Origin of the sequence: Amycolatopsis sp. A133, from assembly GCF_031082405.1 — a bacterium.
Classification (GTDB): Bacteria; Actinomycetota; Actinomycetes; order Mycobacteriales; family Pseudonocardiaceae; genus Amycolatopsis.
In genome coordinates this window covers 1-222008 of sequence record NZ_JAVHJU010000025.1, presented here as the reverse complement: position 1 = coordinate 222008, position 222008 = coordinate 1, and the positions used below count along the sequence as shown (strand labels likewise).

Annotated in this window: 224 protein-coding genes, 6 tRNA genes, 4 pseudogenes and 1 riboswitch (1 of these 235 running past the window's edge); of the genes and pseudogenes, 118 read left to right on the top strand and 116 right to left on the bottom strand. The window is 70.7% G+C overall.

Annotation, left to right across the window (positions count from 1 at the left end; genetic code table 11):
- Together Q5425_RS19825 and Q5425_RS19820 are read left to right on the top strand one after the other, a co-directional pair.
- Window positions 1-687, top strand: the end of a protein-coding gene (locus Q5425_RS19825; protein ID WP_308673732.1) for a helicase-associated domain-containing protein. 1551 nt of this gene lie to the left of the window's left edge; 687 of the gene's 2238 nt are visible here — the last part of the coding sequence; its start codon lies off the left edge, out of view; it ends in the stop codon at window positions 685-687.
- A gap of 55 nt (window positions 688-742) precedes the next feature.
- Window positions 743-1333 (top strand): hypothetical protein, encoded by a 591-nt coding sequence (locus tag Q5425_RS19820; protein ID WP_308673731.1) that lies wholly within the window; start codon window positions 743-745, stop codon window positions 1331-1333.
- On the opposite strand, the gene Q5425_RS19815 is transcribed toward Q5425_RS19820, so the two are convergent.
- The 6 genes from Q5425_RS19815 to Q5425_RS19790 form a co-directional block, all read right to left on the bottom strand.
- Window positions 1330-2742 carry a DUF742 domain-containing protein gene (locus Q5425_RS19815; protein ID WP_308673730.1) on the bottom strand — a complete coding sequence of 471 codons (1413 nt, stop codon included), beginning with the start codon at window positions 2740-2742 and terminating at the stop codon, window positions 1330-1332. The genes Q5425_RS19820 and Q5425_RS19815 overlap by 4 nt on opposite strands.
- Window positions 2743-2748: 6 nt before the next feature.
- Entirely contained in the window at window positions 2749-3165 is a 417-nt protein-coding gene (locus Q5425_RS19810; RefSeq protein WP_003085368.1) for a roadblock/LC7 domain-containing protein, read from the bottom strand.
- Between the two features lie 390 nt (window positions 3166-3555).
- Window positions 3556-4164 (bottom strand): ATP/GTP-binding protein, encoded by a 609-nt coding sequence (locus tag Q5425_RS19805; protein ID WP_285986767.1) that lies wholly within the window; start codon window positions 4162-4164, stop codon window positions 3556-3558.
- On the bottom strand, window positions 4145-4924 hold the full coding sequence (locus Q5425_RS19800; RefSeq protein ID WP_308673729.1) for a DUF742 domain-containing protein: 780 nt from the start codon (window positions 4922-4924) through the stop codon (window positions 4145-4147). The genes Q5425_RS19805 and Q5425_RS19800 overlap by 20 nt, the downstream gene beginning before the upstream one ends.
- A gap of 25 nt (window positions 4925-4949) precedes the next feature.
- Complete coding sequence (locus Q5425_RS19795; protein ID WP_308673960.1) at window positions 4950-5411, bottom strand: roadblock/LC7 domain-containing protein; 462 nt, start codon at window positions 5409-5411, stop codon at window positions 4950-4952.
- Between the two features lie 20 nt (window positions 5412-5431).
- Window positions 5432-8629: a nitrate- and nitrite sensing domain-containing protein gene (locus Q5425_RS19790; RefSeq protein ID WP_308673728.1), complete on the bottom strand. Its 3198-nt coding sequence runs from the start codon at window positions 8627-8629 to the stop codon at window positions 5432-5434.
- A gap of 726 nt (window positions 8630-9355) precedes the next feature.
- Here Q5425_RS19790 and Q5425_RS19785 point away from each other — a divergent pair.
- From Q5425_RS19785 to Q5425_RS19770, 4 genes are read left to right on the top strand one after another with little or no spacing between them, the layout of a single operon-like run.
- The gene (locus Q5425_RS19785; protein WP_308673727.1) at window positions 9356-10363 is read left to right on the top strand and encodes an ABC transporter substrate-binding protein; all 1008 of its coding nucleotides are present in this window, start codon (window positions 9356-9358) and stop codon (window positions 10361-10363) included.
- A 7-nt stretch (window positions 10364-10370) separates the two neighbouring features.
- The gene (locus tag Q5425_RS19780; protein WP_308673726.1) at window positions 10371-11141 is read left to right on the top strand and encodes an ABC transporter permease; all 771 of its coding nucleotides are present in this window, start codon (window positions 10371-10373) and stop codon (window positions 11139-11141) included.
- Window positions 11138-11971, top strand: a complete 834-nt coding sequence (locus tag Q5425_RS19775; protein WP_308673725.1) for an ABC transporter permease — start codon at window positions 11138-11140, stop codon at window positions 11969-11971. Before Q5425_RS19780 ends, Q5425_RS19775 begins: the two co-directional genes overlap by 4 nt.
- Before the next feature lie 20 nt (window positions 11972-11991).
- Complete coding sequence (locus Q5425_RS19770) at window positions 11992-12858, top strand: ABC transporter ATP-binding protein (protein ID WP_308673724.1); 867 nt, start codon at window positions 11992-11994, stop codon at window positions 12856-12858.
- Between the two features lie 65 nt (window positions 12859-12923).
- Here the strand turns inward: Q5425_RS19770 and mdlC are convergent, their stop codons facing one another.
- The 8 genes from mdlC to Q5425_RS19730 form a co-directional block, all read right to left on the bottom strand.
- Complete coding sequence (mdlC, locus tag Q5425_RS19765) at window positions 12924-14510, bottom strand: benzoylformate decarboxylase (RefSeq protein WP_308673723.1); 1587 nt, start codon at window positions 14508-14510, stop codon at window positions 12924-12926.
- Between the two features lie 9 nt (window positions 14511-14519).
- On the bottom strand, window positions 14520-14678 hold the full coding sequence (locus Q5425_RS19760; protein WP_308673959.1) for a DUF397 domain-containing protein: 159 nt from the start codon (window positions 14676-14678) through the stop codon (window positions 14520-14522).
- Window positions 14678-15529, bottom strand: a complete 852-nt coding sequence (locus tag Q5425_RS19755; protein WP_308673722.1) for a helix-turn-helix transcriptional regulator — start codon at window positions 15527-15529, stop codon at window positions 14678-14680. The genes Q5425_RS19760 and Q5425_RS19755 overlap by 1 nt, the downstream gene beginning before the upstream one ends.
- A gap of 80 nt (window positions 15530-15609) precedes the next feature.
- The gene (locus Q5425_RS19750) at window positions 15610-17259 is read right to left on the bottom strand and encodes a S53 family serine peptidase (RefSeq protein ID WP_308673721.1); all 1650 of its coding nucleotides are present in this window, start codon (window positions 17257-17259) and stop codon (window positions 15610-15612) included.
- A 166-nt stretch (window positions 17260-17425) separates the two neighbouring features.
- Window positions 17426-18388 carry a hypothetical protein gene (locus tag Q5425_RS19745; protein WP_308673720.1) on the bottom strand — a complete coding sequence of 321 codons (963 nt, stop codon included), beginning with the start codon at window positions 18386-18388 and terminating at the stop codon, window positions 17426-17428.
- 44 nt (window positions 18389-18432) lie between these two features.
- Entirely contained in the window at window positions 18433-18645 is a 213-nt protein-coding gene (locus tag Q5425_RS19740; RefSeq protein ID WP_308673719.1) for a hypothetical protein, read from the bottom strand.
- Window positions 18646-19061: 416 nt separating this feature from the next.
- Window positions 19062-19739 (bottom strand): copper homeostasis protein CutC, encoded by a 678-nt coding sequence (locus Q5425_RS19735; protein WP_308673718.1) that lies wholly within the window; start codon window positions 19737-19739, stop codon window positions 19062-19064.
- An 11-nt stretch (window positions 19740-19750) separates the two neighbouring features.
- Window positions 19751-22498, bottom strand: a complete 2748-nt coding sequence (locus Q5425_RS19730) for a nitrate- and nitrite sensing domain-containing protein (protein WP_308673717.1) — start codon at window positions 22496-22498, stop codon at window positions 19751-19753.
- A gap of 186 nt (window positions 22499-22684) precedes the next feature.
- Between Q5425_RS19730 and Q5425_RS19725 the strand changes: the two genes are divergently transcribed.
- Both Q5425_RS19725 and Q5425_RS19720 read left to right on the top strand, forming a co-directional pair.
- Window positions 22685-23650 carry an ABC transporter substrate-binding protein gene (locus tag Q5425_RS19725; protein ID WP_308673716.1) on the top strand — a complete coding sequence of 322 codons (966 nt, stop codon included), beginning with the start codon at window positions 22685-22687 and terminating at the stop codon, window positions 23648-23650.
- A gap of 58 nt (window positions 23651-23708) precedes the next feature.
- The gene (locus Q5425_RS19720) at window positions 23709-25094 is read left to right on the top strand and encodes an FAD-dependent oxidoreductase (protein WP_308673715.1); all 1386 of its coding nucleotides are present in this window, start codon (window positions 23709-23711) and stop codon (window positions 25092-25094) included.
- Here the strand turns inward: Q5425_RS19720 and Q5425_RS19715 are convergent.
- Window positions 25091-25750, bottom strand: a complete 660-nt coding sequence (locus Q5425_RS19715; RefSeq protein WP_308673714.1) for a hypothetical protein — start codon at window positions 25748-25750, stop codon at window positions 25091-25093. The genes Q5425_RS19720 and Q5425_RS19715 overlap by 4 nt on opposite strands.
- Window positions 25751-25838: 88 nt before the next feature.
- Here Q5425_RS19715 and Q5425_RS19710 point away from each other — a divergent pair, with 88 nt between their 5' ends.
- The 3 genes from Q5425_RS19710 to Q5425_RS19700 all read left to right on the top strand — a co-directional run bounded on the left by Q5425_RS19710 (window position 25839) and on the right by Q5425_RS19700 (window position 30143).
- Complete coding sequence (locus Q5425_RS19710; protein ID WP_308673713.1) at window positions 25839-27485, top strand: DNA repair helicase XPB; 1647 nt, start codon at window positions 25839-25841, stop codon at window positions 27483-27485.
- A gap of 322 nt (window positions 27486-27807) precedes the next feature.
- On the top strand, window positions 27808-28569 hold the full coding sequence (locus Q5425_RS19705; protein WP_308673712.1) for a DUF4253 domain-containing protein: 762 nt from the start codon (window positions 27808-27810) through the stop codon (window positions 28567-28569).
- A gap of 728 nt (window positions 28570-29297) precedes the next feature.
- Window positions 29298-30143, top strand: a complete 846-nt coding sequence (locus Q5425_RS19700) for a DUF72 domain-containing protein (RefSeq protein ID WP_308673711.1) — start codon at window positions 29298-29300, stop codon at window positions 30141-30143.
- Window positions 30144-30230: 87 nt separating this feature from the next.
- Here the strand turns inward: Q5425_RS19700 and Q5425_RS19695 are convergent, their stop codons facing one another.
- Window positions 30231-33026, bottom strand: coding sequence for a BTAD domain-containing putative transcriptional regulator (locus Q5425_RS19695; protein ID WP_308673710.1), 2796 nt, complete (start codon window positions 33024-33026; stop codon window positions 30231-30233).
- 74 nt (window positions 33027-33100) lie between these two features.
- On the opposite strand from Q5425_RS19695, the gene Q5425_RS19690 reads away from it, so the two are divergent.
- From Q5425_RS19690 to Q5425_RS19680, 3 genes are all read left to right on the top strand, one after another.
- Window positions 33101-34030 carry an o-succinylbenzoate synthase gene (locus tag Q5425_RS19690; RefSeq protein WP_308673709.1) on the top strand — a complete coding sequence of 310 codons (930 nt, stop codon included), beginning with the start codon at window positions 33101-33103 and terminating at the stop codon, window positions 34028-34030.
- 114 nt (window positions 34031-34144) lie between these two features.
- Entirely contained in the window at window positions 34145-34360 is a 216-nt protein-coding gene (locus Q5425_RS19685) for a PspC domain-containing protein (protein ID WP_308673708.1), read from the top strand.
- 171 nt (window positions 34361-34531) lie between these two features.
- Window positions 34532-34852 (top strand): hypothetical protein, encoded by a 321-nt coding sequence (locus tag Q5425_RS19680; protein WP_308673707.1) that lies wholly within the window; start codon window positions 34532-34534, stop codon window positions 34850-34852.
- 55 nt (window positions 34853-34907) lie between these two features.
- Here the strand turns inward: Q5425_RS19680 and groL are convergent, their stop codons facing one another.
- From groL to Q5425_RS19655, 5 genes are all read right to left on the bottom strand, one after another.
- A complete protein-coding gene (gene groL, locus Q5425_RS19675) occupies window positions 34908-36536 on the bottom strand; it encodes a chaperonin GroEL (protein WP_308673706.1) in 1629 nt (542 codons plus the stop codon).
- A gap of 227 nt (window positions 36537-36763) precedes the next feature.
- Window positions 36764-38266, bottom strand: coding sequence for a serine/threonine-protein kinase (locus Q5425_RS19670; RefSeq protein ID WP_308673705.1), 1503 nt, complete (start codon window positions 38264-38266; stop codon window positions 36764-36766).
- Window positions 38267-38330: 64 nt separating this feature from the next.
- Window positions 38331-38537 carry a cold-shock protein gene (locus Q5425_RS19665; RefSeq protein ID WP_003085446.1) on the bottom strand — a complete coding sequence of 69 codons (207 nt, stop codon included), beginning with the start codon at window positions 38535-38537 and terminating at the stop codon, window positions 38331-38333.
- Window positions 38538-38648: 111 nt separating this feature from the next.
- Window positions 38649-39272, bottom strand: a complete 624-nt coding sequence (locus Q5425_RS19660) for an AIM24 family protein (RefSeq protein WP_308673704.1) — start codon at window positions 39270-39272, stop codon at window positions 38649-38651.
- Entirely contained in the window at window positions 39272-39949 is a 678-nt protein-coding gene (locus Q5425_RS19655) for a TIGR00266 family protein (protein ID WP_308673703.1), read from the bottom strand. Before Q5425_RS19655 ends, Q5425_RS19660 begins: the two co-directional genes overlap by 1 nt.
- Before the next feature lie 73 nt (window positions 39950-40022).
- Here Q5425_RS19655 and glp point away from each other — a divergent pair, with 73 nt between their 5' ends.
- Window positions 40023-41216 carry a gephyrin-like molybdotransferase Glp gene (gene glp, locus Q5425_RS19650; RefSeq protein ID WP_308673702.1) on the top strand — a complete coding sequence of 398 codons (1194 nt, stop codon included), beginning with the start codon at window positions 40023-40025 and terminating at the stop codon, window positions 41214-41216.
- Here glp and Q5425_RS19645 read toward each other — a convergent pair.
- A complete protein-coding gene (locus tag Q5425_RS19645; RefSeq protein ID WP_308673701.1) occupies window positions 41170-42423 on the bottom strand; it encodes an MFS transporter in 1254 nt (417 codons plus the stop codon). The two genes, glp and Q5425_RS19645, sit on opposite strands and share 47 nt — an antisense overlap.
- Window positions 42420-42980, bottom strand: a complete 561-nt coding sequence (locus Q5425_RS19640; protein WP_308673700.1) for a helix-turn-helix domain-containing protein — start codon at window positions 42978-42980, stop codon at window positions 42420-42422. Before Q5425_RS19640 ends, Q5425_RS19645 begins: the two co-directional genes overlap by 4 nt.
- A 72-nt stretch (window positions 42981-43052) precedes the next feature.
- On the opposite strand from Q5425_RS19640, the gene Q5425_RS19635 reads away from it, so the two are divergent.
- Entirely contained in the window at window positions 43053-43334 is a 282-nt protein-coding gene (locus tag Q5425_RS19635) for a GlsB/YeaQ/YmgE family stress response membrane protein (protein WP_308673699.1), read from the top strand.
- Window positions 43335-43375: 41 nt separating this feature from the next.
- On the opposite strand, the gene Q5425_RS19630 is transcribed toward Q5425_RS19635, so the two are convergent.
- Complete coding sequence (locus Q5425_RS19630; protein ID WP_308673698.1) at window positions 43376-43606, bottom strand: hypothetical protein; 231 nt, start codon at window positions 43604-43606, stop codon at window positions 43376-43378.
- A gap of 247 nt (window positions 43607-43853) precedes the next feature.
- Here Q5425_RS19630 and Q5425_RS19625 point away from each other — a divergent pair, with 247 nt between their 5' ends.
- The 3 genes from Q5425_RS19625 to Q5425_RS19615 all read left to right on the top strand — a co-directional run bounded on the left by Q5425_RS19625 (window position 43854) and on the right by Q5425_RS19615 (window position 48201).
- Complete coding sequence (locus Q5425_RS19625) at window positions 43854-44579, top strand: phosphatidylserine decarboxylase (protein WP_308673697.1); 726 nt, start codon at window positions 43854-43856, stop codon at window positions 44577-44579.
- Window positions 44580-44582: 3 nt separating this feature from the next.
- Window positions 44583-45530 carry a CDP-diacylglycerol--serine O-phosphatidyltransferase gene (gene pssA, locus Q5425_RS19620; RefSeq protein ID WP_308673696.1) on the top strand — a complete coding sequence of 316 codons (948 nt, stop codon included), beginning with the start codon at window positions 44583-44585 and terminating at the stop codon, window positions 45528-45530.
- 406 nt (window positions 45531-45936) lie between these two features.
- Entirely contained in the window at window positions 45937-48201 is a 2265-nt protein-coding gene (locus Q5425_RS19615) for an AAA family ATPase (protein ID WP_308673695.1), read from the top strand.
- A gap of 43 nt (window positions 48202-48244) precedes the next feature.
- Here the strand turns inward: Q5425_RS19615 and Q5425_RS19610 are convergent, their stop codons facing one another.
- Window positions 48245-48907 carry a LytR C-terminal domain-containing protein gene (locus tag Q5425_RS19610; RefSeq protein ID WP_308673694.1) on the bottom strand — a complete coding sequence of 221 codons (663 nt, stop codon included), beginning with the start codon at window positions 48905-48907 and terminating at the stop codon, window positions 48245-48247.
- Window positions 48904-49212 (bottom strand): DUF3263 domain-containing protein, encoded by a 309-nt coding sequence (locus Q5425_RS19605; protein WP_308673693.1) that lies wholly within the window; start codon window positions 49210-49212, stop codon window positions 48904-48906. The genes Q5425_RS19610 and Q5425_RS19605 overlap by 4 nt, the downstream gene beginning before the upstream one ends.
- Window positions 49213-49367: 155 nt before the next feature.
- Here Q5425_RS19605 and Q5425_RS19600 point away from each other — a divergent pair, with 155 nt between their 5' ends.
- Window positions 49368-49946, top strand: coding sequence for a peptide deformylase (locus Q5425_RS19600; protein ID WP_308673692.1), 579 nt, complete (start codon window positions 49368-49370; stop codon window positions 49944-49946).
- A 70-nt stretch (window positions 49947-50016) separates the two neighbouring features.
- On the opposite strand, the gene Q5425_RS19595 is transcribed toward Q5425_RS19600, so the two are convergent.
- Window positions 50017-52191, bottom strand: a complete 2175-nt coding sequence (locus Q5425_RS19595) for a glycoside hydrolase family 15 protein (RefSeq protein ID WP_308673691.1) — start codon at window positions 52189-52191, stop codon at window positions 50017-50019.
- A gap of 201 nt (window positions 52192-52392) precedes the next feature.
- On the opposite strand from Q5425_RS19595, the gene Q5425_RS19590 reads away from it, so the two are divergent.
- From Q5425_RS19590 to thiD, 3 genes are all read left to right on the top strand, one after another.
- Window positions 52393-53304, top strand: coding sequence for a trypsin-like peptidase domain-containing protein (locus tag Q5425_RS19590; RefSeq protein WP_308673690.1), 912 nt, complete (start codon window positions 52393-52395; stop codon window positions 53302-53304).
- Window positions 53305-53352: 48 nt separating this feature from the next.
- Window positions 53353-53474, top strand: a riboswitch (TPP riboswitch).
- Complete coding sequence (gene thiC, locus Q5425_RS19585) at window positions 53468-55123, top strand: phosphomethylpyrimidine synthase ThiC (RefSeq protein WP_396135193.1); 1656 nt, start codon at window positions 53468-53470, stop codon at window positions 55121-55123. It overlaps the preceding riboswitch by 7 nt.
- Complete coding sequence (gene thiD, locus Q5425_RS19580) at window positions 55120-55920, top strand: bifunctional hydroxymethylpyrimidine kinase/phosphomethylpyrimidine kinase (RefSeq protein WP_308673688.1); 801 nt, start codon at window positions 55120-55122, stop codon at window positions 55918-55920. The genes thiC and thiD overlap by 4 nt, the downstream gene beginning before the upstream one ends.
- A gap of 21 nt (window positions 55921-55941) precedes the next feature.
- Here the strand turns inward: thiD and Q5425_RS19575 are convergent.
- Window positions 55942-56499, bottom strand: a pseudogene (locus Q5425_RS19575) (MFS transporter); the annotation flags it as partial.
- Window positions 56500-56529: 30 nt separating this feature from the next.
- On the bottom strand, window positions 56530-57003 hold the full coding sequence (locus Q5425_RS19570; RefSeq protein WP_308673687.1) for an Lrp/AsnC family transcriptional regulator: 474 nt from the start codon (window positions 57001-57003) through the stop codon (window positions 56530-56532).
- Between the two features lie 201 nt (window positions 57004-57204).
- Here Q5425_RS19570 and Q5425_RS19565 point away from each other — a divergent pair, with 201 nt between their 5' ends.
- Complete coding sequence (locus Q5425_RS19565; RefSeq protein WP_308673686.1) at window positions 57205-58194, top strand: beta-ketoacyl-ACP synthase III; 990 nt, start codon at window positions 57205-57207, stop codon at window positions 58192-58194.
- Here Q5425_RS19565 and Q5425_RS19560 read toward each other — a convergent pair.
- Complete coding sequence (locus tag Q5425_RS19560) at window positions 58182-59675, bottom strand: adenylate/guanylate cyclase domain-containing protein (RefSeq protein WP_308673685.1); 1494 nt, start codon at window positions 59673-59675, stop codon at window positions 58182-58184. The two genes, Q5425_RS19565 and Q5425_RS19560, sit on opposite strands and share 13 nt — an antisense overlap.
- Window positions 59676-59738: 63 nt before the next feature.
- On the opposite strand from Q5425_RS19560, the gene Q5425_RS19555 reads away from it, so the two are divergent.
- Window positions 59739-60236, top strand: coding sequence for an FBP domain-containing protein (locus tag Q5425_RS19555; RefSeq protein ID WP_308673684.1), 498 nt, complete (start codon window positions 59739-59741; stop codon window positions 60234-60236).
- Here Q5425_RS19555 and Q5425_RS19550 read toward each other — a convergent pair.
- Together Q5425_RS19550 and Q5425_RS19545 are read right to left on the bottom strand one after the other, a co-directional pair.
- A complete protein-coding gene (locus Q5425_RS19550; protein ID WP_308673683.1) occupies window positions 60233-61045 on the bottom strand; it encodes a class I SAM-dependent methyltransferase in 813 nt (270 codons plus the stop codon). The two genes, Q5425_RS19555 and Q5425_RS19550, sit on opposite strands and share 4 nt — an antisense overlap.
- A gap of 36 nt (window positions 61046-61081) precedes the next feature.
- On the bottom strand, window positions 61082-61771 hold the full coding sequence (locus Q5425_RS19545; protein ID WP_308673682.1) for a FadR/GntR family transcriptional regulator: 690 nt from the start codon (window positions 61769-61771) through the stop codon (window positions 61082-61084).
- Between the two features lie 43 nt (window positions 61772-61814).
- Between Q5425_RS19545 and Q5425_RS19540 the strand changes: the two genes are divergently transcribed.
- Window positions 61815-62438, top strand: a complete 624-nt coding sequence (locus Q5425_RS19540) for a GNAT family N-acetyltransferase (RefSeq protein WP_308673681.1) — start codon at window positions 61815-61817, stop codon at window positions 62436-62438.
- 69 nt (window positions 62439-62507) lie between these two features.
- Window positions 62508-63281, top strand: coding sequence for a sulfite exporter TauE/SafE family protein (locus Q5425_RS19535; protein WP_308673680.1), 774 nt, complete (start codon window positions 62508-62510; stop codon window positions 63279-63281).
- A 70-nt stretch (window positions 63282-63351) separates the two neighbouring features.
- Here Q5425_RS19535 and hisC read toward each other — a convergent pair whose 3' ends face one another.
- Window positions 63352-64428, bottom strand: coding sequence for a histidinol-phosphate transaminase (hisC, locus tag Q5425_RS19530; RefSeq protein WP_308673679.1), 1077 nt, complete (start codon window positions 64426-64428; stop codon window positions 63352-63354).
- 146 nt (window positions 64429-64574) lie between these two features.
- On the opposite strand from hisC, the gene Q5425_RS19525 reads away from it, so the two are divergent.
- The 8 genes from Q5425_RS19525 (at window position 64575) to Q5425_RS19490 (ending at window position 73696) form a co-directional block, all read left to right on the top strand.
- Window positions 64575-65204 (top strand): dienelactone hydrolase family protein, encoded by a 630-nt coding sequence (locus tag Q5425_RS19525; RefSeq protein WP_308673678.1) that lies wholly within the window; start codon window positions 64575-64577, stop codon window positions 65202-65204.
- Window positions 65205-65343: 139 nt separating this feature from the next.
- Window positions 65344-67323 (top strand): acetoacetate--CoA ligase, encoded by a 1980-nt coding sequence (locus tag Q5425_RS19520; RefSeq protein WP_308673677.1) that lies wholly within the window; start codon window positions 65344-65346, stop codon window positions 67321-67323.
- A 37-nt stretch (window positions 67324-67360) separates the two neighbouring features.
- Complete coding sequence (locus tag Q5425_RS19515) at window positions 67361-69076, top strand: phosphatidylglycerol lysyltransferase domain-containing protein (protein ID WP_308673676.1); 1716 nt, start codon at window positions 67361-67363, stop codon at window positions 69074-69076.
- 65 nt (window positions 69077-69141) lie between these two features.
- Window positions 69142-69231 (top strand) — tRNA-Ser (locus Q5425_RS19510).
- Between the two features lie 41 nt (window positions 69232-69272).
- Window positions 69273-69346, top strand: a tRNA-Arg gene (locus Q5425_RS19505).
- Window positions 69347-69515: 169 nt separating this feature from the next.
- A complete protein-coding gene (locus tag Q5425_RS19500; protein ID WP_308673675.1) occupies window positions 69516-70508 on the top strand; it encodes a winged helix-turn-helix domain-containing protein in 993 nt (330 codons plus the stop codon).
- Between the two features lie 219 nt (window positions 70509-70727).
- Window positions 70728-72350, top strand: coding sequence for a glycosyl hydrolase family 18 protein (locus Q5425_RS19495; protein WP_308673674.1), 1623 nt, complete (start codon window positions 70728-70730; stop codon window positions 72348-72350).
- Window positions 72347-73696, top strand: coding sequence for a cellulose binding domain-containing protein (locus Q5425_RS19490; protein ID WP_308673673.1), 1350 nt, complete (start codon window positions 72347-72349; stop codon window positions 73694-73696). The genes Q5425_RS19495 and Q5425_RS19490 overlap by 4 nt, the downstream gene beginning before the upstream one ends.
- Here the strand turns inward: Q5425_RS19490 and Q5425_RS19485 are convergent.
- Together Q5425_RS19485 and Q5425_RS19480 are read right to left on the bottom strand one after the other, a co-directional pair.
- Entirely contained in the window at window positions 73671-74294 is a 624-nt protein-coding gene (locus tag Q5425_RS19485; protein WP_308673672.1) for an AAA family ATPase, read from the bottom strand. The two genes, Q5425_RS19490 and Q5425_RS19485, sit on opposite strands and share 26 nt — an antisense overlap.
- Window positions 74291-75592: an aspartate aminotransferase family protein gene (locus tag Q5425_RS19480; protein ID WP_308673671.1), complete on the bottom strand. Its 1302-nt coding sequence runs from the start codon at window positions 75590-75592 to the stop codon at window positions 74291-74293. Before Q5425_RS19480 ends, Q5425_RS19485 begins: the two co-directional genes overlap by 4 nt.
- 87 nt (window positions 75593-75679) lie before the next feature.
- Between Q5425_RS19480 and Q5425_RS19475 the strand changes: the two genes are divergently transcribed.
- A complete protein-coding gene (locus Q5425_RS19475) occupies window positions 75680-76588 on the top strand; it encodes a LysR family transcriptional regulator (protein ID WP_308673670.1) in 909 nt (302 codons plus the stop codon).
- On the opposite strand, the gene Q5425_RS19470 is transcribed toward Q5425_RS19475, so the two are convergent.
- Both Q5425_RS19470 and Q5425_RS19465 read right to left on the bottom strand, forming a co-directional pair.
- Window positions 76589-77056, bottom strand: a complete 468-nt coding sequence (locus Q5425_RS19470) for a hydrogenase maturation protease (RefSeq protein WP_308673669.1) — start codon at window positions 77054-77056, stop codon at window positions 76589-76591. It abuts the gene before it with no gap.
- Window positions 77057-77156: 100 nt separating this feature from the next.
- The gene (locus tag Q5425_RS19465; RefSeq protein WP_308673668.1) at window positions 77157-78200 is read right to left on the bottom strand and encodes a tetratricopeptide repeat protein; all 1044 of its coding nucleotides are present in this window, start codon (window positions 78198-78200) and stop codon (window positions 77157-77159) included.
- 178 nt (window positions 78201-78378) lie between these two features.
- Between Q5425_RS19465 and Q5425_RS19460 the strand changes: the two genes are divergently transcribed.
- Together Q5425_RS19460 and Q5425_RS19455 are read left to right on the top strand one after the other, a co-directional pair.
- Window positions 78379-79041 carry an HNH endonuclease family protein gene (locus Q5425_RS19460; protein ID WP_308673667.1) on the top strand — a complete coding sequence of 221 codons (663 nt, stop codon included), beginning with the start codon at window positions 78379-78381 and terminating at the stop codon, window positions 79039-79041.
- Window positions 79042-79051: 10 nt separating this feature from the next.
- Window positions 79052-79690: an alpha/beta hydrolase gene (locus Q5425_RS19455; RefSeq protein ID WP_308673666.1), complete on the top strand. Its 639-nt coding sequence runs from the start codon at window positions 79052-79054 to the stop codon at window positions 79688-79690.
- 7 nt (window positions 79691-79697) lie between these two features.
- Here the strand turns inward: Q5425_RS19455 and Q5425_RS19450 are convergent, their stop codons facing one another.
- Window positions 79698-80336 (bottom strand): nitroreductase family protein, encoded by a 639-nt coding sequence (locus tag Q5425_RS19450; protein WP_308673665.1) that lies wholly within the window; start codon window positions 80334-80336, stop codon window positions 79698-79700.
- An 18-nt stretch (window positions 80337-80354) separates the two neighbouring features.
- On the bottom strand, window positions 80355-81332 hold the full coding sequence (locus tag Q5425_RS19445) for an aldo/keto reductase (RefSeq protein ID WP_308673664.1): 978 nt from the start codon (window positions 81330-81332) through the stop codon (window positions 80355-80357).
- Window positions 81333-81374: 42 nt separating this feature from the next.
- On the opposite strand from Q5425_RS19445, the gene Q5425_RS19440 reads away from it, so the two are divergent.
- Entirely contained in the window at window positions 81375-81866 is a 492-nt protein-coding gene (locus Q5425_RS19440) for a MarR family transcriptional regulator (protein WP_308673663.1), read from the top strand.
- Between the two features lies 1 nt (window position 81867).
- Here Q5425_RS19440 and Q5425_RS19435 read toward each other — a convergent pair whose 3' ends face one another.
- From Q5425_RS19435 to Q5425_RS19425, 3 genes are all read right to left on the bottom strand, one after another.
- A complete protein-coding gene (locus Q5425_RS19435; protein ID WP_308673662.1) occupies window positions 81868-82287 on the bottom strand; it encodes an ATP-binding protein in 420 nt (139 codons plus the stop codon).
- 61 nt (window positions 82288-82348) lie between these two features.
- A complete protein-coding gene (locus Q5425_RS19430; RefSeq protein ID WP_308673661.1) occupies window positions 82349-83128 on the bottom strand; it encodes a SigB/SigF/SigG family RNA polymerase sigma factor in 780 nt (259 codons plus the stop codon).
- Window positions 83125-83541: an anti-sigma factor gene (locus tag Q5425_RS19425; RefSeq protein WP_308673660.1), complete on the bottom strand. Its 417-nt coding sequence runs from the start codon at window positions 83539-83541 to the stop codon at window positions 83125-83127. Before Q5425_RS19425 ends, Q5425_RS19430 begins: the two co-directional genes overlap by 4 nt.
- 163 nt (window positions 83542-83704) lie before the next feature.
- On the opposite strand from Q5425_RS19425, the gene Q5425_RS19420 reads away from it, so the two are divergent.
- From Q5425_RS19420 to Q5425_RS19410, 3 genes are all read left to right on the top strand, one after another.
- On the top strand, window positions 83705-84013 hold the full coding sequence (locus Q5425_RS19420; RefSeq protein WP_308673659.1) for a WhiB family transcriptional regulator: 309 nt from the start codon (window positions 83705-83707) through the stop codon (window positions 84011-84013).
- A 218-nt stretch (window positions 84014-84231) separates the two neighbouring features.
- Window positions 84232-84585, top strand: coding sequence for an STAS domain-containing protein (locus tag Q5425_RS19415; RefSeq protein WP_003078104.1), 354 nt, complete (start codon window positions 84232-84234; stop codon window positions 84583-84585).
- Between the two features lie 54 nt (window positions 84586-84639).
- Window positions 84640-85428, top strand: coding sequence for a metal-dependent hydrolase (locus Q5425_RS19410; RefSeq protein ID WP_308673958.1), 789 nt, complete (start codon window positions 84640-84642; stop codon window positions 85426-85428).
- Here the strand turns inward: Q5425_RS19410 and Q5425_RS19405 are convergent.
- Window positions 85391-85822 carry a nuclear transport factor 2 family protein gene (locus Q5425_RS19405; protein ID WP_308673658.1) on the bottom strand — a complete coding sequence of 144 codons (432 nt, stop codon included), beginning with the start codon at window positions 85820-85822 and terminating at the stop codon, window positions 85391-85393. The genes Q5425_RS19410 and Q5425_RS19405 overlap by 38 nt on opposite strands.
- Before the next feature lie 96 nt (window positions 85823-85918).
- Between Q5425_RS19405 and Q5425_RS19400 the strand changes: the two genes are divergently transcribed.
- Complete coding sequence (locus tag Q5425_RS19400) at window positions 85919-86491, top strand: TetR/AcrR family transcriptional regulator (protein ID WP_308673657.1); 573 nt, start codon at window positions 85919-85921, stop codon at window positions 86489-86491.
- On the opposite strand, the gene Q5425_RS19395 is transcribed toward Q5425_RS19400, so the two are convergent.
- Entirely contained in the window at window positions 86433-87659 is a 1227-nt protein-coding gene (locus Q5425_RS19395; RefSeq protein ID WP_308673656.1) for an MFS transporter, read from the bottom strand. The genes Q5425_RS19400 and Q5425_RS19395 overlap by 59 nt on opposite strands.
- Window positions 87660-87799: 140 nt before the next feature.
- Here Q5425_RS19395 and Q5425_RS19390 point away from each other — a divergent pair, with 140 nt between their 5' ends.
- Together Q5425_RS19390 and Q5425_RS19385 are read left to right on the top strand one after the other, a co-directional pair.
- Window positions 87800-88120 carry a hypothetical protein gene (locus tag Q5425_RS19390; RefSeq protein WP_308673655.1) on the top strand — a complete coding sequence of 107 codons (321 nt, stop codon included), beginning with the start codon at window positions 87800-87802 and terminating at the stop codon, window positions 88118-88120.
- A gap of 64 nt (window positions 88121-88184) precedes the next feature.
- Window positions 88185-88628 carry a hypothetical protein gene (locus Q5425_RS19385; protein WP_308673957.1) on the top strand — a complete coding sequence of 148 codons (444 nt, stop codon included), beginning with the start codon at window positions 88185-88187 and terminating at the stop codon, window positions 88626-88628.
- Here Q5425_RS19385 and Q5425_RS19380 read toward each other — a convergent pair.
- Together Q5425_RS19380 and Q5425_RS19375 are read right to left on the bottom strand one after the other, a co-directional pair.
- Window positions 88625-90259: an ABC transporter permease gene (locus Q5425_RS19380; protein ID WP_308673654.1), complete on the bottom strand. Its 1635-nt coding sequence runs from the start codon at window positions 90257-90259 to the stop codon at window positions 88625-88627. The two genes, Q5425_RS19385 and Q5425_RS19380, sit on opposite strands and share 4 nt — an antisense overlap.
- Window positions 90256-91152 (bottom strand): ABC transporter ATP-binding protein, encoded by an 897-nt coding sequence (locus Q5425_RS19375; RefSeq protein ID WP_308673653.1) that lies wholly within the window; start codon window positions 91150-91152, stop codon window positions 90256-90258. The genes Q5425_RS19380 and Q5425_RS19375 overlap by 4 nt, the downstream gene beginning before the upstream one ends.
- 93 nt (window positions 91153-91245) lie before the next feature.
- On the opposite strand from Q5425_RS19375, the gene Q5425_RS19370 reads away from it, so the two are divergent.
- On the top strand, window positions 91246-91734 hold the full coding sequence (locus Q5425_RS19370) for a MarR family transcriptional regulator (protein WP_308673652.1): 489 nt from the start codon (window positions 91246-91248) through the stop codon (window positions 91732-91734).
- Here Q5425_RS19370 and Q5425_RS19365 read toward each other — a convergent pair.
- Window positions 91731-92295 (bottom strand): annotated as a pseudogene (locus Q5425_RS19365) (TetR/AcrR family transcriptional regulator). The gene Q5425_RS19370 and the pseudogene Q5425_RS19365 overlap by 4 nt on opposite strands.
- Window positions 92296-92357: 62 nt before the next feature.
- Here Q5425_RS19365 and Q5425_RS19360 point away from each other — a divergent pair.
- The 4 genes from Q5425_RS19360 (at window position 92358) to Q5425_RS19345 (ending at window position 94960) form a co-directional block, all read left to right on the top strand.
- Complete coding sequence (locus Q5425_RS19360; protein WP_308673651.1) at window positions 92358-92675, top strand: NAD(P)H-binding protein; 318 nt, start codon at window positions 92358-92360, stop codon at window positions 92673-92675.
- A 65-nt stretch (window positions 92676-92740) separates the two neighbouring features.
- Window positions 92741-93460, top strand: coding sequence for an SGNH/GDSL hydrolase family protein (locus tag Q5425_RS19355; protein ID WP_308673650.1), 720 nt, complete (start codon window positions 92741-92743; stop codon window positions 93458-93460).
- Window positions 93461-93878: 418 nt separating this feature from the next.
- Window positions 93879-94484: a sigma-70 family RNA polymerase sigma factor gene (locus Q5425_RS19350; RefSeq protein ID WP_308673649.1), complete on the top strand. Its 606-nt coding sequence runs from the start codon at window positions 93879-93881 to the stop codon at window positions 94482-94484.
- Window positions 94481-94960, top strand: coding sequence for a hypothetical protein (locus Q5425_RS19345; protein WP_086843812.1), 480 nt, complete (start codon window positions 94481-94483; stop codon window positions 94958-94960). The genes Q5425_RS19350 and Q5425_RS19345 overlap by 4 nt, the downstream gene beginning before the upstream one ends.
- Here Q5425_RS19345 and Q5425_RS19340 read toward each other — a convergent pair.
- The gene (locus Q5425_RS19340; RefSeq protein WP_308673648.1) at window positions 94957-95724 is read right to left on the bottom strand and encodes a polysaccharide deacetylase family protein; all 768 of its coding nucleotides are present in this window, start codon (window positions 95722-95724) and stop codon (window positions 94957-94959) included. The two genes, Q5425_RS19345 and Q5425_RS19340, sit on opposite strands and share 4 nt — an antisense overlap.
- Before the next feature lie 108 nt (window positions 95725-95832).
- Window positions 95833-96282, bottom strand: a complete 450-nt coding sequence (locus tag Q5425_RS19335) for an SRPBCC family protein (RefSeq protein WP_308673647.1) — start codon at window positions 96280-96282, stop codon at window positions 95833-95835.
- A gap of 69 nt (window positions 96283-96351) precedes the next feature.
- On the opposite strand from Q5425_RS19335, the gene Q5425_RS19330 reads away from it, so the two are divergent.
- Window positions 96352-98319 carry an FUSC family protein gene (locus Q5425_RS19330; RefSeq protein ID WP_308673646.1) on the top strand — a complete coding sequence of 656 codons (1968 nt, stop codon included), beginning with the start codon at window positions 96352-96354 and terminating at the stop codon, window positions 98317-98319.
- A 23-nt stretch (window positions 98320-98342) separates the two neighbouring features.
- Entirely contained in the window at window positions 98343-98552 is a 210-nt protein-coding gene (locus Q5425_RS19325) for an antitoxin (RefSeq protein ID WP_308673645.1), read from the top strand.
- Window positions 98553-98564: 12 nt separating this feature from the next.
- Here Q5425_RS19325 and Q5425_RS19320 read toward each other — a convergent pair whose 3' ends face one another.
- The 3 genes from Q5425_RS19320 to Q5425_RS19310 are packed head-to-tail and all read right to left on the bottom strand — an operon-like array spanning window position 98565 to window position 102120.
- Complete coding sequence (locus tag Q5425_RS19320) at window positions 98565-99542, bottom strand: prephenate dehydrogenase (RefSeq protein ID WP_308673644.1); 978 nt, start codon at window positions 99540-99542, stop codon at window positions 98565-98567.
- Between the two features lie 26 nt (window positions 99543-99568).
- Window positions 99569-101581, bottom strand: coding sequence for an NADPH-dependent 2,4-dienoyl-CoA reductase (locus Q5425_RS19315; protein ID WP_308673643.1), 2013 nt, complete (start codon window positions 101579-101581; stop codon window positions 99569-99571).
- Entirely contained in the window at window positions 101578-102120 is a 543-nt protein-coding gene (locus Q5425_RS19310) for a PadR family transcriptional regulator (protein ID WP_308673642.1), read from the bottom strand. The genes Q5425_RS19315 and Q5425_RS19310 overlap by 4 nt, the downstream gene beginning before the upstream one ends.
- A gap of 123 nt (window positions 102121-102243) precedes the next feature.
- On the opposite strand from Q5425_RS19310, the gene Q5425_RS19305 reads away from it, so the two are divergent.
- Window positions 102244-103173 carry a patatin family protein gene (locus Q5425_RS19305; RefSeq protein WP_308673641.1) on the top strand — a complete coding sequence of 310 codons (930 nt, stop codon included), beginning with the start codon at window positions 102244-102246 and terminating at the stop codon, window positions 103171-103173.
- Between the two features lie 22 nt (window positions 103174-103195).
- On the opposite strand, the gene Q5425_RS19300 is transcribed toward Q5425_RS19305, so the two are convergent.
- Entirely contained in the window at window positions 103196-103645 is a 450-nt protein-coding gene (locus Q5425_RS19300) for a MarR family transcriptional regulator (protein ID WP_308673640.1), read from the bottom strand.
- 153 nt (window positions 103646-103798) lie between these two features.
- Between Q5425_RS19300 and Q5425_RS19295 the strand changes: the two genes are divergently transcribed.
- On the top strand, window positions 103799-104761 hold the full coding sequence (locus tag Q5425_RS19295) for an alpha/beta hydrolase (protein WP_308673639.1): 963 nt from the start codon (window positions 103799-103801) through the stop codon (window positions 104759-104761).
- 144 nt (window positions 104762-104905) lie between these two features.
- Window positions 104906-106114, top strand: coding sequence for an alpha/beta hydrolase-fold protein (locus Q5425_RS19290; RefSeq protein ID WP_308673638.1), 1209 nt, complete (start codon window positions 104906-104908; stop codon window positions 106112-106114).
- A gap of 5 nt (window positions 106115-106119) precedes the next feature.
- Here Q5425_RS19290 and Q5425_RS19285 read toward each other — a convergent pair whose 3' ends face one another.
- Window positions 106120-107001 (bottom strand): hypothetical protein, encoded by an 882-nt coding sequence (locus Q5425_RS19285; protein ID WP_308673637.1) that lies wholly within the window; start codon window positions 106999-107001, stop codon window positions 106120-106122.
- A 190-nt stretch (window positions 107002-107191) separates the two neighbouring features.
- Here Q5425_RS19285 and Q5425_RS19280 point away from each other — a divergent pair, with 190 nt between their 5' ends.
- Window positions 107192-107842 (top strand): DUF4383 domain-containing protein, encoded by a 651-nt coding sequence (locus Q5425_RS19280; protein WP_308673636.1) that lies wholly within the window; start codon window positions 107192-107194, stop codon window positions 107840-107842.
- A 15-nt stretch (window positions 107843-107857) separates the two neighbouring features.
- Here Q5425_RS19280 and Q5425_RS19275 read toward each other — a convergent pair whose 3' ends face one another.
- Window positions 107858-108862, bottom strand: a complete 1005-nt coding sequence (locus Q5425_RS19275; RefSeq protein WP_308673635.1) for an SCO0930 family lipoprotein — start codon at window positions 108860-108862, stop codon at window positions 107858-107860.
- Between the two features lie 425 nt (window positions 108863-109287).
- Window positions 109288-110694, bottom strand: a complete 1407-nt coding sequence (gene pcaB, locus Q5425_RS19270) for a 3-carboxy-cis,cis-muconate cycloisomerase (protein WP_308673634.1) — start codon at window positions 110692-110694, stop codon at window positions 109288-109290.
- Between the two features lie 68 nt (window positions 110695-110762).
- Between pcaB and Q5425_RS19265 the strand changes: the two genes are divergently transcribed.
- Window positions 110763-111404 carry a TMEM175 family protein gene (locus tag Q5425_RS19265; protein ID WP_308673633.1) on the top strand — a complete coding sequence of 214 codons (642 nt, stop codon included), beginning with the start codon at window positions 110763-110765 and terminating at the stop codon, window positions 111402-111404.
- Window positions 111405-111408: 4 nt separating this feature from the next.
- On the opposite strand, the gene Q5425_RS19260 is transcribed toward Q5425_RS19265, so the two are convergent.
- Window positions 111409-111951, bottom strand: coding sequence for a DinB family protein (locus Q5425_RS19260; protein ID WP_308673632.1), 543 nt, complete (start codon window positions 111949-111951; stop codon window positions 111409-111411).
- 212 nt (window positions 111952-112163) lie between these two features.
- Between Q5425_RS19260 and Q5425_RS19255 the strand changes: the two genes are divergently transcribed.
- The gene (locus tag Q5425_RS19255) at window positions 112164-113012 is read left to right on the top strand and encodes a hypothetical protein (RefSeq protein WP_308673631.1); all 849 of its coding nucleotides are present in this window, start codon (window positions 112164-112166) and stop codon (window positions 113010-113012) included.
- Between the two features lie 50 nt (window positions 113013-113062).
- On the opposite strand, the gene Q5425_RS19250 is transcribed toward Q5425_RS19255, so the two are convergent.
- Window positions 113063-113599: an AAA family ATPase gene (locus Q5425_RS19250; protein WP_308673630.1), complete on the bottom strand. Its 537-nt coding sequence runs from the start codon at window positions 113597-113599 to the stop codon at window positions 113063-113065.
- Between the two features lie 111 nt (window positions 113600-113710).
- On the opposite strand from Q5425_RS19250, the gene Q5425_RS19245 reads away from it, so the two are divergent.
- A tRNA-Lys gene (locus Q5425_RS19245) sits at window positions 113711-113783 on the top strand.
- Window positions 113784-113822: 39 nt separating this feature from the next.
- Here the strand turns inward: Q5425_RS19245 and xerC are convergent.
- The 8 genes from xerC to Q5425_RS19205 form a co-directional block, all read right to left on the bottom strand.
- A complete protein-coding gene (gene xerC / locus Q5425_RS19240; RefSeq protein ID WP_308673629.1) occupies window positions 113823-114773 on the bottom strand; it encodes a tyrosine-type recombinase/integrase in 951 nt (316 codons plus the stop codon).
- A gap of 236 nt (window positions 114774-115009) precedes the next feature.
- Window positions 115010-115207, bottom strand: a complete 198-nt coding sequence (locus Q5425_RS19235; RefSeq protein ID WP_086838144.1) for an AlpA family transcriptional regulator — start codon at window positions 115205-115207, stop codon at window positions 115010-115012.
- A 16-nt stretch (window positions 115208-115223) separates the two neighbouring features.
- Window positions 115224-116849: a replication initiator gene (locus Q5425_RS19230; protein ID WP_308673628.1), complete on the bottom strand. Its 1626-nt coding sequence runs from the start codon at window positions 116847-116849 to the stop codon at window positions 115224-115226.
- Window positions 116849-117235: a hypothetical protein gene (locus Q5425_RS19225; protein WP_308673627.1), complete on the bottom strand. Its 387-nt coding sequence runs from the start codon at window positions 117233-117235 to the stop codon at window positions 116849-116851. Before Q5425_RS19225 ends, Q5425_RS19230 begins: the two co-directional genes overlap by 1 nt.
- Window positions 117232-118779 carry an FtsK/SpoIIIE domain-containing protein gene (locus tag Q5425_RS19220; protein ID WP_308673626.1) on the bottom strand — a complete coding sequence of 516 codons (1548 nt, stop codon included), beginning with the start codon at window positions 118777-118779 and terminating at the stop codon, window positions 117232-117234. Before Q5425_RS19220 ends, Q5425_RS19225 begins: the two co-directional genes overlap by 4 nt.
- 337 nt (window positions 118780-119116) lie before the next feature.
- Window positions 119117-119365, bottom strand: coding sequence for an AMED_5909 family protein (locus tag Q5425_RS19215; protein ID WP_308673625.1), 249 nt, complete (start codon window positions 119363-119365; stop codon window positions 119117-119119).
- Window positions 119349-119627, bottom strand: a complete 279-nt coding sequence (locus tag Q5425_RS19210; protein WP_308673624.1) for a hypothetical protein — start codon at window positions 119625-119627, stop codon at window positions 119349-119351. The genes Q5425_RS19215 and Q5425_RS19210 overlap by 17 nt, the downstream gene beginning before the upstream one ends.
- Before the next feature lie 512 nt (window positions 119628-120139).
- Window positions 120140-120613 (bottom strand): hypothetical protein, encoded by a 474-nt coding sequence (locus tag Q5425_RS19205; protein WP_308673623.1) that lies wholly within the window; start codon window positions 120611-120613, stop codon window positions 120140-120142.
- Window positions 120614-120838: 225 nt separating this feature from the next.
- On the opposite strand from Q5425_RS19205, the gene Q5425_RS19200 reads away from it, so the two are divergent.
- Together Q5425_RS19200 and Q5425_RS19195 are read left to right on the top strand one after the other, a co-directional pair.
- On the top strand, window positions 120839-121681 hold the full coding sequence (locus tag Q5425_RS19200) for a GntR family transcriptional regulator (protein ID WP_308673622.1): 843 nt from the start codon (window positions 120839-120841) through the stop codon (window positions 121679-121681).
- Window positions 121678-122355, top strand: a complete 678-nt coding sequence (locus Q5425_RS19195; RefSeq protein ID WP_308673621.1) for an HAD-IA family hydrolase — start codon at window positions 121678-121680, stop codon at window positions 122353-122355. The genes Q5425_RS19200 and Q5425_RS19195 overlap by 4 nt, the downstream gene beginning before the upstream one ends.
- A gap of 732 nt (window positions 122356-123087) precedes the next feature.
- On the opposite strand, the gene Q5425_RS19190 is transcribed toward Q5425_RS19195, so the two are convergent.
- From Q5425_RS19190 to Q5425_RS19140, 11 genes are all read right to left on the bottom strand, one after another.
- Window positions 123088-124209 (bottom strand): DUF262 domain-containing protein, encoded by a 1122-nt coding sequence (locus Q5425_RS19190; RefSeq protein WP_308673620.1) that lies wholly within the window; start codon window positions 124207-124209, stop codon window positions 123088-123090.
- 1745 nt (window positions 124210-125954) lie between these two features.
- Entirely contained in the window at window positions 125955-126386 is a 432-nt protein-coding gene (locus Q5425_RS19185; RefSeq protein ID WP_308673619.1) for a polymorphic toxin type 28 domain-containing protein, read from the bottom strand.
- Window positions 126387-126767: 381 nt separating this feature from the next.
- Window positions 126768-127175, bottom strand: a complete 408-nt coding sequence (locus Q5425_RS19180; RefSeq protein WP_308673618.1) for a hypothetical protein — start codon at window positions 127173-127175, stop codon at window positions 126768-126770.
- Window positions 127176-127179: 4 nt separating this feature from the next.
- Entirely contained in the window at window positions 127180-128397 is a 1218-nt protein-coding gene (locus tag Q5425_RS19175) for a putative T7SS-secreted protein (protein WP_308673617.1), read from the bottom strand.
- Entirely contained in the window at window positions 128397-128720 is a 324-nt protein-coding gene (locus Q5425_RS19170; protein ID WP_308673616.1) for a hypothetical protein, read from the bottom strand. The genes Q5425_RS19175 and Q5425_RS19170 overlap by 1 nt, the downstream gene beginning before the upstream one ends.
- Entirely contained in the window at window positions 128717-129169 is a 453-nt protein-coding gene (locus Q5425_RS19165; protein ID WP_308673615.1) for a hypothetical protein, read from the bottom strand. Before Q5425_RS19165 ends, Q5425_RS19170 begins: the two co-directional genes overlap by 4 nt.
- Window positions 129170-129396: 227 nt before the next feature.
- On the bottom strand, window positions 129397-130014 hold the full coding sequence (locus tag Q5425_RS19160) for a DUF1345 domain-containing protein (RefSeq protein WP_308673614.1): 618 nt from the start codon (window positions 130012-130014) through the stop codon (window positions 129397-129399).
- Window positions 130015-130083: 69 nt separating this feature from the next.
- Window positions 130084-130893 (bottom strand): alpha/beta hydrolase, encoded by an 810-nt coding sequence (locus tag Q5425_RS19155; RefSeq protein ID WP_308673613.1) that lies wholly within the window; start codon window positions 130891-130893, stop codon window positions 130084-130086.
- Between the two features lie 9 nt (window positions 130894-130902).
- A complete protein-coding gene (locus Q5425_RS19150) occupies window positions 130903-131736 on the bottom strand; it encodes an alpha/beta hydrolase (RefSeq protein ID WP_308673612.1) in 834 nt (277 codons plus the stop codon).
- Between the two features lie 80 nt (window positions 131737-131816).
- On the bottom strand, window positions 131817-134564 hold the full coding sequence (locus tag Q5425_RS19145) for an AAA family ATPase (RefSeq protein ID WP_308673611.1): 2748 nt from the start codon (window positions 134562-134564) through the stop codon (window positions 131817-131819).
- 119 nt (window positions 134565-134683) lie between these two features.
- Window positions 134684-135529 (bottom strand): helix-turn-helix transcriptional regulator, encoded by an 846-nt coding sequence (locus Q5425_RS19140; protein ID WP_308673610.1) that lies wholly within the window; start codon window positions 135527-135529, stop codon window positions 134684-134686.
- A gap of 102 nt (window positions 135530-135631) precedes the next feature.
- On the opposite strand from Q5425_RS19140, the gene Q5425_RS19135 reads away from it, so the two are divergent.
- A complete protein-coding gene (locus Q5425_RS19135; RefSeq protein ID WP_308673609.1) occupies window positions 135632-136570 on the top strand; it encodes an SDR family NAD(P)-dependent oxidoreductase in 939 nt (312 codons plus the stop codon).
- Between the two features lie 101 nt (window positions 136571-136671).
- Here Q5425_RS19135 and Q5425_RS19130 read toward each other — a convergent pair whose 3' ends face one another.
- Together Q5425_RS19130 and Q5425_RS19125 are read right to left on the bottom strand one after the other, a co-directional pair.
- Window positions 136672-137526: a hypothetical protein gene (locus Q5425_RS19130; RefSeq protein WP_308673608.1), complete on the bottom strand. Its 855-nt coding sequence runs from the start codon at window positions 137524-137526 to the stop codon at window positions 136672-136674.
- A gap of 151 nt (window positions 137527-137677) precedes the next feature.
- Complete coding sequence (locus tag Q5425_RS19125) at window positions 137678-138427, bottom strand: hypothetical protein (RefSeq protein ID WP_308673607.1); 750 nt, start codon at window positions 138425-138427, stop codon at window positions 137678-137680.
- Window positions 138428-138819: 392 nt separating this feature from the next.
- Here Q5425_RS19125 and Q5425_RS19120 point away from each other — a divergent pair, with 392 nt between their 5' ends.
- A complete protein-coding gene (locus Q5425_RS19120) occupies window positions 138820-139329 on the top strand; it encodes a histidine phosphatase family protein (protein ID WP_308673606.1) in 510 nt (169 codons plus the stop codon).
- Between the two features lie 105 nt (window positions 139330-139434).
- Entirely contained in the window at window positions 139435-140736 is a 1302-nt protein-coding gene (locus Q5425_RS19115; RefSeq protein WP_308673605.1) for an alginate lyase family protein, read from the top strand.
- Window positions 140737-140803: 67 nt separating this feature from the next.
- On the opposite strand, the gene Q5425_RS19110 is transcribed toward Q5425_RS19115, so the two are convergent.
- The 3 genes from Q5425_RS19110 to Q5425_RS19100 form a co-directional block, all read right to left on the bottom strand.
- Window positions 140804-141520, bottom strand: coding sequence for a trypsin-like serine protease (locus tag Q5425_RS19110; protein WP_308673604.1), 717 nt, complete (start codon window positions 141518-141520; stop codon window positions 140804-140806).
- Between the two features lie 219 nt (window positions 141521-141739).
- Complete coding sequence (locus Q5425_RS19105) at window positions 141740-142111, bottom strand: hypothetical protein (RefSeq protein WP_308673956.1); 372 nt, start codon at window positions 142109-142111, stop codon at window positions 141740-141742.
- Between the two features lie 22 nt (window positions 142112-142133).
- A complete protein-coding gene (locus tag Q5425_RS19100; protein ID WP_308673603.1) occupies window positions 142134-142499 on the bottom strand; it encodes a hypothetical protein in 366 nt (121 codons plus the stop codon).
- A 445-nt stretch (window positions 142500-142944) separates the two neighbouring features.
- Here Q5425_RS19100 and lanKC point away from each other — a divergent pair, with 445 nt between their 5' ends.
- Window positions 142945-145521 carry a class III lanthionine synthetase LanKC gene (gene lanKC, locus Q5425_RS19095; protein WP_308673602.1) on the top strand — a complete coding sequence of 859 codons (2577 nt, stop codon included), beginning with the start codon at window positions 142945-142947 and terminating at the stop codon, window positions 145519-145521.
- Window positions 145522-146174: 653 nt separating this feature from the next.
- Here the strand turns inward: lanKC and Q5425_RS19090 are convergent.
- Window positions 146175-146588: a thioesterase family protein gene (locus Q5425_RS19090; RefSeq protein ID WP_308673601.1), complete on the bottom strand. Its 414-nt coding sequence runs from the start codon at window positions 146586-146588 to the stop codon at window positions 146175-146177.
- A complete protein-coding gene (locus Q5425_RS19085) occupies window positions 146582-147862 on the bottom strand; it encodes a hydroxyacid-oxoacid transhydrogenase (protein ID WP_308673600.1) in 1281 nt (426 codons plus the stop codon). The genes Q5425_RS19090 and Q5425_RS19085 overlap by 7 nt, the downstream gene beginning before the upstream one ends.
- A 135-nt stretch (window positions 147863-147997) precedes the next feature.
- On the opposite strand from Q5425_RS19085, the gene Q5425_RS19080 reads away from it, so the two are divergent.
- The 11 genes from Q5425_RS19080 (at window position 147998) to Q5425_RS19030 (ending at window position 160508) form a co-directional block, all read left to right on the top strand.
- Complete coding sequence (locus Q5425_RS19080) at window positions 147998-149656, top strand: thiamine pyrophosphate-dependent enzyme (RefSeq protein WP_308673955.1); 1659 nt, start codon at window positions 147998-148000, stop codon at window positions 149654-149656.
- 213 nt (window positions 149657-149869) lie between these two features.
- Window positions 149870-150046 (top strand): hypothetical protein, encoded by a 177-nt coding sequence (locus tag Q5425_RS19075; protein ID WP_308673599.1) that lies wholly within the window; start codon window positions 149870-149872, stop codon window positions 150044-150046.
- A 203-nt stretch (window positions 150047-150249) separates the two neighbouring features.
- Window positions 150250-150453, top strand: coding sequence for a cold-shock protein (locus Q5425_RS19070; RefSeq protein WP_020642940.1), 204 nt, complete (start codon window positions 150250-150252; stop codon window positions 150451-150453).
- A gap of 64 nt (window positions 150454-150517) precedes the next feature.
- Entirely contained in the window at window positions 150518-150742 is a 225-nt protein-coding gene (locus tag Q5425_RS19065) for a heavy-metal-associated domain-containing protein (RefSeq protein ID WP_308673598.1), read from the top strand.
- 195 nt (window positions 150743-150937) lie between these two features.
- The gene (locus Q5425_RS19060) at window positions 150938-151972 is read left to right on the top strand and encodes an NAD(+)/NADH kinase (RefSeq protein ID WP_308673597.1); all 1035 of its coding nucleotides are present in this window, start codon (window positions 150938-150940) and stop codon (window positions 151970-151972) included.
- On the top strand, window positions 151969-152724 hold the full coding sequence (locus tag Q5425_RS19055) for a thiamine pyrophosphate-dependent enzyme (protein ID WP_308673596.1): 756 nt from the start codon (window positions 151969-151971) through the stop codon (window positions 152722-152724). Before Q5425_RS19060 ends, Q5425_RS19055 begins: the two co-directional genes overlap by 4 nt.
- A 96-nt stretch (window positions 152725-152820) precedes the next feature.
- Window positions 152821-154083, top strand: coding sequence for a GAF domain-containing protein (locus Q5425_RS19050; protein WP_308673595.1), 1263 nt, complete (start codon window positions 152821-152823; stop codon window positions 154081-154083).
- A 28-nt stretch (window positions 154084-154111) separates the two neighbouring features.
- Window positions 154112-155233, top strand: coding sequence for a histidine kinase (locus Q5425_RS19045; RefSeq protein ID WP_308673594.1), 1122 nt, complete (start codon window positions 154112-154114; stop codon window positions 155231-155233).
- A 190-nt stretch (window positions 155234-155423) separates the two neighbouring features.
- Window positions 155424-156842 carry a hypothetical protein gene (locus Q5425_RS19040; RefSeq protein ID WP_308673593.1) on the top strand — a complete coding sequence of 473 codons (1419 nt, stop codon included), beginning with the start codon at window positions 155424-155426 and terminating at the stop codon, window positions 156840-156842.
- A complete protein-coding gene (locus tag Q5425_RS19035) occupies window positions 156839-157813 on the top strand; it encodes a glutamate ABC transporter substrate-binding protein (protein ID WP_308673592.1) in 975 nt (324 codons plus the stop codon). Before Q5425_RS19040 ends, Q5425_RS19035 begins: the two co-directional genes overlap by 4 nt.
- Before the next feature lie 55 nt (window positions 157814-157868).
- Complete coding sequence (locus tag Q5425_RS19030; protein WP_308673591.1) at window positions 157869-160508, top strand: tetratricopeptide repeat protein; 2640 nt, start codon at window positions 157869-157871, stop codon at window positions 160506-160508.
- A 35-nt stretch (window positions 160509-160543) separates the two neighbouring features.
- Here Q5425_RS19030 and Q5425_RS19025 read toward each other — a convergent pair whose 3' ends face one another.
- On the bottom strand, window positions 160544-161137 hold the full coding sequence (locus Q5425_RS19025) for a PaaI family thioesterase (protein ID WP_308673590.1): 594 nt from the start codon (window positions 161135-161137) through the stop codon (window positions 160544-160546).
- 237 nt (window positions 161138-161374) lie between these two features.
- Here Q5425_RS19025 and Q5425_RS19020 point away from each other — a divergent pair, with 237 nt between their 5' ends.
- On the top strand, window positions 161375-162709 hold the full coding sequence (locus tag Q5425_RS19020; RefSeq protein WP_308673954.1) for an MFS transporter: 1335 nt from the start codon (window positions 161375-161377) through the stop codon (window positions 162707-162709).
- A gap of 39 nt (window positions 162710-162748) precedes the next feature.
- On the opposite strand, the gene Q5425_RS19015 is transcribed toward Q5425_RS19020, so the two are convergent.
- The 4 genes from Q5425_RS19015 to Q5425_RS19000 all read right to left on the bottom strand — a co-directional run bounded on the left by Q5425_RS19015 (window position 162749) and on the right by Q5425_RS19000 (window position 165483).
- The gene (locus Q5425_RS19015) at window positions 162749-163231 is read right to left on the bottom strand and encodes a hypothetical protein (RefSeq protein WP_308673589.1); all 483 of its coding nucleotides are present in this window, start codon (window positions 163229-163231) and stop codon (window positions 162749-162751) included.
- A 5-nt stretch (window positions 163232-163236) separates the two neighbouring features.
- Window positions 163237-163791 (bottom strand): SigE family RNA polymerase sigma factor, encoded by a 555-nt coding sequence (locus Q5425_RS19010; protein WP_308673588.1) that lies wholly within the window; start codon window positions 163789-163791, stop codon window positions 163237-163239.
- 4 nt (window positions 163792-163795) lie between these two features.
- A complete protein-coding gene (locus tag Q5425_RS19005; protein ID WP_308673587.1) occupies window positions 163796-164101 on the bottom strand; it encodes a hypothetical protein in 306 nt (101 codons plus the stop codon).
- 182 nt (window positions 164102-164283) lie between these two features.
- Window positions 164284-165483 carry an Ig-like domain-containing protein gene (locus tag Q5425_RS19000; RefSeq protein WP_308673586.1) on the bottom strand — a complete coding sequence of 400 codons (1200 nt, stop codon included), beginning with the start codon at window positions 165481-165483 and terminating at the stop codon, window positions 164284-164286.
- Between the two features lie 467 nt (window positions 165484-165950).
- Between Q5425_RS19000 and Q5425_RS18995 the strand changes: the two genes are divergently transcribed.
- Window positions 165951-166154 (top strand): cold-shock protein, encoded by a 204-nt coding sequence (locus tag Q5425_RS18995; protein ID WP_003097368.1) that lies wholly within the window; start codon window positions 165951-165953, stop codon window positions 166152-166154.
- A 108-nt stretch (window positions 166155-166262) separates the two neighbouring features.
- Here Q5425_RS18995 and Q5425_RS18990 read toward each other — a convergent pair whose 3' ends face one another.
- Window positions 166263-166703, bottom strand: a complete 441-nt coding sequence (locus tag Q5425_RS18990; protein ID WP_308673585.1) for a hypothetical protein — start codon at window positions 166701-166703, stop codon at window positions 166263-166265.
- 1017 nt (window positions 166704-167720) lie between these two features.
- Between Q5425_RS18990 and Q5425_RS18985 the strand changes: the two genes are divergently transcribed.
- From Q5425_RS18985 to Q5425_RS18965, 5 genes are all read left to right on the top strand, one after another.
- Window positions 167721-167975 (top strand): hypothetical protein, encoded by a 255-nt coding sequence (locus Q5425_RS18985; RefSeq protein ID WP_003097372.1) that lies wholly within the window; start codon window positions 167721-167723, stop codon window positions 167973-167975.
- Between the two features lie 158 nt (window positions 167976-168133).
- Window positions 168134-168919, top strand: coding sequence for an SCO6745 family protein (locus tag Q5425_RS18980; protein ID WP_308673584.1), 786 nt, complete (start codon window positions 168134-168136; stop codon window positions 168917-168919).
- Between the two features lie 99 nt (window positions 168920-169018).
- Window positions 169019-169091, top strand: a tRNA-Glu gene (locus Q5425_RS18975).
- A 21-nt stretch (window positions 169092-169112) separates the two neighbouring features.
- Window positions 169113-169186, top strand: a tRNA-Asp gene (locus tag Q5425_RS18970).
- 31 nt (window positions 169187-169217) lie between these two features.
- A tRNA-Phe gene (locus Q5425_RS18965) sits at window positions 169218-169291 on the top strand.
- Window positions 169292-169461: 170 nt separating this feature from the next.
- On the opposite strand, the gene Q5425_RS18960 is transcribed toward Q5425_RS18965, so the two are convergent.
- Together Q5425_RS18960 and Q5425_RS18955 are read right to left on the bottom strand one after the other, a co-directional pair.
- Window positions 169462-169668 (bottom strand): tyrosine-type recombinase/integrase, encoded by a 207-nt coding sequence (locus Q5425_RS18960; protein ID WP_396135200.1) that lies wholly within the window; start codon window positions 169666-169668, stop codon window positions 169462-169464.
- A gap of 292 nt (window positions 169669-169960) precedes the next feature.
- Window positions 169961-170446, bottom strand: coding sequence for a hypothetical protein (locus Q5425_RS18955; protein ID WP_308673952.1), 486 nt, complete (start codon window positions 170444-170446; stop codon window positions 169961-169963).
- Here Q5425_RS18955 and Q5425_RS18950 point away from each other — a divergent pair.
- The 6 genes from Q5425_RS18950 to Q5425_RS18925 all read left to right on the top strand — a co-directional run bounded on the left by Q5425_RS18950 (window position 170333) and on the right by Q5425_RS18925 (window position 173694).
- Window positions 170333-170911: a hypothetical protein gene (locus Q5425_RS18950; RefSeq protein ID WP_308673976.1), complete on the top strand. Its 579-nt coding sequence runs from the start codon at window positions 170333-170335 to the stop codon at window positions 170909-170911. The two genes, Q5425_RS18955 and Q5425_RS18950, sit on opposite strands and share 114 nt — an antisense overlap.
- 91 nt (window positions 170912-171002) lie before the next feature.
- The gene (locus tag Q5425_RS18945; protein WP_308673583.1) at window positions 171003-171551 is read left to right on the top strand and encodes a hypothetical protein; all 549 of its coding nucleotides are present in this window, start codon (window positions 171003-171005) and stop codon (window positions 171549-171551) included.
- Window positions 171552-171848: 297 nt separating this feature from the next.
- The gene (locus tag Q5425_RS18940) at window positions 171849-172034 is read left to right on the top strand and encodes a hypothetical protein (RefSeq protein WP_308673582.1); all 186 of its coding nucleotides are present in this window, start codon (window positions 171849-171851) and stop codon (window positions 172032-172034) included.
- Window positions 172010-172411, top strand: a complete 402-nt coding sequence (locus Q5425_RS18935) for a hypothetical protein (protein WP_308673581.1) — start codon at window positions 172010-172012, stop codon at window positions 172409-172411. The genes Q5425_RS18940 and Q5425_RS18935 overlap by 25 nt, the downstream gene beginning before the upstream one ends.
- 107 nt (window positions 172412-172518) lie before the next feature.
- Window positions 172519-172869, top strand: a complete 351-nt coding sequence (locus tag Q5425_RS18930) for a YciI family protein (protein WP_308673580.1) — start codon at window positions 172519-172521, stop codon at window positions 172867-172869.
- 33 nt (window positions 172870-172902) lie between these two features.
- Window positions 172903-173694, top strand: coding sequence for an arylamine N-acetyltransferase (locus tag Q5425_RS18925; protein WP_308673579.1), 792 nt, complete (start codon window positions 172903-172905; stop codon window positions 173692-173694).
- Here the strand turns inward: Q5425_RS18925 and Q5425_RS18920 are convergent.
- Window positions 173688-176009, bottom strand: coding sequence for an EAL domain-containing protein (locus Q5425_RS18920; protein WP_308673578.1), 2322 nt, complete (start codon window positions 176007-176009; stop codon window positions 173688-173690). The two genes, Q5425_RS18925 and Q5425_RS18920, sit on opposite strands and share 7 nt — an antisense overlap.
- A 65-nt stretch (window positions 176010-176074) precedes the next feature.
- The gene (locus tag Q5425_RS18915) at window positions 176075-176788 is read right to left on the bottom strand and encodes a rhomboid-like protein (protein ID WP_308673577.1); all 714 of its coding nucleotides are present in this window, start codon (window positions 176786-176788) and stop codon (window positions 176075-176077) included.
- A gap of 170 nt (window positions 176789-176958) precedes the next feature.
- Here Q5425_RS18915 and Q5425_RS18910 point away from each other — a divergent pair, with 170 nt between their 5' ends.
- Window positions 176959-177498 (top strand): hypothetical protein, encoded by a 540-nt coding sequence (locus tag Q5425_RS18910; RefSeq protein ID WP_308673576.1) that lies wholly within the window; start codon window positions 176959-176961, stop codon window positions 177496-177498.
- Here the strand turns inward: Q5425_RS18910 and Q5425_RS18905 are convergent, their stop codons facing one another.
- Window positions 177499-177945 (bottom strand): pyridoxamine 5'-phosphate oxidase family protein, encoded by a 447-nt coding sequence (locus Q5425_RS18905; RefSeq protein WP_308673575.1) that lies wholly within the window; start codon window positions 177943-177945, stop codon window positions 177499-177501.
- 53 nt (window positions 177946-177998) lie between these two features.
- Window positions 177999-179204, bottom strand: coding sequence for an alkaline phosphatase (locus Q5425_RS18900; protein ID WP_308673574.1), 1206 nt, complete (start codon window positions 179202-179204; stop codon window positions 177999-178001).
- 82 nt (window positions 179205-179286) lie between these two features.
- Between Q5425_RS18900 and Q5425_RS18895 the strand changes: the two genes are divergently transcribed.
- Window positions 179287-179826 carry a TetR/AcrR family transcriptional regulator gene (locus tag Q5425_RS18895; protein WP_308673573.1) on the top strand — a complete coding sequence of 180 codons (540 nt, stop codon included), beginning with the start codon at window positions 179287-179289 and terminating at the stop codon, window positions 179824-179826.
- On the opposite strand, the gene Q5425_RS18890 is transcribed toward Q5425_RS18895, so the two are convergent.
- Window positions 179813-181144, bottom strand: coding sequence for a nucleobase:cation symporter-2 family protein (locus tag Q5425_RS18890; protein ID WP_308673572.1), 1332 nt, complete (start codon window positions 181142-181144; stop codon window positions 179813-179815). The genes Q5425_RS18895 and Q5425_RS18890 overlap by 14 nt on opposite strands.
- An 82-nt stretch (window positions 181145-181226) precedes the next feature.
- Between Q5425_RS18890 and Q5425_RS18885 the strand changes: the two genes are divergently transcribed.
- The 5 genes from Q5425_RS18885 to Q5425_RS18865 are packed head-to-tail and all read left to right on the top strand — an operon-like array spanning window position 181227 to window position 185521.
- Window positions 181227-182366, top strand: coding sequence for a 5-methyltetrahydropteroyltriglutamate--homocysteine S-methyltransferase (locus Q5425_RS18885; RefSeq protein ID WP_308673571.1), 1140 nt, complete (start codon window positions 181227-181229; stop codon window positions 182364-182366).
- A complete protein-coding gene (locus Q5425_RS18880) occupies window positions 182366-182686 on the top strand; it encodes an NIPSNAP family protein (protein WP_308673570.1) in 321 nt (106 codons plus the stop codon). Before Q5425_RS18885 ends, Q5425_RS18880 begins: the two co-directional genes overlap by 1 nt.
- Window positions 182683-183474, top strand: coding sequence for an IclR family transcriptional regulator (locus tag Q5425_RS18875; RefSeq protein WP_308673569.1), 792 nt, complete (start codon window positions 182683-182685; stop codon window positions 183472-183474). The genes Q5425_RS18880 and Q5425_RS18875 overlap by 4 nt, the downstream gene beginning before the upstream one ends.
- A gap of 56 nt (window positions 183475-183530) precedes the next feature.
- Window positions 183531-184751 (top strand): FAD-dependent oxidoreductase, encoded by a 1221-nt coding sequence (locus Q5425_RS18870; RefSeq protein WP_308673568.1) that lies wholly within the window; start codon window positions 183531-183533, stop codon window positions 184749-184751.
- 32 nt (window positions 184752-184783) lie between these two features.
- Window positions 184784-185521, top strand: coding sequence for a Clp protease N-terminal domain-containing protein (locus Q5425_RS18865; RefSeq protein WP_308673567.1), 738 nt, complete (start codon window positions 184784-184786; stop codon window positions 185519-185521).
- Window positions 185522-185655: 134 nt separating this feature from the next.
- On the opposite strand, the gene gndA is transcribed toward Q5425_RS18865, so the two are convergent.
- Entirely contained in the window at window positions 185656-187095 is a 1440-nt protein-coding gene (gene gndA, locus Q5425_RS18860) for an NADP-dependent phosphogluconate dehydrogenase (RefSeq protein ID WP_308673566.1), read from the bottom strand.
- 85 nt (window positions 187096-187180) lie between these two features.
- Complete coding sequence (locus tag Q5425_RS18855) at window positions 187181-188101, bottom strand: MBL fold metallo-hydrolase (protein WP_308673565.1); 921 nt, start codon at window positions 188099-188101, stop codon at window positions 187181-187183.
- 235 nt (window positions 188102-188336) lie between these two features.
- Between Q5425_RS18855 and Q5425_RS18850 the strand changes: the two genes are divergently transcribed.
- The 4 genes from Q5425_RS18850 to Q5425_RS18835 all read left to right on the top strand — a co-directional run bounded on the left by Q5425_RS18850 (window position 188337) and on the right by Q5425_RS18835 (window position 191580).
- Window positions 188337-189200 (top strand): helix-turn-helix transcriptional regulator, encoded by an 864-nt coding sequence (locus tag Q5425_RS18850; RefSeq protein WP_103354905.1) that lies wholly within the window; start codon window positions 188337-188339, stop codon window positions 189198-189200.
- Between the two features lie 103 nt (window positions 189201-189303).
- Window positions 189304-190155: an SAM-dependent methyltransferase gene (locus Q5425_RS18845; RefSeq protein WP_308673951.1), complete on the top strand. Its 852-nt coding sequence runs from the start codon at window positions 189304-189306 to the stop codon at window positions 190153-190155.
- Window positions 190127-190975: an SAM-dependent methyltransferase gene (locus tag Q5425_RS18840; protein ID WP_308673564.1), complete on the top strand. Its 849-nt coding sequence runs from the start codon at window positions 190127-190129 to the stop codon at window positions 190973-190975. The genes Q5425_RS18845 and Q5425_RS18840 overlap by 29 nt, the downstream gene beginning before the upstream one ends.
- Window positions 190972-191580: a class I SAM-dependent methyltransferase gene (locus Q5425_RS18835; RefSeq protein ID WP_308673563.1), complete on the top strand. Its 609-nt coding sequence runs from the start codon at window positions 190972-190974 to the stop codon at window positions 191578-191580. Before Q5425_RS18840 ends, Q5425_RS18835 begins: the two co-directional genes overlap by 4 nt.
- 70 nt (window positions 191581-191650) lie before the next feature.
- Here Q5425_RS18835 and Q5425_RS18830 read toward each other — a convergent pair whose 3' ends face one another.
- Window positions 191651-191905, bottom strand: coding sequence for a hypothetical protein (locus Q5425_RS18830; protein WP_308673562.1), 255 nt, complete (start codon window positions 191903-191905; stop codon window positions 191651-191653).
- A gap of 465 nt (window positions 191906-192370) precedes the next feature.
- Between Q5425_RS18830 and Q5425_RS18825 the strand changes: the two genes are divergently transcribed.
- The gene (locus tag Q5425_RS18825) at window positions 192371-192625 is read left to right on the top strand and encodes a DUF397 domain-containing protein (RefSeq protein ID WP_308673561.1); all 255 of its coding nucleotides are present in this window, start codon (window positions 192371-192373) and stop codon (window positions 192623-192625) included.
- 157 nt (window positions 192626-192782) lie between these two features.
- On the opposite strand, the gene Q5425_RS18820 is transcribed toward Q5425_RS18825, so the two are convergent.
- From Q5425_RS18820 to Q5425_RS18800, 5 genes are all read right to left on the bottom strand, one after another.
- The gene (locus Q5425_RS18820) at window positions 192783-193328 is read right to left on the bottom strand and encodes a hypothetical protein (protein ID WP_308673560.1); all 546 of its coding nucleotides are present in this window, start codon (window positions 193326-193328) and stop codon (window positions 192783-192785) included.
- Entirely contained in the window at window positions 193321-194460 is a 1140-nt protein-coding gene (locus Q5425_RS18815; protein WP_308673559.1) for a hypothetical protein, read from the bottom strand. The genes Q5425_RS18820 and Q5425_RS18815 overlap by 8 nt, the downstream gene beginning before the upstream one ends.
- A gap of 11 nt (window positions 194461-194471) precedes the next feature.
- Complete coding sequence (locus Q5425_RS18810) at window positions 194472-194864, bottom strand: FixH family protein (RefSeq protein ID WP_308673558.1); 393 nt, start codon at window positions 194862-194864, stop codon at window positions 194472-194474.
- Entirely contained in the window at window positions 194861-196258 is a 1398-nt protein-coding gene (locus Q5425_RS18805) for a hypothetical protein (protein WP_308673557.1), read from the bottom strand. The genes Q5425_RS18810 and Q5425_RS18805 overlap by 4 nt, the downstream gene beginning before the upstream one ends.
- 95 nt (window positions 196259-196353) lie before the next feature.
- Window positions 196354-197208, bottom strand: a complete 855-nt coding sequence (locus tag Q5425_RS18800) for an alpha/beta hydrolase (protein ID WP_308673556.1) — start codon at window positions 197206-197208, stop codon at window positions 196354-196356.
- A 53-nt stretch (window positions 197209-197261) separates the two neighbouring features.
- On the opposite strand from Q5425_RS18800, the gene Q5425_RS18795 reads away from it, so the two are divergent.
- A complete protein-coding gene (locus tag Q5425_RS18795) occupies window positions 197262-197813 on the top strand; it encodes an ABATE domain-containing protein (RefSeq protein ID WP_308673555.1) in 552 nt (183 codons plus the stop codon).
- 85 nt (window positions 197814-197898) lie between these two features.
- Here Q5425_RS18795 and Q5425_RS18790 read toward each other — a convergent pair whose 3' ends face one another.
- The 3 genes from Q5425_RS18790 to Q5425_RS18780 are packed head-to-tail and all read right to left on the bottom strand — an operon-like array spanning window position 197899 to window position 200683.
- Window positions 197899-198765, bottom strand: a complete 867-nt coding sequence (locus Q5425_RS18790) for an oxygenase MpaB family protein (protein ID WP_308673554.1) — start codon at window positions 198763-198765, stop codon at window positions 197899-197901.
- Window positions 198765-199340 carry a TetR family transcriptional regulator gene (locus Q5425_RS18785; RefSeq protein WP_308673553.1) on the bottom strand — a complete coding sequence of 192 codons (576 nt, stop codon included), beginning with the start codon at window positions 199338-199340 and terminating at the stop codon, window positions 198765-198767. Before Q5425_RS18785 ends, Q5425_RS18790 begins: the two co-directional genes overlap by 1 nt.
- Entirely contained in the window at window positions 199307-200683 is a 1377-nt protein-coding gene (locus tag Q5425_RS18780; RefSeq protein WP_308673552.1) for an amidase, read from the bottom strand. The genes Q5425_RS18785 and Q5425_RS18780 overlap by 34 nt, the downstream gene beginning before the upstream one ends.
- 105 nt (window positions 200684-200788) lie before the next feature.
- Here Q5425_RS18780 and Q5425_RS18775 point away from each other — a divergent pair, with 105 nt between their 5' ends.
- Window positions 200789-201817 carry a D-cysteine desulfhydrase family protein gene (locus Q5425_RS18775; RefSeq protein WP_308673551.1) on the top strand — a complete coding sequence of 343 codons (1029 nt, stop codon included), beginning with the start codon at window positions 200789-200791 and terminating at the stop codon, window positions 201815-201817.
- An 84-nt stretch (window positions 201818-201901) separates the two neighbouring features.
- Here the strand turns inward: Q5425_RS18775 and Q5425_RS18770 are convergent.
- Window positions 201902-202462: pseudogene (locus Q5425_RS18770) on the bottom strand (DUF998 domain-containing protein); the annotation flags it as partial.
- A gap of 35 nt (window positions 202463-202497) precedes the next feature.
- Window positions 202498-203283 (bottom strand): protein phosphatase 2C domain-containing protein, encoded by a 786-nt coding sequence (locus Q5425_RS18765; RefSeq protein ID WP_308673550.1) that lies wholly within the window; start codon window positions 203281-203283, stop codon window positions 202498-202500.
- A gap of 91 nt (window positions 203284-203374) precedes the next feature.
- Between Q5425_RS18765 and Q5425_RS18760 the strand changes: the two genes are divergently transcribed.
- Both Q5425_RS18760 and Q5425_RS18755 read left to right on the top strand, forming a co-directional pair.
- Window positions 203375-203584, top strand: a complete 210-nt coding sequence (locus Q5425_RS18760) for a sigma factor-like helix-turn-helix DNA-binding protein (protein ID WP_004559389.1) — start codon at window positions 203375-203377, stop codon at window positions 203582-203584.
- Window positions 203584-204111 carry a Clp protease N-terminal domain-containing protein gene (locus tag Q5425_RS18755; protein WP_308673548.1) on the top strand — a complete coding sequence of 176 codons (528 nt, stop codon included), beginning with the start codon at window positions 203584-203586 and terminating at the stop codon, window positions 204109-204111. The genes Q5425_RS18760 and Q5425_RS18755 overlap by 1 nt, the downstream gene beginning before the upstream one ends.
- Here the strand turns inward: Q5425_RS18755 and Q5425_RS18750 are convergent.
- Window positions 204108-204755: a hypothetical protein gene (locus Q5425_RS18750; RefSeq protein ID WP_308673547.1), complete on the bottom strand. Its 648-nt coding sequence runs from the start codon at window positions 204753-204755 to the stop codon at window positions 204108-204110. The two genes, Q5425_RS18755 and Q5425_RS18750, sit on opposite strands and share 4 nt — an antisense overlap.
- Before the next feature lie 61 nt (window positions 204756-204816).
- On the opposite strand from Q5425_RS18750, the gene Q5425_RS18745 reads away from it, so the two are divergent.
- Window positions 204817-206262, top strand: a complete 1446-nt coding sequence (locus Q5425_RS18745) for a PLP-dependent aminotransferase family protein (protein WP_308673546.1) — start codon at window positions 204817-204819, stop codon at window positions 206260-206262.
- A gap of 493 nt (window positions 206263-206755) precedes the next feature.
- Here the strand turns inward: Q5425_RS18745 and Q5425_RS18740 are convergent, their stop codons facing one another.
- The gene (locus Q5425_RS18740) at window positions 206756-208147 is read right to left on the bottom strand and encodes a hypothetical protein (RefSeq protein ID WP_308673545.1); all 1392 of its coding nucleotides are present in this window, start codon (window positions 208145-208147) and stop codon (window positions 206756-206758) included.
- A gap of 740 nt (window positions 208148-208887) precedes the next feature.
- Entirely contained in the window at window positions 208888-210054 is a 1167-nt protein-coding gene (locus tag Q5425_RS18735; protein ID WP_308673544.1) for a pyridoxal phosphate-dependent aminotransferase, read from the bottom strand.
- A 29-nt stretch (window positions 210055-210083) separates the two neighbouring features.
- Between Q5425_RS18735 and Q5425_RS18730 the strand changes: the two genes are divergently transcribed.
- Complete coding sequence (locus Q5425_RS18730; RefSeq protein ID WP_308673543.1) at window positions 210084-211382, top strand: DUF445 domain-containing protein; 1299 nt, start codon at window positions 210084-210086, stop codon at window positions 211380-211382.
- A 214-nt stretch (window positions 211383-211596) separates the two neighbouring features.
- On the opposite strand, the gene Q5425_RS18725 is transcribed toward Q5425_RS18730, so the two are convergent.
- Window positions 211597-212058 (bottom strand): CGNR zinc finger domain-containing protein, encoded by a 462-nt coding sequence (locus Q5425_RS18725; RefSeq protein ID WP_308673542.1) that lies wholly within the window; start codon window positions 212056-212058, stop codon window positions 211597-211599.
- A gap of 90 nt (window positions 212059-212148) precedes the next feature.
- Here Q5425_RS18725 and Q5425_RS18720 point away from each other — a divergent pair, with 90 nt between their 5' ends.
- The 3 genes from Q5425_RS18720 to Q5425_RS18710 are packed head-to-tail and all read left to right on the top strand — an operon-like array spanning window position 212149 to window position 213542.
- Window positions 212149-212517: a VOC family protein gene (locus Q5425_RS18720; RefSeq protein ID WP_308673541.1), complete on the top strand. Its 369-nt coding sequence runs from the start codon at window positions 212149-212151 to the stop codon at window positions 212515-212517.
- A gap of 7 nt (window positions 212518-212524) precedes the next feature.
- On the top strand, window positions 212525-212929 hold the full coding sequence (locus tag Q5425_RS18715; RefSeq protein WP_308673540.1) for a zf-TFIIB domain-containing protein: 405 nt from the start codon (window positions 212525-212527) through the stop codon (window positions 212927-212929).
- 1 nt (window position 212930) lies between these two features.
- Window positions 212931-213542, top strand: a complete 612-nt coding sequence (locus Q5425_RS18710) for a nucleoside kinase (protein ID WP_308673539.1) — start codon at window positions 212931-212933, stop codon at window positions 213540-213542.
- A 15-nt stretch (window positions 213543-213557) separates the two neighbouring features.
- Here Q5425_RS18710 and Q5425_RS18705 read toward each other — a convergent pair whose 3' ends face one another.
- Complete coding sequence (locus tag Q5425_RS18705) at window positions 213558-214712, bottom strand: methyltransferase domain-containing protein (protein WP_308673538.1); 1155 nt, start codon at window positions 214710-214712, stop codon at window positions 213558-213560.
- Between the two features lie 144 nt (window positions 214713-214856).
- Here Q5425_RS18705 and Q5425_RS18700 point away from each other — a divergent pair, with 144 nt between their 5' ends.
- From Q5425_RS18700 to Q5425_RS18675, 6 genes are all read left to right on the top strand, one after another.
- Window positions 214857-215276: a helix-turn-helix transcriptional regulator gene (locus Q5425_RS18700; RefSeq protein WP_308673537.1), complete on the top strand. Its 420-nt coding sequence runs from the start codon at window positions 214857-214859 to the stop codon at window positions 215274-215276.
- The gene (locus tag Q5425_RS18695; RefSeq protein ID WP_308673536.1) at window positions 215273-215962 is read left to right on the top strand and encodes a hypothetical protein; all 690 of its coding nucleotides are present in this window, start codon (window positions 215273-215275) and stop codon (window positions 215960-215962) included. The genes Q5425_RS18700 and Q5425_RS18695 overlap by 4 nt, the downstream gene beginning before the upstream one ends.
- Before the next feature lie 84 nt (window positions 215963-216046).
- Window positions 216047-216340, top strand: coding sequence for a DUF2516 family protein (locus Q5425_RS18690; protein ID WP_013222364.1), 294 nt, complete (start codon window positions 216047-216049; stop codon window positions 216338-216340).
- 352 nt (window positions 216341-216692) lie between these two features.
- Complete coding sequence (locus tag Q5425_RS18685; RefSeq protein ID WP_308673534.1) at window positions 216693-217235, top strand: YbaK/EbsC family protein; 543 nt, start codon at window positions 216693-216695, stop codon at window positions 217233-217235.
- Entirely contained in the window at window positions 217232-218239 is a 1008-nt protein-coding gene (locus tag Q5425_RS18680) for an ornithine cyclodeaminase family protein (protein WP_308673533.1), read from the top strand. The genes Q5425_RS18685 and Q5425_RS18680 overlap by 4 nt, the downstream gene beginning before the upstream one ends.
- Window positions 218236-219684 carry an aromatic amino acid lyase gene (locus Q5425_RS18675; RefSeq protein WP_308673532.1) on the top strand — a complete coding sequence of 483 codons (1449 nt, stop codon included), beginning with the start codon at window positions 218236-218238 and terminating at the stop codon, window positions 219682-219684. Before Q5425_RS18680 ends, Q5425_RS18675 begins: the two co-directional genes overlap by 4 nt.
- Window positions 219685-219838: 154 nt before the next feature.
- Here the strand turns inward: Q5425_RS18675 and Q5425_RS18670 are convergent, their stop codons facing one another.
- Complete coding sequence (locus Q5425_RS18670; protein WP_308673531.1) at window positions 219839-220774, bottom strand: GNAT family N-acetyltransferase; 936 nt, start codon at window positions 220772-220774, stop codon at window positions 219839-219841.
- A gap of 60 nt (window positions 220775-220834) precedes the next feature.
- Here Q5425_RS18670 and Q5425_RS18665 point away from each other — a divergent pair, with 60 nt between their 5' ends.
- Window positions 220835-221398: a cadmium resistance transporter gene (locus Q5425_RS18665; RefSeq protein ID WP_308673530.1), complete on the top strand. Its 564-nt coding sequence runs from the start codon at window positions 220835-220837 to the stop codon at window positions 221396-221398.
- A gap of 391 nt (window positions 221399-221789) precedes the next feature.
- A pseudogene (locus Q5425_RS18660) lies at window positions 221790-222008 on the top strand (M15 family peptidase); the annotation flags it as partial.

Here is a 222008-nt window from a genome sequence, read left to right as displayed (position 1 = left end):
GAGCTGCACGCGCTGTTCAAGACGAAGTCGGCGACCCCGGTCCCGCAGGGCCTGAGCTACCTGATCGACGACGTCGCCCGCCGGCACGGACGGCTGCGCGGCGGCGTCGCGGCGTCCTTCCTGCGCTGCGACGACGAGGCGCTGCTGGCCGAAGTGCTGGCCCACCCGGTCGCGGCGGAGCACGCACTGCGGCTGATCGCGCCGACGGTCGTGATCAGCCCGGACCCGCTGCACGAGGTCTTGGCGGCGCTGCGCGGGGCCGGGTTCGCCCCGGCGGCGGAGGGCCCGGACGGCCGCGTGGTCGACATCCGGCCCGGCGGCCGCCGCCTGCCGGCGAAGGCCCGCGCGGCGCGCCGCAGCCCGGGCGAGCAGGCGGTGCTGACCGAGGACCAGGCGGCCCGGATCGTCTCCAACCTGCGCGCCGGCGACGCGGCTTCGGCCCGCCGCCGGGGGTCCGCGGTGCGGGCGCCGGTGGGTGGCGGCGCGGACACGTCGGCGACGCTGGAACTGCTGTCCCGCGCGACGCTCGAACGCCGTGAGGTGTGGATCGGGTTCGTGGACTCGAAGGGGACGGCGAGCCAGCGCGTCGTCCGGCCCGTGCGCGTCGGCGGCGGGGTCCTCGAAGGCGAGAACAACGAGCGCTACTCCCTGCACCGCATCACGTCCGCCGCCATCGTCGAGGATTGACGCCGGATTCGGTGAATCCCCGCCGAAGCGCCCGGGCAGGTGGTAAGCCTGGGGCATGAAGTGGGGAACGCGCGTGACCGCGGTGGCAGCAGCGACGGTGTTGGGCGGAGCCGGGTTCGCCGGAGCGGCCGGCGCGGCGGGGCCGCCGGTCTACTCGAAGTACGCCGTGCACGGGACCACGCACATCGCCAAGCCGGACGCCGGCCTCGACCTCGGCCCGGGGCAGTTCGACATGTACACGCTCATCGGCTCCTACACCTTCTACGGGACGATCACCCTGCCGCCGGTGCGGATCACCCGGCCGGTGCCGGGGGTCGGCAAGGTCAGCGGAACGGTCACGTTCGGCCCCGGCCGCGCCGAGGGCTCGGTGTCCGGCGGGTTCTCCGGCTCGGCGACCTGGCCGGTGACGCTCTCCGACGTCCGGGTCAACGGGGCGGCCTACGACGTCGGTGCCGGGTGCGGCACGGCCGAGCCGCTGACGACCGAACTCACGTCGGACGACTTCGCCGCGGGCAAGGGCGGCCGCCTCGAATCGACCTACACGATCGGCGCCTTCGAGAACTGCGGCTCGGCGACACCGCTGATCAACGCCTTCGTGCCGGGCCCCGGCAACACCCTGACCCTCGACCTCGCCGCGGCCGGTTAGAGCGCGCGCAGGCCGGCCAGGACGCGTTCCATGAACTCGCGGGACGACCGGTCGCCGAGGATCAGCTCGGTCTGGTGGATCAGCACGAGCCCGATGTCGGCCATGTCCCCGACCAGCACCTTCACCACGCCCAGCGGCAGCCGCAGGTGCGCGGCGATCTCCGCCACGGACCGGGTGTCCAGGCACAGGTCGCAGATCCGCCGGTGCTCGACCGACCGGACCCCGCGGTAACGGCGCCCGTCGTCGGACGTCGAGACCAGCGCCTCGAGCGCCAGGTTGTGGTCGGACCGGGTGCGCCCGCCGGTGCGGGTATACGGGCGGACCCGCGAGCCCGCCGAAGCGACGGGAGCCGGGCTCGCCACGCGGGCCGGTTCGTTCCAGCCCGGGTCCTCCCACGGTTCCGGGTGGGGGACCCAGCGGGTCTCCGGGTCCGGCGGGGGCGTCCAGTCCGCGGGTGGCGGCGGGGCCCACGAGGGCGGGGGCGCCGCCTGCGGCCGCGACACGGGCGCGGGCGGTCCTTGCGCCGGCCGGCGCGGGGCGGGCGGGCGGGGTGCCGGGGGGTGGTGCGCCGGCGGGTGGTGGGCCGGGGGCCGCGGCGGAGCGGGCTGGCGGGCACCCCGCGGCGGGGTCCACGCCGGCTCCAGCGGCGGGGGCTCCGGCTCGGCGGTCTCCCCGTCCTGCCACTCCGGCTCGACGGGGTCGTAGCCGTCGTCGAACTCCGGCGCGCGCGCGTGCGGGTAGCCCACGGGCTCCGGGCGGGCGTAGCGGTCGTAGCGGTCGTCGGTGAACTCGGGCGCGTGCGTGCCTCGGTGCCCCGGACCGGCGTAGCGATCGTCGGCAAACTCCGGCGCGTGCGTACGCGGGTAACCCGCGGACTCACGAGGGGCGTAGCGATCGTCGGCGAACTCGGGCGCGTGCATGCCCGGGTGCTCCGGGCGGGCGTAGCGATCGTCATCGAACTCAGGCGCGGGCGTACCCGGGTACCCCGCGGACTCACGAGGGGCGTAACCCTCGTCAGCGAACTCCGGCGCGTGCGTACCCCGGCGACCCGGGCCGGTGTAGCGACCGTCCCCGAACTCAGGCGCGTGCGTACCCGCGTAACCCCCGGCCTCACGGCGGGCGTAACCCTCGTCGGCGAACTCCGGCGCGTGCCCCCGCGAGTAATCCGGGGGCTCGGGGCGTTCGTAATCCTCATCCTCGGCCGAGGATGAGGAGCCCCACTCGCGGGTGTCCTCGTCGGTGTAACCCTGCGGGTCCGGCTTCGGCCGCGAGGGCTTGCGCTTGGGCATGATCATCGACAGCGTCGACATGTCGAACTTGCTGGGCGAATCGAAACCCTCGCGCTCGGTGCCGCGGTGCAGTGCGTCCCAGCCGCTGGAGTCCGGATCGTCGAATCCCGAAATCCTCATCTCGCCCTACCCACGCACGCCGCCCTGCAGCTGCGCGCGCAGCTCGGGGGTGATCTGCTGGCCGACCCGCTCGACGAGCAGGGTCATCTCGTAGGCGACCGTGCCGATGTCGCACGTCGGCGCGGCCAGCACCGCCAGCGACGATCCGTCCGAAACGGACATCAAGAACAAGTAGCCGCGCTCCATCTCCACCACGGTCTGGTTGACGCCGCCCGCTTCGAAGCAGCGCGCGGCCCCCGCCGTCAGGCTGATCAGCCCGGACGCGACCGCCGACAGCTGCTCGGCACGTTCCTGGGGCAGCCCTTCCGACGGCGCCAGCAGCAACCCGTCCGCGGACACCAGAACGGCGTGCGCGGCACCGGGTACCCGGCGCACGAAGTCCGTGATGAGCCAGCCGAATGTGCCCTGGCCGGAAGCCGTCACTACTGCTCCTCCTTGCTCGTGCGGCGTCGCCCGCCGCACCCCGGAGCGCCCGGCACGGCCGGTCGGCGACGCCACGGTAAAGCGTATTCGCACTGCCGGTGGTGTCGAGCCCGCCACCGGCAGGCCGGTGCGCACCCTACGTGTGCACCCGGCCGCGATCCGCGGCAACCCGGTCGCCCTCCCCCATCCGGGGGACACCCGACGCCGTCGCCCGCGGCTTGCACCCGCGCGCTGTCCGCGCAGGTCAGTCCGGGTAACGGTGGCCCGGGCGGACCACGTCACCGGGGCGGACCGGCCGGCTGCTCTTCCGGACGGTGACGAGACTCCCCGAAGTGGGTGAAGCACACGGAGTTCACTCCAACGGCCGCATCCGGTTCGGGGCGCCATCCGCTATCCCGCGCGCAACGCCGAATCGTGCGCGATCGCGTGCTGGACGACCGAGATCAGCACCTGCTTGGCGGATTCGCGCTCCCGCGCGTCGCACGCCATGATCGGGACCGACGGCGCGATGGTCAGCGCGTGCCGGACGTCCTCGATCTGGTGGTGCAGAAGCCGGTCGAAGCAGTTGATGGCCACGACGTAGGGCAGCTTCCGGTTCTCGAAGAAGTCGATCGAGGGGAACGCGTCGGCCAGCCGCCGCGTGTCCACCAGCACGACCGCGCCGATGGCGCCGACCGCGAGGTCGTCCCACATGAACCAGAACCGGTGCTGACCGGGGGTGCCGAACACGTACAGCACCAGGTCCGAGTCCAGCGAAATGCGCCCGAAGTCCATCGCCACGGTGGTGGTGGTCTTGTTGGGCGTGGCCGAGGTGTCGTCGTGTCCGACGCTGGCCTCGGTCATCATGGCCTCGGTGGTCAGCGGGTCGATCTCCGAGATCGCCCCGACCATGGTTGTCTTCCCCGAACCGAACCCGCCGGCGACCACGATCTTGGCCGACGAGGTCGGACCCGTCACCTGCGGCGCGTTCGCGTCGGAGTCAAATTCTCCGAAGCCCACTGAGCACCCTTTCCATGAACTCGATACTCGGGCGGTCGCCCACGGTCGCGCTGCTGGAGTGCACCAGCACCAGCCCGAGGCCCGCCACGTCACCAATCAACACCCGAACCACGCCGAGTGGCAGCCGCAGCAGCGCCGCCACTTCGGCCACCGACCTGGTGTCGAGGCACAGGTCGCAGATCGACCGGTGCTCGGGCACCCGGACCCGGTCGAGCATCCGGCCCTGTTCGCTGGTCGAGATCAACGCCTCGATGGCCAGGTCGAGGGTCGCCTTCGTCCGGCCCCGGGTCCGGAAGTACGGCCGGACCAGGCCCGAGGTCTCCATCTCCGTCTGCGGCGGCTCGTCGACGTACTCCTGGTGGGCCTGCCGCGGCAGCGCCGCGGCCAGCTCCCCGGAGTCCGGGCCCGACGAGAAGTCCCGCTCGGTGCTGTACGCGGCGAACTCGTGCGCGTTGTACAGCGGCCCGCTCGAGCCGCCGAACAGCTCCGCACCCGGCCCGCCGAGCAGCCGGTCGCGGTACTCGGTACCGCCCGCGATCGGCCGGAGCGGTTCCTGCCCGGCGTTGCTGTCGGTGAGCCAGTTCGGTGGTTCCCGCACGGGGTCGCTGTCGGAAGCCTGCACCCGCCGCGCACGCCACTCCCGGTCGACGCGGTCCCGGAACGACTGCCAGTCCTCCCGGCCGTCGTCCGATTGGTCGGACCACCCGCCGGAGAAGTCGTCACCGAGCCGCCCATCACCCCTCAAGCGCCCGTCGTCCACGGCTCTCTCCTCGGTTCCCAGGTCCTCAGCGGCGAACTGCCGAACCCTGCAGTTGCGCCCGCATCTCCGGAGTCAGCTGCTGGCCGACCCGCTCCACCAGCAAGGTCATCTCGTAGACGACCAAGCCGATGTCACTCTCCGGCGACCCCAGAACCGCCAGACACGAACCGTCGGAAACCGACATGAGGAAGAGGAAACCGTTGGCCATCTCGACCACGGTCTGCGCCACCGTGCCGCCCTCGAACACCTTGGCCGCACCGCGTGCGAGGCTGGTCAGCCCCGACGCCACCGCGGCCAGCTGGTCCGCCCGGTCCTTCGGCAGGCCCCGGGAGGCCGCCAGGAGCAGGCCGTCGGCCGACACCACGACCGCGTGGGCCGCGCCGGGCACCCGGTGCACAAAATCCGTGATCAGCCAAGCGAAGCTGCCGGCATTGTTCGCCTTGGCATGCGCTTGGCCGCCCGGCTGCGCGGAGCCACCCGGCTGCATTGCACCCGCCCGTGTCACTTTCACTCCTCACTGCTGTCTGTGGTGTTGCCACGCCCGTGAACTCCGCTGCCTTCCAGCCGCTCGTCGCCCGGGAGTTCCTTCAAAGCGTGCCGTCCCGAGGTGTAGCCCCGTTGGAAGCTTGCCATCCGGCTCCGCGCGGCGGACGCCGAGCGGGTGATCGCACCCGTTCCGGGCATGCCGGCTGTCGCGTCCGCGAAGTTGTTCTGCGCCGGCGCCTCGGGTGTCGCGCTCGGGCTGTTGATCGATCCCGGCACCAGGTAGGCGTTCGGGATGCGCTTGGGCAGCCCGGCCGGGGTGATCTCCTCGTTCTTGGACTCCAGCAGCGACTGCGCCGCCTGCCAGCCGTCGTCGGAGGCGCTGTGCCAGCCGTCGTCGGGCGGGAGGAGCGGGTGCCGGGTCGCCGCGGTCGGCTGCAGCTCGTCGCGGGCCGGCTCGGCCCGGTGCGACTCGGCCCGGTGCGACTCGGCCCGGATCGGCTCGGCCCGGATCGGCTCGGCGCGGACCGGCTCGGCCGGGGCCGGCGGCTCGTCGGAACCGGTGAGCGGCGGCAGGTTGGGGTCTTCGCCCCCGTTCTGCGGCGGCACCGGGTCGGCTGCCGAGTCGTCACCCTCACTGAACCAGCGTGACAGCACCGACTGGTAGATGGGCAACCGCCGGGTGGGTACGTCGTCCTCGAGGGCCGACGAACCGACCTCGGCCGCGGGCGGCGGCGCCGGTGGCGGCTCCTCCGGCGGCACGAACTTCGGCTCGCGCTTGGGCAGCACCAGCGGCGCGAACTGCGTGTCGGCGGCCCGCGAGCTGGCGCCGTCGCCGTTCGACGACGGGGTCAGCGGCGCCAGGTCCTCGGCGGTCGGCCAGGCCGGCGTCTCGGGCTTCGGCAGCTCCGGCGACAGGAACGGGCCCGCCGCGCGGCCGCCGCTGACGAGGTCGTCCAGGCTGATCGGCTGGTCGAGCGGCACCAGGCCGCCCTGGTTCGGCACCGGCTCGTGCGACGGCGGGGCCGGCGGTGGTGGCGGTGGCGTCTGGGCGAACGACTGAGTCTGGTCGAAGTCCGAACGCGCGGCCGGGATCGGGATGCTCGGCATCGACATCGACGTCTCGGAGCGGTTCGCCGGCGGCGGGGTCTGCCGCTGCATGCCGGGCCGGAGCTGGGTCAGCAGCTCGGCCGGGACGACGACGCGGGCGATCACGCCACCCTCGATGTCTTCGTTCTCGCGCAGCCGGACCTCGATGCCGTGGCGCTTGGCCAGCCGCGAGACCACGTACAGACCCATCCGCCGGGTCACCGACACGTCCAGGTCCGGCGGGTCGGCGAGGCGGGCGTTGACCTCGGCCAGCCGCTCCTCGCTCATGCCGACACCGTGGTCGGTGACCTGGATGGCCAGCGCCTTGCGGCGGGTCACCACGGCCCGCACGATGACCTTCGTCTCCGGCTCGGAGAAGTAGGTCGCGTTGTCGAGCAGCTCGGCGAGGACGTGCACGAGGTCGTGGATCGCCAGGCCCTGGACCGCGACGTCGGGCACGATGCCGACCTCGATCCGGGCGTACTGCTCGATCTCCGACACCGCGGCGCCGATGACGTCGGCCGCGGGCACCGGCTTGGGCACCGACTTCGCCAGGCCGGCGCCGGAGAGCACCAGCAGGGACTCACCGTTGCGCCGCAGCCGCGTCGCGAGGTGGTCGAGCTCGAACAGGCTGGCCAAGTGGTCCGGGTCCTGCTCGTCGGCTTCCAGCCGGTCGATGACGCCGAGCTGGCGTTCCACCAGCCGCTGCGACCGGCGGGACAGGTTCACGAAGATGCCGTTGACGTTCTCGCGCAGGAGGGCCTGCTCGGCGGCCATCTTGACGGCTTGCTCGTGGACGATGTCGAACGACCGCGCGACCTCGCCGATCTCGTCGCGGGAGGTGACGGGCACCGGCTGGACGGCCCGCTTGGAGGCGCCGACCGGGTCCGGGTCGTCGAGGATCGCCTGCACGGTTTCCGGCAGCCGGGTGTAGGCGATGTCCAGCGCGCTCTTCCGCAGCACCCGCAGCGGGCGCAGCATCAGGCGGGCGACGACGAGCATCAGCGCGACCGCGAGCGCCAGGGCCGCGAGGACCACGGCACCGCCGACCCACGCGGAGTTGACCGCCGCCGTGGCGAGGTCGTCGGCGCGGGTCTTGAGCTGCGCCAGCAGGTTCGACTCGACCGCGTGCAGCTTGTCCGCCGACACGGTGCTGTCCTTGCCGAGCGCCGTGGTGTCGATGCTCGGCGCCTCACCCAGCTGGGCGAAGGCGAACGCCGCGGTCTGGATCCGCCGTCGGTCGTCGACGTCCGGGCCGGAGTAGGTGTCGTTGTAGAGCTGGCGCTGGTCGTCGTCGGCGTTCGCGAGGAAGGCCGCGATCGAGGCGTCCGCGCTGGACGCCGACGCCCGCGTCTGGTCGAGCAGGTCGCCCGGGAAACTGCCGCGGAACGCGGCGATCTGCAGCTCGGCGTCGGAGCGGGTGGTGAACTCCTTCGCCTCGCTGATCGCCTGCGTGCTGGTGCCGAGGCGCAGCACGTCCCGGTCGGTGACCGCGGTGGTGACCTCGCGGCCGAGCTCGATGAGCGAGTCGAGGATGCCCGAGTAGGCGGTCAGCACCGTGATGTCGGGCAAGCCGTTCGCGGTGTTGAACGCCGCCCGCAGCGGGCGCAGGGCGTCGAGGCGCTGCAGACCGCGGGTGTAGCGGTCCTTCGTCGCCTGGTCGTCGTAGCCGAGGCTGCCCGCCGCGTTGCGCAGGTCGGCGACCTCGCGGTCGACCTTGGCGATCTGCGAGTCGAGGCCGGTCTGCAGCAGGGGGTTGCTGGAGGAGATCCGCGCCACGGCCAGCGAGCGCTCGTTCTGCAGCTCGTGCACCACTGTGGTCACCTTGACGGCGAACGCCACCTGGTCGGCGGTGCGCTGGAACTCGGCCGCCTCGCGGGCGTCGTCGATCACGCGCACCGCGCCCAGGGCGAGGGCGGTCAAGGTCGGGATGATTAGGATCGCGGCCAGCTTGGACCGCAGCCGCCAGTCGCGCATGCCGGAGAACAGCCCGGCTTTCCGGCCCGGATCCGCTCCGGGTGACTGCGCAGGGGCCCCTCCAACCCCCGCGGCGTCTTCGTTCGGCACCGCCGCACCACCATCATCGTTCGTGCTCGGGAAACCCTGGTCGGTCCAGCGCCCGCCAGGGCGCATCGTGTTCTCCTCAGCCACTCGTCTGCACGCTCCCGGGGTTCCGGCGCTCCGGTCCTTCGGAAGGAGCCCAGCGCAAGACGCTACCCGTAAGGGTGAAAAGATCGTCTCCAGTGTCGGCACTGGGGGTTCCTGAACCCCGTCCGGTCGGACGGAATCGGTTCAGCTCGAGCATCACGGTCGGGTCCCTGCGCTGGTCTTGCATCGGTCTGTTGGTTCCGCCTAGTCCACCGGCTCGGCGGCTGTGCCCGGCCAGGCAGAGGTCATCGCGGGGAAGCTTCTCTCAGGAAAACCACAGTGGGTCCTGGTACACCGACGGGGAACTGCTTGATCGGCCATCCAGGCACTCTCTCTCACTACATCGGAGGTTGTTACCTCCCCGCAGGTGCAGAGGGTAGCGAACAGCAGGGGAAGATGTAACCCTCCCGACAGGACCCGCTCGATGTTGCACAGCGTTCGCTCAGTCGGCGCACAGCTGCCCATCGCGTTTTCGGGAACTGGTCCCTACGCTGCGTAAACCGCTACGACGAGTGGAGCAGCGGGTCTAGACCAGAGGCCGAAAGAGTGACGTGCGCCACTCGGTCAGGTAGTGATTCCACCCATTGTGAGCAAGCTGTCACGTTCTCTACAGTGGCCCGGGTGACTTTCGAGAATGAGTCACGCACTTCCACCGGAATCGGTGCCCCAACCGTCACTTTCTTCAAGGAGCAGGCCTTGCTTGGAAACGCCATGAGCAGTGGCCGGGTTCGCACTCGCCGCGCCGCGCTCGGGCTCGCCCTCACTGTCGCAGCCGCCACAGCCCTCACCGGCTGCAGCGCGCTCGGCTCGGACGGCTCGAACGCCTCGTCGACCGGGGGCGGCCTGGAGAAGTCGAAGATCAAGGTCTCCATCATGCCGACCACGGACCTCGGGCCCTTCTGGCTGGCCCAGGACGGCGGCTACTTCAAGGCCGAGGGCCTCGAGGTCGAACAGATCGTCGCCAAGAGCGGCCAGGAGTCGATGACGAAGGCGATCTCCGGCGAGGCCGACATCGCCCTCTCGACCTACACGCCGTTCTTCGTGGCCAAGAGCAAGGGTGCCGCGGACGTCCAGCTGGTCGCCGACGGCACGTCGGTGAACGCCAAGAGCAACGCGATCGTCACGGTGCCGAACTCGAACGTGAAGACGGTCAACGACCTGGCCGGCAAGCGGATCGCGATCACGGCCATGAACACCGCGTCCGACATCCTCACCAAGTCCGTCATGAAGGACCACGGCGTCGACTTCAGCCAGGTCAAGTGGACCCTGATCCCGCTGCCGAACATGGCGGCGGCGCTGAAGGACAACCAGGTGGACGCGGCCTACATGCCGGAGCCGATGCTCTCGCAGGCGGCGAAGACCGTCGGCGCGACGCCGGTCATCGACATCAACACCGGCGCCAGCCAGGACTTCCCGCTGACCGGCTACGGCTCGACGACGAAGTGGGTGCAGTCCAACCCGAAGACCCTCGCGGCCTTCCAGCGGGCGATGAAGAAGGCCACCAGCGACGCGATCAACGACCGCTCGAAGGTCGAACCGCTGCTGGTCAAGTACGCGAAGATCGACGAGGACACGGCCAAGCTGCTCACCCTGCCCGGCTACGGCTCCACTCTGGACGCCCGGCGCCTGCAGCGGGTGCCCGACCTGCTGCTGCAGATGGGCGTCATCACCAGCAAGGTCGACGCCGCGCCGATGATCGCCCCGCAGGCGACCAGCTGACGTCAACGTGAAGAAACTGCTTCGAGGCCTGGCCGGTCTGGTCGGCTTCCTCCTGTTCTGGGAGGTCGTCGTCCAGGTCGGCCTGGTCAGTAAGACGTTCACCCCGCCGCCGAGCGTCGTCCTGGTCACCGTCGGGGACCTGCTGGGCGACCCCGAGTTCATCCGGGACATCGTCGCGACCATGCTCGCCTGGCTGATCGCCATCGTCGTCGCGATCGCGATCGGCGTCCCCGCCGGCCTCCTGCTCGGCAGTGTCCCGGCCCTGCGCTCGGCCACCGCCGCGATCGTGGAGTTCCTCCGGCCGATCCCGGTCACCGCGCTGGTTCCGCTGGTGCTGCTGGTGATCGGCTCCGGCCCCGACGCGAAGATCACCCTCGCCGTCTACGCCTCGCTGTGGCCGATCATGTTCAACACGATCTACGGCATGAGCGAGATCGACCCGGTGCTGATGGAGACCGCCCGTGCGTGCGGGACCAGCCGGTTCCGCATCCTGTCTTCGGTCGCGCTGCCGCAGACCGCGCCCTTCGTCTTCACCGGCGTCCGGCTGTCGGCGACCATCGCGCTGATCGCCGTCGTCAGCGTCGAGTTCCTGGCCGGTTCCCAGCTCGGTCTCGGCAGCTTCATCATCGTCGCCAGCACCGGTTCGATCCGGTTCGACCTGGTCCTGGCCGGCACGGTGGTCGCCGGGGCACTGGGCTACCTGATCAACGAGGGGCTCGAGCAGCTCGGCAAGCGGCTGTTCCGGTGGAGCACAGTGGACCGGGAGGCGATCGCGTGACCGCGGCGACCCTTTCGGGCCGGGTGGGCCGGCGCGCCGCGCGCGGTGCCGCCTCGGTCCTGCGCAACTGGCTGCTGTTCGCGATCCTCGTGGTGGGCTGGGAGTTCGCCGCCCGCGCCGGTGGCAGCAAGTTCTTCCCCCCGCCGTCGGAGATCGCGACCACCGCCGCCAAGCTGTGGTTCACCGGGCCCGCGTCGCACCTGTTCCTCACCGACGCGGTGTTCGACAACGTGTTCCCCAGCCTCGGCCGGACGCTCGGCGGCTGGGCGCTGGCCGCGGTCGTCGGCATCGTCCTCGGCGTGCTGCTCGGCCGGTCAGCGACGGCGATGGACTACGTCGGCCCGCTGTTCGCGTTCTTCCGCTCGATCCCGCCGCCCACGCTGATCCCGGTGTTCGCGGTGCTGTTCGGACTGAGCTCGGGCATGCAGATCGGGTCGATCATCTTCGGCGCGGTGTGGCCGGTGCTGCTCAACACCGTCGACGGCGTCCGCTCGGTCGACCAGGTCAAGGTGGAGACGGCGCGCTCGATCCGCACCCCCAAGCGGTACTGGGTCGGCATGGTGGTGCTGCCGGCGGCGGCGCCGAAGATCTTCGCCGGGATGCGGGTGAGCCTGTCGATCTCGCTGCTGCTCATGGTCGTGTCCGAATTGGTCGGCGCCTACAACGGCATCGGCCGGTCGCTGCTGAACGCCCAGCAGGACTTCGAATTCCCGACCATGTGGTCGTGGCTGGTGCTGCTGGGCATCCTCGGCTACGTCTTCAACACGATCTTCCTGGCCGCGGAGCGGCGGGTGCTGGCCTGGCAGCCGGCCCGCCTCGGCCGCGACTGACGCTGCGAAAGGCCTCTCCCATGTCCACCATGCTCGAAGTGTCCGGCCTCAGCCACACCTACGGCACCGGCGCCAAGGCGCACACCGCGGTGAACAACCTTTCGTTCACCGTCGAGACCGGTCAGCTGGCCAGCATCGTCGGCCCGTCGGGCTGCGGGAAGTCGACGCTGCTGCGCTGCATCGCCGGGCTGACCCCGCCGACCGGCGGCACGGTCAGCCTGCACGGCGACCGCGTCTCCGGCGTGCCGGACGACCTGGCCGTCGTGTTCCAGGACTACAGCCGGTCGCTCTTCCCCTGGCTGTCGGTGCAGAAGAACGTCGAGTTCCCGCTGCGGTGGCGGCCGATCTCGAAGTCCGAGCGGCGGGCACGGGCCGCCGAGGCGCTGGAGCACGTCGGTTTGTCCGACGTCGGCGGCAAGTACCCGTGGCAGCTCTCCGGCGGCATGCAGCAGCGGGTGTCGATCGCCCGCGCGCTGGCCAGCCGCCCGGCGCTGCTGCTGATGGACGAGCCGTTCGCCTCGGTCGACGCCCAGACGCGCTTCGAGCTCGAGGACCTGACCCGGCGCGTGCAGCGCGAGCAGGGCAGCACGGTCCTGGTCGTCACCCACGACATCGACGAGAGCGTCTACCTGTCCGACCGGGTGCTGGTGCTGTCGAAGTCGCCGGCGTCGATCGTGGCGGACCTGCCGGTGGGCCTGCCCGCTTCGCGGGACCAGATCACGACCCGCGAGTCGGCGGAGTTCGTGACCCTGCGCGGCGAAGTGGCGCGGCTGCTGCACGGCGGCACCCCGGCGGAGGCCGCCACGGCCGCGTCCGACGCCGCCGAGTGGGAGCTGGCCGAGCGGGCACCGAACATGACGGAGACCAAGACCCACAGCCAGCGTTAGCCCTCTGCCGCGGCTTGTCGTGAGTGGTAAAGCGGGTTAGAACCCGCCTTACCACTCACGAGCCGTCAGTACAGCGACTTGGACGACGCGGCCACCCGCACGTGCACCAGCGTCGGGCGGGGGTCGGCCAGCGCCGCGGTGAGGCCGGGCGCCAGCTCCGACGGCTCGGTGATCGTCACGCCGTGGCAGCCCATGCTCTCCGCCAGCGCCGCGAAGCCGATGCCGCCCAGCTCGGTGCCCGGCAGCTTCGCGCCGCCGATCGCGTCGCCGAGGATGCGGACCGCCGCGTACTCGGAGTTGTCGAGGATCACGAACGTCACCGGCAGTTCTTCGCGTGCCGCCGTCCAGAGGGCCTGGATGCCGTACATGCTCGAGCCGTCGCCGATCACGCCGACGACCTTGCGGTCCGGCCGGGCGAGCGCCGCGCCGACCACGCCGGGGACGCCGTAGCCGAGCGTGCCGCTGGCCATCGTCAGGAATCCCGTGTCGGTGGCCGTGATCGGCAGGTGGTCGTGCAGGACCCCGCGGTGGCTGGGTGCCTCCTCGACGACGAGGGCGTTGTCCGGCAACAGATCCGCGAGCGTCGAGTAGACGAGTTCGCCGGTCAGCGCGTCGCCGGCCGGCTTCGCGGGACGCTGCCGCGGCGCCGGCGCGGGCCGGCTGCTCCGCTCGGCGACGTTCAGCAGGGCGCGGATGCCCAGCTTCGGCGTGGCCCGGATGCCGGTGCCTTCGAAGGCGCGCGCGAGGACCTGCTCGTCGTCGCTGACGATGAACAGCGGCGGCAGCGCAGCTTCCCCGCGCCCGCGGTCGACGTGGTAGGTGAAGGCGGGCGCGCCGAGCACGACGACGAGGTCGTGCCGCGCGAGCGCGTCGGCGACGGCGCCGCGTTCGGGGTCGAGGAACCCTTGGAACAGCGGGTGGTCCTCGGGGAAGGAGCACCGGTAGGACATCGGCGCGACCCACACGGCGGCGTTGAGCCGTTCGGCGAGCGCGACGGCTTCGACGACGGCCCCGTCCTGGTCCACGGCTCCCCCGACGACGAGCGCCGGCCGTTCGGCCGCTTCGAGCGCGGCGTTGAGCTCGTCGACGGCCTCGGGATCCGGCGCATAGCCCCGGATCCGGGGCCGGGAGACGATGGGCCGTTCGGTGGTGACGGACCAGTCGTCGGCCGGCACGGACACAAAAACCGGACCGGACGGCGCCTGCGTGGCGACGTGGTAGGCCCGGGCCAGCGCGGCCGGGACGTCTTCGGCGGAGGCGGGCTCGATCGACCACTTCACGTACGGCTTCGGGAATTCGGGCGCTTCCACGGCCCCGAGGAAGGGCTCGTGCGGGATGAGCGACCGGATCTGCTGCCCGGCGACGACGATCATCGGCGTCCGGTTGCGGTAGGCCGTGAAGAGACTGCCGAGCCCGTGCCCGACCCCGCCGGCGGAGTGCAGGTTGACGAGCACGGCTTGGCGGGTGGCCTGGGCGTAGGCGTCGGCCATCGCCACCACGGCGGATTCCTGCAGCCCCAAGACGTAGTCGAAGTCGTCGGGCCAGTCGGTGAGGAACGGCACCTCGGTGGTGCCGGGGTTGCCGAACACCGTGGTGAGGCCGAGTTCGCGGAGGAGTTCGCGGGTGGCGTCCAGCACCGTGCGCTTGATCATGCGGACAGGTTAACGCTTAGCCATGCGAAGGAAAGCCCCCCAAGCGGCCGAATCGACGGTGAGCGTGCCCCCGGTCCGGTCCTTGGTGTCGCGGATCTGTGACACCGGCCCGAGCTGCACCTCGACACAGTTCTCTTCGCTTCCGCTGTAGCTCGATTTACGCCACATCACGCCTCCAAGTCGGCGATCACCTCCCGGATGAGCGCGCAGGATGCCTGCTCACTCAGGGCCAGTGCCGCCATCGCCCGCTGGGCCGCGCGGTAGTCGGCCACCTGCTGCTCATCGTAGAGGTAAGCACTGCCCCGGTACTGCTCCAGAAAGACGATAGGGGGCAGGTCGGCGTAGTCGAAGATGACGAAGGAACCGTTGAGACCGGGGTGGAACTCCTCGCTCTCCGGCAGCACCCGCAGGCTGATGTTCCGCCGCTCGGCCAACTCGGCGAGGTACCTCAGCTGCGGAAGCATGATCTCGCGGCCGCCGAGCCGCTGCCGGATGACGGGCTCGGCGAGGAACACGGTGTAGGGAGACGGGTCGCGGCCGGTCAGCACCTCCTGCCGCAGCAAGCGAACCTTCAACCTCAGGCGCAACTCCTCCTCCGCCCGCCGCCGACCACCGGTACCGAGGATCGCCCAAGCGTAGTCCGGGGTCTGCAGCAGCCCGGGGATCACCAGCGGCTCCCAGGCGAAGATCGCCGAGGCCGTGCGCTCGTACTCGATGAAGGCCGAAAGCCTCGGCGAGATCCCGGGAATGCTGTGCTCGAGCCAGTTGGGTTCGCGGGCGTTGCTCGCCAGCTCCAGCAACCGCTTCCGCTCCACCGGATCCACCCGCATCGCTCCGAGCAGCAGCGCGACCTGCTCGGTCTTGGGCACGCGAGTGCCGCTCTCCCAATGCGAGAGGCTCTGCGCCGCTACCTTCGCCATCCGCGCGAGTTCGCGCATGCCGAGGTTCCGCGCCTCCCTCGCCGTCCGGAGGCCGAAGCCCAGCGCGCGAGACCTTGGCGTCGCTATCAGTGTTGCCATGCACACATTGTGTCATCGGCCACCGACAGAAACGGGAAACCGGGGCTGTCGCAAACGCGCGACAGCCCCGGTTCGCACACTCAGCCGATCAAGCCCGACAGCCCGGTGCCCTTGAAGGACCCCCAGCCCGTCACCTGGTCGTATCCCGTCCCCGCGCTGAAACCCGTTGTGCCGTGGAGGGTGTTGTTGCCCGTCGTCACGTCGTGGAAGCCCGTGCCGTACGAGGACCCGTTGCCGATCGAGTAGAACTTCGGGTTCAGGTTGCCCAGACCGCCGCCGTGCACCTGGTTCTGCAGCGTCGCGAACGCCGCCCACAGCGGGGCCGCGCCCGACGTGCCGCCGACCGTGCCCCAGCTGCCCGCCGTGTAGATGTAGTAGCCCGACGTCGGGGACGCGTCCGCCGAAACGTCCGGCACCTTGCGGTACGTCGTGCTCTGGGAGGACTGCCACGACGGCGCCGTGAACACCGTCGAGATCCCGCCGCCGGTCGAACCGCCGCTGCTGCCGTCGTTCCACGTCGCTTCGCTGCTGTAGCCGTTCGTCGACGTGACGCTCAGCTTCGTGCCGCCGACGCCCGTCACGTTCGGGCTCGACGCCGGGAAGTCGACGCCCCTCGCCGTCGAACCGGTCTGGCGGTAGCAGTCGGTCGTGCCGTCGTCGCCCGCCGCCGCGAAGTACGAAATGCCCTCCGCGGTGCCGGTCGCGATCGCGCTGCTCACGCTCTTCGCCGCGCTCGACCCTTCGGCGGCTTCGCAAGCGCCCCAGGAGATCGAAACGACGTCGACCGTCGCGTCGGACGCGATCTTCTGGTACATCGCCAGTTCGCCCGCGCTCGAGTTCGGCGCTTCGTAGACGTAGTCGTTGGCCGCCGCGGCCAGCGCGTGCACGACCTCGATGTCGAGCTCGACCTCGATCTGACCGTCGCCCGGTGACGAGTCGTAGTTCGCGCCGCTTACGCCGACCGTCGTCACCGAACCCGCGGAAAGGCCGTAGGTGCTGTCGTACTTGGTGATGTTGGACTTCTGGTAGCCGTCGAACTCGACAAAACCGACGTTCACGCCGCGGCCGGTCGCCGACAGGCCACTGGTGCCGTAGGCGGTCTTGAGCACCGGCGGGGTGACGGACTTGACGACGTTGGGCTGGGCGAGCGGCTTCGACGCGTGCGTGCGCACCGCGTGGTTGTCGAGGCCGACGACGCCGCCCACGACGTCCGAGACGCTCGCGGGCACGGCCGGCACGGCGTCGTTGGCGAAGAAGTCCCGTCCGGAAACCCGGTCGTGGTAGGTGCCGATCGGAGTGCGGAACGCCGCTTCCAGCTGCGCCGCCGAGCCGGTGAACGTGACGGACTGGCGGTTCCCGGAAACCTCGATCCCGGTCGCCCCCGCTTTCCCGAGAAATGAGACGGCCTTGTCGACGTCGGCCTGGGTCGGACCGAACCTGGCATTGAACTGCGCCGGGGTCAGAAACCGGTGGTATTGCGGCGAAGCGGGGTTTTGCACGTCGGCGAGGAACTTTTCCAGCGCCTGCTGGTTGTGCAGTTTCAGCGAGAGCGCGGCGGTGATCGGCCGGTCGGCCGCGACGTCGCCGGTGCGGGCGCTGTTGACCAACGGCGCGGCGTTGCCGGCCAGCGTGACCAGGGGTTCCGGCGCCGCGGCGGCCGGAACGGCCACGGCGAGGCCGAGCAACGCCGGCAGCGGCACAGCGGCCGCGACGAGCTTGCGCAAGCGCATGGGGAATTTCCTCTCGGCGGTGGGGACCGGGCCTGCGCGAAATGCTCGCCGCAGGTTGCCGAGAAGCATAAGAAGCCGCGATCACGTCGAGGAACCTACTTTTGGCTGAGGTTCGACGGATCCCATTTTCATTTTCCGCGCGGTTTACCTTTGGCTGATCATTCGATTATCGTCCGGATTGTCCGAGATCGTCGATGCGGTCGACGATCTCCTGCGCGTCCGCATTGCCGGAGAACCGGCGGGCGGCCGCCGACAGCGAGTGCAGCCGCTGCCGCACCCGCGGCGACCGCAGCGCCCAGGCCAGCTCGACCGCCTCCTCGCCGACCGTGGTGGCGACGTCGAGATCGCCGTTCAGCGCGTGCACGGTGGCCAACCAGATCAAGGTCAGCGAACGGCTGCGCGTCATGCCCAGCGGATAGCCTCCGATCGCCTCGACGAGGGCCGGAATGCCGCCCCGGCCGTGGCGGATGTCGACCATCTGCGCCAATTCACCGTGCACCGTTCCGACCATCGCCGCCATGTCGGTAGCCCCGAAGAACGCCGCCCACGGCGCCCGTTCGCTCCCCTCGGCCTCCGCGAATTCCTGCCGGGCGCGACGCAGGTAGGTCAGCGCGCCGGTGACGTCGGCCTTCTTGGCGTGCGCCCACGCCTGGTTGGCCGACAGGATCGCCTGCGCAAGCTTGGAGTGCGCCGCCAACGCCGCCTCCCGGCCCCGGGCGAACTCCACCAGCGCCGCGTCGACCGCGCCGTAGTGCAGGTGCAACCGCCCGACGCGGTACCGGATGTTGGCCTGGAGGTCGTCATTGCCCGCCTCGATGGCCAGCTCGAGCGCTCGCGCGAACCCCTCCAGCGCGGCGACCGGGCGGTCCTGGTCGAAGTTCGTCCAGCCGGCCAGGTTGTACAAGTCGGCGACAGCGGTGTACAGCCTCGCCAGAACGACCGTCTTCGCCACGCCGTCCAGCAAGGCCACGGCGGCCGGCAGCCTCGCCTCGACGGCCACCCGGCACGAGCCGCCGCCGTAGCGGTAGTCCAGGGCCCTGAGCTCCGCAATGCCGTCTTCGAGCTGCCGCACGTCGGCGAGGCCCACGCGCGTGCCCTGCCGTTCGTCCCGTCCGTCACTGCCGGTCATGGCAGCCCTCCGTCCGTAGAGAGCTGCCGATCGGGCAGCTCTGCTCATTCCCCGCCGGGCCAGGCCGGAGCCCGCTCCTTCGAGGAAGTGGCACCGGGCAGCACCCCGGTGGCGGTCAGCACCACGCCCGTGGCGGTTTCCGCGATCTTGACGGCGGCCAGCAGACCGGTGAGGACCAGGGAGCCACCGAGCCCCAGTTTCGCGAAATCGTCTTCGGAAGTTTCGGTTTCGCGTTGACGCGGTATCGCGCCGGTCACGATTCGGCCCTCCTGCTTGCCGCGGACGCACCCGGGCGAGATCCGCGAGGAATCAGCCGGCTCCAGGCGGCGGAAATCCACCTGATGGTCGACAACCTGAGTTCCTGCTGTCCACGCAACGAGTTCTCGAACTGAATACGCGCGCACACGGCGCCGCCTCCCGCACTGCAGATCGATTCCTTGAAGATCGCCCGTATCGCGAAATGCGGAACAACCGTAGCCAGTGGATCGCCCGGAAATCAGCCACCAACCAGGTCAAACCTGGGACTGCCTGTGCAGCCGCACGCGCACCTCAGGCCGTGGTCCTGCACGGGCCTATGCAATTTCATCGCGCGAGATCGCGATTGCGGGCGGCGCGCGAAACATCGGCGGAAATCGTTCTATTCCGCCGATCCTCCGCACGACCCGGGAGTCGATCAGGATTTGACGAGGTCGACCCAGGTGCGCACGGTTGCGGCGTCCACCGGAGCCAGCCAGCCGCCGGGCCGCACGGCACTCCCGACGTGGAACCCGCGCACCCCGCCCGCGCGCAGGAGGTGGACCTGCTGGGCGCGCAGGCCGCCACCCACGAGCAGATCCGGCCCGCTCTCGCGCTGCGCGAGCCGCTGCAGCACCGAAAGGCCGCTGGCCACGCCGTTCGGGTGGCCGGCGGCGAGCACGGTGTCGCACCCGAGCGAAGCCAGCTGGTCGTAGGCGCGCACCGGATCGCGAGTGCGGTCGATGGCGCGGTGGAACGTCCAGGGCAGCCCGTCGACCTCCTTGATCAGCGCCTCGCAGGCGTCCAGGTCGATCTCGCTGTCGACGGTCAGGAAGCCGAAGACGAACTCCCGCGCGCCCGCGTCGATCAGCCGGGCGGTGTCCGCGCGCAGCCCTTCGAGGTCGCCGATGGCGAAAGAACCGTTGTCCCGCAGCATGACCCGCACGGGGAGGTCGGTGGCCGAAAGAACGTCACGCAGCGTTTCGAGCGAGGGCGTCAGGCCGTCCTGCGCCATGTCCGCAACCAGTTCGAGGCGGTCCGCTCCGCCTGCCTGCGCGCCTTCGGCATCCGCCGCGTCCAGCGCGATCACTTCCAGCAGGGGCGTCTTCGAGCTCATGCCTCATCCGTTCACTGGTTCCGGGTGTCGTCTCCCCTCGCGTGCCGCCCTCGCCGGAAGCCGCCTTGAAGGCTCGTCATCCGCTCGCGTACCGCTTCCGGGGAAAGAGAGAGTATCGGCCGCTGTTCCGGCACCGCTCCCGGGCTGGCCGCCGAATCCACCGGCTGCAGGAACGGCCAGGTGTCCTCCGCGCCGTCCTCCTGTTCCAGCTCGGCGGGGGTGGGCCAGGCGTACGCAGGCTCGATCGCCGCCGGCGGCGCCACGGGTGTCAGCCGCGGCTCGGTGTCTTCGTCGTCCGGCTTCGCCTCGGGCAAGCCCGCACTTTCACGTGAAAGTGCGGGCCCAGGAGCGGCACTTTCACGTGAAAGTGCGCTCTCGGCGCGGGCGGGTGGCGGGGCGGTGAGCGCGTGCCGCGGCTGCGGAGCGGCCGGGCGCGGCTCCTCTTCGGCGACCGGCCGGGGTTCCGCCGGCCGCCGGGACACGTCGGGGGCGGCGGAGGCGTCGAACCAGCGGGAGAGGACGTCGCGGTAGGCGGGCATCCGCTCGGTCGGGGCGTCGAGGTCCAGGTGGGCGTCGTCGTCCGCGGTCGGCCACTCCGGCGCGTGGTCGCGGGCCACCACCGGGGCCCGGCGCGGCGGACCCGCCTCGATCGACGGCGGCGACAGCTCCTCCGGCTCCGGTTCGGGTTCGGGCTCCGGCGGCGTGAGCGGGGCGAGCGGCGCCAGCAGTTCCGGCTCGGGTGCCGCGGACGGCTCGGCGGGCGGGGGCGGCGCCGGCATCGGCGGCAGCTCGACGATGAGGGCCGCGGGCACCAGCACGGTCGCGACGAGCCCGGAATCCGCGCCCGCGCTCAGGCTGACGTCGATGTGGTGCCGCTTCGCCAGCGTCGCGACGACGAACAGGCCCATCCGGCGCGACACCTCGACGTCGACGTCCGGGGGGTGCGCCAGCCGGACGTTGGTGCGGTCGATCTCCGCCTGCGGCATGCCGGCGCCGTGGTCGATGATCTCGATCTGCCAGTCGCCGTCGTGGGTTTCGGCGCTCGCCACCGTGACCACCTCGTCGCCGGAGTAGCGCGTCGCGTTCTCCAGCAGTTCCGAGACGACGTGCACGAGGTCGTTGACGGCTTCGCCGCGGACCGCGACCTGCGGGGCCGGACCGAGCTCGATCCGCTGGTAGTGCTCGACCTCGGAGAGGGCGGCGCCGATGATTTCGTCGGCCGACACGGGGCCGGCGTCCTCCCGCGCCGAGTCCTGGCCGGAGAGCACCAGCAGGTTTTCGCTGTTGCGCCGCATCCGCGTCGCGAGGTGGTCGAGCTCGAACAGCCCCGCGAGGGTGTCCGGGTCCTGCTCGTCGGCCTCCATCCGGTCGAGCACCGTCAGCTGCCGTTCGACGAGGTCCTGGCTGCGCTGCGAGAGGTTGACGAACATCGCGTTGACGTTCTCCCGCAGCATCGCCTGTTCGCCGGCGAGCCGGACGGCCTCGCCGTGCACCGCGTCGAACGCCCGCGCCACCTGGCCGAGCTCTTCGCGGGTGAACACCGGCACGGGCGCGACGGCGAGCCGTTTCCGCAGGTTCTCCGGGGCGGGCTCGGGATCGGTGAGCAGGTTCTGCACCGCCGCGGGCAGCCGGTGCTCGGCCACCTCCAGGGCCGTCCGGCGCAGGATCCGCAAGGGGCGCAACAGGGATCGCGCGATGACCACCGACAGCACGCCGGCAACGAGCAGGACGCCGAGCACCACGCCGCCGTCCCAGAGCGCCGCCGTGCGCGCCTGCGCCGCCAGCGCGTCCGTGCGTTCCTGCAACTGGACCAGCAGCGCCTGCTGCACCTGGTGGGCGAGGTTCACGGTGTGGGTCGCCGAGGCGTCCCACTGGTTCGGGTCGAGGCCCGAGAGGTTCTGGCCGTTTTCGGTGCGGGTGAGCGCGGATTCGACCATGTCGTTGCCGATGTCGACGACCAGGCCGATCACCGTGTCGTCGAACATCCGCTGCTGGTCGGGGGTGGCGAAGGTGCGGTAGTCGCTGCGCGCGGCGGCCAGTTCGGCTTCCGCGCCGAGCAGGGCGCGCGTGCGGTCGCGGTTGAGCGTGCCGGACGCGAGCGCCTCGGCCATCACCGCCCGCTTGACCGACATCTGGTCCTTGATCCGGGCGAGCGCGTTGCCCGCCAGCCGCATCCGCGCGAGCTCCGGATCGGCGACGTCGGCGGCGGCGGAGTCGCTGATGTCGAGCAGGCCGGAGATCAGCTCGCTGTAGGAGCGCAGCACGGCGTCAGCGGGGAACGCCGAGTGCTCCGCCGAAAACCGCAGGCCACTGAGCACGCGCAGCCGGTCGTCGGTCTGCTGCAGGCTGTCCTCGGCCTTGGCGTCCAGCCTCGGCTTGCTGTCGGCGAGAGTCCGCTCGAACGTGCCGATGGCCTGGTCGACGCGGTTGCGCTGGGCGGTGAGGTCGGCGGTGTCACCCTGCCGGTTCTGGGCGACGAACCGGACACTGAGGTCGCGCTCGCGCTGCAGCTCGTGCAACGCTTCGGCGACGGTGCTGTCGACCCGGCCGCGCGTGGCGAATTCGGCCAGCTGCTGGGCATCACGCAGGTCGGAGCTGATCCGCAGGCCGACGAGCGCGATGACGGCCAGCGCCGGGATCAGGAGGACAGCGAAGAGCTTCGTGCCGAGACGCCAGTTCCGCAGCCGCCAGCGGCCGCCCGCCGGACGCGGATCCGCCGCGTCACCGCCCTTGCGGGGACGCTTGTCGCGACGGGTCACCTGGTTTCCTTTTCCGCCGCGGGCGGGAACCCGCGGATCGAACGACACTCGAACCTACTGAACGGTAGCCCGCCCCATGAAGATCCGAAAGCCGCGCCGGCACGATACGGCCCTGCCCGCGATCGTATGGGGCGCGGACCATACGATCCAGCACGAGAACCAGATTCTCGCGGTAGGTGAAGGTTCATGATCAGACGCGGACGGATGATTCCGCTGGTAGCGGCGCTCCTGGCGACCGCGGGATGCAACGTGTTCTCTTCCGGCATCCCCGCGGCCCCGCCACCGCTGGAGCGGACCACCCTGCGCGTCGGTGTGGGCAACGCCATCGACACGGCCCCGCTGCGGATCGCCGTCGCGGCCGGGAAGTTCGGTTCCGCGGGCCTGAACGTGCAGCTCGTCGAGCTCGGCGCGGACGACGGGCTCGCGAAGCTGACTGCGGGTGACCTCGACGTCACCTTCGCCTCCGACATCGCGATGTTCCGCGCCGCGGCCGGCGGGACGGCGTTGCAGCTGCAGGGCGAGGCGTACACCTCCGGCCCCAACACGATGGCCCTGGTCACCCTGCCCGACTCGGACTACACCGTGCCGACGGCGAAGCGGTCGCCCGAGATCGCGGTGAACATGCTCGACGACGTCGGCGCGCTCGTCGCGCGTTCGGTGCTGGTCACCGCGGGCGTCGACGGGACCAAGATCAAGTTCCAGTCGGTGCCGTTCGACCGGATGCCGCAGGCCTTGCAGGCGGGCGACGCCGACGCCGCGCTCATGATCGAGCCGTACATCACCCGCGCCGAAAAGGACCTCGGCGCGCACATCCTGGCCGACGGCGCCCGCGGCTCGACCCTCGGCTTCCCGCTGTCCGGCTACGCGGCGGCCAAGCCGTTCGCGCAGGCCAACCCCCGGACGCTCGCGGCGTTCCGCACCGCACTGGGCGCGGCCCAGCAGAGCGCGACGGACCCGGCGATCGTGCGCGAGGCGCTGCCGAAGTTCTCCGACATCGACGCGACCACGGCCGCGCTGATCTCCCTCGGCTCGTACCCGGCGTCGCTCAACGGCATCCGGCTGCAGCGCGTCGCCGACCTGATGCACAACTCGGGACAGCTGGCGAACCGCCTCGACGTCCAGAGCCTGCTGCCCGACCGGACCGGTTATTAGCTGGCCATAAATCTACACCTGGTCTACTTTTGCACTCAGTCTACTTGAGGAGTGCGTGATGACCGACGTCCTGATCGCCGGAGCCGGCCCGACGGGCCTGCTGCTCGCCGCGGAACTCGCCATGGCCGGGGTGTCCGTGACCGTTCTCGAACACCGGACCGGGCCGGGCCTCCCCCGCCCCGTCGGGCTCCAGCCCCGCACGGCCGAACTCCTGGAGATGCGCGGCCTGAACCCGGCGGATCCGCAGGCCGACGGCCCGAACGGGCACTTCGCCGGGCTCCCGGTGGCGCTGGACCACAGCGTCTGGCAGACCCGGCACCCGCGCGTGCTCAACCGGACCCAGGACGACGTCGAGGCGATGCTGGCCGCGCATGCGCTGGCGCACGGCGCGGTCATCGAGCGCGGCCACGAGGTCACGGCGGTCGAGGCCGACGCGGACGGCGTCACGGTCGACGGCCGCCGAGCACGCTGGCTGGTGGCCTGCGACGGCGCGCACAGCGCGGTCCGGCGGCTGCTCGGGGTGCCGTTCCCCGGCCGCACCGAGACTTACGTGGCCACGCTCGCGCACATCCGGCTCGCCGCCGCGTCCGAGCTGGTCCCGGCCCGCGCCGCGCACTTCAGCCAGGTCACCCGCCAGGTCGAGGGCCACTGGTCGATGCTGACGCCGCTCGGCGACGGCGGCCACCGGTTCGTGTTCGGCTCCACGAGGCACCAGCCGGGCCGCGACGCGCCCGTGTCGGACACCGAAGTCACCGAAGCGCTGACGGCGCTGTACGGCGCCGAGACGCGGCTGGGCGAGGTGTACGGCGCTTCGCGGTTCAACGACGCAACACGGCAGCTGGAGCAGTACCGGCACGGCCGGGTCCTGTTCGCCGGCGACGCCGCGCACATCCACCCGCCGCTCGGCGGGCAGGGGCTCAACCTGGGCGTCCAGGACGCGATGAACCTCGGCTGGAAGCTGGCCGCGACGGTCCGCGGCACGGCCCCGGCCGGGCTACTGGACACCTACCAGGCCGAACGCCACCCGGCCGCCGAGCGCGTCCTGCGGCACACGGCGGCGCAGCGCGTGTTCACGACGCCGGAGCGCAGCGAAAACGTCGAGGCGCTGCGCGAGATCGTCGTCGACCTCATGCGGCTGCCGGACGCCAACCGGTACTTCAGCGGGCTGCTGTCCGGCCTCGGCCTGAGCTACCCCGGCGCGCAGCGGGTCCCGGACCTCGACCTGACGACGGCGTCCGGGCCGACGCGGCTCTCGGCGTTGCTGCACGGCGGCCGCGGGCTGCTCCTCGACCTCGGCGACCACCCGGTGCCGCCGGGGTTCACCGGCCAGGTCGACCACGTGCGCGCGGCGACCGGCGAGGCCGGGTACCGCGGCACGCTGCTGCTGATCCGGCCGGACGGGTACGCCGTCGACCCCGCCGAACTGGGGCGCTGGTTCGGCTAGATGTTCTCGCCCGGCGGCATCAGGCACACCACGCGGAAGGGCGGACCGTGGTAGACCAGCACATCGTCGGCGTCTTCACAGTCCTTGCCGCCACGTGAACTGGAAAGGACCTCGACACGTTCCGTCGCCGCCGGGTCGGCGCAGCTCACCTTGGCGACCGTGGCGTCGTCTTCGACGTCGCGGAGGCAGTCGCCGGTGCGGACGTTCAGGGCGAGGCAGAGCGTCCGGCCGGAGCCGCTCGTGGTCTGGAAGCGCACGTAGCCGCTGGATGAGCAGGCCGAGCCTGTGCGATAGGAGTCCTCGACCTTGTACGTCGCGTTGTTCTCGCCACAGCCGACGCGGTGGTAGGCGAGCTTGCCGGTGCCCTCGTGCGTCAGGAACAGGCAGTCGCCCTCCGACGGCGGGCCGCTGCGGTCGAGCCAGTAGATGCCCATCGCCCCCAGCGAGCCCAGGCCCAGCGCGGCGACGACGCACGCGACCAGCGTGATCCGCACCTTCGTGGTGAACCAGTGCGGGATCTGCTGCTGCCCCGGCACCGGCGGCATCGGCTGTTGCCCCGGCATCGGTTGTTGCCCCGGTACCGGGAGCATCGGCGCGGGCGGCGGCGCGTGGTCCGGCGACCGGAACGGGTTGTCGTCGAACGGCGGTGTGGTCAACGTGCCCTCCAGTGATCCCCTCGGCACCTCGTCCCACCGGCGGACCGCGACGGGAGCGGGCCGGAGCGAGGCACGTATAACAGTAGTTGTGACTGATGGCCCGCTGATCGTCCAGTCCGACAAGACCGTGCTCCTGGAGGTCGACCACCCCCAGGCCGGCGACGCGCGCGTCGCGATCGCGCCGTTCGCCGAGCTCGAACGGGCGCCGGAGCACGTGCACACCTATCGGATCACGCCCCTGGCCTTGTGGAACGCGCGCGCCGCGGGCCACGACGCCGAGCAGGTCGTCGACGCGCTGACGACGTACTCGCGCTTCCCGGTGCCGCAGCCGCTGCTGATCGACGTCGTCGACGTCATGGGCCGGTTCGGGCGGCTGCAGATCGCCAACCACCCGGCGCACGGGCTCGTCATGTCGACCACCGACCGCGCGGTGCTGACCGAGGTCAGCCGGAACAAGAAGATCAGCCCGATGCTGGGGGCCCGGATCGACGAGGACACCGTCCTCGTCCACCCGTCCGAGCGCGGGCGGCTGAAGCAGGCGCTGCTGAAGGTCGGCTGGCCGGCCGAGGACCTCGCCGGGTACGTCGACGGCGAAGCGCACCCCATCGCCCTCGACGAGCAGAACTGGCACCTGCGCGACTACCAGCGGATGGCCGCGGAGGCGTTCTGGGCGGGCGGCTCCGGCGTCGTCGTGCTGCCGTGTGGCGCCGGGAAGACGCTGGTCGGCGCGGCGGCGATGGCCCGCGCCCAGGCGACGACGCTGATCCTGGTGACGAACACGGTCGCCGGGCGGCAGTGGAAGCGCGAGCTGATCGCGCGGACGTCGCTGACCGAGGAGGAGATCGGCGAGTACTCCGGGGAGAAGAAGGAGATCCGGCCGGTCACCATCGCCACATACCAGGTGATCACCCGCAAGACCAAGGGCGAGTACCGGCACCTGGAGCTGTTCGACTCGCGGGACTGGGGCCTGGTCGTCTACGACGAGGTGCACCTGCTGCCGGCGCCGGTGTTCCGGATGACGGCGGACCTGCAGTCGCGGCGGCGCCTCGGCCTGACCGCGACGCTGGTGCGCGAAGACGGCCGCGAAGGCGACGTCTTCTCGCTGATCGGGCCGAAGCGCTACGACGTCCCGTGGCGCGACATCGAGGCGCAGGGCTGGATCGCGCCGGCGGAGTGCACCGAGGTCCGCGTGACGCTGACCGACGCGGAGCGGCTCGAGTACGCCACGGCCGAGGCCGACGAGCGGTACAAGCTGGCGGCGACGGCGCTGACGAAGACCCCGGTGATCAAGTCGATCGTGGCCAAGCACGCCGGCGAGCCGACGCTGGTCATCGGCGCCTACCTCGACCAGCTGGAGATGCTCGGCGACGAGCTCGACGCCCCGGTGATCCAGGGCGCGACCCGCAACAAGGAGCGCGAGGAGCTGTTCGACAAGTTCCGGCGTGGCGAGATCAAGACGCTGGTGGTGTCGAAGGTCGCGAACTTCTCGATCGACCTGCCCGAAGCGTCGGTGGCGATCCAGATCTCGGGCACGTTCGGCTCGCGGCAGGAGGAGGCCCAGCGGCTGGGCCGGCTCCTGCGTCCGAAGGGCGACGGGCGGCAGGCGCACTTCTACTCGATCGTCTCGCGCGACACGGTCGACACGGAGTACGCGGCGCACCGGCAGCGGTTCCTGGCGGAACAGGGCTACGCGTACCACATCGTGGACGCGGACGACCTGCTCCGGCCGCTCTGAGCCGGGTACCGCAGAACGGCGGCTGTAGCCGTCCGGCTGGGGCAGGTCGAGCTTTCTCCAGGACGGCCCGTTCGCGCTCGGTCAGCCGGAGCTCGTCACCCCGGAGGGCGTCGCTCAGCTGTCTCTTCTGCCGGTGGCACCACCCCTTCGGCGCAGCGACGTGTCACAGCAACATCTTGCGTCACATGCGTCCCAGAAACGCGCTGACCTGCAACTTTGCGGATTCACTCGAACGGATGAGCGGGCAAAACGCTGGAAATTGTCGGACCCTCGAACTATTGTTCGAAGTGCAGCAACCGAACACAAGTTCGAGGGGACGTCCATGACGATCGCACCGCTCCGCCCCGGTACGCCCGCGCCGCCGGTCCAGACCCTGCCACCGGGGTCGTGGCACGGCCGGCTGTGGGTGTCCGACCTGCCGCTGACCCGGCCCGAGCGCTACCTCGGCTGCGTGGCCGAGTTCGAGCGGTCCGGGCTGTGGCCGGTGCTGATCCCCCACGACCAGCGGTTCGCGGCGAACGGTGAGGACTGGATCGACGACCGCGGCCGGCTCGCCCCGGCAGGCCACCGCGTGGCCACGGCCGACCCGGCCGGAGCGCTGGCCCGCTGGTGGGACGGGTCCTGCTGCGACGGCGCGTGCCTGAGGCCGTTCGGAGCACGGTTCCCGGGGCTGGCCAAGCGCAGCCCGCGCAGGTCGGACCCGCTGGCGGAGGCGGGCAACACGGGCTCGATCCTGGCGACCCGAGCGCCCCACCGGCTCGGCCTGGTGCAGACCGAGCGGCCGGCCGACATCCCGGCACTGCTGGGCTGGACGGGCATGATCAAGTGCACCGACCAGGTGGCCGAGCTGTCGGCGGTGCTGCGCAGCTGGGAGGACCGCTTCGGGGCAACGCTGGTGGTCTTGGGGTTCGACGCGATCGAGCTGTCGGTGGCGGCACCGCCGAGGAACCAGGCGCGCGCGCTGACGGTGGCGGCGGAGCACCGGGCGTTCAGCCTGCCGACCTTTGCCGGGCAGCCGGGGAATCTGCGGGAGTACGCGTCGGGGCTGGTGCAGTCGAGGCATTGGCGGTTTTCCTGGGCTTGAGGGTTTGGGTCGGGGGGCCGAGGTTCCGAGGGCCGGAGGGCTGGGCCGGGTAGGGCCGGGCCGGGAGGGGCTGTCGAGGCTGGGTGGGCCGGCGCCGGCGCCGGAGCGGGCCGGGCCGGGCCGGGAGGGGCTGTTGAGGCAGGCCGGGGGCCGGGGGCCGGGGGCCGGGGGCCGGGGGCCGGGGGCCGGGGGCCGGGGGCCGGGGGCCGGGGGCCGGGGGCCGGGGGCCGGGGGCCGGGGGCCGGGGGCCGGGGGCCGGGGGCCGGGGGCCGGGGGCCGGGGGCCGGGGGCCGGGGGCCGGGGAAGCATGGTTGCGGTCTTGGCACTGCTGCGGAACTTCGCTTTCGTGATGCATCCCTCTGCTCTCGGAGCTGGGACCGCGGCCGGTGACCGCGCCGCGGCACACCCGCACTGGCGGCGCACCTCGGCCTCGCGCCGAATCCCAGCTCGCTCGACCCGCAGCCGCGCGCTCCGCAGCCGTGCACTCCGCGTTCCCAGCGCGGGCGAACTCCGCCACCCAGCCCGCGCCTCCGCACCGCAGCAACCCAACGCCCCGCGACCCGCCGCGAACCCCTCCGGGAGGCCACTACTTGAGCCATCACTCCAAAGGCCCAATCAGACGTGCGTCCACCAAATTGGGTCGCTTGTCCTAACCCCCGGTCCACCGGTCCGACCGGCGTCGCGTTTGGAGATCCGGGCGAGCGGGAATCATCCCGCGCGGAAAGGCGGTGAGGGCGATCGCCGAGATCCGGATCGGGACTTCGGGGTGGCGTTATCCCCCGTGGCGCGGGGTCTTCTACCCACCCAAGCTCGCTCAGCGGCGGGAGCTCGAATACCTGTCGCGGCGGATGAACGCCGTGGAAATCAACGGCTCCTTCTACTCGCTTCAACGCCCCGAGCGGTACCGGGCCTGGTTTGACGAGACCCCCGCCGACTTCCTCTTTGCCGTCAAGGGCGGGCGCTTCATCACCCACATGAAGCAGCTTCGGGACGTTGAGACCGCTCTCGCGAACTTCTACGCCTCCGGCGTCCTTGCCCTCGGTGCGAAACTCGGGCCCTTCCTCTGGCAGCTCCCGCCGAGGCTGGCCTTCGATCCCGATCGGCTCGAGAACTTCTTCGCCCTCCTGCCTCGGACCACCACCGAGGCTGCCCAGCTCGCCACGAAGCACGACGACAAGCTGAAGGGCACGCCGTACCTCGAAGCCGGCGCGAAAAGACCACTGCAGCACGCGCTGGAGGTCCGGCACCCGAGCTTTGCCGAGCCCGCCGCGAAAGAGCTGCTGCGGGCGCATGGGATCGCCCTCGTTGTTGCCGATACCGCCGGGAAGTGGCCGTTCCTCGAAGACCAGACCGCCGGCTTCGCCTACGTCCGGCTGCACGGCGACAAGGAGCTCTACGTCAGTGGCTACTCCGACCGTGCCCTGCGCACCTGGGCCAAGAAGATCCAGGCCTGGCACGACGGTGGGCGGCGGGATGTGCACGTCTACTTCGACAACGACGTCAAAGTGGAGGCTCCGCGCAACGCCGAATGCCTGGCCGATCTGCTCGGGGTGGCCCCGCCCACGAGACAGTGAGTGGACAGTGAGCGCTTTCCTTTTAACTGGTCGCGTGGGCCGGACCGGCTTGCGTGCTGCCGCTGGGGGTCGGCACGTGAGCCGGTCTCAACCGCCCACGATGACCAGTGCCGCCAGTTTGGCCCTCACGTCGTCCGCGTCCGGGTGGCTCAGCTCCGTCAGCAGGCGCACCGACCTGAGCCAGCACTCGCGGGCCTGGGCCGCGTCGCCGTGGCGGAGGTGGATCGTGCCCAGCTGGGCCAGGACGTCCGCCGCTTCGTACTGCTCGCCCATGGCGAAGAACATCTCCACCGACGCGCGGATGCACACGATTCCCTCGTCGAGCCGGCCGAGGCCGACCAGGGCCAGGCCGCGCGTGTGCTGCGTGAACCGCGTGTCCACCGGGCGGCCGTCCGGGCCGAGGATCGCCAATGCCTCGTCGGCCAGGCGCAGTGCCTGCTCGTGATCGCCCATCGACGTGCAGATGTCGCCGAGCGCCCGCAGCACGCTCGCCTCGAAGTGCTCCAGCCCCAGCTCGCGGACGATCTCCAGCGCCTGCACGCCGTGTTCGTACGCCCAGGCGCAGTCCTCGAGGTTGTGCGCCGCCAACGCCAGGTTGTAGTGGGCCCGCGCCTCTCCCTCGCGCGCCCCGAGCTCACGCTGGATCGCGAGCACCTGCTCCAGGTACCGCCGGGACTCGGCGTACTGCCGGGCGACGCCGTTGACGACGCCGAGCCCGCTCAAGATCCCCGCCTCGCCGGGCCGGTGGCCGCTCGCCCGCGCGGCTTCGAGCGCCACCGCGAACACCGACCGCCAGTCGTCGAGCCGGGAGCGCGTCACGAAGTGGCTTTGCAGGAGCCAGGCCAGCTTCCAGCAGACGTCGTCGCGGCCGCGGCGCCGCGCCAGGTGCACCGCGGCGATGAGGTTGCCGGACTCTTCGCCGAACCAGTCCAGCGCGTCGTGGTACTCGGGAAACGCAAAGCCGCCGTCGAGGTCGTCGAGGTCCAGCAGCCGGTAGTAGCGCTCCGGCCGCATCCGGCGTGACGCGTTCAGCGCCGACGCCAGGTACCAGCTCAGCAACCGGTCCGACGCCGCATCGCGCTGCGAAGCCGAGTCCACTTGCGAAGCCGCTTCGCCGGCGTACGCCCGGATGAGGTCGTGGAACTGGTAGCGGCCCGGCCGCGGCTGGGCCAGCAAGTGGGCGGCGGACAGGGTTTCGAGCATCGGCCGGGTCGCCGCGACGTCCAGCCCGGCGACCGCGGCCGCCGCCGGCACGGTGAAGTCGACGCCGGGGTGCAGCCCGAGCAGCCGCAGCAGCCGGGCCGTCGACGGCTGCAGCGCCTGGTAGGAGTACGAAAGCACCGACCGGATGTTGGTGCCTTCGCCGTCGGCGAGGTCGAACGAGCCGAGCAGATCGCTGTCGAGGGAGCCGGCGAACTCGTCCAGCGGCAGGTCCGGGAACTGCGCCGCGCGCACGGCGAGGATCCGGATCGCCAGCGGCAGCCCGCCGCAGTAGCGCACGAACCGCTCGGCCGCCGCCGGATCCCGGGCGACGCGGTCGAAGCCGATGGTGGCCGCCAGGAGCGCGACGGCGTCCTCGTCGCCGAGTTCCTCCAGCGCGATCCGGCGCGCGCCGTGCGTCGCGACCAGTGCGCGCAGCTGCCAGCGGCTGGTGATCAGGACCAGGCAGCCGGGCCCGGGCAGCAGCGGGCTCACCTGCTCGGTGCGGTTGGCGTTGTCCAGCAGGACCAGCAGCCGCCGTCCCGCGGTGTGCGTCCGCCAGCTCGCCGCGCGGCCGTCGAGGTCGCCGGGGATCGCCTCACCCGGCACGCCGAGCGCGGTGAGCATCGCCTCCAGCGCCGCGGACGGCTCGACCGGCTCGCCCGGGCCGTAGCCGCGCAGGTTGAGGTAGACCTGCCCACCGGGGAACCGGTCGGCGATCTCGTGCGCGAAGTGCACGGCCAGCGTCGTCTTGCCGATGCCGCCCATGCCTTCGACGGACGCGATCGGTGTCGACGTGCCCGCGTCGATCACCTCCGGCAGCAGCGCGTGCAACGCCTTGAGGTCGCACTCGCGCCCGGAGAACGTCCGCAGGTCGGCGGGCAGCTGGTGCGGTACCTGCGGCTCGACGCCGAGCCGGTAGCGCGCGAGCGCCCGGCCGGTACCGCTGTCGGCGCCGGTCAGGATCGCCTGGCGGGTGCGCTGCAGCGACGGCCCGGGGTCGAGTCCGAGCTCGTCGGCCAGGACGCCGCTGATCCGCCGGTACACCTCCAGCGCCTCGGCTTGGCGGCCCGAGCGGTACAGCGCGCTCATCAGCTGCTCGTGCAGCCGCTCGCGCAGCGGGTTCTCCCTGGTCAACCGGGTCAGTTCGGGGATGACGGTGCCGTACTCGCCGACTTCGAGCAGCGCGTCCGCCCACTGCTCGCGCACCCGCAGCCGTTCCTCGGCCAGCTGCCCGGCCTCGTCGCGGTGCAGCGCGTCGGACTCGACGTTGAGCAGCGCCGGCCCGCGCCACTGCGCGAGCGCCTCGGCGAAGTGCGCGGCCGCCCGGCGGCTCTCGCCGCGGTCCATCGCCGCTTTGCCGCGGGCGGCGAGCGCGCGGAAGCGGGTGAGGTCGAGCAGGTCGTCCGCGAGTTCGATCAGGTAGCCGCCGCTCTCCGTGCGGATCGAGACCTGGTCGCCCAGCGCCCGGCGCAGGCGCAGCACGTACGTCTGGAGCGCGCCCTTGGAGCGGCGGCGGTCGTCGTTCCACAGCCAGCGGCCGAGCTCGTCGACCGGCACGACCCGGTTCGCGCGCAGCAGCAACCCGGCCAGCACGATCAGCGGCCGGCTGCCCCCGAGCGGTACCGGGCGGCCGTCGGCCGTGACCTCGGCCGGACCCAGCACGCGGAAATCGAGGACCACGGGGTCATTCTGTCCGGAAACGCGCAGTTCGGCACCTGTTTGCGAGACCCGGCACGGTGGCATGATCGGCCTCGATGAAGGTCTACGCGATCCCCCTGCGCACCCGGTTCCGCGGTATCACCGTCCGTGAGGGCGTGCTGCTGCACGGCCCGGCGGGCTGGGGCGAGTTCTGCCCGTTCGCCGACTACTCCGACGCCGAGAGCGTGCCCTGGCTGCGGGCGGCGCGGGAAGCCACCGAAGCCGGCTGGCCGGCGCCGGTCCGCGACCGGGTCGAAGTGAACACGACGGTGCCGGTGGTGGGGCCGGAGAAGGCGCACGAGCTGGTCCGCGCGTCCGGCTGCCGCACGGCGAAGGTCAAGGTCGCCGACCCGCGGGTTTCCCTGGCGGACGACTGCGCGCGCGTGGAGGCGGTCCGCGACGCGCTCGGCCCGGACGGGGCGATCCGCGTCGACGCCAACATGGCGTGGGACGTCGACACGGCGGTGCGCGCGATCACCGACCTCGACAAGGCGGCGGGCGGGCTGGAGTACGCGGAGCAGCCGTGCCCGTCGATCGACGAGCTGGCCGCGGTGCGGCGCCGGGTGGACGTCCGGATCGCCGCCGACGAGTCGATCCGCCGTGCCGAGGACCCGCTGAAGGTGGCGGTCGCCGGAGCGGCGGACATCGCGGTGCTGAAGGTCGCCCCGCTGGGCGGCGTCCGGCGCGCGCTCGAGGTCGCCGAAGCGTGCGGGCTGCCGTGCGTGGTGTCGTCGGCGGTGGAGACGAGTGTGGGCCTGGCCGCGGGGCTCGCACTGGCCGGAGCGCTCCCCGAGCTGGAATTCGCTTGTGGACTGGGCACGATTTCGCTGCTGGCCGGGGATGTCTGCGCCGACCCGCTGTCCCCTGTGGACGGTTATCTGCCGGTCCTGCGCGAGGCACCGGCACCCACGGACGCGTACGCGGCACCGCCCGGAATCGCGGCGAACTGGGCAAACCGCCTGAACCGGGTCCACGGCTTGTCGTGAGTGGTAAGGAGGGTTAGAACCCTCTTTGCCACTCACGACCCCGAGGGCAAGTTCAGGGTCGGATCCGGGCCGTTCCCGATGTCGCCGGCGGCCGCCGGCAGACACCATTGAGCCATGACCAACAGCGTGTACACCCCGGAAACCAAGAAGCTCCGCCGCAGCCGGAGCGACAAGATGCTCACCGGTGTCTGCGGGGGCTGGGCCACCTACCTCGGCGTCGACGCCAACGTCCTGCGCATCGGCCTCGTCGCCGCCGTGTTCCTTTCGGTCGGCATCGCGATCCCGGTTTACGTCGCCGCCGCCATTCTGACGCCCGAAGAAGACTCCTGAAGCGGGGCGGGCGCCGGCTCACAGGGGGAGCCGGCGCCCGCCGGATGACGGGGGTGCACAAAACGAACGGCTCGGACGCCAGGGGACGTCCGGGCCGTTCGGCCGTCGCCGCTGGGCCGAGCGGCCCAAAACCCCGGCGCGGATCCCGTTCGAGGGGTTAGATTCGCGCTCGTGGATCACGGAAGCGCCGCCGCGAAGGTCGTTGTCGGGCTCTTGGGCGGGCTGTACCTGATCGCCGGGCTGGGGCTGACCGCCTTCGCCGCCTTCGCCGTGCTGTCCTCCGGCGACACCGGCGGGGTGAGCGCCGCCAAGACCGTGCTCTACACCTCCGCGGCGCTGGCGATCTGGGTCCTGCTCACCGGCATCGGCGCGATCGTCGTCGGGCTGGAAGCCGACGAGAAGAGCACCGCCTGGCTCGGGGGCCTCGGCGTGCTCGCGCTCGGCGTCGTGATCGTCGGCGCTTACGCCGTCTGGTTCTTCACCAAACCGTAGAGAAAAGCCCGGCCCGCCGAAGCGGACCGGGCTTTCCCGGAAAAAGCAGCCGGACTCAGAAGTCCATGCCACCCATGCCACCGGACGGGTCGGCGGGAGCGGCCGAAGCCTTCTCCGGCTTGTCCGCCACGACGGCCTCGGTGGTCAGGAACAGCGCCGCGATGGACGCGGCGTTCTGCAGCGCGGAGCGGGTGACCTTGGTCGGGTCCGGCACGCCGGCGGCGAGCAGGTCCTCGTAGACACCCGTGGCGGCGTTGAGGCCGTGACCCTGCGGCAGGCCCTTGACCTTCTCCACCACAACGCCGCCCTCGAGGCCGGCGTTGATCGCGATCTGCTTGAGCGGGGCCTCGACGGCCACCTTGACGATGTTGGCGCCAGTGGCCTCGTCGCCCTCGAGCTTCAGGCCCGCGAACGCGGCCTCGGCGGCCTGGATCAGGGCCACGCCACCACCGGCGACGATGCCCTCTTCCACGGCGGCCTTCGCGTTGCGCACCGCGTCCTCGATGCGGTGCTTGCGCTCCTTGAGCTCGACCTCGGTCGCGGCGCCGGCCTTGATGACGGCCACGCCGCCGGCCAGCTTCGCGAGCCGCTCCTGCAGCTTCTCGCGGTCGTAGTCCGAGTCCGAGTTCTCGATCTCGGCGCGGATCTGGTTGACGCGACCCTGGATCTGGTCGGCGTCGCCCGCACCCTCGACGATGGTCGTCTCGTCCTTGGTGATGACGGCCTTGCGGGCCTTGCCCAGCAGGGTCAGGTCCGCGTTCTCCAGCTTGAGGCCGACGTCCTCGGAGATGACCTGGCCACCGGTCAGGATCGCGATGTCCTGCAGGATCGCCTTGCGGCGGTCACCGAAGCCCGGGGCCTTGACGGCGACGGACTTGAAGGTGCCGCGCATCTTGTTGACGATCAGGGTGGCCAGGGCCTCGCCCTCGACGTCCTCGGCGATGATCAGCAGCGGCTTGCCGGACTGGATGACCTTCTCCAGCAGCGGCAGCACGTCCTTGACGGTGGAGATCTTGGAGCCGAAGAGGAGGATGTACGGGTCCTCGAGCTCGGCTTCCTGACGCTCCGGGTCGGTCACGAAGTAACCGGAAATGTAGCCCTTGTCGAAGCGCATGCCCTCGGTGAGCTCGAGCTCGAGACCGAAGGTGTTGCTCTCCTCGACGGTGACGACGCCTTCCTTGCCGACCTTGTCCAGCGCCTCGGCGATCAGCTCGCCGATGGTGCGGTCAGCGGCCGAGATCGAGGCGGTAGCAGCGATCTGCTCCTTGGTCTCGATCTGGACGGCCATCTTGTGCAGCTGCTCGATGATGGCCTCGACGGCCGCCTCGATGCCGCGCTTCAGGCTGATCGGGTCGGCGCCGGCGGCAACGTTGCGCAGGCCTTCCTTGACCAGGGCCTGGGCGAGCACGGTGGCGGTGGTGGTGCCGTCACCCGCGACGTCGTCGGTCTTCTTGGCAACTTCCTTGACGAGCTCGGCCCCGATCTTCTCGAACGGGTCTTCGAGTTCGATCTCCTTGGCGATGGAGACACCGTCGTTGGTGATGGTCGGCGCGCCCCACTTCTTTTCGAGCACGACGTTCCGGCCCCGCGGGCCGAGGGTCACCTTGACGGCTTCGGCGAGGATGTTCAAGCCGCGCTCAAGACCGCGGCGGGCGTCCTCGTCGAACGCAATCAGTTTGGCCATTGCGGTGTGGTCCTCCGATATTGGGCGCCACCGCCGCGCTGGTCTACAGCGGCGGCAGCAGGACTCTTTTCCTAGGCCAGGCTCGGTGCCCGCGACGGACGACCGGACCCGCATGGGGCCAGCCTCACCGTCCCGACCTTTGGCACTCGACGGCGTCGAGTGCCAACTCCGTGTTTAGCACTCTCGGAGGGAGAGTGCAAGAAGACCTGCTCAGCGCCGCCCGGATTTCAGGAACTCGGCTTGATGCTGATCGACGTCGGGGGTGCGTTGAGCGACGAGGAGGGCGCGTTGCTCTGCGAGCCGCCGCCCGGGCCGACCGGGATCTCCGGGGCCGTCGTCTGGCTGCCGCCGCCTCCGCTGCCGCTGCCGTTGAAGAGGAAGATCGCCCCCACGATCAGGCCGGCGACCACGACGAGGCCCAGCACGATGAAGATCCACTTCTTGCCACCGCCGCTCTTCGGCTGGTGGAACGCGCCCGCGCCGCCCGCCGGCATCGGCGGACGCAGCCGCATCGGGTCCTGGCCGTAGCCCTGCGGCGGCATGCCGGGCATGCCCTGCTGCTGCGGGTAGCCGTAGCCCGGCGGCGGGCCCTGGGGCGGCATGCCCGGCGGCATCCCGGGCGGAGGGCCCTGCGGAGCGCCCTGCTGGGGGTAGCCGTACCCGGGCGGCGGGCCCTGCGGGGGCGGCCCCTGGGGCGGCGGGCCCTGCGGTCCGGGCCCCTGGCCGTAGCCGGGCTGCTGCTGTCCTCCGTACGGGTGCACGGGGGCCCCCTCTCCCTGCGGTGCGCTGTTCTGGTGCGGCCCCTGTTGTACCTGACCAGCACGGTGCGGCGCGGGGATTCCGCCCGAATGGGACCCCGGCGGGCCCGGCGGGGTGTCCGACGTCGCCAGCGGGCCGAGCGCGCGGCGCGCGGCCGCGACCATTTCGACGCAGCTGGAGTAGCGGTCCGCGGGGTTCTTCGCCATCCCCTTGCGGATGACCTCGTCGATCGCCGGCGGCAGCGCGACGGCGCGGGAGATGGCGGGCGGCTCGCCGTTGAGGTGCCCCTTGATCACCGTCGGCACGTCACCCTTGAAGGGCGGGCTGCCGGTGAGGCACGCGTAGAGGACGCACGTCAGCGCGTACTGGTCGGTGCGCCCGTCCAGCGGCTCCCCGCGCAGGTGCTCGGGGGCCGCGTACGTGGGCGAGCCGAGGAAGTCGCCGCCGCGCGTCCGGTGCCCGGTCGCGCCGCGCCGCGTCAGCCCGAAGTCGGCGACGTACACGTGCTCGCGCGCGGTCTCCTTCTTCGTCACGAGCACGTTCGCCGGTTTGACGTCGAGGTGGACCAGACCACGGTTGTGCAGTGTGTCGAGGGCGTCCGCGACCTGGTCGAGCATGGTCAGGGTGCGCGCGGGCCCGATGGCACCGCCGGCGATCAGCGCGGCGAGGTCGCCGCCGTCCACCATGCGCATGGCGATGTAGAGCATGCCGTCGAGCTCGCCGAAGTCGTACAGCGGCACGACATTGGCGTGGTCGATCGCGGACGTGTTGCGCGCCTCGTCGACGAACCGTTCCCGGAACTCGGCGTCGGCCCCGAGGTGGTCACCGATGACCTTCAGGGCCACCTTGCGGCCGAGCCGCACATCCGTGGCCTTGTAGGTCACGCTCATGCCGCCTTTGCCGAGCACCCCGTCGATGCGGTAGTTGCCCAGCCGGCGACCGGTGAGGTCCCCCGACACATCGCCTGTCACGCCCGCAGCCTAACGCCCCTGGTTCGGCGCCTGCCGGGGGTTCACCGATCACCCGGCAGGGCGCCTACGAAACTTTCCGTACGTCGGCTGCCTGGCTACGGCCGTCGCGGCCCGACTGCACTTCGAACTCGACGCGGTCGCCTTCGTCCAAAGTGCGGAATCCTTCGGACTGGATGGCCGAATAGTGGACGAACACGTCCGGCCCCTCCGTGGATTCGATGAACCCGTAGCCTTTTTCCGAGTTGAACCATTTGACGGTGCCGACAGCCACGGCGCCCTCCCTCAGCACAAAGGATCCGCTGGCCCGAGCGGATGCCAGCGGCGGAGTGTCAATCACGCTACCGGAATTATTCCCCTCGGCAATGGGCAATTCGTCCGAAGATCACGAACCCGAAAGGCGCCGGTTCCGCGCGTGCACGAGCACCGTCCCGGGACCCGCGAAGTCGAGGGCGAGCCCTTCGCCGGTGCGCAACGACTGCGGCCCGCCCGGATCGAGGGCCCGCAACCGGCACTGGATGGTGTCGGGGTAGGCCAGCAGGTAGTCCGGGCGGACCGTGACGAGCTCGCCCTTGCCGAGCTCGAACGCGTCCACCGGGCCGGGCGCGGCCAGCACGAGCGGCCCCGTTCCGCTGTAGTGCTCGAGGAACCCCGAATCGGCGCCGAAGAGCTGCTGCAGCGGCACCCAGCCGGTGTCGTGCCGGACCGACGACGGCTGCACCAGCACCGCGTCGCGGTGCACCGACCAGCCCGTGCCGCCGCTCAGGTCGAGCGGGTAGACGTCGCCGGGGCGCAGCGGCGCGAAGTCGATCCAGCCGCCGTCGGACGGCGCGGTGTAGACGGCTGTCGCGGGCTTGCCCGCGCGGACGCCGCCGCGGCCCGCCGGTGTCTCGGTGACCCCGAACCGGCTGGCGAGCAGGGTTTCCGGCGCGGCCCGCACGGCCTCGCCCGGGTCGAGCAGGACGCGGGCGACGCCGAAGGCGGGGGTGTGCCGGGTCTGGACGCGCATCAGCGTGACGGGACGTGGGAGATGATCCAGCCGATCAGCGCGGACGGGTTGCGCGTCTGCGTCATGATCTGGCCGGGGCCGACGAAGTCGAACACGAGGCCTTCGCCGCTCTTCATCGACTGGATGATGCCCTGGGCGACCTTCCGGATCTGGTACTGCACGGTGTCGGCGTACGCGACGACGTGCCCGGTGTCGACGGTCACCATCTCGCCCTGCTGCAGCGTGATGGTCTCGACCGCGCCGTAGCAGCTGACGAGCAGCTGGCCCTGGCCGGTGGCGTGGGTCAGGAAGCCGCCCTCGCCGCCCATCAGGTTCTTCATCCCGCCCCACTTGGTTTCGGTCTGCACGCCGTGCGACGACGCGAGCCAGCAGCCGCGGGTGACGGCCCAGCCGGTGCGGCCGTCGAGGGTGAGCACCTGGATGTCGCCGGGCAGGTTGGCGGAGACGTCGACCCAGCCGCCGTTCGGCGGTGCGGTGAACGTGGAGATGAAGAAGGACTCGCCGGAGAGGAAGGCGCGGCCGAGGCCCTTCATGATCCCGCCCTGCGCCTGCGACTGGACCTGCACGCCGTAGCTGGTGGCCATCATCGCGCCGGACTCGACCTGGCACGGCTCGCCGGGCGCCAGCATCAGCCGGGCGACGGCGAACGAAGGCTGTTGACGGATTCCGACCTGCATGCGTGCTCCCCTGAGGCGTGCCTGTGACGGGGCAGAGTCTTGCACGAGCCCGGAACCCGGGGAGGATGGTCCGGTGATCTCCGTCGACGACTACCGCGACCGGGTTGCCGCACTACTGGGCACCTCTCCCGCGACCACGCTGCCCCTCGCCGCCGCGGCCGGCCTCGTCCTGGCCGAAGACGTGCGCGCCGGCGTCTCGCTGCCGCCCTTCGACAACTCCGCGATGGACGGCTACGCGGTCCGCGCCGCCGATGTCGAAGCGGCTCCGGTGACCCTGCCGGTCGCCGACGACATCCCGGCGGGCCGGGTCGACGTCCGGCCTCTGGCCCCCGGGACCGCGCACCGGATCATGACCGGCGCGCCGCTGCCGCCGGGCGCGGACGCCGTCGTGATGGTCGAGGACACCGACGGCGGCACGGAAACGGTGACGATTTCGGCGTCCGCCCGCGAAGGCGCGCACATCCGCCGGACCGGCGAGGACGTCCTGGCCGACAGCATCGCGTTGCACGCCGGAACGGTGCTCGGCCACTCGCAGCTGGGCCTGGCGGCCGCCGTCGGGCTCGCCGAGGTGCGGGTGCACCGGCCGCTGCGGGTCGTGGTGGCCTCGACCGGCACCGAGCTGATCGACGCGCCCGCGCCGCTGCGCCACGGCCAGATCTACGAGTCCAACAGCGTGATGCTCGCGGCGGCGATCCGCGACCTCGGCTGCGAGGTCGAGGTGGTCCGCAGTGTCGTCGACGACGTCGACGAGTTCCGCAAGGTCATCGTGCCGAAGCTGGCCGACGCCGACCTGCTGGTCACCTCCGGCGGCGTCAGCGCGGGCGCGTACGAAGTGGTGAAGGACGCCCTGACCGGTCAGGGCGTCGAGTTCGCGAAGGTCGCGATGCAGCCGGGCGGGCCGCAGGGCTGCGGGCGCTGGCAGGGCGTGCCCGTGGTGACGCTGCCCGGCAACCCGGTCAGCGTGCTGGTGTCGTTCGAGGCGTTCCTGCGCCCGGCGATCCTCACGGCGCTGGGCCACACCGACGTCTCCCGCAGGCGGGTCCGGGCCCGGTTGACCGAGGCGATGACCTCACCCGGCGGGCGCCGCCAGTACCGCCGGGGCGTCTTCACGCCGTCCGAGCGCGAGGTCACCGGGATCGTCGGACCGCGCGGCGGGCCGGGCTCGCACCTGCTGGCGGCGTTCACCCAGGCCAACTGCCTGATCGTGCTCCCGGAGGACGTCACGTCGGCAGCGGTTGGCAACGAGGTGGACGTCCTGCTGCTCTGACCGGGAAGTCCCGCAGCTTCGCCAGCGGGGCGAGCAGCACCAGCGCGGCCACCAGCACCACGGCCGCCACCCAGAGCGTCGCGCGGACGCCGATCACTTCGCCGAGCACGCCGCCGAGGACGCCGGCCAGCGGGATGGTGCCGTAGTTCACGATCGCGGCGCTGGAGCTGATCCGGCCGTACAGCTCGGGCGGGCAGTACTGCTGCCGGAACGTCGTGGTCAGCACGTTCGAAGCGACGACACCGGTGCAGACGCCGAACACGGCGAGGACGGCCAGGGCGAGTCCCCAGCCGGGGCTGCTCAGCGGTCCGAGGAACAGCATCGGTGCCGCGAACACCTCGCAGAGCAGGAACGCGCGGGCGGTGCCGAAGCGTGCGCCGAGCCGTCCGGCCAGCAGCGCGCCGAGCACTCCGCCGGAGGCGGCGAGCGCCATGACCAGGCCGACCACGCCGGGGCTCGCGCCGAGCGTGCGGGACAGGAAGACGACCTGGATCGAGCTGTACCCGGTGAGCGCGAGGTTCGACACGGCGCCGAACGTCATCAGCGTCCGGAGGTAGCGGTCCCGGGTCACGAACCGCAGTCCCTCGGCGATCTGGCTGCGCAACGGCGTCCGCTTCGCCGCGACGACGGTTTCACGCACCCGGATCGCGCGCACGCACAGCACGGAGACGCCGAAGCTAGCCGCGTCCACCAGGATGCCGCTGACCGGGCCGAAGGCCTGCGCCAGCAACCCGGCCAGGCCGGGGCCGGCGACCTGCGTCGCGGATTCACTGCCGTCCAGCTTCGCGTTGCCTTCGAGCAGGTCGTCCTCGCCCACCAGCGTCGGGAGGTAGGCCCGGTAGGCGAGGCTGAAGAACACCTTGGCGACCCCGCCGAGCAGGGCCGCGGCCAGCAGGTACGGCATGGTGAGCGCCCCGAAGGCGGCCACGACCGGGACACTGCCGAACACCGCCATCGACACCGTGTTGCAGACCAGCATGACCGGGCGCTTCGGCAGCCGGTCGACCCAGGCGCCGGCCGGCAGGCCGATCACCAGCCACGGCAGCCAGGCCACCGCGGTCAGCAGCGCGACCTGGAAGGTGCTCGCCTGCAGGGTGAGCACCGCGACCAGCGGCAACGCCGTCGACGCGACCATGCTGCCGAGCATGCTCGTGGTCTCGCCGGTCCAGAGCAGCCGGAAGTCCCTGTTCCCCCAGAGCCCCTTCACGGCTTGCCCAGCGACGCTCGCGCGGCGAAGAAGACCGGACGGCGTTCGACGCCGTCACCGGGTTCGGTGCGGTTCTCGAACTCGCTGATCAGGAGGAAGATCCGCTCGTTGAGCTCGTCGAGCTCCTCCTTGGACAGCCGCACCCACGTGTCGATGCTGAACGGCGCACCGCGCCATTCCTCGGGGTAGGTCTCCCGGCCGGCGATCCACTCGCGGGCGATGGCCGTCTGGTGGTCGAGCACGAGCACCTCGGCGGCTTCGGCGACCGGGTCGCCGGGGAAGTCGGCCGCGGCCCACCGCAGGGTCTTCGCACTGCGTTTCCACCAGCGTTCCCGCTGGTCGCGGGCCAGTTCCGGAGCCTCTTCGACCAGCTTCGCCGCGGCCAGGACCTTCATGTGGTGGCTGACGTTGCCGACCGCTTGGCCGGTCTTCGCGGCGAGCATCGACGCCGTCGCCGGGCCGTCCAGGTGGAGCAGCTCCAGTAGCCGGCGCCGCAGCTGGTGGGACATGGCGGCCAGCACCTTCGAATCCCGGATCTCCCGGATGTCGTCGCTCATGACGCACAAGATTAGTTGTACAATACTTCTTGTGCAATGGACGTTGTACATTGGCTCGCGTAAGCTCCGGCCATGGGTTTCGTCGCATGGGTGATCTTCGGCGCGATCGTCGGCTGGGCCGCGAACCTGGTCGTCGGCGGACGGACGCGACGGCGACAGGGATGCCTGGTCAGCGTGCTCGTCGGCGTGGTCGGCGCGGCGCTGGGCGGGCTGCTCTACCGGATCGCGACGGGCCAGGCCAAGACGTTCGACTTCGACTTCCCCAGCTTCGGCGTGGCCATCCTCGGCGCGGTGGTGCTGCTGGCGATCCTGCGGCTCACGAGCGGCCTCGCCCGGCGTCCGAGTGACCATTGATAACTTTTGCCCGGCGAACCTGATCAACGGGCAAGCCGCCGCTAAACTGCTCCCTCACGCGCATCTCCCGGTGGCCGGGTGCGTGCGCCGTCGGGGGGCGGATGCACCCGGCCTCCTTTCTTCGCCTCCCCGGCCTTCTTCGCCTCGATGACGACGTCGACCGCGCGCAGCGGGTCGACGAGCGACGGCACGGGCACCTCGTCGATCTCCCGACGCCACGCGCCCAGGAGCTCGCGAAGCCGGGCTTCGGCGGGATCGCGCAGGTCGTTCATCGGTCCTCACAGGTCAGGCGGGGCAGCGTCCCGAACGGCGGCAACTACTTAGAGTTATCGGCGAAATCGACCATGCGTTACGACTCGGCGATCATTCCCACCCGCCGCGGTGACCCCCTCGCGGAGGAGCCGGCAGGGGCGCGCGGACACGTTCACCTGGGGCAGCGGTAGCGTGGGGGCGCCCGTACGGGGCCGCCGGATTCCCGGCGCCGACCGTTCTTCCGACACGAAACCAGGGGACCCGACCATGAGCGGCACCCGGCCGGAGCCCGCCGGCAACCCAGTCGCGCACGCCGTCCAGCTCGCCCGCGAGACGCTGCCGCCGATGCACCCCGCCGGCCGCCCGTTCGTGGCGGGCGGCGTCGCCGCGACGCTGCTCGCCCGCCGGTTCTCCAAGCGGCTCGGGCTCGTCGGTGCGCTGGCGACCGTCGCGACGGCCGCGTTCTTCCGCGAGCCGAAGCGGGTCCCGCCGCCGCGTGACGGCGTCGCGCTCGCCTCGGCCGACGGCATCGTGTCGCTGATCGAGGAAGCCGTCCCGCCCGCCGAGCTCGGCCTCCCCGCCGAGCCGCGGATGCGCGTTTCGGTGTTCCTCTCGGTGTTCGACGTGCACGTCCAGCGCGTGCCGTCGAACGGCGTGATCGAGCGGGTCGCCTACCGGCCGGGCAAGTTCCTCTCCGCGGACCTGGACAAGGCGAGCGACGACAACGAACGCAACTCCGTGCTGATGCGCACCGAAGACGGCCACGAGCTCGTCGTCGTGCAGATCGCCGGTCTGGTCGCGCGCCGCATCCTCTGCGAGATCCGCGAGGGTGACAAGGTCGGTGCCGGCGCGACCTACGGCATCATCCGTTTCGGCTCGCGGGTCGACCTCTACCTCCCGCCGGGTTCGACGGTGCTGGTCGGCAAGGGCCAGCGCACGGTCGGCGGCGAGACGGTCATCGCCGAGCTCCCTGCCGCGCCTTCGAAGGGCTGATCGATGGTCCGCGTGACCACCCCGGGTGTCCGGCTGCTGCCGAACGCCATCACCGTGCTGGCGCTGTGCGCGGGCCTGTCGGCCGTGCAGTTCGCGCTGACCAAGAACTACGCGATGGCGATCGCCTCGATCGGCATCGCGGCGGTGCTCGACAGCCTCGACGGCCGGATCGCCCGGCTCCTCGACGCGACGTCCAAGATGGGCGCGGAGCTGGACTCGCTGTCCGACGGCATCTCCTTCGGCGTCGCGCCGGCGCTGGTGATCTACGTGTGGCAGACCGGCGCGGACCGGATCGGCTGGGTGGCGTCGCTGATCTTCGCCGTCTGCATGATCCTGCGGCTGGCCCGGTTCAACACGCTGCTCGACGACACCGAACAGCCGCCGTACGCGAGCGAGTTCTTCGTCGGCGTCCCGGCGCCCGCGGGCGGGTTGCTGGGCATGCTGCCGCTGGTGGCCTTCCTCCAGTGGGGCGAGGGCTGGTGGTCGTCGCAGTACGTCGTGTGGGCGTGGACGGTCGCCATCGCGGCCCTGCTGATCAGCCGCATCCCGACGCTGTCGCTGAAGACGGTCAAGGCGCCGCCGAAGGCGATCGCGCCGCTGCTGCTCGGCGTCGCCCTGCTGGCCGCGGCCATCATCCAGTTCCCGCTGGTCGCGCTGCTCGCGGCAATGGTCCTGTACCTGGCGCACATCCCGTACTCGATCTACCGGCACCGCTGGCTGGCGGCGCACCCCGAGGCCTGGACGGTCCCGCCGAGCGAGCGCCGCGCGATCCGCCGGGCCCGCTCCTCCCGCCGGCTGGGCCTGCGCCGCCCGCTGCGCCGCCGCGTGGCCGGCGCGGCGATGCGCGCGGTCCGCCTCCCCCGGGAGACGGCCCGCACCCCCCGCGCCAGCGAAAACGGCCAAGGCCCCCGCCGCCGCTCCTGGCGCCAGATAGGCCTCCGCCGCAAGTAACCCCGCCGTGATGCCCCTCCAATCACGCGAGATGCCCGCCCAGTCACGCGAGATGCCCCTCCAGTCACGCAAGATGCCCCTCCAGTCACGCAAGATGCCCGCCCAGTCACGCGAGATGCCCCTCCAGTCACGCGAGTTACGTCTCCAATCACGCGAGACCCGGGCCCGATCACGCCAGATCGGGTCCTGATCACGCGGGCCAACCCTCCAGGTACGCGAGTCAACCGGCTGGGTACGCGAGTTCGCCGGTCCGGTACGGCGATCACCCGTGCTCGGAGAGGCATCACCCGTGATCCGACGGGCATCACGCGTGATTGGCGGGGCATCATGCGTGATCGGGGAGGCATCAGGCCGATCGACCGGCGTCACCCCCCTGCGGGAGCGCCGGCTCGCTAGGGTGAACGGCGTGAGCCACCCGCAGATCACGCTGACCGTCCGGCACACGCCGTCCGCGCTGGACACTCGCCGCGGCGTCGTCCGGCTGCATCCGGAAGTCCTCGATGCCCTGGGCCTGCGGGCCTGGGATGCCGTCCACCTCACCGGGGCGCGGGTCAGTGCCGCGCTCGCCGCGCCCGCGGACGAGACCGGGGTGCCCGGGGTGGTGCTCGCCGACGACGTCACGATGTCGAACCTGGGCGTCACCGAGGGCTCGGAGATCGTCGTCGCGCCGGCCGAGGTCGCGGCGGCGAAGACCGTCACCGTCGCCGGGTCGCGGCTGGCCAGCGTCTCGCTGAGCCCGCACATGCTGCGGCTCGCCCTGATCGGCAAGGTCCTCACCGTCGGCGACGCCGTTTCGCTGCTGCCGCAGGACCTCGCACCGTCGCCGGGGTCCGACCCGGCCGGCCTGCGCGGCCAGCTGTCACGCGCGATCGGCGCGACCTGGACGAACGAGCTGCTCACCGTCACCGCGACCGAGCCGGCGGGCACCGTGGCCGTCGGACCGTCCACAGTGGTCACCTGGCGTGACGGCGCCCGGCCGGGCACCGCCGAACCGGCCGCACCCCGGACGGCGACCGCGCTGGTCCGCACCTCCGCCGTCACCGCGGCCGAGGAGTGGATCGACGCCGAGGTCGTCGAAGACGAGGTCGCCGTCGAAGAGGAACCGGCCGTGCCGCTGGCCGACCTGATCGGCGGCGAAGCCGCTGCCCGCAAGCTCGGCGAGTGGTTCGACCTGGCCTTCCACCGCCCCGAGCTGCTCGCCCGACTGGGCGCGCCCGCCCACCTGGGCGTCCTGCTGTCCGGCCCCGAAGGCGTCGGCAAGGCGACGCTGGTGCGCTCGGTGGCCCACGACGCCGACATCAAGATCATCCCGCTGGCCGCGCCGAACCTCGCGGTGCTGGACCCCAACGTCGCCGTGGCCCGCCTGCGCGAGGCCATCCAAGGCGCCGAAGGCCCCTCGGTCCTCCTGCTCACCGACGTCGACGCGCTGCTGCCCGCGACGACTCCGCCGCCGGTGGCCACCGTCGTGCTGGAGGAGCTGCGGACGGCGCTGCGGCGCGAGCGCTTCGCCGTCGTCGCGACGACGGCCCGTGCCGAGTCGGCCGACCCGCGCCTGCGCGCCGCCGACCTGCTGGACCGCGAGCTCGGCCTCGCCCTCCCGGACGCAAAAACCCGCCGTGAGCTGCTGAACGTCCTGCTCCGCGACGTCCCGCTCGACACGGGCATCGACTGCGGCGTCCTCGCCGAGCGGACGCCGGGCTTCGTCGCGGCGGACCTGATCGCGCTGCGCCGGGACGCCGCACTGCGGGCGGCGCTGCGCCAGCGCGACGCCGACGAGCCGCGCATCTCGCAGCAGGACCTGCTGGACGCGCTGGCGACCGTCCGGCCGGTTTCGATGTCCACTTCGGACAACCTGGCCACCGGCGGGCTGACCCTCGACGACGTCGGCAACATGGTCGACGTCAAGCAGTCCCTCACCGAGGCCGTGCTGTGGCCGCTGCGGTACCCGGACTCGTTCGCCCGGCTCGGCGTCGAACCGCCGCGCGGGGTGCTGCTGTACGGGCCGCCCGGCGGCGGAAAGACGTTCCTCGTGCGGGCGCTGGCCGGCACCGGCGCGCTGAACGTCTTCGCGGTCAAGGGCGCCGAGCTGATGGACAAGTGGGTCGGCGAGTCCGAACGCGCCGTGCGCGAGCTGTTCCGCCGGGCCGCGGAGGCCGCGCCCGCGCTGATCTTCCTGGACGAGATCGACGCGCTGGCCCCGCGCCGCGGCCAGTCGTCCGACTCGGGGGTCGCCGACCGCGTGGTCGCGGCGCTGCTCACCGAGCTCGACGGCGTCGAGCCGATGCGCGAAGTCGTCGTCCTGGGCGCGACGAACCGGCCGGAGCTGGTCGACCCGGCGCTGCTGCGGCCCGGACGGCTCGAGCGCCGCGTCTACGTGCCGCCGCCGGACGCCGAGGCCCGCGCGGCGATCCTCACGGCCAGCTCGAAGAACACCCCGCTGGCCGACGACGTCGACCTCACCGCGGTGGCGTCCACTCTGGACGGTTACTCGGCGGCCGACTGCGCGGCGCTGATCCGCGAAGCGGCGCTGACGGCGATGCGCGAGTCGCTCGAGGCCCGTGAAGTCACGGCCGCGCACCTGGACGCGGCCCGCAAGACGGTCCGGCCGAGCCTCGACCCGGGCCAGCTGGCCGCGCTCGAGGCGTACGCGAAGACCCAGTCCGGCGAATGAAAAGAGGCGGCCGTCGGGTGACGGCCGCCTCTTCGAAGAAAACTCAGCTGCCCTTGTGGGCGCCCTGGTACTCCTTCGTCACGATGACGATCACGCCGGGGCTCGCGCTCTGGATGCCTTCGAAGCGGGGTTCGGCCTTGATGCCGAACTCCTGCGCGAGCTGCTTGGCCGCGGCTTCCTCGTCGGTGCCCGGGCGGTAGTACGCCGTCGTCGTCGGGATGACGCCCTGGGAGTAGTTGCTGACCTCGTTGACGTTCCACCCGGCACCGCGGAAGTCTTCCGCCGCCCGGTCCGCCAAACCCTTGATCGTCGAGTTGTTGAACACCCGGACGGTCACCCACTTGTTGGACGCCTGCTGGTCACCACCCGGCTGGCCCGGCTGACCTGGCTGCCCCGGCTGACCGGGGCCGGCCGACGTCGGCTGGCCGGCCCCCGGCGAGCTCGGCGACGGCGGTACGGGTGACGACGGGCTCCCCGAGGCCGAAGTCGACGGCGACGCCGACGCCGACGAAGAGGTCGAAGGCGGCGCCGACGTCCCGCCGGACGTGCCCGGCTGCGTCGTCGTGCCGCTCGGCCCGGCTTCGTTCGCCCCGTTGCCCCCGCTCAGCGCGGTGATCCCGCCGATGACCGCGGCGATGATGGCCACGCCGATCAACGCGACACCCGCGGCCTTCATCGGCCGGGACATTCCCGAAAACACACTCATTTCAGCTCGATCCCCAGTCGCCGGGCGCCTCGCTTGCGCTGGCGCGCGGCGCGGGTCTTGCGCAGCCGCTTCACCAGCATCGGATCGGCTTCGGTCGCCTCCGGCTTCTCCAGCAGCTTGTTGAGCAGCTGGTAGTAGCGCGTCGCAGACAAGTCGAAGCGTTCGCGGATGGCGTTCTCCTTCGCCCCGGCGTGTCGCCACCACTGGCGCTCGAAGGCGAGGATCTCGACCTCGCGTTCGGTCAGGCCGGGCACGGGCTTCGGCGGCGACGGCTGCGGCTCAGCCATCGACTCCGCGGCGTCCATCCGGGTCCCTCTCAATCGGGCGTCATGGCGAATCAGACCTAGCTCTTCCGCGGGCGCCATTCAACCACGGAAGCCACCGCCGACGTGGGCATCGGCGTCGGCGCGTCACGGTCTGATGCAGGTCTACCAGAGGGGTCCGACTAAACTGGCTCGCCGTGACCATCCACCCCATCGTTATCGCCGGCGAGCCCGTGCTGCACCAGCCGACTCGGGAGATCACCGAGTACGACGAGAAGCTGCGCACGCTCGTGGACGACATGTTCGAGACGATGTACGCCGCCGAGGGCGTCGGCCTCGCGGCCAACCAGATCGGCCTCGATCTGCGGGTGTTCGTCTACGACTGCCCGGACGACGAGGGCGTGCGGCACAAGGGCGTCGTGGTCAACCCGAAGCTCGAGACGTCGGAGATCCCGGAGACCATGCCGGACCCGGACGACGACTGGGAGGGCTGCCTCTCGGCACCCGGCGAGTCGTACCCGACGGGCCGCGCGAAGTGGGCGAAGGTGACCGGCTTCGACGTCGACGGCAGCCCGATCGAGGTCGAAGGCACCGGCTACTTCGCGCGCTGCCTCCAGCACGAGACCGACCACCTGGACGGGTACATCTACCTGGACCGCCTGGTCGGCCGGCACGCGCGCGCCGCGAAGAAGATGCTCAAGCACAACAAGTGGGGCGTCCCGGGCAACTCGTGGCTCCCACCGCGCACCCCCGAGGACGATGGCGCCGTCATCTGACCGCCCGCGGTCGTGAGTGGTAAAGCGGGTTCTAACCCGCTTTACCACTCACGACCAGCCGCGGCAGACCTCAGCAGCCGAGGAAGTGGCAGCGGACCACCTGCGGCGTCTCCAGCACCGAGCCCGCCTTGACGTCCCAGGCGAGCCGGACGTACTGGGCGTGCGTCCAGGCCAGCGGGGTCGCCGACGTGTTCGGCGTGCCGGCCGGGAAGCCGGTCTGCCCGGACGGCGGATTCTCGTCCCACACCTGCTCCGGCATGGTCTCCGCCGAGCTGCTCACCCGGCCGAGGTCACGCAGCCGCCGCGCGGCCGACGACGGATCGCCGAGCGCCAGTTCGTACTCGCCGCGTTCGCCGGCGAGCAGCGGCCAGAGCCGGCCGAACGTCGTGCGGCTCTCCGCCGGGAACGTGTAGTCCCACGGCGACCCGTCGGCCTGCTCGCCGTAACCGTCCTTCGTGTAGCGGTGCCAGAACTGGCCGGTCGGCGTCGTGAATGCGATGTCGGAGTCGGTCACCCGGACGCTGTTGCGGATCACCGGGTCGTCGGCGCGGTAGATACCCAGCCGGACCAGGTCGAGGAAGCCCGCGTCGGTGACCGCGCGCTGGTCCATCGTCACGCTCGAGTTGCCGAGGTTGTACGTCGTCCCGGCGTTCGCGTTCGCGTCCTTCGTGAGCCGGACGAAGTACGGGTCCTTCGACAGCGGCCCGTTCGTGGTGATCGTCTGCTTCGGCAGGTCGGCCTTCATCTTGTCGGCCGCGGCGAGGTACCGGGCGGCGTCGGCGGCGGCGCCGTGGTGCGAAGCGATGTCGGCGGCGCAGACCAGCCCGGCGATGACCGAAGCGATCGTCGACGGGGACCAGCCGTCCTGCTCCTCCCAGCGCTCCTGCTGGGTGTACGGCGACGGCTGCCCGTCCGGCCCCTGGTAGCCGAGGATGAAGTCGGCCGCCTTGCGCACGCCGGGCCACAGGTCGTTGCGGCCGAGCTGCTGGGCCAGCACGATCGGGAACGCGGTCTCGTCGAGCTGGATCGACGTCCAGTAGGGCACGCCGTCGACGCGGCTGTTCTGCGGCATGTGCCCGTCGGCCTGCTGCTGCGTGCCGAACATGTACGTCACGGCGCGGTTCGCGGCGGCCGTGTCGCCGCCGGCGGCCAGTCCGGTCGCGATCTGGTAGAGGTCACGCGGCCAGACCAGGTGGTAGGTGCCGGACGGCGACCACTCCGGGTCGTTGTTCCCGAACCGCCACGGCATGCTCGGCGACGCGATGAAGGCGCCCGGGTGGTGCTTGTCCTCGCTCGCGGCGAGCGTCAGCATCGACGCCTTGTAGAGATCGCGTTCGGCGCCGGTCTTCAGCGACGACGGCGGCTTGGCGATCCCGCGCAGGTACTGCTGCCAGCCGCGGTCGTAGGCGCGCGTGATGTCGCGGACGCCGCGTCGCAGCGACGCCTGCGCGTTGCCGAGCGCGTCGGCGGCCTTCGCGCCCATGCCGAGGGCGAGGGTGACGTGCCGGTCGCGGACACCGTCGGCGGTCGTCCGGCCGGTCAGCACGACGTTGCCCGTGGTCGCGGTGTCGTAGGAGTTCAGCTTGAAGGTCTTGGTCAGCTGCGTGTTGCCGTCGGACGCGCCCGCGTAGCCGACGCTGGTCTTCGCGAAGGCGGGCTTCGCGGCGAGCGCGGCGGCGTTCGAGGCGTCCTGCGCACTGGCGGTGGCGCCTTGCCGCGTGGCCGAGTCGTCGGAGCCGTCGTTGGTCAGGTCCGGGTCGGCGACCGCGTAGAGCTGGTAGGGCCGCCCGGTGAGCGACTGGAAGTCGACGTCCACCAGCACGGTCGTGGCGGCCGGATCGGTGACGTAGGTCTTGCGGAGGCGCCAGCGGTGCTGGTCGTCGGTGATGGTCTGCTCGTAGGTCAGGCTGTCGTCGTCGGTCCGCCGGACCTGCTGCGACTTCGCCGAGTAGTCGGTGACGGCGAAGCTGCGGCCGTCCGTGACGACGAAGTTCATCGACCGGACGCTGGGCGTGGACAGGTCCGGGTAGTAGACCTCGGACATTTGGCCACCCTGAAGGGTGAACCAGACGTTGCTGGACCGGTCGTGCGCGGTCCCGAAGCCGGTCTTGTTCGCGGGCAGCCAGCTCGGATGGGCCCCGGGTGCGCCGGGAGCCTGTTTCGAAGCCACCTCGGCCACCGCGGTCGCCGGGATCAGGCCGGTGACCAGCAGTCCGGCGAAGGCGCCGGAAATGAGTTTGCGCATATCAACCCCACAGAAAAGTCGCCTCTGCACCGTTACAGAAGCGACTTGGGAGTCTGCCGCCGATTTCTGCCGGATGCATGCCCCAATCCGGTGAACCACTGACCGTCACTGGTCCGGCCGCCGGTTCACGGACAGCGAACGGGCTTCCCGCTGAACCGCGCGCACACTTGTAGTACCTGCAACGCTGTAATCGAGGTACGCATGGACGACGCCATGGACGCCTACTCGCGCGCGGTCAGCACGGTCGCCAGGACCGTCACCCCGCACGTCGCCGGCGTGCAGCTCGCGCGCGGCGGTGGCTCGGCCGTCGTCTTCGCCGATGACGGGCACCTGCTCACCAACGCCCACGTCGTCGCCGGGCACCGGCGGGGTGCCGCCACCTTCGCCGACGGCAGCGAAGTGCCCTTCGACGTCGTCGGCGCCGATCCGCTGTCGGACCTCGCCGTGCTGCGGGTGCGCGGGGAGACGCCGCCGCCCGCCGTGCTCGGGGACGCCGATCGGCTCGTCGTCGGGCAGCTCGTCGTCGCCGTCGGGAACCCGCTCGGCTTCTCCGGGACTGTCACCGCCGGGGTCGTCAGCGCGCTCGGGCGGGCGCTGCCGGTGCGGCAGGGGCGCACGACCCGCGTGATCGAGGACGTCATCCAGACCGACGCCGCGCTCAACCCCGGCAACTCCGGCGGCGCGCTCGCCGATTCCGCCGGCCGGGTCGTCGGCATCAACACCGCCGTCGCCGGGATCGGGCTCGGGCTCGCGGTGCCGATCAACGCGACGACTCGCCGCATCATCGACACGCTCGTCGTCGAGGGCCGGGTGCGGCGCGCGTACCTCGGCGTCGTCGGCGTGCCCGCGCCGCTGCCGGAGGACGTCGCCGAGCGCACCGGGCAGAACGCCGGGCTTCGGGTGCACGAAGTCGTCTCCGGCGGGCCCGCGGACCGGGCGGGCCTCAAGCGGGGCGATCTCGTATTGACCGTCGGGCGCACGCGCGTGTCGGACGCGCAAGGCATCCAGCGGCAGCTCTTCGCGGAAGTGATCGGCACCGCACTGCCGATCACCGTGCTGCGCGGCGGCGCCATGGTCGACGTCTACGCGACCCCGGCCGAGTTGGTCGGGTGAGGTGAGGAGACTTGAGTATCGCGCGTCGGCGTGGCATGGTCGGTGGCACAACACCAACGCGGGAGCTCGCGCCATGGCGGGCTGAGAGGGTGACTTGCGTTTCGCAGGCGTCACCGACCGCATGAACCTGACCGGGTAATGCCGGCGTAGGGAGTGAAAGTCGTTGACGACGCTCGAGAACTCTGCTGCCCAAAAGCTGGATGCTGCCGTAAAGGTGACCACCGGCCCGATCACGGGCTCGCACAAGGCCTACCAGCAGACCGAATCCGGGCTCCGCGTCCCTGTCCGGCGGATCGATCTCTCCAACGGTGAACAGTTCGACGTTTACGACACTTCGGGCCCGTACACCGATCCGGACGTCGAGATCGACGTCCACAAAGGACTGCATCGGCTGCGGGCCGGCTGGGCCGACGGGCGTGAGCACAACACCCAGCTCGGCTGGGCCAAACAGGGCGTCATCACGCGGGAAATGGAGTACATCGCCGCCCGCGAACGGGTTTCGCCCGAGTTCGTGCGTGACGAAGTGGCCCGCGGCCGCGCGGTGATCCCCGCCAACCGCAAGCACCCCGAGACCGAGCCGATGATCATCGGCAAGAACTTCCTCGTGAAGATCAACGCCAACATGGGCAACTCGGCCGTGTGGTCGTCGGTCGAGGAAGAGGTCGACAAGATGGTGTGGGCGACCCGCTGGGGCGCCGACACGATCATGGACCTGTCCACCGGGAAGCGGATCCACGAGACGCGGGAGTGGATCATCCGCAACTCGCCGGTCCCGGTCGGCACCGTGCCGATCTACCAGGCGCTGGAAAAGGTCGACGGCGAGCCGGAAAAGCTGTCGTGGGAGGTCTACCGCGACACCATCATCGAGCAGTGCGAGCAGGGTGTCGACTACGTCACCGTGCACGCCGGCGTGCTGCTGCGCTACATCCCGCTGACCGCGCGGCGCGTCACCGGCATCGTCAGCCGCGGCGGTTCGATCATGGCCGCGTGGTGCCTCGCGCACCACCAAGAGTCCTTTTTGTACACGCACTTCGAGGAACTCTGCGAGATCCTCCGCCAGTACGACGTCACGTTCTCCCTCGGCGACGGCCTGCGCCCCGGCTCGATCGCCGACGCCAACGACCGCGCCCAGTTCGCCGAGCTGGAAACCCTCGGCGAGCTGACGCACATCGCGCGCTCGCACGACGTCCAGGTGATGATCGAGGGCCCGGGCCACGTGCCGATGCACAAGATCAAGGAGAACGTGGAGCTCGAGGAAAAGCTCTGCGGCGAGGCGCCGTTCTACACCCTCGGTCCACTCGCGACGGACATCGCGCCGGCGTACGACCACATCACGTCGGCCATCGGCGCCGCGCAGATCGGCTGGTACGGCACGGCGATGCTGTGTTACGTGACGCCGAAGGAGCACCTCGGCCTGCCCAACCGCGACGACGTGAAGACCGGTGTCATCACGTACAAGATCGCAGCGCACGCCGCGGATCTGGCCAAGGGGCACAAGTACGCGCAGGAGTGGGACGACGAACTGTCGAAGGCGCGCTTCGAATTCCGCTGGAACGACCAGTTCAACCTCTCGCTCGACCCCGACACGGCCCGCTCGTTCCACGACGAGACGCTGCCCGCCGAGCCGGCCAAAACCGCGCACTTCTGCTCGATGTGCGGGCCGAAGTTCTGCTCGATGCGGATCACGCAGGACGTCCGCAAGTACGCCGAGGAACACGGGCTGTCCACTGTGGAGGCCATCGAGGCCGGCATGGCGGAGAAGTCGGCGGAGTTCTCCGAGTCCGGCAGCAAGGTCTACCTGCCTGTGGTCCAGCCGTGACACCGAGGACCGCCCTCACCATCGCCGGATCGGACTCCGGCGGTGGTGCGGGCATCCAGGCCGACCTGCGCACGTTCTTCGCCAACGGCGTCCACGGGCTCGTCGCGCTGACCGCGGTGACCGTGCAGAACTCGTTGGGCGTCCAGGGTTTCACCGAAATCCCGGCCGACGTCGTCACCGCGCAGATCAAGGCGGTGGCGTCGGACATGGGCGTCGACGCGGCCAAGACGGGCATGCTGGCTTCCGCCGAGATCATCCGTTCGGTGGCGAAGACCCTGGACGAGATCGGGGAGTTCCCGTTTGTGGTCGACCCGGTGGCGGCGTCGATGACGGGGCACGCGCTGCTGCGCGAGGACGCCCTGGAGGCGATCCGCACCGAACTGTTCCCGCGCGCGACCCTGATCACGCCGAACCTCGACGAAGTCCGGTTGCTGACCGGCGTTTCGGTGGTGGACCCGTCGTCTCAGCGCGCGGCGGCGGAGGCACTGCTGGAGTTCGGCTCGCGCTGGGTCCTGGTCAAGGGCGGCCACATGACGGGCACCACGGACTGTGTGGACCTGCTCTCGGACGGCCGCGAGTTCATCGAACTGAGCGGCCCGCGCTACGAAACGGACAACACCCACGGCGGCGGCGACACCCTGGCGTCGGCGATCACGGCGTCGCTGGCGAAGGGCGCTTCGGTGCCGGACGCCGTGGCGGCCGGGAAGAAGTTCATCGAGCGTTGCGTCGCGGAGGCCTACCCGCTGGGCGCGGGTGTGGGCCCGGTCTCGCCGTTCTGGGTCCTCAAGCCGTCGTGAGTGGTAAGGCGGGTTAGAACCCGCCTTACCACTCACGACCCGCGGGAGGAGGCGGATCAGGAACGCTGCCACCGCGAAGCTCGCCGCGTTCACGTACGCGAGCGCGTGGAACGCCCACGGGCTCGTGATCGTCGGCAGCAGCGCCATCGCCGCCGCTCCCACGCCCGCCCCGGCGAAGCGGCCCACCGTCTGGGTCGCCAGCACGCGGTCGGTGTCGGTTCCGGTGGTGAGCCGGGTCACCATCGGGGCGTTGCACGTCCAGAACAGCCGGTCGCCGAAGCCGGCCACGGCCGAAACCGCCACCACCTGCCAGCTCGTGTGCACCAGCGGGTACGCGGCGAAGGCGGCGAGCCGCACCAGGTTGCCCGCGATGAGCAGGGCGCGTGGCCCGAAGCGGTCCATCGCCGCGCCGGTGGCCGGGCCCGTGACCAGGGCCAGCACCGCGCCGGTGCTCAGCGACGCCCCCGCGTCGACCAGGTCCATGCCCTGCCCGTGGACGAGGAACAACAGGGCGAACGGCACCCACAGGCCGCTGCCGAGCGCGTCGATCAACGTCGCGGCCAGAAAGATCCGAAGCACGCCTACCCCCCAGGTGGACAGCGCTCCAGCTTACGGGTCGAGCGGCAGGGTGAGCCCCACCTTTACCCGGTCCATCGCCACGCTCGTCGTGAAGTGCCGGACGTTCGGGTTGTCGAAGAACATCCGCCGGGTGAACGCCTCGAAGCCCGCCATGTCCGGGCACGTCACGATCAGCACGAAGTCCGCCGTGCCGGTGACGTAGTAGCACTGCTGGATCGCGTCCTCGGCCAGGACCTGGCGGCGGAACCCCTCGAAGACCGCGAGGTTCTCCCGCTCCATCTCGACCGTCACCACGAACGTCATGCTCAGCCCGAGTGCCCCCGGCGACAGCACCGCGACCTCGCGCTCGATGACGCCCGCCTCTCGCAGGCGCTTGATCCGCCGTTGCACGGCCGCGGCCGAGAGCCCGACCTTGGCGCCGATCGTCTCGGCGATCGTGCGCGCGTCGGCCTGGAGGCAGGCGAGGATGGCGATGTCCAGCTGGTCGAGGTCGGGTGTCGGCACTCCAGCAGGCTAACCGGCACCCCCGACAATTCGCCGCTGTTCACTCCTCCGTGACGTCGCTCACTACTCCGTCCGAAGGGAAGATGAAACAACTTCTTAAGTGAGCTGCAACACAACTGACCGGTCTACCAGGGGGTAGCCCATAGAAGTGGAAGACCAGCCGGTCGCTCCGCCAACCCGCCGGCGTGGGGAGGCTATCCCGTGCCCGCACCTGCCGCCGTGTTGACCGGCCTCGGTTCGTGGTTGCCGGCGAAAGTGCTGGACAACCACGAAATCGCCACCCGGCTCGACACCTCGGACGAGTGGATCCGGACCCGCACCGGGATCCGCGAGCGCCGCATCGCCGGACCCGACGAGTCCACTGTGGACCTCGCCGTCGGGGCCGGTCGCGAAGCGCTCGGGGGCACGTCCGCCGACGCCGTCGTCCTCGCCACCTCCACGCCCGACCAGCCCTGCCCGGCCAGCGCGCCGCAGGTCGCGGCCCGGCTCGGGCTCGGCACCGCCGCGGCGTTCGACGTCAACGCCGTGTGCAGCGGCTTCGTCTACGCGCTGGCCACGGCGGCCGGGTTCATCGCGGGCGGGCTGGCCGAGCGTGTGCTCGTGATCGGCGCCGACACCTTCACCACGCTCATCGACCCCGCCGACCGCACCACCGTGCCGATCTTCGGCGACGGCGCGGGCGCGGTGCTCCTGCGGGCCGGCGACGCCGGCGAACCCGGCGCGCTCGGGCCGTTCGACCTGCACAGCGAGGGTGAGCACGCCGACCTGCTGTGGGTCGAGGCCGGCGGCGCCCGCCGGCGGCTCTCCGACCAGCCGAGCGACCGGTTCCTCGCGATGCAGGGCACGGCCGTGTTCCGCCACGCCTGCGCGCGCATGGCGGAGTCGTCGCGCACCGTCCTGGAGCGCGCGGGCTGGATGGTCGGCGACGTCGACCGCTTCGTCGGGCACCAGGCGAACATCCGGATTCTCCAGGCGACGGCGAAGCAGCTCGGCATGCCGGCCGACGCCGTGGTCGCCAACATCGACCGGGTCGGCAACACCAGCGCCGCGTCCATCCCGCTCGCGCTGGCCGACGCCCACGCCCACGGCACCCTCGTCCCCGGCCACCGCGTGCTGCTCAGCGCGTTCGGTGCCGGCCTGACCTGGGGTTCGACGGTGCTGCGCTGGCCCGATCTGGGTCAGCCGGCCTGAGGGCCGGTCGTCCAGGTCGGCGTCGCCTCCTGGCGGCCGCGCAGCTCCAGTTCGCCGTGCTCCACCCAGTGCGCGCCTTCGCTCGGCAGCGCGCCGGAGACGACGGCGTCGCTGGCGAGGATCCGTCCCGGGACAGCCTTGGCGAGCTCGGTGAGCCGCGCGGCCTCGTTGACCGCGTCGCCGATCACGGTGTACTCGAGCCGGCTGCTGGTGCCGAGCTGCCCGGCGAACACCGGGCCGCTGGAAACGCCGATGCCGAGGTCCAGCTCGCCGGCCTCGCGGACCGCGTCCCGGATCACGCGGGCCGCGGCCAGCGCGGCCGTCGGGGCGTCCGCGAGCCGCGTCGGCGCGCCGAAGATGCACAGCGCGGCGTCGCCCTGGAACTTGTTCACCAGCCCGCCGCGGGCGTTGACCGCGGAGACGACCGCGGCGAACAGCCGGTTCAGCTTCCCGACCAGTTCCTCCGGCGGGGTGCGGTAGGCGAGCGCGGTCGAGTCGACGACGTCGACGAACAACGCCGTGACCTCGCGGACGTCGCCCGAGAGCGACGCGCCGTACTCCAGGGCGTGCCGGGCGACGTCGGCGCCGACGTGCCTGCCGAACAGATCTTGCATCCGCGCCTGCTCGCGCAGGCCGGCGGCGAGCTGGTTCACCGACGTCTGGAGCAGGCCGATCTCGCTGGAGTCGTCGACGTCGACCGAGACGCCGGTGTCGCCGCGGGCGATCTCGTCGAGCGCCACGCGCAGCCGGTGCAGCGGGGCCGCGACCGCCCTGGCCAGCAGCGCGGTCCCGATCGCGCCGACGACGAGGCCGATCACCGACAGCATGATCAGGCTCGCGGTGTGGTTGCCCGAGCCGAGGTCCGGTGGCGCGGCGATGAGCAGCACGCCCACGAGCGGGACGCCGCTGGCCAGCGCCCACGTGACGATCAGCCGGGTGAGCACCGTGACGGGCAGCGAGCCGCGGGGCGGCAGGACGCCCAGCGCGATCGTCATCACCGGCCGCGCCACCCACTCGGCGGCGAGGTAGGTGAGCCCGACCGTGGTGAGGCCGCCGAGCCCGATCACCGTGGCCATGCCGATGGCGTCGTCGGCGGAGCCGAGCACCCCGGCGAGCACGGTGAGGACGACGGTGCCGATCAGCCAGAGCGTGCCGCTGACCACGGCCATGTCGACCGGCAGCCGCAGCGCGCGCCGCGCCTCGCTCTCCGACGGCGGGCGGCCGAGCACGAACCAGATCGCGGTGCGGCGCTGCAGCCACGCCGTCCACAGCGTCCCCGCGAGCAGTGCCACCGCCACGATCGCGGCCGCGGTCAGGCCGAGCACCCAGCCGCGGTCGCCGACGTCGTTCGGCAGGCCCTGCAGCAGCAGGAGCAGCGCGACGACCCCGGATCCCGCGACGCTCGAGCCGATGCCCAGCCCGGCGAAGCCCAGGCTGGTGCGCAACACCACCCGGAAGTTCCCCACGGCGATCTTGCGCACGGCGTCGATCGTACGGCGGAAAATGCGTGGCCACCGCCTGTGCCCGCGGTTACCGTGCGGATCATGGAGCCACTCGGCCAAGAGGAGATCCGGGCCTCGTTCGTCAACTGCACCCGCGGCGAAGCCAAGGGCGTGACGCTGCCCGCCCGGCCCGGGGAAATCCCCTGGGACAAGCGGGAGTTCCTCGGCTGGCGGGACCCGAAGGCGCCCGCGCGCGCCTACCTCGTACTGCCCTACGACGGCGAGGTGGTCGGGCTCGCCCTGCGTGCGGCCGCGCCGCCGAAGTCACGCCTGCGCAGCAACCTCTGCGGCTTCTGCACCACGACCCACGGGCTCGCCGACATCACGCTGTTCTCCGGCAAGCGCGCCGGGAAGCCCGGCCGCGACGGCAACACGCTGGGCATCTACGCCTGCGGCAACCTGGCCTGCTGCCAGTACGTCCGCGGCGAGCTGAAGTCCGACGTGCCCCAGCCGTTCGAGACGCTCACGCTCGAAGAGCGCATCGCGCGGCTGGAGGAGAAGCTGCACAAGTTCGTGGCACGGGTGCTGGAGTCGCGTTAGAAGCGGTACCGCACGATGTGCGCCGTCCGGGCCATCGGCGGGAAGACCTTCAGCATGCGCAGCTGGAACCGGGTGATCGGTCCCATCTTGGCCAGCACGTCCGGGGTCGCCCAGTGCGCGGCGTCCAATGAGGACTCGAGAGTGAGGCCGCAGGGTTCGAGCTCGCGCGGGTCGTCGACGCCCCAGTACAGCGTCGCGCCCGCCTTGCGCACCGGTGCGTTGAGCTTCTGGATCTTGATGGCCGTCCGGTTGAAGAGGTCGCAGATCAGCTCGCCGGACGGGAACTTCGCGGCCAGCCGGCGGAACAGTTCGATGCCGCTCTCGGGCTTCAGGTACATCGTGAGGCCTTCGGCGACGATCAGCGCCGGCCGGTCCGACGGCACCTGGTCGAGCCACCCGAAGTCGGTCACCGACGAGCTGATGTGCGTCTGGTTCGGCGCCCGGTCGTAGAGCTTTTCGCGCAGCTCGACGACTTCGGGGTAGTCGATGTCGTACCAGTGCACGGTCTCCGGCGGAGCGAGGCGCTGGAACCGGGTGTCCATGCCGCAGCCCAGGTGCAGCACGATCGCGTCCGGGTGGGCGCGCAGGTACTCGGCGGCCCAGTCGTCGATCGGTTTCGCCCGCAGGACGACCGACACCGCCCGGTCGGGGGAGATGCCGATCTTGGTGAAGTCGTAGTCGATCCGGCGGACGGCGTCGTCGGCCGCCTTGTCGCCGAGGATCGGGTGGGCGCTGCGGTAGTCGAGCGCGCGGCCGTACAGCGTGGCCAGGTTGGTGGCCTTCTCTCCGGTGAAGTGCACCTTTTCCATCGCGACCCCCAAAAGTTTCACAATGTTGTGAAAAGTCTAGCGCTTTTCGGGGTGGGCGGCGTAGTCGTGCGCGTAGGTTTTGGCGTCCACGAGGTGCTTGAGCGTCAGCTCGCGGGCGGCGGCCGGGTCGGACCGGCGGATGGCGTCGAGGATCGCGCGGTGGTCGGCGACGGCCTTGCGGATCTGTCCGGGCAGCCGCAGCGCGGTCCGCCGCTCCTCGCCGACCAGGGCGAGCACCGACCGCAGCAGCCCGGCGACGTCGTCGTTGCCCGCGTTCTGCGCGATCACCCGGTGGAACTCGGCGTCGGCGGCGATGACGTGCAGCATGTCCCCGTCCTCGGCGGCCTGCGCCATCTCGGCGACGTTGTCCTCGAGCCGGCTCACGGTCTTCGCGGTGGCGTGCCTGGCCAGCCGTTCGGCGAGCGTCGGCTCGACGGTCGCCCGCAGGTCGAAGAGCTTTTCGACGAGCTGGTCGTGTTCGGTGAACCAGGTCCGCAGCGGCTGTTCCTGCTGCTCGCGGACGTAGGTGCCGGAGCCGGCGCGGATCTGGACGTACCCGATGGAGTCGAGGACGCGCAGGGCCTGCCGCAGCGATCCCCGGCTGATCCCGAGTTCTTCGCACAGGACGCGTTCGGCGGGCAGCCGCGAGCCGGGCGGCAGGTCGCCGGAGTCGATCCGCGCCCGCAGCCGGTCGACGGTCGCGCTCCAGACCTGCTCGGTGTCCACGCGCTCATCCTCTCAGCTCACGGAACTGTCGGGGGTGGCTGCCATGATCACCGGCATGGACATCTTGGGGGCGTGGGTGCGCGGCTGGGCGGTGTCGCGGGCCACACCGGCACCGGTTTCGGAGCCCGACGGCTACCGCATCGACGTCGGCCTGCCGGGGCACCGGGTGCGCTACCTGCTGCGCGCACCGGCCACGGTGGCCTCCCGCGCCCGGACGGCGGCGGCACCGGGCACGTGGCTGAAGACGTGCGGCTCGCGGTCCGCCGTCCTGGCGGGTCTGACGCCGGGGTGGACGGCGGGGGAGACGGAGTACCTGATGGCGTTCGACGGAGCGCTTCCACCGGTGGCCGTTCCGGCGCCGTACTCGGTGAAGGTGATCGGCGACGGGCCAGTGTGGGAGGTCCTGGTGTCGTCCGGTGACGCTCCGGCGGCCCGGGGTCAGGTCGCGGTGGCCTCGGGCGTCGCGGTGTTCGACAAGATCGAGACGGAGCCGGAGCACCGGAGGCGCGGCCTCGGCCGGGTGGTGATGCAGAGGCTGGGCGAGGCGGCCGGAGTGCGGTCGAGCGTGCTGCTGGCTTCGGAGGCCGGACGCGGGCTGTACACCTCGCTCGGCTGGCGCGTGGTCTCCGACGTCGTCCCTGCTCACGTACCGGAAGGAGACGCGTGAGTGTCTGACCTGACACATCTGCGTCGCGGGAGCGCTCCACGGTGCTTAGGCTCCGCACGTGAATGCTTCATGACGTGGTGGCACGCGCTGATCGTCGTGGTCGCCGGGATCTGGGCGGGGACCATCAACGCCGTCGTCGGGTCGGGGACGCTCGTGACCTTCCCCGTGCTCGTCGCGCTCGGGTATCCGCCGGTGACCGCCACGACGTCCAACGCCATCGGCCTCGCGCCCGGCACCCTCAGCGGGGCCTGGGGTTACCGGCACGAGCTCAAGGGTTACTGGCCGCAGGCCGCCAAGTTCGCCGTCGCGTCCTTCCTCGGCGCCATCGGCGGGACCGTTCTGCTGCTTTCCCTGCCGAAGGACGCCTTCGAGGCCGTCGTGCCTGTGCTGGTCGGCCTGGCCGTGGTCCTCGTGATCGTCCAGCCGAAGGTGTCGAAGTGGGTCGCGGACCGGCGCGAACAGAACGGCACCGAGCAAAAAGCCGGGCCGCTGCTGATGTTCTTCATCTTCCTCATCGGCATCTACGGTGGGTACTTCACCGCCGCGCAGGGCGTGATGCTGATGGCCGTGATGGGGATGCTGCTGTCGGAGCCGCTGCAGAAGCTCAACGGCGTGAAGAACGTCCTCGCCGCCGTCGTGAACCTCGTCGCCGGGTTGATCTACGCCTTCGTCGCGCCGATCAGCTGGGCCGTCGTGCTGTGGCTGGCGATCGGCTCCACCGCCGGCGGCTTCCTCGGCGCGAAGATCGGCCGGAGGTTGTCGCCGGCGGTGCTGCGCGGCGTGATCGTGGTGATCGGCGTCGCCGCCGTCATCCAGCTGGTGGTCAAGCAGTTCGCGAGTTGACTGTGCCGATCGTTCCTGATCCGACCGCAGCCACGGCCGAATGGCTTCGTGGCAGAGGTCACGTGCCGCGTCAGGGTCGGCCTACTTCTGGCCGGATCAGGAACTCGCGCGCCGCCGCCAGGAAAACGTCGTTCTCCTCGCGGGTCCCGATGGTCACGCGCACGCCTTCGCCGGCGAACGGGCGCACCACCAGCTTGCGGTCCAGCGCGTGCTCGGCGAACGGGACGGCCTGCTCACCCAGCGGCAGCCAGACGAAGTTCGCCTGCGTCTCCGGCACCCGGTAGCCCGCTTCGAGCAGCGCCTCCCGCACCCGCCCGCGCTCCACGACGATGTCCTTGCACCGCGCCAGCAGCTCGTCGGCCGCGTCCAGCGACGCCAGCGCGGCCACCTGGGCCAGCATGTTCACCGAGAAGGCCACGTACACCTGGCGAAGCGCGTCGGCGATCGGCTCGGGCGCGACCGCGTAGCCGACGCGAAGGCCCGCGAGGCCGTACGCTTTCGAGAACGTGCGAAGCACCATGACGTTCGGCCGGCTGCGGGTGTACTCGACGCCGTCGGGGACCTCGGGGTCGGTGACGAACTCCTTGTACGCCTCGTCCAGCACCACCAGCACGTGCTCGGGCACGGCGGTCAGGAACCGCTCCAGCTCCGCGCGGCGCACCGCCGTCCCGGTGGGGTTGTTCGGGTTGCAGACGAAGACCACGCGCGTCCGGTCGGTGATCGCCGCGAGCATCGCGTCCAGGTCGAGCTCCTGGCCCTCGGTGATCGGGACCTTCACCGAGACGGCGTTCGCGACCTGCGTGACGATCGGGTACGCCTCGAACGAGCGCCAGCCGAAGATGACCTCGTCGCCGGGCGCGCACACCGCCTGGATCGTCTGCTGGCACAGCGACACCGAGCCGCAACCGATCGCGACGTGCTCCACCGGCACGTCCAGCTCGCGTGCCAGCCGCTCCCGCAGCGCCTGCGAACCGGTGTCCGGGTAGCGGTTGACGCCGGCCGCGGCTTCGGCGATCGCCTGCGCGACGCTCGGCAGCGCACCGCCGGGCACCTCGTTGCTCGCCAGCTTGATCGCGCCTTCGATCGTCCGGCCGGGGACGTATTTCGGCAACGATTCGAGATCGGCACGCGGGGACACGGACGGCATCTTCGGCGCTCCTGGAAATCGACGGGACGACCCGCTCACCGTATCTTTCCCGGCCGCCGCCCCGCGACTCCCTTCAAGCGGTTTCCCCGCGGCGACCTGCGTCACCGGACTTCCACCCGTTCACCTCCAAGTGATTGAGTGAGGCAATGACGTCGACCTCCACCGTGGACTACCAGCGCACCGACGGCCGCACCCTGCGCCTGACCTTTTCGGAACCCGAGGGCGCGCTACGCGGCGGCTTGGTGGTGCTGCACGAGGCCGACGGCGTCACCGACGGGGTGAAGCTGCTGCTCGCGAGCCTGGCCACGGAGGGCTGGCTGACCGTCACCCCGCACCTGGAGAACGACCGCCTCACGCAGCAGGACCTGCTCGACGCGACCGACCTCACCCTCGCCTGGCTGGTCGAGCGGGGCGTCCAGGCCGACCTGCTCGGCGTGATGGGCTTCGACCTGGGCGGCACCGCGGCCCTCGTCGTCGCGTCGCACCGCAGGCTCGGGGCCGCGGTCAGCGTCGGCGGGCAGCAGGCCGCCGAGCTGCCCGCGCTGGTCGAGATCGCCGGGCGGCTCACCAGCCCGTGGCTCGGCATGTACGGCGACGCCGGCGACGAGGCGGGCGGTGCCGAAGTCGAGCGCCTGCGCGACGCCGCCGCGTCGGCGAAGGTCGCCACCAACGTCGTCCACTACCCGGGCGCGAACCACCGCTTCGACGCTGACCCGGGCGCGGCCGCGGAGGCCTGGCAGCGCACGCTCAACTGGTTCGACGCGCACCTGCGGTAATCCATCCATGCCCCCCACCACCCTCAATCGAGGCGCTGCGCGCCACTGTGTAGGTGTGGGCGGCGCACATTCCCCCACCCCGGTTCCGTGTCGGTTCCGACCACGGTGACTTCTCGATCCGAGGGATTAGGCTCGGGGCGTGACGCACACCGCCGACGCCCCCGAAGTGCTCTGGCGCCCCGAGCCGGGCCACGTTGCCGACACCAAGATCGACGCCTTCCGCCGGTGGCTGCGCGCCGAGCGCGGCGTCGAGGTGGACGACTACCGCTCGTTGTGGGAGTTCTCGGTCGAGCGCGGCCCGGACTTCTGGGCGGCGGTCGCGGACTTCCTCGGCGTCCGCTGGCACGACCAGCCGGGCGAGGTGCTCTCGGGCGGCATGCCGGACGCCGTCTGGTTCGAGGGCGGCACCCTCAACTACGCCGAGCACGCGCTCACCCCCGGCGTCGCGGGCGCCGCGAAGGGCGACGACGAGACGGCGGTGATCTTCCACCGCGAAGACGGCTTCGCGAACCACCTGACGTACGGCGAGCTTCGCGCGCAGGTCGCCGCCGCGCGGGCGGCGTTGCTCGAACTGGGCGTCGGCAAGGGCGACCGGGTCGTCGCGTTGGCGCCGAACTGCCCGCAGACGCTGGTCGCGTTCCTCGCCGCGGCGAGCATCGGGGCGATCTGGTCGTCCTGCTCGCCGGACTTCGGCGTCCGCGCCGTCGCGGACCGCTTCGTGCAGATCGAGCCGAAGGTGCTCTTCGCGGTCAACGCCTACGCCTACAACGGCCGCCAGTTCGACATCCGGACGACGATCGCCGACCTGCAGGCGCAGCTGCCGTCGTTGGCCGCGACCGTGCTCGTCGAGTACGTCGGCGAAGGCCGCATGGACGGCGCCCTCGACTGGGACGAGCTGCTCGCGACGCACCAGGGAGCGCCGCTGCTGTTCGAGCCGGTCGAGTTCGCGCACCCGCTGTGGGTGCTCTACTCGTCCGGCACCACCGGCCTGCCGAAGGGCATCGTGCACGGCCACGGCGGCATCACGCTCGAACACCTCAAGGCCCTCGCCCTGCAGACCGACCTCGGGCCCGGCGACCGGTTCTTCTGGTTCAGCACCACCGGCTGGATGATGTGGAACTTCCTCATCTCCGGCCTGCTGGTCGGCACCACGATCGTGCTCTACGACGGCAGCCCGGGGTACCCGGACCTGAACGCGCTCTGGCGGCTGGCCGAGCAGCACCGCGTCACCTACTTCGGCACGTCGGCGCCGTTCATCCAGAGCTGCCTCAAGGCCGGCATCAAGCCCGCCGAGCGCTACGACCTGACCGGGCTGCGCGCGCTGGGCTCCACCGGCGCGCCGCTGAGCGTCGAAGGCTTCCGGTGGATCGTGAACGAGGTCGGGCGGAACGTCCAGATCTGCTCCGTCTCCGGCGGCACCGACCTGTGCGCGGCGTTCGTCGCGTCGGCGCCCGACGTCCCGGTCTGGCTCGGCGAGCTGTCCTGCCCGGCGCTGGGCGCCGCGGTCAACGCCTTCGACGAGGCGGGCCACACCGTCGTCGAGGAGGTCGGCGAGCTGGTCATCACCAAGCCGATGCCGTCGATGCCGGTGTTCTTCTGGAACGACCCCGACGGCTCGCGGCTGCGTGAGGCGTACTTCGAGATGTACCCGGGCCTCTGGCGCCACGGGGACTGGATCCGGATCACCAGCCGCGGCTCGGCGGTGATCTACGGCCGCAGCGACTCGACGCTCAACCGCGGCGGCGTCCGGATGGGCACGGCCGAGTTCTACCGGGTCGTCGAGGGCTACGACGAGATCGCCGACTCCCTGGTCGTGGACACCTCGGCGGCCGGGAACGAGGACGGTCAGCTCCTCTGTTTTGTGGTGCTCGCCGCCGGCGTCGAGCTCGAAGACGTCGAGCCCCGGCTGCGGAAGGAACTCCGTAGCGCCCTGTCACCACGCCATGTACCCGATCGGTTCGTCGTGGTCTCCGAGGTACCTCGTACCTTGAACGGTAAAAAGTGTGAGGTACCGGTGAAGAAAATCCTCGCCGGTGTGGCTCCCGACCGGGCCGTCAGCCGCGACGCGCTGGCCAACCCGGCGGCACTGGCGCCGTTCGTGGAGCTCGCCGGGGGGTAGACGGGGGAAGCATGATCGTCCGTGACGGGTTGCACGGGTGGTGACGGGGACACGCGCGCAGATCACCTGGAAGGTGGCCGGGGCCACCACCGTGGGGGTGATCACCTGGGTGACCCGGCTGGCCGGGCTGCTGACCCTGGGCTCAATCCTGATCCCGGCCGGGCGGCGCAGCCTGCGCGGCCACCTCGCCGAATGGCTGGAGCTGCCGCAGGAGGCGACGGTCGCGGCGGCGACGGTGGCGTTGGTCATGGGCGTGCTGCTGGTGCTGCTGGCCGCGGGGCTCCGGCGCCGCAAGCGCCGGGCGTGGCAGCTGGCGGTCGGCGCGACGGTGCTGCTCACGGTGTCGCACCTGGGGCTGAAGCACGTCTTCGGCGCGGGTCTGGTGTCGGTGGTGCTGCTGGTGGGCCTGATCGCGAACCGGCGGTACTTCGTGGCGAAGCCGGACCCGGTGGTGGGGCCCTGGCGCGCGATGCGCGTGTTCGCCCAGCTCGCGCTGGCCGGGTTCGTGATCAACCTCATCCTGCTGTCCGTGGCACCGCGGGCGGTCCTGGAGCCGATGGGCTTCGGCGACCGGTTGGTGGAGTCCGCGCTCGCGCTGGTCGCCGCCAGCGGACCCGCGGTGTTCCACCAGATGTGGCTGGAGGACCTCACCGCCGCCGTCGGCCTGCTGTTCGGCCTCGCCGCGGTCCTGGTGTCGGCGTACTTCCTGCTGCGCTCGGCCGAGCCGGCCCCGCGGCTGACCGACGAGGAGGTCGCGCGGCTGCGCCGGCTGCTGGACGAGCACGGCGAGCGCGACTCGCTCGGCTACTTCGCGCTGCGGCGCGACAAGTTCGCGGTGTTCTCGAAGACGGGCAAGGCTGCCGTCACCTACCGCGTGATCGCCGGAGTCGCGCTGTCCTCGGCCGACCCGCTCGGCGACCACGAGGCCTGGCCGGGCGCGATCGAGGAGTACCTGGAGGTCTGCCGCCGGGGCGGCTGGATCCCGGCGGCGATGGGCGTCTCGGAACTCGGCGCGACGGTCTGGGCCCGCTTCGGCCTGGAGGTGCTGGAAATCGGCGACGAAGCGGTCGTCGACGCCGACGGCTTCACCTTGGACGGCCGCACCATGCGCGGCGTCCGCCAGGCGGCGGCCCGCACGAAGCGCGCGGGCTACAAGGTGCTGGTGCGCCGGGCCGAGGACCTGCGCCCCGGCGAACTGGCCGAGCTGGAGGTCCTCGCGGCGAACTGGCGCGGCACGGACACCGAACGCGGCTTTTCGATGGCCCTCGGCCGCATGGGCGACCCGGGTTCGGTGCTGGTGACGGCCGAGCAGGGCGGCCAGGTCCGCGGGGTGCTCCAGTTCGTGCCGTGGGGCAAGGCGGGCCTGTCACTGGACGTCATGCGCCGCGACCGCACGGCCGACAACGGCGTCAACGAGCTGATGATTTCGGAACTCCTCCTGGCGGCCGGCCGCCACGGCGTCTCGCAGGTTTCCCTGAACTTCGCGGCGTTCCGCGCCTTGATGGAGCAGGGACAGCGAATCGGCGCCGGCCCGGTAGCGAAGTCGGCGGCGAAGGTGCTGCACTTCTTCTCGCGCTGGATCCAGATCGAGACGCTGTACCGCTTCAACGCGAAGTTCCAGCCGCGCTGGGTGCCCAGGTATCTGGTGTACCCGGGAGTGCGCGAACTCCCGCGCGTCGGCATCGCGACGTTCGAGGCCGAGGGCCTGGGCGGGCGCTCTCCGCGCCTGCTCAGACTGCTGCGCCGGGCGTAAGGGGGGTGCTGTTCCGGGGTGATCGGGGGGTGTGTAACCTATCTGAGCAGTGGTCGTTGGGCCCAGGAGGCTTCGCCTAGTCTGGTCTATGGCGCCGCACTGCTAATGCGGTTGGGGGTAACCCCCCCTCCCGGGTTCAAATCCCGGAGCCTCCGCTGGTACCCGGTTCGCTGGGTGCTAGGTTACAACTGAACACGCGCCCGTAGCTCAGCTGGATAGAGCATCTGACTACGGATCAGAAGGTCAGGGGTTCGAATCCCTTCGGGCGCACGTAAGGTTGAGACAGCAATACCAAGCAGGGCCTCGTTTCCCACGGGAAGCGAGGCCCTGCTTGCGTCTCAGCACCGGAGCAATTGCTCCTCCTGGCTGACTTTTGTACCTGGGCGGCCGGTCGGCGGCTCCTGAGCGCGGGAGTGCTTCCAGGGTCCGGGGGGACGACGTGCCGCACTTGCGCATCCACTTCACCGACGCCGATCTCGCGCGGACGCGGCTGAAACTGGAGCCCGACCTGATGTGGGAGGTCGTCGGCAGCGTGCAGGCCCTGCAGCACACCGCGGGCGGGTTGTCCTTCGAGCTCTGGCGGCGGCGGGTGCGTGAGCGCGTCAACGCGGACAGCTGCCTGCGGCCGGCGGTTCAATCACTGATCACGGTCGCGCCGCACGCGGCCTACTTCCCGGACTTCCTGACGCCGCCCGCCGAGGTGCCCGACATCGGTGCGGGTGCCGAACTGGTGCTGGCCACGCCGCGGCGGCGCCTGCGGGCGGAAATCCGGCGGCTGCGGCCGGCCGTGGGAGCCGGGGCGACGTGGCTGGACGAGCTGGCCGCCGGGAAGGCGGCCGCGTTGCTGCACCTCGAGCGGGCGTTGCGCGTTTACTTCCGGTGCCTGATCGAGCCGCACCTCGAAGTGATCGGGCAGGCCCTGCGCATCGAGTGCGCCGGGGCGATCCAGCGCTACGTGCACGCCGGGCCCGAAGGGCTGCTGCGGTGGCTCGGACCGGCCACCAGCTGGCGGCCGCCGGTGCTCACCGTCGACTACCCGATCGACCGCGACCTGTTCCTCGACGGCCGGGGGCTGGTACTGATCCCCAGCTACTTCGGGGTGCACCACCCGGTCGCGCTGGCGGATCCCCGGCTGCGCCCGGTCCTGGCCGTGCCGATCCACGCCGGGGCCCGGCTGCTGGCCGGCCGGCGCGGCGGTGACCACGTGGGTGCGCTGCTCGGCGCCACCCGGGCCACGATCCTGCGTTCGGCCGTCGCCGGTTGCACCACCACCCGGCTGGCGAGGCAGGCCGGCGTCGCCCCGGCGACCGTCAGCCACCACACCAACGTCCTGCGCGACGCGGGGCTCATCAGCACCGACCGGCACGAAAACCTGGCCACGCACCACATCACGCCGCTGGGTCTGGCGGTGCTCGGCTCGGGCGGCACGTGACCGCCCGTGCGGTACTCCTTCGCGTGCGCTGCGTAACCGGTCTGGACCAGTTCGGCGCCCGTGTCCAGCATTGGTCTTGACCACTAGCCACGCTCCGTGGTGACGCTTCCCTAATTGGTCTGGACCACGTAACGTTTGGGCAAACGGCGCAAAACACCGCCCTGGTCCCCGCCGGCGGTGTTGGTGTCCGCCGTCCTGCACCTGGCTCAAAGGAGAGCGATGTCCAGAAAGAGATGGCACCTCCTCGGTCTTTTCACCGCGGTCGGCGCGATCGCGGTCGGCCTCGTCACCGTGCCGGCGAGCGCCGCCGGTGGCGTCGGCGCCGCCTTCACCAAGGGCTCCGACTGGGGCACCGGGTACGAGGGCAAGTACACGATCACCAACGGCTCCGGCTCGGCGCTGCCGAGCTGGACGGTGGAGTTCGACCTGCCGAGCGGCGCGAAGATCGCGTCCCTGTGGGACGGCAGCTACTCCGCGTCCGGCCAGCACGTCACCGTCAAGAACACCTGGAACGGCAACGTCGGCAACGGCGGCAGCGTGAGCTTCGGCTTCAACGTCAGCTACTCCGGCACCTTCTCGGCCCCCGCGAACTGCAAGCTGAACGGCGGGTCCTGCGACGCCGGCGGCGGCACCCCGACCACCACGCCGACGACCCCGACGCAGCCGACCACCACCCCGACGACGCCGACCACCCCGCCGACGACCACCACGCCGCCCCAGACCGGTGGCCTGAAGAACGTCGGCTACTTCGTGCAGTGGGGCGTCTACGGGCGCAACTACCACGTCAAGAACATCGAGACGTCGGGTTCGGCGAGCAAGCTGACCCACATCAACTACGCGTTCGGCAACATCAAGAACGGCCAGTGCACGGCCAACGACGACCCGTACGCCGACTACCAGAGGACCTACGACGCGGCGACCAGCGTCGACGGCGTCGCCGACACCTGGGACCAGCCGGTGGCCGGCAACTTCAACCAGCTGCGCAAGCTCAAGAAGCTGCACCCGGGCCTCAAGGTGATCTGGTCGTTCGGCGGCTGGACCTACTCCGGCGGCTTCGGCCAGGCCTCGCAGAACGCGGCCGCGTTCGCGCAGTCCTGCTACAACCTGCTCAAGGACCCGCGCTGGGCGGACGTCTGGGACGGCATCGACATCGACTGGGAGTACCCCAACGCGTGCGGCCTTTCCTGTGACACCAGCGGGGCCACGGCCTACAAGAACCTGATGGGCGCGCTGCGGGCGAAGTTCGGCTCGTCGTTCCTGATCACCTCGGCGATCACCGCGGACGGCAGCAACGGCGGCAAGCTCGACGTCGCCGACTACGGTGGCGCCGCGCAGTACATCGACTGGTACAACGTGATGACCTACGACTACTTCGGCGCCTGGGCGGCGCAGGGCCCGACGGCCCCGCACTCGCCGCTGACCAGCTTCAACGGCATCCCGACGCCGGGCTTCTACTCCGACGCGGCGATCCAGAAGCTGAAGAGCAAGGGCGTTCCGTCGAGCAAGCTGCTGCTCGGCATCGGCTTCTACGGCCGCGGCTGGACCGGCGTCACGCAGGACGCCCCGGGTGGCACGGCGACCGGCGCCGCGCCGGGCACGTACGAGGCCGGCATCGAGGACTACAAGGTCCTGAAGAACACCTGCCCGTCGACCGGCACCTTCGCCGGCACCGCGTACGCCAAGTGCGGCAGCAACTGGTGGAGCTACGACACCCCGGCGACCATCGGCGGGAAGATGTCCTACGCCAAGCAGCAGGGTCTCGGCGGCGCTTTCTTCTGGGAGCTGACCGGCGACACCACGGGCGGCGAGCTCATCACCGCGATGAAGAACGGCCTGTCATGAGGCGCCGGTGGTTGCCCGCACTCGGGCTGGCGGCCGCGGCCGCCACGATCGGCGCGATGTTCGCGATCGCCCCGGCCAACGCGGCCGGCGGGGTCTCGGCGACCTTCACCAAGGGCTCCGACTGGGGCACCGGGTACGAGGGCAAGTACACGATCGCCAACGGCTCGGGCTCGACGCTCGCGTCCTGGACGGTGGAGTTCGACCTGCCTTCGGGCGCGAAGATCTCCTCGCTGTGGGACGGCAGCTACACCGCGTCCGGCCAGCACGTCACGGTGAAGAACACGTGGAACGGCAACGTCGCCAACGGTGGTAGTGCGAGCTTCGGCTTCAACGTGGCGTACTCCGGTTCGTACACCGCGCCGTCGAACTGCAAGCTGAACGGGGGTTCGTGCTCCGCCGGGGGCACACCCCCCACGACCACTACGCCGCCTACGACGACAACCCCGCCGACGACGACCACGCCGCCCCCGCCGGGTGGCCGCGGCGCGCCGTACCTGTACATGGGCTGGGGCAGCCCGCCGAACCCGCAGACGGTGATGAACGCGACCGGGATCAAGTGGTTCACCATGGCGTTCATCAACGCCAGCGGTGGCTGCAACCCGGCGTGGGACAGCAGCCGTCCGCTGCAGGGCAGCGCGGACGCGAACGCCATCGCGCAGATCAAGGCGGCGGGCGGCCAGATCGTCCCGTCTTTCGGCGGCTGGAGCGGCACCAAGCTCGGGCCGGCCTGCTCGACACCGGCCGCGCTGGCCGGCGCCTACCAGCAGGTGATCAACGCGTACGGGCTCAAGGCGATCGACATCGACATCGAGAACTCCGACGAGTTCGAGAACGAGGCCGTCCAGGACCGCATCCTGAACGCGCTGAAGATCGTCAAGCAGAACAACCCGGGCATCCAGACGATCCTGACGTTCGGCACGTCGACGACCGGCCCGAACTACTACGGCAACCGGCTCATCGACCAGTCGAAGGCCCTGGGTGCGAACGTGGACGTGTTCACGATCATGCCGTTCGACTTCGGCGGCGGCGCGAACATGTACAACAGCACGGTCAGCGCGGCGAACGGCTTGCGGGACAAGCTGAAGTCGACGTTCGGGTGGTCCGACGCCACGGCGTACGCCCACCTGGGCATCTCGGGCATGAACGGGCTGTCCGACCAGCAGGAGCTGACGGATCTGCCGACGTGGACCCAGATCACCAACTGGGCCAAGTCGAACAAGATCGCCCGCCTGGCGTTCTGGTCGGTCAACCGCGACCGCGGCTGCCCCGGCGGCGGCGTCCAGGCGGCGTGCAGCGGCATCGCCCAGAACGACTGGGACTTCACGAAGGTGACAGCGGGCTTCTGACGCTGTTGTGAACGGCCTCCTTGCCGGCTCCCCGGGCCGGCAAGGAGGCCTTCGTGGTTTTCACGGGACCCGGGCTTCGGTCCAGGCCCGGTCGAGGATCTCGGCCACCGTTTCGGGCGGGTGTCTGCTCCGAAGTGTCGAGCCACAGGCCCAGCTTCGGGGTTTCCTCGCGCAATTCCTTGTCCAGCAGCGTGATCGTCCACTCGTCGTACGCGTCTTTCGAGCGAGCCCGCTCCCGCTCGGCGACCACCTCCGGCCGCGGCGCCAGAACCACCACGAGCAGCGGCCGGTGCGCGATGAGGCCGACGATCTCCGAGAGATGCTCGCCGAGGATCACGTCTTGGGCGACCACCGTGAAGCCTTCCCGGGCGTACTCATCGCACACGACCGCCGTCAGGCGGTGCCGCAGCCGCAGCTGGCGCAGCGCTTCCCACGATGGCGAAGGTGTCATCTCCGCTCGGCCGCCGACCACCATGCGGCGGAAGACATCCCCGCGGACGTGCACCGACCGCGGCAGCCGCTCGGCGAGCAACTGCGCGACCGTCGACTTCCCGGCCGCCTGGACGCCCGTGATGAGCACGACGGCCGGCTCGTTCACAGCAGCTTCACCGCGTCACCGATCGCCTGATCCAAAATGGACACACCCAGTGAAATCTCCTCTTCGGACGCCGTGAGCGGCGGCGCGATCCGGAACACCCCGCCCATCCCGGGCAGCTGCACGATGTTCATGTGCAGCCCGAGTTCGAGGCACCGCTGCGTGACCCGCGCGCCCAGCTCGTCCGAACTGCGCTTGGTTTCCCGGTCCACCACCAGTTCCAGCCCGGCCAGCAGGCCGCGGCCGCGGATGTCGCCGACCACCTCGTGGCGGGCCGCGATGTCCTCCAGGCCGCGGCGCAGCAACGAGCCCAACGAGAGCGCCCGCGCGTCGAGGCGGTCGCGGGTCAGCACGTCCAGCACCGTGTTGCCGACCGCTGCCGGGAGCGGGTCCGACACGTGCGTCGTGAAGAACAAGAACCCGCGCTCGTGGGCCTCTTCCTCGATGGCGGCGCTCGTCAGCACCGCCGCCAGCGGCAGGCCGGCGCCCAGGGTCTTCGACAGCGTCAGGATGTCGGGGACGACGCCGTCGCGCTCGAACGCGTACCAGGTTCCCGTGCGGCACAACCCCGTCTGGGCTTCGTCGAGGATCAGGAGCATGCCGCGTTCGCGGCACTTCTCCGCCAGCGCGGCGAAGTAGCCGGGCGGCGGCTCGATGATGCCGCCCGAACTCAAGATCGGCTCCACCAGGCACGCGGCCAGGCTGCCGACCGATTGCGCGTCGATCATCTCGAACCCGAAGTCCAGCTGACGGCGCCAATCGAGCGCACCGGAGGCGTCGGTGAAGTCCGGCCGGTACGCGTTCGGCGCCGGGATGGCGAAGTGGCCCGGTGCGGCCGGGCCGTACCCGCGGCGGCCCGCGCTGTACGTCGCGCTCGCCGCGCCCTGCGTCATCCCGTGCCACGACCGCGCGAACGAGACGATCTCGTGCTTGCCCGTGACGAGCTTGGCCATCCGGATGGCCGCCTCGTTCGACTCGGCGCCGGTGGTCAGCAGCAGCGCCTTCTCCAGCGGGGCCGGCAGCGTCTCGGCGAGCCGCCGGGCCAGGTCGACGACCGGGCGGCTCAGCATGCCGCTGAACAGGTGGTCGAGCTTGCCCACCTGCCGCCGGACGGTCTCGACGATCTCCGGGTGCGCGTGCCCGAGGATCGCGCTCATCTGGCCGGACGTGAAGTCGAGGATCCGGCGGCCGTCTTCGGTGAAGACAAAACTGCCTTCGGCGCGGTCGATGATCTCGCGGGTGAAGGCGCCGCCGTAGCGCACGAGGTGCCGGTCGACGTCCGCCCAGAAGGATTCAGCCATGGCTTCGACGGTAGGTCCGCACCGAGCGACACGTCCATCTCACGATTCCGGTTTCCTTGTTCGGTTTTGCCGAACAAGAATGGCGGCATGCTGAACCCGTGGCGCCTGCGGTTGCTGAGCCGGCTCGACACGTTGGGCACGGTCCGCGCGGTGGCGCAGGACGCCAACCTGAGCGCGTCCAGCGTGTCGCAGCAGCTGGCCGTTCTCGAAGCCGAAACCCGCACCCAGCTGCTGGAACGCACCGGCCGCCGGGTCCGCCTCACGCCCGCGGGGCTGGTGCTGGCCCGGCGCGCGCGGGCGATCCTCGACCACATGGACACGGTCGAGGCGGAACTGCGCAGCCTCGGCGAGGAGCCGGCCGGCCTGGTGCGGCTCGGAGCGTTCCAGAGCGCGATCCACACCCTCGCCGTCCCCGCGGTGACCCGGCTCGCGGCGGCGCACCCGCACCTCGAGGTCCAGCTGCTGGAGCTGGAGCCGCACGAGAGCATCCCGGCCCTGCGCGGCGGCGACGCCGACGTCATCCTCACCACGACCGATTTTGTCGAGCTGCCGCTGGGCCCGGACCTCGACATCGTCCCGCTGGCCACGGACCCGATCGTGCTGGTGACCCCGCCGGAGGTACCCCGCGGCCCGGCGGTCCTGTCGGCTTACGCGGACGCGCCGTGGGCGTTGGACACGCCGCAGTCGTACATGGCGAACCTGACGCTGCGCCTGTGCCGCGAATCCGGCTTCGAGCCGCGGGTCGTGTGCCGCTTCAGCAACTACCTGATGACGCTGCAGCACATCGAGGCCGGGCTGTCGATCGCCCTGCTGCCCGGGCTGGCGGTGGACCGCCGCTACCGCGTGGCGACGCGGGAGCTGTCGACCCCGGTGACCCGCACGATCGCCGCGGTGGTCCGGCGCGGCAAAACGCTGCGCGCGGGGGTGAACGTGGTGCTCGACGCGCTGCGGCAGCCGCCGGACCTGCCGGACCTGGCGGAGTGGGCCGTGCGGTGATCAGACCTCGGTCGGCTCGCGCAGCGGCAGGTCCGGGCTCGCGCCCCACGCCAGTTCGGTGACCACGCGCACCGCGGCCGGGACCGCGGCCACGACCGCGGGGGACAGCCCGATCCCGCCGTCGACGCACGCCGGTTCGCAGCTCAGGACCAGGACCCGGCCCGCGTCGCCGCCCAGGAGGCGGAGCAGGCGGACGACCGAGTCGCCGTGCAGGTCGTGCGTGTCGGTGGCCGACGTCAGGGACAGCGTGCCCGGTGGACGGCCGTGCGGGGTCGCGTCCAACAGAATCGTCGTGTCGTAGCCGCCCGTCAGGTCGTAGGCCAAGTGGACCGTGGCGATGTCGTAGTCGGCGATCTGCACCCAAGGGGGCAAACCGGCCCGGTCCAGCTCCCTGAGCACTTCGACGCCGAAACCGTCGTCACTGAGGAAGATGTTGCCGATGCCCGCGACCAGGACTCGTGGCCTCATCGGTCCAGGCTAGAACTGTGAAATGGATCACACAATACCTGTGTCTTCCGGGGCTTCGCCCCGGGCCGGGGGCTCCGCCACCCGAACCCCCGCAAGACGGTCAGTGTTGGTGTTCCCGCTCGTCCTGCGCGGTCTCGGCACGCGCCAACCACAGTTCGGCCTCGTGGGCGGCGCCGCGGGCCCGCAGCATGCGGGCCAGGCTGAGCATGCCCTGGACGTCACCCGTCTCGGCGGCGCGGCGGAACCACTGCTCGGCCTCCGCGAGGTCCTCGCGGTGCTCGGCGAGGTGGCCGAGGTTGGTGAGCGCGGGGACGCTGCCGTGTTCGGCGGCCTTGCGGTACCAGGCGGCGGCTTCCCCCTCGTCGCCGCGGTTGCGGGCCAGCACGCCGAGGTTGGTCATCGCCGCCGGGTCGCCGCGCTCGGCGGCGTCGAGGTACCAGCTCTCGGCCTCTTCGACGTCGCCTCGGCGGTGCAGCAGCAGGCCGAGCCGGACGATCGCCTCGCCGTGGCCGCCGGTCGCGCCCTGGCGGTACCACGATTCGGCGTCGGACGGCCTGCCGAGCCGCTCGGCCTGCCTGCCGAGCTGGCAGGTGGCGGCGAGGTCGCCGGCCTGCACGGCGGACCGCCACCAGCGGGCCGCTTCGGCGGCCTGGCCGCGGTCGCGCAGCACGATCCCCAGGTCGATCATCGCGCCGGTGAAGCCGGCCTCGGCGGCCTGCCGCAGCCACGACTCGGCCGCTTCGCCGTCCCCCTCTTCACGCAGCAGGCGCCCCAGCGCGGCCATCGACGGCAGGTCGCCGGTGCGGGCCGCTTCGCCGTACCAGTGCCGGGCCTCTTGGCGCTTGCCGCGCCGCTCGTAGGACTTGGCGAGGTGCTGCATCCCGTGCGGCTCGCCGGCCAGCGCCGCTTCGTGGTACCAGCGCTCGGCCTCGTCCCGCACGCCGCGTTCGGCGAGCAGGTGGGCCAGCGCGGTCATCGAGACGCGGTCGCCGCCCATGGCGGCCTTGCGGTACCAGGTCTCGGCCTCGGCCAGCTCGCCGCGTTCGCGCATCGCCAAGCCCATCCTGGCCATGGCGACGACGTTGCCGCCCTCGGCGGCTTTCCGCTGGAAGAAATCGTCGAACTTCTTGAGCCGGCCGGGCATCGGCTGCTCCCTCCGGATGGGTCCTGCTCCGGTAGTCGCAGAAGATCGGCTCCGTGTGACATCTCCGCCGTGGGTGGGCGAGGTCACATTCGCGCCAGGTCGTCGTGTCGGCGCGGTTGTCCCACGTCGGCAGAGGTGACACTACGCCGCGCGAGCGCGCAGGTGAGAGGAGAAAATCGTGGCGGCCCGAAGCTTTCGGCTGAGCGTGACGCAGCGAACCCTGCTGGTAATCGCGGTCTTGGCCGTCGCGCTCTTCGGGTACTGGGCGACGAGAGGCGCGGGCGCCACCCCGCCGGCGCCGGTCCCCGTCACCGCGGCCGACGCGCAGAAGCAGCTCGACGAGCTGACGATCGCCGCGCGGACGTCCATGGACGGCTACTCGCGGGAGAAGTTCCCGCACTGGGACAGCCAGGGGTCCGGTTGCGACACCCGCGAAGTCGTCCTCAAGCGCGACGGCAAGGACGTCAAGACCGACAAGGACTGCAAGCCGACGTCCGGGACGTGGACCAGCGTCTACGACGACGAGACCTGGACCGTGCCCACCGATCTCGACATCGACCACATGGTCCCGCTCGGACAGGCGTGGGCGAGCGGTGCGAAGACGTGGACGACCGAGAAGCGCGAGCAGTTCGCCAACGACCTGACCCGGCCGCAGCTGTTCGCCGTCACCGACAACGTCAACCAGCAGAAGAGCGACAAGGCGCCCGACCAGTGGAAGCCGCCGCTCGTGGCGTTCTGGTGCACCTACGCGACCGACTGGATCGTCGTGAAGCACTACTACGGGCTGACCGTCACGCAGGGCGAGAAAACCGCCTTGACGGACATGTTGCGCCGCTGCTGAGCTGCCCGCCATGACGACTTTCGCGCTGATCCACGGGGGCGGCGGCAGCGGCTGGGACTTCCACCTGCTCGTGCCGGAACTGGCCGCTCGTGGCCACGACGCGATCGCGCCGGACCTGCCGATCATCGACTCCTCGGCCGGGCTCGCGGAGTTCACCGGCACGGTGCTGGCCGCGCTCGGCGACCGCACGGACGTCGCCGTCGTCGGCCATTCGTACGGCGGGTTCACCGCCCCGCTCGTCGCGGCGAAGGTTCGTGCGCGAACCCTGGTGTACCTGGCCGGGATGATCCCGGCGCCCGGCGAGCAGCCGGGGCAGTGGTGGGGCAACACGGGCTTCGAAGCGCCGAAGGGCCTGACCGAGACCGAGCAGTTCTTCAACGGCGTCCCGGCCGACCTCGCCGAGGCGTGCCAAGCGCACGGGCGCGAGCAGGTCAGCAAGGAGTGGGCCGAGCCGTGGCCGCTGCCGGCCCACCCGGACGTCCCGACCAGGGTGCTCCTGGCCCGCGACGACCGGTTCTTCGTCCCGGACTTCCAGCGCCGGGTGGCGCGCGAGCGCCTCGGGATCGAGCCGGACGAGATCGACGGCCCGCACTGCGTGCCGCTGAGCCACCCGGCCCAGGTAGCCGACCGCCTGGTCGGCTACCTGTAGCCCGCGGTCACCAGCGGTCGAGGTGCAGGACCTCCTCCAGCGGCTGCCGCGCCGCCGGCTTGAACGTCTCGCCCGTGTAGAACGCCGTCGGGATCAACGCGGCCTGGTGGACGTTCTTCGGCAGCTCCAGCACCTCCGCCGCCTCCTGCTCGTACTTCAGGTGCAGCGACGTCCACGCCGTGCCGAGCGTCACCGAGCGGGCCGCCAGCATGTAGTTCCACACCGCGGGCAGCAGCGACGCCCACAGCCCCGCCTGGTTGCCCGCGGGCAGTTCCGAGGACGGTGTTTCCAGGCACGGCACCACCAGCACCGGGACGTCACCCATCCGGTCGGCCAGGTACGCGACGCTGTCGCCGACCCGCTGCTGCACCCGGGCCCGCGCCGGGTCGTCCGCGAACAGCTTGCCCGCGGCGGCCGGCGACGCCAGGTACTCCTGGCACGCCCGGCGGTAGATCGCCCCGAGCGCGGCCCGCTGGCCGGCGTCGGTGACCACCAGCCACTGCCACCGCTGCGTGTTCGACCCGCTCGGCGCCTGGAGCGCGACCTGGATGCAGTGCTTGACCAGGTCGAGCGGCACCGGACGCTCGAAGTCGAGGCGTTTGCGGACGGTCCTGGTGGTGGTCAGCAGCTCTTCGGGCGTCATCATCGGCCCATCATGCCGGGCCTACCAGCGGTCGTGCACCAGCGGCCGGATGAGCTCGTCGTAGGTTTCGCGGACACCCGCCAGTGCCTCTGGGGACAGCGGCGGGAGCGCGGCCGCCGCGGTGTTCGCCTGCGCCTGCCCGGCGTTGCGGGCGCCCGGGATCACCGTGCTGACGCCCGGCTGGTCGATGATCCAGCGCAGCGCGAACTGCGCGAGCGTCTGGCCGGCCGGGACGAGCCCGCGCAGCCGTTCGACGGCCTCCAGCCCGACCTCGTAGGGCACGCCGGAGAACGTCTCGCCGACGTCGAACGCGTCGCCGTTGCGGTTGTAGTTGCGGTGGTCGTTCTCCGCGAACGTCGTCTGCGGGGAGTAGCGCCCGGACAGCAGGCCGGACGCCAGCGGCACGCGCGCGATGATCCCGGCGCCCGCCTCCGCCGCCGCGGGCAGCACGCGCTCCAGCGGCTTGAGCCGCAGGCAGTTGAGGATGATCTGCACCGAGGCGACGTTCGGCCGCGTCAGCGCCGTCAGCGCCTCTTCGCAGGTCTCGACGCTCACGCCGTACGCCTTGATGCGGCCTTCGCCGACCATCGCGTCGAGGGCGTCGTACACGGCGTCGGAGGAGTACACCGGCGTCGGCGGGCAGTGCAGCTGGACCAGGTCGAGCGTGTCCACGCCGAGGTTGCGGCGCGACCGGTCGTTCCACTCGCGGAAGTTCGCGGCGACGTAGTTCTCGGGCACCTGCTCGACGCGGCGGCCCATCTTGGTCGCCACGAAGACGTCACCGCGCTCGGCGAGGAACCGGCCGACCAGCCGCTCGCTGCGGCCGTCGCCGTAGACGTCCGCGGTGTCGAAGAAGGTGACACCGGCGTCGGCGGCGCCGTGCAGCACGGCCAGCGCGTCGTTCTCGTCGACCTCGCCCCAGTCCGCCCCGAGCTGCCAGCAGCCGAGCCCGACGACGGACACCTCACGGCCCAGACGGGCGATCTTCCGGTTCTCCATGTCGCGATCCAAGCACACGCCCGCCGCCTATGATTCGCCGTCATGGCCATGACATCGGGTCCGGATGGACTGGGGACCCGGATGCGGCACGTCCTCGAGATCTTCGAGACCGACATCGCGAAGTTCCTCGCCGACATCGGCCTCGACGACTACCGCCCGCGGTACTCGCCGGTGGTGCGGGCGCTGCTCGCGCGCGGCCCGCTGGCCATCCGCGACCTGGCCGCGGAGATCGGCGTGACGCACTCGGCGGCCAGCCAGACCGTCGCGCAGATGAACCGGGCGGGACTCGTCGCTCTCGAACCGGGTGCGGACGCCCGGCAGCGGATCGTGTCGCTCACCGAGAAGACGCGCGGCCTGCTGCCGCTGATCGAGGCGGAGTGGACGGCGACGACCGAGGCGTCGGAGGCGCTGGAGGCCGAGCTGCCGTACCCGTTGCGCGGGGTGCTGGCGGCGATCGTCGAGGCGCTGGAGCGAAAGCCGTTCCGGCAGCGGATCGCGGAGACCGCCGCCGCGCGGGAGCTCCTGGAGCGCTGACTCAGGCGTCCGGCAGCGGAAAGACCGCCCAGACGTACTTGCCGCCGGGACAGCGTTCGAAGCCCCAGTCCAGCGACAACGCCTGGACCAGGACCAACCCGCGGCTGCGGGCCTCGGCCGGGGACGGCGCCCGCAGCTCGGGCAGCATCCGGCCGGTGTCGTGCACGCGCAGCGTCAGCCGCCCGGCGGCGTACTCCAGCTCGAGCCGCTGGGGCCGTTCGCCGTGCTCGAAGGCGTTGGTGACCAGCTCCGACGTCGCCAGCAGGATCTCTTCGAGCTGCCGCTCTTGCACGCCGAGGCGCAGCAGCGCCGCCCGGACCTCGTGCCGGGCCAGCGCCGGGGCCGTGACGTCGGCCGGGAGGAGCACCCTCCGCGGGGCGGCCGCCACAGCTGGACGCTGCGGCGTCTTCGACGTCGTCATCCGGTCCCCCTCCCAGTGAGTTCGGTCCGCCCGCGAAGTACCCAGGCGGTTGTGCGGCTAATCAGGTGCCGTCGGCCAGCTCGGATTCGTCCAGGCCGGACCGCAGCTTCTTCAGCGTCGCGGCCAGCAGCCGCGACACCTGCATCTGGGACACCCCGACGCGGCGGGCGATGTCCGACTGGCTCATGCCCGAGCCGAACCGCAGCGCGACGATCTTGCGCTCCCGCTCCGGCAGGCTTTCCAGCATCGGGCGCAGCGCCTCGCGCAGCTCGGCCTGGCCCAGCTCGGCGTCCGGCGCCCCGAAGCGGGTGTGCGCCGCGTTCTCCAGCAGGTGGTCCAGCGACGCGCCGTAGCGGCCCTGACCAGCGCGGAGCCCTTCGTAGACGTCCTCGATGGGCACCCCGAGCCGGGCGGCGATCTCACTCGGCTTCGGAGCGCGCGAGAGCTGCACGGTGAGCTCTTCGCGCGCGGCCGAGAGGTTCGCGTTCAGCTCCTTGAGCCGCCGCGGCACCCGCACCGACCAGCTGTTGTCCCGGAAGTGGTGCCGCAGCTCCCCCGAGATGGTGGGCACGGCGAAGGCCAGGAAGTCCGTCCCCTGTCCCGGGTCGAACCGGTCGACGGCGTGGATCAGCCCGACCGTGGCGATCTGGACCAGATCCTCCATCGCCTCGTCGCGGTTGCGGAACTTCCGGGCGAGGTTCCGCGCCAGTTCCAGGTGCGCGCGCACGAGGGTGTCGCGGATGCGTTCGCGCTCCGGCGAGTCCGCCGGCAGGGCAGCGAGTTGGGTGAACAGCGCGCCGACGTCGAGGTCGTTCCCGCTGTTCCCGGCGGAATCGCTCACGAGTCCGTCGCCTGGCTCTCCCGGACGAGGTCCACCCGGGACAGGTAGCGGCCGTTCTCCGGGGTGATCGTGCGCTCCGCCGTCGTCGCGAGGGCGGTCAGCAGCTGCCACGACAGGCCGGCGTCGTCCTCGTGGTCGGCGCTGTCGGCCAGCACGGACACGGAGACCTCGATGCGCGGTCCGCTCCAGGAGAAGACACACGTCAGTTTGCCGTCCGAACTGGCGGGGAGCAGCAGCGAGCAGGCTTCGTCCACCGCCATCCGGAGGTCCTCGACCGCGTCGAGGTCGAAGTCCTGGCGCATCGCGATGTCGGCCACGATGGTCCGCAAGGTCGGCACGACGTGCGGGATCGCTGCCGTCCGCACCTCGATGACCTGCGCGCCTTCCGGGACGAGCGGGGCGTTGTCCTCCACGTTTGTTCCTTTCTCCGCAGTCGCGCTCCAGGGGATCGGCGGTGTCCTCCACGCCCGGCAGCGAGATGCCCGTGGTGTGAGCAAACCAAACCCGCGTTTGATCCGCTCCACCGGCGGGCATGTAGCGGTCGACATGGGAGATCCTGGGAAAGGCAGGGACGACATGGCTGACGTCAGCCGGCTGCCCAACGTGGTTGCTGAAGAGTGGGAATGGCAGCTGAACGGCTCGTGCCGGGGCGCGGACAGCAGCCTGTTCTTCCACACGGACAACGAGCGTGGTTCGGCCCGGGAGCGGCGGGAAGCACGGGCGAAGGCGATCTGCCAGGCCTGCCCGGTGCTGGCCCAGTGCCGCCAGCACGCGATGACCGTCCAGGAGCCCTACGGGATCTGGGGTGGTCTCGGCGAGATCGAGCGCCGGCAGCTCTTCCTGCGCCAGCGCAGGGCGGCGCGGAAGGCGATGAGTGCGCACTGACCGGAGCGCTGAGCAGGCAGGATTTGATCGTCGGTGAGCAGTACACGCGAAAGGGCGGCGGCCGTGGCGGGCGCGGTCGCATCCTGGGTTAGGGTTGGCCCCGGAGTTGCCTTGACCGTGCCAGGCGCGAGCTTTGGAAAGGCACGGTGACACGGTTGCCGCTTGAGACAACAGGCGCGTACCCGGCGCAGGAGCAGCGCCTGACGAGGAGAAACTGCATGCCCGCAGCCGACCAGAACGCCACCCCGCCCGGGTTCGGCATCACGCTGGACACCGACGCGACGGAACCCCGGGTGGTGGTCACCGGCGAGCTCGACCTGCTGACCAGCCCGCAGCTGCAAGAGGCCCTCGCGGGGCTGATCGCGGACAAGCGCGCGCAGCGGGTCGTGGCCGATCTGACCGGGGTGACCTTCTTCGATTCCTCCGCGCTGAACGTGGTGCTGCGCGCACAACGCCAGGCCGGCGAGCAGGACGTCGAACTCGCGGTCGTCCCCAGCCCCGCGGTGAGCCGCGTGATCGAGCTCACCGGCGTGGCCGAACACCTGAGCGTGTCGGAAGACCCCCAAGCCTGACCGCCCGCTACGGTTCCGCGGACTGATTCCGCGGAACCTGGGGGCGGCACGATGATGGGGCGGACGCATGCCCTGACCGGCTGGTGCGCGGGCTTGGCCCTGGCGCCCGCGGTCGGGGCGGGTTCGGTGCACCAGGCGGTCGTCTTCGCGGCAACCACGGCGGGGTTCGCCCTGCTGCCCGACCTCGACCACCCGGGCGCGAGCGCGTCCCGCCTCCTCGGCTGGCTCACCGGCGCGCTGTCCTGGCTGCTCCGGCGCGTTTCGGCGGCGATCTACGCACTGACGAAGGGCCCGCGCGACGAGAAGGTGACCGGCAAGCACCGCCACCTCTCCCACACGGTCCTGTTCGCGGCCGGCCTCGGCCTGCTGACGTCGTGGGGCACCACCGAAGGCGGACCGTGGGCGGTCGTCGGCGTGGTGGTCTTCGGGCTGATGCTGGCCGAAGGCGCCCTGGGCGACTGGCTGCTCCCGGTGAGCGGCGCGGCGGTGGCGTGGTGGTTCTTCACGGCCCCACCGGACCGCACAGGCGAGCTGGCGTCCATTTCGGGCTGGCTCGGCATCGCGGTCGCGGCGGGCTGCCTGACCCACTGCCTGGGTGACGCGCTCACCGAGTCCGGCTGCCCGTTCCTGTTCCCCCTCCCGATCGCCGGCGAGACCTGGTACGAGATCCGGCCGCCGCGCGTGCTCCGCTTCCGGACCGGCAAGAAGGTCGAAAAGCGGCTGATCTTCCCGGTGTTCGCGGTGCTCGGGGTGCTGCTGGTGCCGGGGGTGTGGGAGCACACGGTGAGCACGTTCGAGCGGTTGTTCATCCCGCCGTCGAGCCAGCAGGCGACCACGCCTTGAGCCGTTCCGCCGCCGCGGCGGTGTCGGTGTAGTCGCGGGAGTGCGTGATGAGGCCGTCCCGGACGGTCAGGACCATGACGTACGAGGCGGTGAACGTCGTGCCGCGGACTTCCTGCTGCAGGTCGAACTCCGCCACCAGCACCGAGGGGTCCGTCGTCTCGTGGACCACGACGTTGTCCGCCTTGGTGATCCGTCGCGACCCGCCGGCCGCGCGGAAGCGACGACGCAGCTCTTCGCGCCCCTTCGTCACCCGGGGGACGCCCGGCAGCGTGAACGGCAGTTCGAGGATGACGTCCTCGGCGTAGAGGTCGGCGAGGTCGTCCCAGCGGTTCTCCGCCGAGGCGGCGAGGAACCGGTCGAACACCGAACGCGCGGAGGGCTGGGCGAGGGGCATCGGAATTCTCCTGCGAAACTGGGCGTTGAATCGGAACGGTGGGCCCGCTTAGGACAATACGGAGCGGCTGTTCCGGTTGTCAACGAGGAGAACGTGATGGAGAAGATGCGCGCCGACGCGCGGCGCAACCGGGCCAAGGTGCTGGCCGCCGCCGAAGAGGCGTTCGCTCTTGACGGCCTGGCCGTGCCGCTTGATGACATCGCGCGGCTGGCCGGGGTCGGCGCCGGCACCGTTTACCGGCACTTCCCCAGCAAGGAAGCCCTCTTCCAGGCCGTCGTCCTCGAACGCATCCAGCAGTTCGCCGAGGAGGCCCGCGCGCTCGCCACCGCCGAAGACCCCGGCGAAGTTTTCGTCGACTACTTCGTCCGCGTCATCAGGCAGGCGTCCCTCAACCGCGCCATCTGCGACGCTCTTGCCGAGGCCGGCGGGCACGCCTTCAAGGCCGGCGCGGGCGAGGAGTTCCGCACCGCGCTGGGCGAGCTGCTCACCCGGGCGCAGGCCGCCGGCGCCATCCGCCCGGACATCGACGGCGACGACCTGCGCGCGCTCATCGTCGGCTGCCTCGCCGTCGAGCGGTACGCGCCGGGGAGCGCCCACCTGGTCCGCGTGGTCATCGACGGCCTGCGGGCGCCAGGTCGCGCAGCCCCCGCAGCGGCGACCACACCATGATCACCGCCGACGCCAGCACGCCGGCCGCCGCGATGTGCAGGGTTGCCCGCATGCCGAACGCGCCGGCCAGCGTGCCCCCGAGCAGGCTGCCGAGCGGCACGACGCCGAAGATCAGCGTGCGCGAGATGGCGTTGACCCGGCCCAGCAGCTCCGGCGGTGTGACGGTCTGCTGGAAGCTCAGCCCGAAGACGCTCAGCACGATCACGCTGTAGCTGGTGAAGAACCCGGCGACGACGTAGCAGGCGAGCGCCCAGCCGCGGCCGGTGAACGGGTAGAGCTGGTACGCCAGGCCGAACAGCACCGCGGCACCCCACAGGGCGCGCGCCTCGCCGATCCGCTCGCCGAGCCGCCGCGCGGTGAGCCCGGCGGTGAGGGCGCCGGTCAGCGACGCCGTGCCGAGCAGCCCGATCAGCCAAGGCGAAAGCCCGAGGTCGCGGGCGAGGAAGACGATCACGATCGCCAGGTGGGCGGACTGGAAGAAGCTCGACACCGCGCCGTGCGCACTGATCGCCAGCAGGATGCGGTCGCCGCGGACCAGCCGCAGTCCTTCGCCGATTTCGCGCAGCAGCCGCCGCTCCCGCCGCTCGGGCCGCACGTCGGGCGTCTCGATCCGGCGCAGCCAGAGGGCCGACCACAGGTAGCTGAGGGCGTCGGCGGCCAGTGCCGTGGCCGCGCCGAGCGCCTGGACGATCAACCCGGCGGCACCGGGGCCCGCGACCGCCGCCATCGACCGGTTCGTCTGCAGCCGGGCGTTGGCTTCCGGCAGCTGATCGAGCGGCACCAGGCGCGGGACGTAGGTCTGGTGGGCGACGTCGAAGAAGACGCCGAGCAGGCCGACGGCGAGCACGACCGCGAGCAGCTGGGCCATGCCGAGCACGCCGAACAGCGCGGCGACCGGGATCGAGGTGATCAGCAGGGCGCGGCCGACGTCCGCCGCGATGAGGACCGGACGGTGGCGGATCCGGTCGCACCAGGCGCCGACCTGCAGGCCGAGCACCAGGTACGGCAGCGTCTCCGCGGTCCGCAGCAGCGAGACCTCGAAGACCGGCGCGCCGAGTGCGGTCGCCGCGAGCAGCGGCACCGCCAGGACGTCGATCCGGCTGCCGAGCTGGCTCGCGAGGTCGGCGAGCCAGAGGCGCCGGAAGTCCGGCTGCCGCAGTACCCCCATGCGCCCAACGTGGCACGTGCGCGTTGTCGACGCAAGAAAGTTGAGTCAACCACGCTCCATGTGCACATCGGGTAACACGACGTAAGATCAACGCGAGTTAGTCCTCGTACCTGCGCTGCGCGTGGCGAGGGGGTGCCCGGATGAGTGGCCGACCTACCTGGGGCTCCGCCGCGGTCACCGGGCTGGCGGGGTTCGCCACCGGGCTGCTGGTGGCCGCGCTGCTCGTTGCCGGGCGCGCCGCCCCTCGGCCCGCCGATGCCACCGTTCCGCCGACCAGAACCGTTTCCGCGGTGCCGGTCACGGTCACCACGTCCGCGCCGCCGTCCACGGTCACGGCCGTCGAGACGTCCCCGCCGACGACTGCCACCAGCTTCGTCGAGGTGACGGTCTCGCCGACGACCTCGGTCACGCCGACCTCGGCGACGCCCGCCTTGCCGCTGACCAGCGGGTGGCGTGACTGACCGGTGCAACCCGGCGGCCGGTGCGGCCCGTCTGGACGGCATGCGCTGTGCACTGGGGTTCGTGATGCTCGTAGCGGTGACGGCCGGCTGTGCCGGACCGGAGGTCGCCTGTCCGGCGATCGGCTACGCCGTCGGCATCGGCCTGTCGATCCCGTCGCCCGCGGGCATCTCCCGCGCGACGCTCGAAGCGTGCTGGCGCGGCCGGTGCGTCACGAACCCGGTCGGCCTCTACCCCGAGACCGCCGCGGGCGCGACGACCTGCACGGGCACCGGCCCGGACAGCTCGTGCGGCACGTCGATGGTCCCGACCGGCGGCCTCCAGGGCTTCGCGAGCATCCCGGACCTGCCCGCCGAGCCGGTGCGGGTCACCGTCCGGTTCGACGACGGCTGGCCGCACACCGTCGAGGTGACGCCGTCCTTCGCCGAACCGAACGGTCCCGCGTGCGGGAAGGCGGGGCCGCAGGTGCAGCTCGTGGCCGGCGCCGGCCACGAGCTGCGGGTGCGTTAACCGACGTCCCGGCGCTTCCAGCCGAGCAGGCCGGCCGCCAGCGCGCCGACCGCGACCGCCAGGAGCCAGGCGAGCGGTGTCGCGGTGAACTCCTGGCCGGGCAGCTTCGGCGGGTGCTGGAACGGTGAGACGTCCAGCACCACCTGCGGCAGGTTGACGATCGGGCCGAACAGGCTGAGCAGCAGCGCCAGCGCGCCGACCGCCCACGCCGCGGCCGAGAAGCCCGGCACCAGCCCGAAGATCGTCACCGCCAGCGCGACGACCACCCAGGCCGCGGGCAGCTGGACGAGCATCCCGGCGAGGGTGTCGGTGAGCGAGCCGCCGACGTCGCCGGTGCGCAGGCCGTTGGCCAGGCCCATGAACACGCCGCCGGACAGCAGCAACGCCGCCGTGCCGAAGAAGGCGAAGACCAGGTGGCTGCCCGCCCAGCGCAGCTTGCCGACGCTGGTGGCCAGCACCGGCTCGAGCCGGATCGCGGTCTCCTCGCCGCGCATCCGCAGCACCGCCTGCACGCCGTACAGCGACGCGACCATGGCGAACATCCCGGCCATCGCGGCGAGGAACGCCTGCGTCAGCGCGTGGCTGCCGCCCAGCCGCTCGAAGATCTGCTGCGCCTGCGGGCTCGATCCGACGAGGTCGCCGATGCCGCTGGCGATCGAGCCGAACACCGCCCCGACCACAGCGGTGCCGATCGTCCAGCCGAGCAGCGGTCCGCGGTGCAGCCGCCAGGCCAGCGCGAACGGCGACCGCAGGCTCGCCGCGGCCCGCGCCGGGCCGGGCCGCGGCGGCAGGATGCCGACGCCGACGTCGCGGCGGGGGAGCAGCCAGTACCCGGCCGCCCCGGCCACCAGCGTGAACGCCACCGGCAGCAGCAGCACCCACCAGCGTTCCCCGGCGAACGCGCGGACCTGCTGCACCCAGCCGATCGGCGACAGCCAGGACAGCCAGCGAGCGTCCAGTGTGGAGTCGCCCGCACCGCGCAGCAGGAAGGCGGCACCGACCACCGCGGTCCCGATGCCGTTGGCCGTCCGGGAGTACTCGGCGAGCTGGACGGCGACCGCCGCGACGGCGGTGAACACCAGCCCCGCCAGCGCTTCCGCCGCGCCGAAGGCCAGCGAACCGGCCGCGGGCAGGCCGGCGCCGATCATGGTGCCGGCCTGGATCAGCCCGGTCAGCACGCTCGCCCCGCCCGCCACCAGCAGCGCCGCCGTCAGCGCCGCGTACCGGCCGACCACCGCGGAGGCGAGCAGTTCCGCGCGTCCGGTGTCCTCCTCGGCGCGGGTGTGCCGGGTGACGGTGAAGACGACCATCAGCCCGGTGAGCAGCGCCAGGAACCCGCACATGCGCCAGGCGATGAACCCGCCGGCCGTGGTCAGGTCGAACGGCGGGCCGTAGAGCAGCGCGTACGACGGGTTGGCGTTCGCGCCCGCCTGCAGCGCGAGCCGGTCGGCGACGGTCGGGTAGAACTGCGTGAACGTGTTGACCGTGCTGGCCGGGACGATGCTGAGCAGCACGATCCAGATCGGCAGGACCACGCGGTCGCGGCGCAGCGCGAGCCGGGTCAGGTGCCAGGTGCCGGCCAGCTCGTGGGCGGGTGCCACCGCGACCGGGCGGTCGAGCGTCGCGGTCATTTCGCGCTCGCTTCGGTGGTGTAGTGCCGCAGGAACAGCTCCTCCAGCGTCGGCGGCTGGCTGACCAGGCTCCGCACGCCGACCTCGGTCAGCTGCCGCAGGGCTTCGTCGAGCGAGCGCGTTTCCACGTCGAACCGCACGCGGTGACCCTCGACCTTGAGGTCGTGGATGTTCGGCAGCTTCGTGAGCCCGTTGGGCGGGCCGGCGAGCTCGGCGGTGATCGACGTCCGGGTCAGGTGGCGCAGTTCGGCCAGGGTGCCGGACTCGACCGTGCGGCCGTTGCGGATGATGCTGACCTTGTCGCACAGCGCCTCGACCTCGGCGAGGATGTGGCTGGAGAGCAGCACGGTCCGGCCCTGCTCGCGCTCCTCCTGGATGGCGTACTGGAACGTCGCCTCCATCAAGGGGTCGAGGCCGGACGTCGGCTCGTCGAGGATCAGCAGGTCGACCCGCGAGGCGAGCGCGGCGACGATGGCGACCTTCTGCCGGTTGCCCTTCGAGTACGTCCGCCCCTTCTTCTTCGGGTCGAGGTCGAAGCGCTCGATGAGCTCGGCGCGGCGCTTCTCGTCCAGCCCGCCGCGCAGGCGGCCGAGCAGGTCGATCACCTCGCCGCCGGAGAGGTTGGGCCAGAGGTTGACGTCGCCGGGCACGTAGGCCAGGCGGCGGTGCAGGCTCGCGGCGTCCTTCCAGGGGTCGCCGCCGAGCAGCCGGACGTCCCCCGAGTCCGCGTGGAGCAGGCCGAGCAGGACCCGGACGGTGGTCGACTTCCCCGCGCCGTTGGGGCCCAGGAAGCCGTGCACCTCCCCAGCGGGTACCTGCAGGTCCAGGCCGTCGAGGGCCTTGGTCCGGCCGAACGACTTGTGCAGGCCGATGACCGAAATGACGTCTTCCATGGTTCGGAAGCTACGCTGGCTTCATGAAGTTGTGAAGTTAAGAAAATGTCTAGATTGAGTGATCTTGGGGGGCCGGTACGGGAGGATGAGCCGATGACGACGCCTGACCCGAAACGAGACGAGGACGCCGTCCGCCGCTACGTCGAGAGCCTCGGGCTCGTGCTCTCGCAGATCGGGATGCAACGCATGTCCGCGCGGGTGTTCGCCGCGCTGATGACCACCGACGAGGGCCGGCTGACCGCCGCCGACCTGGCCTCCCAGCTGTCGGTCAGCCCGGCGGCCGTCTCCGGCGCCGTGCGCTACCTCGAGCAGATCGGCCTGGTCGCCAAGGAACGCGAGCCCGGCGAGCGCCGTGATCACTACCGGCTCTACGACGACCTCTGGTACGCCACGTTCCTGAAGCGCGACCGCATGATCATCATGTGGCGCGACGCGGCCGAGAGCGGCATCGGCGCCCTCGGCGAGGACTCGCCGTCCGGCAAGCGGCTGGCCGAGATGCGGGACTTCCTGTCCTTCATGCTCGAGGAGCTCAACGGCATGTACGAGCGCTGGCACAAGCTCCGCGAAGAGAAGAACGCCTAGAGCCCGGCGAGCAGGACGTCCGCGAGCCGCTCGGCGCGGTCCGCCGGCTCGCGCTCCTCGAACGTCGCCAGGAACGCCTGGTGGAAGCACGCGCCGAGGAGCAGGGCCGCGGCCGCCTCGACGTCGGTGCCCGCCTGGATCCGGCCCAGTGCCCGCTCGGCGCGCAGGTAGTCCGCGACGCCACCCAGCAGCACGTGGGGGCCGTGCTCGCCGAGCCGCTCGCGGTGGGACCGCAGCAACTCGCGCGAGGAAAAGACGGAGACCGCGATCGGGAACCCGTCGAGGTAGAAGGCGAGACCCAGCCGGGCGACGCGGACGAGGTTGTCCCGCAGCGGCGCCCGGCCGGGGTCGGCCGTCAGCTCGGACAGGGTGGCGCCGAGTGCGGGCAGCGCCTCGCTCATGACGCTGAGGAACAGGTCGGTCTTGTCGCGGAAGTGCTTTGTAGAGCATCGCCTCCGAGTAACCCGCGGTCTGCGCGATGACCTTGGTTGTCGCGTGGGCGTAGCCCTGCTCGCGCATCACCTTCGCGGCCGCGGCAACGATCTCTTCGCGGCTTCCCATGGTGGCTCCCTGAGTGCGTCGGCGGCGAGGTCGTCAAGCAGGCGCTGGAACGCGGCTGGCACGTGACGGCGGTGGTGCGCGACCCCGCCCGGCTGGAGCTGCCGGCCGAGGTCGTGGTCGCCGGGCTGAAGGACCGCGAGAAGCTGGCGGCCGCCGTCGAAGGCCGCGACGCGGTGATTTCGGCGGTCGGTTCCCGCGACCGCGGCTCGACCACGGTGTGCGTGGACGGTGCCCGCGCGGCGATCGACGCCGGGGCGAGCCGGCTCGACGGCAACGTCCGCACGTTCACCATCCGCCGTGCCGACGTCGCCGCGTACCTGCTGGACGCCGTGGCGGATCCCACGCTGATCAGGGCGAAAGTTTCGATCGCCCACGGCTAACCTCCACCTTCCTCCCCGCCGCCGCCCTCAACGGAGGCGCTTCGCGCCGCTGTTCTAATTCAGCCATGGTGCTCCTCGCTCAGGCTGTCTACGTCAAGCGCAAGACCCCGCGGCTCCCGGGCGCGGCGGGGCCGACCGAGGGACTCGTCCCCGGCGACGGCGAACCGTTCCGGCTGGCCGTGCTCGGCGAATCCACAGTGGACGGCGTCGGCGCGGCGGACCACGAGGAAGCGCTCACCGGCTGCCTCGCGCGCGAGCTGGCCCGGGACGGCCGGGCGGTGCGCTGGCAGGCGGTCGGCCGGACCGGCGCCAACGCCCGGGTCGTCCGCGCCGAGCTGGTCCCGCTGATCCGCCTTCCTCCCCACCGCCACCCTCAATCGAGGCGCTCTCGCGCCGCCGGCCGACCTGCGGTTGATCTGGTCGTGGTCGCACTCGGCGTCAACGACACCATCGAGCTCCGGACGGCCGCGGGCTACCGCCGTGACCTGCTGGAACTGGTGCTCGAGCTGCGCCGTCGGCTCGGCCCGGCCGACGTCCTCCTGGCCGGGGTGCCGCCGATGTCCCGCTTCCCGGCTCTCCCGCGTCCCCTGCGTGACGTCCTTTCGGCCCGCTCCGCCGCCCTCGACGCCGCCGCTTCGACCCTCGGCCGCATCCCCGGTGTGACGCACCTCCCGATGGATCCCGCTCTGCTCGACCCCGGCGCGTTCGCGAGCGACCGGTTCCACCCGGGACCCGCCGGCTACGCCCGCTGGGCCCGGACCTTGGCACGTTCCGTGATCAGTTAGCCGCCCTGCGTCGATTTCCAAAAAAGTTCGCCGGTTCGGGTATCTGGCGGCCCCCTCACTGCGTCCTGTGGAGCAGCCAAGCACGGAGGAACACGACAGGGGGTGTCGCGTTCGGAGTGAACGCGGTGGCCGGGAGCCGAGGGGGCTGCCGGACACCGTCGGCCGGGTGCCCTTCGGGGGAGGGGACATCCGGCGGGGCCCGTTGGGGAGCGGGTCCTTGAGGGAGGGGAGTACCGGTCGGCGCGGGTCACACCGCGTCGGCCGGTACCTCGCGGAATCGCCATTGACCGGTAGTGCACGACCGACGAAGTAAGTGACCTTGATGTATCCGAGATCCACCTGCACGCTCCTTCCCCCCGAAGGACCCGCGATACTGCCAATGCCGACTCGAAGACTCTTCCGAAGAGGGGCAGATACGGTGACCGACGTGCAAACCACAGAGGTAGATCCGCCTTGGGAGGGCCTGACCGGCGCCGAGCTGCACGCTGCGTGCATGCAGGCCGCCAGAGACGGTGACCGCCGGGCGATGGCCCGCCTCGTCGAAGAACTCACCCCGCTCGTCTGGCACGTCGCCCGGGGCAACGGCCTCGACCGCGCGGTCGCCGAAGACGTCGTCCAGACCGTCTGGCTCGCCCTCTTCAGCCAGCTGGGCAAGCTTCGCGACCCCAAAGCCCTCGCCGCCTGGCTGATCACCACCACCCGCCGCGAGGCCACCCACCCGTTCGGCCGTCGCATGCAGCCGGTGCCGCTGAGCGACGAAGTCGCCGAAGCCATGCCGAGCACCCAACCGGCACCCGAAGACGAAGCCGTCCGCGCCGACCGCGACCGCCGGGTCTGGCGCGCCTTCGTCCGGCTGCCCCACCGCTGTCAGGAACTGCTCCGGCTGACCGTGCTCGCGGGTCGTGCGGAGTACCAGCTCGTCGCCGAGGCGTTGCACATGCCGCGCGGCAGTGTCGGCCCGACCAGGGGTCGCTGCCTCGACCAGATGCGAGATCTCCTCGTCAGTGAAGGGGGAAGCCGATGAACGACCTCGGGGCACCGGGGGGCCAAGCCTCCTTCGGTGACGACGTGCTGCTGGCCGACATCGGCCGCTTCCTCGACGAACTGGACCCGCCACCGGGCGACCTGGTGCAACGGGTCCAATTCGCGCTCGCCCTCGAAGACCTCGATGTCGAGGTCGCGCGGTGGGAACGGCTGGACAACCTCGCCGGCGTCCGCGGCGGGGGCACCGGCACGATCACGTTCACCGTCAGCGACCTGACGGTGATGATCAACCTGACCAAGATGGGCAAGCTGCACCGCATCGACGGCTGGCTGGTGCCCGCCGGGCAGTACGGCGTCGAGGTGCGGGTCGCCGAGCACGGCACGTCGTCGACGACGGCCGACGAAGGCGGCCGGTTCGTGCTCGACAACGTGCCCCGCGGGACGACGCAGATCCTCGTGCACCTCGGTGACGTGTCGTGCCGGCGGACCGTCGTGACACCGACGGTCGTGCTTTAACCCAGGAAGTCGGCCAGGGGGACGGGGGTCAGCCCGTCCTTTTCGGCCTGCTCGACGAACGCCGTGTAGTCCTGCGCGAAGGTCTTGCGGAAGTGCATCAGCACGATGTCGCCCGGCTTGAGCTTGTCCCCGGACTGGAACTGGACGTGTCCGTCGTTCACCGCGGCCGTCCACAGCACGGCGGCGCGCATCCCGCAGGCGGCCGCGGCGCGCAGCGTGTTCTGGTCGTAGTTGCCGAACGGCGGCCGGAACAGCGCCGGGCGCACGCCGAGCCCACGCTGGAAGTCGTCGGCGTCGTCGCAGATCTCCTTCCGCTGGAACTCGTAGGGCTTGCCCTTGAGGTTCGGGTGGTCGACCGTGTGGTCGCCGATGGTGGCGCCGGTGGCGTCGAGGATCTGCTTGAAGTAGGCCTCGTGGCCCTGCACGTACTTCTGGTTCAGGAACAGCACCGGGTGGGTCGCGTGCTGCTCCATCAGCTTCAGCGCGCCGGGGTCCTTGACGGCGCCGTCGTCCATGGTGAGGAAGACGTACGGCTTGCCGGTGGTGATCCGGCGGACGAGCGGGACCTGGCCGTTCTCGATCGCGGGCGCCTTCTGCTGGACCGTGCCGAACGGATACGGCCCGGACGTCTTCGCGCCGGGGCTCACGCCCTGGGGTGCCGGGTTCGGCTGGCTGGTGCCGAACTCCCGCTCGTCCGGCCCGTGCGTCGAACAGGCTGTGAGCGCCAACGCCACCGCGGCCAATCCCGCCACCACTCGCTTCATCCCGCGTCCCCTCTCTCGCAGGTGATCGCGAAGACCACCCGAAAGAGTGACGTGGACGGGGGGCGGAAAGTTGCGCCGGACGATCTTCTGTGGCCCGGCGCACGCAGGTCAGCGCCGGGTTTCGGCCGCCTTGACCAGCTTGGCCGAGAACAGCCGGATCACCGTGCGGAGCGTGGCGGCCAGCACCGGTCCGCTGCCCTTGACCGGCTCGGTGAACGAGCCGGTCCACCGCAGGTGCGTGCCGCCGCCGTCCGCCGGCGTGAAGAGCACTTCGGCGCGGTAGTCCTTGATCGGCTTACCGCCCGCGAAGCCGTAGACGTGCTTGCGGCCGGGCTCGTACTCGAGGGTCTCCTCGCGGATCAGCACCGGCCACAGGCCGACCTCGCGGACGGCCCCGACGCCGTCCGGGTCCTCGGTGCCCCGCCGCGCCCAGCGGGCCTGGACGATGAGTGGCTTTCCCCACTCCGCCCAGCGCGGGCCGTCCGCTTCGAGTGCGAACAGCGCCTCCGGCGGAGCCGTGCTCGTGCGGTTGACCTCGAACGAGTACTTGCGGCCCACCGGAACCTCCCGCGTTGTTGACAGGCTGATAATTAATCCGTCTCGCGCAGCGTAGGTCAAGATGAGGGGGTGAGCACGCCGCGCCCCGACCTCGCCGCGCCGCACTGGCTGGTCCAGCTCCTGCGCAGCACGCCGGTGCCGGTGCCGTGGAACATGGTCGCCCGGGCCGTGGTCGCGCTGACCGTGCCGCTCGCGATCGCGTACGCCGCGGGGGACATCGCCGTCGGCGCGCTCGTCTCTACCGGAGCCCTGCCCGCCGTGCTGTCCGAATCGGCCGGGCCCTACCGCTACCGCGCCCGCCGGCTCGGCGGAGCGACGCTCGCCGCCACCGCGGGTTACCTCATCGGGCTGCTCACCGGCGGCACCCCGGCGCTGTCGGTGCCGGCGGTGATCCTGGTCGCCGCGGTGTCCGCGGTGATCAGCGCGGCCGGGAGCAACGCCTCGGTCGCCGGGCTGCAGATGTTCGTCTTCTGCGTGCTCGCCACCGGGCAGCACGCGACCGGCGTGCGCGTCGAGGTCCTGTTCGGCTTGTTCTGCCTCGGCGCCGCCTGGAGCTTCCTGGTCGCGCTCGCCACCTGGACGGTCCGGGCGACCAGCCCCGAACGCACCGCCGTCGCCCACGTCTACGTCGAGCTGGCCGCGATGCTGTCGGCGACCGACGAAGCCGTCTCGCGGGTGGCCCGCCACCGGCTGACCACGGCGATGAACACCGCCTACGACCAGCTGCTGACCGCGCGCTCCTGGCTGTCCGGCCGCGATGCCGCCTACCGGCAGCTGCTCAACCTGCTCTCGGCCACCACCCCCGCGGTCGAGGCCTCGGTGGCGATGGTCAACGCCGGCCGCCGCCCGGCCCCGGACGTCATCGACCACTTCGTCGCGCTCTCGGCGGCGGTGCTGGCCGGTCAGCCGCTGCCGTCCCCGCCGCCCGCGCCGCCCGACGATCCCGACCCGGTCCTCGCCGCGCTCTACGCAGGACTGGTCCGGATCGGCAAGGGCGACGATCGCAAGCGCCGGGAGCCGACGCCGTGGTACCGCCGCCTGCGGGCGTGGGCGGGCTCGCTCGCGTCCGGCCCGCTGACCTGGATCGCCGCGCTTCGGCTGACGCTGTGCGTCGCGATCGCCGAGGTCGTCGGCCTGCTCGTACCGGTGGAGCGGTCGTACTGGATCACCCTGACCGTCGGCATCGTCCTCAAGCCCGACTTCGGGTCCGTCTTCGGCCGCGCGGTGCTGCGCGGCATCGGCACGGTCATCGGCGTCGGGATCGGCGCCGCCGTGCTCGGCCTCGGGGCGAACGGCTGGGTCCTGGTGGTGCTCAGCGCCGTCTTCGCCGGTGGCATCGCGGTGGGGAAGGTGCGCAACTACGGCATCCAGAGCGCCTTCGTGACGCCGTTGATCATCCTGCAGATGGGCCTGGCCCACACCGGCAACTGGAGCGTGGTGCTGGCGCGGCTGATCGACACCGTGCTGGGCTGCGTGATCGTCCTCGTCTTCGGCTACCTGTTGTGGCCGGGCAGCCGGCGCCCCCAGGTCGGCGGCCGGCTCGCCGACGGGCTGGACGCGGTCGCGAAGTACGTGCGAGCCGCGCTGGTCGAAGCGTCGTCGGGGGAGGCGCGGCTGGCGCGGTCCCGGGCGCGGCGCGGGGCCTACCGGGCCCTGGCCGACCTGCGGACGGCGTTCCAGCAGGTCGTCGTCGAGCCGTCCGCGAACGGCCGCCAGGCGGTGGCGTGGTGGCCGGTGATCACGGCGCAGGAGCGCGTCGCGGACGCCGTCACCGAAGTCGGCGTGACGATCGGGCGGGGCGTGCCGCCGCCGGAACCCGCCGACGTCGAGCTGCTCACGGCCGCACTCGGGGAACTCGCGGCGGCCGTCCGAGAACAGCGGGAGCCGCGGTCGATGCCGCTGCCGGACGCACCGCGGCTGTCCGGGGTGGTCGACCAGCTGGAGTCGGCGTTCGACGCCGTCCGCGGCCCCGACCTGGTGGAACACGCGCCGCTGCGGCTCGTCCGGCGGTTTCTGCCCTACCACCGGCGCACCTGAGGACCGTGCGGTTCAATGCACCCATGGGAATCGACTTCGAGGCGCTGAAGGGCAAAGCCGAAGAGGCTCTGCGCGAGCACAACGACAAGATCGAGGAGGGCCTCGACAAGGCCGCCGGCTTCGCGAAGTCGAAGTTCGCCGGGCACGACAGCCAGATCGACAGCGGTGTCGAGAAGGCGAAGGACTTCATCAACAAGTTCGACAGCACGCCGGACCAGCCGCCGGCGCAGTAGCTACTGGACTGGCTACTGGACCTCGCCGGTCGCAATCCCGTCCGAGAGGCCGGTGATCCGGCCGCCGCGCTCGCCGAGCGCGATCAGGCCTTGCCGCGCGTCCGGCGCGGTCAGGCTGATCCGGACACCGGCCCGTTCGACGTCGAGGCCGGCCGCCAGTGCTTGCGCGCCTTCGTACCCCGCGTTGATCGTGGCCGCCAGCCCGCCGGTCGACGCCAGTGAGCCGCGGGCGGCGCCGAGCCGGCCGAGCGCCTCGTCGACGATCGGCAGCAGCGCGTCCCGGTTGCCTTCGGTCATCGCGCGGACGAGCTGCGGGTTCGAGCCCGCGACACGCGTGCCGTCGCGGTAGGACCCGGCGGCGAGCGACATCGCCAGCGGGCCGCCCTCGGCGCCGATGGTGGCGAGGATCGCCGCCAGCAGGTGCGGCAGGTGCGAGATCCGGGCGACGGCCTCGTCGTGCGACTCCGCGGGCAGCGGGACGACGTGCGCCCCGACGTCCAGCACGAGCTTCGCCACCTCGGCCCAGGCTTCGAGGTCGGTGTCCTCCTCGACGGTGACCACCCACGCGGCCCCCTGGAACAGCGAGCCGTCCCCGGCCAGCCAGCCGGAGTTCGACGTCCCGGCCATCGGGTGCCCGCCGACGTATCGCGTGTAGGGCACGCGACGGCGAACCGCGTCGAGGACCGGCGCTTTCACGCTGGTCACGTCGGTGAGCAGGCAGTGCGACGCGTGCTGGTTGACCAGGCGCAGCAGGTCTTCGACGGCCGGGAGCGGCACGGCGAGCACGACCATCGCGTCCTCGGCCGCGGCCCGGTGCAGGGCCGCTTCGACGTCGGTCGTGACGTCGAAGCCCGCTCTGCTCGCCGCATCGGCGTCCACTTCGGAAACCGCGGCACCCCACGCGGTGCGGCCGCTCGTGGCCGCCGCGCGCAGCAGCGACCCGCCGATCAGCCCGAGCCCGATCACGCATACGTCTCGCACGGGGTTCATCCTGCCAGTGCCGGACGCCTCACGGGCTAAAGCGCGGCGGCGAGCCGGGTTCCCTGGTCGATCGCGCGCTTCGCGTCGAGCTCCGCGGCGATGTCGGCGCCGCCGATCAGGTGCACCGGCAGCCCGGCCGCCCGCAGGTCGTCGGCGAGGTCGCGGACCGGCTCCTGGCCGGCGCACACCACGACCGTGTCGACCTCGAGGAGCCGCGGTTGGCCGTCGACGGTGATGTGCAGGCCGTCGTCGTCGATCCGCTCGTACGTGACGCCGGGGAGCTGCTCGACGCGCTTGGCCTTGAGCGCCGCCCGGTGCACCCAGCCGGACGTCTTGCCGAGCCCGGAACCGATCCCGGACTTCTTGCGCTGCAACAGGAAAACCTGCCGCGGTGACGGCTCGGGCTTCGGTGTGCCGAGCCCGCCCGCCGCCTGTTCCGGGTCCGTGACACCCCATTCGGCCATCCACGCGCCGAGGTCGAGCGCCGGGGAACCGGCGTGGGTGAGGAACTCGCTGACGTCGACGCCGATGCCGCCGGCCCCGAGCACCGCGACCCGCTCACCGACCGGCTTGCCGTGCTTCACGACGTCGACGTAGGACAGCACCTTGGGGTGGTCGATCCCGGGCAGTGACGGCACCCGCGGCGTGACGCCGGTGGCCAGCACAACCTCGTCGAAACCGGTCAGATCGGCCGGCGTCGCGCGGGTGCCGAGGTGCAGCTTCACGCCGGTCACTTCGAGCCGCCGCTGGTAGTAGCGGATGGTCTCGGCGAACTCCTCCTTGCCGGGGATCTTCCGCGCGATGCCGAACTGGCCGCCGATCTCGTCGTCGGCTTCGAACAGCTCGACGCGGTGCCCGCGTTCGGCCAGCGCGGTCGCCGCGGCCAACCCGGCGGGTCCGGCGCCGACGACGGCGACGTGCTTGGAGCGCCGCGTCGGCGACAGCGTCAGCGTCGTCTCGTGGCCCGCACGCGGGTTCACCATGCAGGACACGAGCTTGCGCTTGAAGGCGTGGTCGAGGCAGGCCTGGTTGCAGGCGATGCAGGTGTTGATCTCGTCCTCACGGCCGCTTTCGGCCTTGCGGATCCACTCCGGGTCGGCGAGGAACGGCCGGGCCATCGACACGAGGTCGGCGTCACCGCTGCTCAGCGCTGCTTCGGCGACCTGCGGCATGTTGATCCGGTTCGACGTGACGACCGGGATGCCCACGTGCGGCTTCAGTTTTCCGGTCACCCAGGTGAAGGCGGCGCGCGGCACCGACGTCACGATCGTCGGCACCCGGGCCTCGTGCCAGCCGATGCCGGTGTTGATGATCGTGGCGCCGGCGGCTTCGACCTCCTTGGCCAGCGCGACGACGTCCTCCCAGCGCTGGCCGCCCGGCACGAGGTCGAGCAGCGAAAGCCGATAGATGATGATGAAGTCGTCGCCCACCTTTTCCCGCGTGCGCTTGACGATCTCGACGGCGAACCGGCGCCGCTTCGCCGCCGTGCCGCCCCAGGCGTCGGTGCGCTTGTTGGTGCGCTCGGCCAGGAACTGGTTGATCAGGTAGCCCTCGGAACCCATGATCTCGACGCCGTCGTAGCCCGCTTCGCGCGCGAGAGCGGCGCAGTCGGCGAAGGCGCGGATCTGCTGACGCACGCCGTAGCCGGTCAGCGCGCGCGGCCGGAACGGGTTGATCGGCGCCTTGATGCTCGACGCCGACACGCTCAGCGGGTGGTAGGCGTACCGGCCGGCGTGCAGGACCTGCAGCGCGATCTTGCCGCCTGCCTCGTGCACCGGCGCGGTGAGCTGCCGGTGCTGCCGCGCCTCGGCGGACGTCGTCAGCTTGGAGGCGAGCGGCAGCAGCCAGCCGGTGCGGTTCGGCGCGAACCCGCCGGTGACGATGAGCCCGACGCCGCCGCGGGCGCGTTCGGCGTAGTACTCGGCCAGTTCGGGGAAGTGCGCGGCCTTGTCCTCGAGGCCGGTGTGCATCGAGCCCATCAGGACGCGGTTGCGCAGCGTCGTGAAACCGAGGTCCAGCGGGGCCAGCAAGTTCGGGTACGGGCTCATCGGGCGTCCTTCGGGTTGAGGGCGGCGAGGACTTCGTCGAACCACTCGACCTGGCCTTCCTCGACGCGGATGCCGCCGCGCAGGACCAGGTACTGGTGCAGGTGCCGACCGCGGAGGGTGGCGGGCGCGGGGAAGTCGCGCTGCTCGATCCGGCGGTAGACGTCGAGGCGTCCGGCGTGGGCCGACCGGTGCCGGACGATCTCTTCGGCCACCTTCGCGGGATCCCCGAAGGTCGCCCCGCGGATCTTCACGGCCAGCTCGACCGGTCCGGCCGAGGGGTCCGGCTCGGCCAGCCAGCGGACGAGTTCGGCGCGGCCGCTCTCGCTGACCGTGTAGACCTTCTTGTCCGGCCGCCCCGACTGCGCGACGACGTCGACGGCGACCCAGCCGGCCTCTTCCATCCGCTTCAGCACGCGGTAGATCTGCTGGTGGCTGGCGCTCCAGAAGAGCCCGATCGACTTCTCGAAGCGGCGCGTGAGCTCGTAACCCGAACCGGCGCGCTCGGACAGCGAGACGAGGATCGCGTGCTCCAGTGCCATGCACCCAGTTTCATATGCACCCAGTTGCAAAGCAACCCCGACGTGGCAGCTTTCACGTGAAAGCTCGGCGTCAGGTGGCACAAAACGGGTCGACGATCGGGCGGAAAAGACCAGGATGGAGGGGTGCACCCGGTACTCGAACTGATCTCCGGACGGCTGGCGGCGGGCAGTGTCCCGGGAGAACGCACCGACGGACGGCGCCTCGCGCTCGCCATCGAGGGCGGCAGCAGCCGCGGCACTTACTCCAGCGGCATGGTCCTGGCGCTGGACCAGCTCGGCGTCACGCAAGCGTTCGACGCCGTCTACGGCTCGTCGGCCGGCGCGCTGAACGGCGCCTGGCTGCTCTGCGGCCGGTCGTCGACCGGGGTCCGCACCTGGTGGAACCCCGTCGTCATGCGCCGGATCATCAACCCGCTGCACACCCTGCGCGGCCGCGCGGTGATCGACCTCGAATACCTCGTCCACCAGGTCTATTCGGTGCTGGAGCCGATGGACTTCCCGGCGATCCTGGCCAACCCGGTGACGTTCCACCCGCTCGCCACCGACGCCGACACCGGGGAGTCGACCGACCTGCACCCCTTTCTCGACGACGTCGACGCGGTCAAGGTCGCGCTCGCCGCGTCGTCGTGCATGCCGGTGCTGGCGGGGCCGCCGATCCCGCTGGCCGGCCGCCGGTTCGTCGACGCCGGCGTGGCCGAGCCCATCCCGTACCGGACCGCGCTCGCCCAGGGTGCGACCGACGTCCTGGTGCTGCGCACCCGCCGCGCCGACGAGCTGCCGGTGCGGCCGCCGCGGGTGCACGACGTCGTCGTGCCGCGGTTCCTGCGCCGCCAGGCGCCCGGTGCGATCCCGGCCTGGCAGGACACCTACCGGCGGGACGTCGAGGACGAAGAAGCCCTGGCGGCCGACCCGCGCATCCTGAGCATCCGCCCGCCGGGCGGCGCGCCGGACGTGGCGGTGCTGGAGCGTGACCCCGAGGTGCTGCGCAAGGCCGTCGACCTGGGCAAAGACGCGGTCCTCGACGTGCTGGAAGGACTGCGCGAAGCGTCTTGAGGCGTGCGCGCGACGCCGCCGATCACGCCGGCGACAACGCCTCCCGGTAGCGGTTGACCGACTCCGTCAACCGGTCCAGTTCGGCGCGCATGCGGGCGAGCCCGGCTTCGTCGAGGTTCATCGCGGCGCCGATCGCGTCGGGAACGCCCCGCGCTTTCTCGTGCAGTGCCTTGCCGGCTTCGCTGAGGCTGACCCGCACCGAGCGCTCGTCGTCGGCCTGCCGGTTCCGGACCACCAGGCCCGCGGTCTGCAGCCGCTTGAGCAGTGGCGAGAGCGTGCCCGAATCGAGGTTGAGCTCGGCGCCGAGCTCCTTGACCAAGCGGTGGTCCTCTTCCCAGAGCGCCAGCATGACGAGGTACTGGGGATAGGTCAGATCGAGTTCTTCCAGGACGACCCGGTACAGCGACGTCACCGCGCGCGACGCCGAGTACAGCCCGAAGCAGAGCTGGTCGTCCAGCCGCAGCGATGCCATGGCGCTCTCCTCTCTCTCCTGACCGCCATGGTCCTCGACCGGCGGCTGCGCGGCAACCAAAGTGCGCTGCATCTCATCGGCCTCAAATTAGTTGTGCGCAACTGAGTTGCGAGCTACCTTCGGGTTACCAGCTTCCACCCCGAGGAGAACGACATGACCGCCAACCCGCACAACCTGGCGCTCGAACCGGCCGCGCAGGCGTTCGCCGAGGCCACCGACCAGCCGCCGTACCTGTTCCAGCTGGCGCCGGAGGAGGGCCGCAAGGCCGTCGACGGCGTCCAGGACGGCGAGGTCGCCATGCCCGCCGCCGAGATCGAGGTGCTGGCCGTCCCGGGTGGCCCGAACGGCGACGTCGAGACGCGGATCGTCCGGCCCGCCGGGGTCGAGGGCCCGCTGCCGGTGATCGTCTACATCCACGGCGCCGGCTGGGTGTTCGGCGACTTCCACACCCACGAGCGGCTGGTCCGCGAGCTGGCGGCCGGCGTCGGCGCCGCCGTCGTCTTCCCCGAGTACAGCCGTTCGCCCGAGGCGCGCTACCCGATCGCCATCGAGGAGAACTACGCCGTGGCGAAGTGGGTCGCCCAGCACGGGGCCGAGAAGGGCCTCGACACCTCGCGCATCGCGATCGCCGGCGACTCCGTCGGCGGGAACATGACCGCGGCGCTGACGATCCTCGCGAAGCAGCGCGGCGACGTCACCTTCAAGCAGCAGGTGCTCTTCTACCCGGTCACCGACGCCAGCTTCGACACCGAGTCGTACCTGAAGTTCGCGGAAGGCTACTTCCTCGGCCGCGAAGGCATGCAGTGGTTCTGGGACCAGTACACGACCGACCCCGCCCAGCGCGCGGAAATCACGGCGTCGCCGCTGCGCGCGTCGCTCGACGAGCTCGCCGGGCTGCCGCCGGCCCTGGTGATCACCGGCGAAGCCGACGTGCTCCGCGACGAAGGCGAGGCGTACGCGGCGAAGCTGCGTCAGGCCGGTGTTCCCGTCACCGCCGTGCGCTACCAGGGGATCATCCACGACTTCGTGATGGTCAACGCCCTCCGCGAGACCCACGCGGCCGAAGCGGCGATCACCCAGGCCGTCACCGTGCTGTCCCGCGCTTTGGCGAAATAACTGAGAAAACGCTGAGTGCACCGCACGTTGCGGCCCTATGACAGACCTCACAGGGTCGCAACGTGCGAGGGGGCTCAGACGTGATATATACGCGAGTCCCGCGATCCGGGCGCGCATTTCTGCCCGCCTGGAAGGACCGTTGCCATGCACCTGAGCAGCATCCGGCTCGACTCGCCGGTCAACATGATCGTGGTGGTCGTGCTGACGTTGCTCGCGATCATCGCGGTCCCGTGGTTCTGGGACCGCTGGAAGCGCAAGCGGCTGTGGCGCAGCGCCACGATCCTGCTCGCCGTCGTCCTGCTGGTGCTCAGCACGGGCATGGCGGGCAACATGATCGGCGGGTTCTTCCCGACGGTCGGGTCGCTGCTCGGCACCGGCGTCTATTCGGCGCAGGGAACCGACGCCGAAGCGGCGCAGAACGGCGAGGACCTCGAAAAGCTGCGCGACACCGGCGTGGCGCACGCCCGTGAGGGCAAGGGAACCGTCGTCCACATGAAGGTGACCGGGCGGCGCACGAAGATCACCCGCGACGTCACGGTCTACCTGCCGCCGCAGTACTTCGACGCGGCGTACAAGGACCTGCGGTTCCCGGCGATCGAATGGATCCCGAACTACCCGTCCGGCCCCGAGGTCGTGACCGGCGGCTACCACCTGCCGGAACAGCTCGACGCGGCGATCGCCAAGCACGTCCTGCCGCCGACGGTGGTGATCGTCCCGGACGCGATCGGCGTCCCGAAGGTCGGCCACGACACGGAATGCGTCGACGAGGTCGACGGCACGGCCAACGACACGTACCTGACGGCGGACCTGCGCGACTGGGCGCTGCAGAAGCTCGGCGTCGCGGCGAACCGGCGCGCGTGGACGTTCGCCGGCTGGTCGTCCGGCGGGTACTGCGCGATGAACCTGGTGACCCGCCACCCCCAGTGGTACGGCCAGGCGGTCAGCGTCAGCGGCTACGACAAGGCGCAGGTCGACGCGGAGACCAAGGACCTGTTCCACGGCCGCCAGGACATCAACGACGCCAACAACGTCCGGATCAACGTGCGCGTGCACCCGTCGCCGGTGGACATCCTGGCGATCTCGGGGGAGAAGGAAAGCTACGAGAGCTTCGCGATCGACCAGATCCGCGCGGCGGCGCGGCCGCCGGTCCAGTTCTCGTCGTGGCGGATCAAGGACGCCGGGCACAACATGAACACCTTCAAGTCCCAGCTCCCCGACGTACTGGGGTGGATCGGCGCCCACTCGACGGGACCGTCCCCGGCCGGGCGGCAGCTGGACACCACCGGCGGCGTGCTGCCGTGGCCGCTGCCCCGCTCGGGCGCGCCCGGCGCACTGGCCGACACCGACCAGTAGGCCGCTCAGCCGAGCAACGTCGAGACGACCTCCGTGACCCGCTTCGACGCGGTCGCGTAGTCGACCTTGACGGGGTGCTCGCTCAGCACCACCACGATGTAGCGGCTGTCGTCGCCGAGCACACCCGAGGTGTGCAGCATCCGCGTCGGCCCGCAGCACGACCAGCCCTGCTTCACCGCCCACGCACGCCCCGCGGCGGCGTCCGGGATGCCGAAGTACTGCCGGAACCCGTCGGACCCCCGCTCGGTCGCGTCCCGCAGCGCCGTCATGATCGTGCTCGACTTGTGGTCCAGCAGGTACTGGTAAATCCGCACGACGTCCGACGCGGTGAGGCGCGTGTCGCCCCAGCGGCCGGAATCCGCGGGCGGCCGGGTGCCGGTGAGGCCCATCTTCGCCGCCCAGCGCGTGACGATCGACGTGCCGCCGTAGGTCACCCAGAACCGGCTCGCGAGCTCGTCGTCACTGCGGGACAGCATCCGCTGCACGTCCGCCACGGGACCGCCGCGCTCGAGGGCCGAGAGGGCGATGAGCAGCTTGACGAGCGACGCCGAGGTGTACCCGCGGTCCGCGTGCACCGAGACGGTCGCCGCGCCGCGCTCCCGGTCGAACACGACGGCGCTGACGTTGCCGCCGCGCACCAGCTTGTCCACCGCGGCGGCGTCCACCGCGGCGGGTTCGGTCTTGGGCGCCGGGGTCGGCGTCGCCGGCGGCTCGGATGTCGGGGCCGGTTCCGGTTCCGCGGGTGGCGAACTCGGCGAGGCGGAGATCGTCGGCACGGCTTCGGTGACCGCGATCGGCGCGGCGGCGCTGTGACTGGCCGTCACCACCACCGCGCCGACCGCCCCCAGGCACAGCCCCACCAGGAAGATGCCGCTCAGCTTGCGCATGATCCGGATTGCCGGGAAGGCCGCGCGCTGTTCGCCGGATCGGGCCGGTTTGTGGGATAGCTCTCGAAGGGGCCCGGATCCGGGAACGCGCAGGCGGCCTGCGGGCAAGCAGGATCGTTTCGCTCACCGTGTTCGCGGGGTACCCCAGCGCGGTGACAATCGTCACCACCCGCTGGGAAGGACTGGAGTCATGGTTCACGCGAAAGGCGCACGCATCCGGGTCCGCGGCCTGCAGCCGGCGCAGGTGCTGGCCGGACTGGCCGGGATCGCGTTCCTCGTCGTCGGCATCATCGGATTGACCAGGACCGGCTTCGGCAACTTCGCCGGCCACAACGAAGCCGGGTTCTGGAGGTTCTCCGGCAATCCGCTGATGAGCCTCGTCCGCGTCGTGACCGGTGTGGTCGGCCTGCTGCTGGCGTTCGGCTCGGGCCGCGCGCGGGTGTTCGGCTGGCTGCTGTTCATCGGTTACGGCCTGCTGTTCGTGTGGGGCCTGATGATCGACGGCCTCATCGCGACCAACCCCTTCGCCAACGCCGGCAACCCGATGGACCTCGGGCGCGCCGACACTTGGCTGCACCTCGGCGTCGCCGCGCTCGGTCTGCTGATCGCGGTGCTGCCCGCCCGCCGCACCATCCTGCTGCCCGAAGACGAGACGGCCGACGAGCCGACGGTGGCCGAGCAGCGCACCACCGACCGCACCGAAATCATGGACCGCACCGACGCCGACCGCACCGACGGGGCGACCGGCGAACCGCGCCGCCGGTCGTTCCTGCGTCGTGACCACAAGGGGCGAGGCCCGGAGGTCACTCACGAAGAGCGTCCGCCGGGCCTCGCCCACTAGGAAGTTCGGGGTCGTTCAGTAGGTGGTGCCACCGGAACCGGAGGAGTCACTGGTCCCCGCACCGCTGCCGGCCGGAGCCTGCTGCTGGCCGGCAGCGGTCGCCGGGTTGCTGCCGACCTTGCAGCCGGCGGGCTCGATGACGAACCAGGTGCCGTTCACGCCCTGGCCGTTCGCGTCGCCCGGCTTGGTGTCCTTCGAGAAGGTGTAGACGGGCCAGCCGCCGATGGTGACCTGCTCGGTGCCGTCCGCGCGCTTGACGCTGCCGAGGAGCTTCGAGTCGATGCCCTGCAGCTCGACCTTGCCGTTGGAGAGGACCGCGGGCCAGGTCTTGGCGCAGTCGCCGTTGCAGGCGGACGTCTTGGCCTTCTTGCTGTCCTTCTGGAACAGGTAGAGCGTCATGCCGTTCTGGTCGACGATCGCGTCGCCGAGGCCGTCGATCTTGCTGGCGCTGAGCTTGACGGCACCGGCTTCGGAGCCGGCCGCGGCGGCCTGCCCGGCCTTCCCGCCCTTGGCGTTCGCCGCGTACCAGGCGCCACCGACGCCCTGGCCGGTCGCGTCGCCGGCCTTGGTGTCCTTGGCGTAGCGGTAGAGCGCCCACCCGCCGACGGTGATCTGCTCGGTCCCGTCGGAGCGCGTCACCTTCCCGACCATGTTCTTGTCGACGCCTTGGACTTGCACGTCCCCGGTGGCCAGCATCGGCGGCCAGGCCTTGGCGCAGTCACCGTCGCAGTTGGACTTCGGCGGCTTGGCGGTGTCCTTGTCGAACCGGTAGAGGGTCATGCCGTTCTGGTCGGTGAGCACCTGCCCGACATCGGCGACGTCGGCGACGACCAGTTTCGATTCGTTCGACGCCGGAGCAGCGTTACCCACCTGGCCGTTGGCGGCCTGGCCGCCCCCGGTGCCACCGGCCGCCGCCGGAGCGACAACCGGCTGAGCAGTCTCGACACCCGAGCAAGCGGTGAGCACTGCCAGCCCGGCTGCCGCCGCGGCGACGGAGACGGCGATGCGCGTGCGAAGCATGGAAGTTCTCCTTGTGTCCGTTGGATTTCCCGCCGCTCGGTGCGGCTGCTTGATACCCACTACACGGACCCGTGGCGGAGGCGGTTCAAAGAATTTTCCCCGAGGTTGGTCGAGGGGCGGGCCGGCGCCGACGGGGACCGCCTGAGCTGCGCGGCTTGGCCGTCGGGGACTGGTGGAGCCAGTAGGGACTGGGGTAGGGCTGCCGTGGTCAGGGTGCTCGGGCCGCTGGGGGTCTGGGTAGGGCTGCCGTGGCCAGGGTGCTCGGCCGCCGGGGGCCTGGGCGTCCAGCCCGCCGGTGCGTCCAGCCCGCCGGTGCGTCCAGCCCGCCGGTGCGTCCAGCCCGCCGGTGCGGCGGGGCCGCCCGTGCCGGGAGCTCCCACCGTCGCGGTGGCCCGCCCGCCAGCCACACCCCCGGGGCGTGACTGCTACTCCGAAGCCCTCGGGTTCGGCTTGCTGCCGAGGGCCCGGTCGACCAGCGCGGCCGCCGCGCCGGTGTAGCCGGCGGGGTCGAGCAGCTCGTCCAGCGCGGCCGGCGTCAGCACGCCGGTGATGGCGGGCAGCTCGTCCAGCACGTCGCGGAGCGGCCGGTCTTCGCGCACCGCCTGACGGGACGCCTCGCCCAGCAGTTCCTTGGCCTTCGCCTTGCCGAGCAGCGGCGCGAGCACAGCGGAGAGCCGCTCGGAGACGATCAGCCCGTGCGTCGACGCCAGGTTCGCCCGCATCCGCCCGGGCTCCGCGGTGAGCCCGCGCGCGAGCTCGGCAGCGGTGTGCGCGGCCCCGCCGGTCAGCCGGAGGCACTCGCGCACGAGCTGCCACTCGGCGTGCCACACGCCGGCCGAGCGTTCGTCCTCGGCGAGCATCGACTGCGTGACCCCGGCGGCCAGCACCGGCACCTGCAGCGCGGCCGAGCGGATCAGCGTCGCGAGCACCGGGTTCCGCTTGTGCGGCATCGCCGACGAACCACCCCGCCCATCGGCGGCCGGTTCGGCGACCTCGCCCAGCTCGGTCCGGCTGAGCGTCTCGACGTCGACGGCCAGCTTCCCCAGCGCCCCGGCGGCGAACGCGAGCGCACCGGCGAGGTCGGCGACCGGCGTCCGCAGCGAGTGCCACGGCAGCACCGGCGCGGCCAGCCCGGTCTCCTCGGCGAACGCAGCGGTCAGCCGTTCCACATAGCCGCCGACGTCCGCGTCGCCGGCCAGGCGCGCGTACTCGACGTACGCCGCCAGCGTTCCGGCTGCGCCGCCCAGCGAGACCGGCAGCCCGCCGTCGAGCACGCGCCGGATGCGGACGGCCGCGTCCAGCACCAGCTGCCGCCAGCCCGCGGCCTTGAGCCCGAACGTCGTCGGCACCGCGTGCGCCGTCAGCGTCCGGCCGGCCATGGTCGTGTCCCGGTGCGCGCGGGCCAGCCCGGCCAGTGCCTCGGCAGTGGTGTCGAGGTCGTCGGCGAGCGGCCGCAGCGTCCGGTCGGCGACCAGCATCATCGCGGTGTCGAAGATGTCCTGGCTGGTCGAGCCGCGGTGCACGTACTCGGCGGCACCGGGCGCGAGTTCGCCCACAGCCGACGTCAGCGCCTTCACCAAGCCGACGACCGGGTTCGCGGTCGCCCGCGCCCCGCGCGCCAGCTCGACGACGTCGATCCGCGCGTTGCCCGCGGCCTCCGTGATCGCGTCCGCGGCCTCCGGCGGCACCGTCCCGAGCCGCGCCTGCGCCCTCGCGAGCGCCGCCTCGGCGTCGAGCATCGCGCGCAACCAGGCCTCGTCCCCGGTCGAAGCTTCGGCAGGCGTACCGGCCCGCACCGGGGACAGCAGTCCGCAATCGGGGTCGACGGTCATGGCGTCAGCATCGCACGCGGCCGACCTCGGCGACGGCCGCACGATCGGGTCTGGCACGCTCATCGGCCATGACCAGCGCCCCGTCCGGTGAGGACACCGCCGGCACCGAACCCCGGCGGATCGCCGCCGAACGGCTGACCTTCTTCTCGGACGCCGTCGTCGCCATCGCGATCACGCTGCTCGCGCTCGAGCTGCCGCTGCCGGAGGGCGCCACCAGCGCCGAACTGCTGCGGTCACTCGGTCATCACCAGTCCGAATACGTCTCCTTCCTGATCAGCTTCATCGTCATCGGCGGCCATTGGCGCGCCCACCACCGCCTGTTCAACTACGTCACCGAGCTCGGCGGCGGGCTCGCCCGCCTCACCTTCGGCTGGCTCTTGGCGCAGGTGATCATGCCCTTCGCCACGAAGGTGATCGCCGAAGACGGCGCGTTCGAGTTCCGCTTCGTCTTCTACGCCGCCGTGCAGGTCGTCGCGCTGACGCTGTTTCTCCTCATGACCTGGCAGGTCCAACGGCACCACCTCTACCGCGCGGACACCCCGCCGGAGCTCTTCGGCGTGGTCTACCGCGGGATCGGCGCGATGATCGCCGCTTTCGCCGTTTCGATCCCGGTCGCCTTCTTCACGCACTGGGCCTATGCGTGCTGGATCGTCGTACCCCTCGTGGCCAACCCCCTCTTCCGCTTCCGCCGCCGCGCGGCAGCCGCCTGAGCCGTCATTCGCCGGTCGCGCCGTCGATCCGCTCGCGGATCAGGTCGGCCTGGCCGATGTGGCGCGCGTACTCGCCGATCATGCGCAGCATCAGCCAGCGCAGGGTGAACGGTTCGCCGGTGCTGCGCCGGGTGCCGGTCTGCTCGAGCGAGCTGGCCGCAATGATCTCGCGGGAGCGCGCGCATTCCGCGTGCCACAACGAGAACGCCTCGTCGACGTCGCCGCCGAGGTCGGTGAAGTCCTGCTCCGGGTCGTCGTCGGAGTAGTAGAGGTTCGGGATGTCCTCACCCGTGAACTGGATGCGGAACCACCAGCGTTCGCAGCCGGTGAGGTGCCGCAGCAGCCCGTGCAGGGTCAGTGTGGACGGTGGTACCGAGCGTTCGGACAGCTGTGCCGGGTCCAGACCGGCACATTTCAGCTCGAAGGTGCGCCGGAAGTAGTCGAGGCTTTCGGTCAGGGCTTGGCGCTCGTCCGCGACCGGCGTCGGGTCGATTCTGGCGCCGGTCAGGCGGGGCGGCGGCGCCACCGGGGTGGTGTGTTCGGTCATGTGCGGAGCGTGCCACAGGGGTCCGACAGTTTCGGTTCGCTCCCGCGGTCGGTGACCGGGCAACCGCCGCAAAACCGCAGTTCAAGCACGGTTTGGCGAACCCGGTAACGAATCTCGGGGTGCGGCGATCTGATCTTCGTCACCCCTGCTGCGCACGCCAGTTTCACCGGTCGGAGCGGCACCCCTCGGTTCGGAACCAGGAGATCACCCACATGCAGCGAACCGGACGAAGAACTGCCGTTTTGGCCGTGCTGACGACCGCGGTCCTGTGCGCGGCGCCCACCATCGCCGCCGCGGCTCCGCCCGCGAGCACGATCGACATCAGCGCGACCACCGTGCGCGCGGGCGACACGATCACGGTCACGGAGCAGTTGACCAACCCGGCGGACTTCACGGTCACGGGTGCGAAGGCCGCGCTCTACGTCAAGGAAAAGCCGATCGCCGACGTGGTGGACCTGGTCTCCTGCACCGGGGTGATCGCGCCGTGCGCGCCGTACCTCAGCAGCTTCCGCGGCGGCGTCGGCGACCTGGGGGCGGGCGAGAGCCGGACGGTGACGTACACCTTGCGCGTCCAGGAGGACGTCCAGCCCGGCCAGTTCACGCTCCAGCACCAGTTCGCCGGCGACAACTACGCGTTCGCCGTCGAAGACGGCCCAGTCATCACGATCGCCCCGCCGGACGAGACCGACGTCAAGGTGGCCCTGACCGCCACCCCGCGCGCCGGCCTGGTCGCCCGCGTCGAGTACGTCATCAAGGTGTCGAACACCGGCCCGGCCACCGCGACCGGCGTCCGCGTGACGGCCAACCCGGGTTCGGGCCGCACGATCGCCGCCATGACGGGCTGCACCCGCTCGGGAGCCACCTTGACCTGCGCGATCGGCACGCTGGCCCCGGGCGCGTCGGCGACGGCGAAGTTCACGTCCGAGGGCGGTTTCTTCGCATGGGGCGCGTTCACGGCCACGGCCCAGCGAGCGGCGAGCGCACCGGCCGACCCGGAGGCGGCCAACGACAAGGCGTCGAAGAAGTGCACCGCCTACACGGGTCTCTTCGTCCAGTGCTGACGACGTGACGCGCGGGGCCCGGCCGGCCCCGCGCGTCCGTCCACAGGGGATTACAGAGCGAACGCCGCCGACCGCGCCCGGCGCCGCACCACGTCGGCGGTCTCCTCGACGGTCTGCTCCGTCGTGTCGATGACGTGCCGTTCCAGGTCGCCAAGCCCGGTGAACGCGGCATGCATGCCCTTCAGCGGCTCAACGGCGGTGAGTTCCGGCGCGTCCCGCGCGGTCCCGCGCGCGAGGGTGACTTCGAGACTCGGCCGCAGCACGGCGTAGAAGAGGTCCAGACCGTCACGCGCGGCGGCGTCCCGGAACGGCTGCAGGGCCCAAGGCCCGACAACACCGTCGAGAACAACGTCGTAGCCCCCGCGCGCATAACCACAGGCGGCCCCGGCGATCACCCCGAGCACGACCTTGTTCTGCCGGGCGGCCTCGGGCAGGTAAGGCGGCACGAACCCGGTCCGGATCCAGACGTAGAAGCTGTCGGTGTGCAGGTGCACAGCAGCCCGCGACGCGTTTTCGGTGACCATCCGGGCCACGGTCGACTTCCCGGCCCCGGGCGGCCCGGTGAGGATGAGCAGCGAACCTGGCATGCAGGCATCATGGCCAGCCGGCCGGCGAAGGACCAGTCTTGACCTTCACCGGAGCGTGAGCCGGACCCGGAGTGCAACCACCCGCCGGGCACCTGGCTAAACTGAGGGAGCGGGCCGTTAGCTCAATTGGTAGAGCTGCGGACTTTTAATCCGTAGGTTCTGGGTTCGAGCCCCAGGCGGCCCACTCAAACTCCCTGGTCAGCGGCCTGTCAGTCGCCACCGGTCAAGATCGGCTCCCCGGGTTATCCCCGGAATTGGGGTCCGACGGTTTATCCAAGAGCCCTTCGAGGGCTTGCGCCGTGATCGGGTCGACCGTCTTCCGGCCCAGGTAGGTGTCCTGTGTCATCGACACCCGCGAGTGGCCGAGGTGATCCGCGATCAGCCGCGTCGGGACGCCCGCGTCGTCCAGGGCGGTCGCCGTCGTCTTCCGGAAGTTGTGCGACGTCAGCCAGAGGAAGTCGTCCGATCCCCGGATTTCACGGAGCACCCGCAGGACGTTGTTCGGGTCCCGCAGCGTGCCGGTCGTGCTGGCGAAGATCGGGCTAGCCAGAGGCCGGCCATCTGCGTTCGCTTCCGCCCACCGCCGCTCCAGCAGAGTCAGCGCCCAGGAGGGTAGGGGGAGTGCGCGCATGCTCGACTCCGTCTTCGGCCGAGGCTTGCGGAGCAGGCCCTCACCCTTGACCCGGACGACCGTGTGCGTGATGTCCACCGTGCCCGCGACGAAGTCGACGTCTTCCCAGAACGTCGCCAGCGCCTCGCCGACCCGGACGCCTGCCGCCATCATGAAGCGCGAGAGGTCCGGCAGGTCCCACCGCCGGGCTTTCTCGTTGGCCTCGACCCTCGCCAGCCACTTCGTGCGCTCCTCCGCGTCCAAGGCGCGAGGCTTCTTCTTGCTCTTCGGGATACGGCGGGTGTCCCGCGTCGGGTTGCTGTCGATCGCGTCGTACCGCGCGGCCAGGCCCAGCATCCTCCTCGCGGTCTTCGCCGTCGACGCCCCGACGGTCCGCTGAAGCGCGCCAAGGAACCGGTCCAGCCGCATCACCGTCGCCTCGCGCACCCGCAGCTCACCCATCCCCGGGACCACGTGTCGCTTGAGGATGGACTCATACGTGTTGATGGTCGTCGGCGATTTGATGCCCTCCCGGACGTCTTGCTGGACCTGTTCGATCCACACAGCGGCGAGATCCTTGAGCCGGGTCTCCCGGGTGATCTCGCCGGTCGTCGAGCCCGACCAATCGAGGATCGCGTCCCGAAGTCGTTGTGCCGCTTTGCCTTTCGTCTTTCCGGAGCGCTCGACCTCCCGCGTCTGACCGTCAAAGTCACGGAAGAGCGCGCGAGCTCGCCAGCCCTTCGCAGTTGCCGAGTAGCGAATCTCCCCGTACGTCCCGATCTCCAGTTGAGGACGAGGCATCACGCCACCTCATCCGACAGCTGATCGACCCACGAACTGACGTCCTCTGGCCGGTACCGAACGTACTTGCCGATCCGACGGCCGGCCGGACCGTAGCCCTTGGTCCGCCACTGGTACAGCGTCGAAACCGGGACGCCGAGATAGTTCGAGACGTCCTCGACCGTCCACAACCGACTGAACCCCGCGTAGTTGTTCATGCCTCCCCCTTCCAGATCAAGCCGCGAGCTGAGTTGCCGAAGTTTCTGGTTCACTCCCTGGTGGTCCTGCGGCGGCGAGTAGCGCGCGGTCGTATTCGGCCTTCCATGTGATCCGCTCCGCGATCGCCCGCATGACCAGGTGCGGCCGGGGCGGGACCTGCGGGTCTCCCGGTTCGACCTTGCGCCACACGAGCCGGGCCGGGTCCGGTTGTGGCTTCTCGATGCTGATCGCGGCCAACGCCTGTTGAACGAAGGCCTTGCGGTCGGCTTTGTGGTCGTCGAGGGTCTTGCCCGACCACTTGCGCGACACCAGCACCCGCCGTCCCGGCAGCCCGAGCGTGGTCCGCCGATGGGCCCGTCCCTTGCAGTGACCCGGGGTGGTCTTGCTGCCTGCGCCCTTGGGCTGAACCCCGTACAGAAGCCACACCGCGCACCGGGGCGAGCACGGGGTCACCGACAGCTCGGCGTGCAACCGGTCGTGGTGGTCCCGCAGCCGCGCCGTGTCCGCCTCGACCACCTCACCAGTCGACTTGGTCAGATACTTGGTCAGGTAGCCGATGTGGCGGCCGGCCTCTTCGGTCCCGCCGAGGATGCCCTTCGAATGCACCTGCTGCCCGAAGGTAGCGACGTGCGCCGGTTCCTCGACCGCTTCCACGGCGTCATCCCACGACGTCAGCGGCTCGCGGGTGTCCGGGTCGAGGAACATCCGGGTGTCGCCATCCCAGACCGGCAGCCGGTCGACGTAAAGCACCTGGTCGTGGTTGGGCCACCAGACCTGGTGATACGTCGCTTCGGTGACCTGGCGGATGACGTCGTGCGGGATCGCACCGCGGATCGCGGCGTGCAGGTGCGGAGCCGTGCGCTTCTGCGGCTCAACAGTCGCGAAGTACTGGGCGTCCCAGCCGACGACCCGGCGCAGGTTCTGCCACCAGCGATCCACCAGCGCCGAGAAGTGCACCGCATCCCGAGCCGCACGCCGGTAGTCATATCGATTCGGGTCGACCGGGGCGCCATCACGGACGGGGCCGTAGGTGTCGCAGGTCAGCGTCACGAACATGGACGGCCGGAACTTCCCCGCGTATTCGCGGCCCACGGTGGTCTTCGCGACCTTCCGCCGAGGCAGGTTCGGCGCGTCCTGGCGCCGCTTGGTCGACCGCTTCACGGCCCGCTTGGTAGGCAGGTCGACGGCGGGCAGGCGTCCGCGCATCCCGAGTTGCCGAAGTTCCGCGTCGACCCCGGCGACCTCCTCCCGTAGCTCTTCGGCCTCCGCCTGGTCGTGCTCGACCACCTCCCGGTAGGCCGCGACCAGGTCCGCCCGGTAGGTCAACAGTTCCTTGTGGTCCTCCGAGGGCGGCTCGGCGGCGAGGACGGGTTCTTCGCTCATGTGCCAGCCCTCGCGGCACTGGGCCTGCCGAAGCGCCTTCGCCTTCCGAGCACACGGCAGGCACACCGACTCGACGGTGGACCCGCACGGCACCGGGACGTAGCGAAGCTCGCCGGTCTCGGTATCGCCGACCTCCATCGTGAAGGGCCGGACGCAGACGCCGTGCTTCTCCGCCGTCGCCCGGATCACGTCAGCCGCGAGCGGGGTCCGCATCCGCTCAGCCCGCGTCCCGGCCGGTGAGGTCTGTTCGGGTGTCATCAGGCAGCCACCTCCCCAGGGCGCGACCATTGCCGCAGCTGGAACACCGGCATGTCCTGCCGTTGCCCGGCGGGCAGGTCCGGGAACACCGACGAGTCGTACGCAACCCCGCTGTAGACATGCACCGGGATGCCGCACGGCGTCCGGCCGTTGACCGACAGGTGCACCGAGTCGCCGTCCGACGTGCGCCAGAGCGAGGCGGACACGTCGTCGAGGGTGTTCGCCCAGGTCAGCAAGGCCCCGGCGATGTCGGGCAGCAGGTGGGCGTCAAGCTGGACCGTCAGCGGGTTCGACCACGTCCGTACGGTCAACGCCGCCACCGGCGGGAGCTGGTGCAGGTCGAGGTGGTCCCGGATCGTGTCAAGGAAGACCATCAGCCGGTTCATGCCGCCACCCCCTCGCCGCCGAGCACCGGCCGAGCCACGCCGCCGTTGGTGACGTACTGCTCCAGCGCCTTGATCGTCTCGTCCGACACCCAGCCCGCACGGATACGCAGCGGCTCGCGGATGCCCTCGCCCCACACGAACCCCACCCCGGCCTCAGAATCGCCGATCCGGTTGGCCCACGCCCCACGCTCATAGGCTCCGTCGCCGAGGATCATGCCGATGTGTGTCTTCGACGTGACACGCAAGCACACGCGGCGGGTGAAGAGCTCCCGGACCGGGACGGTGTCCTTGGTCGGCTCCTGCACGTAGCCGCGTACGGAGATGTTGAGCGCTCGTCCTTGAGTGTTGAGCAGCGCCACCCGCTCGACGATCTGTTCGCGAGTCTTCCGGTCCGTGTACTTGGTCAGGGCGCCGATCTCGTCGAACTCCAGCAGCTCAAGCGGATAGTCCGTGGACAGGGGGATGGTGCGGACGTGGCCGGCGAACTCGCGCTTCCGGGATTCCATCTCCTCGACCAGGCCGTCGAGCACCTCGAGTGCGTCCTTCCCCGACACCGCGTACCGGGCGAAGATCCCGCGCCCATAGGCGAGCTCCATCCCCTTCGGGTCAATCCCGGACATGCGCACCAGGCCCGACCGGATCGCCGGAGCCGCCGCGACGAGCGGGCACCACATCACGCTGTTCTTGCCCGCACCCGAGGCACCAGCGGTCAGGCAGTGCGCACCGGAACCCAGCAGCGGCACCCGCCAGTCATGCCCATACTCGGTGCGACCTGCCCACACCTTTCGGAGATCCACCGCGGATTGCCCGTCCGGCAGCGCGGGGGAGTGCACGAGCGTGGCCAGCTGGTCACGACGCTGGAAGTCGACCGACACCACGTTCGGCTCCAGCTCCCGCACCTGACACCGGGCGACCTTCCGCGCTGAGGCCAGGGCACGGGCCGCGTCGTCGAAGTCCTCTGGCTTCTGGCCGGGCACGAGCTGCACCCGGACCTCGTCCCACGACGGGCCGGAGCGGACGCCGAGGACCTTGGGCACCTGCACGCCGGACTGCCGGGCCGTCGCCCGAGAGGCTTTCCGGCGACCGACCAGGTTGACGGTGACCTCGACCGGCATCGCGGCATCGCGGACGCTGAGGCCGCAGGCGTGCAGCCAGCCGGGGAGTTTGAGGTGGTAGACGGCCCAGCGCAGCCACCACGACCGCAGCGGCCGGCCGCACCACTGGTCGAACGAGGTCACATCCAGCAGCCGCCACACCCCGAGGATCAGCGCCAGGCCGCCGAGGTTGACCACGAGCCAGACCCAGCCGACCCAGACGCACCACAGGTAGACCGCGATCACGGTCAACGAGGTGCGCCAGTGGATCACGACCTGTGAGAACAGCCAGAACACGGCCTTGCAGGCCCACCACAGGGCCACGAACACGACCACCATGGCGGTCAGCAGCTCAGCCATCGAGGCCAGCGCGCGCCCGATCTTGGCGAGCATCCAGACGAAGAGGCCGAGGCCGGCCAGGGCGATCACGAGCATTCCGGGGGAGGTCATCGCCGACCACCACCCAGCACCGTCGAGAGATCCAGCGGCAACGCCCCCAGGCACGGGGAGCACTTGGTTTCGCCAGGCAGCAGCCGAGCGAACCGCTTGCATTCCGAGCATCGTGCTCGGGTGACCCCCACTGGCGCACGGTTGTTGCCATCGTCTAGCGTCTGCATTGTTCACACCTCGCGGTTGTGGACAGCGCAGGAGCGGCATGGTTGGTAGCCGAGTTTCCGCTTCTGCGCCTTACGGTTCCGCGTCGCCGGAAGAGGACGCGTTTCATCGCCGCACGACATAGCGCACGTTTTTAGTTGCAGTGTCTGACTTCTGGACTATCTACACGGGATTATTCTGGCTTGGTCTTCGCGCCCTGAATCTTCGCCGACACCTCCCCCGCTTGACGTCGTTCGTAGTCCGCCCAGTACAGGGATTCGTGGTGGTGGCCCCGGTCGACGTCGGCAACAAGCTCGTACATCCGGGCGTTCGCCTGGCGGTAGGCCAGCCAGACAGATGGGTTCGCGTCTGGCGCGGGCCGCCGGTCCATGGCGATCTCGTGCGCGTCCCGAAGGGTGCGCGGCTTATCCGGCGTCTTCATCACGCACCAGCCGAGCCATCGCGCGGGCTTCGAGAAGCGCCGCCAGGTCCTCCGCGCCGTCGCGGAGCTGGCGAAGGAACGTCACGCACGCCGGCCACATCGCCGGGTCGTCCGGCGGTCGGAGCGTCACCACGCACGGCGCGCCCGCGAGCACCAGCATCGGCGGGTGCGTCGGCTCCGAACCAGTCTCCTCGACCGTCAGTTCCGCTTGCGGGCCGACGACCCACGTCACGCCGAACCCGTCCCATCCGGTGGTCGACATGCCCTTCCTCACCTCGAACGCTGTACTTGTCGGCTTGAATCTCGAACGCCTCTGCCGCGGACATGACCGCCGCGTGCGCCCATCCGGGAAGCTCGAACTCGGCGGCAAGGCGACGCCAAGCAGCGGCGACCGCCCGCGACACCGACGGCAGCTCAGCGTCCGACGCGGCCGGGTATCGGGCGTAGGCCAGTTCCCAAGCCCGCACCAACTCCCACCGGCTCATGTCAGCTCCCCTGGTCGACGACCAGAATCGGCGCGGCTGAACTCGACCTGCGAGCGCCGCATGAAGTCCTCCGCCGCAACTGCCGACGCGTGACGCGCCCACAGCGGCACAGCCAGATCGGCGGACAAGGCACGCCAGGCAACCGCCACAGCGTGGTAAGCGAGAGCAAGACGCCGCACTGCCGCCAGGTCATCCGAAGCCGACCTCATCGCGGCGAACAGTGCGGCTGTCTGCTCCGCGTACGCCTCGTTCCACCGAGCGACCGCCTCACGCGACGGCCGCCCCGTCATCACGCGGCCTTCTGCTGACTGCCCGAGCCTTCACCGGCCGGCGTCTTCGCGGCAGCCTGCTTCGAGCCAGCGCTACGGCCCGGCTCACGCATGCCGGTCGCCCGCAGCACCCAGCCCTGGTACTTGAACTTCTCTCCCATCACCCGGGGCTCGACCATCAGGCCCTCAAACACGACCGGCCGGAAGTCGAACCCCTGCATCGCCGCCGGAGGCGGAACGGGCTGGACCCGGTCGAGAAGGATGACCGTGGCCGACTTGTCGCGGTCCTTCTCCGCCGACGGGTCGGTCACGGTGACCTTCCACTGCGGCAGGCCGGTCTGCTCGTCGATCTTCTGCTTGGGCTGCTTGCCTCGGGCCTTGTCCTCGTTGGAGACGTACTCCATGTCCGGTGTGACCGGACCGACGATCGCGGCTCCGGCCGGGAACACGACGTCGTGCTCGATCTCGAAGCGTGTCCCGCGCGCTACTGCCATGTCGGTACCTCCTGGTCAGGCGCCTCACTCGACGCTGCCTAACTTGGCTGGCTTGATCAGGTTAGCCAGGTTGGCTAGACAAGTCAACCAAGCTCGAATCGAGCTAGGCCGCTAGGCCGTCTAGACAGGTGATGGCAAGTCGCGGGACGATGTGCGCGCGCTATGAAACTTGCGCACACGAAACCCGTGGCTCGATGCCCAAGCTGGGCGAAGGAGGTAGCGACCGTGCCACTGGACCCGGACGACCCGAGGCCGCCGTATGTGCAGGTCGCCAACGCTCTCCGAGCTGCCATCCTCACGCGCAAGTTCTCTCCGGGGGACAAGCTTCCGTCTCGCAACGAGCTGGCGAAGAACTACAACGTCGCCCCGATGACCGTGCAGAACGCTCTTCGCGAGCTACGCGACGAGGGGCTGATCGTGTCGCGGCAGGGGAGCGGTGTCTTCGTCCGCGAGCGCACCGAGCGCCCGGTCGGCCTTCGTCCCCACATCGAACGAGCCTTTGAGGCCGAGGACGTCACGATCGACTTCGCTGGCTTCTCCGGTGAGACCCTGCACGGTGTCATCGCAGAACCGCTGGACAAGATCCGGATCGGCCGGCTTCGGCCCGAGTCGATCACCGTCCGCCTTTTGGTTCCAGACCCGACGCAGCCGTGGTCCCTGCCGGTCACCGTCGACGAGCATGCCGACAGTCCGCTATTCCGCAAGCGCGCCGAAGAGATCATGCGTCGGCACACCCTGGCCATCGTCGACTCGGTGACCGAACTCGCCGAATTGGGCTTGGTCAATAAGGCCACCGCACAGGTCCGCGTGCACCCGTCACCGCCGATGTTCAAGCTTTACCTGATTAACAACGAAGAGACGTTCTTCGGCTTCTACCCGGTTCGCGAGCACACCATCAACTTTGGCGGCGAGACCCAGGCGATGTATGACCTCATGGGCAAGGACGCAATCCTATTCCATCATTCGATCAACGACGACGACACGTCGACTGGCTCGCAGTACGTTGAGCAGGCAAGGCTGTGGTTCGATAGCTTGTGGAACAGCGTCGCCACGGACTACCGGCGGTGAAGGCGGCAGATGTGCTCGCCAGGGCACGCGCGTTGCTCCTCGACTTTGACGGCCCAATCTGCTCCGTCTTCGCGGGACTTCCTGCCTCAAGCGTTGCCGACCAACTGCGCGGAGTTCTCGCCGATGGCGGACACGTCGACGTTCCCGAATGGGTCGCAACGAGTGGCGATCCATTTGAAGTTTTCCAGTATGCCGCTACGCTCGGAAAAGACGAGGCTCGCTGCGTCGAAGCAGCTTTTGCTGCGCGCGAAGTCGAGGCAATTTCTAGCGCCATTCCAGCGAGCGGTGCACATGAACTCATCGAGGCGTGGTACGACTCCGGCAGAGCGCTTGCCGTTGTTAGCAACAACAATGCGTCTGCTGTCGGCGCTTATCTCGAACTCTACAATCTTCGAGGGATGGTCGATTTCATATCTGCGCGGACGGGGTCGGACGCAGCACTACTCAAGCCGCACCCTTATCTTTTGCGTCTGGCTCTTGCTGCGCTCATGGTAGCGCCTGGCGAGTCGGTTTTTGTTGGTGACTCTATTACCGATATTGAAGCCGCGCGATCCGCTTCTGTATTCTCTGTGGGGTACGCAAATAAGCCAAAAAAGTTCGACGACCTTACTGGTGCTGGTGCGGGCTTGGTCGTTAGTAGACTTCAGGATCTCCATATCGTGAACGTGCGATAAGTGTGGGGGTGGCTTGCCTGGCTATGAAACATTCCGAAAATCCGCCCCACTTGTCTTACACTTTGGCTGCTGCGGCTTTGTCGGCTTCAAGCAGTCCAGGAAGTAAGGAATCGATCTTCTTTTGTGCATCCCAGGGGGCGACTCTTATTCGAAGGCGGCTCGACTTCTGAGTCCAGATCGGAATCGAATTACTTATCCCGCTAAGCGATACCGGTGGCCGGCCAAAAGATTTATGTGGGCGGCCATGGGCTGTGTCTCCGCGATCTCCACCAAAGGAATCCATATCAGCGAGCCAGACGTCGTCTAGCTCTCCGTCGGTAAATCCAATTGGAAGAAGCAGTGCAAGGATGTTAGAACGTTTGATGCCCTGATTTTTATCGATCCGCTCGACGTACCATTTGACGCTTCTCTCTATCTCCAAGTCGCCTGTTTCGAAACTAAAGTTACCGCGAGGAAGCTGTGCAACGTTACTCCAATAACATGAAGTCTTGATGGATTCAAGTAGCGGGGACGAGGGTCTTCCGGATTTGTGCCGCATTAAAGCCGAGTGAGCCACTTTTCTGCATAGTTCCTCCAAGTAGAACTCGATCTGCGCATGACTCGCTACGATCATTGCATCAGCTGCAACAAAGTCGTCGTCTGCAGGTACCGGCCTGAATCCCCGATTGTACGTGCGCGATATGCTCTGCAGGGAAGCGCAGAGATCCGGATATATGAGTAATCTCTGTCTTTTCATCCAGGGATAACTTCCGCAACGGCTGGGCTAAGTTCCGAAAGGGCTCGCCCCCAATATGTTAGACGCGTCATCACGGCGCCTACAGACTTTGTGGTCGATGTGAGCGATTCGCTGAATTCTGCGTTGTTACGACATAAATCCTCGAAGAGTGGCTTTATTGACCCGCGGTGTTCCCCAAGGGTCCTCCGGATCTCAGGGTGTTGAAAATAGAATGCCATGATGTCCAGTACTGCACGATTGCGCGGGCGCTCGTACCCCCGGCTCGAGTAGCGCCGAAACGCTTCCTTTCCAAAAATAAGGGAGGTAAACGCGGCTGCTCTATCAAATCCTTCGGACGCTTGGCGAACTTCGCGCTCTGCCGACTGCCACTCACTATTAAAAAGAGAACATGTTTCATCGAGGAATGCGCGAAGGTTTCCTCGATATTCGCGAATCCTAAGGGTTAATGCGATATGACGTAGTAAAATTTCCGCGTCGCGCATCCTGAAATCTGGTTTTTTGATGTTCAAGAAGTTCTGGATGTGAGTGTCCTCACCAGAATGCTCCATCAGGTACTCCATGAACTTACCTGGATGAAGGGCGCGACGAAGTTCTTGTGGAGATAGTCCGACAACATTCGAGTTGAGGCGCAGAAAGGTTAGGTAAAGTAAGGCTTCGTTCGCCCATCCTCGCAGAACTACTGCTCGAATGGACTGGTTTTCCAGAGCGGCACTGTGTGCTTCTAGGTTGTCATCCAAGAAGTCTTCGTATGTTGCGCCTCGTAGGTTCGTGAGAACGTCCAGGCCGGTCAGGCGCAGGGGTGGTCCATCGAGCCCCGCGAATCGCTGAAGACTTCGCAGTCGTTGCTTGCCGTCTAGTACGATAAACTTCCCGCGGGCGCTGTTGCGTTCAGCCAGTATGAGTTGCGGAACCGGTATGCCTAGAAGAAGCGACTCGATAAAACGAGATTGCTTGGTCTGATTCCACACATCGCGGCGCTGAAAAGCTGGTTCGAGATCGAATCGGTCGCGACGAAGTTGCTCAATTATCGTCCCGACGGTCCAGTCCGTACTCCATGTGACAGTCGAGTCTTGTCGCACCTCGGAAGTAATGTCTTCTTCGGTTACGTCAAGGGACAAGTCCTCATCGTCTGACTGATTGCGTCGTGAGCTCATTGGTTCCTCTCAAGAACGGTCCGCCCGTTGGTACGTAGCGAGCCTGCGGCGACATGCGAATCGCATCGGTCGACCTCGGGGCCGCTCGACCTTGCCGAACTTACCTCTATGGGATCAAGCGGCGCGCGCGCCGGTGCCGGGCTCGCCCGGCCTCCGCTCCGCTCCGGCCGGCGGCCCGGCTAGTGCCACGTGCGGTACTTGACAAAGATCTCGTGCCCCCCATCCAGGCGTTCGCTCCAATCTGGGCACACCGGAAGGGCGCCCAGCTGGACCGCGGTCCGGATCACCTGCTCGATAGAGCACCGTCCCGTCATCACGTGGGCCTTGTTCTTCAGAACTGCCTCGTCGCGGAGCTGGCCCGATCCGATGTGGACGTGCGGCCGAAGCTCATGAGACCTACCAGACGGGTGCCAGTGGTAGCCCACAACTTCAGCTCCGCTGGGCGTGCTCAGGGAGTGTTGGTAGGCCTTCGTCGTAACGCGAAACGGCCCGCCAGCAGTACTCTCATCTTCGATGATCTCGTAGGTCAGCCCCAGGTCGAGGAGCAAGCGGGGCTCGCCCCGCAAGGCGATCGGGTCACCATTCGGAAAGAACATCGTGTACTGCGTCCCGAGGCTGTAGCCTCTAGGCGCAATCATGATCTTTGTACGAGCTACGCATGCAACAGCCCGTTCGATCGGCTGTACGAACTGCTGATACGCCTCGTATGCCGTCTTACCAGGCACTTGGCATGAGCATGGCAACGCGAGTGACACGTGGGTCGTCGTCCTCGCTGAACTTGCCTTGCTCCCAGCACTCGATGAAGTGCCCGCCGGACATCTGGAGGAGACGTCGTGCTTGCCGATCGAAAGCCGCCCAGGCATCTTCCTCTGGGACGGCTACGATTTCGACGTTCGGATCAGCACAGTCCGTGTTCATGCGCCAACCCTCCTCCATGTACGCGCCAACAAGTTGCACGTGACCTAGAGCGTAACCAGAGGATGCGGTGTTACGCATCCTCCAGACGGTGCTCCCCGCTGTAACAAAGATGTGACGCAGCGCTGTGGCATCGCTAGCCACCCCGAAGCTTGATCGTGACAACGGCCGGTGACGCCGCGTCAAGGCTGGGAAGCGTGCCTTGACCCGACGCCACCGGCCGCGTTCTGGCTTCGTATCGGGATGGCGGGGGAGCTGTGGGCGGTAGAGTGGGTATGAGCGAGCTGGCAGCGAGAGCCGCGAAGAGGGCATGATCATCTCCCCGGTTTTCCCCCGGGAAACGACGCAGAACGACGAGAAGCAGCGACCGGCCATGATCGTCTCGCGCGGACGTCTATGCAGGTGAAGACTGGTATCGACAGATGACGAGAACTAGCCGCTGACCTGGGCTTATTCTCCGTAGGTTCTGGGTTCGAGCCCCAGGCGGCCCACTACGATCATGCGTCTGACCTGCGGAAACATTCCGTCTGATGATCTTTCCGCAGGTCAAACGGGTCCGTGTGGCCCGTTGTGTGGCCGAGGTCGCCAGTCGCGGTGCTTGGGTCGACCTGCGAGCGCATTCCGACAGTGGATGTTCGATCCGCGGGTAGCGGTCATTTTTGTTGCTGTTGCTGGAAAATCGTTGATCCGGCGATGGGCGGTCGGTGCTGTGTCGCAGCAGCTTCTGCGTCCATGTTCGGCTGGCATGGTGTGTCCGCGGGCGTGGCCCGAAGGTCGCTCTGCGGCACTGGCGTTCAACCGGTTGATCTGGTTTGAGAGGCCGTTCTGGGCCTCTCTGACTTCGTTGACGTGGTCCAGGGTGTTCCGTCGCCCTTGCGGGTGACGACTTCGCCGTTCAGTTCGCGGCGGCCTCCGTCAAGGTCCTTGTCGGTGAGGTGTTCCCTGAGCCTGTCCGTCTTGGTGGGTTTGGTCGGGTTGGCGCGTGGTTTGACGGGTTTGACCTGGTCGTCGGTCATGGCATGTCGCGCGAGGCCGCCGACGGCGCCGACCGTCATCGTCCCGCCGATGGCGATGCCGGTCGCGGACACGACGTTAAGAGGTATGCCGACGATGGCGCCGACGCCGGTGGCGTCGAGGGCGATGCCGGCGCCTTCGCCCGCTGAACTGATGTAGGTCAGTGCCATATCGCCGACCGCGGCGGCGGTGTCGACCGGGTGGTTGAGCATGGCGTTGCCGAACGAGGCGAAGCTGTTCGCTGCGTGGGTGCCGAGGTCGGCGAGGAAGTTGCCGGCAGGAAGTGCCGGCCGTAGTCACCGAGCGTTTCCAGCAGAGCGCTGACCTTTCAGCGGTGCGCAGGGTCTTGAGCGCGATCTCCACCGTGCCACCACTCAGCCGGACCACGATCTCGGTGCGGTGGCGTTCGACGTGGGCCAGATCGCCGGTGAGGCGGCGCAGCCGCGGCTTGAGCTCGTGCTCCCATCCCTGCGGGTTCCCTTACTCAGGGGCTGAGCTGGAGCCGTGCGGTCGGCGCTGCGTGCCGTGTTCGCTCGGTGCCGGTCGCACTGCCAAGCGAACACGCGAAACCAGCTGAAGAGCCGGTGGCTCGATCAAGCGGTTGTGTTGCCGTGCGGGTTCGTGGCTTCGGAGGTAAGGGTGAAGCGCGGCGCCGCGCTCGAGTAGATCCGGACGTGGCCCCAGTCGCCGGCGATTTCGTAGTGGTTGTCGTGACGCTGGAGGCTGTCGATGTTGCCGAGGTCTTCTTCGCCGGTGGCGTCGCGGTAGGTCCGGGATGACCGTGTGACCCATTCGACCTTGGTGGCGTCGGTGATGGTCAGCACGGCGTCGGCGTAGCAGTGTGCTTCGTCCGGTCGCGGCTGGTGATAGCGCGGGTGTGACGAGGTCAGTACGGCCTCGAGCCGGAAGGTCAACGAGGTGGGTGTCTCGTCGATGGCGAGGACGAAGCTGTCTTCGAGGTAGACGTCGGCGAGGTCGGGGATGTCGGTGTAGTTCGTCATGTGCTCAGCGGTCCCAGGTGATCGGTGTGTGGTTTCCCAGGCTCTTCCTGGTGACCGGGTTGCCTTGCGGGTCGATGCGGACCCCGTCTTCGTTGCGCAGTTCGACGTGGGGGTTCTCGCTACCCGGGGCGCGGCCGCTGCCTTCCTTGAGGGTCATCCGGATGATGCCGTTGTCGTCGACGTACTTCGGCGGGCCGTTCGGTGTCTGCTGTCTCGTCCATCCCTTGGACTCGGCGTAGCGGGCCAGATCGGATGCCTTTGGTGGTGTGCCCTGGTCGAAGTACTCCTTCAGGGCCGCCTTCACCGGCGGTAGTTTCGGCGCGGCCGGGTCGGGTTTTTCTGCTGCGCGGGTGCCTTTGAGCAGCTTGCCGGCTGCGCCGCCGACGAGCAGGCCGCCCACGATTTGGCCGGTTGCTCGGCCCGGGTGGTCGGCCCAGTCGTCCCAGGCGATGAGGTTCTTGCCGAAGTCCACGGGGTGGGTGATGTTGTGCCACGCGGCCGAGGCGATGTCGGTCAGGCCCTCGTGGTCGGGGTTGCCTGGGTCGCCGATGGCGTAGACGAGGTTCCACACGCCTTCGCCGAACCCCTTGAACGCGTTCCAGGCGCCTTCGCCGAAGTCGGCGAAGAAGCCGCCGACGTCGTCGAGCCAGTCTGAGGCTGTGGGTGCGCCGCCGGCCTCGTCGGAGATGGTCTCGGCGGTCCGGTCCCCGGCTTCGGTGAGTTGCTGGCGGGCGCGGTTCAGTGTGTCGCGCGCCGCTTGCCGGTCGGCCTCGCCGGGATCGGAGAACGGCGCGACGGTCACTCGCGTGGTGTCACCGTTGGCCGCGTGCTGCCGATTCTGGGCGTCGGCGTTGGTGACGTCGCGGTCATAGCGGGCCTTCGCTTCCGCCGTTGCCGCCTGGCCTTGATTCCACAGCCGGATGGCGTCGCTCGCCTGGCCTTGCGCCCAGCGCAGGGTCTGCGCGTACCCGTTGAGTGCTTCGGCGACCGCGTCGAACGAGTCGGAGGCGGCCAGCCACTTTGTGGGTTCGTAGCTGAATTTGTCGTGGAACTTGGCCGCGGCCGGACCGGCCCATGAGTCGGTGTCGATCCGGCGGAGGCTGTCCCCGGCCTGTCCGGTTGCCCGGGACCGGGCGTGCAGTACCCGGGCGTTCTCCTCGATCGCGGCCGGGTCACCGGGAACGAGGGCGCGCGGATCGGCGGTCTCACCGAGTTCGGCCATCAGTCACCGATCGCCACGGTGCCGGGATCCGCGGGCAGCTGTCGTGCGGCCGCCTCGTCGATTCCCCGGTAGGCGTCAGCGGCGTGGGTGAGGCAATCGCCGATCACGCCGGCGTCCTCGGTCAGCGTGTCCAGTCCCGCGCTCCATCGCGCGCAGTAGTCCGCCAGCGCGTTGTGGACCCCGGCATGGCCGTAGAGTTCGGCGTCGCCGCAGAGGCCGCGCAGCTCGAATGTCTCCTGGTCATGGATGCTCTGGGTGATTCCCTTGCCCGCGTTGTCCAGGACGTCGACGTCGACGTGGAACCCTGGCCCGTCCACACTCACTCGGCGCCCTCCTCGCGCTTGACGGTGACCTCGGTGGTGGGCATGGCCTGCCGGGTGCGTTTCTGCTCGGCTCGTCGCCGTACCGCGGTGAGCGCCTGCGGCGGCACCATCCGGTTCAGGATCGGGAGCCGATGCTCGTCGTCCGGATCGAGCATCACGCCGATACCGATCGGCAGCTGTCCGAGAAGATCGGCGCCGGTGGTCGCATAGACGTCGCAATCTCCGAAGTGCGCGGCGAGCCGCTGCGGCGTGGAGAACACGAACGTCCACCGGCCACGGCCGGCGACGTCGACTGCCTCGACCCCGGGGCGAGCAGGTCGTCGCCCGTAGACCGTCGCCCAAGCGAACACCGGATCGAGCTCGTGAAGACCGCGCCGACCAGCCACCACGTCCTGTGCGCATCGGGCCACAACAGGTTCACTTTCTGCTTCTGCACCTCCCCCTTTCATGGCTATGAGTGTACTGCCTGCTGCAAACAGTGACATCCGTTGCCGAAGCAGTGCCCGACACCGGGCGACACTTCGCGACACTGAAAAGCGGTGAAGATGTCGACCGAACTGCATTTATTGGCAGCGAGCGGCATTGAGTGACACTCGCCGACATTGTTTTCCCGCAATCTTTTAGTCCGTAGGTTCTGGGTTCGAGCCCCAGGCGGCCCACCGACGAGTGTGGGCGATCAGCCGCTGATCACGCCGATGGCGATGCCGAGCATCGCGGTGTTGTAGATGAACGAGAGCACGCCGTGCGCGAGGATTCGCAGCCGGATCCCTGAAGTGCGTGACTCGACGTCGGAGACCGCGAACGTCGTGCCGACCGTGAACGAGAAGTACGCGAAGTCGATGAACGTCGGGTGCTCAGAGCCGGGGAACACCAACAGCTTCTCGGGCAGGGCGCTGTAGTACGCCTGCGCGTAGCGGTCGGCGTAGCCGAAGTGCAGGATCGCCCACGCCAGCAGCACGGCGGGCACACCCGCGGTCTTGCCGAGCAGCGCCGCTTGGGTGTCCTCCTTGGTGAGCACGATGGTCAGGCCGGACATGATCCCGATAAAACTCGTGCACAAGGTGAACAGGGTGCCGCTGCGCCGGCCCAGCGCGCTCTTGACCCACGCGCCCTGGTTGTCGCCCGCCCGCTTGCCGCGGCTGAGGCGGATGACGCGGGACGCGAGGTAGACGACGGCGATGAGGTCCCACAACGCGATCCACCTGATGTCGTCCGACAAGAAAATCGGGACGCCGAGCAGGACGAGCGTGCTCTCGATGATCCGGGACAGCACGATTGACGGGCTGAAGCGCATGACCTTCCTTTGTTGAGAGCGCAGGAGCGCGGCGTCGGCCCCGCGGGCCGCAGCCCGCGGGAGCCGGGGTCAGCCTGCGGCCCGCACGATGAGCCTGACGACCGTGTCCGGGTGGGACACCGCTACGGAGTGCGACGCCCGCTCGACGGTCACGGTGGCGCGTGCGCCGGCCCGGTCGGCCATGAACTTCTGCGCCCGCACGGGGATGTTCTTGTCGGCGCCGGCCAGCACGAACCACGACGGGATGCTCGCCCAGGCGGGTTCGCCGGACGCCTCCTCCAGGGCAGCGCCCAAGATGGGGCGCTGCGTGCTGGCCATGACGGCCGCCTGTCGCGCCGGCACGTCAGCTGCGAATTGCTGCCGGAAGAGCGCGGGCTTGATGTAGAGGTCCTGCGAGCCGTCGGGCAGGGGGACCGGTGCCAGCGTCTCACCCAGCGTGCTGCCGGGGTACTTCCCGGCGAGGTCGGCCGCGGATTCAGCCTTGGCGGGGGCGAAGGCGGCGACGTACACCAGCGCCTTCACCTTCGGGGAACGTGCCCGCACGTTCGTGATGACGGCACCGCCGTAGGAGTGGCCGACGAGCACCACGGGCCCGTCGATGCCGGCGAGACGCGCGTCGAGGGCTTCGGCGTCGGAGCGGACTCCGCGCAGGGGGTTGGCCACGGCGATCGCGGTGAAGCCGCGCTGCTGCAGCTGCTCGATGACGGGGGTCCAGCTGGCGCCGTCCGCAAAAGCGCCGTGGACGAGGACGATCGTGGGCTTCGGTCCGCCTGCCGGGCGGGCCGCTACTGCGCTCGACGTGCCGAACCCGGCGACCGCGGCGAGCAGGGCCAGCAGAACGGTGATGCGTACGGTGACGCGGTGGGTGAGCTTGTGCATGTCCGGCTCTCAGTCTGCGATGAAGGCGATCAGGGCGGCGTTGACCTCGGCCGCGTGGGTGAGCAGCAGGCCGTGCGGAGCACCGTCGATCTCGACGTAGCGCGCGCCGGGCAGGCGGCGGCGGAACTCGCGCGCGGTGGCGTCGATCGGCAGGATGCGGTCGGCGGTGCCGTGCAGGATCAGCGACGGCACGTCGATGCGCTCGAGGTCGGCCCGGAAGTCCGTCAGCCACGTCGGAACGCACGCATACGCCGCCACCGGTGCCGAGCCGATGGCGGTGACCGAGTTCGCCCGGAGCGCGGCCTCGCTGAGCCGGGAGCCGAGCGTCTCATCGGTGTTGAAGAAGTCGACGAAGAAGCTCTCGAACCACGCGTAGCGGTCGGCCTTGGCCTGCTCGGCGATGCCGTCGAACACCGACTGCGGCACGCCCGCGGGGTTGTCCTCCGTCTGCAGCAGGAACGGCGGGAGCCCGCTGAGGAAAGCCGCCTTCGCGACCCGCTCCGAGCCGTGGGTACCGAGGTAGCGGGCGACTTCACCCGAGCCCATCGAGAAGCCGACGAGGACGACGTCACGCAGGTCCAGCTCGGTCAGGACCTGGTTCAGGTCGCCGGCGAAGGTGTCGTAGTCGTAGCCCGTCATGGTCTGGCTCGACCGGCCGAAGCCCCGGCGGTCGTAGGTGATGACGCGGTGGCCGGCTTCGACCAGCGCCTGGGTCTGCTTCTCCCACGACCGCCCGTCCAGCGGGTAGCCGTGGATCAGGACGACCGGCCGGCCGGAGCCATGGTCCTCGTAGGAGAGCTCGATGTCGGTCGAGCCCTCGGTGCCGACGGTGATCGTCGCCATGGTGTGCCTTCCCGCCCGTCCGCCGGGTGCGGACCGGGCATGGCACGAACCTAGGGAGCGAACCGGATCCCCCGCGTCCGTCAGACGACGTCTTCGGCATACGTCATCGCGGCGCCCAGCACCGCCGCGAGCTCGCCGCGGGAGGTCACCCCCAGCTTGGGGAACATCCGCTGGAGGTGGGTGCTCACCGTCCTGGGCGAGACGTACAGCCGTTCGCCGATCTCGCGGTTCGTCAGCCCCTGCGCGGCGAGCTGGGCGACGTGGAGCTCGGTCGAGGTGAGCCGGTCGACGGCGGCCAGGTCCCGGCGAGGGGAGGACGCGCCCGCGGCGCGCAGCTCTTGGCGTGCCCGCTCCACCCAGGCTGATGCGCCGAGCGCGTCGAAGACTTCGCGTGCGGCCTGCAGGACGACGCGGGACTCCGCGGGGCGCCGGTGCCGCCGCAGCCACTCGCCCAGGGCGAGGTGCACCCGCGCCCGCTCGAACGGCCAGTCGACGGGAACGGCGTCGAGGGCCTCCCGGTAGCGCGACTCGGCGGCGGCCGGCGGGCTGAGCAGGGCGTGGCCGAGGCGCAGCCCGCAGAGCAGGGCGGGGGAGGATGTCAGCTCGCCGAGCGGGGTCAGCTCCTCCAGGACGTCCCGCGCCGCCTCGGCGGAGTCGCTGCGCACGGCCGCTTCGACCAGTTCGGCGACGCCGTAGAAGCGCAGCCAAGGGTGGAACGCCGGGTCGGCCGGGTCGAAAACGCGGCGCAGGTGCCCGAAGGCGTCGCCGTAGCGCCCCTGGCAGAGGGCGGCCTGCCCGCGGGCCATCTGGACGATGGCCAGCGCCGGGCGCGCGCCGCCGGGGAGGGCGGTGCGCTCCGCCTCCGCTGCCCACGCCTCCGCCTGCGGGTCGCCGCAGACGGCGGCGAGCTGGGCGCGGATGGCGTGCACCATCGCGTGCACGAGGGGCTGACCGGTCTCGCGGGCCAGTTCGGCGGCCTCCTCGGCGGCGAGGTGGCCGGCGCGCACGTCACCGAGCCGCGCGGCGCTCCCCGCCTGGACGCAGAGGGCGCGGGCCAGCATCGACAGCCGGCCCTGGGCCCGCAGGGCGTCCAGCGACCTCGCGGTCAGCCGGCTCGCCAATGCGGGAGCCCCCACGGTCACCGCGGCACCGCCCAAGAGCTGATCGCCCTCGGGATCCTCGGACGAACGCTCCAGCTGCCCGGCCAGTGACTCGAGGACGGCTCGCCCATGCTCGACCGGCGCGCAGTACGCCCGCAGGGCCACCAGGTCGGCGTTGTCCGCGTCCACCGGCATCCGGTCGACGGCGGCGGCGACCCGGCGGCGGGCGGCCCGCCCCGGCTCTCCCCAGAAGCAGTGCAGGACCGCGCCCCACAGCATGCGCAGCCCCAGCACGGGCTCGCCGGCGGCGAGCCCGACGGCCAGCTCGGCCAGCTCGGCGGTCGCGGTGCCCTCACCCTGCGCCGACCCTTCGACCAGGGCGATGCCGACCCAGGCCGCACGGCCCTGGTCCCGGACCGAGAGGTCCAGCGACCGCGCCTGGGCCAGCAGGTGCGCCGCGACGTCCGGTTGGCCCGACTCCAGGGCGAGCTCGGCCGCGCGCAGCAGCCGGTCCGCGCGAGCGGACGGGTCCGCGGTCAGCTCCGCCGCTCGCCGCAGCGCGGCCAGGGCCGCGGCGACACCGCCCCGCCGCAGGGCCCGCCCGGCGGTGGAGTCCAGGTCTCGCGCGGCGTGCTCGTCGGGACCGGCGGTGGCGGCGGCGCGGTGCCACGCCTGCCGGTCGGGCTGCCCCTGGAGCTCAGCGGCGAGCGCGGCGTGTGCGGCCTGTCGTTCGGCGGCGGTCGCAGCGTGGTGCAGCGCCGAGCGGACGAGCGGGTGCCGGAAGACCATCCCCCACCCCTCCACCAGGCCCGCATCGACCGCCGGCCCGAGGGCGGCGACGTCGACCGCGGTTCCGAGCATCCGGGCCGCGGCGGCGAGGCACTCGTCCAGCGTCCCGTCACCGTTGAGGGCCGCGAGGAGCAGCACCGCCCGGGTGTCGGCCGGAAGCCGGGAGACCCGGGCCGTGAAGGTGCGCTCCAGCCGCTCGGTCAAGGGCAGCGGACCCGGCGTGAGCGCGTACGCCCCACCGACCGACCGCAGTGCGACCGGCAGCTCGGTCAGCGCCAACGGGTTCCCGGCCGCCTCCTCCAGCAGCCGCCGTCTGACCTGCTGGCCCAAGCCGGGGGCCACCGCGTCCAGCAGCTCGCCCGACACCTCGGCCGTCAGCGGGTCCAGGTCCAGCACGGGCAGCCCGGCACCGCCGAGCCGGTCGTCCAGGCCGCGGGTGACGACGACCAGGGCGAGGGGGTCGGACTCGATCCGCCGCGCGACGAACCCGAGCACGTCGAGACTGGCCCGGTCCATCCAGTGGGCGTCCTCGACGACCACCAGCAGCGGTGCCTTCACCGCCGCGTCCGACAGCAGGGTCAGCGCGGCCAGGCCGACGAGGTAGAGGTCGGGCACGGCCTCGTCGGCGAGCCCGACGGCTGCGCGCAGCGCGGCACGTTGCGGTCCGGGCAGGTCGTCGATCCCGTCTCGCAGCTGGTGGACCAGCTGGTGCAGGCCGGCGCAGGCGACGTCCTCCTCCGACTCCACGCCCACCGCCGTGAGCACCCGGATCCCGTGGCCCGCAGCCCGCGCCGCCGCCTCGGCGACGAGCGTCGACTTGCCGATCCCGGGTGCGCCGAGGACGACCACCGCGCCGCCCGAGCCGGCGGCGGCGCGCTCGACCAGGGCGGCCAGTGCGGCGCGCTCTGTGTCGCGACCCAGCAGCGCCGGTCGTTGCATGCCCCGCTCCGTCTCCTCCGTGCGGCTCCCGCTGCCCGCCGGGCGCCGCGTCCTCGCCCGCACAATGACACGCGAGGCGTTTCCCGGGAGAGGGAGGGCCGCTGCCGCGACACTCGTGCTCAGAACTGCAGCGACTGAGTGCCACAGACGACGGCGAGGGCCAGGCGGTCGGCGTCTTCGGTGCCGGGCTCGGCGGTGTAAACGGTGATGCGCAGGTCGTCCAGCGTGACGAGCAGCGTGTCGCAGTCCAACGTGATCCGGCCGACCGCCGGGTGGTCGACGGTCTTGCGCCGGGACGGGTCGGCCGGGGGCGGCGGTGCTTCGGCGTCCCAGAGCTCGGCGAAGCGCGGGCAGCCGGAGGTCAGGTCGGCGATCAGGCGCCGCAGCGCGCGGTCGGCCGGGTAGCGCGAAGCCGTCAGGCGCAGGTCGGCCACGAGCCGGGCTTCGTGTTCGGCCTGCTCTCGCGAGGTGTGCACGACCCGTGAAGGCAGGCGGGCGACGTTGCGCCAGACGGCGTTGCGGTCCAAGCCGCGCCAGGTGGTCGTGTCGCCCATGAGCGCGTCGTAGGGGGCGTTGGCCAGCACGAGTGTCCAGCTGGCGTCGTAAACGACCACCGGGGTGTGCGAGAGCCGGTCGAGCAGCCGCTGCACGCTCGGGGACACCCGTGACGACACGACGTCCGGGCCTGGTGCGGCGTGCCCGGCCAGCCGGTAGAGCAGGTCTCGTTCGGCGTCGGACAGGCGCAGTGCGCGCGCCAGCGACTCCACCACTTGAGCCGACGGGGCGGTCGCGCGTCCTTGCTCGAGGCGGGTCAGGTAGTCGGCCGAGATGCCGGCGAGCGCGGCCAGCTCTTCGCGGCGCAACCCGTCGGCCCGGCGTCGGCGGCCCACCGGCACGCCGACGGTTTCGGGTGTCATCCGGTCGCGCCAGCGGCGTACCGTCCGGCCGAACTCCCACGCTTCCACGCTGCCCAGTCTCCTCGGGTCCGCCTGGGTTGTCCTGGCCCTGGCAGTCCTACGAAAACCGGACGACTGCCTGCCGTGCGGCTGTTCCCGCAGGCTGGGGCCATGACCGAACCCGGAACCGTGCTGATCACCGGCCCGACGCGCAACCTGGGCCGCCACGCCGTGCTGGCCATGGCCGGCCGCCATGAGGGGCAGCGACCCGACCTGCTGCTCGTCGGCCGCGCCGGCCGCGACCTGACCGCGGTCGCGGAGGAGGCCCGCGCCCTCGGTGCGCGCGTCCACGAGATCGGCTGCGACCTGGCGAGCCTGGCCGACGTCCGTGCGGCCGCGGCCACCGCGCGCGGCCTGCTCGCCGACGGCGTCGTCCGGCCGCTGCGAGCGTTGGTCGCCAACGCCGGCGTCATGTCGGCCGACACCCGGCAGTCCTCGTCGGACGGTTACGAACTGACCTTCGCCGTCAACTACCTGGCGCACGCCCAGCTGATCGGAGACCTGCTCGGCTCCTTCACCGCCCCGGCTCGGGTCGTGCTCGTCGGATCGAACACCTATCACGCCAACTTCTGGCGCAAGCTGCTGCACGTGCCCGAAGCCGAGTGGGCCGATCCCGTCTTGTTGGCGCGCCCGGCTGCCGGTGGGCAAGAGCCGGGTATGGCCGCCTCCGGTGTCGCGTATTCCAACGCCAAGCTGGCGATCCTGTACTACGCCCACGAGCTGCAGCGCCGAGCCGGCGCCGGGATCAGCGTGTCGGTGTTCGAACCGGGCTGGATGCCCGGCACCGCGCTGGGCCGCGGCGCACCCGCGGCACTCCAGGCGATCAGCCGGGCCGTGGGCCGGATTCCGGGCGTGTCGACGCCGCGGCGTTCGGGGCCGCTGCTGGCCGCGATGGCCCTCGACGACAAGTGGGCAAACCTGCGTGGCGGCGCGTTCGTGGTCAAGACCAAGCCGGTGGAGGTGCGGCCGGTCGCCCACGACCGCGATCGCGAGCGGCGCCTGTGGGAGGCGACCATCGAGCTGTTGGAGCGTGCGGGCGCGTCGCGTTAGCGCGGCCCGGGAGATCGGGGGCCTCTTCGAGCGGCAGCGGACATAACTGAGGGCCGGAGGCATGCGTGCCTCCGGCCCTCAACGTGGGGTGAGCTGTGCTGTTACTTGCCCAGGAGCGCGGTCGGCGACCCGAGGGTGGCCGGAGCGTGCTGGGTCGGCGGGGCGGTGACCGCGCCGGTGTTGTAGCGCCCGGCCTGGGTCAGCGGTGTGCTGCCGGTCAGCTGGGTCAGCCCGGCGAGCGAGGCCAGCTGGGTCACGTCGGCCACCCCGTTCAGCGCCGGGAGAACTCCGCCGGTGCTCGGCAGCAGCCCGCCCAGCAACGGAAGCCCCGCCGCGGGGGCGTCCGCGCGACGGTCGTTGGCCGGCGCCCCCGGCTGGGCCGCGGCGGTGTTCAGGCCGGTGACCCGGGTGCCCTCTTTGAAGTCGAGGGGCCGGGTGGAGACGGTTCCGTGCAGCGGCAGCGTCGGCAGCTCGCGGTCGACCGTGGCCCGGGCCGGCTCGGCGTCCGCCGCGGCCGTCAGCGGCACGGTGGCCGGGAGAACGGGCATTTCGGTGGCCGCCAGCTCACTGCCCAGCGGCGCGTTGAGGTCCGGTTCCGGCAGCTCGCCGTCGACCGCGGCGCTCGGCGCCGGAAGGTACTGGAGCAGGTGAAGCGGAACCGTGTGCAGGACCGGGGCGGGACGCTGCTGCTGGGCGCCGAGGGGCAGCACCGTGCCGAGGGCCTGGGCCGGGTGCTGCAGATCCACGCCGGTCGAGGCCGCCTGAAGTTCGTCGGTGGCGCCGTTCACCGTGTCCGCGACACCGGGAAGCCCGGAATTCGGGACGAGCTGGTCCACCGGCGAAGCGGGCACTCCGGGGTCGACGACCTCGGCCGCGGAGGCGACGCCGGTGCCGACCGTCAGCAGGCCACCGCTGAGCAAAGCAACCTGCAGGGTGCGCTTCGTCTGGATTCGCATGACAAATACTCCTTCGAGAACACAAGGGAAAGGTGAAAAACGTTCGCTGAATGCGAAAGGACACACCGGCAGAAAGCCGGTAGGGATCAACCGTGAACACGCCCGACGCGAGCAGGCGCGGGCTTGCCGGGCCGAAAAGGCCAGGGGTGTATCAGTCCGGTGTGACGCCGGGCTGGATTTCCGCCGATGCCACGGCTTGGTGCAGCACGCGGTTCCGGCGGTGCGAGGGCTGCGGGTGCTCCGCGGAAGGCGGCTGCACCACGTCACCGCAACTGCGGTCGTGGCCGGAGCTCAGACCGGCAGTGGGCGGAACCACGCAGGACGGCAGCCACCACTGTCCGGCGAACCCGCTTGCGCCGTGATCGGACCGGGCGTCGGTGTGCAGCGGACCGGCGATCGCGGTTGTGGCCGCGCGAACCGGGATCGCCACCGAGGAGCGGCCGGCTGATCCTTCCCGCGGGGTGCTGTTCGCCGGAGCGCGGGTGAGGTCGTCCGGCCCCGCGGCATCGGTACCGGCAACCGGCGGTTCGACGTAGTCGCGAGGGCTGTCGGCCGGCTCGGCCAATCCCGTCAGGTCGGTCGCGGTGGCGGCAATGCGCCCGACCGCGAGGACGGTAGCGGGCACCGCGCTCGTTTTGAGCACGTCGGCCAGCCGGGCTGTGTGCGCAGCTGCTCCGGACAGTTCGCGCGTACGGGCCAGGGCGGGCGTCGCAGCGTCGCGTACCACGGGAACGGCGTCCGTCACCTGCAAAAGCACGGGCGGCTGCGCGTCGCCGATGGTGGTCACCACGGCCGGGGCAGCGGACCCGATCGGCCCGTCCGCGACCTGAGTGACGGTGCTGGCCGAAGCCGTGGCCGTCAGCCACGCGAGCGCCGAAACCGCAGCGGCGCCGCCGACCACTACCAGCGCGCGCACGAGGATCCGACCGGCGTTCGCCGTGTCGTCTCCTCGCTTCGTCGCACTGGTCACGATCGCGATCCCACCTGTTCACCGGCTCTTCCGCCGACTGCGTTCAATCACACCGATTCGGCCGCTCCACCATAACCGCAAGCCATTCACCGCTCCGTCCTTACCCCGCTTCCCGGGCGCGGCGAATCGGAATTCGATCGATGCGAGCGTCCTGGTCATGGCACCGACCAGCGGTCTTTTATTCACCGAGCCGAACAGTTGCACCTTCGGCGCAGCTTCGTCGATTCACCCGATATAGCTACAACGCAATGAGGTCCGAGGGTTTTTGCAACACGATCGGGTACATGTGCGTCCACGGCCACTTCGCCATTAGGGTGACGGGCATGGACGCGACCAGGTGGCTCATCGTTCTCCGGCACGCCAAGTCGGACTGGGCGGACGGCCTCCCCGACCACGAACGGCCCCTCGCGCCCCGCGGCGTCCGCGACGCGCCCAGGCTCGGCCGGTGGCTGACCGAGGAGGGGCACGTTCCCGAGCTGGTCGTCTGCTCCACCGCCCGGCGCACCCGGGAGACGTGGCAGCGCGTCAGCGACGAACTTCCCGCCCCGCCGCCCGTCGAGTACGACGACGACCTTTACGGCGCCGACGTCCCCGAACTGCTGAACGCCGCCCGCCGGACGCCGCCCGACGTCACGACGCTCGCGCTGGTCGGGCACGAGCCCGGGGTCAGCGACGTGACCCTGTACCTCGCCGGTCTTGGGGAAGAGACCCGGCCGGTCCAGACCAAGTTCCCGACCGGCGCCGCGGCCGTGCTGGCCACGACGGATCCGTGGGACGCCCTGCGCACGGCCCGGCTCGTCGCCTTCTTCCGGCCTCGGGACTTCCCCGGCTGAGATCTCGCCGCTTCGGTCTAGACCAACCATTGCCTTTGTGATGTTCACATGCGTACTCTTCATTCACTCACAGGTTTGGTGTTCATATTTGTGAATGGAGCGGACATGGTTTTCCGCCACACCGTCGTGGCCGCGCTCGCTGCGCTCGGCCTCGTCGCTTCTTCTGCCGCGCCGGCCGAAGCCGCGTCGCGTCCCACCGGCTGCACCGTCCCGGTCATCGGGCCGGTGTGCGCGCCCCCGACCGCCGTTCTCGACGGCAAGCAGCTGCTTCGCACCAAGTTGGCCGCTCTCGTCGGCGAAAAGACGTCTCGCACCGCGCTGAACAACCTCCTCGCCGCCGCGAGAACCGATCTGACGGCGGGGCCGTGGAGTGTCACGTCGAAGAAACAGGTCCCACCCAGCGGGGACAAGCACGACTACCTCAGCCTGGCGCCCTACTGGTGGCCGACCACGCAGCCGACCGCCGAGAACCCGTGGGGCTGCCCGTTCGTGCAGCGCGACGGCCAGCGCAACCCGATCGTGGACGAGATCACCGACCACGCCTACCGCGGCAAGGCCTTCGCCGCGATCTACCGGCTCGCGCTCGCCTGGTACTACACCGGGGACGCGCGGTACGCCCAGCGCGCGGCGCTCGACCTGCGCACGTGGTTCCTCGACGCGGCCACGAAGATGAACCCGAACATGAACTTCGCGCAGGGCATCCCGTGCAAGGTCGACGGCCGCGGCATCGGCATCATCGAGTTCTCCTACACGCTCAGCCAGGTCGTCGACGCCACCGCCATCCTGGCCACCGGCGCTCCTGGCTGGACGAAGACCGACCAGGCCGGCATGACCGGCTGGTACACGCAGTTCCTGGACTGGCTGCGCACCAGCAAGAACGGGACCGACGAAGCCAAGGCCCAGAACAACCACGGCAGCTTCTACGACATGCTCGTCGCCGCGCTCGCCCTCGGCACGGGCCGGCGCGACCTGGCCGCGGCCATCGCGCGGGACGCCGGGCCGAAGCGGATCGCGCCGCAAATCGAAGCCACCGGCTACCAGCCGCAGGAGGCGAGCCGGACCCGCAGCTGGCACTACTCGGCGTTCAACCTGGTCGCGCTGACCCGGCTCGCGCAGATCGGCGAGCACGTCGGCGTCGACCTGTGGCACTACACCGCGCCGAGCGGGGCGACGCTGTTCGCCGCGGTCGACTTCCTGATCCCGGGCGCCACGCAGGGGCAGTCCGCCTGGCCGTACCCGGAGCTGGACTTCCGGCCGTACGCGGCACTGGACGTCCTGCACGCGGCCGCCGACGCCGGTGACCGGGCGGCGCGGACGGCCTTGCCGCGGGTGCCGGTCGAGCCGGGCGGCGACCTCTACCCGGTGCGGCCCGCCGCCGAACAGCTCGACGACATTTCGACGTCCTGACGTCGCTGAAAGGAAAAGGGCCCGGCGGTGCGGCCGGGCCCTTTTCGGTCTTCCGGGGGTTTCGGAATCAGACTCCGGCCACCTGCGAAATCCAGCTGCGATAACGCGTGATGTTCGTGTACGCGGTGTTGTTGACCCGGTCGCTGGTCGACGCGACGCCGACCTGGCGGCCGGAGGCGAACATCGGGCCGCCGGAGTCGCCGCCGGCGGTGATGCCGTTGACGCGGTTCGCGCACACGGCGACGCCGCCGTTGTAGTCGCTGCAGCTGATCGAGTTCACCCGCACGGTCGCGACCTTCAGGTACCGCGACTGGCAGTTGATCTCGGAGCCGCACTGGCTGGTCGCGCCCCAGCCGTAGACCGAGACGTTCTGGCCGACCGAGACGTCACCGACACTGCCCAGCGGCGAGTAGGTGGCGTTCACCGAGGTGGTGAGCCGGACGATCGCCAGGTCGGCGGAGCCCGGGTAGCGGGTGATGGTGGAGCCGGTGGCCATCGTCCCGCCGCTGGACTGGTCCAGGCTGCCGATGCGGAAGGTGTAGGTGCCGGAGCTGCTGACGCAGTGCTTGGCGGTGAGGATGTACTGCGGCGCGATGATGGTCGCGGTGCAGTTCTGCTGGCCGTTGACGAACAGCCGGGCCGCCCAGGGGCCGCTCGTGGCGGTGCTGCCGCCGATGATCGACGGCTGGGCCTGCGGGGTGCTGTCGGCGGCCGCCGGACCGCCGAGGCCGACGACGGCCAGTGCGGTGCTCGCGGCCAGCAGGACGAACTTGCCGAATTTCACGCTCACTCCTTTTCGCGCGGGGGAGAACCGCGCGGGGGAAAAGCCGGTGGGGACCGAACTCGAATATTGTCCGAGTTCTCGGCGAATGTCCGTAACCGACGAAAGTCGCCGGTCGAATCCGTATTTATTGCCGGACGCGGACTACGTGCAGTTCCCGTACTGTTCCGGGCTCGTCCCAGGAGTCCGCGGCCCTGGCAGGGGCCGCGGCCGAGGTGAGGTTCAGGCGGCGATCTTCGCCGGGGCGGTCTTCCGCAGCCAGTACAGCCCGACGACCGGCAGGACCAGCGGGATGAACAGGTAGCCCTCGCCGTAGACCGACCAGACGGTCGGGTGCCGGAACGCGGCCGCGTCGACGAGGCTCAGCGTCCCGATCGTCAGCACGCCCAGCAGCTCGATCGAGCAGGCCACGAGGGCCACGCGCCACCAGCCGTCACCGCGGCGGGCGAGCGCGATCGTCGCGACGATGTATACGGCGGCGGCGAACGCCGAGAGCAGGTAGGCGAGCGGGGCTTCGTGGAACTTCGTGCCGATCTGGACGCCGGCCCGCGACGTCGCCGCCAGCGCGAAGATCGCGTACACGGCGACGAGCACCCGTCCGGGGCCGCTGGCCGTCCTACGCTGTTGCTCCACTCCACACCTCGTTCAGTCGCAGCACCATCACCGGGATGGCCAGGCAGGCGATGCCGAGCACCGCGGTGCTCGACCGGCTCCGCTCGGCCAGCGCCCAGGCGGCACCGACGGGCAGCACGACCAGGCAGCCGATCAGGTAGGCCAGGTAGGTCGCCAGGCTCCCGGGCCGGTCACCGCCGGCGAGCAGCACGATCCCGATCACCAGCTGCACGACCAGCAGCAGTTCGAGAACCGCGAGCGCGACGAGGAGCGGGTTGTCCGGAAGCCGGTTCCGAGCCGACTGGACGAAGCTCCAGAGCGCGACGACCGTGGCAGCCACGGCGATCGTCACGGCGAATCCGAAGATCACCCGTTCCTCCTTCCGCTCCGCCGGGCGCCAACTTACTCCGTGGTACCGGCGGCCTCGTCCGGCGAGGTGCGCGGGCGTGGCGCGGGCCACCACCGTGATCCCGCGCGGCCGGCGCGTCCTACGAAAACTGCGCATACCTCGAAAATCGATCACCAACGGTCGTTGATGGCATTCTGCCAATTCGGCGGGATATTCGGGCCGGCCCTTTGGTGGACCTGCGGATCTGTCGGAAAAAGCTTCATGTTGCTCCACTATGGTGTGGTGGTTCGGTCGACGAAAATCACCCTGGGTTCGGCTACCGACTGGTAGGTGCCCTTTTTGCCTACCTCGGATAGCCCAGTTGAACCGCCGGGTTGGCGGATTGGCGCAGGGTCGTCCGGCATGGGGGAATATCCTTTGTCCCGGGGCCGTGTCGTCCGGGGGCTAGTGTGGAGGGGTATCTGGGATGGACCTGCGTTACGAAGCTTTTTGCTTCGCCGACCCGTTGTTCTACAACGAACAGCAGGAAACCGGCGCGCCGGTCGAAGGTTTCGCCACGGCGCTTCCCGCGCCGGGCGACGGCTGGGTCACCACCGACCGCGGCGCTTGGCGCGCGATGCACCCCGAGGGCGGTGCTCTCCCCGCTCAGGGCTGGCTGATCCATGTGTCCGCTGGTCTCGACAACGCGGACCGGGTACTCGCGCAGGTGTACGAGTGCTGTATCAAGCACAGGGTCTCCTGCAAGCACCTTCGCTCGGCGTTGACCCTGCTCGCGCGGAATTCGAAATACGCGTCCGGCGTCGTCGGCGCCGAGCTGGCGACCATTTACCCCGTCGACCACAAGGAACTCGAGCAGGTCCTCGCCGACCTGTCGCGGCGGCTCAAGGGCGAGCCAGGCCCGGATATCCCAAGCGGCTTGCGGTACGGCGACGGGCCGCTCTACGTGCGTTACGGCGGATTTGCCGAACAGTGGGTCGAACACGGCGGCACCCGCGTCCCGGCGATCCGCAAGCCGGACGGCAGGCTGGTGCCCGACAAGCGCGAACCGACGTTCTCCGTGCCTGATTGGGTGAAAATCCCGGCTTGCCTGCAAAGCAGCCTCGCGGCGCGCAAAGGAGGTGCGCCGGCCGATTTCCCCTACCGGATGTCGCGCCCCCTGCACGTCTCGAACGGCGGCGGCAGCTACCTCGCTGCCCCCAAAGCGGGCGGCGACCAGGTCCTCCTCAAGGAGGCCCGTCCGTACGCCGGTCTCGACGAGGCGCGGACCGACGCCGTCGAACGGCTGCGCCGCGAGCACGAGGTGCTCGACCGGCTCGCCGGCGTCCCTGGCGTGCCGCGAGTCTTCGAACGGTTCACCGTCTCGGAGCGCCACTACCTGGCGATGGAGCACCTGCCGGGAACCTCACTGGCCGACTGGCTGACCCGCAACTACCCGCTGACCAGGCACAGCGCGACGGTTGCCGACCTCGCCGCCTACGCGCAGCGGGTGCTGGACGTCGTCGCGGAGGTGGAGAAGACGGTCGAGGCGGTCCACGCCCGCGGCATCGTCTTGGGCGGCCTGCACCCGCTGAACGTCCTGATCGACGAAGACCACCATGACCGGATCTCCCTGACCGGCTTCGAGACGGCGTTCGACGCCGCGTCCGGCGACCGTCCGGCACCGGGCGCGCCCGGCTTCCGCGCGCCGGCCGACCGCGCCGGCTTCGAGATCGACGAGTACGCGGTCGCAGCGTTGCGGCTGTGGCTGTTCCTGCCGCTTTCGCCGCTGGCCGAGCTGGCTCCGGCGAAGCTGCGTCGGATGGCCGACTTCGCCGAACGCCGGTTTGCGCTGCCCAAGGGGTATGCCGACGCCGCAGTCGCGGTGCTTGCTCCGCGTGCGGTCCCTGCGGAGCCGGCACCGGTCCACACGGAGCTCGACCAGGAGAAACCGGACTGGCCGCTGGTCCGCAAGCAGATCGCCGAGGCCATCCTGGCCGGCGCGACCCCCGCGCGCCACGACCGGCTGTTCCCCGGGGATGTCGAGCAGTTCCGCGTCGGCGGTGCCTGTTTCGGGGTAGGTGCCGCGGGCGTGCTGCACGCCCTCGACGTCACCGGCGCCGGGCGCTTCCCCGAGCACGAGCGGTGGCTGATCGAGTCGGTCCGTCGCGACCCGCCGACCCGGCCCGGCTTCTACGACGGAAGCTCCGGCATCGCGTACGTGCTGGAGGAATTCGGGCACCACGACGAAGCCAGCAAGCTGATGACGTCGTCCGCGCGGCTCGTCGAGCAGATGACGAACCACTCACTGGAGAGCGGCCTGGCCGGTATCGGGCTGACCATGCTGCACTTCGCGACGGTCCGGCAGGACAACGAGTTCGGCCGCCAGGCGCTGACCACGGCCGTCCGGCTGGCCGAGGCGCTGGAGACCGCGGCGCCGCCGGGGAACTCAGCCCGCGCCGGGCTGCTGTCCGGCTGGTCCGGACCCGCGCTGCTGTTCGTCCGGCTCTTCGAGTGCACCGGCGAACCGGCCTGGCTCTCGTTCGCCGACCAGGCGCTGTCCCGCGACCTCGAAGAATGCATCGAGGCCGACGACGGCTCGCTGCAGGTCCGCGACGGCGTTGCCCGCACGTTGCCTTACGCCGGTGTCGGCAGCGCCGGGATCCTCCTGGTCGCCGAACAGCTGGCGCGGCACCGCCCGGACGCCGAGGCCTGCGACAGCCTGGCCGCTCTGCGCGAGTCGTGTCGCGGTGAGTTCGTCGTTCACCCGGGCCTGCTCAACGGCCGGTGCGGGCTGGCGGTGGCGCTCGGCGCGAACCCGGAGTCGGGCTCGGGCTTGGAGCAGCCGATCCGCGAAGCGATCGACCGGCACCTGGCGTGGCTGGCCTGGTACGCGGTGCCGTACAAGGGCGGCCTCGCTTTCCCGGGCCACCGGCTGCTGCGTCTCTCGATGGACGTCAAGACCGGCAGTGCGGGGATCCTCCTTTCACTCGCTGCCCTCCTTGACGGCAAGGAGGCTCTGCCTTTCCTAGGTGAAACCCCATCTCCTCTGACTTCCGGTCACTGACCGGACCCGCCACGACGGCCGGTGCAGGGAGCCAGCCGCCCAGTACCAGGGGCGGCCACCTGCGGTAGAGGTGCGGGCCGCCGGCGGGACGCCTCCCGGCGACGGCCCGCGACCTCTACCAGGCCGTCTGCGGGTGGTGGGTGTGCGGTTGTCGGCGGGGCGCCTTCCGGCGACAACCGCAATCTCCACCAGCCCGCAGGTGGGTAGTGGCGCGTCCGCTCGCGGGGCGCCCGCCGGGAGCGGACACGCGACCACTGTTGGGTCCACTTCTGTGCATGGGCTCCACGACCGCGCAGGGGCGCCTTCCGGCGTCGGGTCGGGGACCACTTCCGAGCCGTCTGCTCACCACTCTGCTGCCGCAACCGATCGACGCCTAGGCCGCCATCGTGTTACTAGCGCTCGGATGAGGAGACTGCTCGTCCACTGTGGACCGATCTCATGCTTCCCAGCTTATCGCGGTCGGGGGGTCGGGCAAGCCCTCGTTGTGAATCTGTGGACAACTCGCCGATGTTCACGGTGCCTGTGGACAACTCGAGTCGATCGGCCGGTTTTGTCGGCGCCGTGATGCATGATCGGAAGTGCGGGAAGAACCGCGAAGAACACAGCCCGGACTGGGCGCCCTCAGAGAGGAGGTGACACGGCGGCGGTGCACGTCATCCGGGCTGCAGGGCCTCCAACGCCTCGCGCAGCTTGCCGGACACCGGTATCGGCCGGCGGGACTCGCGGTCCACGAAGACGTGCACGAAGTGCCCTTCCGCGACCAGGGACTCGTCGGCTGCGTACATCCCGATTTCGTAGCGGACGCTGGACTTCCCGAGGTGGGCCACCCGCAACCCGACCCGCAGCGAACCAGGAAAGGAAACCGATGAGTGATACCCGCAGTGCGACTCGACGCACAGCCCGATCACCGCCCCGGCCTCGATGTCGAGGCCACCTTGCTCGATGAGCCACGTGTTGATCACGGTGTCCATCAGCGAGTAGTGCACGACGTTGTTGACGTGGCCGTAGACGTCGTTGTCCTTCCAGCGCAACGGAACCGTCTGCCAGTGCGGGTACCCGTTCACCACAGCGACACCGACTCGCGCAGGATGTCCGACAGGTCTTCCGCGGACGCCTCGCGCGGCGCGGTGGCCAGCAAGCGCTGCTGCTTGAGGGTTCCCTCGACCAGGGAGTCCACATCGGACTCCGTGTAGCCGACGGCACCGATGCCGTCCGGGATGCCGATCTGCCGCATCAGGTCGATCAGCACCGCGGGCAGGTGGTCGGCGAAGTCGCCGGGCCACTCGAAGTCGGGCGCCAGCAGGCGGGCGACGCGCAGGTGGCGGTCCGGTGCCGCGTCGAAGGTGAAGCGGAACGCGGCGGGCGCGGTCAGTGAGACGGCCATGCCGTGCGGCACCATGGGTTCTTCGCCGGGGTAGCCGTCCGGGTGGAAATCCCTGACCTGCCCGGCGATCGGGTAGGCGTTCGCGTGCGGGATGTGCACGCCGGCGTTGCCGAACCCGAGTCCGGCGAACGTCGCGGCCAGTGCCATGGCCTCGCGCGCCTTGAGGTCGGAACCGTCGCGAACGGCGGCCGGGAGGGCCCACGACAGCAGCCGGAGGGACTGCTCGGCGAACATGTCGGCCAGTGGGTTCGAGCCGCAGTACGGCACGCGCTGCTCCGGGCGCTTACGCTCGAACTCGGTGTACGGCTTGGCGGTGTAGCTCTCCGCGGCGTGGCACAGGATGTCCATGCCGCTGGCGGCGGTCACCGCCGGTGGCTGGCTGACGGTGAGGCGCGGGTCGACGACGGCCAGGGTCGGGCGCAGCCGCAGGTGGCTGATCCCGCTCTTGACGCGCAGCGACAACACGTCCAGGACGCAGACCGTGGTGCTCTCGGAGCCCGTGCCGGTGGTGGTGGGCACCGCGACCAGCGGCTTGAGCGGGCGGTCCGGGGCGCGGCCGCCGCCGACGGGCGCGTTGACGTAGTCCATCAACTCGCCGTTGTTGCTCGTCAGGAGGTTCGCGGCCTTGGCGGTGTCGATCGCCGAGCCGCCGCCGACGGCGACGAAGGCGTCGTACGGGCCGGTTCCGCGGGCGAAGTCAACCGCCTTCTGCATGCTGACATCGGTGGGTTCGACGTGTACGCCGTCGAAGATCTCGGTCTCGATGCCGTAGCCCGCGATGCCGTCGGCGATGCGGCGCGGCCAGCCGGTCGCGGCCACCTGCGGGTCGGTCACGACGAGCACGCGGTGCGCGCCGTACTGGGTCAGGTCGTAGCCGATCTCGTCGCTGGCGCCGGTGCCGTACTTCAGCGCCGGGGCCCCATAAGTAAAAACAGTTTCATGTTCGGTCGCGGCCAAGTCTGCGGTCCTCGCTCCCATGATCGGCTATCAGTCGGTCAAAGCGGACATTCGGCCTATCCTTGTCCAGTTTCGGCGAAGATCACTTGACTGCACTGAACGGTGCCCGCCTAAGCTCTCCTCATTAGATACCAACTGGGAGCGACCGTCGCCCAGACGGCCGTGCGGATCCTGACCGAGGCGCGTGTCCGCCGCGTGTACGCGGTGGTCGGTGAGTCGTTCCTGGAACTTCTCGACGCCTTGCAACGCGAGCGGGAGATCACGCTGGTCTCGGCCCGCCACGACGCGGGCGCCGCCTTCATGGCGGAGGCGGAAGGGAAGCTGACCGAACGTCCCGCCGTGCTGCTCGCCAGCCGGGGGCCGAGCGCGGCGAGCCTGGCCATCGGCGTCCAAACGGCGTACCAGGACGAGACTCCGATGGTCGTCCTGCTGGAGACGCCGGCGACCGAGCCGGTGCCGTCGTCGTCGGGGGAGCTGCCGACGTCGGACCTCACGGCCATGTTCGAGTCGATCGCCAAGTCGACCTTGCGGGTGACCGACCCGGACAGCCTGCCGGGGCTGCTCGCGCACGCGCTGACGACGTCCCAGGAGGGACGGCCCGGGCCGATCGTGCTCGGTGTGCCCTGCGATATCTGGGGGATGCCCTACGACGCGGCGAAACCGATGGCGCGGGTGCGGCCGCCGGCGTCCGGCACGCTGGGCCGTTCGGCTGATGCCGTGGCGCAGCTGGTGGACGAGGCGAAGTACCCCGTGGTCATCGTCGGCGGCCGGGCGCGGTCGGCGCGGGACGAGCTGATCGCGGTGGCCGACGAGCTCGCGCTGCCCGTCTACAACGCCTTCCGGCGGCAGGACGCCTTCCCGGAGAACCACGCCCGCTACGCCGGTCACCTCGGGCTCGGCATCCCGGCCCGGCAGCTGGACGCGCTGGAGCGCGCCGACCTGGTGCTCGCGCTCGGCACCCAGCTGGACGAGGTCACGACGCAGGCCTACCGCTACCCGACGGCCCAGCAGACGCTGGTCATGGTCGGGACCGGCATCGACGTCAGCCCGAAGCGGCGGGGGCTGACCTTCCGCGTCGACTCCGAGGTCGAGCCGTTCCTGCGGGAGCTGCGGGAGGTGGCGTCGCCGCGGACGAGGCGGGCTTCGGCGGCGAACGCGGCCGTGCACACCTTCATGACCCCGCCCGACACCAGCGGGAACACCCGCGTGCACCCGGTCGACGTCGTCCGCGCGCTGCGCAAGCTGGCGCCCGAGGACACCATCGTGACCAGCGACGCGGGCAACTTCGCGCAGTTCATGCACCGCTACTGGTGCTTCACGGCGCCGCGCAGCCAGCTCGGCCCGAGCAACGCCGCCATGGGCTACGCCGTGCCGGCCGCCGTGGCGGCGAAGCTGGCCGAGCCGCGGCGCAGCGTCGTGGCCATGGTGGGGGATGCCGGGACGCTCATGACCGGCCAGGAGATCGAAACCGCCGTCCGGTACCGGGCGCCGGTGATGGTGGTCGTCTTCCAAAACGGCGTGCACGGCGCACTGGCTATGCACCAGGCGCGCACGTACGGCAGGCTCACCGGGGTCTCCATCCCGTTGACCGACTTCGCTTCGTGGGCGCGTGGACTGGGCGCGGCCGGGTACACGGTGGACGATCGTGAGGAACTCGAGCCCATCATCGCCAGCGCGCTGGTGCGGCAGCGGCCGTGCGTCATCGACGTGCGCACGGATCCCGACGTCGTGACCCCCGACGTGCGGCTTTCCGCCCTGCTGGGCCAAGCGCGTCCGCAACCTCCCGCCCAGTAACGGTTTTGCTCCGTTTCGTTCCGGAAGAGCTGGGAATGTCGTGTGGTAGCAGGGCGTTGGCTCGGGTAACCTGACGGTGTTCCGGTGGTGGTTCGCCGCTGAACCTTCCCGGCCGGGTCCCGGCGGGAGACAACCGGTTTCTGTCGGTGCCGCCTGGCACCATCACGGTCATGACCCGCGCCGAAGCGGGCAGGGAACGAGGGGAGTTTCGACGTGACCGATCACCAGCACGCATCCGAACCGGCGATGAAGTCCTCCGGCGTCGTACCGGTGCTGTTCAGCGCCAGCTCAGAAGCTCACGACGACGCGGTGGTGGCCGCGGACCGGGACGCGACCTGGCGTTCGTCGCCGTTCGCGAACGAGGGGCTGCGCCCGGCGAGTGGTGAATAACTCACCCGGGTGAAGACGGCTTGTCCGCTCAGCTCGAGGTGTGCTTTACTACTTAAGGTCTTGGATTTTGTGTTCGTGTTGAGTCACGCTCGCAGAACTCAGCGGGCGTAGTGTCTCCTCATCGAGGAAGCAAACCGTCCGGGTGACGACCCGGGGCGCCGAAGTGGCTTCCTGTTTTTGGTGTTACACATGGAGACTTTTTTATGACTCAGGGCACTGTGAAGTGGTTCAACTCCGAGAAGGGGTTCGGCTTCATCACCCCCGACAACGGTGGCGGCGACGTCTTCGTTCACTACAGCGAGATCCAGGGTAACGGCTTCAAGAGCCTGGAAGAGAACGCTCGCGTCGAGTTCGAGATCGGCCAGGGCCAGAAGGGCCCGCAGGCCACGTCGGTCACCTTGATCTGACTTTGATCTTGGGAAAGGGCCGTCACCCGTTCAGGGTGGCGGCCCTTTTCGTACGCTGCGCACCATGATCGAGCACGGCTGCACCGTTTCCGGGATGAACTGCGGGCACTGCGCCCAGTCGGTCACCGGAGAAATCACCGCGCTGCCCGGCGTAGCCGAAGTGGAAGTCGACGTCGTGACCGGCCGGGTCCTCGTGCGAGCCGAAGACGCGCTGGCGGAGGACGACGTCCGCGCGGCGGTCGAGGAAGCGGGCTTCACCTACGAGGGCGCGGTCGACCTGGTCCCGTAGCCGCTCGCCGGGATTTTGCCTCGGTGAGCTTCCCCCTCCAGGTTGGACAGTCCACTGGAGACCACTGGGTGAGACGCGCCGTGTGATCCGTGTCGCTCCGCCGCGTAATCGAACGACCACTGCAACGCTCTGCAACCCTTCCGCTCCGGCGGATCACGGGGTCTCCTGTTCTCCGATGACGGAACGGGAGGTCAGGTGGGCGAAACGGTGGCGGGGATCGTTGCGAACCCCGCTTCGGGGCGCGACATCCGCCGGCTGGTCGCGCAGGCGTCGGTGTTCCCCACCGCGGAAAAGGCGAACATGGTCCAGCGGCTGCTGGCGGCGTTCGCCGTCACCGGGCTCGACCGCGTCCTCGTCTCGACCGATCTCGGTGGGATCTCCGCCACGGTCCTGCGCGCGCTCGGCCGCGGCGGCACCTGGCCGAAGGTCGACTTCTGCGAGGACGACCCCATCACCGGCACCGCCGCCGACACGACGAACGCGGTGCGCCGGATGGTCGAGGCCGGCGCCGGGGTCATCGTCGTCCTCGGCGGGGACGGGACCGCCCGCGTAGCCGCCGCGGCCTGCGAAGACGTGCCGCTCCTCGCCCTCTCCACCGGGACCAACAACGCCTTCCCGCAGATGCGGGAGGCGACCGTCGCCGGCCTGGCTGCCGGGCTGATCGCCGCCGGGCAGATCGATCCCGATCTCGTCACGCACCGCGTCAGCGTGCTCGAAGTTGTCACGAAGGCACGCCGCGAGATCGCGCTCGTCGACGTCTGCGTGTCGCTGAGCAGGCACATCGGGGCGCGGGCGCTGTGGGACCCGTCGTCGCTCACCGAGCTGTACTGCACCTTCGCCGAGCCTGACGGCATCGGCCTGTCGAGCGTGCCAGGCCAGCTTTGCCCGAGCCCGCGGTCCAGCCCGGACGGCGTCGCGCTCCAGCTCGGCCCGGTCGGGGAGACGCCGTACGTCGTGCACGCGCCGATCGCGCCCGGGCTCGTGCGGCCGGTCGGGGTGCGCGGCTGGGGCCTGCTGCGGCCCGGCGTGCGCGTCGAGCTCGCCGCGGCGGGCGGGGTCATCGCGCTCGACGGCGAGCGTGAACTCGAGCTCAAGACCGGGGAGAGCGCGTTCGTCGAGCTCAAGCCGGACGGGCCGTGGGTCGTCGACGTCCGGGCGGCGATGGCGGAGGCGGCGCGGAAAGGGCTGCTGCGCACGGATACCGAACCGGGGAAGGAGCGCCGAAGATGACGGACGCCCTGCGGGGTGCGTATCGCGTGATGCGCACCATCCGCGCCTTCGAGGAGCGGGTGCGCGTGCCCGGCGAAGTTCCGGAGTCCCGGTACACCGGGGAGGAAGCCTTGGCCGCCGGCGTCTGCCTCCACCTCGACGACCGCGACGCCATCGCCGGCACCCACCGCCGCCACGGTCAGCGCATCGCCAAGGGCGTCGACGACCTCAAGGCCGTCCTGGCCGAGATCCGGCAGCACCGGCACGTCGTGACCGACACGCCCGGCAGCGTCCCGCTGCTGATCTGCGGCGCCGCGATCGCCGCGAAACAGCAGGACACCGGCGGTGTCGGGGTGGCGTTTCTCGGGGACGGCCCGGGCACGACGCCTGCCGCGCTGAACATCGCGTCGGCCTGGAACCTTCCCGCGATCTTCGTCACGGAGCACCCCGGCTACGCCGATCGGGCCGCCGGGCTCGGTGTGCCGGGGGTCGTCGTCGACGGATCCGACTTTTTCTCCGTGCACGAAACGGCGGGCGAGGCGGTCGGCCGTGCTCGCGACGGCGGCGGCCCGACGCTGATCGAAGCCGTGTTCCCCCGGTACGCCGTCGACTGCCTCCTGCGGTTCCGCACCCGCGTCACCGACAGCGGTGAGCTGGGAGAACACGCCCTCGACGTCATCGACGCCGAAGTCACCGAACTCGTCGAGGACTCGGTCGCCACGTCGAAATCCGCACCGGGCGGCCTGGAGACCGACGTCTACGTCTTGTACTGACCGGCCCGAGCCGGAGCGAGAGCGCGACGAGCGCCACCTACCGATCATCCGACCGAAACGGCAGACTCCGAGGAGGCACAGCACAAGGAGCGGCGGTTGGGGCAGCAAGACCTCGAGGCGGCGTTGCCGGCCGGGGTGGATCCCCGGCGGCACGCCCGTGTCCTCGCGCAAGTGCACGAAGCGGCGCTGAACGGCCGGGTACTGCCCAGCCGTCCACGGGCCGTCATCGGCGCGTCCTGGCAGCGGATGCGCCGCCTCGGCATGGATCCGGACAGCCGGGCCGCCGCGCCCGTCTTGACGTTCGAGCAGCTGGAAGCCCGCCGTCGCGCGAGCGGGCTGGCCGAGGCGCTGCCGATCCTGCGCAGCGGCCTGATCAGCCTCGCCGAGCAGGCCGCGTACATCATGGTGATCGGCGACGCCGGCGGGAAAATCCTCTGGCGCGACGGCAGCGCCGCGGTCCGCCGCCGGGCCGACTCGCTCGGGTTCGTCGAAGGCGTCGATTGGCAGGAGGAGTCCGTCGGCACCAACGCCATCGGCACCGCGCTGGTCGCGCGCCGGGCGGTGCAGGTGTACTCCGCCGAGCACTACGTCCGGGCCCAGCACTCCTGGACGTGCGCGGCCGCGCCGCTGCGCGACCCGCGGGACGGCAGGCTGCTCGGCGTCGTCGACCTCTCCGGGCCGGCTTCGACCGTCCACGCGACGACGTTGGCGCTGGTCGACGCCGTGACGCGGCTGGCGGAGGCCCAGTTGCGCACCACTCACCTAACCGAGCTCGAACGGCTTCGCGGCTTCGCCGTGCCGGTCCTCGCCAAGGCCGGCGGGCGGGCGGTGGTGGCCGACGAACACGGCTGGGTCGCCGCGGCCGCCGGGCTCGCGCCGGCCGACCGGATCGCGTTGCCGACCGGCCTCGCGCCCGGCCGGGTGTGGCTGCCGGCGTACGGCGGCTGCTCGGCCGAGCCGGTGCCCGGCGGCTGGCTGATCCGGCTGACCGACGACGAGGCCGCGCCGCCCACCCGCGTCGTGCTCGACGTCCGGTCGCCGCGCGAGCCCGAGCTCACCGTGGCCAGTGCGGCCGGGACCTGGACGCACCGGCTCAGCCCGCGCCACGCCGAGGTGCTGTACGTGCTGGCCAGCCACCGCGACGGCCGGTCGGCGTCCGAGCTGTCGGCCGACCTGTTCGGCGACGCCGGCCGCACGGTCACCGTCCGCGCCGAGATGTCCCGGCTGCGCCGACACTTCGGCAGCATCCTCGGCGCGAAGCCGTACCGCTTCGCCGACGAAGTCGAGGTGGTGGTCCGGCGGCCGCCGACTCCCGAAGCCGTCCTCCCGCACTCGCTCGCCCCGGCCATCCGCGGCTGACGCCCCGGCGGCGGGGATCATGGAGCCCGTGCCGAAACGCCTGCCCGACACCATCGCGCCGAGCTGGCTCGTGGTGCAGCTGCTCGGCACGCTCTTCTTCGCCGCGACGCTGCTCACCGCCCGCGAAGCGGACCCGCGCATCTGGACCGCGTACGGCGTCACGAGCGCCTGTTGGCTGGGCTTCGTCCTCCTCGCACCCCGTCGGCCGAAGACGGCGGCCGCGCTGCTCGCCGTCACGAGCGCGCTGCCGGCGGCGATCGTCGGGTGGGCCGGGGACTCCTCGGCGATCCTGCTGTCCGTCATCGCCCTCGGCCGGCTCGCGACGCTCACGTCGGTCGGCGTCGGGACGATCCTCGGGTTCGGGCTGCTGGACGTCGCGCTCGCGGTGACGTCGCACGCTCTCGCCGGGCAGTCCCTCGGCCAGACGCTCGCGGACCCCGCCGTGATGCTGCTGCTGGTGCTGCTCGGGCTCAACCGCCGCCAGTACGAGGTGCAAGCGACGCAGGCACGGGCGCTGCTGGAGCAGACGCGGCTCGCGCAGGCCGAACACGCCCGCGCCGCCGCGCTCGACGAACGCACCCGGATCGCCCGCGAGCTCCACGACGTCCTGGCGCATTCCCTCGGCGCGCTGGGGGTGCAGCTCGAACTCGCCGAGGCGCTGCTGACCGAACGGTCCGATGTGGACGGTGCGGTGCGGTCCGTCCGGCGGTCGCGGCGGCTCGCCGCGGACGGGCTGGCCGAGGCGCGGGACGCCGTCGCCGCGCTCCGCCGGGACGTCCGGCCGCTCACCGAAACCCTCGCCGCGGCGGCCGCCGCCCACGCCCGCGACCACCACGTCACCGTGGCTTTCGACGCCGGCGGCGAAATCAGGCCGCTGCCGTCCGCGGCGGTCGTCGCCTTGATCGGCATCGCGCGGGAAGCCCTGACGAACGCCGGGAAGCACGCGCCGGGCGAGGACGTCCGGATGCGGCTGAGCCACGCACCCGGCGTCGTCCGGCTCGACGTCCGCAACGCACTCGGGCCACTCACCCGGACAGGTGAAGGATTCGGCCTGGCCGGCATGCGGGAGCGGCTCGCCCTCGCCGGCGGCACGCTGACGTCGGGCCCGGAAGACGGCGACTGGCGCGTGCTGGCGGAAGTGCCCGGCTGAGCAACGGGGTGGGCCGGAACACCCACGCGAGATCACGTGCTGGTGACAGCGGGCGGTGTCGGTGGCTGCGCGCGCGGCGACTCGGCTACCTTCTGCGGGTACGGCTCACAGCGATCTTTTCGGGGGCTCCGGGTGGCGAAGCCCCCGGGTCCGGGGCGAAGTCCCGGACGGCAGGGGGAGGAATTCGGGGATGACCAGCACTGCGACGGCCCCGGGGCCCACGGCGCCCGCGCCGGGACCCCCACCGTCGCCGCCGGACGGCCGCGACCGCCCCGGGGGCCGCAGCGGCCTGCTGGGGCTGCTCGACCTGCCGGGCCAGGGGGTGCGCGCGGTCATCCGGTCCGCCGCGACCACCCCCGGCAGGCTCACCGTGATCGCCGTCGGGCTGGTGCTGCTTTCGCTCGTGGCCGGGCTCGTCGCGACGCTGTCGGTGCAGGACCGCGACGACACGATCAGCGGCGTCATCGACCACCGCGAGCCCCTCGCCGCCGCCGCGCAGCAGGTCTACCGCTCGCTCTCGGACGCCGACGCGACCGCCGCGAGCGCGTTCCTCTCCATCGGCACCGAACCCCCCGAACTCCGCCAGCGCTACGAGCGTGACGTCGCCGAAGCCGGCGCCGCGCTCGCCAAGGCCGCCTCCGACGCCTCGGACGTCGCCGACGCGGCCGCTCCGGTCGACGTCCTCAACCAGTCGCTGCCCGTCTACACCGGGCTCGTCGAGACGGCCCGGGCGAACAACCGGCTCGGCTACCCGGTCGGTGCGTCCTACCTGCGCGAGGCGTCCGAGCTGATGCGGGCGAAGATCCTGCCCGCCGCGCAAGACCTCTACCGCGTCGACACCGAGCGGCTGATCGATGAGCAGGACAGCGCCACCGGGTTCCCGTGGCTCGCCACGATCCTCGTGGTCGCGCTGCTGGCCGCGCTCGTCGTGGCGCAGGTCCACCTGACCCGGCGCACGAACCGGCTGCTCAACGTCGGGCTCGTCATCGCCACGGCCGCCGTCGTGGTTTCCCTGCTGTGGGGCGCGGTCGCGCTGGTCGTGCAGGGCAGCCTGGTGGGCAGCGGCCAGGACGACGGTTCGCACCGCGTCGACGTGCTGGTCCGGGCGCGGATCGCCGCGCTGCAGGCCCGTGCGGACGAAACGCTGACGCTGGTCGCCCGCGGCGACGGCGCGGCGTACGAGAAGGACTTCGGCGCCAACGCCGTCCAGCTCGTCGGCCCCGACGGCCAGGGCGGCCTGCTCGGCGAAGCCCGCGGCCTGATCAAGGACGGCAACGGCGTCGCGAAGGTCGCCGACGCGACGAAGGCCGCGAACGACTGGCTCAAGGCGCACAAGGAAGTCCGCGCCCAGGACGACGCCGGCCAGTACCAGGAAGCCGTCGACTTCGCCGTGCTGGAGGACAAGACCGACGGTTCGGCGCCGGCGTTCCGGCGGCTCGACGACAGCCTCCAGGCCGCCATCGACGTCGGCAGGCAGGAATTCCTCGACGACACCCACAACGGCGACCGCGCGCTGACGCTCCTCGCGCCCGGCTTGGCCGTGCTGGCCGTCGTGGCCGCGGCAGGTGTCACCATGGGGATCCGGGAGCGACTGAGGGAGTACCGGTGAACAGGCGGGGCATCACGGTCCGGGCAGGTGTGCTGGCGGTCGTCGCGCTGCTGGCGGCGTCCTGCGGCAGCCCCGGGAAACCGGTCGACCCGGCCCCGGTCGGCGACGCGGCCTGGCCGCAGCCCGCGCACGTCGGCGGCCCGGACGCGGCGGCCGGCGGCGGCAGCGACACCAGCTGCAACCCGCTGGCCAGCCTGTCGCCGGACAAGGGCACGTCGATCCCCGACGGCTCGACCATGGCGAAGATCAAGGAACGCGGCAAGCTCATCGCCGGCGTCGATCAGACGACCTACCTGTTCGGCTTCCGCAACCCCACCTCGGGCAACCTCGAGGGCTTCGACATCGACCTGGTCAACGAGATCGCCCGCTCGATCTTCGGCGCGCCCGAGGGCCGCGTCCAGTTCCGCGCGATCACCTCGTCGCAGCGCCAGGACGTCCTGATGCAGCACCAGGTCGACATCGTGGTCCGGACCTACAGCATCACCTGCGCGCGCAAGAAGGACGTCGCCTTCTCCTCGGTCTACTACGTCGCGGGCCAGCGGCTGCTGGTGACGAAGGAGTCGAAGGCGACGAAGCTGGCCGACCTGAGCGGCAAGAAGGTGTGCGCGGCGAAGAAGTCGACGTCGCTGGCGAAGATCGCGACGGACCCGGCGAAGCCGGTGGCGGTCTCGGTGGACAACTGGTCGGACTGCCTGGTGATGCTCCAGCAGGGCCAGGTGGAGGCGGTCTCGACCGACGACACGATCCTCGCCGGGATGGCCGCGCAGGACCCGACGCTGCAGGTCGTCGGCGACCAGTTCACGCAGGAGAACTACGGCATCGGCGTGCCGAAGGACAACGAGGACATGGTCAAGTTCGTCAACGCCGTGCTCGACAACATCCGCAACAGCGGCTCCTGGCAGAACAGCTACCGCCGCTGGGTGGAGCCTTCACTGGGGCCGGCTTCGCCGCCGCAGCCGCAGTACCAGTGAGCCGGTCGCGACTAGGATCGATTCCCGCACGTCGTCGGGGATCTGGGAGGTAGCAGTGTCGGAGGAGCCGCGCCGTCCTCGGCACGCCGCGCCGGACGAGAGGCCACCGGTGGCGGCGCCGAACTGGCAGCCACCACCGCCGGTGCGGTGGGAGACGCCGGAGCCGTCGATCTCCGGCCGCCTCGACGACGGCGAGCCGGCCGGCGGGGAAGAGACCGTGTTCCACGCCCCCGTGCGCCGTCCGCCGACGCCGCCGCGTGGCGCGCCGATCCCGGGCGCGGACGATCCGACCAAGCCGCCCGGCAGCATGAACCCCGTCCTGCCGCCGGTCGCGCCGGTGCCGACGCAGGCCGTCCGCCCGCCGCAGCCCGACGAGCCGCAGCTGACGAGCGTGCTCGCGTCGCCGGCCCCGGAGACCCAGAGCATCATGCCGCCGGCGCCGCGGCCGGACACCGGTCCGGGAGCCCCGCTGCCGGACCCGGGCACCGAAAGCGTCCTGCCCGAGCGCACCAGCGAAGGCCGGCACACGGGCACCGGAACCGGCACCGGGACGGGCAGCGGCTCGAGCTCCGTTCCCGGCGCGTTCCCCGGCACTTCGCGCCGGACGTCGTCGCGGACGTCGCGCTCGCGCCGCGGCCGGCTCGGCGCCGGGCTGGTCGACGTCCCGCCGGTGCCCGCGCGCGACCCCGCGTCCGCGGTGCTGACGAACCCGGTGGTGTCGGAGGAAAAGCGGTTCTGCGGCAGCTGCAACACGAAGGTCGGCCGCGGCAAGGACGGCGAACCCGGTTCGCCGGAAGGGAAGTGCGAGAACTGCGGCGCGCCGTTCTCGTTCGTCCCGAAGCTGCAGCCGCACGAGCTCGTCGGCGGCCAGTACGAGGTGCTCGGCGCGATCGCCTACGGCGGACTGGGCTGGATCTACCTGGCGCAGGACCACAACGTCAGCGACCGCTGGGTCGTCCTCAAAGGACTGATCGACACCGGCGACGCGACGGCGATGGCGGCCGCGGCCAACGAGCAGCGGTTCCTCGCCGAGGTCGAGCACCCGAACATCGTCAAGATCCACAACTTCGTGCAGCACCCGGACGCCCACAGCGGCACGACCGTCGGCTACATCGTCATGGAGTACGTCGGCGGCCAGTCGCTGCGGCAGCTCGCGCTGGCGCACCACCGCGAAAGCCGGCGGCCCGAGCCGCTGCCGATCGGCCAGGTCATCGCGTACGGGCTGGAAATCCTGCCCGCGCTCGGCTACCTGCACAGCCAGGGCCTGCTCTACTGCGACCTCAAGCCGGACAACGTCATCCAGACCAACGAGCAGCTGAAGCTGATCGACCTCGGCGCGGTCCGCCGGACCGACGACTACGAGAGCCCGCTGTTCTTCACCACCGGCTACAGCGCCCCGGAACTGCCGACGCAGGGCGCGTCGGTGGCCTCGGACCTGTTCACCGTCGGGCGCACGCTCGCCGTGCTGAGCTTCGAATTCACCGGCTACACCACCAAGTTCAAGACAACGCTGCCCGGCCCGGACGCGGTCCCGCTGTTCGCGCTGTTCGGTTCGTACTACCGGTTCCTGCGGCGCGCGACGCACACCGACCCGGACCGGCGGTTCCTCTCCGCCGAAGAGATGGCCGACCAGCTCACCGGGGTGCTGCGCGAAATCATGGCGCTCGGCACCGGCAAGCCGCGGCCCGGCGTGTCCACGGTGTTCGGCCCGGAGAGCCGCACGTTCGGCGTGCAGCTGGTGGTGCCGGAGGCCGGCGCGAGCGTGCCGCTGCCCGGAGCGGACGAGGTCGTCGCCGGGCTGCCGATTCCGCAGGTCGACACGGACGACCCGGCGGCCGGTGTGCTCGCCACCACGACCGCGCTCGACCCGCGCGCCGCCATCGAGGCGCTGGCCGGCGCGCCGCGGGAGTCGATCGAGGTCCGGCTGCGGATCGTGCGCGCCCGGATCGAGCTGGGCGAGTTCGCGGAGGCGCAGCGGCAGCTGCAGGCGGCGCAGTACCTGGCGATCAAGAACGGCTTCCCGCACGACTGGCGGATCGACTGGTACCGCGGCCTGATCGAGCTGGCCGGCGGCCGTTCGCGGGTGGCGCACGTCGCTTTCGAAGCCGTGTACGACGACCTGCCGGGCGAGATCGCCCCGAAGCTCGCCCTGGGCGTCAGCGCCGAAGGCGTCGGCGACTACTTCGCCGCCGCGCGGTTCTACGAACTGGTCTGGCGCACCGACCGCACCTACGTCAGCGCCGCCTTCGGCCTCGCCCGCGTCTACCTGGCGCAGGGCGCGCGGGCGAGCGCGGTCGAGGTGCTCGAGACCGTGCCGCCGTCCTCGACCCACTACGTCGACGCGCAGGTCGCGGCGATCAAGATCAAGACGACCGCGTCCAAGGCCAACGGCCGCGAGACCCCGGTCACCGAGCACGACCTGCTCGACGCGTCGGCCCGGCTCGAGCGGCTCCGCCTGGACGTCGAACGCCAGACGCGGCTCAGCGCGAACGTCCTCGAAGCCGCGCACGAGTGGCTCAAGCAGGGCAAACCCACCCCCGGGGTGCGGGTGCTGGGCTGCCCGCTCGAGGAGCGCGAGCTGCGCTTCGGCCTCGAGCGGTGCTACCGCGCGCTGGCGCGGCTGGCGAGCACGCTCGAGCAGCGCATCGAGCTGGTCGACCGCGCCAACGCCATCCGCCCCCGCACGCTCACCTGAGACGGCCGGCCGGAGCTTTCACGTGAAAGCTCGGGTCAGGGGTTGATCTCCCAGTCGCGTTCGGCGCGCTCCCGCTGGTTCTTCTCGTGCTGCGCGGCCAGCTTCTCCAGGGCCTGCGGGTCGCCGTGGGTGTTGAAGTGCTCGAAACCGACGACGACGAACAACGCCCGCGCGCTGACCGCGATCGGGCCGTCCTCGGCGTTGAGGCGGCCGTTCGCGCTGACGTAGATCTTGCGGCCCGCCACGCCGTCCAGCCGCGCCGCGATGAACAGCGTCGAACCGACCGGGACCGGGCGCCGGAAGTCCGTCTCGAGCTTGCCGGTCACCGCCGGGCGGCGCATGAGGTTGCCGACCGTCGAGCCGAGCGCCTCGTCGAACGCGCAGGCCAGCAGGCCGCCGTGGGCCAGCCCGGGTGCGCCCTGGTGGGCCGCGGTGACCGTGAACCGCGAGTGCACGACCTGGCCTTCGCCGACGGTCGAGCGCAGGTGCAGCCCGGCGTCGGCCTCGTCGCCGCACCCGAAGCACTCGGCGAAGTGCACTCCGAGCTCGGTGCCCGGTTCGGGCGCCTTCGGGTGCGGGACCGCGGGCTCCACCGCCACCGGCGGCCAGGGTTGAGAAACACGACTCATGCGCTGACGTTAACCGGCGGGTAGCCGCTCCTCGCGCGCGCCCCGGGGACGTCGGAGAGCGCCCACTTCTCTCGGTAGCCGGAAAGTTCCCCACTGTAGCCAATTCCCGGCTCAGGCTGCCGACGCCGAGGACCCGGTCAAGACTGGGCGGATGACCTCGAACGGCCCAATGGGCACTGCACGGGAGGAGTCGTCGCCGGCATGAGCGAACCAGCAGCAACGACGGGCAAACCGTCAGTGGACGAGAGAACCGTCAAGCGCGCCGTGTGGGCGTCGGCCATGGGCAACGCCACCGAGTGGTACGACTACGGCGTCTTCACCTCGGGCGCGATCGCGGTGAGCATCGGCACGCAGTTCTTCCCCGGCGAGGGGAACGCCGTGCTGAAGTCGCTGGCGCTGCTCGCCGTCGGGTTCATTGTGCGGCCGTTCGGCGGGGCGTTCTTCGGGCCGCTCGGCGACAAGATCGGCCGCAAGCGCGTCCTCGCCGTCACGATCCTGCTGATGTCCGGCTGCACGTTCCTGGTCGGCGTCCTGCCGACGTACTCCGGTAGCTACAGCATGGGCATCGCGGCGCCGATCGCGATCCTGCTGCTGCGGATCATCCAGGGCTTCTCCACCGGTGGCGAGTACGGCGGCGCGGCGACGTTCATCGCCGAGTACTCGCCGACGAAGCGCCGTGGCTTCTTCGGCAGCTTCCTCGAACTCGGCACGCTGGCCGGCTACGTGCTCGGCAACCTCGTGGTGCTGTCGGTGACGCTCTCCCTGTCGGCCGACCAGGTCGACGCCTGGGGCTGGCGGATCCCGTTCTTCGTCGCGCTGCCGCTCGGCCTGATCGGGCTCTACCTGCGGAACAAGCTCGAGGACACCCCCGAGTTCCGCCGGATGGAAGCCGCGGGCGAGGCACCGAAGAAGGCGCCGCTCAAGGAGATCTTCGTCCGCAACTGGCGGATGATCCTCAACCTGATCGGCATCGTGCTGCTGCTGAACGTCGCGGACTACCTGCTGCTGACCACGATGCCGACGTACTTCACGGACACGCTGAAGATCAACGACAACACGGCGACGCTGATCATCATCGCGGTCGAGGTCATCCAGATGGCGATCATCCTCCCGCTCGGCGCGCTGTCCGACCGGATCGGCCGGAAACCGCTGCTGCTCACCGCGGCCATCGGGTTCCTGGTGCTGAGCTGGCCCAGCCTCAAGCTGATGCAGTCCGGCAGCATCCTGTGGCTGTTCGTCGGGTTCCTGATCGTGGCGATCCTGCTGGTCTTGATCCTCGCGGTGATCGGCTCGACGTTCCCGGCGATGTTCCCCACCCGGGTGCGCTACGGCTCGTTCGCGATCGGCTACAACATCTCGACGTCGCTGTTCGGCGGCACCGCCGGGGTCGTCGTGACCGCGCTGATCAAGAGCACCGGCAACGAGGACTGGCCGGCGTACTACCTGATGGCGGCGGCCCTGATCGCGATCATCCCGATCATCAAGATCCCGGAGACGTCGCAGGTGCCGATGGAGCAGATCGACAACGAGGACAACGGGAGCAAGCTGGCTTCCACGGCCGGCCGGCGCTGACCGGCGTGCCCCGCCCGGATCACCGGGCGGGGCACACCGCTAGCGCGTGGTCGCCCGAGGCGGCTCAGGGGCGTTTTCGATCGAAGACGACGAGGGTTGCACGGTCGACGCCGTGGGACGGGTCCCCGGCCGGCCCGTCGACGGCACCTGCGGAACCGACGAGCGTGCCGTGCGCGAGGTGGTGCGGCCCGGCGCGGCCGACGGCGGCGCGATCGACGTCGCCGGGACCTCGGACGGCGACGGGGGCGAAGACGGAACGGGCGAAGTGGTGCCGACCGTGGACAGCCCGGGCCCGGCCGGCTGCACCGGCTCCGGCGGCCCGGCGCGGTGCCCGGCCAGGAAGCCGGCCACCGCGAGGACGACCGCCGTCGCGGCCGAGGTGCCCGCGACCGCGAACCGCTTGCGTCGTCGCCGGACCCGGCCGCCGCGCTCGATCAAATCGGCGGCGTCGAGGCGCATCGGCGGCTGCGGGCCGCCGGCCACGCCGGTCAGGATCGCGCGGACGTCGTCTTCGGGGTCCATGTTCGTCACCTCCCCTCCGAGGGTGCGCTGAAGGTCAGCGCACCGTAGTGCGGGCCGAGCCGGTTGCGCAGCGTGGCCAGGCCCCGGGAGGCCTGGCTCTTCACCGTGCCGGTGCTGCAGCCGAGCGCCTGCGCCGTCTCTTCGACGCTCAGGTCTTCGAAGTACCGCAGCACCAGCACGGCGCGCTGCTTGGGGGCCAGTACCGCCAGCGCCTGCCTGATCAGCAGGTCCTGGCCGCTCGCGGCGGGTTCCGCCGGGAGTTCCGGCGGGGTGTCGGTGAGCCGCTCCCGTTTCCACCTGCTGCGCCGGTGCTCGGCGAGGAACGTGCGCAGGACGATCTTGCGCGCGTAGGCGTCCAGCGCATCGTGCCGCGACAGCCTCGGCCAGGCGAGGTAGAGCTTGAGCAGCGCGGCCTGCGTGAGGTCCTCGGCCTGGTGCCAATCCCCGCAGAGCAGGAAGGCGGTCGACCGCAGGCTGTGCGCGCGCTCGCCGAAGTACCGGGCGAACTCGCCGTCCCACGGCGAGCCCGGCCCGGTCGACGGACGGGAGCGGGAAATCACCTGGTTACCGGGTCTCCCACACGGCCGGCAGGTGCAGGTCACCGGTCGGGCCGGCCGGGACGGCGCGCGGGACGCGCGGAGCCGGGCCCGTGCGGGCGGGCCGGGTCTCGCGCGGCGCCGGGGCCGCGCTCGGGGCGGCGGGACGGCTGGTGGTGGCGCGCGGCGGAGCGACGGTCGGCTCGTTCGGCTGAACGGTCGTCTGCGTCGGGGCGGCCGGCGCCTGCGCCTCCGAAGCCAGCGCGATGCCACCGGACAGGGCACCACCGGCGAGCACGAGCGCGCCGAGGGTCAGGGCGATGCGGATACGCAAGACAGCTCCTCATTCTCGCGGGCGCGGCAGGGGATCGCTGCGCCTCTGCCCTTGGTCATGCGGCGGGTGATCACCGGGGTTGCATCGGATTTTGCGGGCTGGCGGGAAAAGCACGAACGGCCGGGAAGCCCGCAGTGGACTTCCCGGCCGCCCGGTGTTCCTCAGTGGTCTCGGCAGTGTTCTCAGCCGGCGAGCGCCGACAGCTTCTGCCAGCTCGCCCAGTCGTACGTCCAGTCGCTGTAGTCGCCGTCCTTCGCCGTCAGCGTCTGCGTGCTGCCGGTGATCTCCACCGGGTCGCCGGTGAGCACGCCGTCGTAGTACTCCTTGGCACGCGCGGGCGACAGGTTCAGGCAGCCGTGCGAGACGTTCTTCTTGCCCTGCGCCCAGACGGACGCGGCCAGGCCGTGGATGAACTCGCCGTTGTTGGAGATCCGGACCGCCCACGGCACGTTGACGTCCGTGTAGTTGTACCGGGGATTGCTCATCGAGTACGTCGCGTGCTTCGACATGACGACGTGCACGCCGCTGTGGGTGACGCGGCCCGGGTCGGAGTCGAGGCCGTAGCTCACCGGGTAGTCCGCGATCTGCTGGCCGTCGCGGATCACCTGCATGGTGTGCTGCGTGGTATTGCCCTTGACGATCTGGGAGCGGCCGATGGCGAAGCTGGCCGACACGTCCTGCTTGCCGTACACGCCGTCGCCGATCTTGACGCCGTAGATCTTGGCGTTGACCTTCACCTGCGTGTTGGGCTTGAAGTACTCCTTCGGCCGCCAGTGCACCGAAGTGTCGCCGTTCAGCCAGGCCCACGAGCCTTCGGTCTTCGGCGTGGTCTCCACCGAAAGCGCCTTCTCGACGGACGCCTTGTCGGTGACGCGGCTCGGGAAGGTCAGCGCGATCGGCATCGCGATGCCGTACGTCTGGCCGTCACCGACGTTCAGGCTGGCCGCCAGCTGGCGCTTCGGCTTGACGGTGGTGAACGCGCCGGCGATGGGCAGGTTCTTCCCGTCGGCGCCCTGCGCCTGGCCGGACCAGGTGTAGGTCTTGCCGTAGCCGAGCTGCTCGGAGGTGTTCCAGGTCTTCTTGTCCGCCGACGTCTGCCCCTGGACCTGCTTGCCTTCCGGGTTGGTCAGCGTGACCGACATGATCGTGCCGTCGGTGATCTGGACGCCGACCGGTTCGCCGGGCGCGACGTCCTGGGCGCCGCCGGCCGGCGTCACCGTCAGTTTCGCCGGCTGCGCGCTCGGCGCGGGCGAGCTGGTCGGCCCGCCCCCCGAAGCGCCGCTCGCCGAAACGGTCGGTTCGCTGCTGCACGCCCCCAACGTGAGCACGGCGACCAAGCCCAATGCCACAGCAGCGCCCCGGCGCCGCGTGGAGATCCTCAACGTCACACCTATTCCCCTTTGCCCCTTTGGTGCTCTCCCCTTCGAGACGCCCCGTAGACCGTATACGTTGAGCACCGGTGACGTGACGAACATCACATCGGCCGGTCAGGGCTTTCACTAAGGGGGCACGGCCGACTCCGAGCCGTATCCGGTGATCACGGTGTCGCAGTGCCGCGTCAGACTAGCCGCCGGGTCCGACAGAACCGGGCGGGAGCCCTACGACGTTCCGGTGACCTTGGTGCGCACAGCCGGTTTTCGCCTCGATCACGGGGTTCAACTTTGGCCAGATCCCGGTAGTCTGCTCTCAGGCCGTCGTTTTGCGTGTTCGTGGCTTCACACTCGCGGAACTTCTGACGCGAGCCATGGAGCCGACCCGCTCTTGACTCGTCTCGTTGGAACCGCCCGGGACGGTCGGGGTGCCGCTTCGGTGGCATTCGAAGCGGATCTGTGTAACGAGGAGTACAGCGGTGGCGCAAGGCACTGTGAAGTGGTTCAACGCGGAGAAGGGCTTCGGCTTCATCGCGCAGGACGGCGGCGAAGGCGACGTGTTCGTTCACTACTCGGAGATCGAGGGCCGCGGCTTCCGCACCCTCGAGGAGAACCAGCGGGTGGAGTTCGAGGTCGGCCAGGGCCAGAAGGGTCCGCAGGCCCAGAAGGTCCGCGCGATCTGAAACTGAGGCTGAACAAGCCTTACAGGCCCTTTGCGCGTCTTAAGGCCTGAGTGAAGGGCCCCCGGCTGGTGCCGGGGGCCCTTTCTCATGAGGTCTGCGCGGACGCGCTCAGCGCTGCCCGACGGCCGGCGCGTCGAAGGCGTCGGCCGGGAAGTGGAACTCATCGGTGAGGTCGGAGACCTCACCGGCGGCCTGCTGGCGCCGGTCCTGCAGCGACGAGGCCTGCCCTTCCCAGTTGAGCCGCTCGAGGATCCACTCCTGAGCGAGCGCCTGGGGCGAAATCTCCCGCTCGGCGGCGATGTCCTTCAGCTGCTGGGTGGCCACCAGGCTCAGCCGCAGCTGGATGACCTGAGCTTCACCGAACCGCTTGCCGGACCCGGTGCTCTCGAGGTCGTTGTCCGGCGCCAGGGCGGCCAGGTAGGAGGTGAGCTCAGTGTCCTCGACGACACCGTCGGCCACAGCCTTCGCGGCACCACGATGACGCCCAGAAGACGCGGCGGCTTTCAGGTTCGTGCGGCTGCTCAAGCGGCCAAGGGAGGGAAGAGGCACGAACGCCACGATAACGTTTGGATCTCGCCACACAAACCACTGTGAGCCACAACACGCCGCCAACTTTCCCCAATCAGCCCAACCAACCCCCATTCAGCCCAACCTCAAACCACAGACGGCAACCCTCCAATAACCTACCGAGTCGATCACAACGCACAACGGCGAAGGGGCCTTGTCGGGGTTGGGTTGGCGAGGGCGCTGTGGACCGGATTTGGCGGTGTTCGCGAGGGCGCTTTGTGCCCCACGAGATGGGACGGCATCGATAGGAACGCTTCGCGTCCCTGGCCGGGCGGATGACCGGGAGGCGCTCTGCGCCCCAGGACGGCCCGTGTCCGCGAGAAACCTCGCGCCCGAGCTGGGTGGGGTGCTTGGTGTCCGCGAGGGCGCTTTGCGCGCGTGGCGCGGTGGCGTGGACGAGACCGCTATGCGCCGGTGGCCGCGGCACTCGCGAGGACGCTTCGCACACGGACGGGCCCACCACCGGCAAGGGCGCTTGGCGCACGGACCGGGCCACCCTCGGCAAGGGCGCCCGCGCCCGAAGCCAGCCGAACGCTCGCCAGGGCGCCCAGCGCCCGCAGCGAAAACGGAACCAAGCTGGAAGCCGCAACGAAGGCACCGTGGGGGGTCCGGGGGGCTCGGCCCCCCGGGCGATACGCCGAAATGCCGGGGCTCGCGGAGGGCGAAGCCCGAGCAGAGCGCAGAAATGGAGGACCCCCGCGCCAGGGGGAGGAACGCGGGGGTCGGAGGGGATCTCCACAGGCGCTGACCGGGGGTGTGTCAGCACTTCGATTGTTGCACGAGTTGGGTGGTTGGGCGAGTGGAGAGCGGGAAATTTCCCCGTGTGGTGTCACTTTGCCTCGGGGGTGACGTTCGTTCGGGTGGGGTTCTTCTTCGGTGTTGCCGATTGCGCTGCGTTGAGCGGAGCGTGGCCTCAGGTTCACTCTCCGGGGGGCTGTGTGTGGTGGCCGGTGCTGGTTAGCCTCGCGGCCAAGTTGTTGTGAGCCGTATGGAGGGGCTATGAGCGGGTCTGTTGAAGTGCGGCAGTTCCTCCTTCGGTACGAAGGTGCCGATGGGGGCAGTGCGCCGTTTGCCGGAGCGTTGCCGGCGCAGCGGAGTGGTGCGGCGGATGCGCAGCGGGTGTCGGATGATCAGGTCCGGCGGGCTCGGCTGGCGGTGGCGCACGGTGCGCTGGGGGTCGAGGACTGTGTTCAGCTGCTGGAGATGCTGGGGCTGAATCTGGACGAGGACGGGCAGGCGCCGGTTCAGCGTTGAGCGGGTGGCGGCTGGGGGGTCCGGCGGGTTCCGCCGGGCCTGTCCGGTGATATTTCCGCAGGTTGTGCCTCTTTTCGGGAAGTAATTGCCAGGTCGGCACGCGCTGGTTGACGCAGGTTTCGTAACACTGTTACGGTCGTGTGTCGAAAGGGGTGGACATGACGGCGATCGAGGGTTTGGCGAACCGGCTCCGGCCGGTGGTGCAGGTACTGGGCGGGAAGTTCATGACGTCGCCGGAGCTGGCCGCGGTCGAGGCGGAGGTGGGGCTGCCGCCGCGTTCGCTGTACCTGCGGGGGCGCTCGGCGGTGCTCGGGGACGTCCCGCCGAAGGTGGCCGCGGAGCTGTTCGGCATCTTCCCGCACTGGCTGTTCGACTTCGTCCTGCCGAAGGTGGCGGCGACCCTTGATGCGCCCGCCGCCGTCCGTGCCTACGCGGAGTCATCGGCTCGGTGGTCGCGTGTCCACCTTTCGGCCGTACCGGAGCCCGGTCGCTTGGCTGATCTGCTGTTCTGCGTGGTCGACGCCGCGGACGCCAGCGGGCTGGCGCTCTTCGCGGGGTGGAAGAACGCCGAGCGCCCCTCCGGTGACGTCGAACGCCTCGGCTTCGCGCTGATGGTCTTCCGCGAGCTGCGCGGCGGCGTCCACTTCGCGGCGCTGCGGGCGCTGGGCCTGTCGGTGCCGGAGGCGGTGGTCGCGGACCCGGAGGGCGGCCGCGCGCGCCTGCTGCGCACGGCGTGGTCCGAGGAGGCGGCGGACGAGCTGACGGCGTCGGCGGAGCGCAAACCGGACCTGCGAGAGAGGTGGCAGCGCGCGGAGGTCCTGACCGACGACCGGATCGGCGAACTGCTGGCGTCGGCGCTGTCGGAGGCGGAGCTGGCCGAGCTCGATCGACGGCTGGCGGAGCTGGGCTCGTTTGCGCAGGTCCCAGCCTCACTGGGGGCTTAAGGAACCCCCGGTGCAAAGCGGTGGCGGCGTGCCCTATGCTTGTAATCGCTCCCAGGGGAACCTGAGAGCGCGGTCGGTCGGTCACCCGAAACCGACCGGGCTCCCATCGTTCAGTGGCCTAGGACTCCGCCCTTTCAAGGCGGCAACGCGGGTTCGAATCCCGTTGGGAGTACGCAGTACTGTAGTAACGCAAGGCCCTGTGGCGCAGTTGGTTAGCGCGTCGCCCTGTCACGGCGAAGGTCGCGGGTTCGAGTCCCGTCAGGGTCGCAAGATCGTTCGGCTCCTTGCCGGCGTTCCCGGCCAGGTAGCTCAGTTGGTACGAGCGTCCGCCTGAAAAGCGGAAGGTCGCCGGTTCGACCCCGGCCCTGGCCACCGTTCTGATCAGCCAAAACAGCCCCCACCGAACCCGGCGGGGGCTGTTTCGCGTGCGCTCCGGCTCGATCGCCCTTCCGGCGCTTGCCCTTGGTCTTGCGTTCGGGCTTCCACAGGTACTCGTTCAGCTGGTCCGCGATGTCCCGGCGGAGACCGCCAGTCATGTGCTGTTACCGCTTCGCCATGGTGCTGTTCGACCAGCCCATGAACTCCATCACGGCTCGCTCCGGCACCCCGAGCACGAGCAGCACCGTGGCCGCGGTGTGCCGCGCGTCGTGCAACCGGGCCTCCCGCACACCCGCCTCTTCGAGCAGCGTCTTCCACTCGTCCAGGTCCCGGCGCGGGTCGAGCGGCTTCCCGTTCGGCTGGGTGAACATCCACTCACCCGCGTGCCACTCGAACCCGGCGTGCTCCCGCTCCTTGGCCTGCCGTTCCTCGTGTGTCATCAGCAGGTCGTAGAGCCGGTCCGGCAGCACGATGTCCCGGCGGCCGGCCGACGACTTCACGTCGACCTCGACCAAACCACCGCCGTGCCGCTGCGGGCACCACCGGGCATGGCTCACGCAGTCCGCCGGGCATGGCGGCGGACACGGCTTCCGGTGGTGCCGTTTGCAGTCCTCGGGGCAGGACTTCACCTTGTGGAACTTCGTCCCGCACCGGTGCGGGTTGTCACACCCGTGTTGCCACGTCTGGCGCTGCAACTGCTTGGCGATCCGCAACGCCCGGTATTCCCGGTCGAGCCGGGACCATTTCAGCCCGATCGTTTCTCCCTGCCGCGTGCCAAGCGCGAGGGCGAGCACGAACCGGACGCCATTCCGCCGCGAGAGCGCGGTCACCAGCAGCCGGCCGATCTCGTTCGCGTCGAACGGCTCGATCTCCTTTTCTTCGACGCGGGGCGGCTTCGCCAGCTCCACCGGATTGCCGGTGATGTGCCCCGCGACGGAGCGCTTCGCCGAACGCGGTCCGCGCGGTCCGGTGGACCTGGTGCGCCGTCGCCGACTTGAGCCCGGACTTGAGCATCTTCGCGTACAGCTTCTCGAAGTGCTCTGGCTCGATCTTGTCGACGCGATGCGCACCCAGGTTCGGAATCAGGTGCCTGTTCACCGCGGTCCGGTACGCGTTCCCGGCCTCGTACCGGACCGACGGGAGCGCGATGTTGTCGAGCCAGTGAGTCAGCCACTTCTCGACCGTCCACGAGTGGCCGGCCTTCCTGACCTTGCCCGAGTCGCGCTGCTTTTCCAGCGCGCGGACGGCTTCGATGACCTCTGCTTCGGTCTTGCGTTCGACGTGTCGTCGGTCCGGCTTGCCGTCGTCACGGATTCCCATGGTGACGCGGCCGTGAGTGCCGCCTCAACGCTCTTCATTTCTGGGAGCGCCTGGGGCGTCGAGCCGGATGTCTGTCCAAGAGATAATAATTGCACTTCTTCGGGTATGATTTACTGCATCCAGCCTGCGCACGTTTGCTCAGGTACCTACTATGCGACAAATGTCATTACGATGCTTCTGCCTGACGGCTGGTTTTGGTCAGGTCCGCCATCGCCTTATTGCACGGTGGCGGGCGGTGTTGAGGCATACTGCCGCTTGACGTCGACCGAGGGGTATATTCCGCCGTTCATTTAGTAGTAAGGTTCGCGCCGGGCGGCGGATGGGCTTGCAGAGCCGTCGCCCGGCGCCAGTCAGGACACAGTGTCGGTTTCGAAGGGGTCGTACCATGGCAGCCAGCTTCTTCGAAGTGGTCGGAACCCGGAGTCTGAAGCTCTGGGTCCCGCCCGCGGGGGACTTTCTGCCGGCGATCGTGCCGATCGAAGACTGTCTGACTCGCAGCGATCATGCTTGCGTCGCGATCGAGAGCGTGGCAGCGTGGCCGGCCGGAATCACGCTGACGGTGGTGGTGCTGCTGCGAGAGGATCTGGCCGAGGGCGAGTCGTTGCCGCAGGTGGTGCGCCATCCGGCTCATCAAGAAGAGGTGAGTGACACCAGCTTGCTGTTTGGTGTGGTTTTTGCTGACGGCACGGCCGCTACCAACGTCGATCGACTTGAGCACGATCGCCGACTGACCAACGGGCCTACGCTGAATCCGGGAACTTCGCAGGCGGGGAAGCGATCTTTGCGTCAGCAGGTTCACCTGCAGCCATTGCCGCCCGACGGCCCACTGACTTTCGTCGTTCGCTGGCTCAGCCGCGGCATCGAGGAGACCACCTTGCGGGTGGACAGTGGCCCGTTCCTTTCGGCGGCGACACGAGCCCGCCGAATCTGGTAGCCGCTGCAGGGGCCGGTTCCCAGATGGTTGTTAGTCGACGACACTGCGGTTGCGCCCTGTGCTTCAGATGAGTGACACGCTTAAGGTGTCAACCTGTCACGCCTGTCACTCTGTCACCCAACCCCTTCTGACGTGCGGGTTTAGATGTGACAGGTGAGTGACACCTTTGGTGACAGCTTTTTTCCCACTCTACTACTATGTCTCTCTAGTCACTGAGCAGCGAAAAGAGGCTGAAACAAACCCGGCGGGGGCTGTTTCGCGTGCGCTCCGGCTCAATCGCCCTTCCGGCGCTTGCCGGTGACCGGCATCGACCAGGTCCGCACGACCGCGCAGGAGTGGCTCGTCGTGGTGTGGTCGCACGATGAGAGACGTCTCGGGGCGATCCGGATCTTTACCCTCGGTACGTTGCTGATCAGCGGCTGCTCGCCGTTGGCGGAGCTCGGGATCCAGGAGGGGAAATGCGCCGGTTGCAGCGGTCGCTGACATTCGTGGCGGCCTTGGTGCTGTCGTCCGGCGGGTTGGTGGCGGCCACCCAGGAGGCCGCAGCCGCGACCGGTGGCGCGGCCGGCGCCGTCGTCAGCCCGGCGGATCCGAAGCCGCCTCTCACGGCCAGCAATCCCGGCCCCCAGACCGGCGCCGCCGGCGTTCCGGTCACTCCGGTCCAGCTGTACTGCTACCACCAAAACTACATCTGTGACTGGACCATCACGGGCCTGCCGCCGGGTCTGACCTACACGTCCTACGGGAAGATCAGCGGCACCCCGACGGCGGCCGGTTACTACACCGTCAACGGGACGGTGAAGGACGTCATCGATCAGCGGACCGCCACCACCTCGTTCGCCTGGACCATCACCCCTTAGGTCGAACGAGTGAACCGCGGGAACCCGTGTCCGGCCCACAGAGTCAGCTCCGACCTTCCGGCGAAGGCAGCCACCAAGGGCCGCCACCCACACGCGGGGAGCCGAAGATGCGTTACCTCCTGACCCTCCACATGAACCCCACCCTCTGGGCCACCCTCACCGACGACCGGAAGAACGCCGTCTACGAGGGCCACGGGGCCTTCATCAAGCTCATCACCGAGTCCGGCGAGATGGTCGAGACCAAGGCGCTCGCCGAACCCGCCGAGACCAAGACCATCCAGGTCAAGAACGGTGTCGCGCAGACCAAGAACGGTGGCTACGTCGAGTCCGAGGCCTTCCTCTGCGGCTACTACGTCGTCGACGTCGACACCGAAGCACGTGCCGTCGAACTCGCCACGATGATCCCCGACGCCCAGTACACCGCCGTGGAGGTGCGGAAGGTCGTCCACGAAGGTTGACCTCCAGCGAGGTCGAGGTTCCACCATGGACCCATGACCACCGAAGGGGAATGGGGCATCGGCGCCGTTGATCTCGACGCCTACCTCGCGCGCACCGGGCAGGTCCGGCGGCCGCCGTCCGAAGCTGCTCTCAAAGAACTCATGCGGGCCCACGTCGGCGCCATCCCGTTCGAGAACGTCGACGTCGTTCTCGGGCAGCACCAAGGGATTTCGCTGGACGTCGTGAGCGCGAAGCTCGTCGGACGGCGGCGAGGCGGCTACTGCTACGAACACAGCAGCCTCTTCGCCGCCGTCCTCGAACAGCTCGGCTACACCGTGCACCGGCTTTCCGCGCGCGTGCAGCCGCGGCGGCCCGGGCCCTACACGCACATGACGCTCGTCGTCGACGTCGACGGCAAACAGTTTCTCGCCGACGTCGGGTTCGGGGCCGGGATCCTCGATCCGATGCCGCTCGTCGACGGCCACGAGGTCGACCAAGCCGGGTGGGTGCACCGGATCACCCGGAACGACGGCTGGTGGATCCTGCAGAACGGCGACGAGGACGTCCTCGAGTTCCGCCTCAACGAGATGCACCCCATCGACTACGAGGTCTACCACCACTACACGTCGACGCACCCGAAGTCGCCGTTCACCGGGCGGCTGGTGATCATGCGGATCGAGCCCGGCGTCAGCCGGAAGCTCCTCGGCCGCGAACTCACCGTCGAAAAACCCGGTGGCAGCAGCGAAACCACCACCATCGCCCCCGACGAGCTCGACGCGACCCTCAAAGACCTCGGCGTCGAGCTGACCGCGGATGAACTGGAGCGGCTGACGAAGCTCTACTGACCGAACAGCTCGGCCGCCGGCACCGGACGGCCGAGGTGGTAGCCCTGCGCTTGATCGCAGCCGAGCGCGCGGAGCAGCTCCAGCTGCTCCGCCGACTCGACGCCTTCGGCGATCACCGTCAGGTCCACCGCGTGGGCCATCGCGATGATGCTCGTGACGATCGCCTCCGCGTCGCGTGATTCGGCGATCCCGGTGATGAACGAGCGGTCGATCTTGAGCGTGTCCAGCGTCAGCCGGCGCAGCTGCGCGAGCGACGAATAACCCGTGCCGAAGTCGTCGATCGCCAGCAGCACCCCCAACGACCGCAGGGACGCCAGCACTTCCGCGGCCGCTTCCTGGTCGCGCATCAACGCGCTTTCGGTGACCTCCAGGCACAGCGCGCCGGCGGGCAGCCCGGTGCTCGCCAGCGCGTCCTGGACCGCGGGCACCAGGTGCGGGTCGTCGAGCTGGCGGGTCGAGAGGTTGACCTTCAGCGTCAGGTCCAAGCCGAGGCGAGCTCGCCGCGAGGCGAGCTCGCGGGTCGTCGCGCGCAGCATCTCCTTGCCGATCACGTTGATCAGGTCGCTCTCTTCGGCGAGCGGGATGAACTCCGCGGGCGAGATCGCGCCGTGCCGGGGGTGCGTCCACCGCAGCAGCGCCTCGACCGCGACCATCTTGCCCGTCCGCAGGTCGACGACCGGCTGGTACGCCGGCCACAGCTGGCCGTCGTGGACCGCGTCGCGCAGGTCCTGCTCCATCCGCAGCCGCCGCTGCATCCGCTCGCGCAGGCCGACGTCGAAGAAGTGGTGGCGACCCCGGCCGAGGGATTTTGCCTGGTACATCGCGACATCCGCGTCACGCAGCAGGTCCTCGGCGCTGCGGCGGTCGTCGCGGCCGACGAGCACAACTCCGATGCTCGCGTCCAGGTGCAGCTGCCTGCCGAGCACGCCGATCGGCTCGGCCAGCGCCGCCCGCAGGTGCTCGGCCAGCGCGCGGACCTCGCCGGGGTCGGTGACCTCGGCGGTGACAACGACGAACTCGTCGCCGCCCAGCCTGCCGACCAGGTCTTCGCGGCCCGAGCTGCGGCGCAGGCGTTCGCCGACGATCCGCAGCACCTGATCGCCGACCGAGTGCCCGAGCGAGTCGTTGATGACCTTGAACTTGTCCAGGTCGAGGAACAGCACGGTGACCGCGCCCCGCTCGCGGACGTCGAGCCTGCCGAGCACCAGGGTCCGGTTCGCCAGCCGGGTCAGCGGATCGTGCGTGGCGTCGTGCGCGAGCCGCGCGCTGATCGCGCGGGTCTCGGTGATGTCGGTGAACGACGTGACCACGGCCATCGCCGCCGGGTCGTCCGGGTCGAGCAGCCGCGAGGTCAGCGACACCCACACGTCCCGGCCGTCCGGCCGGCGCAGGCGGACGACCAGGCCGTTGTGCGTGACGCCGGTCCGCCGGGTCTGCACCGACGGCATCTCCTCCGGCGGGATCCAGTGCCCGGATTCGGTGAACAGCGTCAGCGTGTGGCACGGGACGCCGAGCACGTCGGCTTCGGCGACGCCGAGGATCCGGCAGGCCGCCGGGTTCGCCGCTTCGATGAGCCCGCCCGGGCCCATCACGAGCACGCCTTCGTCGAGGGACGCGACGACCGTGCGGTAGTTCTGCTCGGCCCGCCGCCGCGCGGTTTCGTCGGCGCAGACGAGCACGTAACCGTCGTTCATCTCGGCGGCCGAGACGCGGATCGCCAGGGGAGCGCCGTCCCGCCGCCGGTGCACCGCTTCCGCGACACCCCCGCCGCGCCGGATGGCCGGCAGGTCCAGCGGTGCGCCGACGAGTTCGCTCGCGCGCCGCCCGACGGCCTCGGCGGCGGTCCAGCCGTACACCGCTTCGGCGGCCGGGTTCCAGCTGGTCACGACGCCTTCGCCGGTGGTCGCGATCAGCGCGTCGCTGACGTGCGACACCAACGCGGCCTGGTAGCGGAGGGCGTCGGCGGCCGCCTTCTTCGCCGTGATGTCGCGCATGACGACCTGGTAGGCGGCTCGGCCGAGGCGCACCAGCACGGTCTCGACGGCGAACTTGCTGCCGTCCAACCGGGACATCAGCGCTTCGAAGGGCTCGCTCGCCTGCCCCGGCTTCGTCAGCTGGGCGAGCTTCTCGAGCACCGGGCTTCGCGCGTCCTCGGCGACGAAGTCGGTGAACCGGCGGCCGACGACCTCGTCCGCGGAGCGCGCGGCGAACGTTTCGAGGGCCGCCCGGTTGGCGTAGGTGAGCACGCCGTGCTCGGCGACGCAGATCGCATCGGGACTCAGCTCGACCAGTTCGGCGAGCGAGTCGGCCTCCATGTGCGTCCGTCCCCCGTGAAGTCGGCGTGTGGCTTGTCGATTACACCACCGACTCCGGCCCGTGCCTACCCAGCGGAATCCGGGCCCGGCCTGCGGATGCTCGTCCGCAGCCGCGGTCCGCAGACCAGCAACCCGAAGTGCGCGGCGAACGCGTGGCCGAGCAGTGTGACGACCGAGCCGAGGCTCGCCGGGTCGTCGCTCAGCCAGATCACCGCGATGAACGCCTCCACCGCGGCCAGCGCCACCAGGCGCGCGCGGCCGCGCAGCAGGAACACCAGCGCGCCGGCGGTGGTGAAGAAGCCGTAGCTGACCCCGATGTCGAGCCACTGCCCGGCCGAGTGCGGCAGCACGCGGGCGCTGATCAGGGCCATCACCGGCAGTTCGGTGCCGAGCGTGGCCAGTACGTGGCCGGAGAAGAACACGAGCGCCGTGCGGCCGGCACCGAACCGGCGTTCCAGCGGCGCGACGGCGATCGCGAAGATGGCGGCGTAGCCGAACCAGCTTTCGCCGGGCAGCCAGATCGCGCTGGTCAGCAGCGAGGTCAGCGGGCGCCGCCACAGGTTGTGGGCGTCGGTGCTGGACAGCTGGAGCAGCCGGTCGGTCAGTGCGGGGTCGGCGAACTCGAGCAGCAGCGACGTGCCCAGCAGGACGACCAGGTAGCCGAAGGTGAACGGTGTCGTCTTCGGGTTGGGGACGTACCGGAGCAACGCCCACCGGCGGCGCGCGACGACGGACGGCCGTCCGGCTCTCAGCAGCATGGACCGAGCTTCGGCGGTCATGCTGGGAGTATCACGAGCGCGCGCTTAGAAAACGCTGTGGATGTCACTCACTGTCAGACTTTGCGTTACGTGACGAATTTTTGCCGGTCCTTCACCCGTTCGGGGGGCTTTTACGGTAATAATACGGCCCACGATGTCGGCCGAAAGGCCTCTCGGGAAGGTCTGTCGGGGTGAACGACGAGGTATCGGTCGCCGAGCTGCTCGTGCGCGAGGGCTGGGGCGACCGTCCGGGACCGGGCCAGTCGCGCTGGCGCGTGGTCGCGGTGATGCTCGCCGTCATCGTGGGCTGCGGCGCCGCCGCGGCCCTGGTCGCCCTCGGCGGCAAGGAACGCCAGGACGCCTCCCCGGTCGACCAGATCCAGGTCATCCCCTTCCCGCAGCGCACCACCGGCCTGGGCGGTGCCGACCAGGCCACCGATTCCCCGCCCGACGGCGGGATCGGCGGCGGCACCGGCGGCGAAGTCGTCACGGCGTCGGGCGAGCACCGCGGCACCGTCACCGAGGTGCCCGGCCGCGACCCGGCGACGGAAAGCAGCAGCACCGGAACCGCGACGCCGCCCGCCACGTCGGCCGGCTCCGACCCGTCGACCACGGGTTCCCCGACGACGACGCCGACGGGGAAACCACCGCCGTCCGCCGGCAACCCGCCGGCCCCGACCTCCACACCGCGACCCCAGCCCTCGTGCATCCTGGGGATCATCTGCTGGTGATCAGGCCAGCTGCTCCGCGAGGTCGCTGAAGTCCGAGGTGTTCCAGCGCTCCGGCCGCATCACGATGGCGATGTTGCTGCCGTGGGCTTCCTCGGTCGCGTCGGTGTAGGCCTCGCTCACCCCCGCCGGCAGGTACCGGGCCGCCATCTCGTGCCGCTGCGCCTTCGTCATCGGCCACGACTCCACCACCGGGCCCTCGACCGAGACGTACTTGTAGACGCCGTCCTGCTGCTGGACGCACAGCGCGAACCGGCCGGCCGCCTCGATCAGCCGGGCCTTGCGCAAGCCGGGCGACGTCATCACGACGACGTCGCCGCCCGGCTCGTAGCGGTACCAGATCGGCGTGGTCAGCGGCGCCCGTCCGGGTTCGGCCGCAACGCTGAGCACGCCGACGTGCGGCTCGGCGAGGAACGCTTCGCGCTCTTCCTTGGTCATCTTCCGGGCCATAGTCCAGCTCCTTAAGGCAAGTCGATTTGCCTTAAGAGTACAGCTAAGGCAAATCAGTTGGCTTTAAGGTGGGCCGCTTGGACCATCGCGTGGTAAACGCCGGTGTTGTCGAGGGCGCGCCCGAGTGCACCGGACCCCGGTCCGCTCGCCGTGACCGGGGTGGCGGCGCCGGTGTGGTCGCCGGTCGTCCAGTCCACCTTGAACTGCAGGTTCGATCCCGGCACCGGGAACGGCCCGTCCTCGTTCCCCTCGTTCGGCCCGTCGGCGTTCTCGATGCTCAGCCCGCCGGTCTCGTGGTCGCCGCCGATGATCACCAGCGTGTCCGGGTGCGCGCGGGTGAACCGCAGCACCTCGGCGATCGTCGCGTCGAGCGCGCGGCCCGCGTCGATGACCGCGTGCGCGTTGTTCTCGTGGGACATGCCGTCGATGCCTTCTTCTTCGAGGAAGAGGAAGAACCCGCGCGGGTTGGCCGACAGGGTGTCCAGTGCCTTCTTCGCCATCTGGACCAGCGGGACGCTCGGTGCGTACTTCCCGGCGCCGTCCGGCCCGTAGTCGACCATGTCCTCGTTGGCGAACAGGCCGAGGATCCGCGGCGCCCGCGTCTGCCGGAGCTCCTGGGCGTTGCGGACGTAGGTGTAGCCGGTGCGCTGGGCCTGGGCGACGAGGTTTCCGTGCGTGCTCCGGCTTTCCTCGCCGGGCTTGTCGGGCCAGGCGCCGGGCCGGCCCTTCGGGAACCACCAGTCCTCGCCGCCGCCGAGCAGGACGTCGGGCCGGCTGTCGGCGACGTACTGCCGGGCGATGTCGCTTTGGAGGTCACGGCTCGGGACGTGGGCGGCGAACGCGGCCGGGGAAGCCCCGGTGACCTGCGCCGTCGTGACCAGGCCGGTGGACTTGCCCGCGCGTTTCGCTTGCTCCAGCACCGTTTGCAGCGGACGCCCGCTCGGGTCGACGCCGACGGCGCCGTTGCGGGTCTTGTGCCCGGTCGCCAGCGCGGTGGCCGCGGCGGCGGAGTCGGTGACGACCTCGTCCGGGTCCTCCGGGTCGGTGTGCACGAGACCGGTCACCGGCAGCCGGTTCATCGCCAGGTCGCCGTGCCTGCCGAGGGTCGCAAGGCGGATCAGCTCGCGCTGGCCGAGGCCCATGCCGTCGCCCTGGATGTAGATGACGTTGCGCGCGTGGGCCGCCACCGGTTCGGCCGCCGACGCCGCCACCCCGCTGCCGAACAGGACCAGCGCCGCCACAAGAACCCCTGACCGCATCACGCCTCCCGAAGAATAGTTAGGAAACTTTCCTAACATAGGACGCCGGGAAAGGCGAGGTCGTGGCTCCTAGGATGAGCCCATGACCCGACCCGGTGGCCGCAGCGCCCGCGTCCGCGACGCGGTGCACGACGCCGCCGTCGAACTGCTCGCCGCCGGGGAGATCGACGCGGCGATCCCGAAGATCGCCGAGCGGGCGGGGGTGAACCCGACCAGCATCTACCGGCGCTGGGGCAGCCGCGACGCGCTGCTGCTCGACGCGGCGGTGACGCGCCTGCGCGCGACCTCGCCGATCCCGGACACCGGTTCGCTGCACGGCGACCTGCTCGGCTGGGCCGAGGGTGTCGAACGCGCGATGCGCGACCGGCACGGCCAGATCCTGCTCCGCGCGCTCGTCGCCACCCTGAGCCCGGACGAGAAGCCGCTCGAGTACCTCCAAGCCCGCGGGGACGACCTGCAGGCCGCCCTCGACCGGGCCGAGGCGCGCGGCGAGCCGGCACCGTCGGTCGACGAGGTGCTCGACTTCGTCCTGGCCCCGCTCTACCTGCGCGTGCTGTTCCGGCGCCCGGTCGAGCCGGGCACCGGGGCGCAACTCGTCGACCGGTTGCTCAAGGCGCGTTGAGCAGGTCCGGCTCGCGGCGCCGGCCGAGGTGGTTGAACAGCAGGTTCAGCACGAACGCCAGCACCGCCGCGACCGTGATCGAGCTGCCGCAGATGGTCTGCAACCAGGCCGGGAAGTGCTTGAAGAAGTCCGGCGCGAACGCCGGCAGCAGGCCGACGCCGAGGGCCACCGCGACGACGAAGGTGTTGTGGTTGCCGGAAAACTCGACCGTCCGGAGGTTCTGGGCGCCCACCGCGGCGACCATCGCGAACATCACGACGGCGACCCCGCCGATCACCGGTTCCGGGATGGCGGCGATGAACGCGCCGATCTTCGGCACCAGCCCCATCACCACCAGGATCCCGCCGGTCACCGCGACCACCCAGCGGCTGCGCACGCCGGTCATCCGCACCAGGCCGACGTTCTGCGCGAACGCCGTGTCGGGGAAGGAGTTCAGCACCCCGCCGAGCACGGCCGAGACGCCGTCGGTGGCCAGCCCGCGCGCGAGGTCGGCGTCGGTCGGCGGCCGCCCGGTGATCTCGCCGACGGCGATCATGTCGGCGGTGGACTCGGTGAACGTCACCAGCATCACCACGCACATCGACAGGATCGCGGCGACCGGGAACGTCGGCGCGCCGAAGTGGAACGGCGACGCCAGCCCGAACCAGCCGGCCGCGCGCAGGCCGTCCCAGTGCACCAGCCCCATCGGGATCGCGACGACCAGCCCGATCGCCAGCGCCAGCAGCGGCCCGATCTGGTTGGCGAACCCGCGCAGCACGCGGGTGAAGAGCACGAGCAGCGCGAGCACGCCGAACGCCAGCCCGAGGTGCGACGGCGCCGCGTAGTCCGGTGCCGTGCTGTCGTGGCCGGCGATCATCGCCGCACCCGGGCCGAGCAGGGAGACGCCGATGACCAGCAGCAGCGTTCCCGTGACCAGCGGCGGGAAGAACCGGATCAGCTTCGCGAACGGCTTCGCGATGAGCAGCCCGAACACGCCGGACACGAGCATCGCGCCGTAGACCGCGGGCAAGCCGTACTGGGCGGCGATGAGGATCATCGGGTTGACGACGGTGAACGTCGCGCCGGCCACCACCGGCAGCCGGATGCCGAGCAGCTTCCCGATGCCCACGGCCTGTATCAGCGTCGCGATGCCCGCGACCAGCAGATCGGCGTTGACCAGCAGCCCGATCGTCGCCGGGTCGAGCTTGAGCGCGCTGCCGACGATCAGCGGCACCGCGACCGAACCGGCGTACATGATCGACATGTGCTGGAGGCCGAGCAGGGCCAGCCGGCCGGCGGGCAGGCGCCGGTCGACCGGGTGGACCGCGGATTCCGTCATGAGCGGACGGTAGCAAGCCCCGGCCGTGATGATCATGGTTCGGGGGGCGGCGCGAAAGCCGGGAATGTGTGACCATCGGTGCATGACTTCGGGTGGCATTTCCCAGGTGGGCCCGCCGTTTCGCGCCGATCACGTGGGGAGCCTGCTGCGGCCCCCGGTGCTGCGCGACGCACGAAGGCGGCACGAAAGCGGTGAGATCGGCGCGGAGCAGCTCCGCGCGGTCGAGGACGACGCGATCCGCGACGTGATCAAGATGCAACGGGCGGCCGGGCTGAGCTCGGCGACCGACGGCGAATTCCGGCGCGGCTCGTGGCACATGGACTTCATCTACTCGCTCGGCGGCATCTCGAAGAGCGACGAGCGGCTGCACGTCAAGTTCCACAACCTGGCGGGCGACCTCGAGTTCAGCCCGCCCGGGCTGCAGGTCGACGGCAAGGTGCGGCTCGACGAGCCGATCTTCGCCGACCACTTCCGGTTCCTGCAGTCCCATGTGGACCCGGGCGTGACGCCGAAGCTGACCATCCCCTCGCCGAGCATGGTCTACTACCGCGGCGGCCGGGCCGCGGTCAGCGAGACCGTCTACCCGGACCTCGAGGAGTTCTTCGCCGACCTCAGCGCGGCCTACAAGCAGCAGGTCACCGCGGTGCACGACCTCGGCTGCCGGTACCTGCAGCTCGACGACACCAGCCTGGCCTACCTGAACGACCCGGCGCAGCGGGAGCTCGTCGCGCGGATGGGCGGCGACCCGGACACCCAGCACCTGCGCAACATCGCGACGATGAACGCGGCGCTCGAAGGCCGTCCCGAGGACCTCACGGTGACGACCCACCTGTGCCGCGGCAACTTCCGGTCGTCGTGGGTCGCTTCGGGGAGCTACGAATTCGTCGCCGAAGCGCTGTTCGGCGAGCTGGCCGTCGACGGGTTCTTCCTGGAGTTCGACGACGAACGCTCCGGCGGCTTCGAGCCGCTGCGGTTCGTGCCGAAGGACAAGAAGGTGGTGCTCGGCCTGGTCACGACCAAGCGGGCGGAGCTGGAGGACCCGGACGTCCTGGTGCGGCGGATCGAGGAGGCTTCGCGGTACGTCGACGTCGACCAGCTCTGCCTGTCGCCGCAGTGCGGCTTCTCCTCGACCGAGGAGGGCAACGACCTGACCCCGGACGACCAGCTGCGGAAGCTGGAACTGATCGTCGCGACGGCCGACCGCGTCTGGGGCGGCCACTGATGATCACGTGCGTCGTCGACTACGTCATCGACCCCGCGAAACTCCCCGACTTCGAGCGCTTCGCCGCGGCCTGGATGCGGCTGGTGCAGCGGGAAGGCGGCATCCACCACGGCTACTTCCTGCCGTCGGAAGGGGCGAGCGACGAGGCCCGGGCGCTGTTCAGCTTCGAAAGCCTGGCCGCGTACGAGCGTTACCGGACGCTGTTCGGCGTCGACCCGGACTTCATCGAGGCCGACAAGATCCGCGAGGAGAGCGGCTGCGTGGTGCGGTACCGGCGCACCTTCATGCGCCCGCTGCTGCCGGACGACGAAGAAGGGTGAGACACAGCGCGCAGCGGCCGCCGTCGGTGGTGGATCGGGTCCTTGATCTGCTGGGCTCCTTCACGGCCGAACGGCCGCGGCTGACGCTGTCCGAGCTCAGCCGGCGGGCCGGGTTGCCGTTGTCGACCACGCACCGGCTCGCCGGCGAGCTCACCCGGCGCGGCGCGCTCGTGCGCGACGAAACCGGCGCCTACCGCGTCGGGCTGTGGCTGTGGGAAGTCGCCTCCCTCGCGCCGCACGGCGCTGAGCTGCGGGAGAGCGCGATGCCGTTCCTCGAAGACCTCTACGAGGCCACCCACCAGAACGTGCAGCTCGCCGTGCTCGACGGGACGGAGGTTGTTTACGTCGAACGCATCTCCGGCCGGGGCGCGGTCAACGTCCTGACCCGCGTCGGCGGGCGGCTGCCCGCGCACGCCACCGGTGTCGGCCAGGTCCTCCTCGCGCACGCCCCGGCCGAGGCCCAGGAGGAAGTCCTGGCCGGCCCGCTCAAGACGTTCACGCCGAAGACGATCGGCTCGTCCGCGCAGCTGCGGCGGGTGCTGGCCGACGTCCGGCGGGACGGGTACGCGATCAGCGACGGGCAGATCGAGCTGATCGCCCTGTCGGTGGCGGCCCCGGTCCGCGACGCCACGGACGACGTCGTGGCCGCGATCTCGGTGGTCGTCCCGGCGGAAGGGACCGACCCGCGGACGCTGGTCCCGGCGGTGCGGGCGGCCGCGCGGGGCATTTCGCGGGTGCTGGGCGCGCCGCGGGCCCCGCGGCCGTCCGGCGGACCGCGCCTCGACTGACCGACCCCGTTGTGGTCGGATGAGGTCGAGGTTGCCGGATGGGGTGAGGAGCAGGAATGACCACCGTTCTCGTCGTCGGTGCTGGTCAGAGCGGGTTCCAGGCCGTGGCTTCGCTGCGGGACCGGGGCTTCGGCGGCCGCGTCGTGCTGGTCGGGGACGAGCCGGGCGTGCCGTACCAGCGGCCGCCGCTGTCGAAGGCCTACCTGGCCGGGACGGCCGGGCTCGACCAGTTGCACCTGCGCGGTGCGGACTTCTTCGCCGAGAAGGACATCGAGCTGGTCGAGGCCCGCGTCGGAACCATCGACCGCGCGGCGCGCCGGGTCACGCTCGAAGACGGCCGCGAGCTGGACTACGACTTCCTCGTCCTGGCCACCGGCGCCCGCAACCGGACGCTGCCCGTGCCGGGTGCCGGCCTGCCCGGCGTGCTGACCCTGCGCACCCGCGACGACGCCGACCGGCTCCGTGAATCCCTCGCGCAGGCCGAGCACGTCGTCGTGGCCGGCGGCGGGTTCATCGGGCTGGAGTTCGCCTCGCACGCCGGCCGCCCGGTGACGATCGTCGAGGCGCAGGACCGGCTGCTCAACCGGGTCGCGACGCCGGAGATCTCCGCCTACTTCGCCGGCCTGCACCGCACCGCCGGGCACACGGTCCTGCTCGGCCGGGGTGTTGCGGCCATGCACGGCGACGAGCGCGTCCGCGAGGTCGAGCTGACCGACGGCACCCGGCTGCCCGCCGACCTGGTCGTCGTCGCCGTCGGGGTGGTGCCCGAGACCACGCTCGCCGAGGCCGCCGGGCTCCCGGTGCGCAACGGCGTCGTCGTCGACGCGCACCTGCGGACGGCAGACGAACGGATCTTCGCCATCGGCGACTGCGCCAACTTCCCGTGCGTGCAGGCCGGGGTCGAAACCCGGCTGGAGTCCGTGCAGAACGCCGTCGACCAGGCCCGTTGTGTGGCCGCGGCGATCACCGGCACCGAGGAGCCGTACGCCAGCCTGCCGTGGTTCTGGACCGACCAGGCGGGCGCGAAGCTGCAGATCGCCGGAATCCTGTCGGGCGCGGACCGGTCGGTGGTCGCGGGCGACCCGGCCGAGGGGAAGTTTTCGGTGCTGTCCTTCCGCGACGACGTCCTCATCGCCGTCGAGTCGGTGAACCGGCCCGCCGACCACATCGCCGCGCGCCGCCTTTTCACCGCCGAACCGAAGCCCGCGTACGCCGACCTCGAGGTGAGCGAGTTCGACTTGAGGGCCTACCTCAAGTCAGCGTCAACTCGTGGTTGACGACTAGGTTACGTCAACCTACAGTTGACGGCATGGACCTACCTGCCAACGTCAAACTCGACGACCTCATCAGCGCGATCAAGAGCAACAACGACCAGGACGCCCTCGCCCAGCTGACCGACGCCGTCTACGTGGGCGAACACCTCGGTGAAGTGGCCGACCACCTGATCGGCCACTTCGTCGACCAAGCCCGGCGCTCGGGCGCGTCGTGGACCGAGATCGGCAAGAGCATGGGCGTCACCAAACAGGCCGCGCAGAAGCGGTTCGTGCCGAAGGTGGAGCCGGCCGGGGACCCGGCCGGCTCGATCGAACGCGTCTACGGCCGCTACACCGACCGGGCCCGGCACGTCGTGGTGGAGGCGCAGAAGGCGGCCGCCGAGCACGCCAGCCCGGAGATCGACACCGTGCACATCGTGCTGGGCCTGCTCACCGAGCCGGCGGCGCTCGCGGCCGGGGCGATCCTGGCCCAGGGGGTGCAGCTCGACGCCGTCCGCGAGGCCGCCGAAGCGCGGTTGCCGGAAGCGGTGGACCCCGCCCCCAACGTGGTGCCGTTCTCCGCCGGCGCGAAGAAGGCGCTCGAGCTGACCATGCGCGAGGGGCTGCGGCTCGGGCACAACTACATCGGCACCGAGCACATGCTCCTGGCCCTGCTGGAGCAGGGCGAGGGCTCCGGCTTCGAGGTGCTCGACGGACTGGGCGTCAAGAAGGACAAGGCCGAGGCGAAGATCCTGGAGGTGCTGGCGGAGATCCTCGCCGCCCGGGGGCAGTGAGACTCCTGCTGGCCGCCGCGCTTCTCGCGCTGCTCCTGGTGACGCTGCTCTGACCGGGAAGGACCAGGGGGTCTTCCCTGCCGCGGAACGGCCCTCCGCACGCGCGTGCGGAGGACCGTACCGAAATCAGCGGATCAGGCGTCGGACTCCGGGCGGCCGTCGGCGGCCCAGGCCGTGTGGAACGAGCCTTCGCGGTCCACCCGCCGGTAGGTGTGGGCCCCGAAGAAGTCCCGCTGGCCCTGCACCAGCGCGGCCGGCAGCCGGTCGGCGCGGAGGCCGTCGTAGTACGCCAGCGCCGTCGAGAAGCCCGGCGTCGGGATGCCGAGCTTGACCGCCGTCGAGAGCACCGAACGCCACGAGTCCTGCGCGTCCTCGACCGCCTTGCGGAAGCCGCCCGAGGTGAGCAGCGTCGGCAGCTCCGGCTCGTCGGCGTAGGCCGTGGTGATGTCGTTCAGGAACTTCGCGCGGATGATGCAGCCGCCACGCCAGATCGAGGCGACCTTGCCGAGGTCGATGTCCCAGCCGTACTCCGTGGCGCCGGCCTGGATCTGGTTGAAGCCCTGCGCGTACGCGACCACCTTCGACGCGTACAGCGCCTGCTCGACGTCGTCGGCGAAGCGCTCCAGCGACGAACCCGACAGCGGCGCCGCCGAAGGGCCGCCGAGCCCGCGGGCCGCCGCGCGCAGCGACTTCGACCCGGACAGCGAACGCGCGAAGACGGCTTCGGCGATGCCCGAGATCGGGACCCCGAGGTCGAGGCCGATCTGCACGGTCCAGCGGCCGGTGCCCTTCTGCTCGGCGGCGTCCTCGACGACGTCGACGAAGGGCTTGCCGGACGTCTGGTCGACGTGGGCCAGCACCTCGGCGGTGATCTCGATCAGGTAGGAGTCGAGCCGCCCGGTGTTCCACGTGCGGAACACGTCGGCGATCTCGGCCGGTGCGTATCCGCCCGCGTGCCGGAGCAGGTCGAACGACTCCGCGATCAGCTGCATGTCGGCGTACTCGATGCCGTTGTGCACCATCTTGACGAAGTGGCCGGCGCCGTCGGCGCCGATGTGCGTGCAGCACGGCTCGCCGTCGACCTTCGCCGAGATGTCCTCGAACAGCGGGCCGAGCGACTCGTACGACTCCTTCGAGCCGCCGGGCATGATGCTCGGCCCGTGCAGCGCGCCTTCCTCGCCACCGGAGACGCCGCTGCCGACGAAGTGCAGCCCGCGCTCGCGCAGCGCCTTCTCGCGGCGGCGCGTGTCGGCGAAGTGCGCGTTGCCGGCGTCGATGATCACGTCGCCCTCTTCGAGCAGCGGCGCGAACTCCTCGATGACGGCGTCCGTCGGGCCGCCCGCCTTGACCATGATCACGACCTGCCGCGGCCGCTCCAGCGCGTCGACGAACGCCTGCGCGGAGTACGCCGGGATGAAGTCGCCTTCGTCGCCGAACTGCTCCACCAGCGCGCGGGTCCGCTCCTCGGACCGGTTGTGCAGGGCCACCGTGTGCCCGTGCCGGGCCAGGTTGCGGGCCAGGTTGCGGCCCATGACCGCCAGGCCGGTGACCCCGATGCTCGCCTTCTTGCTCATCCGAATCCTTCCGAAGTCTCTCTCGATTCAGACAGTAGTCCGATCGACGCCTCAAGGGAGGCCACGGAGGAGCAGCTCACCTAGTTCAGGAGAAGCAGCGGATCGGGCCCTTGTTGTAGGCGAGCATGTCCGTGATGGCCGCGACGAGGTCGATCTGCGCGCCCCACTCGGCGCCGTCGAGCTCGGCGTACGCGCGGTGCAGGTTGCCCGGCAGCCGCTCCTGCTCGGACAGCTCCGAGAAGTCGCCCAAGTCCGTCTCCTTCGCCAGCTCCAGCGGGGACAGCCCGGCGGCCTTACCGCGCTCGGCCGTCTTCTGGACGAAGGCGAGGTATTCGTCCACTTTGTCCACGACGTCCAACCCGCACGGGCCGCCGTGACCAGGCAAGATCACTTCGGGAGACAGTTCCCGGATGACGTCGAGGCCCTTGCGCCACCCGGCCACCGAGCCCATCAGCGCGAACGGGCTGCCGCCGTTGAACACCAGGTCACCGGCGTAGAGCACGCGCTGCCCCGGCAACCAGACCAGGACGTCGTTGGTCGTGTGGGCGGCGTGGCCGGGGTGGATCAGCCGGATCTCGACGTCCCCGGCGTACAGCGTGAGCCGGTCGTCGAAGACGATCTCCGGCGGCCGCGACCGCAGCTCACCCCAGTCGCTGCCGACGAAGATGCCCTCGAACGTCTGGATGCCCTCGGCGGCCATCAGCTCGCGGGTCTTGCGGTGACCGACCACGGCCGCGCTCGTGACGAGGTAGTTGCCGTTGGTGTGGTCGCCGTGGTGGTGGGTGTTGACCAGGGTCGTCACCGGGCTGCTGGTGGTCCCTTCGACCGCGGCGAGCAGCGCGCGCGTGCGGCGCTCGGTCGAGCAGGTGTCGATCAGCACGGTGTGGTCGCCGGCGTCGACGAAGCCGCAGTTGTTGATGTACCAGGAGCCGTCCGGCTGGACGTAGCCGTGGACCTGGTCGGCCAGCCGGGTGACGGCGGCGGCGGAGGGGGAACGATCGGTCACGGGGCCACTATGCCCCACACCGGGCTCCGCCGGTTGGCGGAATAATTCGGAATTTCGCTGGTCCAGGCGAGTGATAGCGCAGGTGACTGGCGTTCCGCGGCGTTTCCTGGAACGCTGCGCGGTGTCATCATCGAGATCCGCAAGGTGAAGCACTAACCTGGGTGGGTTCGATAGTTCGCGTGCGACGGCGGCCGGTGGCCGCCGTTGCTTGGTAGTGGTCCGGGAGAGCAGGGCGATGGCCAGCACCGTCACCTCGCGCCGGAAGCAGCTCGGGAACGAGCTCCGGCATGCCCGCACCGCGGCGCGGATGACACAGCAACAGGTCGCCGAGGTCCTCGGCTGCACCCAGGGCAAGGTCAACAAGATCGAGTCCGGTGCCGTCGGGGTGAAGCTCGGGGATGTGCGATCGATGCTGAACGCGTTCGGGATCAACGGAGAAGAAGCCGACACGCTGATGAACCTGGCGCGGGCCGCCGCCGGGCAGCGCGGCCACTGGTCCGGCTACCGCTCGGTGGTGCCGCACTGGTTCCGCACCTTCACCGACCTGGAGCCCGCGGCCGCCGAGATCCTCACCTGGCACGGCGAGCGCATCCCGGGCCCGCTGCAGTCCGAGCACTACATGCTCAAGCAGTTCACCGAGTTCGGCGCCACGGACGTGACGTCCCTGGTCCGCAACCGCCTCGACCGCAAGGCGGTGTTCGAGCAGCAGCAGCCGCCGTACTACCGCTTCATCATCAGCGAAGGCGCGCTGCGCCGGGCACCGGGCGGGTACGCGCCCGCGGTGATGCTCGACCAGGTCGAGCACCTGCTCTCGCTCGAGAAGCACCCGCGGGTCTACGTGCACGTACTGCCGTTCGGCGCGCGGCTGGCCGCGGTGCCCAACGACTTCACGATCATGCGGTTCCCGGACCGCACCCGGGACTTCGTCTACATCGAGCACTCCGCCGGCGGGCTCTACCTCGACGACGTCAAGGACTTCAACATCTTCGTCGACTCGTGGGACCGGCTCCGCGGAGCCGCGCTGGAGCGCCAGGAGACCCGGCAGTTCCTCAAGGAGCTCGCGGAGGGTTACCGCGCCCAGATGCAGCAGCTCCAATAGGGCGAATGGTCCTGTCAGGTGTCCCAAGTGGTGAACAACTTTCGGTAGAGTCGCTCTGTTGCGCCTGATTCCACCACCGGAAGTGCCGCCCGAAGGGGAGATCGTGGACCCCGACTTCCTCCCCGACGCCGTCGACCTCGACCGGCCGAACATCGCGCGCATCTACGACTGGGCCCTCGGGGGCTCCGCGAACTGGGCGATCGACCGGCAGTACGGCGAGCAGGCGGTGCAAGCGTTCCCGCTGGCGAAAACCCTCGCGCGGAGCAACCGCGCCTTCCTCGGCCGGGCGGTGCGCTACTGCCTCGCGCAAGGCATCACGCAGTTCCTCGACCTCGGCTCCGGCATCCCGACCGCGGGCAACGTGCACGAGGTGGCCGACGACCACGTCGACGACAGCCGGTGCGTCTACGTCGACAACGAGCCCGTGGCCGTCGCGCACGGGCGGATGCTGCTCGAGGAAGCGGGCGACCCCGAGCGCCACGCCGTGCTGCACGCCGACCTGCGTGACGCCGAAGAGGTCTGGGAAGCCGCGCTGGCCACCGGAGTGCTCGACCCGGACCGGCCGATCTGCCTGCTGACCGTGGCGGTGCTGCACTTCCTGCCGGACGTCACCGGTGTCCGCGAAGCCATCCGCGACTACCGGAAGCTCCTGGCGCCCGGGTCGGCGTACGTCCTCTCGCACGCCACCGAGTCCGGCGTCGAAGGCGAAGAGCTGGAGCAGATCCGGAAGCTCGTGAAGCTGTCGGAGCGGTCGAGCTCGCCCGCGGTATCCCGGTCGCTCGACGAGATCGCCGCCTTCTTCGGTACCTTCGACGTCATCGAGCCCGGGATCGTGCCTGTGGGAGAGTGGCGCCCCGAGCCCGGCGCCGCCACGGTCCCCCTCGCGAGCGTGGTCGGCGGTGTCGGCCGCAAGCCTGGAGGACGCAATGACGACGCAGGACCCCGAAGCCCCTGAAGGCGTGGACCTGGACCGGCCGAACGCGGCCCGCATCTACGACTGGTTCCTCGGCGGCGACGCCAACTGGGCCATCGACCGGCAGTTCGGCGAGCAGGCGGTCAAGACGTTCCCGATGATCAAGACCGTCGCGCGCGCCGGCCGCGACTTCCTCGGCCGCGGCGTTCGGTACCTGGCGCGCAACGGCATCGACCAGTTCCTCGACCTCGGCTCCGGCGTTCCGACGGTCGGGAACGTGCACGAGGTCGCGACGGAGGTGAACCCGGACGCGCGGTGCGTGTACGTCGACAACGAACCGGTCGCCGTCGCCCACTCGCAGATCCTGCTGGAGCAGGAGGGCGTCGCGGACCGGCACGCGGTGCTGCAGGGCGACCTGCGCGACCCGGCCGACATCTGGAAGCGCGCGCTCGACACCGGTGTCCTCGACCCGAACCGCCCGATCGGCTTGATCATGGTCGGCGTCCTGTACTTCCTCGGCGCCGACGAGCCGGTGGCCCAGACCATCCGGAAGTACCTGTCGCTGCTGCCGTCCGGCTCGTACTTCCTGTCCTCGCACCTGACCAGCGACGGCCTGCAGGAGATGGCCGACGCGGACAGCCGCGAGACGATCATGAAGCAGTACAACCAGTCCAGCACGCCGCTGCACCTGCGCACCCGGGCGGAGTTCACGTCGTTCTTCGAGGGGCTGGAGCTGGTCGAGCCGGGCATCGTCTTCCTGCCGGAGTGGCACCCGGAGGAAATCGAGTCCCGGGCCACGAAGAAGCTCGCGAACGACCCGTCGTTCGTCGGCCACCTCTGCGGCCTGGGCCGCAAGCCGTGACGGCGGCCGCCTACGACGCGGTCGCCGTCCAGTACGCCGAATTCGCCCGCGAGGTCTGGGACGACCACCCGCTGGAACGGGCGGTGTGGACGGCGTTCGCCGATTCCGTGCGCGGCCGCGGCCCGGTCGCCGACCTGGGCTGCGGTCCCGGCCACCTCACGGCGCACCTGCGTTCGCTGGGGCTGGACGCGTTCGGCGTCGACCTGTCGCCGGCGATGATCTCGCTCGCCAAGGCCGCCCAGCCGGATCTGCGGTTCGAAGTGGGCTCGATGGCGGCCTTGGAAGCGCCGGACGCGTCGCTCGCCGGGATCCTGTCCTGGTACTCGATGATCCACACGCCGCCCGCGGAGGTACCGGGGTACTTCGCCGAATTCGCCCGAACGTTGGCACCCGGCGGTCACGTTCTGTTGGGGTGCTTCGAATCCCGGGGCGGCCCGCTGACGTCGTTCGACCACAAGGTCACGACGGCCTACTGCTGGCCGCTGGACGATTTGGCGGGGATCGCGGCCGCGGCGGGATTCGCCGAGGTGGGGCGGGTGTACCGGGAACCGGGTGCGGGGGAGCGGCCGCTGCGGCACGGCAGCCTGCTGCTCCGGAAACCGTAGCCCCCCACAGCGAGAGCCCCGGTTCCGTCAGGGAACCGGGGCTCTTTGTGGTGGTACGGCAGTTCAGGCGTCAGGCGCGCGAGCCGATGCGGCCGCGCATCAACGGCGCCAGGTCGATCGCGGCCTCCAGCGGCCGGGTCGTGCGGACGCCGTCGGAGTGGCGCCGCAGCGGGAGATCCTGGTCGGTCGCCCACGTTGTGGTCTTGCGCAGCGGCGCCTGGATCAGGCTGAAACCGAAGCGGTTCCGCAGCTCGTTGCCGATCCCCTTGCGGCCACGGTGGTTTTCGTCCTCGCGGCGGAAGAGCGAGTTCACCCGGACGGCCATTCGTCTACACCCCCTGCTCTCGTCGCGGTGCTTCGGCACGGGAAAGCGCTTCCACACCTCTGCTTCGGACCAGCCCGGTCGTGGCCACGACGGCCTCCCGCCCGAAGGCGCGGAGCCGGTACGCGGCGAGAGCGCCCGGTGGCGCACTGTCCTCGACGATCACGCTGATCCTCCCCCATGAGGTCCTGCGGCAGCTTGGGTTGCTTCGTTCCGGCGCTCGCTCGTTCCAGCACTTCGGCCCGCGTCGACGACCGCCCGCCGCGAGCAGGCAGTCATTCACCGACGCCAGCGCCCCGGCCGATGCGATTAATCCTACTCCTGGAATAATCTTCATGTCGAGGCCGGACCTAGTTGATCACCCGCTTGGCCCTGTGGCTTGCTCCATTGAGACACTGAGTAGCCGGGAGCGGGTGCCTTCTGCCAGGTCGCGACCGCGCCCCCCATCGATCCTCGGAGGTACGACCCATGGCGGATTATCCGTCGTTCGCGGATTACGATCCGAACACGGCCGTGTCCCTGTTCGAAGAGGCCGCCTGGGAGAAGTCGTTCGCCAGTGAGCCCAACGGCGGCAGCTGCGTGGAGGTCAACCTCGGCTCCGACGGCCTGATCGGCGTCCGGGACACCAAGCTCGCGACCAGCCCCGTCTTCGTGTTCGACACCGCCGAGTGGGAAGCGTTCCTGATCGCCGTCAAGGCCGGGCAGTTCGACCTGCCCGCCTGAACCCGTCCCCGCGCGGGTGATCGTGATCACCCGCCCGCGTCCGGCTGCATCCGGCTGTGTCGAGAAAATGGCGAAGGCCTCCTTCCCCGTCCTCTGCGGTGAAGGAGGCCTTCGCAGGCGCCACGGATACGTCCGGGCGCGGGATGTGAGCGGAATCTCACCCGATTGCCGGAAGCTCCCCGCCTCGCAACCGGCTCCGGGTCCGCCGCCAGGCCACCACGACGAGCACCACGAGCCCGATGAGCGGCAACGTGCTGATCGCCCAGCTCACGCCCATCGGCGGTCCCGGCTGTTCCAGCACCGGCAGCGCGCGCAGCTCGCCGGTGCCGGCCCCGGCGGGGCCGTTGACCGCGAAGCGCAACGTCCAGTCGCCCGGCCGCGGCATCGAGCGGACGTCCAGGCCCCACACCTCGCGCTTGCGCGGGTGCCGGACCAGCGGCTGCTTCCGGTTCTGCCCGCCTTCCGGGTTGACCATGGTGAGCGTGCCGGACTTGCCCTCGATCCCGCCGTCGGGGATGAAGGTGAAGTCCAGCGACTGCATGGCTTTCAGCGGCCAGGTGCTGAACCCGACGGTCAGCCCGTACGGCCCGGCCTGCACCCGTTCGGTGTGCACGATGTTGACCGGCTCGTAGGCGTTCGCTGTCCCCGCGGTGGTGAACAGCAGCCCGGCAACGGCAGCCAGGGCGAGCAACGTTTTACGCATCAGCGGTTTCCCCCTTTTTGGGCGCCAGCAGGCAGAGCATCCCGCCGAACCGCCACCCGGCGAACCCGCCGAGCAGCCCCAGCGCCGCGCTGAGCACGGCGGTCGTCGTCAGGTACCAGGCCGGCGGCAGGTGCGCGCCGGTGTAGAGCAGGAACCCCTGGACCGGCAGGCTCAGCCCGAGCAGCAGCCCGGCGATCCCGCCGGCCACCACGGAAACGCGGCCCGCGCGCCACCCGCGGCGCCGTCCGGCGAAGTACACCAGCTCCATCAGCGCGGCCACCGGCAGCAGCGCGATCGGCGTCAGCGACGGCATCGCCGGCACCCCGGAAACCGCGTCCCGCAGCGGCAAGCCGACCAGGTCGGCGTAGGCCTGCGCCGCCCACGGCGAGAACCACCAGAACACCGCCTGCACGGCCGCGACCAGCGCCGCGGTGCCGACGGCTCCGCCCGGACGGCGGACGAACCCGGCGCCGACGGCGACCAGCAGCACCGCCATCATCGACGTCCCGATCGCGATGGCGTCGGCGTAGTCGTCCGGCACCTGCTGCAACCCGAGCGCCAGCACCGGCCCGAACGTGAGCAGCACGGTCAGCGACGCCAGCGTGCCGAGCCGGCCCCACCGGTGCTCCCGCGCCGCGGCGAACACCGCGGTCGTGCCGATCAGCGACACCGTGATGGACAGCAGCAGCCCGATGTGCGGCGGCGAGTCGATGACCGCGTCGAAGCCGTAGAGCCCGTGCCACCACTGGTCCCACAGCCCGTACAGCAGGAACGTCGCCGCGCCGACCCCGGAGACCAGGTAGCCCAGCGGGGCCGCGAACGTCCGGCCGAACACGTTGACCACGCGCCCGCCGATCCGCGGGTCGACCGGGCGTCCAGCGCGCCGCGCCGCCGTCGTCAGCAGGACGACGGCGAGGCTCGCCAGGCCGACGACCGCGCTGCCCGCGTACAGGAACAGGTGCGGCAGCGTGAAGAACGTGTCCGGCCCGACGTCGTCGTGCCACTGGATGTCCCAGGTGAGCCCGACCAGTGACAGCAGCGACCCGCCGAGCACGACGTTCGCGGGCAGCAACCCCGTTCGCGCCTGTTTTGCCACCGACGTCGAGCGCACGCCGGATGCGGTGAGATCCATTCCCCCTCCTTCTACTTGACCAGCACGGGAAAGACGACCTGCGCGGGCCCGCCGGGGCCGCGCAGGGAAACGGTGATCTCCCACTGCCCGGGCATCGGCAGCCCGACGTTCGTGGCGCGGAAGCGGCCGGGGCCGTCCGGCCCGGCGGGCACCGGCGCGAACGCGTGCCCCATCTGCGCCATGACCGGCGCGACCGTGACGGCGTCGGGCGCGGGACCGGTCACCGTCACCGCGAACGTGTTCCCGCCGATGCGGGGCTCCTCCGCGGAGAACTGGACGGTGTACGGACCCGAAACCGCCTGCTGAGCGGTGGGTTTTGCGGCGCCGCCGCCCCAGAACAGCCACGCGGCACCGGCCGCGACGACCAGCGCGACGAGGGCGATCGGCCACGTCGGGCGCTTCACCGGCCGGCTCCTGCCGCCGGGACGTCGACCACGGCGGGGACGGTGAGCACCCGGTAGCCGCGTTCGGCCTGCAGCCAGATCCGGTACCGGCCGGGCTCGGCGAAGGTGTAGGTGAAGCTGACGTCCGGGCCGTACGCGGCGACGGTCTCATCGGGACGGTCGGCCTGGCCGGCGACGGGCGGGATCATCGCGTGGACGTGCGCCCACGTGGGTGCCTTCGCGGCGGACGGACCGGGTGGCCCGGTGAACGGCCCGGTGATGATCAGGTGACCGAGCATGCCCAGCCACGGCTGGAGGTCCTGGGCGGGGAAGCGCGCGGTGATGGTGGTCGGCGTCCCCTGGCCGATCGTCAGCTCGACCGGGGTGCCGTCGACCGTCCGCGGTCCGGCGCCGGGTGGTTCGGGCGCGGGTGCACCCGCGCCCGTGAGGTCCACAGTGGATCGGACGAGCTGGACCCCGCCCCCGCGCCGGGCGAGTTCCGCGGCGACGGCGTACGTCCCCGCTTCCGGATCGGCGAGCCGGACGCGGTAGTCGCCGGGGCCGACGCGCACCGGGTGCAGGTGGCTCAGCCGGCCCGACGGGGACACCAGCACCAGGTGCACGAGCGCGTTGTCGTGGATCAGCAGGTCGTCGGCCGGGCGGCCGGTGGCGCCGTCGGTGAGCCGCAGGTTCAGGTTGTTCTGCCGGGCTTCGACGGCGAGGTTCACCGGCGGCCGCGAGTAATCCACTGTGGACAAAGGCGCGTTCGCGTACGGATCGGTGACGTTGTCGAACGTGGGATCCAGCCGGCTCCCGGGCGCCGGTAGCGGGGGAGTGGTCGCCGACAGCAGCGCCCCGGTGACGGCGACGGCGAGCGCGGCGACCACGCCGGCCGCCGGGACGAGCGCGAACGCGGTCCGCCTGGCCCGCACCCCCACGATCAGGGCGAGCAGCAGGAACGCGCCCGCGGCGACGAACCCGCCGTAGGTCGCCTTCTCCCACGGCGGGACCACCCGCGCGGGCACCACGAACGGGATCGTGGCCGGCGGCCCGGTGCCGTCGCTCAGCGAGAGTTCCCACGGTCCCGGTTTGTCGACTTGGAGATTTCCCGCGTAGACGCCCGGTGTGGCGCCGAGGACCACGTCGGTTCGCGAGGTCGTGACCCCGCCGGCCGCGACGGCCAGGTGCAGCGGGCCGGGCGCGGTGCCCTGGTGCGTCACGACGTCGACCCGCAGTGGTGACGGCGTGGTGTCGACCCGGCGGATGATCACGGTGAGCTCGCGCGCGCCGAGCGTCTGCGCCACTTGGATGTCGGCGCCGCCCGGCGCGCCGTCGGCGTGCGCGGTCCCGCCGCCGGCCGCGATCCCGAGCACGGCCAGCAGCATCAGCAGTGCCGCTTTCGATTTGGTCCCCATCGTGGTCCGAACCTAGCCAGTGCGGCCGGTGGCGGGCGTCACGGTGGCGAGGGAACCGTGATCCCCGGCTCGGGGGACCCCGGGCCCCGGGAACCTCAGGGGCCGAGGAACTTCCGCAGGTGGTCGACCACGGCGCCGGGCTGTTCCTCGGCCAGGAAGTGACCGCACTCGGCGAGGGCTTCGCCGGTGACGTCGGTCGCGTACTCCCGCCAGATGTCCAGGGTGGGGAGCGTGCCGAGCAGGCCGTTCGCGCCCCAGAGCGCGAGCAGTGGCTGGGTGACCCGCTTTCCGGCCTCGAAGTCGGCGTCGTCGAGTTCGGCGTCGTCGGGGAAGGAAGCGCGGTAGTCGTCGAAGCCCGCTCGGAGCGCTCCGGGCTGGGAGAAGGCGCGGACGTACTCGGCCTGCGCGTCGGCGTCGAGGGCGTGGCGCTGGTAGGTCCAGCGTTCGAAGAAGTAGCCGAGGTAGGCGGCGATGTTCTGGCCGGCCAGCAGTTCCGGCAGGTCCGGCTGGAGGTGGAAGAGCCAGTGCCAGTACGCCTTCGCGATGCCGGCGTCGAGGCGCTGCCACATCGCGCGGGTCGGCGCGATGTCGAGCACGGCCAGGCGTTCGACCTGGTCGGGCCGGTCGAGGGCCCAGCGGTGGGCGACGCGGCCGCCGCGGTCGTGCCCGGCGACGGCAACCTTCGGGAAGCCCAGGTGGTCGGCGAGCGCGGCGACGTCGGCGGCCATCGTGCGCTTGTCGTAGCCGGACCGCGGTTTGTCGGTGCGGCCGTAGCCGCGCAGGTCGGGGGCGATCACGGTGTGCGTCTCGGCGAGCGGCGCCAGGACCTTGTGCCAGCAGTGGGACGTCTGCGGCCAGCCGTGCAGCAGGAACAGCGGCGGGCCGTCCCCGGCTTGGACGTAGTGCATGCGGATGCCGTTCACCGTGGCCGGCGTGTCTAACCTGTTCATGGGGTTAGACGGTAGCGCTTCTTCTAACTGTCTTCAAGGGTTAGAATGAAGACATGGAATGGGTCTTCGACGGCGGACGGCCGTGCCTCGACCTCGTCAACACGATGCGAAGCAGGCACGAAGGCGGCGTGGAGCTGCTGACGGGCCCGGACGCGCTGGCCGAGTGGCTGGTGCTGGCCGGGTTCACGACGGGCCCGGTGCCGGTGACGGCGGGCAATGTCCTGGCGGCGAAGGCGCTGCGGGAGGCGATCGACCGGGTGCTGCTGCCGCCCGAGGTGCCGTCGGAGATGGACGTCGAACTGGTCAACAACGCGGCCGCGTCGGCCCCCGCGCCCCCGCCGCGCCTGACGCTGGTGGACGGCGTGCTCCGCCGGGAGGTCCCCGCCCCGAAGGATCCGGTGGCATCGGCGTTCGCGGCACTGGCGACGGACGCGATCGACCTGGCGACGAGCGACGCGGCGGTCCGCATCTGCGCGGCGGACGACTGCGGCCAGCGCTTCTGCGACGCCTCACCCCGCCGCAACCGCCAGTGGTGCTCGATGGCCCGGTGCGGAAACCGCGCAAAAGCCCGGGCCCACTACGCCCGCACGAACAGCCGAGACTGACCGACTCAGCCCGTGATGCCCCTCCAATCACGCGTGATGCCCCTCCAGACACGCGTGATGCCTTTCCGGACACGCGAGATCGCCGTCAGAGGTTCGGCTTCGCGCCCGGCCCGTCGCGGCGGATCAACGCTCGATACACCCGCGGGTGCGCCCGGAGCCACACGTTGAGCTTCCCGGTCCACCGCATGGGCGCGGTCCGCACCGCGGCCGGAACCGGCCTGCTCACCGCCCGCACCCAGGCCGCGAACCGCTCGAACCGGCGCTGGTCCGCTTTCGTCCACTGTAGACCGAGCAGCTCCCGCAGTGCAGGCGGCAAGGTGGCCCGGATCAAGAACAGCTGTCCCCGCTGCAACCCCCGCCACCACGCATCCGGCAGCCACTTCACCGGTTTCCGCACCGTCCGGATCGTCTCGAAGAGCGTGTCGATCGCCGCGTTCGCGCCGAAACCCGCGACCATCCCGTCGTAGTAGCGCTCGAACGCCGCCCAGTCCGGCGGCAGATCACGGTCCCGCACACCCAGCAGCCGCCCGATGTCGCGCATCTGCGCGTAGTACTCCTCGAGCTCCGAAGCAGACAGCGGCACGCCGAAAAACCGTTGCGCGTCAACAGGAGCCTTCACCAACGTCGCGTGCACCCACGCGTACGCCGCCGGATCCAGTGCACTGTAACGACGTCCGTCCGAGACGCCGGTGAACGTCCGGTGCAACGACCGCAACCGCGCGGCTTCCACGCGCGCGCCGGCCACCCCGCCGTAGACGTAGATCGACAGCGAGGCGACCGTCCGCATCAGCCGCGTCCAGGGATCCGACGTGTAGTCCGAGTGATCCCGCACGCCCGCCGCGACGACCGGGTGCGCCACCTGCAGCACCAGCACCTGTTCGGCCAAGAGCGCGTCGCGGAAGTCGCCGAAGTACTTCCACGCCGCCGTGCCGCGGACGACCGCCCGCGCCATCAGGCTCCGCGGAGCAGCATCATCAACGGCTCGGCCACCGGGGTGTCCGTCTCGCCGGTGGCCAGCCGCCGCAGCTGCAGCCCGGCGATCAGCGCCACCACCGGCCCGGCCAGCCGTCGCGGCTCCGGCACGCCCAGGGCTTCGAGGATCGTCACGGCCAGTTCGTCGTACGCCGCGAAGCAGCGCGAAGAAGCTTCGTGCAGCTCGGGATCGCGGGCCGACTGGAGGTACAGCTCGTGCGCGCCGAGTTCGTCGGCGCCGAACGGCAGCTGCGCGATCACGTGCTCGACGACCGAGGCCGCCTGCTCGACGCTCAGGCCGTCCGCGCGGTAGCCGTCGACGATCGCGCCGAGTTTTGCGGTTTCGTCTTCGACGAACAGCAGCATCGCTTCGCGCAGCAACGCGGTCTGGCTAGGGAAGTGGTAGGTCAGCGTACCGAGCGAAATCCCGGCGGCGGCCACGATCCGGCGGTTCGTCAGCCCGCCGACGCCGTGTTCGCCGACGACGGTCAGCGCGCCGCGCAGGATGGCCTCCCGGGTGCTCACCAGCTTGTCGCGGGATGCCGCTCCGGCCACCGTTCGACCTCTTCCAGTTGCGCGGCGAGGGAGATCAGCCGCTCCTCGGCGTGCGACGGGCCGAGCAGCTGCGCGCCGAGCGGCAGCCCGTCCGCCGTCTGCCCGGCCGGGACGTTGACCCCCGGCCAGCCCAGCACGTTCCACGGCCAAGCGTACGGGCAGGCGGCGATCATGGCCTGGTCGGTCTCCCAGCCGGACAGCCCGTCGAACGTGCCGATCGGCGGCGGCGGGGTGGCGGTGGTCGGGGTGAGCAGCACGTCGATGCGGCCGAACACCGAGCCGATCCGCCGGTGCAGACCCGGCTCGAGGGCGCGGGCGAGCCGCAGCGCGGGCCCGGCGAGCAGCCGGCCGTGGCCGGCGTTGCTGCGCGTGCGCGGGTCGAGCCCGGCCCGGTCGGGCACCCGCAGCGTCCAGTCGCGGACGCCGGTGAGCGAGCGCGGCAGGAACGTCAGCCCGATCAGCCCGTAGTCCGGTTCGACCTCGACGATCTCGTGGCCCAGCCCGGCGAGGGAGCCGGCGAGCCGCCGCACGTTCGCTTCGACGACCGGGTCGAGCCGGGTCTTGGTGGCGGTGAACGGGATCCGCGTGGACAGCCCGATCCGCAGCTTCCCGGGCTCGCGGGCGGCGGCCGCGCGGAACGAGCCGGGGGTCCCGGCGACGGCGTCGAGCAGCAGAGCGGCGTCTTCGACCGTGCGGGCCAGCGGGCCGAGCACGGTCAGGCCGTGGAACAGCTCGCCGCCGGTGGGGATCCGGCCGCGCTGGGTCTTGATGCCGACCAGCCCGGTCCACGCGGCCGGGATGCGCACCGAGCCGGCGCCGTCGGACCCGAGCGCGGCCGCGACGACCCCCGACGCCACCGCGGCCGCGCTCCCGCCCGAAGAACCCCCGGGGGTGTGGCCGGGGTGCCACGGGTTGCGCGTCACGCCGAAGGCCGGGCCCTCGGTGAACGGCCACTGGCCCAGCTCGGGGGTGTTCGTCTTGCCGATGATCACCGCGCCGGCTTCACGCAGCAGCGCGACGGCGGGCGCGTCGGCCGTCGCGCACGGGAACTCGCCGGAGCAGCCGAACGCCGTGGGCAGGCCGGCGAGGTCGACGTCGTCCTTGATCGCGACCGGCACGCCCAGCAGCGGCGCCCGGTTCCCGGCTTCGAGGCGCCGGTCGGCCGCTTCGGCTTCGGCGCGTGCCTCGTCGTCACGCAGGTGGCGGAAGGCGTTGAGCGTGGGCTGGCTCGCGTGCGCGCGCCCGAGCGCCGCCGCGGTGAGCTCGGCGGAGGTGACCTCACCCGCGGCGAGCTGCGCGGCCTGGGCGGCGAGGCCCGTGAAGTCGAGGCTCGTAGCGGTCATGGCGGCCCCCGAAGGTTCTCGTTCGTTCGAACGAACGTTACCGGATCCGGCGGCGGCCGACCAGCCCCGCTCTAGAGTGAGCCGGTAGCCGAGCCTGGAGGGCCGATGACGTTCGACTTCGCCGGATTCCCCGACGCCGCGCTGGCCGCGGTCCCCCGCGTCGACCTGGGCGGCTGGCCGACTCCGCTGCACGGGGCACCGCGGCTCGGCGAGGCCCTCGGTCTGCCGAACCTCCTGCTCAAGCGCGACGACGTGCACCCGCTCGGGGCGGGCGGCAACAAACTCCGCAAGCTCGAATACCACCTCGGTGCCGCCCGCGAGGCCGGCGCGGACACCGTGGTCACCTTCGGCGCGCTCCAGACCAACCACGGCCGGCAGACCGCCGCCGCGTGCGCGAAGCTCGGCCTGCGTTGCGAACTCGTGCTCACCGCCAAGGTCCCGCGGGACGGTGACGCCTACGAGCGCGGCGGCAACATCCCCCTGGACAAGCTCTTCGGCGCGACCGTCCACGTCTGTGCCGACGGCGAAGAAACCGGCCGCACCTACGACCGCCTGATCGCCGAAGCCGCCGCCGAGGGCCGGAAGGTCGCCACGATCCCGGTCGGCGGCTCCAACGACCTCGGCGCGCTCGGCTACGTCCGCGCCACGTACGAACTCGCGAAGCAGCTCGCCGATCGCGGCATCGAGCGCGCCCACCTCGTCGTCCCGCACGCCAGCGGCGGCACCGCGGCCGGGGTCGCGCTGGCCGCCGGGCTGCTCGGCGGCCTCGGCGTCGGCATCGCTTGCGTCAGCCACCCGCTCGACGAGGCCACGGAGAACCTCCGCGACCTCGTCGAAGGCGCGGCCAAGCTCCTGGGCGTCGAACCGCCGTCGCTCGCGCACACAAAAATGAGCGACTCCACGCTCGGCCCCGGCTACGGCATCCCGACCGACGCGGTCTGGAACGCTCTACGGCTTTTCGGTCGCACCGAAGGAGTGGTGCTCGACCCGGTCTACACCGGCAAGGTGGCCGCCGCGCTGGTCGAATGGGCGGGCCTCTTCGCCCCGGACGACCACGTGGTGTTCCTGCACACCGGCGGGATGCCCGGCCTGTATGGCTACGCGCCCGAATTCGCGGCGGCCGTCGAAGGCTGATTCGAGCCGGGTCGCCAGCCGCAGCAGCGAGAGCAGCAGGACGACGTCGGCGAGCAGCAGCAGCCGCTGCATGACGCCGATCGGGAAGGCGTCGGAGATCTCGCGGAACGGCTCGATCCCGGCCTCGCTCAGCCGCACGAAGACGAAGCTCAGCGCGAACAGCGCGAACGCCCCCGCGGTCAGCCGGATCGCCCGGATCAGCGCCTCCCGGTCCGGGTGGCCCTTCAGCGGTTCCAGCAGCGAAAACGCGGCACCGGGCAGGCTGCAGAACGCCACCAGGCACGCGTAGAGGTGGATCTCGCCGCTCACCGGGTCCGGCGCTTCGGGGTAGCTCGCCGGGAAGATCGCGGCGGCCGCGAGCCCGAGCGCCCACAACGCGAGCAGCAGCCGGGTCGTCCGGGACAGCGGCACGCCGGCGACCTGCAGCGCGCCGAGCACCGCGAGCGACCCGATGGCCAGCGAGAGCACGCTCGCCCCGAGCATCCCTTCGCCGCGGTCGGTCACGGTGTAGCTCGACAGCGTGTCGTACACCGGGTTGCGCGAGCTGATGATGTGCAGCACCACGGCCGTGAACAGCCCCCACCCGATCGCGCCCAGCGCGACCAGCCGCCACGGTCTCGTGCGGTTCCCCGCTTCCGTCCCCATGGCGTCCAGGGTCTCGGGAAACGCGCCACCCGTGATCAGGGAAGACCCTGAATAACCCCCTGATTGAAATCGACGAGGACGAGCGCCTGGTCGTCGTGCCGCTTCGGCCGCGGCCAGCGCTCGCCGTCCGGATCCTGCTTCTCGGCGGTGCGGACGGCGTCCAGCACGGCGTCGGGCCCGTCGGCGCGGGTGACCGCCAGCACCTCGCGCCAATCGAACAGCTCGTACTGGTCGACGCCGATGGACACGCCGTCGCTGGCGAGCAGGACGGCGTCGACGCCGTCCCGCCGCCAGCTGCGCTGGACCGCGTGCGCGGCGGCGTCCGGGTCGGCTTCGGCGACCCAGAAACCGTCGTGGGCGTTGCGACGGCGACGGACGTCGGCGCCGGTCTGGAGCATCCCGCGCCGCCGCAGCCGGGCGAGCCGGTCGTCCGAAACGACGTCGACCCCGAAGCCGCCGAAGCCGACCACCGGGCTGTCGGCGAGCACGAGCGCGTCGACGCGGTCTTCGAGCCAGCGCACGGCCGCGACCGTGCTCGACGGTGATCGCTGCGGCCGCAGGTGGTGTTCCGCCGTCACCGCGGCGATCGCGCTGGTCAGGACGTCGGTCAGAGCGGCTTCGGGTGCCTCGCGGAGGTCGTCGGCGAGGCGCCGGGCCAGCCGTTCCGCGTACCAGCCGCCCGGGGGTTGCGAGGGGTCCGCCGAAGTGGCGCCGTCGAGGACCAGCACCGCGTTGTCCAGCACGACGACGTGGTCCTCGGTCGGGCGGGGGTGGCCGTCGGCGCCCACCCCGGCCCGCTCGGCGATCACGATCTCGGGCATCACCCGACTGTACGTCCCCCGTCCGGTGGCTTCGCGCTGAGCGTGTCAACCCAGGTTGACAATCGCCGGATGTCAACGTAGGTTGACGGACATGACGGAAGCGACGGATTTGGCCGCCCGGGCGGGTGACCGCGATCCCCGGGTGGGGCTGCGCGCGGTCGCCGCGCTCCGGCGGCTGCTGGAACAACTGGAGGCCGTGCAGGTCCGCAGCGCGCGGGTGCACGGCTGGTCGTGGCAGGAAATCGCCGCCGAGCTGGGGGTCAGCCGGCAGGCCGTGCACAAGAAGTACGGGAGGCACTGATGTTCGAGAGGTTCACGGCCGACGCGCGGATGGCGGTCGTCGAGGCGCAAGTCGTCGCGCGGGAGTCCGGCTCGGTGGAGATCGGGCCCGCCCACCTGCTCGCCGGGCTGGTCAAGACCGAGGTCGGGGTGCTCGCCGAACTGGGCGTGTCCACCGACGACATCGCGGCCGAGCTGGCCCGCACTCGGCGCCGCGGCGGGGTGAGCGACGCCGACGCCGAGGCCCTCACCGAGTTCGGCATCGACGTCGAGCAGATCGTCGAACGCGTCGAGCAGACGCACGGCGAAGGCGCGCTGGCCGGGCGGCTCGGCCCGGCCAAGCGGGGGCACATCCCCTTCACCGCGCAGTCGAAGAAGACCCTGGAGCTGAGTCTCAAGGAAGCCGTCCGGATGGGGGACAAGCACCTCGGTCAGGAGCACATCCTGCTGGCGCTGGCCCAGCAGCGCGGCACCGACGACGTGCTCGCCCGGCGCGGCGCCGACTACCTGACGCTGCGCCGGGCCGTCCAGCAGCGCAGGGCGGGCTAGTGAACGGGCTGCTGCTCTTCGCGCTGCGGTTCGCGCCACACGACGAAGGGCAGCAGCACCTGCGTCAGCGGCCCGATGGCCAGCGCGTAGAGCACGGTGCCGGCCCCGACGGTCCCGCCGAGCAGGAAGCCCACCGCGACGACGGTGATCTCGATGCCGGTGCGCACCAGCCGGACCGACCAGCCGGTGCGTCCGGCGAGCCCGGTCATCAGGCCGTCGCGCGGCCCCGGGCCGAGCCGGGCGCCGACGTAGGTGGCGGTCGCGACGGCGTTCAGCGCCACCCCGCCGGCCAGCAGCACGATCTGCCACGCCAGGTCGTGCTGGTCGGGGAGCACCGCCCGCACCAGGTCGACCACCACCGAGATGACCACGACGTTGGCGATGGTGCCGATCCCGGGCCGCTGGCGCAGCGGGATCCACAGCAGCAGGACGGCCACCGAGACCAGGCCGGTCACCGTGCCGAACGTCAGCCCGGTGTGCTTCATGACGCCCTCGGCGAGCACGCTCCAGGGTTCGAGGCCCAGCCGCGCCCGGGTCACGAAGGCGACGCTGGCGCCGTAGAGGGCGAGGCCGGCCAGCAGCTGGACGCTGCGGCGGACGGGGTCACGGGTGATCCGGACGGGCCGGAGATCGATCTGAGCCACAACTCCACTATCGGGGGTAAGTGGACTGGTAAACCATAGCCAATTCCAGGATATTGGTCTTATGGAACCCTCGATCCCGCTGGGTGGACGCATCTCGGGTCCGCGATTGGCCGTCATGCTGGGCTCGTGGCGGCAAGGCTCCCGGCACGGAGCAGCGGACCTGGCCGCGGCCATCGAGCTGCAGGTCCTGGACGGCCAGCTCCCGCTCGGCACCCGGCTACCCGCCGAACGGGAGCTGGCCGACGCGCTCGGGGTGAGCCGGACGCTGATCGGCGCGGCGCTGGACCGGTTGCGGGAAAACGGGTACGTCGCCAGCCGCCGGGGGGCCGGCTCCTGGACCACCGCGCCCGGACGGCGTCGCCGCGGGCCGCTCGCGCCGGTGGGCGACGGCTCGATCGACTTCACCCACGCGTCCTCGCCGGCGATCCCCGGCACGGCCGCCGCGGTCGACACGGCCCGCGTCCGGCTCGTCGACCACCTGGGCGACCACGGTTACCAGGAACGCGGCCTGCCCGGTCTGCGGGAGCGGATCGCGCGGCGCTACACCGAGCGCGGGCTGCCGACGACGCCGGCGCAGGTCATGGTGACCAACGGCGCGCACCACGCGTTCGTCCTGGTCCTGCGGATGCTCGCCGGTCCCGGCGACCGGGTGCTGGTGGAGCAGCCGACGTACCCGAACGCACTGGAGGCGATCCGCGCCGCACACGCGATCCCGGTGCCGGTGGCGCTCGACCCGAGCGGGGCGAGCGGCTGGGACATCGCCGGGGTCGACGCGGCGCTGCGCCAGGCGTCCCCGCGGTTCGCCTACCTCGTGGTCGACTTCCAGAACCCGACCGGCCTGCGCCTGGACGCCGAAGGCCGCTCCCGGCTCGGGGCCGTGCTGGCCCGCGCCCGGACGCCGGTCGTGGTGGACGAGACGCTCGTCGAGCTGGACCTGGAAGGCGACCCGACGGCGGGGCCGCCACCGCTGGCCTCGTTCGCCGGCGACCTGGCCATCTGCGTCGGCTCGGCGTCGAAGACGCACTGGGGCGGGCTGCGGCTCGGCTGGATCCGCGCGTCGGAGGACCTGCTCGGCCGGCTGGTTTCGGCGCGCTACGCGGTCGACCTCGGGTCACCGGTGTTCGAGCAGCTGGTGCTGACCGAGCTCATGGCCGACGAAACCCTGCTGGGCCGCCGCCGCGAGGAGCTGCGCGGCTACCGCGACGCGCTGGCCGGCGCGGTGCACCGGTACCTGCCGGACTGGACGTTCACGCTGCCCGGCGGCGGCCTGTCGCTGTGGTGCCGCCTGCCGGAGCCGGTGAGCTCGCGCCTGGCGGTGGCGGCGGCGAGCCACGGCGTCCAGGTGGCGCCGGGCTCGCGCTTCGGCGTCCACGGCGGGTTGGAGCGCTGGATCCGGTTGCCGTTTTCACTGCCACCGGACCGGATCGACGAAGCCGTCCGGCGGCTGAGCGCGGCCGAAGCGTCGGTCCGCGGCACCCCGGCTTCCTTGGACGCGCCCATCGCATGAACGAACCGGTGCGCTGGATGCGAGCCTGCTCCCAGGGATGGGCGGCGTTCATGTGCATCCAGCGCACCGGTTCGTGTTCACACACCCGCTCACGGACGTGACCCCGTTCGCGGGTACCGCGGCTTCCCGGCACAGCCCCTCGACGTGCCGGGAAGCCGGCGGCTCAGGTGCGCTCTCGGTACTGCGAGTCCTCGCTCGGCGCGGTGAGCAAGGGCTCCCGGAGCGCGCCCGGTGTGGGTCCCGGCGCCGCGGGGGCAGCGCGGCGCCGGGACCGGGATCCGACCCGGCCGGGCGCGGTCGGCCGGTCGGAAAGACGGTGGTTTCGCATGGGTTTCGCCCCTGGGGGTACGTCGGACGCGCTCAGGCGTCACGAGACGTGAAAGATCCACGGATCACGTACTGGAGCAGGGGAAATGTCACGCCTCAACGGCGTGCGGGTGCGCAGTCACGATCGTGATTTGGGCGCACTTGTCCCCGGCTGCCCGGTTCGGGGTCAGTCGGGGGAGGTGGTGGGCAGGGCGGCTTCCCTGCCTGCGCCGTCGACTTCGTGGTCGCGGCTGGTGCCGATCAGCTTGAGCTGCGTGGTGGTGACGTCGTCGGTGTGGACGGCGAAAGCGTGGCGGGCGCCACCGGGACCGTCGTGGCCCGGGGCGGCGGTGGGGGCCGGCGCGCTCGGCGCGGTGGTGCCGCCGGGCAGGCCGGGGGTCGAGTCGCCCCCGCCGCCCGTGGCGTGCGTGCCGGAGTCGCGCGGCTGGTCCTGGACCACCGGCAGCGACGTTTGTGATTGCCGGACGACCAGGTGCACAACCGCGACCCGGGTGGTCTGCTGCGGCTCGGCCTCGGTGACACCGGCCGGGACGGTCTCGGCGACCGTAGCCGCCGGCACCTCGGTCACGACGGCCGGCCCACCGGGCACGGTGGCGGTGACGCCGCCGGCGTTCGAGCCGCCGCTGAACACCGGGCCCAGCACGTCGTCGAGGGGCAGCAGCACGGTCGCACCGGGGTAGTTCGCGGACGGCTGCGTGAGCGGCGCGAGCACGGTGTGGGAGAGCGTGTCCGTGAGGGCGCCGACCGTGCCCGTGACCGTGGACAGCGTTCCGCCGACCACGTCGAGGACGCCGCCGACGAGGCCGCCGAGCAGGTCACCGCCGGTGGCCTTCGTGGTGAACGCCGGCGCTGCGGCGGTGTCCTTTGTGGTCGCTCCGGTGACCGCGCCGAGGGTGTTGCCGACGAGGCCGCCGAGCAGGTTTCCGCCGGCCGAGGTGGCCTTCGGTGCTTCGGCGGGCTTGTTGTCCGAGGAGGTCGCCTTGGTAGGCGCCGGCTCCTGGGCGGGCTCGCTGTCCGGAGAGGCCGACTTGGTGAGCGCCGGCTCTTCGGTGGGTGCGCTGTCCGAAGAGGTGGTGGTCGGCTCTTCGGTGGGTGCGCTGTCCTTTGTGGTCTCGGACGTGGTTCCGGACGCGGTGGTCGGTGCGCTGTTCTGCTGCGTCTCGTCCGCCGGTGGCCCGGCGCTGTCGATCTTCGGCTGCAGCGCGCACGTCGCGGCGCCGGTCTCGTGGTGGTGCTTGCGGTGCCGGGCGTGCCAGAACGGCTTCGCGGCATGGTCCGCGGCATGGTCCACAGTGGAAACCACGGGCGCTTCGGGGCACGCCGGTCCGGCGGCCGCCGACGCGGTGCTGCCGGACAGCGCGGCGCCGAGCAGCCAGCCCGCGAGGGTCAGGCCGCCGGCGACCAGGATCTTGGCGGCGGGCCGCTGCAGCGACGCGGTCCACGGGCGCGGTGCGCGTACGCGCTCGTGCGGAGCTTCCGCCGAGGGGGTTTCACCCGCGGTGAGGGGCAACCGAACGCGCGCGGGAGCGCCGCGGCGTGAGTCCGCCGTGCTGCTCACCGCCACCACCACCGTCCGCGCCTGCGGCTCTCGCGATGCCCGCTCGAGCCTGTTCTTGCTGGGTCTTTCTCCGGCTAGGTCGCAGTTCCCCCGGGGCTGCACTCTTTCTAGCACCGCTCGGGAGTCTTTCACCTCTCCCGCGTTCGATCCAGCCCGCAAGGCGGAACGGCCCTACCGGACAAGGCTTCTGCGGCCGACGAGTTGATCACTCTCAGTGCCGTTCGGGTGCTCGCCTACGGCCATTCGGAGGAGTAGTGCAATTTGCAGTCGCCGGGGTTGACCTGATGTTTCGCGCGCCACGATCGCGATCCGTGCCGGTTCGGTTCCGTTCCGTGTGCACGCCGCGGTTTCGGCCAACTGACCGGAAATACGTCCGGGATGTGGGACGGACACTGGGCCGAACGGGTCGCGGGTGACGGTCGTTGTGCTGTGCCGAAACCGTTTCCCCCGCGGTGATCCCGGCTGCGGCTGCGGTCCGTGATCACGAAACGCCGCCGCCGTCCGGCGTCCCGCTCGCCCGAGCCTCGCCAGGCCGAGCCGCGCGCCGAGGACCTCCTGCGGCCTCGCGGCTGTCGCAGTGCGAGGTCGCCATGATCGCGGAACGTGACAATCCGGGCTGGCAAGTGGTGGACACCGCCCGACCGGCGCCGGTGCTCGACGCGCGCGGCCGGAGCGCGGCCCACCCCCGGCGCGGCGCCGGACCGGCCGGGAAAACGGTCTACCCGGCCCGTCCGCGGTCGTCAGACCAGTTTGCGCAATCGGGTGATGGCCTCGTCGATGACCTCGTTGCGCTTGCAGAACGCAAAACGCAGCAGGTGGTTCCACTCGTCCGGGTGATCGGTGAACACCTTCACGGGCACCGCGGCGACCCCGACCCGGCCGGGCAGTTCCCAGGCCAGATCGGCGGCGTCGGTGAAGCCCAGTGGCCGCACGTCTACGCAGACGAAGTAGGTGCCCGCCGTCGGCCGCACGGCGAAGCCGGCGTCCGCGAGGCCGGCCGAAAGCCGGTCGCGCTTCTCCTGCAGCGACGCGCGCAGGCCGTCGACCCAGGGCAGCTCGTGGTCGAGCGCGTGCGCGACGGCGGGCTGCAGCGGCCCGCCCGACACGAAGGTGATGAACTGCTTCGCCGCCTTCACCGCCGCGACGAGCTCCGGCGTCGAGCAGACCCAGCCGATCTTCCAGCCGGTGCAGTTGAACGTCTTGCCGGCGCTGGAGATGCTCACCGTCCGCGGCCGCATGCCGGGCAGCGTGACCAGCGGGATGTGCTCCGCGGCATCGAAGACCAGGTGCTCGTAGACCTCGTCGCAGATCGCGATGAGGTCGTGCTCGACGCAGAGCGCGGCCAGCGCCTCCAGCTCGGCGCGCGTGAACACGGTGCCGGTCGGGTTGTGCGGCGAGTTCACCAGCACCGCCCTGGTCCGCGGCGTGACGGCGGCGCGCAGGCCGTCGACGTCGAGGCCGAACCGGCCGCCGGGGCCCTCGACCAGGCCGACGACCCGGCGCTCGGCCCCCGCCATCGCCACCGCGGCGGCGTAGGAGTCGTAGTACGGCTCGATGACGATCACCTCGTCACCGGGCTCGGTCAGCGCCAGCAACGCTGCCGCAATGGCCTCGGTGGCGCCCGCGGTGACCAGGATCTCGGTGTCCGGGTCGTACTCGGTGCCGTAGCGCCGGCGGTGCCGGGCGATCGCGGCCCGCAGCTCGGGGCGCCCGGGCCCCGGCGGGTACTGGTTCGCCCCGCCGAACAGGGCGTTCTTCGCCGCTTCGAGCATCCCGGCCGGGCCGTCGGTGTCCGGGAAACCCTGGCCGAGGTTGACGGCGTCGTGCCGGACGGCCAGCGCCGTCATCTCGGCGAAGATGGTCGAGGTGAAGGGCCGGAGGCGGGGGACGAGAGCAGGTTCGCGCACGATCAGCCATCCTCACGGACAATGGTGATGTGGAGCAACTGACCCCCGCCAAGGTGACGCCCGCCGACCCGCCGGGCGGCGCGGCCGGCGAAGAGGAAAAGCGGCGCGGACTGCGCAAGATGAAGCTGGTCGCGCTGTCGTTCCTGATCGGCGCCACCGTCGTGTTCCTGCTGGCCAGCTGGGCCCAGTCGAGCGGCTGGCCGGGCTGGGTCGGGTACGTGCGCGCCGCGGCCGAGGCCGGCATGGTCGGCGCGCTGGCCGACTGGTTCGCCGTCACGGCGCTGTTCCGGCACCCGCTGCGGCTCAAGATCCCGCACACGGCGATCATCCCGAACAAGAAGGACGCGCTGGGCAGCAGCCTCGGCGACTTCGTCGGCTCGAACTTCCTGTCCGAGGAGGTCGTGCGCGACAAGCTCAAGCGCGTCGAGATCGCGCGGCGGCTGGGCGGCTGGCTCGCGGAGCCGGACAACGCCGAGCGCGTGACGTCCGAGCTGGCCACGGTGGTCCGGGCGGCCGTGAAGGTGCTCCGCGACGAGGACGTCCAGGCGATCATGGAGCAGGCCGTCGCGCGCCGGATCATCGACAAGCCGTGGGGCCCGCCGCTGGGCAAGATCCTGCAGGGCGTGTTCGCCGACGGCGCGCACCACAAGCTCGTGGACCTGATGTGCGACCGCGCCTACGAGTGGGTGCGCGACAACCACACGACGATGCTGCGCGTGGTGTCGGACCGGGCGCCGAGCTGGTCGCCGAAGTTCGTCGACGAGATGCTCGCGGACAAGGTCTACGGCGAGGTGCTGTCCTTCACCTGGGCGGTGAAGACCGACGTCAACCACCCGATGCGGCTGGCGCTGGACAAGTTCCTCGGCGAGTTCGCCCAGGACCTGCAGACCGACCCGGAGGTGATGGCCCGCGCCGAGCAGGTGAAGGGCCAGATCGTGCACCACGAGGAGGTGCAGCGGCTGATCGGCTCGGCTTGGAGCACGGCCAAGGAGATGCTGCTCAACGCGGCCGAGGACCCGTCGAGCGAGCTGCGCCGGCGCGTCCGGCTGGGGCTCACGTCGCTGGGGCAGCGGCTGATCACCGACGACCAGCTGCGCGACAAGGCCGACGGCTGGGTCGAGGGAGCCGCGGCGTACCTCGTGAAGAACTACTCACGGGAGATCACCACGATCATCACCGACACGGTCGAGCGCTGGGACGCCGAGGAGACGTCTCGCAAGATCGAGCTCCAGGTGGGCCGCGACCTGCAGTTCATCCGGATCAACGGCACCGTCGTGGGTGCGCTCGCCGGGCTGGTCATCTACGCCGTCGCGGAGCTGCTGTTTTAAGCAGCTTGCTCATATACCACACCTGGGGCACCTTCAAACCAGTTGTCCACAGGAAGCTGAGTTATCCCCCGGGTTATCCACAGGTTTTCACGGTGATGGCCTAACGGATGTCCACAACGTGTGGGGGCCGGGAGCCCCAAGGCGTGGATATGTGGTGCTCCGTCCCCAAGTTGTCCACAGCTGATCGAGGGTCCGCCGCTCGGATGAGGGCCGCTCAGCCCGCGGCGGCGCGGGCGCGCCAGCCCCGCGCCTTCTCCCGGTTGCCGCAGACGCGCATCGAGCACCACGTGCGCGAGCGGTTGCGCGACTCGTCGTAGAACGCCCAGAGGCACGTGTCGGCGGGGCAGATCTTCAGCCGGATCCAGTCACCGCGCACGACCAGCCGCGCGCAGGCCGCGAAGACCGCACCGACGACGTCGTCCGCGACGAGCGCCGGCCCGTCGGCGGTGAGGGAGATCCGGGTGCCGACGTCGACCCGGCCGCCGGGCAGCCGCGGGTCGCCGATCGCCGCCCGCAGGGCGTCGCGCGCCGCGCGGGCCTCGGCGGCCGGGTTGGCCTCCAGCCCGTGCCCAGCCGCCCACTCGCGCCACTGCCCGGGATCTTCGAGCAGGTCAGTGCCCTCTTCGACGTTGACCGTGTTGAGGAACTCCACCACGAAGGACGCGTCGGTGTGCACCTGCCGAGTGTACGGCGGACGGTGGTTGCCCCCGGCGGCGCTAACCCACATAATCATTTAACTGGTTACTCAAGATCGAAGGGAGCGACGATGAGTGCGGTTCCGACCCTGGGTGTGGTGGCCCTCGACTGCCCCGACCCGGTCGCGCTGGCCGGGTTCTACCGGGCGGTGCTGGAGTGGGAGGCGCCCGAAGTGGCCGAAGACGGGCACTGGGTGACCTTGCGCAACCCCGCGGGCGGCGCGGGCATCGCGTTCCAGCGGGTGGCCGATTACCGGCCGCCGGCGTGGCCGTCGACGGAGAACCCGCAGCAGCTGCACCTGGACCTGAACGTCATGGACCTGGAAGCGGCGCACCAGCGCGTGCTCGGGCTGGGGGCAAAACTGCTGGACGACAGCCCGAAGACGTTCCGCGTCTACGCCGATCCGGTGGGGCACCCGTTCTGCCTCTGCGCCTGCTGACGCGTTTTTGCGTAGGCTCGGCGGTGTGATTTGTCCGAAGTGTCAGAACCAGATGCGGACCGTGGCCAAGAACGGCGTCCACATCGACCAGTGCGACGGCTGCCGCGGGATCTTCCTGGACCGCGGTGAGCTCGAGGCGATCGTCGGTGCGGAGAGCTCGTTCTACGGCCAGCAGCCGCCACCGCTGTACCAAGGCGGCCACGGCCGTCCCGACTCCCCGCGCCCGTTCCGCGGCGGTGGTGGCTACCCGGACTCGCCCAAGGCGTACCGCGGTGGCCATCCGGACTCGCCGAAGGCGTTCCGCGGGGGCTATGCGGACTCGCCGCGGCCGCACCGCGGGTACTCCGATTCGCCGCGTCCGTACGGGCACGGGCACCGCAAGCGCAGCTTCCTCGAGAACCTCTTCGACTGAGATGGGCCTCGACCTGCGGATCTGCCCGGCGTGCGGCGAGCTGGCGGACCGCCCGGTCGTCGCGGGCAACGTCGTCACGTGCGCGAAGTGCGGGCACGAGTGGCCGTTCCGCAAGCTGCCGCTGTTCGCGCTGACCGGGCCGAGCGGCGCCGGGAAGTCGACGATGGGGCCGCTGCTGGCCGACCGGTTCGCCGGTGAGGTCGTCCTGCTGGAGCAGGACATCCTCTGGATCAGCGCCCTGCACGACGACGTCGCGGCGTTCCGCTCGGTCTGGCTGCGGATGGCGGCGATGCTGCACCAGAACGGCCGTCCGGTCGTGCTGTGCGGGACGGTGGCGCCGCCGGAGTTCGAGCCGCTGCCGGAGCGCGCGTTCTTCAGCGACATCCACTACCTGGCGCTGGTCGGGTCGCCTTCGTCGTTGCGCGCCCGGCTGCGGGCGCGCCCGGCGTGGCGCGAGTGGGACGAGGCGCGGATCGAGGAGATGCTGGAGTTCAACGACTGGCTGCGGAAGTCGGCGCCGGAACTCGGCGTCGACCTCTTCGACACCACGGACGTCTCCCCGCAGGCGACGGCCGACCACGTCGAGGAGTGGATCCGCGCGCGGCTGCCTTAGTTCGGCGTTGGTAGTTCAGCGTTGGTCCAACGGCCAGGTGCGGCCGTCCGGGGCGTCGAGCCAGAACTCCTGGTGGTCGCCGGTCACCGTGACCCCGAACCGGTCACGGTCCGGCTTGCCCAGCTCGCACCACTCGACGAAGGCTGACTCGGCGAGCTCCCACAGCGCCCGCGGACCGCCCTGGGCGACCTCGTCCGCGCCGCCGCGCTTGCGGTGGCGGACCCACGAGCCGTCCGGGTGGACCAGCGCGACGCCCGGCGCTTCGTCGTCGCCGCCTTCGCGCACCGGCCGGACGCCGGGCAGGGCCAGCCCGGCGAAGAACTCGAACTGCCGGCGGGGCTGGAGCACCGTCGACATCGGCAGCCGTGTCTGCGTCCAGTCGCCGCGCGAGGGCATCGGCAGCGGGCCGGTTTCCGGCAGCCGGTGGGCGCGAAGCGGCATGAACCGGCCGTCGCGGGCGAGGACGCGGCCCTGTGCGGTGCCGTCCCCGGCCACGATGAGCCGGACCAGCCCGGCGCCGATCGGGCGGTTCAGCGTCGTCACGATCAGGCCGCCCGGCGCGGTCTGCGCCAGCCAGGCCAGCGGGATCGAAGACACCGAGGCGGTGCACAGCACCCGGTCGAAGACCGTCCCGGCCGGGAAACCGAGCGCGCCGTCACCCACCGCGCACGCCGGGTGGTGCCCCGCCTCGGCCAGCCGTTCGCGCGCGGCCGCGACGATCACCGGGTCGATGTCCACTGTGGACACTCGGGCGGCGCCGCAGCGGTGGCTCAGCAGGGCGGCGTTGTACCCGGTGCCGGTGCCGATCTCGAGCACGCACTGCCCGTCGCGCACCCGCAGCTCCTCGAGCATGATCGCCATGATCGACGGCATGCTCGACGAGCTCGTCGGCGTGCCCGCCACCGGGCCGGTGCGCCGGGCGAACTCCCAGCGCTCCGGGTCGTCGTCGAGCTGCGTCACCAGCACGTCGCGGGAGTAGACGGTCTCCAGCCAGCCGGGATCGTCGCGGTCGACCGCCGCCCACAGCCCGCCCGCCGGCACGAAGAACCGCGGCAGGAAGACGTGGCGGGGGACCGCGCGGAAGGCGGCGATCCACTCCGGGGCGTGCAGGACGTCCTCGTCGAGCAGGTGCTCGACGAGGCGCCGCCGCAGCCGGGCCGAGCGCGTCATGGGACCACGGTAGCGGTGAGCGTCACACCCGATGGTTGCAAGCAAGGTGCTTGCAATAGCTAGCACTCGGGCGTACCGTCGAACTTGTCGCGAGGAGGTGACCGGATGACAGACACCGGTGGGACGTCAGGATCCGGCAGTCCCATGGAGAAGGTCGCGGACATCGCTTCCGACATCGGCGAGTACATCCGCCAGCAGCGCAACACCGCGAAGATCTCGCTGCGCCAGCTGTCGAAGCTCGCCGGCGTGTCCAACCCGTACCTGAGCCAGATCGAGCGCGGGGTCCGCAAGCCCAGCGCGGAGATCCTGCAGCAGATCGCCAAGGGCCTGCGCATTTCGGCGGAAGCGCTGTACGTGCAGGCCGGAATCCTCGACCTGCCGACGGGCGGGCCGGTGGGTGACGCGATCCGCGCCGACGCCGAGCTGACCGAACGGCAGAAACAGGTCCTGCTCGACGTCTACGAGTCCTTCCGCCGGGAGAACGCCGCGGCACGGCCGGCCGCCTCTCCCGCCGCGGAGACCCCGCACACATCTTCAGCCGCGTATCCCAAGGAGTCAGCATGACCACCCCCAAGACCGAAGACGTCAAGAAGGCCGTCACCACCGCCCTCGACCAGGTCCGCACCCCGCTGCTCGCCGCGCTCGGCGCCGGCAACCTGGCCACCCACGCCGTCACCGACGCCGTGGCGAAGGCCAAGGAGAACGTGACCAAGAGCAGCGAGGCCGCCCGCAAGAACCTGCAGGAGCTGCCGACCGACGTGGAGAGCCTCCGCGAGAAGCTGGACCCGGCCGAGCTCCGCAAGGTCATCGACGAGTACACCGAGGCCGCGCTCAAGCTGTACAACAAGCTGGCCGAGTCGGGCGAGCAGGCGTGGGACAAGCTCGCCACGCAGCCGCAGGTCAAGAAGGCCATCGAGCAGCTCGAGGAGGCCCTGACCACCGCGCAGGGCCAGGTCGAGGTCGTCGGGGGCGAGGTCCGCGAGCGCGTCGACGGCGTGCTGGCCAAGGTGACCAAGCGCACCCGCTCGGCCGGCGAGAAGACCGCCCGCAAGGTGACCGAGGTCGCCGGCGACACCGCCGACGCCATCGAGGAGCTGGGTGACGACGTCGCCCACGAGACCCGTTCGGCGAGCCGCCGGGTCGCGAACAAGACGGCCCCGAAGACGGCCACCCCGGCCCGCCGCACGACCACGTCGACCACCACCGGCACCGCCGCCAAGAAGCCGGCCGCGCCGAAGACCGACAAGTGACATCGCCGTGAACACCCGGCCCCGCCACCGGACCCCCGGTGGCGGGGCCGGGGTCGTTCGGGCGGTTTGCCGTAAGCTGTCGCTGTGCTAGTCGCCATCTGGATCCTCAATGTCATCCACTGGGGCAGCGCGCTGGTCGGGCTCTTCGCCTTCGTGCACGCGCTGCTCCAGCGCGCCGACGCCTACTCCGCGGCCGACCGCAAGACCAAGCCCATCTGGATGCTGATCACCGGAGGCGCGACGCTCGCCATGGTGCTGTTCCCCGTGATGGGCCCCGGGATGATCTTCTACGTGCCCGCCATGGCCGCGGCCCTGGTCTACATCGTGGACGTCCGCCCGAAGCTGATCGAAGTCCAACGCGGCGGCTCCAGCTGGTGAGCTCCGGCCCGGCGCTGGTGTGCGTGGTGTGCGCCCGGTCTGCCGGCGTTCGTGCCGGGTGAGCTGCCTTCTCTGCGGCGGGTGATCCGCCTTCCGGTTGGCCCCGGGTGAGCTGCCTTTCCCGCTTCGGTTGGCTCCGGGGAGCCGCTTTCCCGCTTCGGTCTGCTGCGAGTGAGCTCCGGGGAGCCGCCTTCCCTCTCCGGTCTGCGCTGGGGGAGTCTTTCCCCGCCCCGCCCCGCCCCGCCCCGCCCCGCCCCGCCCCGCCCCGCCCCGCCCCGCCCCGCCCCGCCCCGCCGGTGCACCTCCTTCCCACCCCCGTCCAGCGCGGCGGGGGCGCTGTTTTAATGGGGTCGTGACCTGGACCATCGCCGGGAGCCTCACCGTCGTTCCCGCCCCCTCGCGTACTGACCTGCTCGCCGAGCCCGTGGCCAAGGCCCTGGCCGCGCTCGCCGACCCGGACGCCGTCGGCGTCGCGGAGATCGACCCGTCGCTCGCCGACACCGCCGCCTTCTGCGAGGCCTACGGCTCGCCGCTCGAGGCGTCCGCGAACTGCGTCGTCGTCGCCGGCAAGCGCGCCGGCGAAGTCCGCTTCGCGGCCGCGCTCGTGCTCGCGACGACTCGCGCCGACGTCAACGGCGTCATCAAGCGCCGCCTCGACGTCCGCAAGGCGTCGTTCGCCCCGATGGACGAAGCCGTCTCGCTGACCGGGATGGAGTACGGCGGCATCACGCCGGTCGGCCTGCCCGCCGAGTGGCCCATCCTGCTCGATCGCCGCGTCGCCGACGCGCCCGAGCTCGTCATCGGCAGCGGGATCCGCGGCAGCAAGCTGCTGATCTCCGGCGCCGCACTGGCCGCCTTGCCCGGCGCCGAGGTCATCGAGGACCTCGCCCGGTGACGTCCGTCTGGCTCCGGTACCTGACCGGCGCCGACATCGACGCGCTCGACGTCACGGACGCGGACATCGTCGGCGCGGTCGAGGACGTGCTCGCCGACCACGGCCGCGGTCAGGTCGTCTTCGAACCGCGTACGCACCTCGTGCCGGACAACGGCGGCAAGGGCCACTTCAACATCCTCCGCGGCCACCTGTCCGCGAAGCAGGTCAGTGGCGTGAAGGTCGTCGGTGACTTCGTGGGGAACTTCGAACGGGGCCTCCCTTCGGAAATGGCGTTGATCCTCCTGCTGGACCCGGACACCGGCATGCCGCGGGCGATCGTCGACGGCACGATGATCACCGAGGCCCGCACCGGCGCGATGACCGCCGTCGGCGCGAAGTACCTGGCCCGCCCGGATGCCCGGGTGCTCGGGCACATCGGCGCCCGCGGTACCGCCTGGTGGAACGTCGTGCTGCTGGACTCCTTGTTCGACTTCGCCGAGATCCGCGTGACCAGCAAGCGCCCGGAGTCACGCGAGGACTTCGGCCGCCGGCTGTCCGAGCGGCTCGGCAAGGACGTCCGCGTCTGCGCCACGGCCGAGGAGACCCTGGACGGCGCGGACATCCAGGTCGAGGCCTCCCGGCTCGTCGAACCCGAGGCGCTGGTGCGCCGCGAGTTCCTCCGGCCGGGCACCTTCCTGGTGCCCTACGGCACGATCAGCGCGCTCGAGCTCACGCTGCTCGACGACATCGACAAGGTCGTCGTCGACGACTGGCGCGAATCGCGGTCCGGCAACCCGCGGTTCGGCGCCCTGCGCCCGCAGCTCAACGCCGGCCTCCTCACCGCGGACCGGGTCCACGCCGAGATCGGCGACATCGTGGCGGGCAGCAAACCCGGCCGCGAGCACGACGCCGAACGGATCCTGTTCTGGCACCGCGGACTGTCCACAACGGACGTTGCGGTGGCGAACATGATCCTCACCCGTGCCGAGGCTTCCGGCGTCGGCACCATGCTGCCCTACCGATGATCGTCTCCGACAGCGAGTTCGCTGACAGTGAACGGTTGGTTCTGGACAAACCGCTGGTAGAGACGTTGACACGACGCCGGAACGCACTCTTGACAGCGCTCGCGGAGCGGGAAAAGCCGGTCTACGGCGTCAACACCGGGATGGGCCGCCTCGCGGGAGTCGCCCTCGATCCGCGGCAGCAAGCCGAACACCAGCGCAACCTGCTGATCGGCCGGGCCGTCGGCGGTCCGCCGTGGCTGCCGCCCGAGGACGTCCGCGCGCTGCTCGTCGTCCGGCTGCGCGACTTCCTGCAGCCGTGGTCGGGGGTGAGCCCGGAGCTGGTGCAGTTCCTGGTGGACCGCTTGAACGACGGTTTCACGCCCGCTGTCCCGCGCTTCGGGCTCGGCAGCTCGGGCGAGATCATCGCGCTGTCCCATGCATTCCAGACGTTCCTCGGCATCGGCACGGTCTTGGAGCGCGGCGCCGAAGTAGCGGCCGCTTCGGCACTCGCTGCCCGTGGGGTCACGCCTTATGTCTTGGGGCCGAAAGAAGGTGCTTCGCTGCTTCAGGGTTCTCCGCTGGCGGTGATGCACGCGCAGCGCGGCTGGACCGAGACCCAGCAGCTGATCGACCTGCAGACGCTCACCTCGGCGATGGCGATCGACGTGCTCGGCGCGCCGCGCGAGGTCTTTGCCCCGGTCATGGCGGGCGGCGACGACCACCTGCGGACGGTGCTGCACGAGCTGACCGGACTGGTGGGCATCGGCCCGGTGCGGCCCGATCTGGTCCAGGCCCCGCTTTCGGTGCGGGTCGCGCCACGGGCGCTGGCGCACGCCTCCCGCGTCAACGGCGACTTGCACGAGACGCAGCGCCGGTGGGGAACGATGCCGGGTGATTCGCCGTCGTTCGTCGACGGTTCGTTCGTTCCGGGAACCGCCTATCACGCGGTGGACCTCGGGTTGCGGATGGACGCAGTGACGGCCGCGCTCGTGCACCTCGGCGAAGTTTCGGTGCAGCGGACGCATCGCCTGCTGGACGAGCGGTTCAGCGGGTTGCCGTCGCAGCTGACCGCGGATCCCGGGCCGCAGGCGGGATTGGTGCCGCTGCACAAGCGAGCGGCCGGCGAATTGCATGCTTTGCGCCGGCTCGCGGCGCCGGCAACGCTCGGTTCGATCGACACCTCGGCCGGTCAGGAGGACGTGCAAGCGTTTGCGACCGCGGCGGGCGAACAGCTGCGCGCGGCGGCTTCGCACCTTTTTGCGATCACGGCTTGCGAGCTGATCACGGCGTCTCAAGCACGGCATTTGGCCGGTGGCGAGGGGGTGCCGGGGCTGCGCGCAGGGTACGGGTGGGTGCGGTCGGTGGTGCCGCCGCTGGACGGGGATCGACCGCTCGGACCCGAGGTCGAGCGCCTGATTGCCGTGTGCCGGGCCGCTTTCTTCAACGACTTGGCGACGCTCACCTGACCCGCGGGGGTCCCCCCGTCTCGACACTATCGCGCGGTGCCGACGGTTTCGGGGCTCCGGCGAAGAAATCCACCGGGTTGTCCACAGGCTTACCCAGATGTGGACAACCGGCCGCCGGACGGGGCCGAAACGGACAGGCCGGCCGGACCGGGCGCTACGTTCGTCGGTATGCGCCCTCCGGGGACGCGGACCCGGGGGAAGGAGGGATACGACGGCGGGTCCGCGTGAAGGTGAGGGTGCGGGCATACGGGCGGAAGCCAAGATCGCGATACAGAGGGAGGGCACCCACGGATTTCGGATGACCGATCACCGGATACACGACGGCTTCGCGAGCGCCGGCGTGGTGGGCCGCGAGCAGCGCGGCGAGGCACACCGCGCGGGCGAGCCCCGTACGACGGAACTCCGGCAAAGTTCCGACGGGCTCCAGCTCGCCGACGGCATTGCGCTCGTCGAGCCAGATCAGGCACTGGGCGGCGAACCGGCCGTCGGGTGCTTCCACGACCCAGTCCAGCTCGGGCCGGTACGGCCAAGCGGCCATGACGGTCCGGTAGCTCGGTCCGGTCACCCTCGACGGGTGCCAGACCGCACGGTGCACCGCCACGCGGCGGGCCAGCTCGTCCCGGCCGGCCGGCCGGACCGTGAACCCGCCGGGTACCACCGGTTCGGGCAGATCCACGAGGAGGCGAGACAGGTACGACTGGAAAACCGGGCTCTCTTGAAGCGCGTAACCGCCTCGCTCCAGAGCGGCGACGACATGCTTCTCGGCGTCGAGCACCGTGACAGCGAGCTCGGCCGCGGAGGCGGTGTCTTCGAACCAGCGGAGTACCTCGGACGCGAGTTCGGGGCGCGCCGGATCCACGAGCAGCGCCAGTTCACCGGGTAGCGAAATCCAGCCCCACGCGACGACTTCGCCATCCGCTTCCCACAGCACGGTCGGCCATTCGGCTTCCCGGCCGGCGTGCTGGAACCGCTGCCACGCGAGATCACCGATGTGCAAGGAACTCGACTTCGACCAGATCCGCTGGGCCAGGCTCTGCATGGCGCGCAGGTCCGCCGGACCGGTGTAGCCGCGGCGCGTGACGACGGGCATGGGCAGAATCGTCCTGTGCCGCGCCGGCCTTCGCCAAGCGGTTTTACCGCGGAGGTGGGTGTGGACGCCGGACTGCTGGGGCGCGCGGCGGCGATGTTCGCGGTGACAAACGTCGACGACCTCGTGCTGCTCGCGGTGTTCTTCGGCCAGGCGGCCGGACGTCGCGGCGAGCTCAAGGTCGTGGCCGGGCAGTTCCTCGGCTTCGCGGCGATCCTGGCGGTATCGGTCGCCGGGGCGCTCGGGGCCGGGCTGCTGCCGGACGGTGCCGTCCGCTGGCTGGGCGTGCTCCCGGTGCTGCTCGGAATCCGCGCGGCCTGGCGGGCGTGGCGTGAGGACGACGACGAGCCTGCGCAGGCGGCCGGCCTGCTCGGGATCGCGACGGTGTGCTTCGCCAACGGCGGCGACAACGTCGGCGTGTACGTGCCGGCGTTCGCCGCGACCGGGCCCGCGGGCCTGGTGGGCTACGTGGCGGTGTTCCTGGCGGGCGTGGCGGTGTGGTGCGCCGCGGGCCGGTTCCTGGCGACCCGTCCGGGCGTGGCGCGGGTCCTCGCGCGGTGGGGCCACGTGGTCCTGCCGGTGGTGCTGATCGCGCTCGGCGCGCTGATCCTGGTCGGCGCGTTCTAGGCGGTGGGAGGGGAGGGGGAGGGCCCCGAGAATGGCGCGGTGACCACCGGCGGCGGGAATCGGGTGCCGTCGCAGCATCGCGCAGCTGCAGCGCGGCGCAGGCGGCATCGCGCAGCGGCAGCGCGGCCCGGCGCAGGCGGCAGCGCCAGCCCGGCGCAGGCGGCAGCTGCAGCGCGGCGCAGGCGACAGCGGCAGCGCGGCGCCGGCGCCGGCGCCGGCGACAGGGGCAGCGGCAGCGCCAGCGCGGCGCAGGCGACGATGACGATCCCCGGCATCCGATGCGCCCGTAACCGCCGGCGCCGTGAAAATTCGCCGGTGCGCTCGAGGTTGCTTCGTTGTGGCGTATCCAACGGCGACACAGCCGATCACCCGGGCCAGGCGTGGGGTGATCATGAAACTGAGAACCAGAGTTCTTGCCATCATCACGTTCACCCTGTCCGCGGTCCTGGCCGTGGCCGCGCCGGCACCGGCGGCCACCGGCCCCCAGACCGTGGAACTCGCCGCTCCAGCCGGCAGCGGGCTACCGGCCTATCTGGCCGTCATCAAGCCCGTCACCGCCGAACGGCTCGGGAACAGCTGGCGCGAGGGCTGCCCGGTCGGACCCGACCAG

Excerpts from the sequence above, each read along its gene's own strand:
- Q5425_RS18980 (WP_308673584.1), top strand. The coding sequence starts at position 168,134 with ATGACGGCGATCGAGGGTTTGGCGAACCGGCTCCGGCCGGTGGTGCAG.
- Q5425_RS18765 (WP_308673550.1), bottom strand. The coding sequence starts at position 203,283 with ATGCCCGAGATCGTGATCGCCGAGCGGGCCGGGGTGGGCGCCGACGGC.
- Q5425_RS19120 (WP_308673606.1), top strand. The coding sequence starts at position 138,820 with ATGGACGCGACCAGGTGGCTCATCGTTCTCCGGCACGCCAAGTCGGAC.
- Q5425_RS18815 (WP_308673559.1), bottom strand. The coding sequence starts at position 194,460 with ATGGATCTCACCGCATCCGGCGTGCGCTCGACGTCGGTGGCAAAACAG.
- Q5425_RS19150 (WP_308673612.1), bottom strand. The coding sequence starts at position 131,736 with ATGGCGACGATCACCGTCGGCACCGAGGGCTCGACCGACATCGAGCTC.
- Q5425_RS18905 (WP_308673575.1), bottom strand. The coding sequence starts at position 177,945 with ATGGCCCGGAAGATGACCAAGGAAGAGCGCGAAGCGTTCCTCGCCGAG.
- Q5425_RS18820 (WP_308673560.1), bottom strand. The coding sequence starts at position 193,328 with ATGCGTAAAACGTTGCTCGCCCTGGCTGCCGTTGCCGGGCTGCTGTTC.
- pssA (WP_308673696.1), top strand. The coding sequence starts at position 44,583 with ATGGTCCGCGTGACCACCCCGGGTGTCCGGCTGCTGCCGAACGCCATC.
- Q5425_RS19790 (WP_308673728.1), bottom strand. The coding sequence starts at position 8,629 with ATGCGCCCTGGCGGGCGCTGGACCGACCAGGGTTTCCCGAGCACGAAC.
- Q5425_RS19380 (WP_308673654.1), bottom strand. The coding sequence starts at position 90,259 with ATGACCGCGACGCTCGACCGCCCGGTCGCGGTGGCACCCGCCCACGAG.
- Q5425_RS19540 (WP_308673681.1), top strand. The coding sequence starts at position 61,815 with ATGATCACCGGCATGGACATCTTGGGGGCGTGGGTGCGCGGCTGGGCG.
- Q5425_RS19440 (WP_308673663.1), top strand. The coding sequence starts at position 81,375 with ATGGCCATGACATCGGGTCCGGATGGACTGGGGACCCGGATGCGGCAC.
- Q5425_RS18800 (WP_308673556.1), bottom strand. The coding sequence starts at position 197,208 with ATGAACAGGTTAGACACGCCGGCCACGGTGAACGGCATCCGCATGCAC.
- Q5425_RS18880 (WP_308673570.1), top strand. The coding sequence starts at position 182,366 with ATGATCACGTGCGTCGTCGACTACGTCATCGACCCCGCGAAACTCCCC.
- Q5425_RS19725 (WP_308673716.1), top strand. The coding sequence starts at position 22,685 with ATGATCAGACGCGGACGGATGATTCCGCTGGTAGCGGCGCTCCTGGCG.
- Q5425_RS18790 (WP_308673554.1), bottom strand. The coding sequence starts at position 198,765 with ATGGCGCGGGCGGTCGTCCGCGGCACGGCGGCGTGGAAGTACTTCGGC.
- Q5425_RS19400 (WP_308673657.1), top strand. The coding sequence starts at position 85,919 with ATGGAGAAGATGCGCGCCGACGCGCGGCGCAACCGGGCCAAGGTGCTG.
- Q5425_RS19180 (WP_308673618.1), bottom strand. The coding sequence starts at position 127,175 with ATGACGAACTACACCGACATCCCCGACCTCGCCGACGTCTACCTCGAA.
- Q5425_RS19300 (WP_308673640.1), bottom strand. The coding sequence starts at position 103,645 with ATGGCATCGCTGCGGCTGGACGACCAGCTCTGCTTCGGGCTGTACTCG.
- Q5425_RS19535 (WP_308673680.1), top strand. The coding sequence starts at position 62,508 with ATGACGTGGTGGCACGCGCTGATCGTCGTGGTCGCCGGGATCTGGGCG.
- Q5425_RS19405 (WP_308673658.1), bottom strand. The coding sequence starts at position 85,822 with ATGCCCCTCGCCCAGCCCTCCGCGCGTTCGGTGTTCGACCGGTTCCTC.
- Q5425_RS18705 (WP_308673538.1), bottom strand. The coding sequence starts at position 214,712 with ATGACGCGCTCGGCCCGGCTGCGGCGGCGCCTCGTCGAGCACCTGCTC.
- Q5425_RS19220 (WP_308673626.1), bottom strand. The coding sequence starts at position 118,779 with ATGACCTCCCCCGGAATGCTCGTGATCGCCCTGGCCGGCCTCGGCCTC.
- Q5425_RS19660 (WP_308673704.1), bottom strand. The coding sequence starts at position 39,272 with ATGCGCGTCCAGACCCGGCACACCCCCGCCTTCGGCGTCGCCCGCGTC.
- Q5425_RS19760 (WP_308673959.1), bottom strand. The coding sequence starts at position 14,678 with ATGTGGCGTAAATCGAGCTACAGCGGAAGCGAAGAGAACTGTGTCGAG.
- Q5425_RS19450 (WP_308673665.1), bottom strand. The coding sequence starts at position 80,336 with ATGATGACGCCCGAAGAGCTGCTGACCACCACCAGGACCGTCCGCAAA.
- Q5425_RS19475 (WP_308673670.1), top strand. The coding sequence starts at position 75,680 with ATGCTGAACCCGTGGCGCCTGCGGTTGCTGAGCCGGCTCGACACGTTG.
- groL (WP_308673706.1), bottom strand. The coding sequence starts at position 36,536 with ATGGCCAAACTGATTGCGTTCGACGAGGACGCCCGCCGCGGTCTTGAG.
- Q5425_RS19455 (WP_308673666.1), top strand. The coding sequence starts at position 79,052 with ATGACGACTTTCGCGCTGATCCACGGGGGCGGCGGCAGCGGCTGGGAC.
- Q5425_RS19655 (WP_308673703.1), bottom strand. The coding sequence starts at position 39,949 with ATGCAGGTCGGAATCCGTCAACAGCCTTCGTTCGCCGTCGCCCGGCTG.
- Q5425_RS18915 (WP_308673577.1), bottom strand. The coding sequence starts at position 176,788 with ATGACCGCCGAAGCTCGGTCCATGCTGCTGAGAGCCGGACGGCCGTCC.
- Q5425_RS19265 (WP_308673633.1), top strand. The coding sequence starts at position 110,763 with ATGACCAGCGCCCCGTCCGGTGAGGACACCGCCGGCACCGAACCCCGG.
- hisC (WP_308673679.1), bottom strand. The coding sequence starts at position 64,428 with ATGCCGTCCGTGTCCCCGCGTGCCGATCTCGAATCGTTGCCGAAATAC.
- Q5425_RS18925 (WP_308673579.1), top strand. The coding sequence starts at position 172,903 with ATGACCACCGAAGGGGAATGGGGCATCGGCGCCGTTGATCTCGACGCC.
- Q5425_RS19785 (WP_308673727.1), top strand. The coding sequence starts at position 9,356 with ATGAGCAGTGGCCGGGTTCGCACTCGCCGCGCCGCGCTCGGGCTCGCC.
- Q5425_RS19025 (WP_308673590.1), bottom strand. The coding sequence starts at position 161,137 with ATGAGTCGTGTTTCTCAACCCTGGCCGCCGGTGGCGGTGGAGCCCGCG.
- Q5425_RS19395 (WP_308673656.1), bottom strand. The coding sequence starts at position 87,659 with ATGGGGGTACTGCGGCAGCCGGACTTCCGGCGCCTCTGGCTCGCCGAC.
- Q5425_RS19420 (WP_308673659.1), top strand. The coding sequence starts at position 83,705 with ATGGCTGACGTCAGCCGGCTGCCCAACGTGGTTGCTGAAGAGTGGGAA.
- Q5425_RS18850 (WP_103354905.1), top strand. The coding sequence starts at position 188,337 with ATGGCCAGCACCGTCACCTCGCGCCGGAAGCAGCTCGGGAACGAGCTC.
- Q5425_RS18830 (WP_308673562.1), bottom strand. The coding sequence starts at position 191,905 with ATGGCCGTCCGGGTGAACTCGCTCTTCCGCCGCGAGGACGAAAACCAC.
- pcaB (WP_308673634.1), bottom strand. The coding sequence starts at position 110,694 with ATGACCGTCGACCCCGATTGCGGACTGCTGTCCCCGGTGCGGGCCGGT.
- Q5425_RS19370 (WP_308673652.1), top strand. The coding sequence starts at position 91,246 with ATGACGACGCCTGACCCGAAACGAGACGAGGACGCCGTCCGCCGCTAC.
- Q5425_RS19165 (WP_308673615.1), bottom strand. The coding sequence starts at position 129,169 with ATGAAAGGGGGAGGTGCAGAAGCAGAAAGTGAACCTGTTGTGGCCCGA.
- Q5425_RS18675 (WP_308673532.1), top strand. The coding sequence starts at position 218,236 with ATGATCGTCTCCGACAGCGAGTTCGCTGACAGTGAACGGTTGGTTCTG.
- Q5425_RS19630 (WP_308673698.1), bottom strand. The coding sequence starts at position 43,606 with ATGAACGACCTGCGCGATCCCGCCGAAGCCCGGCTTCGCGAGCTCCTG.
- Q5425_RS19155 (WP_308673613.1), bottom strand. The coding sequence starts at position 130,893 with ATGCACAAGCTCACCCACCGCGTCACCGTACGCATCACCGTTCTGCTG.
- Q5425_RS19130 (WP_308673608.1), bottom strand. The coding sequence starts at position 137,526 with ATGCGAATCCAGACGAAGCGCACCCTGCAGGTTGCTTTGCTCAGCGGT.
- Q5425_RS18795 (WP_308673555.1), top strand. The coding sequence starts at position 197,262 with ATGGAATGGGTCTTCGACGGCGGACGGCCGTGCCTCGACCTCGTCAAC.
- Q5425_RS18895 (WP_308673573.1), top strand. The coding sequence starts at position 179,287 with ATGACCCGACCCGGTGGCCGCAGCGCCCGCGTCCGCGACGCGGTGCAC.
- Q5425_RS19325 (WP_308673645.1), top strand. The coding sequence starts at position 98,343 with ATGGGAATCGACTTCGAGGCGCTGAAGGGCAAAGCCGAAGAGGCTCTG.
- Q5425_RS19210 (WP_308673624.1), bottom strand. The coding sequence starts at position 119,627 with ATGTCGACCACCGGATGGGACGGGTTCGGCGTGACGTGGGTCGTCGGC.
- Q5425_RS19135 (WP_308673609.1), top strand. The coding sequence starts at position 135,632 with ATGACCGAACCCGGAACCGTGCTGATCACCGGCCCGACGCGCAACCTG.
- Q5425_RS19390 (WP_308673655.1), top strand. The coding sequence starts at position 87,800 with ATGAGTGGCCGACCTACCTGGGGCTCCGCCGCGGTCACCGGGCTGGCG.
- Q5425_RS19595 (WP_308673691.1), bottom strand. The coding sequence starts at position 52,191 with ATGCGCAAACTCATTTCCGGCGCCTTCGCCGGACTGCTGGTCACCGGC.
- Q5425_RS19160 (WP_308673614.1), bottom strand. The coding sequence starts at position 130,014 with ATGCGCTTCAGCCCGTCAATCGTGCTGTCCCGGATCATCGAGAGCACG.
- Q5425_RS18760 (WP_004559389.1), top strand. The coding sequence starts at position 203,375 with ATGACGGAAGCGACGGATTTGGCCGCCCGGGCGGGTGACCGCGATCCC.
- Q5425_RS19755 (WP_308673722.1), bottom strand. The coding sequence starts at position 15,529 with ATGGCAACACTGATAGCGACGCCAAGGTCTCGCGCGCTGGGCTTCGGC.
- Q5425_RS19040 (WP_308673593.1), top strand. The coding sequence starts at position 155,424 with ATGACCAGCACTGCGACGGCCCCGGGGCCCACGGCGCCCGCGCCGGGA.
- Q5425_RS19795 (WP_308673960.1), bottom strand. The coding sequence starts at position 5,411 with ATGCAGCCGGGTGGCTCCGCGCAGCCGGGCGGCCAAGCGCATGCCAAG.
- Q5425_RS18885 (WP_308673571.1), top strand. The coding sequence starts at position 181,227 with ATGACTTCGGGTGGCATTTCCCAGGTGGGCCCGCCGTTTCGCGCCGAT.
- Q5425_RS18870 (WP_308673568.1), top strand. The coding sequence starts at position 183,531 with ATGACCACCGTTCTCGTCGTCGGTGCTGGTCAGAGCGGGTTCCAGGCC.
- Q5425_RS18840 (WP_308673564.1), top strand. The coding sequence starts at position 190,127 with ATGACGACGCAGGACCCCGAAGCCCCTGAAGGCGTGGACCTGGACCGG.
- Q5425_RS19750 (WP_308673721.1), bottom strand. The coding sequence starts at position 17,259 with ATGCGCTTGCGCAAGCTCGTCGCGGCCGCTGTGCCGCTGCCGGCGTTG.
- Q5425_RS19720 (WP_308673715.1), top strand. The coding sequence starts at position 23,709 with ATGACCGACGTCCTGATCGCCGGAGCCGGCCCGACGGGCCTGCTGCTC.
- Q5425_RS18900 (WP_308673574.1), bottom strand. The coding sequence starts at position 179,204 with ATGCGGTCAGGGGTTCTTGTGGCGGCGCTGGTCCTGTTCGGCAGCGGG.
- Q5425_RS19770 (WP_308673724.1), top strand. The coding sequence starts at position 11,992 with ATGTCCACCATGCTCGAAGTGTCCGGCCTCAGCCACACCTACGGCACC.
- Q5425_RS19285 (WP_308673637.1), bottom strand. The coding sequence starts at position 107,001 with ATGCGCAAGCTGAGCGGCATCTTCCTGGTGGGGCTGTGCCTGGGGGCG.
- Q5425_RS18865 (WP_308673567.1), top strand. The coding sequence starts at position 184,784 with ATGGACCTACCTGCCAACGTCAAACTCGACGACCTCATCAGCGCGATC.
- Q5425_RS19230 (WP_308673628.1), bottom strand. The coding sequence starts at position 116,849 with ATGACACCCGAACAGACCTCACCGGCCGGGACGCGGGCTGAGCGGATG.
- mdlC (WP_308673723.1), bottom strand. The coding sequence starts at position 14,510 with ATGATCAAGCGCACGGTGCTGGACGCCACCCGCGAACTCCTCCGCGAA.
- Q5425_RS19605 (WP_308673693.1), bottom strand. The coding sequence starts at position 49,212 with ATGGACGCCGCGGAGTCGATGGCTGAGCCGCAGCCGTCGCCGCCGAAG.
- Q5425_RS19445 (WP_308673664.1), bottom strand. The coding sequence starts at position 81,332 with ATGGAGAACCGGAAGATCGCCCGTCTGGGCCGTGAGGTGTCCGTCGTC.
- gndA (WP_308673566.1), bottom strand. The coding sequence starts at position 187,095 with ATGAGCAAGAAGGCGAGCATCGGGGTCACCGGCCTGGCGGTCATGGGC.
- Q5425_RS19385 (WP_308673957.1), top strand. The coding sequence starts at position 88,185 with ATGCTCGTAGCGGTGACGGCCGGCTGTGCCGGACCGGAGGTCGCCTGT.
- Q5425_RS19525 (WP_308673678.1), top strand. The coding sequence starts at position 64,575 with ATGACGTCGACCTCCACCGTGGACTACCAGCGCACCGACGGCCGCACC.
- Q5425_RS19745 (WP_308673720.1), bottom strand. The coding sequence starts at position 18,388 with ATGACCGGCAGTGACGGACGGGACGAACGGCAGGGCACGCGCGTGGGC.
- Q5425_RS18720 (WP_308673541.1), top strand. The coding sequence starts at position 212,149 with ATGAGTGCGGTTCCGACCCTGGGTGTGGTGGCCCTCGACTGCCCCGAC.
- Q5425_RS19235 (WP_086838144.1), bottom strand. The coding sequence starts at position 115,207 with ATGAACAACTACGCGGGGTTCAGTCGGTTGTGGACGGTCGAGGACGTC.
- Q5425_RS18960 (WP_396135200.1), bottom strand. The coding sequence starts at position 169,668 with ATGTTCACCCAGCCGAACGGGAAGCCGCTCGACCCGCGCCGGGACCTG.
- Q5425_RS19590 (WP_308673690.1), top strand. The coding sequence starts at position 52,393 with ATGGACGACGCCATGGACGCCTACTCGCGCGCGGTCAGCACGGTCGCC.
- Q5425_RS19555 (WP_308673684.1), top strand. The coding sequence starts at position 59,739 with ATGGAGCCACTCGGCCAAGAGGAGATCCGGGCCTCGTTCGTCAACTGC.
- Q5425_RS19145 (WP_308673611.1), bottom strand. The coding sequence starts at position 134,564 with ATGCAACGACCGGCGCTGCTGGGTCGCGACACAGAGCGCGCCGCACTG.
- Q5425_RS19465 (WP_308673668.1), bottom strand. The coding sequence starts at position 78,200 with ATGCCCGGCCGGCTCAAGAAGTTCGACGATTTCTTCCAGCGGAAAGCC.
- Q5425_RS19635 (WP_308673699.1), top strand. The coding sequence starts at position 43,053 with ATGGGTTTCGTCGCATGGGTGATCTTCGGCGCGATCGTCGGCTGGGCC.
- Q5425_RS19260 (WP_308673632.1), bottom strand. The coding sequence starts at position 111,951 with ATGACCGAACACACCACCCCGGTGGCGCCGCCGCCCCGCCTGACCGGC.
- Q5425_RS19070 (WP_020642940.1), top strand. The coding sequence starts at position 150,250 with ATGACTCAGGGCACTGTGAAGTGGTTCAACTCCGAGAAGGGGTTCGGC.
- Q5425_RS19320 (WP_308673644.1), bottom strand. The coding sequence starts at position 99,542 with ATGAACCCCGTGCGAGACGTATGCGTGATCGGGCTCGGGCTGATCGGC.
- Q5425_RS18775 (WP_308673551.1), top strand. The coding sequence starts at position 200,789 with ATGACGTTCGACTTCGCCGGATTCCCCGACGCCGCGCTGGCCGCGGTC.
- Q5425_RS19495 (WP_308673674.1), top strand. The coding sequence starts at position 70,728 with ATGTCCAGAAAGAGATGGCACCTCCTCGGTCTTTTCACCGCGGTCGGC.
- Q5425_RS18985 (WP_003097372.1), top strand. The coding sequence starts at position 167,721 with ATGAGCGGGTCTGTTGAAGTGCGGCAGTTCCTCCTTCGGTACGAAGGT.
- Q5425_RS18825 (WP_308673561.1), top strand. The coding sequence starts at position 192,371 with ATGGCGGATTATCCGTCGTTCGCGGATTACGATCCGAACACGGCCGTG.
- Q5425_RS18670 (WP_308673531.1), bottom strand. The coding sequence starts at position 220,774 with ATGCCCGTCGTCACGCGCCGCGGCTACACCGGTCCGGCGGACCTGCGC.
- Q5425_RS19290 (WP_308673638.1), top strand. The coding sequence starts at position 104,906 with ATGCACCTGAGCAGCATCCGGCTCGACTCGCCGGTCAACATGATCGTG.
- Q5425_RS18700 (WP_308673537.1), top strand. The coding sequence starts at position 214,857 with ATGGAGAAGGTCGCGGACATCGCTTCCGACATCGGCGAGTACATCCGC.
- Q5425_RS19815 (WP_308673730.1), bottom strand. The coding sequence starts at position 2,742 with ATGAGGATTTCGGGATTCGACGATCCGGACTCCAGCGGCTGGGACGCA.
- Q5425_RS18935 (WP_308673581.1), top strand. The coding sequence starts at position 172,010 with ATGCGCCGGTTGCAGCGGTCGCTGACATTCGTGGCGGCCTTGGTGCTG.
- Q5425_RS19625 (WP_308673697.1), top strand. The coding sequence starts at position 43,854 with ATGAGCGGCACCCGGCCGGAGCCCGCCGGCAACCCAGTCGCGCACGCC.
- Q5425_RS19255 (WP_308673631.1), top strand. The coding sequence starts at position 112,164 with ATGCAGCGAACCGGACGAAGAACTGCCGTTTTGGCCGTGCTGACGACC.
- Q5425_RS19640 (WP_308673700.1), bottom strand. The coding sequence starts at position 42,980 with ATGAGCGACGACATCCGGGAGATCCGGGATTCGAAGGTGCTGGCCGCC.
- Q5425_RS19685 (WP_308673708.1), top strand. The coding sequence starts at position 34,145 with ATGACCAACAGCGTGTACACCCCGGAAACCAAGAAGCTCCGCCGCAGC.
- Q5425_RS19275 (WP_308673635.1), bottom strand. The coding sequence starts at position 108,862 with ATGCTTCGCACGCGCATCGCCGTCTCCGTCGCCGCGGCGGCAGCCGGG.
- Q5425_RS19690 (WP_308673709.1), top strand. The coding sequence starts at position 33,101 with ATGAAGGTCTACGCGATCCCCCTGCGCACCCGGTTCCGCGGTATCACC.
- Q5425_RS18710 (WP_308673539.1), top strand. The coding sequence starts at position 212,931 with ATGGGCCTCGACCTGCGGATCTGCCCGGCGTGCGGCGAGCTGGCGGAC.
- Q5425_RS19610 (WP_308673694.1), bottom strand. The coding sequence starts at position 48,907 with ATGAGTGTGTTTTCGGGAATGTCCCGGCCGATGAAGGCCGCGGGTGTC.
- Q5425_RS19490 (WP_308673673.1), top strand. The coding sequence starts at position 72,347 with ATGAGGCGCCGGTGGTTGCCCGCACTCGGGCTGGCGGCCGCGGCCGCC.
- Q5425_RS19820 (WP_308673731.1), top strand. The coding sequence starts at position 743 with ATGAAGTGGGGAACGCGCGTGACCGCGGTGGCAGCAGCGACGGTGTTG.
- Q5425_RS19185 (WP_308673619.1), bottom strand. The coding sequence starts at position 126,386 with ATGCTCAACCACCCGGTCGACACCGCCGCCGCGGTCGGCGATATGGCA.
- Q5425_RS18695 (WP_308673536.1), top strand. The coding sequence starts at position 215,273 with ATGACCACCCCCAAGACCGAAGACGTCAAGAAGGCCGTCACCACCGCC.
- Q5425_RS18745 (WP_308673546.1), top strand. The coding sequence starts at position 204,817 with ATGGAACCCTCGATCCCGCTGGGTGGACGCATCTCGGGTCCGCGATTG.
- Q5425_RS18780 (WP_308673552.1), bottom strand. The coding sequence starts at position 200,683 with ATGACCGCTACGAGCCTCGACTTCACGGGCCTCGCCGCCCAGGCCGCG.
- Q5425_RS18945 (WP_308673583.1), top strand. The coding sequence starts at position 171,003 with ATGGCAGCCAGCTTCTTCGAAGTGGTCGGAACCCGGAGTCTGAAGCTC.
- Q5425_RS19225 (WP_308673627.1), bottom strand. The coding sequence starts at position 117,235 with ATGAACCGGCTGATGGTCTTCCTTGACACGATCCGGGACCACCTCGAC.
- Q5425_RS18805 (WP_308673557.1), bottom strand. The coding sequence starts at position 196,258 with ATGGGGACCAAATCGAAAGCGGCACTGCTGATGCTGCTGGCCGTGCTC.
- Q5425_RS18930 (WP_308673580.1), top strand. The coding sequence starts at position 172,519 with ATGCGTTACCTCCTGACCCTCCACATGAACCCCACCCTCTGGGCCACC.
- Q5425_RS19205 (WP_308673623.1), bottom strand. The coding sequence starts at position 120,613 with ATGGCAGTAGCGCGCGGGACACGCTTCGAGATCGAGCACGACGTCGTG.
- Q5425_RS19375 (WP_308673653.1), bottom strand. The coding sequence starts at position 91,152 with ATGGAAGACGTCATTTCGGTCATCGGCCTGCACAAGTCGTTCGGCCGG.
- Q5425_RS19055 (WP_308673596.1), top strand. The coding sequence starts at position 151,969 with ATGACGGACGCCCTGCGGGGTGCGTATCGCGTGATGCGCACCATCCGC.
- Q5425_RS19410 (WP_308673958.1), top strand. The coding sequence starts at position 84,640 with ATGGGGCGGACGCATGCCCTGACCGGCTGGTGCGCGGGCTTGGCCCTG.
- Q5425_RS19175 (WP_308673617.1), bottom strand. The coding sequence starts at position 128,397 with ATGGCCGAACTCGGTGAGACCGCCGATCCGCGCGCCCTCGTTCCCGGT.
- Q5425_RS19310 (WP_308673642.1), bottom strand. The coding sequence starts at position 102,120 with ATGGCACTGGAGCACGCGATCCTCGTCTCGCTGTCCGAGCGCGCCGGT.
- Q5425_RS19480 (WP_308673671.1), bottom strand. The coding sequence starts at position 75,592 with ATGGCTGAATCCTTCTGGGCGGACGTCGACCGGCACCTCGTGCGCTAC.
- Q5425_RS19295 (WP_308673639.1), top strand. The coding sequence starts at position 103,799 with ATGACCGCCAACCCGCACAACCTGGCGCTCGAACCGGCCGCGCAGGCG.
- Q5425_RS19705 (WP_308673712.1), top strand. The coding sequence starts at position 27,808 with ATGACGATCGCACCGCTCCGCCCCGGTACGCCCGCGCCGCCGGTCCAG.
- Q5425_RS18890 (WP_308673572.1), bottom strand. The coding sequence starts at position 181,144 with ATGACGGAATCCGCGGTCCACCCGGTCGACCGGCGCCTGCCCGCCGGC.
- Q5425_RS18755 (WP_308673548.1), top strand. The coding sequence starts at position 203,584 with ATGTTCGAGAGGTTCACGGCCGACGCGCGGATGGCGGTCGTCGAGGCG.
- Q5425_RS19355 (WP_308673650.1), top strand. The coding sequence starts at position 92,741 with ATGGTGCTCCTCGCTCAGGCTGTCTACGTCAAGCGCAAGACCCCGCGG.
- Q5425_RS19550 (WP_308673683.1), bottom strand. The coding sequence starts at position 61,045 with ATGGAAAAGGTGCACTTCACCGGAGAGAAGGCCACCAACCTGGCCACG.
- Q5425_RS18920 (WP_308673578.1), bottom strand. The coding sequence starts at position 176,009 with ATGGAGGCCGACTCGCTCGCCGAACTGGTCGAGCTGAGTCCCGATGCG.
- Q5425_RS19340 (WP_308673648.1), bottom strand. The coding sequence starts at position 95,724 with ATGAAGCGAGTGGTGGCGGGATTGGCCGCGGTGGCGTTGGCGCTCACA.
- Q5425_RS19470 (WP_308673669.1), bottom strand. The coding sequence starts at position 77,056 with ATGAGGCCACGAGTCCTGGTCGCGGGCATCGGCAACATCTTCCTCAGT.
- Q5425_RS19345 (WP_086843812.1), top strand. The coding sequence starts at position 94,481 with ATGAACGACCTCGGGGCACCGGGGGGCCAAGCCTCCTTCGGTGACGAC.
- Q5425_RS19250 (WP_308673630.1), bottom strand. The coding sequence starts at position 113,599 with ATGCCAGGTTCGCTGCTCATCCTCACCGGGCCGCCCGGGGCCGGGAAG.
- lanKC (WP_308673602.1), top strand. The coding sequence starts at position 142,945 with ATGGACCTGCGTTACGAAGCTTTTTGCTTCGCCGACCCGTTGTTCTAC.
- Q5425_RS19735 (WP_308673718.1), bottom strand. The coding sequence starts at position 19,739 with ATGAGCTCGAAGACGCCCCTGCTGGAAGTGATCGCGCTGGACGCGGCG.
- Q5425_RS19280 (WP_308673636.1), top strand. The coding sequence starts at position 107,192 with ATGGTTCACGCGAAAGGCGCACGCATCCGGGTCCGCGGCCTGCAGCCG.
- Q5425_RS19435 (WP_308673662.1), bottom strand. The coding sequence starts at position 82,287 with ATGACGACGTCGAAGACGCCGCAGCGTCCAGCTGTGGCGGCCGCCCCG.
- Q5425_RS19065 (WP_308673598.1), top strand. The coding sequence starts at position 150,518 with ATGATCGAGCACGGCTGCACCGTTTCCGGGATGAACTGCGGGCACTGC.
- Q5425_RS19415 (WP_003078104.1), top strand. The coding sequence starts at position 84,232 with ATGCCCGCAGCCGACCAGAACGCCACCCCGCCCGGGTTCGGCATCACG.
- Q5425_RS19115 (WP_308673605.1), top strand. The coding sequence starts at position 139,435 with ATGGTTTTCCGCCACACCGTCGTGGCCGCGCTCGCTGCGCTCGGCCTC.
- Q5425_RS19315 (WP_308673643.1), bottom strand. The coding sequence starts at position 101,581 with ATGAGCCCGTACCCGAACTTGCTGGCCCCGCTGGACCTCGGTTTCACG.
- Q5425_RS19215 (WP_308673625.1), bottom strand. The coding sequence starts at position 119,365 with ATGAAGACGCCGGATAAGCCGCGCACCCTTCGGGACGCGCACGAGATC.
- Q5425_RS19015 (WP_308673589.1), bottom strand. The coding sequence starts at position 163,231 with ATGGACCCCGAAGACGACGTCCGCGCGATCCTGACCGGCGTGGCCGGC.